Origin of the sequence: Mycobacterium adipatum, assembly GCF_001644575.1 — a bacterium.
Classification (GTDB): domain Bacteria; phylum Actinomycetota; class Actinomycetes; order Mycobacteriales; family Mycobacteriaceae; genus Mycobacterium; species Mycobacterium adipatum.
In genome coordinates this window covers 1-227,948 of the sequence record NZ_CP015597.1, presented here as the reverse complement: position 1 = coordinate 227,948, position 227,948 = coordinate 1, and the positions used below count along the sequence as shown (strand labels likewise).

Genomic DNA, 227,948 nt, shown 5'->3' with positions numbered 1-227,948 from the left:
TCGACCACCACCGCATCGAGCAACTGCGCACCGCGTCGCTCCAGCGCCGCCGACAGTTTGCGCGCCTGCTCACCGAATTCGTCCGCGCACATCGCACACGAGGCGTTCTCAGCCGACACGAACACCGCCACCGCGCCCTGAGCACCACCGCCCACGACCAAATCGGCCAACCTCTCCGGAGCATCCGGCGACGCCGCGTCACTGAGGTCCAGGCGCATCACGCAACCCGCCTCACCGTCCTGCACCGCCACCACCACCAGCGACTCGACCGGACGAAACCCCAGCACCCCCAACAGGTTCGAGATAACGGCTCCCAGTGCCTTGATTGCGTGCATTGCACTCCCCTTCCGGGAATAGAGGGCCGGTCCCACTGACCTGCCCAACAACGTGAAGCCTATCCGACACCACCGACAACCGCAGTCGAATCCGCCACGCACCACGCATCTTTCGTCAGACTTTCAGAACCCCCTCCCCACCCCGTGCCGGGTGGGGAGGGGGTATGCGACTGGGCGCCGGCCCATACGTGACGGGCCGGCGCCCAGCGCCCGGACAAAGTGCCGGCCGGCCTACCAGCCGTCCTCATCCCAGGACTCTCCGGCATACGCGGGATCGAAGTCGCTCGGAGCGTGCTCGGGATGCCGCCGGCGGATTTCATCCATGCGCGGCTGGACCCGCTCGACGTACGCGTCGTAGTGCCCATCGCAGCGGTAGTAAGCGTCTCCACTCCCGCTCAGCGTCGAGCGCGCGAACGTCTCCCCCGTGCAGCCTTCCGGCCCGTCCAAGCAATCCCCATCGCCATAGACCGCCATGATTGTTCCCCTTCCGAAACTGAGCCCGCCCCAACGACTTGCTCGACACCCCTGACACTACCGGGCACCACCGACAAGAACCCCTTACCGCACAACGGATACCGAACCTCCACCCCACCCTGTGCCGGATGGGGTGGGGTGATCAGATCGCACCGGCCCAACGGCGGGCCGCGCCCGTCAGAGCGCGGCCAACACCGCCAGTGCGTGCACAGCCTGCGGGTTGTCGGTGGCAGCATCCAGCAGCGGTCCGGTCGCCGGATCGGTGAGGATCGTCAGGTGCGCGCGGTGCCGACTCAGCGTCACGCACATGCGGCCCGCGTCGAGGGCGAATGACTCCGCGCTGCGGTACCCGGCCATCGGGTACAGTGCCACGACAGCTTATCCGTAACTGTCACGGGACTGGGCGTCGTTTGTACTGTTCAGCGCGTCGACGGCATATCGTCTACGTGCGACGGGGTGTGTCGCGGACGAGGGGCGATCTGATGACCCGCGCGCGGACGATATGGCTGGCGCTGTTCGCGGCGGTCTCGGTCTTGGTGGCTTATCAGACGGTGGTCTCGGCGGCTGAGCAGTCGGCTCAGTTCATCGCGGCCGCGGATGTCCCCACGGTGGCTCCGGGTGAGGACGTGCTTGCCGGCGTCGCGGTGGTCCCGCTTCGGGTTCGGAGCCAGGATTACCGGCGCGCCGCGTTCGGCGAGTCGTGGACCGACGACAACGATGCGCCTGGCGGTCACAACGGATGCGACACCCGCAACGACATCTTGGATCGCGACCTGGTGGAGAAGACATACGTTGCGATCAGCCGGTGCCCGACGGCGGTCGCAACCGGAGTTCTGCACGACCCCTATACGAGCCTCACGATCCCATTTACTCGCGGCAACCAGACGGGGGCCGCCGTCCAGATCGAGCACATCGTGCCCCTCGCCTACGCCTGGGACCAAGGCGCGCGGATATGGACGGACGCCTTGCGCGTGCGCTTTGCCAACGATCCGGCGAATCTTGTTGCGGTGCAGGGACAAGCGAACCAGGACAAGGGCGATAAGGAGCCGGCGCTGTGGATGCCACCCAATGAGGCCTTCCACTGTCAGTACGCGATGCAGTTCATCGCGGTCATGCGGGGATACGGGCTGCCGGTCGATGCGCTATCTGTCCAACCACTGCAGCAAGCTGCCCACACGTGTCCCGTCGGCTAAAGACCTTCGTCAGCTCGCGGGGGGTTGAGCGTCTGCTTCTGGGTGTTGTCTTAGATACTCGGCTTCGATGTGTCGAACTCGGCGACGTTCGCGGCTGAGCCAGCCAAGCCCTCCGGTTAGCAGCGCGGCTGCGATTACGGCGCAGACGATGCCAATAGTGGGATAGCCCGTGGCAAACGCGTAGAGGGCCGCGAAGATGAAGGCACTGGCGGCGCCGACGGCGATGAGCGCCGGCATAGCTCGGGTGTTTTTCCAGTTCTGCCCGGCGTGCTTGCGGGTAGTGCGTGCGTGGTCGACTGGGTCGTCGGCTCTATCTCCCATGCTGATTCAGTACCCCTTTCCATGGACGTTGACTTCGTTGGTACAGGGTGGGTGTTCCTCTGCCGGTGGCTCGCGAGGCTTCCGACGTATCCGTGCGATAAGAACGGCTATGGCGACGAGGGCGGCGACGAGCCCGAGAGCCAGCAGAGTGTTGGTCTCGGCGGCGACTCGGCCGAGCCGGCCCTGTAGCGCGACTTGGGTTTCGGCGCTGAGGATGCCGCCGAGGTTGGCGGTACCGGCGGTGGCGAGGAACAGCACGCCGATGCCGATGAAGAGTGTCCCGGAGATGAGCGACGTGGTGTGGGTGTGCACGGGGCCGATGTGCAGCGGTCGCCCGCGCAGCCATGACTTCTCGTTCAGGTGCAACCGGTCCCACAGCAGCGCGAGCAGGGCGAGCGGCGTCGTCATCCCAAATGCGTAAACGGCCATGAGGAGTGCGCCGTAGAGCGGATCCCCTCCGGTGACGGCGACGGTGAGGACTGCGCCGAGGAGCGGCCCCGAACAGAAACCGGCCAGTCCGTAGACGGCGCCGAGCGCGAACACCGACAGAGGGGTGTTGATGCGCAATGATCCGGCCGCACGTTCTGCCGGTCGGATGGTGAAGCCCTTGCCGAGGATCATCACGATGCCGAACGCAATGATGACGACGGCGGCCGCCAGCGTGGTTTGCGCTCGGTAGGCGGTGATGGCGGCGCCGACGGCACCGACGCCTGCACCCAGTGGCACCAACACGGCGGCCAGGCCGAGGAGGAACACCGCGGTGCGGGCCGCGGTGGTTCCCCAGTCCGTGAAGGCGTAGGCGAAGAACGACGGCAACAGCAGTGCCGAGCACGGGCTCAGCAGTGCCAGCACTCCGCCGAGGAAGGCACCGAGGATGCCGATCTGAGTCACGGGGTGACGTTCTTTCCGGCAGCGAGGTCGTCGATGAGTGTGGTGAAGGTGTCGGTGGGTTGCGCGCCCAGCACGGGGTGTCCGTTGATGGAAAACGCAGGAGTGGAGGGGATTCCGAGGCCCTGTGCCTGCACGAGGTCGGCGTGGATGGCGGCGTCGTACCGGGTGGCTGCGGCGTCGGCGTCGAATCGGTTCAGGTCGGGCACGCCGGCCTGTCGGGCGAAGTCGTGCAGCGCGGCCGCGGTGAGGTCGGGGTGTCCCTTGGGTGGGGCTGCGGCGTAGACGGTTTGGATGAAGGGCCAGAACCGGCCCTGCGCGGCGGCCGCGCGTGCGGCGCGGGCGGCATCGGTGGACTGGGGCCCGAAGATGGCCATGTCGCGCCATTCGATGCGGAGAAGTCCCGTGTCGACGTACCGCTCGACGAGGACGGGTTCGGTCTGACGGGAGAACTCAGCGCAGAACGGGCAGCGCAGGTCGGCGAATTCGATCAGCACGATGGGTGCGGTGACCGAGCCCTGGGCCAGCGGATCGTCGGGGTTCCGCCGGGCCAGGTCGCCGAGCGGGCCGATTGAAGGTTGAGGAGCAGCGGCGACCGGCGGCGGAGGTGCCGCCGCGGAGCCGACGTCCGAGCGCGACGGCGTCACCGCGTCGTCGATGCCGACGTGCCGGATCGCAAGGACGGCGGCCAGGATCACGGCGACGACCACGGCGACGCCGAGCAGGATGAGGTCCCGTCGTCGAGTCCGGTTGGTGGGAGAAGATACTGGCATACGGCTGATCGTCCTTCCGTCGGTGTTTTGTCGGATTCAGGTGACGTGGAGCGTCATCCGGGGCCAGGAGTTGTTCAGGTAGCCCTTCGGATTCCACACTGCAGCAGGGGTTTCCGGCTGGGTTGTGGCGGTGTCGTCGAATGCCCGGATCACCAGGGACAGCGGCCCCGGTCTTGCGCACAGGGTGTGAGTCCAACGGCACCACGCCCACGGACCATAGGGCAGGTCGAGTTCGGCCTGGTTCCAGGTGGTTCCGCCGTCGGTGGAGACGTCGACCCGCTCGATGCGGCGGCCGTTGCCGGGTTGGGCGTAGCCGCCGACGGTGACTGGCCCGGCCGGCACGCGATCGCCGTCGGAGTGGGTGAGGACGTCGCAGTTCAACGGGAGCGTCGACAGCGAGATCCCGTCACCGGGGCCGGCGGCTCCGGGGTCCGCGTCGGGGGCGAGGATGCGGTAGGCGCTGGCCTGGAAGTAGTTGTCGGTGGGGGCGTCGATGACGGTGATCGCGGTGACCCATTTGACGCTGCGGGCACCGATGTAGCCAGGGACGACGATGCGGACGGGCCCGCCGTGAATGCGGGGCAGCGGCTGACAGTTCATACCCCAGGCGAGCAGTACTTCGCCGCTGCGGGCCTTGGCGATGTCGATGGAGCTGCCGTAGGGCTGCGGCGGGGTGGCCACCTCGGACACGTCGGGTCCCGTGAACGCGACGTGCAGGTCCGGATCGTCCTCGGCCCCGACGGCGTCGAGGATGTCGGCCAGGCGCGCGCCGCGCCATTCGGCGGTCGACACCGCGCCGGATCCCCACGGGTCCTCCCCTGGGATGGGGCGGACGTCGATCAGTCCGGCGCGGCGGTTTCCCGCGCACTGCAGTGTCGCGGTCACCGCGTGGGTGGTGAACCGCTGTCGGATCTCGTCGAGGTTGAACACGTGCGGTCGTTCGACGCGACCGCTGACGTCGAGTCGCCAGTCGTCGGCGGTGATGGCGGGTATCGGGCCGTGGTTACGGCTGTAGAAGGCGTCGACGGGGGTGATGTCACTCTCGGCCAGCACCTGCGGGGTGGGTTCTGCGTTGAAGGGGTCCTGTTCGTGAACGATCATGTCGGAGCGCTTGTCCCACATGGGATGTCCTTCCGATCGGATTCGACGGTCACTCGGGTGTACCCGCCGCGTCTACATCGGTAGCGCGAACACGGTGTCGGCGGCGACGAACGCGGCGACCGCGATCAACACGATGGCGAAGCTGCGCGTTAGAGCGGTGGGCGAGACGCGTTCGCTGATGCGCGTGCCGAAGAACGATGCGGCGATCGCGGCCACGGTGAACGGGAGCACCACGTGCCAGTCGACGGTTGTGGATCCGATGCGTTCGGCGAACGCACCGGCCGTGGTGATGACGATGATCACCAGCGAGGTGCCGACGGCGACCGGCATCGAGAAGCCCAGTGCCAGCACGAGTGCCGGCACGATGAGGAAGCCGCCTCCCACGCCGAGGAATCCGGTGAGGAACCCGACGACCAGCGCCACGGCGAGCACCCGCGCGATCCGCGTGGCGGCGCGGGTCCGGGTGCCGGTGCGGGTGAGCGTGGTGGTGCCACCCGAAACGTGTTGTTTGTCGGGCGGTTCGGAGGTGTCGGGCCCGGGGGCGGTGCGTCGGGTCCGGTAGAGCATGGCGCCCGCCGCCAGCAGCATCACCACCGACAGTGCCAGCATCAGCACCTCGGGGTCGGCCGCGCGGTTGGCGATCGACCCGCCGAACGCCGTCACCGAGGCGACGACGCCGAAGATCGCGGCGGCCCTCCAGTCGACGTGGCCCGCGCGGGCGTGGCCGATGGTCGCGGTCAGGGCGCTCAGTCCCACGATGATCAACGCCGCACAGGTCGCGGCGTGCGGGTCGAGGTGCAGCAACGACACCAGCACGGGGACGGTCAAGATGGAGCCGCCGCCGCCGAGAGCGCCGAGGCACAGTCCGATGACGGCTCCGGCGGCCAGGGCGATCAGCAGCGGCGCCATGTCAGACCACCGTGCCGGGCGTGCCGTCGTCGCGGATCAGGGGATGACCGGCCTCGGCCCAGGCCTTCATTCCGCCGTCGAGGTTGACCGCGTCGACGCCGGCGCCGACGAGTGCGGCGGCGGCCTTGCGGGACCGGTTGCCCGACCGGCACGTCACGACGACGGTGCCGGGCCCGGCGAACGCGCTGACGTCGAGATCGCCCAACCGGACGTGCTCGGCGTCGGCGGCGTGACCCGCCTCCCATTCGTCGTCTTCTCGTACGTCGAGTAATCGCACGTCCTCGCGGCTGATCATGGTGATCGCGCGGGCGATGTCGATGTCGGGTACTTCGGCGGACATGGCTGCTTCCTCTCGACGACCGAGTCGTGCCGGCGGCTGCGCACCGTGCGGTAAGCCCACCAACCGTGGTAGTAAATGTACGTACATCCGGATGAGCGAGCAACCCGTGCTACGGTGGCCGTCATACCCCCGCGGGTATCTCAACCCCCGCCCACAACCTCGTGAAGGAGCTGTTTCCGATGCCGACTTCGAATCCCGCAGCCGTGATCGACCCGTCGGAACTCGACGCGATGCTGACCTCGAGTGCTCCGCCACGCGTGCTGGACGTCCGGACGCCGGGCGAGTTCGAGACCGTTCACATCGGCGGTTCCTACAACGTGCCGCTGGACCTGTTGCGCGAGCACCGCGACGACATCGCGCGTCACCTCGACGAGGACGTGGTGCTGGTGTGCCGGTCGGGCCAACGCGCCGCGCAGGCCGAGGAGGCCCTGCGCGGGGTGGGTCTGCCGAATCTGCACATCCTCGACGGCGGGATGACGGCGTGGGAGAGCCGCGGCCTTGCGGTCAACCGCGGTCGGGAGCGGTGGGAGTTGGAACGCCAGGTCCGCCTGGTCGCCGGGTCCATCGTGTTGAGCAGTGTGCTGGCCAGCGTCGCCGCCCCGAAGCTGAAGTGGGTCGCCGCGGGCATCGGCGGCGGACTGACCTTCGCCGCGGTGTCCAACACCTGTGCGATGGGAATGATACTCGCCAAGCTGCCCTACAACCGCGGCGTGTCCTGTGACGCGGAGACGATCGTCGCCCAGCTGTCGTCGCGCCGCTAGCGCCGCACACGAAAGGTTCTGTCCATGAGGTTCATTCAGTATTACCTCGACTGCCTGTCCCATGCGTCGTATCTCATCGGCGACGAGACGACGGGGCGGGCGGTGGTGGTGGATCCGCAGCGCGACGTCGCCGAGTACCTCGCCGACGCACAGCAGCACGGGTTGAGCATCGAACTGGTCGTCGAGACCCACTTCCACGCCGACTTCGTCTCGGGCCACCTGGAACTGGCCGATGCGACCGGTGCGGCCATCGCGTACTCGTCGGTGGCCGACACGCAGTTCGCATCGACGGCCGTCGAGGACGGCGATCGCTACGCGCTCGGAGACGTCGTCCTCGAATTCCGGCACACTCCGGGACACACACCGGAGTCGATGTCGGTGGTCGTCTTCGAGCACGCCGATGCGGTCGCTCCCTACGGCGTGCTGACCGGTGACACGTTGTTCATCGGCGACGTGGGCCGCCCCGACCTGCTGGCATCGGCCGGCTTCACCGATGAGCAGTTGGCCGGCATGCTGTACGACTCGATACAGGCCAAACTGCTGACTCTGCCCGATGCGACGCGGGTCTTCCCGGCCCACGGGGCGGGATCCGCGTGCGGCAAGAACCTGTCGACGGAACGCAGCTCGACGATCGGCGAGCAGCGTAGGACCAACTACGCGTTGCGCACGCCCGACAGGGACGCGTTCGTGCAGCTGGTCACCGAAGGACAGCCACCCGCCCCCGGCTACTTCTCCTACGACGCCGCGCTCAACGGCCTGCATCGCGAGTTGCTCGCCGAAGCCGAACCGCCCGCACCCATGACCTACGACGAGGTGCACGCGGCGACGGCCACCGGCGCCGTGCTCCTCGACGGTCGCGGTCCCGAGGAGTTCGCGCGAGGGCACCTGCGCGGTTCGATCAACGTTGGTCTCGACGGTCGCTACGCGCAGTTCGCGGGCTCGGTCCTGCGACCCGACGTCGACGTCGTACTGATCGTCGAGCCGGGTCAGGAGCGTGAAGCCAAGAACCGCCTGGCGCGCATCGGATTCGACCGCGTCATCGGGCACCTCGCCGACCCCGACCGCGCGATGATCGAGCATCCCGGCGACGTCGAAGTCGCCTCACGACTGACCGCGGACGCCGTCGCGCGCCGTATCACCGACGGCGCAGGCGTCCAACTCGTCGACGTCCGCAACCCCGGCGAGACGTCCGATGGAGTCATCGAGGGAGCGCTCACGATCCCAGTGGGTGAGTTGCCCGACCGTATCGGGGAACTCGATCTGACCGCGCCCACCGTCGTCTACTGCGCAGGGGGATACCGTTCCTCGGTCGCCGCCAGCGTGTTGCGCCGGTACGGCGCGACCGACGTCAGCGACGTGCTGGGCGGATTCGGTGCGTGGCAGGAGACGTGCGCGGCCGAGTCAGCCGCTCAATGACAGGGCGTCCGACGTCAGGAACCGGTAGCCCTCGGTGGGGGAGAAGCGGGCGCTGACAGTGAACCGGTCCGCGCGAATCAACGTGTGCCGCAACTCGACTGGACGCTCGTCCACACAGCTGAGGCGACGGATCGCCAGCGCGGCGCAGCGCTCGTCGAGTGCCAGCAACTTGGCCTCACTCGGCTCCGGGACCACGGCGGTGATGTCCTCGCGGCCACCCGTCAGCCGGACGCCGCAGCGCGCCTCGAGTTCGATGTAGAGCGCGGTGTGGGTGAAGTTGGCCTCGAGCAGCGGCTCGGCGATCTCGGCGGGCAGCCAGGCGAAGTCGAGCGCCAGGGGGTGCTCGCCGGCCATGCGCAGACGTTCCAGGTAAACCAACGGCGCATCTGAGGGCAGTTCCAGCGTCTGCGCCACGGTCGGATCGCGCCGGACGTCGAGAACGCGCACGACACTGTGCTGCGAGACGCCGGTGGCCTCGACCGCCGCGAACAGGCTGTACAGCGCGCCCAGGGGCTGTTCGATGACTGGGACGTCGGCGAGCCGGGTGGCTCGCCCCCGCTCGGCGATCAACACCCCGGCGTGCCGCAGATGGCGCAGCGCTTCACGTATCGTGTGCCGGCTCACGCCGTAGCTCGTCGTCAGGGAGTGCTCGCCGGGGAATCCCTCGGTGAACTCCCCGGCCTGGATGCGCGCCAGCAGATCGGCGTGCACCTGCGCCCACAGCGGCAGGGCACTGTTGCGGTCGACATGCGCCGACAGGTCATCCTCCGCGACCACCACGACCTCCTCGCCACCATCTCACCGTCCATTGTCACGCGCACTAGTGCGTTACCGCCCGTGACACGCTAGCCTAGGCGGATGTACGTACATCCCTACAAGTCGGGATCGTCGTGGTCGATTCCGCCGATGCGCTCGTCGAGCAGCGTCGCGATGGGGATGCGCACATCCGATTCGAGGCATCAGGAGGTCGAACAGTGACTGCAGTGGGACATCAGATCGTCGTCGTCGGCGGTGGCAACGCGGGTGTGTCACTCGCCGCGCGACTTCGGCACGCGGGCGTCAACGACATCGGCGTCATCGAACCCTCCGACACGCACTACTACCAACCGCTGTGGACGCTGGTCGGCGGCGGATGCGTCAAGGCCGACGCCAGCGCGCGGCCGCAGGCGTCGGTAATGCCGCAGGGGGTGGGATGGATCAAGGACCGGGCCTGTGAGATCGACCCGGAGAAGCAGCGCGTCACCACCGAGGGAGGCGTCACGGTCGGCTACGACCACCTAGTCGTGTGCCCCGGCATCCAACTCGACTGGACCGCCGTGCCCGGCATGGCCGAATCGCTCGACTCGCCGGCCGTGTCGAGCAACTACCGTTACGATCTGGCGCCCAAGACCTGGGAGCTGATCAAGTCGATGCGCTCGGGCACGGCGATCTTCACGATGCCGTCGGGTCCGATCAAATGCGCCGGCGCACCGCAGAAGATCGCCTACCTGGCCGCCGACTACTGGCGACGCCAGGGCGTGCTGTCGAACATCCGCGTCGTGCTCGTACTGCCGACGCCGGGCATGTTTGGGGTCAAGGAGTTCGCCGACGAACTGGAACGCGTGGTCGCGCGCTACGGAATCGAAGTGCACAAGAACAGCGAGGTCACCACCGTCAACCCCGACACCCGCACCGTGACCATCACCGACAACTCCGCCGACACCACCAGCGAGGTCGGTTACGACATGCTGCACGTCGTCCCGCGCCAATCGGCGCCCGACTGGATCAAGTCCAGCCCGCTGCGCGCCGCCGACAATCCGGGGGGTTACGTGGACGTGGACAAGAACACCATGCGGCACAACCAGTTCGACAACGTCTTCGCCCTCGGCGACGCCGGCTCGACCCCGAACTCCAAGACCGGAGCCGCCATCCGCAAACAAGCCCCGGTGGTCGCCGCCAACCTCGCCGACAGCATGGCCGGTCGCCCGCTGTCGGGCTCCTACGGCGGCTACGCGTCGTGTCCGCTGACCACCGCACGCGACAAGATGCTGCTCGCCGAATTCGACTACACCATGAAACCAGCGCCGTCGATCCCGTTCATCGACACCACCCACGAACGCCGCGACATGTGGCTGCTCAAGCGCTACGGGCTACCCGCGATGTACTGGAACCTCATCCTCAAGGGCCGAGCATGACAGCGGTGTAAGTGCTGCGACCAACCTCGATGAGCGACGAAAGATCACCCCAACAGTAGGTTTGGCTCGTACCCCAGGGGGTAGCACCGTCCCTGTTTCGGCGTAGGGAAAAGGTAGTTCCAGCGACAGGCCTAATCGCTGGCAGCGAAGAATTTGAGCGGCGTGAGAGCGTCCTGAGGCAGGGGAGAAAGATGACCGACACCGTCATTCAAGAGCTGAAGGCGACACGTCCGTTCCCGGCGCGTTATCAGCTCAAAGGCACCCTGATCTATCGGCTGATCACGACCACTGATCACAAGCTGATCGGGCAGATGTACTTCGTGGGCACGTTCGGATTCTTTCTCGCCGGTGGACTGATGGCCTTGTTCATCCGCACCGAACTGGCCACCCCAGGACTGCAGTTCCTGTCCAACGAGCAGTACAACCAGTTGTTCACGATGCACGGCACGTTGATGCTGCTGCTGTTCGCCACCCCGATGGTCTTCGCCTTCGCCAATCTGGTGCTGCCGCTGCAGATCGGTGCCCCCGATGTGGCGTTCCCACGTCTCAACGCATTCTCGTTCTGGCTGTTCCTGTTTGGCGGCTTAATCGTGCTGGCCGGGTTCATCACCCCCGGTGGCGCCGCCGACTTCGGGTGGACCGCCTACGCGCCGCTCAGCGACGCCATCCATTCACCCGGGGCCGGTGGCGACCTGTGGATCATGGGCCTGATCGTGTCCGGACTGGGCACCATCCTCGGTGCGGTCAACATGATCACCACGGTGGTCTGCATGCGCGCTCCCGGCATGACGATGTTCCGGATGCCGGTCTTCACCTGGGACGTTTTGATCACCAGCGTCCTCATTCTTGTTGCCTTCCCGATCCTGACCGCAGCGTTGTTCGGGCTGGCCGCCGATCGCCACCTCGGTGCCCACGTCTACGACCCGGCTAACGGCGGCGTGCTGCTGTGGCAGCACCTGTTCTGGTTCTTCGGCCACCCCGAGGTCTACATCGTGGCCTTGCCATTTTTCGGCGTGATCACCGAGATCATCCCGGTGTTCTCCCGCAAACCCATCTTCGGCTACACCACCATCGTCTACGCCACCATCGGGATCATGGCGCTGTCGGTGGCGGTGTGGGCGCACCACATGTACGCGACCGGCGCGGTGCTGTTGCCGTTCTTCGCCTTCATGTCCTACCTGATCGCAGTGCCGACCGGCATCAAGTTCGTCAACTGGATCGGTACCATGTGGAAAGGGCAGATCACGTTCGAAACGCCGATGCTGTGGGCGGTCGGGTTCCTCGTCACGTTCCTGCTCGGCGGTCTGTCGGGGGTCATCCTGGCCAGCCCGCCGCTGGACTTCCACGTCACCGACAGCTACTTCCTCATTGCTCACTTCCATTACGTGCTGTTCGGCACCATCGTGTTCTCGATGTTCGGCGGCTTCTACTTCTGGTTCCCGAAGATCACCGGCCGGCTCATGGACGAGCGGCTCGGCAAGCTGCACTTCTGGCTGACCTTCATCGGCTTCCACGCCACTTTTCTGGTGCAGCACTGGCTCGGCGATGAGGGGATGCCGCGCCGCTACGCCGACTACCTGCCCTCCGACGGCTTCACCACACTCAACGTCATTTCCACCATCGGATCGTTCATCCTCGGGATATCAACCCTGTTCTTTCTGTGGAACGCATTCAAGAGCTACCGCTATGGCGAACCGGTGACAGTGGACGACCCGTGGGGATACGGCAATTCGCTGGAATGGGCCACCAGCTGCCCGCCGCCGCGGCACAACTTCACCGAACTGCCCCGCATCCGTTCCGAACGGCCCGCGTTCGAACTGCACTACCCGCACATGGTCGAGCGGATGCGGTCCGAGGCGCACATCGGTAAACACGCGACGGCTCTCGAATCACCTGAGGGCTTCGGACCCCGCACCGAGCCTGACCGCAGCTAGTTCGACGATGCGGGAAAGCAATTGAACTCTAGTATGTTTAGAAATGTACCCCCTGGGGTATCTGACCCTCAAAAGCTACGAAGGAAGGATGCGGGATTGGTCGACGACGACGAGGCGATGGTGTTGGTGCTCAACCGGTTACGGCGGGCGCAGGGCCAACTGTCCGGTGTGATCTCGATGATCGAGCAGGGACGCGACTGCAAGGACGTGGTCACACAGTTGGCTGCGGTGTCGCGCGCCTTGGACCGCGCGGGCTTCAAGATCGTCGCCACCGGGATGCGGCAATGCCTGACCGGTGAAGCTCCGGAGGGAACCGAGCCGTTGACCGAGGCCGAGCTGGAAAAGCTCTTCCTTGCACTGGCCTGACCGGAGATTCCACGACTTAAGGAGAACACACCATGTCGATGGCGATATCGACTACACTCAAAACCTCGTTCGCCCAGGCCGTCGACAGGGCCCGAAAGGCGTTGTCCGATCAAGGTTTCGGCGTGCTGACCGAAATCGACGTGACCTCGACGCTGAAGCAGAAACTCGACGAGGACGTGGAGGACTACCTCATCCTCGGGGCGTGCAACCCACCGCTGGCCCATCGGGCACTCAGTGTGGACCGCCAGATCGGCTTGCTGCTGCCGTGCAACGTCGTCGTCCGCACCGACACCGACCATCCGGGCTCGGTACTCGTGGAGGCGATGGACCCGCAGATCATGGTCCAGGTCGCCGAACAACCCGACCTGCAACCGGTCGCCGATGACGCCGCCACGCGCCTGCGCGCCGCCATCGCCGCGCTCACCACCTCGCCGTGAATAGCCCGAGCCCCCATGACAACACCACGCGGTCATGACGATCACCCTGGCCCTGCTGTTCGGAGCTATCATCGGCGTCCTCCTCGGTCTGCTGGGCGGCGGCGGATCGATCCTGGCCGTACCGGCGCTGGTCTACGCCGTCGGACTGGACATGGATCAGGCGATCCCGGTGTCGCTCATCGTGATCGGCGTCGCGTCCGCGGTCGGAGCGCTCCCCAAGATCCGAGCCGGCCACGTCCAGTGGCGCCTCGCCGCGATCTTCGCTGCAGCGGGCATCCCGGCCACCTTCGCCGGTGCCGCGATCGGATCGCACCTCCCGCAGTCGGCCCTTCTGCTCGGATTCGCCGCGGTGATGGTGCTCGCCGGGATCCGCATGCTGCGCGACGACGGCCCCACCGGGACGGCATGCGACACCGACGGCGGGATCGACTGGCGACGCTGCGCCCCCCGCTCCATCCCAGCAGGGCTGGCGGTGGGCCTGCTGACCGGCCTGTTCGGCGTCGGAGGCGGATTCCTCATCATCCCGGCGCTGGTGCTGATGCTCGGTGTCGACATGCCGATCGCCGTGGGCACCTCACTGCTGATCATCACCGCGAACTCGGCTGCCGGAGTGGTCTCGCACCTGCACGGCCTGCACATCAACTGGGCGATCGCCGCGGCGTTCGCTGGAACCGCCACCGCGGCCTCGCTCATCGCCGGCCACCTGGGCACCCGACTGAACACCGACCGGCTGCAGCGCTGGTTCGCCCTGCTGGTCTTCGCCGTCGCCGCCTTCGTCGTCATCGACACCCTCTTGCTGCGATGACCTACGACGTTCCCTCACAACACCTTTGAATTGGAGAAGCACATCATGGACGTAACCATCATTGACACCTCGGGACTCGGAGATCGCAGCTACCTGGTCAGCCAGGACGGCGTCGCTGCGGTCATCGACCCGCAACGCGACATCGACCGCGTGTTAGCCCTGGCTGCCGATCACGGCGTGACCATCACCCACGTGCTGGAGACCCACATCCACAACGACTACGTCACCGGTGGACTGGAACTGGCACGGCTGCTCGACGCCCAGTACGTAGTGGCCGCCGGTGATGAAGTGTCGTATGACCGACGCCCCGTCACCGACGGGGACGTCGTCGACGTCGGCCCGTTCCGCTTCCAGGTGTTGCACACCCCCGGACACACCCACCATCACGTGAGCTACGTCCTGCAGGACGGCTCCGGAACCGCCGTAGGGGTGTTCTCCGGCGGATCGATGCTGCACGGCACCACCGGACGCACCGACCTGATCGGCGACGAGCACACCGAGGAACTGACCCGCGCGCAGTTCCACTCCGTGCGACGCCTCGCCGCCGAACTCCCCGACGACGTGCAGGTCTACCCGACGCACGGATTCGGCAGCTTCTGCTCGGCCAGCCCCGCCAGCGGAGACTCGTCCACGATCGCCGAGCAGCGCAACACCAACCCCGCACTGAGCAACGACGAACAGACCTACGTCGACGAGCTGATTGCCGGCCTGTCGGCCTACCCCGCGTACTACGCGCACATGGGCGTCATCAACGCCGAGGGCCCCGCCCCGGTCGACCTGTCGCTGCCCGACCCCGTGGACGCCGCCGAGCTGCGCCGCCGCATCGACGCCGGCGAATGGGTCGTCGATCTGCGCAACCGCACCGCCTTCGCCGCCGGGCACCTCGCCGGCACGAAGGGCTTCGAACTGTCCACCCAGTTCGTCACCTACCTGGGCTGGCTCTACGCCTGGGGCGCCCCGCTGACCCTCATCGGCGAAAACACCGACCAGATCCTTAACGCCCGCCGCGAACTGTCCCGCATCGGCGTCGACAACGTCACAGGATCCGCCACCGGTGACGTCCGAACGCTCGCCGAGAACACTCCACTGTCCTCCTACCGCATAGCCGACTTCGCCGACCTCGCCGAGGTGTACGGCGTCGAGGACCTCACCGTCCTCGACGTCCGCCAGGCCGGCGAGTTCGACGACAGCCACATCGCCAAGGCGATCAACATCCCGCTGCACGAACTGATCGGCCGTCTCGACGAGGTGCCCCGCGGACAGGTCTGGGTGCACTGCGGATCCGGCTACCGCGCCTCGATCGCCGCATCACTGATCGAATCCCCGGACCGCACCGTGATTCTCGTCGACGACCAGTTCGACAACGCCGCTGATGATCTGACGACGTAGCCGGTCGATGGCACTGCCCTGCAAACACATTCGAGGAGTTCCGTGTTGGTCGTCCGAACTCGACCACTGATCGTCACCGTCGCCACAGCGGCCGTCGTAGTACTGATCGCCGCGACGCTCGGCTGGTGGGCCGCCGCACGCCCTGTCACCGGCACTCCCACCGCAGCGCCCCCGTCGCCGGACCCTGCGCGGGTGACGATCGTGCCCGGTCCCGACGCCACCGGCGTCGACCCCCTCAGCGCGGTGCGGGTGACCGCGGCCGACGGCACCCTCACCGACGTGCGCATGACCAACGACGGCAACGCGCCCGTTCCCGGCGTCCTCACGCCCGACGCCGAGACGTGGAAACCCACCGTGCCGCTGGGATACGGGCGTACGTACACGCTCACCGTGACCAGTCGCGGACTCGGCGGCGTCCCGGCGACCCAGACGTCCGCGTTCACCACGCTCACACCGAGCAACCAGACGAAGGCGACGTTGACGACCACCTCCGGGGCGGCGTTGACCGACGGCGGCACCTACGGTGTGGGCACCGTGATCGTCGCCCATTTCGACGAACCCATCGCCGACCGTGCGGCGGCGCAGAAACGCCTCGCCGTGACTACTGACCCCGCCGTGCAGGGATCGTGGTTCTGGATCGACGACCAGAACGCGCACTGGCGTCCACAGCAGTACTACGCGGCGGAAACGAAAGTGACGGTCGCGGCGAACATCTACGGGGCCGACCTCGGGGGCGGCCTCTACGGCCAGGAAGACGAGCGGGTGTCGTTCACGATCGGCGCCTCCCACGTCTCGATCGCCGACGACGCCACCAAGACCATCAGCGTGTACGAGAACGGACAACTCGTCCGCACCATCCCGACGTCGATGGGCATGGGCGGCACGGAAACCGTTGGCGATCAGACGCTCTCGTTCTGGACACAACCTGGTACTTACACTGTCATGGACAAGGCCAACCCGGTCATCATGGATTCCTCCACCTACGGCTTGCCGATCAACTCGCGCCTCGGCTACAAGGAGGCGATCAACTACGCGGTGCGGCTGAGCAACGACGGCATCTACATTCATCAACTCGACAGCACCGTCTGGGCGCAGGGCAACACGAACGTCTCGCACGGTTGCCTCAACGTGAACTCCGACAACGCGCAGTGGTTCTACGACTTCTCCCAACCCGGCGACGTCGTCGAAGTCCGCAACACCGGCGGCCGTCCCCTCCAGGTGTGGCAGAACGGAGACTGGAGCCTGCCTTGGGACCAGTGGCTTGCCGGGAGCGCCGGAGAGTGACTCCACAACCGAGGCCGCAACTCGAAAAACCTGTGGGCGAACTTGATGCGCGGCGCTAGCATCGACAGGCGCATCAGGAGGTCGGTAGTGGCGAAGCGGGTCGTCGTCAGCCAGGCGGCTGTGAGAGAAGCCGCCAGGCGGTCAACGAGGGCGTCGTACGCCTTGGAGGGGCATGTGGTTCCCGATGGCTTCGTGCGAAGTGCGGCAGCGCAGCGATACCTGGACGAGCTTGTTCAGGGCCGCTTGCGGCATCAGGAGGAATTCGCGCATCGCTCGTCGAATCTGGACACCCAGTAGTTCCGGGCCACTCACTCGTATGTCGCCAGCCGCCTGCGAAGCGCGAGGTTCTCTCCGTGAGCCACCGCCAACGCATCCTTCAGTCGTGTGACCTCGTCGCGGTGCTTTCTGCGCAACTGTTTGATCTGTGCCGACAGAGCACGTACTGCAGACGAGGTGGTCGCTGGCTCATCGGCTTTGCCACCTGAACCGGTGGGACGAGACCTGGGAACGCGTAGTTGTTCAATGCGTCGCCGGAGTTCTGGCTGGCGGTACAGAAAATCGGTCGAGACGCCTGCCTCACGAGCAACCTGGACGAAGTTGATTGGCGCGCCGCGCCTGGCCAGAGCGGATACGGCCCGGTCAGCGCGGATGACCGCGTCGTCGTGACGCTTGCGCGCAGCATCGCGCAGATGGTCAGGCATCTTTCTGATCCGTGGGCCGCTGGGCCGATCCCGCACCGCGCACCGCGCGATCGGTGATGTCAGTGATGGAAAGCAGTATGCGATTCAACGACGCGATTTCTTCGCGGCGTCCCTGTAGCCAGATGTTCTCGTCGCCCATCGGGCTGCCGTACTTCGTTACGAAGGCTTCCTGGCGAATGCGGACCAGGCTCTCCGTCGATTCCAGTTGGCGCCGTAGTTCGGCGGAGTGCGTAACATCGGTGACGAACTTATCGCAGGATATGCAGGCATTGCCTTTGTCGCACAACATTTTTGGAGGAAGGACGCACCATCCATTCGGGAGCACCCGATCAGCTCGCTTGTCGAGCTGAATCAGCTCGTACAGATCGGAGGCTTCAACGTCTACGGTTCGGCCATCGCGCTTCACCTTCTTGAACTTCAGAAACTCTTCTTCCATCGTCTGGTCGCGCGTTACCGCATAGTGAAGCGTCATCTCCGGTGTGACGTGACCGAAGTAACGCATTACGACGTGCAGTGGCACACCGGCGTTGATGAGGTTCGTCGCTGCCGTATGTCGGAAGCGGTGAGTCTTGCTGATCGCTACTCGACGCCCCACGGAATCCTTGATGTCGAGCCTATCGGCCAGTCTCTTGAGCGTCTGATGCAGAGTGACCCGTGGGTACGGTGCAATGCCGTTCCGATTGGTTCTCCTACCCAAGAACAAGTAACGCGGCGTTGTATCGGCGGTAGCGCCCATATCGATCATCAACTGTCGCGCAACGTTCTGTTGACTTCTGATAATCGCCACGAGCTCGGCGTCGATTGGAATTGAATTACGTTGTCCTGCATCAACTTTAGTCTGCTGATAATGCATACGTGCGACGAAGCCCGTGCCGTCCTCATCGAGATTCCTTCCTCGGCGATTCTGAAGCGGAATCAACGGGTCGAAGTCCATCATGAGCACCTCGTTGATCCTGCGCCCGGTCCTAATGAGCAACATCAACGCATGAAAAGCCTGAATGTCGCCGAAGCCCCCATCCTCCTTCGGGCGCGCGAGGAGTTCGCTGCCTTCGGCAATCCGCTCGACGACCGAATCTTCGAGAACCATGTCCTCGCTGGATTTCTTGTTGGTCAGGCGCGGCTTGTCGTCTGGTCGAAACAGTGCGGTGTGCTCAGTTCTCAAATTCGCCCAGTCCTTATGGGCCTCCGCTCCTTCCTCTCGGTGGTCGTACATCCACTGGAAGAATCGTTCGATCGTGACCATGATCTGCCGCCGAGGGTTCTTTTTCAGAGGCTGGCCGGCACTGGGTCCATTGCCGGTGATGCGATACGCCTGGAGCATGTCGCAGAAGCCTCGTATGAATGGCCGAAGTTCCTGTGGCTCGGCAGTCAGAAGTGGTCCGTGATCCCCGTAGCGATTGATGTATCGCTGAAACCACTTCAGATTGTTGAGTCGGGTCTTGACGGTGCTCCACGTCATCGTTCCACTAGAGAGGTTCGCGGCGAGCCAGAGTTTGGCTCCTTCGCGCAGCCACTCACTGGTGAGATGACTGAAATTAACGATGTTGCGGCCGTGGGGTTCATGAGGACGTTGCGGAATCCTCCTGTCTAGGAGAGGGTTCCATACGTCCAGCTCGGACCAGGCGCCTCTGTGGTACGGGTACACAAGAAGATCGTGGAACTCCCTGAGGCGAGCCAGAGCGTGTCTGTCGTTGCTCGGACCGAGATCGCTCCCATTCATACGCGCGATCTGTGCCTCACGGATCCACTCCTCCGGACTAAGTGCCAGAAGCGTAGGAGCCACGCGTCCGCGTTTGCTACCGTGCGTGGTCGCCGCTCGCAGCAGGCGCGTGGTCGCGTTGTACACGCTTGGAAATATGAACCGACCTAGCTCAACCTCGCGGTGGACCAACCAGGCCAACTCCCAAATCATGGGTTGCGGCAATCCGCGGAAGTTGAGGTAACAGGTGGTGAAGCGGGGTGTCTCGGCCTTTGCCGGCAGGCTGCCGGTTATCTCCCTTCTTACGGCGCCCCGATAAAGCGACGGAACGTCGTTCTTGCCGAAGTGGTCCACGCGGCATTCGTCGGGTAGCGACTGCCACATCTGTTCGGCCACAGCGGGGTCAAACAGATCAGCGATGGGCAGCCGAGGATCGCGGCGCGCATTGCGCTTCGGTGATCGCGGATAGACAACTGCCTGATCGCTACTGGCCATCGGCGTTACTCCATCCCGCCACCACGTCTCGCCAGTTAGCAAGCGCTTCGAGTTCGGCGTCTTCTGTGACGTGTCCATAGGTGTCGATTGTCGTTTGAATGTTCTGATGGCCCAAGCGCCGGCTGACAACGTGAAGTGGAATGCCGGAGAGCAGCAGCGCTGACGCATGCGTATGCCGAAACCAGTGTGGCGTCATAGCTTTCGGCAGATCGTGCACCCGGCGTTTCACACTCCGCAAGTGCGCGTACGCGGATTCGGGACGCAACGGCGCGTACATCGTCCCGCGCCGCGTGTTGCAGAAGATGTAGCTGGAGTCCCAGTCGTCGATCGCTGCATCGCCGCCGCGGTCGCAGAGCCACCAGACGTAATCGCCGTATAGGCGGTCCAGCCGGCTCCCGATATGTATCGTGCGCCGTCCAGTCTTGGCGGAGAGGCCGTGTGGATGAGGGCGATCGGTGACCTTAACGGTGGCGGTTGAAGCCTTCCCAGTCATCCAATCTCGGTGCTGCAGTGCTAGTGCTTCGCCCAGGCGCATCCCCGTTTCTGCGAGGACCGACCACAACAGTCGGTAGCGAAGATCTCCGTGCCAATCACCGGTCGCGCTCGAAAACGTGGCCTCGGCATTGAGGAGGTGCCCGACGATGTCGGGTGTCAGGATCGGAAGGTCCCTTCGAGGGCACCCGAACCTTGACTGTACTCACCGAGTGGGGCCGTCTACGGGCAATGTGTTCGAGAAAGGAATGACCCTTCCGAAATCGCCCACTAACCTGGCGGTACAGAAACGGGGCCACGTCGTTCCCGCACCCCGCGTGATACCGGTAGAAGCTTGTCACGGCACGGAGTCGGAGTTGGACAGTGCTTTCGGCGACCACTACTTCTCGAATGAGTGATGTGACCTCAGGTTCGAATTCGTTGTGCCGCAATGCGAAAAGGAACCTTCCGAAGTCTCGGATGTCGACCGACTCCCAGCTTCGCGCGGTGTTTTCGAGATACGTCCACCATTGTGCAAGCCCCTTGGCGTACGCCTTCACGGTGTTCGCGGCGAGCCCGCCCTGACGGCCGAATTCGAGATAACTCTCGATCGGTTCGACCACTGCGAACGACTTCGACACGACCGTCCAGGTCGACTCCTCGCCGATCACCACGCGTTGCGTAGCCGCCATTCCGACACCTCCTGGTGGCGAAACTTAGACAACAAGTTGGACACGCGGTGTGAACGCTGTCGATGACAGTGCCTACGAACAACGGATACGCGTGCCGCCGACATGCGAAAACGGCCCCTCAGAGAGCTACTCGGCGACATGGATGGCAGTGACGGTCAGCTACGGATAAGACAGCGGGCCGCTCCAAGCCTTGCAGCGCGTTGACAGTGCCGATCAGCACATCGGGCATATCGGCCAACAGCGCCCGCACGGCCCCCGCTTGGGCCACGTGGGGCACCACAACGGCTATGTCGCGGGCGGTCAACGCCTCACGCACACCGCCGCGCCGGTAGTCATGCCACGTCAGTTCGCGCACCCGCTCGGCCAGCGCCGTCAGCAGCGCCGGATCGGTCGGGCCGTTGCGCGCTTCGGTGGGGCGGTTGACGATTTCGGGTAGCACCGTGCCATCCGGTGCGATCACGGCCTCGTCGGGGCGGCGCGACGTGAACGGCATCTGCGGGTAGAAGTGCGCCGACACCAGCGCGCAGGTCTGCGGTCCGAGTCGCCATGAGTTCGTCAGTTCGTGCACCGTGACCGCCGCCTCACCGTGCGCGGCCAGCAGCGCAGCCGGGGCAGGTTGATGCGGCCCGGTGGCCTGCCCCTCCCACTTCTCGGTCGAGCCGGTCACCACCGGAGACACCTGGCCGGGATCACCGACGCAGACCACCTGGCGAGCCAACGCACCGAGGGCACCCAGGTCGCCGTACGTGCACTGCCACGCCTCATCGACCAGCAGCACGTCGGCCCCTGCCAGGTTGGGATCAACGTAGAGCCAGCGCGCGGCGGTGCCGATCAGGATTTCGCCTCCCGTCGAGTGCTGCCATCGCACGCTGCGACCCGCCACGGTGCGAATGCCGTCCACGGTGACCGGCTTCTTACCCGCCCCCGACACGATCAGCGAGGAACGGTCACTGACAGCGGCGATGCGTCGGGACAGCTCGGCGGCTTGCTCGCGGGTCTGCGCGGCGACCGCCACCCGCAGTCCCACCCGATGCGCCAGCGCACCGGCCAGCAGCGCCACCAGGCGACTCTTGCCCGCACCGGGACAAGCGGGAACGCAGATCGCCGCATCACCGCCCCACGCAGCCAGCAGCACCCGCGCCAGCATCGGTGTGTCCAACAGGTCACGCCCCGGCCAGTCCTCGGCCATCGGCGCGGCGGTCGGCAACGCCGGGGTCGCCGGTACCGCAGCGGGCACAGCAGCATCATCGGCGGCGGCACTCGCAGTGAATCGCTTGGGCAGGGTACGCATCTCAGTCCTCGGGTGTCTCGTCGTCAGCGGCGGCGATCATGACCGCCAGCGGAACCGGGCGGCGGCTCGCGGTCGGCGTGCTGCCCTGTGACAGCCAGGAGAAGCGCCGCCTGTACAGCCGCGCCACCGCCGTGCGCCGCGACCGGATTGTGGACACCGAGGGCGGCGCGGGAATCACCGTCACCGTCTCCCCGGCAACGGGCCGGTAACCCGTCTTACGCAGACCACCGATGGTTACCGTCAGCGCGCCGTCCTCACCCACTCCGGTGGCGAAAACCTCACCGCCGAAACGGTTCTCCGCATCCGGCATCGCCGCCATCGGCTCCCCCGCCCACCCCGTGACCGCGCTACCGGCTTTCAATCGGGTGTCGAGCCGATCGGCGCGCACCGTCACGCGGTTGCCTGCCTGGCCCGCCCCCGTCACGGCCTGCCCGTGGCAGACGAACCCGGTATGCACGCCCCGCGCCCGCCACAGCGGATCGGCCAGCAGCGCGGCCTCGTAGAGGTCTGCGGCATCGCAGCGGCTCATCAACCGCGCCGCCGCCAGGTGCAGCGTTTCGGGTCGGTCCCAACTGCGCTGTTCACTCACGGCCTCCTGCATGGCCTCCAACTGCCATTCGTCGTCCTCACGCAGCGCGTCCAGCCCCGGCAGCAGCGGCCCACCAGTCACCGCGTGATGCCAGATGTGCAGCCCACCCACCCCGTTGGGCACCGACAGCGCCGCGCGCCACGCGACCGCGTGATCCTCACCGGGAGCCGCACCGAGCATGAACCGGGTACGGGTGGTGCCCAGCACGTCGGTGACTGCCGAGGTACCGGGATGCGCGGCGCGCTCTGCCCACCATCCGGCCAGCGCCGACCCTGCCGCCACGTCAAGGCCGGCACTTCGCGCCGGGTCGGCGAAGCTGCGCGCCAACCCCGCCAGCGCCCGCAGCGTGGCAGGCGTATCGACCAGCGCCGTCGCGCCGGTGCCGAGGTCACCGGACACGCACCCGGCGGCGCGGGCAAGCGCGGCCAGTCCCTCGGCCCCGGTGCCGGAGTGGGTGCGCCCATCAGGCCCCACGGCCTGCACGTGCACCACCGGCCCGGTGCGCCGCGCCGCGACGGCGACCTTCACGTCCCGCGACGGTGCCGGGTTGTGCAGCAGCCGAGGCACCGGCCCACCGGCATCGCGTGCAGCCACCCGCAGTGCGAGGTCGAACAGCGCGGCGCTCACGCGGCACCGTCGCGGCTCTGCGCGACCTCACTCAACCCGCGAGCAGCGGCGGCGAATCCATCGGCCAGCGCCGCCGTCGCCAGATCGGAGCACCCTCGTTGTGCAGCGCCACGCACCGTGACCGCCGTCCAGCCGGTGCCTGACAGCACCGACTCGGCCCACTGCGCGAAGTCACCTGCCCCGGCCCGCTTGCTCACGCCGCCACCGCCGCTGCGGGAGTGACGCACACCGTCTTGGCCCACGCGGGAGCGGTGTCGGCGGCGTGCGTGCCGATCAGCGCCACGATCAGCGGCACCGGCAGCCGACGCTCGGGCCAGGGTGTCCCGCCATCGGTGAACGCCACGACCACGTTGGCCGCTGGCCGCGCCGCGAGCGCGGCGTCGATACCGACCCGCAGATCGGTGCCCCCGCCTCCGGTCAGGACAACATCGCTGATCGACCGCACGGGGCGCGGCGCGCTGGCCGCAGCATCGCAGCACAACACCCGCACCGTGGCGCCCGTGCGCCGCAACACCGCCCGTGTCTCCGACAGCGCCGCCGCCAGATCTTCTTCCCCCATCGACCCCGACGTGTCAATGATCAGATCGACCGCGATCTTCGGTGCCCGCAGCGTCGGCAGCAGCACACCCTTGGGAGCGCGCCGGTTGGGCCGTCGCCAGGAGTGGTGCACCTGGCCCGCCTGGTCCTCGACGGCGCGGCGCACCGCCGCGCGCAGCACCTTCGGCCACGGCACGACAGCCGGGGCGAGTTGGGCAGCGGCCCACCGCGCCAGGCCCGCAGGCATGCTCCCGCGACCCGCCCCGCCGTGCGCCAACTCCCGTTGAACCTCGCGGGCGACGGCGACTTTCACCAGATCGGAAGCCGCACGGGACAGCCCCTTGCTGCCTCCCACGTCGGCAGCGGCGGGCAGTTCCCCCGGCACCGCATCCCCGGCACCGGACCCGCAGCCATAGCCGTCATCCTCACCGTCACCGGGATCACCGTCAGCCCCGGTGGGCGGCGGCGCACCGGGCGGCACCAGGTGCCGGTAGTAGACCTCAGCGGCGTGACCGTCCTCGCAGCCCAGCCCTGCCGGTGTCACCACACCCGCTGGCAGGCGCACCCCCGCCGCGATCAGGTCATCGTTGATTTCGGCGTCAGCGGCGTAGTTCCACATGGTGCGGTCCACCGAAGAGGCCACCGTCTCGGCGCGGCCACCGTGATCCCGCAGCACATGCCCGACTTCGTGCAGCAAAACGGCCCCTGACGTTGCAATGCTCCACCCGTCATCGGTGCCCAACATCGCCGGATCGACATACAGCCGCCAATACTTGTCCACCGCAAACGTTTTCAAACCGGGTGCCGCCACCGGCGACAACGCGAACAACGCCCGCGCGAAGTACGGCATCGCCTCGACTGCGGCCATCCGCGCCAGTCGCAGCCGCCGCCACTCATCAGCAGTGAGCGCCCTGACCTCGGTCACGCTGCACTCCCCACGTCGAGGCCCGCCGCAATCATCACGTCTTTGAACTTGCGCGCCGCCGCAGGCGGTTTCGCACCAGCAGGCATCGCCACGCTCAAAGAACGCGCCGCCGCCCCCGCCACATCGGGAGCACCGTGGGTCGCAGCCTCGACCAGCGGACCCCACGCGGTCATCCACGCATCCTTGGTGCCCTTGCCCGACGCCCACGCGACCACACCGGACAACACCGCCCACACCTGATCGGGGCGGGCCGTCGCCCACTCAACAATGCTCGGGTCCGCGATCACGTCCGCGACGGCGGGTAGGTCCATGCTGGCCCGCCATTCCATGAACTCACTGCCCGCGCCGTCACCGACCAGGCCCAGCGCAACCGTGCTGATCGCAGCGGTGTCATCGCGGCGCAGATGCGCCAACACCCGCGCCATCGCCTCCCAGGAGCGCCGCGACGGCCACGCCCGCCCTGCGGCCTCGTCAGTGTCGGGGTAAGCGTGCAGCAGGCCAGGGCGCGCTTCGATGAAGGCACAAACAGCGCCGATTTCGTCGGCGCGGCGCAGATCGTCGGCGGCGATGCCCCGCGAAGCGGGCAACGTGGCGAACGACGACCGCATGCCGGTCAGCCATTCCTCGGCAGTCGGCTCGAAATCCACGTGCAGAAAACGGTTCGCCATCGGCGGCGTCAGATCGACACCACCAGCACTCCGGTCGGGAGGATTGGCAGCGGCCACGATCCGAACCTCATCAGGCAGCTTGGTTCGTCCGACCACCCGCTCCAACGCCACCGTCAGCATCGCCGCCTGCACCGACGCCGAGCACGTCGAAATTTCGTCCAGCAGCAGATAACCGCCCTTGGCGTCCAAAAGTGTTCGCGCCCAATCAGGCAACGCCAACGTCTGCACCGCACCATCGGTGACCACCGGCCATCCCGCAATGTCCACAGGCTCACGCTGCGACCCGATCACCGTCTCCACCGGCACACCATCGGCAGCGGCCAACGCCCGCACGATGGATGACTTACCCATGCCGGGATCGCTCCACAACAACACCGGCACATGAGCGCGGGCCGCAGCATCAATCACCGTCACGGTCGTGTCCAAATCGGTCATAGCCGAATCCCCTCCCGAGGAGTAGCGGACCGGCCCCGATGGCCCGTCCTCACATCACAGGACACTACCGCTGCCCACCGACAAATCCGCGATCACCCGCGAAAACCCGTGCCATTGCAGCACAATAGACACCCCCACCCGACCCCTGTGCCGGGTCGGGTGGTGGTGAGCCTTCGTGGCCGGCACCGAAACGCCGGCCACAGCGCCGATCTACCCTCGGTCCCCCTCGGCCGCGATCGCACCGAGCGGACCGGCCACCTCCCACTCCCGCTTCGGAACCTCGTAGACATGCAGCCCGCCGCGATGGCTGGACTCCCAGAACCGCAGGTGAAACATCGACCCGACGAGGGAGTCGATGAGCTGCTCGTTGCCGCTCCAGCCGCCCGTCACCAGCGACACCCTCACAACCGTCCGCAACTGGCCGTCCAGCCACTCATCCACCGTCATCAGCGTCGGTGTCCACCACATCTGCTCCAGCAGATCCACCATCGCAGCAGGCGAGCCGTGAAAACCCCGCACAGCGGCGATCCCCCACTCAGTGGGGTATCCGCCGTCATCAACCAGAGCGCTGTCGCCCGCACCGGCGCTGCCCGCGCTCACGCCGGGATTCCCAAGTCGTAGTCCGCCCACAGATCGCTGGCGTGCTCCACGGCGGCGTCCTCCAACGCCTCGGCCGCCGCCTCCGATTCCAGCCACGCAATCTGATCCTCAACTTCCGCGATCTCCATCCGCAGTGTCGCGGCGTGCGCCGAGTTGAACGCAATCGGCAACTCGGCCTGCGAGCGCGCCAACACCATCCTCGCCTCATCGAGACTCAACAACTCGACATCGACCGGCTCGACATCATCAACGTAAACGACCATTCCCAACCTCCGGGGTGAGTGGGCCGGCCCCCAACGGCCTGCCCGTACATTGACGACACTACCAACCGCCACCGACAACAATTGTTCCTCGAATCACCTGCACGCCAACGGAATAGACACCACCACCCCACCCCTGTGCCGGGTGGGGTGGTGGTGTGCGCCAGGCCGGAACCCGACACACACCACCTGTCGCGCAGAAGGCTTCTCAGAGCTGCCCGAAGATCTCATCGCGGTAGTAGCCGTCTGAGGACGCGACCGCCTGCTCCCATTCGACGCCGAGCGCATCGAACAGGTGCCGTAAGTCCGACAACAGGTCGGTCGCCGCCGTAGCGACATCCTCAGTCAGGCTGGATCCGCCCAGGTGCTCGGCGTAGGCAACCAGCGCCCGCGCCGCCCAGCCAGCGCGAATATCGCTGTCGCGCTGCGGGTCAGAGCCATCACCGGCCACGACGCTTTTCCGCGGCTGCTCAGCGATCAGATCGGCCAGCTCCTGCGCCGTCGACGCCGCCACCCGCTGCGCGTGATACACCGGCCGCGCCTGCGGCGGGCGCCCACGCAGCGGCTGCTGCGCGTCCCCGATGCGCGATCCGGCTTCCCACGGCAACACCCCGTCGGCATCCGGCCACACCACCTGCACCGCCGCCGCGACCGCGCCGTAGCACTCCCTCACCAGATTCAGATCCCGCGCATCGGTCATCTCGACCGCCACCAGCGCCACATCGTCGACCAGGACCCCCTCGATCCGATCGCCGGTGGCCAACCCCTGGCCTGCGGCCACCATCCGGCGGGCCACCTGGTTGAGCACGCTGTGCGCCACCTGGCCCGGCAGCCCATAGATCGCCAATTCCGGCAGCGACTGCGCCGACAGACCCACCGTGTAGGCGAACGACGGACCCTGATCTCCAGCCGTCGGAAACACCGCCAAGACCGTCCATCCATGCTCAGCGACCTTCACTCGCGTCTCGGCCAACACCGCCGCGCGCGCCTCCGACTCCGATCCCCGCCGCGAATCCTCATGCCCCATGTCCAACGCCCCTTCCTGGGCTCAATGGGCCTGCCCCTCTCGGCCTGCCCAACACCACGATCCTACAACCCAGCACCGACAGCCGATCCTTCCAAATGCACTCCCCCGCAGCGCCTTTAGACACCCGCTCCCCACCCCTGTGCCGGGTGGGGAGTGGGTGTCGCCCTCCGCACAAGCGGACCACAGGAGGTCAGCGGGTCACAAGGCGAGCGCCGCGGACGTACTCCCGCAGGGTGGCTCCGTAGCGGTGACCGGAACCCGCGGATAAGTGTGGCTGTGGATCAGCATCATCGGCGACGTGCGGTCAACGCAGTGACGCAGCGCCACGATGCCTGCGTGGGCCTCATTCACCGGATCTTCGTTCACGCCAGCCGGCGGGCTGTGCGTCGCGAAACCAATCTGCGGCTACTCATCCCCACTGCCCTTCCTCCCGTGAAACCTCAAAGAATCTGCCCGTGGATTGGTCCCTGCAGTGAACGCCAGAGCGTTCGTGAATGGTGCAAGTGATCGTTCCTACCGATATCGGGCGTCCGTATCCCTGAACGGGCAATGAATCTGGGTAGTAGCTCCGCGAAGTGCATCGGATCTTCGGGTCCTCTCCCTGACCGATAGTGAAGACAATCGGCGTGGCCGGTGAACATCCTTCGACTGGATACCTGCCGTAGCGATTCTCCTTAACCTCGCACGAGGCTTGGGCCTTGTCACCGTTGTCCACCAACGTGCAAGCGATATTCCCGGTGGCCGACTGGAAGGCCCGCCTCATCGGAGATGATCCCCCACGGGGGCGTTCCGACGTCGGTGGAGCTTTGCGCGTTGTCGTCCTCGGCACCCTCGTGGAAGTCGGCGGCGAAGCTGTCGGCGTGCCGCTCGATTGGCCATGGGCCACGTTACAAGTCTGTTTATCAGCGGGAATCAGTCCTGGAGCTCCTAGTGGGCCATCGTTCTGGCCGCTCCGAAAACCCGCGTCGAACGCGATGACCGGCTCAAAATGTTCCGATTCCAGGAACTCTTGCTGAGCACTCATATCTAGTTCGAGTCTCAGCTGATTTCGCTTCACGTTCTCGGCAACCAACAGCGGAGAGTCGAAATCTTCGGTGTCAAGGCCAGCCCAGGAACGAAGGTTTATGTCGTGCGACTGCCACTCGCCGTCCTTCTCGCTCATTGTGATGTAACCCGAGTCGGGGCCCACCAGCAGCAGGATGCTGTACACAAGCGATCCGGCCTGCAGCGAAGATGAGCTTTGCGGCACGTCACCGGGAAACGTGAGATTGATGGCGATCCGATCGCCTCCGAGATGTTCGACGGTGGCCCGCCTGATGTGGACGTAGCTCGGCAGCTCGGCATCCCGACTGCCGGGTTCATACTTCACCTCGCATCTGAGGGTGAGTGGATAGTCGGCGTACCGCTCTGGCGGCGGTGGGGAGTCCACAGAAGAAGAGCTGCCCCCAGGCGGTAGGTCCGTCGAACACCCCATCAGTAGTACCGCCGCCGCCCCTGCAGCTATGACGATCATGCGGGGACCCCGAGTCTTTCGCATGTGCTGAATGCTAAACGCCAGATGGCTTGCTGCGATCGGCTTCAGGCCCGCATTTATCCGAAGTCGGGCCGCTATCGAACAGATAGCAACGTTTGCTCACGGAACCAACGGCCAGCCACGAGGGTGATGCTCGCGGTTATCTGAGGAGATGCCCCGGTCCTTCAACATCGGGGACGAGAGCCCGATCGCCGATATCAGGTCTGACGTCAGCGATGACCAACATCGTCAGCTGCGGTGACACGACGCGTTTGGTGCTGTCGTTGGATTTCCGCCGAAACACGTGCCAGGTCTAGGTATCGGCGACCAGGATCCGTACCGAGTTGCCGGCGGCCTCGAGTTCGTGCGCCCGACGCGCGGCCGCCACGCGATGCACTCGACGCGGGTACACCAGGCCGTCGCGCTTGGTGCGGGCCTGCGGATAGATCCGCTCGAAGTCGGCCTGGTCGTCGACCATCACCACAACGCTCACACCATCGAGGTCGGTGACGTCGAGCTGACCGGCACTGCTGGCGATGAAGTCGTCGATGGCCTGCAGTTCGGCGACCAGTCCCGCCGGCGGCGCCGAGGTGCTGCGCTCGAACTTCGCGTATCGCTTCACGTCGATACCGAGCAGCCGGGCGGTTTCCTCTTTGAGCAGGCCGGCCGCCAGCCGGCGCACGGTGAGATCCCCGCGCTGTTCACCGCGGTACACCTCCACGTCGTGGCCACGGCGGCTCAGCTCTGCAGCGGCGCGGCCGACCGCCACGTGTTGCAGGGACATCAGGTACGGGACGAGGTCGCGCAGTGTTCGCGCATCTGGGTAGGCGTCCTCGAACTCCGTCTGGTCGACGGCGGCCTCCAGGCGCACCGTGCCTTCGGCCGGCGCCGTATTGAGCATCCTGGCGACCTCGCCGGCGATGAACTCCTCCATTGCGATCAGCTCGTCGACGAGTTCGGCGCTGACTTCTAGGGCGCCGGTTTCGCGGGAACGGTACTTACGTAGATCCACCCGCAGCACCGGCACGAGGTCCTCGACCCGCAGGCTGAGCGCGTTGCGCCGCGCCAACAGGTCCGACCACAGGTACGGGGCCTCGCTGATGTCGTCCTCCTGGTCGTACACAGCAGCGGGCAACGTACCCGCTAGTCCAACACCCATGATCCCTTCTCCCTTCCGGAGATGTTGGGCCGACCCGTGTTGGCCTGCCCTCGGTTCATGATGCTACTCCCGGCATCGGACGCCGCCGGTCAATCGCGCTGCCGCGGATCCGATCGCTGCCACGCCCGGCAGCGGGGGCGTATCGTGACCTGACCGCAGTTTGCTGGGAGGCCTACATGAGAGGCACATCGTTCGGGCGCTACCGGTCGGTGAAGGTGCTAGACCGCATCGATACCGGCAGAGTCCGGCATGAGTTACGAAGCACCATTTTGATGGACGGACAGCCGCTTATCCGCGCGGCGGTCGTCTGCGCGTTATTAGTTGCTGCGTTAGGAGCTTGTAGCGGTCCGTCGTCTGTTTCGCCCGCAAATACCCCGGGTTCAGCGCAGCAACAGCCGTCGCTACAAGACACAACCTGCGGATTCCGCGGGCCGAACCCGACGCTGGCCGAGGCCCGCCGCGAGGCGCAACGGATCAAAGATGCATACCCTGATGCCGCAGCATTTCAAGCCGTTGAGATTGATCATTTGTTCGACTACTACTACCAACAGTTGATACCTGGATCCGTCGAAGCTTATGTGAAGTTGGCCTGTAGCAAAATCGCAGGCTCGGTGCCGGAAGCTGATCGAGGACTTATGGTCGGAATGGCCGTCTACCTGGGCACCGGTGCGTGCAAGAATGTTGAAACGGGTGAAATCCCTATCAGCGAAAGCGCCGCCTCAGACTGGATCGAAATGGTGAGGATGTTCTGCCCGCAATTCTCGGGTTCTCTTCCTCCAACGTGACCACCGTGGCCGATAACGACTGCACGCTATGCCGGCCCCCGTGACGGCGCACCGCCCTGTCCCGGGTGGCCGGACTGCCGAGTCGCACCTGCAGTGACCAGCCGACGCGCCCAGCCCAAACGGCGGCGGCAATAACACGGACGATCTTTCCGACTGGCGCAAAGGCCAGCTGACTAGTTTCTCACTCACGTGTCGCATGCGACAGCGACATCTCAAGTGAGACACCGCCACGCAGATTGAGAATCGCTGTCAGTTCTCAAATGCCGTGTCATCCCCCAGCACTTTGAACTGGGTTGATGGCTCCGTTCTCATGGGATGTCACCCCAGACTTTCTCAGATCTGTGTCACTTTTCGCGCCGGGCCTGACGGCCGCTTAGTTGTGCTGTCTCATGGCGCTTAGCGGAGTAGCGCGATGCCACCGTCGCGTCTGCGGTTTCAAGGAGATCTTCTAGTACACATGGCCAGTGCACCATCAGCGCAGCTAGGCGGCATTTCCACCTACGGGCGTACACCGGATCCGGCTTACAGCTGTTTAGAGTAGGCCCGCCCAAACGCCTCACGGCCGACGTGTCGGAGCTCTGCTATAGCTTGTGGGAATGCGCTGGTTTGCCCGCCCGGAGAACGACGCCCTGCAGTTGCGGGTCGCGCCGCGGTTGGCGGCCTGGGACGCGGCCGCTCATCCGGATCAGGTTCGGCTACGCAAATATCTGAATGACACCGAAGACCTCCTCTCCGCTTCAAAAGTCCAGGGCCCGTGGACGTTACGCCTGGACGTCGGGCGCCCGGCCGATCGGGATTTACTCGACCAGGCCGACCTCGACAATTACGCCTACCCGCTCGCAAAGCGCTTGCTGGACGGGGAGTTGGTGTCGGTCTGGTGCACCAAGGAGCACGCTGCGCACTCGTACGTACGCGTGGACTCTGCCCGCGAGGTGCCCGGGCCGGCGGATGTCCTGGTCGTCGAAACGACCGCGTCATGGGAGAGTCGCCGCGGTGGTAGCCCCGCCCAGAAGCAGATCATGGCCGCCGTCGCCGACGCGCCGGCGCTGCCCGCGAGCCAACCGGTCAGGCTGGAGTTGTCTTTCGTGGTCGGTCCGCAGCGGATCTGGCCGAACTTGTGGAAGCAGACGATCGACTCTCTTGATTCAGTTTTGGGTCGAACCGACCCCCACCGGTCCAGTCACCCGCTCGATGGCCGGATCACCGAACTGGGGCTGCACGTCGAGGTCGACCCGAGCGCCGGCAACAAGGTTGTGATCGGCATCCATGCCGCACCTGGCAGCATGCGCGTCAGCCCGCGCGCGAGCGTCCTTGTCGGCGATGCAGTTCTCATCGACCAGCCCAGCTCCGGCGCGCGTGGCACGAACGGCTCAGCAGGCGTTGATGATTCGGCGCAGGCGGATGCGCCGCCGGCGGTCGTGGGTGTCGTCGACGATCAACGACCGGGGGCCGCTGCGGTGAGCGGTGGGGATGCGCGTGAGTTCCGTGACGATGATGACGGCTATTTGGCCTGGATCGCCGATCATCCCGACGGCTACGTGATCAATATCGTGCGCGGCCACACCCCTGGCGGTGCACGCATTCACCGTGCGGGTTGTTGGACGGTGAGCCGCCCGGGCCTACGCGCTGCCTCGTGGACCGAGGGCCAGTACGTGAAGATCTGCGCAGACCGATTGGCCGACCTCCAACACTGGGCGGCCACCGTGGTGCCCGGGCCGATCGAGACGTGCGGGACCTGCAGCCCGGCGTCGACGGGCTGAACCTAGGTTTTTGCCTGGTGGGGCGGCCCCGAAACATTGTTCTGGAGACCTCGCATGACCTACGGATTCTCAATCGTTTGTCACTCTGGACATCGGTGTGACATCGAGTTTGAGAATGTGACATGTCGTGTGAGAACTGACAATCGCTGACGATCTGCGGCACATCATGATTCACGTCCATTCGGCCAATCTGGGCAACGCCCGCGCCAACCGATCGAACAGGTCAGGCCATCCCTTCTGCAGCCAGGCGATGTGGCCGTTGGACAGCTTGGAGGCGTCGATGATCGAGTCGACGCGGATCTGCGCCTCGGGCACACCGAGTTCTGCCAGCTTGCGGTAGAGCGGGTTGGGTTGAATTCCCCGACCGGCCAGGTACTCAAAGACGTGGGCTCGCTGCCAGTCCCAGATCGGCCCGTAGGTGATGGTCCCGTCGGCGCGGCGCACCACTCCTCCCGCCTGCGCGCGGACATCGCTGCGTGAACTGTTCTGTCGTGCACGGGTTTCGGCGGCCAGGCCGCGACGATATAGCATCCGCCGGCCGTGGGATTCTTCGGCGCGCACACCCCACAACGAGCCGCGGCCGTGGCGGCGGTGTGCTTCTCGGGCGGGGCTGGTGATCATGATGTCGGCCAGCTGCCCGCGCAATGTGCGATCGACTGCCTGGTGATCGAACCCGCCGCCGGCGATCAGCACCGTCAACAGGTCCGGATCCGCGGTGATCACCTGGTAGTTCAGCTGCCACGCCTCAGCGAGATCCTCCAGGTAGCGAATCGTCTCGGGGAACTGCAGCCCGCTGTCGAAAAACACCACGGGGATGTGCGGATCGACCTGGCGGGCGAGGTCGACGACGACGGTGGAGTCCTTCCCGCCGCTCCAGGACACGAAGCCGTCGTGCTCGTCGAGGTGTTCGGCGATGCGGTCGAGCAGGTGTTGGTAGGTCCGCAGCCCGCGCCGGCGCGCGGCGATACCGCGTAGTGTCTGCATGTTCAGCCCGGTGGCCGGCGTGGCGGTCATCGCTGGTCGGTGACCGTAATCGTCATGTTCGGAAACAGGCGGGCGAGGTACTCGCGCAAGTAGTCGATGGCGTCGGCACCGTCGAGGATGGACTTTTCGGTGGTGGTGTTGTCCCACCACAGCCAGCGGCCATTGCGCTTGAATCCGAACGGCGGCGGCACGTCGGGGTCGACGTGCTCGCGGGCGAAGGTGCGCGCGGCGCCCACGACGAACCACCAGTCGTTGCCGCCGAAGGTCACCGTGCCGTCGGTGTCGGCGACACCGGATAGCCGGCGCGGCAGCTTGACTCGGGCCTGGCACGGTTCGGTTGCTGAGGTTCGGGGTCGGGTGAGCGACCGGAAGTGACCGTTCTGGCCGGGCTCGTCGGAGCCGATGTCCGATCGGTTGGGGTGCACGATCCATTCGGTGCGTGTCATCACCGCTCCCTCAGTTGCAAGACGACGCGTTCGTTGAAACCTCCCGAGCGGGTTGCGTAGGCGACGTGTTCGGCGGACGCCACGTCGAACTGCATGCCTCTGGGGAGCAAGTGGGCGGTGTCCTCCACGCTGTCGGACCGGCCGAGGTACATGCCCCGGCTCGTCACGACCTCGAACACCACGTACCGGGAGCTGTCGTGCCCCGGTGTCTCGTGAAGGTTGTGCCGGGTCAGGGTGAACTGATCGAACGCGACGCTAGCCCCCGGTTGCAGGCTGGTCGGCAGGTCGGAGGGCTTGGTGATGTCGCCGTGGTTGTCGGGCAGTCTCACCGCCACGTAAACGCGGTGCGTGCGGTCGTTGAGCCGCTCGTAGGACTGGATGGCCCGATCGAGTCGCTGAACCTTCGCGCGGTCGGTGTCGACTAGCTGCTGGGCGTCACCGGCGGCCAGGTGCAGCCGTTCGTTGATGCGCCGCCACTCAGTGGGGTCCTCGCTGCTGAGCATGCTGTTGATCGCCGCATGCTGTGATGCCGGCGCCGAAGCCATCACCTGGTTCTTGACCGTCGAGCGAATCTTGCGTTGCCGGCCGCTGAGGATCTCGCGGAACTCCTCGCGCGCGGGCAGGTCACCGCGCAGTCGCCCGGACGCATGGCTCACGTCGCGCGGTGTGGCTCGATCGCGGTCGCGTGCGGCACGGGTCAGGGCAGTGTCTTCATCGCGCAACTCGTCGGTGATCTGGTTGGCCAGGCGCTGGAATGAACGCTCGGTCATCGCGTCCTCGGCGACCTCGCGGGCAGCCTTGACATCGCGCGCACCGATGGCGCCGCCCTCGACGTCGACGGCGACGGGCTGCTCCCTGTTGGGTCTGGCGGTCTTGGCGCCCACGCGGTCTCAGACTTCCGTAGCTGGATGGTCAAACCGCAGTTTATGGGCCGAACTGGACACCGAGGCCGAACACCGCCAGCCTGCTTGCCCGCGAAATGGAGGGAGGCGGCCCCTGGAAGCTGTCGATAGCCGCCCGGAACCGCCTCAGGTGAAACCCTCACCCAACCCCTGTGTGCGTTTCGTGAATTCAGTTTAAGACACTTCGATGACACCTTTTCGGCTGGCTTCCTCCCGGAAACCAAAAGGGCGGCGGGCCTGCGGCATCGGGGCCGACCATCAGAACTGGCTTGGCCCGTCTCGCAACTAGGTAACAGGCTATTGCGATCAAGGCCGCGATCGCCGCCGCGACGTAGCTTCCCTTCAAGGCCGACACCACACCTCCGAAGAGCGCCGCAATCACCATGAGCTGGAGCGTGATTACGCCAACGCCTACTGCTCTAACTTCGGAGGCATACGCCCGTAGTCGCCACTGGCTCTCCAGCGCGTCGATGTCGACCGGAAGATCGACCCTCACGTTGAGCACGTTAGAACGAGTCGCGGTGCACCACTATCGGTATGCTTCCGCGGCCCGGACTGTCGCCACTCGCGCCGGCCGTCGATGCCTCAACTCCAGTTCGATGAACCGCTTAGCCACATCTGCGTCGCACTGCAACCCATCAGCGATTATGTCCAGACGGGTCGGGGCAGTCATGCCTTGGACATTAACGGCTTCGTATGACACCACGGCCAATCATCAGATCGACGTAGGGTTTGCCCCACTATGCTTTCCGATCCCGCCGCCGCAGCGTGGGTTGCCGCCGGTCGACCCGCCGTCGATGCTCCTGCCCCGGTCGACGGACGCTGCGGTCGATGCGGCGACAACGGACCGACGGTCACCAGCTCACGCATCATCTCCGAGAAGTTCACCGGGTTCGACGCGTGGCCGTTCGGGTCCCGCCGGCTGTGCGTGCCGTGCGCCTGGGCTTACAGCCGCCAACCCACCACCCAGCCCTCACTGCTGATCACCGACACCTCCGTCACGGAGTACTCCACCGGCGCCGACCTTGCCGCGGTCCTCACCTCGGCGCCGCTGACGAGCACCCAGGCCGTGGTCCTACCGACAGCGCGCCGGCGCCACATCCTGCCGACGGCCGAGTGGGGCCACCTCGCCACCGACGGCCTGGTCGTGACATGGGACAGCGCCGCGGCCGACCGCCTCACCGACCTAGTGTGGCTGCGTACCACCGTCGGCGCCACGTGGCCCCAGCTGAACCATTCAGCTCCGCCGTCGCGGTTGCTGAGCGCCCAGCCCGCCGACCAGTGGCCGCGGGTCCTGTCCGCTTGGACGTCACTGCAGCCTTGGCGCGCGGTCCCACCCCTGTGGGCGGCCGCCCGTGTCCTCACCAACCCGCCCCAGTCGCGGTAGTAGACCCAAACCGCATTTGCCGGCCGTGGCAGAACCGGCCGTTACGCTTCCGGCCATGACCGCGGCCCTCACCCCCACACAGGCGTGGCAGGCCACCGTGCCCGAACTTCCCCCCGTCGACGGACCGCACGCGATCGCCGAGCGGCTGCTGCTGTTGTTGCACTACGGGATCGACTGGGAAACCAGCTGGGTCGCCGATCCCCGCTACCGCAAGACCTACTGGGATGAGTTACTCCCCGGGCGAGTCCGGCGCGCCGCCTATCGCGCCGACACCCTTGATCGTTGGTGGTCCGACGTGTCCGGACAGCTCGGCGCACCTGCGCCGCGGCAGCGGGACCGTCGACTCGAACTGGCCACACTGCTCCGCGAGCCCCCACTGCCCGTCATCGCAGTACTTCGCGACAGCCTGCCGGCGTTGCTGCTGCGAGTGCGCATCATCGCCGAAGCTGTTGCCGATCAACGGAAAGCGGCACGCGGATGACTCTGCTGAGCGTTCAGTTCGACATCGACATCCTGGCGCGGTCCTCGATCGTGCACCGCGAGGACTACAGCGCAGTCGGCACCGACAACTTCGCGCTGTTTCGCCGCGAGAAGATCATCGGTCCCACCGGCGAGGTGATGCAGGTGCCGATCGTGTCAGGTAGCAGCTTCCGCGGGATCCTGCGCCGCATCGGTGAGGCACTGACCGCCGCCGTGCTCGACTACGAAGACACCGCCTTGCCCATCCCGGCAGCGCACCTGCTCACCAACGGCGGCCGGCTCGCCAAGTCCGCACGTCCCCTCACCGACGAGGAAGAGCGACGCCTCAAGACTCTGTTGCCCCAGGTCGCGGTGTTCGGCGGGGCCGCCTCTGGGCGCATCATGTCCGGGCTGCTCACCGTCGGCAAGGTGCTACCCGAGATCGCCGAGCTGTCCCACCTGTTGCCGAGGCCTGCCCGCTCGGTCACGCTGCCGGCCGTGCTCGGGATCGCCGAGGAATCGTTTAGCCACCTCTCGGATCACCGCACCAGCACGGCCCAGTCGCCGAATGCCGATCTCGACGAGAACAGCAGTCCGCTGGGCCGGTTCGGTGTTGAGACGCTTCCTGCCGGCACCCGGTTGCAGAGCTGGGTGCGCCTCACCAATGCCACTGCGGCGCAGGCCGCCTTCTTCCGCGACGTCCTGGCCGCGTTCGCCACCCGCGGCCATCTGGGTGGCCGCATCGCCGCCGGCCATGGCCAGGTCAGCGCCACCGTCACCGAAACCGTCCAGCGCGGCCGACTTCCCGACACCGGAGTCGATTGGGCCGAGGAACTGGGCACTCACCGCGACGAGGCGATCGCCGCGCTGTCTCAACTCAGCTGAGCCCGAACATGATCGCGCTGCAGATAACCGCCATCACACCTCACGGAATCGTGCTGTCCCGCCCGTGGGGCGTGGCCTTCGACGGGTTGTTGGCCTCGGCGCTGTGGCATCGAAAGAAATGGGAAGCCCGCAGCGCCGGTGAACTTTTCGCCTATCAGCACGATCAGATTCCCGAAGACCTCGACCTGCCGTTGGCTCGCTGCGGCTCTCCCGAGCATGACGACTGGCACTGGATGGCCACCTTCGCCGACCGGCATCCCCGCCCGCATGAGATCCCCGATCCAGACGTGCGCTGGCGCACATCGCGAACCGACCGATCCCGGTTGCAGCACCTCAGCCCGTCCATCGGCAGCCAGGCGGTCTCCGACAGCACGGGGCGCTACCAACGCCGCGTGGTCCCTGTGATGGCCCACCTCGCGACCAGATTAACGTGGCGGGCTGTGGGCGATCCCGACCGCATCCGTGAGCTGCTCACCGACCTGCCTTCCATCGGCAAGCATCGCGGAGTGGGTGAGGGGCTGGTCACCCGCTGGGAGGTTGAGGAGACACCCGACGTGCCCATGTGGACGGCCGGCCACGAACACGAACCCGGCGTCCTGGGCCGGACCGTCCCACAGCGCTGCGTCGACGCGCGCGACGGCTGCATGGCCGGAGCGATGGGGTCGGCCACCATACGACCGCCCTATCTGCACCCGGTCAGCAGAACCACGGCGTACTCGCCCGCCCGCTGACCATCTCATCCACGTGTGCAACTGGGCAGAAATCACCAGTTGCACACCACGCGGTCACCGCCGTTTCTTGCGCTGTTCCTGGTGCTGGTTGGTCCGTGCTCGCTTGGACGTGTACTGCCATTGCGGCAGCTGCCACTCCTCCTGCTGAGTGTCCGGCGCCGGCGGCGGGCTGGGACGCTTCGGTACACGCGGCGCCGGCTGGCCCGCGTCCCCACTGCCTGTTTCGACCGACGAGACGCTCGACGGCGGGCCCGGCTCGGCCGGCACTGGCGGCCGAGAACCTTCGGCGGTGGTGGCCTCGGGGGCGTGGCCCGCTGCTGATGCCGGCGGCTGATCAGGGTTATCTGTGCTGAGTCGCGCTATGTTCACTTCCGGCGGGGCCGAGTGATACAGCGGCGTGGCTGGCGCCGGCCCGGTGAAAATCGGGTTCTGCGCGAGCGATCGCTCGGCGGTGCGCCGTATCTGGCGTCGCATGGATAGCCGCTTGATCAATGCCACGGAGTGAGCCTAACCAGCCGGCACGCCACCAGCGGCAGTTCTGCTGAGCACGGTGGCCGACAAGGCGGCGAGATCGACATCTGGTCCGTCGGCCATCCACACCTGGGTACGGCCGGTGGCCAGGAGATGGGTCACGGGGTGAACCCGCCAGGCCTGTTGGCGAACCATAACGGCGTGAGCGAGCACCTGGGCGTGGAAGCGGGTGGGGAGGACCAGGTGGTCCACGGTGGCGCCGCGGCGGTGCACCTCCCCCAGGGCGCGCCGAGTTCCGTTGGTTACGGTGACCTGCCGCCACGGGCGCTGATGGATCGCGAGGATGGCAACGGTGTGCTGGTCGAGCCAGCCCTGTTCGCGCCACACCGGCAGCACCGAGTTCTCGTCCTCGATCGAGGCGAGCGCAGTCAGCGCATGCTCGTACTGCTGAGCATTTCGCCGTTCCACCTCTGCCGGGCCGCGCTGTAACTGGCGTAGTCGATGCTTCGGAATCGCCATGCGGTGCGACCCGTCCGGGCTCTTGGCCAGCCAGCGGCGCACCGTGGACGAGGACACGCCGGCGTAGTGCGCGACTGTCGCCACGTCCACAGCGCCGCGGGGTGTGGGGCCGTAGCAGTCCAGCAGCATGGTGACGAGCCGCGTACGTGTCCACCGCGGGCCGCGCGCCGGCCGAACCACCGCTGCGGCGTTCACTCAGGCGTGCCGATGCCGAAGTCGTCGATCGTGACGAAATCCCACCCGGCGACGTACTTGTCGTCGAAGAACTGCGTCATCCAGTCCCGCAAGCCGCTGTCACCGCCGTCTTCGTAGGCGCGCAGCATCGCCTCGATCTCCGAGGGGCTGATGTCGGTGGCGACTCGGCGGTCACGGGCGTACCCCTGCTCGTAGCCGCCAACGCCCTGTTCACCGCTGACCCAGATCTTGCTGCCGCCCTTGAGTGCCTGACTGCCCTTGGCGCTGGCGCGGAAGTCGGCGGTGGCCGATCGGCGGCCCTTCTTCGTGGTGGTGACCCGGCGGGCTGCTTGCCGGATCGACGCGAGGCGGCTGGGCGAGGGCTTCTGGGTGCCGGCGGCCCAGCGGCGCACCGTTCCCGGCGACACTCCAAGTGATTGAGCGGCGGCGCGTGTGTCGACTGCGCCGCCGCGGGGGCCACGGCCGAACACCGCCTGCAACATTCCGCGCATGCTGGTGCCCTCGGTGGAGTCCCCTTCGGACTTTCCGGAGATCCGTCGATAGAAAGTGTTTGCCTGCGTGGCTTCTGCTTGCCTCAACGCCTGACGCACTTCGGTTTTCGATGCACCGAGACCGCGGGCGGCGCGGTCGACGTTGACCGTTCCGTGAGCCACCGAGCCGTAGCCGGCCAGATCGTTGGCGTCGACCCTGCTGCGCCGTCGGTTGGTGCGCGCCATCATGTGCTCCCGTCATCGTTGGCGCCGCCGGTCGCCCACTCCGCTGCGGGGATCAGGTCGCGTTTGCCGCGGTAGTCGCGGCCGTTGAGGTAGTCGAGATGATCGGCCATCAGCGCGGACCCTTCCGGTTTGTACTGCCCGAACCCGCGGCCAAACGTCGAGGGATCGCCGGGCCAGGCGGTCACCGGATCCGGATCGTCGGACGCGTAGAGCACCGTGTCGGTGGCCACCGCCAGCGGCCACTGCCCGCTCTTCTCCCCGATCTGCTGCAGCCGGTAGACGATGTTGGCCTTGGCTTTGGCAAGCACGTGCAGGCGACGCTCCGGGCTGTAGGCCGTCTTGCCCTTGAGATGCTCGTCGGAGCCGATGATGCCGATGCCATGGGTGCGGATCACCTTGGCCTGGTTACGGGCTGCCTGAGCGTCGGGATCGTCGATGTCCAACGAGCTGCTTGCGTCGCGAAACCGCTCGTACCAGCCGAGCAGAACGCGGCCGTGCTGCGGCCAAGTCCAGGCCTCCAGGATCTCGGGTCGGTAACCCAGCGCGATCGCCCGCTCCATGGTCGGCGTGGTGACCCACTTGGGCCCGGTGAACTGAATCCCCCTGGGATTGAGGACATACGGCATACGCCAGTCAGAGGCTTCAGGGATCTCGGCGAGCCAGTAGCCCGGCTTCTTCGCGTCGAACTCGGCGCCTTCAGGGTGATGCGTCGGAGATCCGATGGGCAGTTCCAGACCGGCGATGCCGGCCACGTAGGACCCTCCGCGGTCATAGGCGTGCAGGTATCGGCGCTGGCTCTCGGCCTCGGTCGGTGGTCGCGACCAGTCGAAGTCCGATTCGACGTCGCCGATGCCGAACGGCGGTGTCGTCGTCGACGGCGCGAACACCACCGTCCTCCACTCCTGAGGTGACCACTTCTTGGTGCGGGTCTGCAGCATCAGGTCGACAGCGGTCACGCCGGCGTTGATCTTCCAGGGGAACCGCAGCGCATCGGCGAGCAGTTGCAGCCGGCGGGCGAGCTGGGCCGGGGTCGGATCATCTGCCAGTACCGGCATTTCGTCCGGCCCGGCACCCATGCCGGGAACGAGGGCGATCATCACGCCCCGCTTGTCCTCGCGGTACACCCGCGTCCAGGTGCCGAGGCGATGGGCGGTGGGGTCCTCCCCTGCCCCTCCCAGGCTCCATCCTTCGGCGACGGCCAGGGCCACGAAGTCGATGCCCTCGGTCAGTTGGCGCAGCGACTTCGCGCGGTCCCGCCGGCTGATGGCTCCGACGTCGATGCCGAACGCAGCGCAGGCATCTTCGGTGATCCAGATCTGGCCGGGTTCGGCGAACTTCGCAGTCAGCTGGTAACCGATGTGGTGGGTGTAGGCCAGCTCGGCGACCTGGCCGACGTGCACGAGCGGCTCATCGAACTCGATGTGAGAACCGTCGGGAAGCCACAGGCCATCGGTGTGCAGCACCGCCGCGGGCACGCCCCCCTCCGGCGGTGCCTGCTCGACGGCCTCGGCAGCCGGTCGTTTCGACCGCGCCGCCGGTTCCTCGCGCTGTTCGTCGGCCGGCGGCTCGTCGTCGCCTGCGGCCGCTGTCGCGGGCTCTTCCTCGGTGGGAAGAACATCGGCGACAGCGGCCGGCTCTGGTGCCGCGGCCCCGGCGTCGTCGGCCGGCGGGCTGGGCTCGGTTGCGTCTTCGATCATGCCGAGGGCGCCGGTGAGCGCGGCGGCCACTTCGGAGGTGGACTCGGCGAGCAGCACGGCCAGCACAGTCTTGTCGGTCAACTCGACACGTCGTGTGACCGTGAGCCGTCCGAGACGGGCGTGGGTGTCTGCAAGGTCGATTGGCGCGCCGGTTGTGTCGTCACGCCCTGGTGTGTAGAGCATGTCGACGCCGCGGATGTAGACGGGCCAGGACCGGTACTCGCGCGAGATCCGCATCGCGGCACGACGCCCACGGAATCGGGTGTGTGCAGCGATCGCCGCGGTCCAGGCGGGTTGGAAGTGGTGCCTCCAGGCGTCCTCATTCCATAAATCCGGATTGGCCAGGGCGGTGAGGTATTCGGCTGCGGCGGACTCGACCAGATACTGCAGCGCCGATTCGTCACGGAACGTTTCTCGGGCCTCCCGCAGACGGGTCGCCCACGCCTCCAGGACCCGGCCCTGCTGGGGCCAGACGATCGCCTCGTCGACGGCGAGCTGTTCGATGCTCAGCCCGGCGCCGCCGTCGCGGATGTCCTTGGTCAGGCCGTCGAGATCTTCTGTGGTGAGCCACGCCTGGACTGCGTGGTCGGGGCGCATCTGCGGGTGCGGCAGCGGCAACATGTCCGGAAGGTTCAGGCCGTCGCCGGCGGGCAGCGTCGCCCGCCACAGCCCGAAGGGCCGCTTGGGTTCCGCAGCGCTGCGGGCCGCGGCTGCGGCTTCCAGTGACTGGGGTTGGCCGTGCCCCAGGGTGAGCATCCCCGCCGAGGCCAGCTGCGGGCACTGTTGAGTCAGGCACACCAGCTCGTCAGAACGCACGAACTGCTTCTCCACCTCGGCCGATGAGGCACACCAGGTCGGCTGAATTTCGACCTCGGGTTGCACCCATGCCGGCAGTGCGCCTGCGGCGGTAACCACCGCGCCGCGGCGGCCCGTTCGGGCGCGCATGATGTGGTCGCTCAGGACCGCGCCTGACGCCGCAGCGCCCGCCGCAGGCAGTACACCGAGCGCGGTGAACCACTGCTGCAGCCGTCGGCCGAGTTCGGCGGAGTCCTCGGTGACCGCCTGCTGGCCGGCTGCCAGCCATGGCTGAGGCTCGGCGAGCACTTCGACGCAAATTCGTTGCGCGCCGTGGCCACGGCTGAGCATCAGCGTCCGAGTCGGCCTGGCGCTCAGCTCCCACCCTCGGGTCACCAACGGTGCGAGTGCTTGCCCGATCTGGTCGGCGATCTCGACGTCCGCCGCCGCAGGCGCGCCCGCGAGCAGTGCGCATGCCTCACCGACCAGCCATACGCGCGCTGGTTCGGGTCCGCCTTCCCCATCGATCGGAACGGGGCGCAGCCCGCCGCGCTTGTGCGCCCAGTCGATCAGCTTCTCGAGCTTGTCTACCTCGTCGACGGGTCCGGTGAGCCGATCGCCTCCCACGTTGAACGACCCCGCCGCGGTGATGGTCACGACGTGCCGCTCGACTCCCGGCCCGGTCACGACTGATCCCCGTCGGTGGGTCGCGTCGCGAGGTAGGGCCGGATCCGCGCGCTCGCCCCCTGCTGGGTCATACCGAGAACGGCACCGACCTCGGTGTAGGTCGCGCCGGCCGCGATCGCCGCGGCCGCGGCGGGGCGCTCGTCAAGGCCGGCTTTGCGTAGCAGGGCCGCACGGGTGAGCTGGACGCCCTTCGTGTCGGCCGCGTCGCCGCGTTCGACGGCGCGCAGCAGCCGTGTTCGTGCCGCAGGAGTGATCTTGCGCCGAGCGATCCGGCGTAGCCAGACGTCCACCGCCGCCTCCAGCGATGAATCGGCCATTTTTGCGGCGAAGTCATCTGCATCGCGTTGCGCCGCAGCCTGAATCAGCGCGACGGTCGGATCGCCACTGGTCACGCGATCGCCTCCGCCACCTGTGTCCTGAACACGTGGGGATGCTATCGAGCGACCCTGACACGCACAAGCATTGCTTGTGCGTGTCCACAAGTGGCGATTGTGCCGACGGTCAGCGCTCGCGCCGCGAGCAAGGTCCGGCCTACCCATCTTATCGAACGTGTGTTCGACTAAACTGATGCAGGTGGAAGAACGCCGGCCCCCCGGTCCGCATGCGCAGCTACACAGGACTGCACACGGATGGGCCGAACCGCGGCCCGCGCAGTGCAGCGCCTGCGGAGCGAGCCTGGGGCCGCTGAAGGTGCTCGTCGGTGTCGAACAGTGCCGTTGCGGGCGATCGCACCGAACTCATTTCTGCCGCTCGTGCGAGTTCACCCACTACTCACCCCCGCTCGGAGAGGACTGTCTGCTGCTCGCGATGGATGAACGCAACATGCGGGCGCAGCGCGAGCGCGAGCGGCTCGATGAGCCATGACGGAGCCGGACTTCAGTCAGTGGCCACAGTTGGGGCCGTACCGGACCCTGTTCAGAGTCCGTCGACGAGTGTGGGTTGACATGATGCGGGTCTTTCCCGGCCTGGGTGCGTGTTCGCGCCGGCAGGACGAGCTGCCGTTGTTCGTTCGCGGGTCGGGCCTGCGCATGGAGCCATGGATGGAGGGCACACTTCAGGCCTGGCTACGGCGCGCCGACGGTGGGTGGATCGCGTGGGTGTCCGTCCCTGCGACCAGCACCAACGGTGCTGCTCACGTGACGCTGCAGCTATGGGTGGAGCCCACCGCGATCACTCCCGAGCGCCCGTGGTGACTGCTTGTGAACAGCATTTTCCTTGTCCCCAATCGAGGCGTTGTCCGCCGCGGCCAGCAGGTCGAGCACCAGTGCCGAATGTTCGGTGTCCGGTTTGGGTCGCCATTTGGTGGAGCTGCCCGACGGTCGAATGTGCAGCATTCCGGCGGATCGTACCCAGCACCACACCGTGCCCCCAGGCACCTCGATGGCGGCGGCGAGTGCGGGACTAGAGGGGTAATACCAGCGGGTTGATGCCGGTCCGGTGACGTACGGATAAGCGACCCACTCGTCAAATGAGGTGCACTGGTGACACTCACTATCGGGTTACGGTGTTTGCCGTGATGTTGAGAGCAGCAGCCTCGGTCATGAGTGAGCGTCGATCGACGGCGAGCAAACAGTGACACCGTCGGCGGTCCCTCCGCTGGTGGTCTGGCTCGGGGAGGCGATGTATACCTTCGCAGGTGGCAGGGACGTCACCGTGGGACGCAGCGACGATGCCGACATCCGGGTGGAAACTGCAGCGAAGCAGGCCATCTCACGCGTTCATATGATCCTGCGCGCCGAGGGCGGCCAGTGGGTCGCGCACGACAGGAGTCGAAACGGGATCTACCTGGATCGTGCACGCGTGAGCAACGCCGCTATCGACGACGACACACGAATCCACCTCGGCGCACCCGACGGACCAGCGCTGACGTTTCGCATCACGACCGCGCAGATCCGCGTCGCCGACATCGCCCCGCCTTCAACTGGCCCCCTTCGGCCGACGGAGCGTCGCAGTCCCAGTTCTGGTGCCAACAACGTGCCCTCGACGCGCTCGGGACCACTGCAGCCGCCTACGGGCCGCCCGATGCCACCCCAACGGCCGGCACAGGCGTCCCGTCCCGTGCCGCACCCGCCGGCGCCGCGGCCTGGACCGCCTGCTCCTCCCCCACGACCGACCGGGGCCTTCGCTGCCCCGCCACCGCAACGTCCGGTCTCCCAGCCTGTGCATCAACCTGTGCATCAATCGGTTAGCCTCACGCCTGCGCCTCCGCGACGGACGCCTGCACCGCCAGTCAACGAATCAGAATCCGACGTCCTCGCCCGCATGACAGGCGTGGTCAAAAAGGTCCTACCGCAGAAACCATCGACACCGCCAGCAGGTGCCGTAACCATCGGACGGCTCTCCACATCGAGTGTGCGCGTGGATGATTCGCTCGCGTCACGGACACACGCCTACCTCATTGCTGCGCCTACTGGGACCCAACTATTCGATAACGCCAGCGGCAACGGCACCTTCGTCAATGGTGTCCGCGTCACGGCGGTGACACTGCGCCCCGGTGACATCATCACCATCGGCAACACCGACCTGCTCTTCACAGGCGGTACAACCGTCACCCCACGCGTCGACGTGCAGGCAGCGGGCGGAGTCCAAGCCCATCAGCTCGGGTTGACCATCGACGGCCACCACCTGCTGACCAACGTCTCCTTCACCGCTCGGCCCGGCACGCTCACCGCTGTGATCGGGCCGTCCGGCGCCGGCAAATCCACCCTCATCAAGCTGCTCGGCGGCACCACGGCGCCGACGGCAGGACACGTCAGCTTCGACGGCCATGATGTGCACGCCGAATACGCCACGATGCGTTCGCGGATCGGGATGGTTCCCCAGGACGACGTCGTGCACCGTCAACTGACGGTCGATCAGGCGTTGTCCTACGCAGCACAACTACGACTACCGCCCGACACCAGCAAATCCGACCGCCGGGCCGTCGTCGACCGGGTACTCAGCGAGCTCGAACTGACCGAACACCGCTCCAAACGGGTCGACAAACTCTCTGGAGGCCAGCGTAAACGCGCGTCTGTGGCGCTGGAGCTGCTCACCGGGCCGTCGTTGCTCATCCTCGACGAACCCACCTCGGGCCTGGACCCCGCCCTCGATCGCCAAGTCATGTCGATGCTGCGCCGCCTGGCCGATGCCGGCCGCACAGTCATCGTCGTCACCCACTCACTGACCTACCTGAACATGTGCGATCAGGTGCTCCTGCTCGCGCCTGGCGGAAAGACCGCCTACGCCGGTGCGCCGAAGGACATCGGCGCCGCGATGGGCACCACCGACTGGGCCGACATCTTCGCCTGGGTGTCGTCGCGACCCGATGACGCGCACGCGGTCTTCATGGCGCGCAACCCACAAGCAGCTCAGCCCGCGCGAGCGCCGGCCCCCGCCGGCCCAGTGGGCCAACCCGCCCGGACGAGCACCAGCCGACAAATGCTGACCCTCGCGCGCCGCCAGATCCGCCTCGTCCTCGCCGATCGCGGTTACACCCTGTTCCTGGTGCTGCTGCCGTTCATCCTGGGCGCGCTCGCCCTCGTGGTTCCCGGTGATGTCGGCCTCGGCGAAGCCAGTACCAACGGTGGCGCCCCCAACGAACCCACCCAATTGTTGATCCTGGCCAACATTGCGGCGGTGTTCATGGGCACCGCGCTGACCATCCGCGATCTGGTCGGCGAGCGCGTCATTTTCCGCCGCGAACAATCCGTCGGGCTCTCCGCTGGTGCATATCTGGCCGCCAAGATCGTTGTCTATGCCAGCTTCGCCGCGCTGCAGACCGCTGTCGTGACCGCGATTGTCGTGTACGGAAAAGGCGGACCGACCCAAGGCGCGGTCGCGCTGGGCAATCCGGTCGTCGAGCTCTACGCCGCGCTGGCGCTCACAGCGATCGTCTCCGCCGTCTTCGGCCTGCTGTGGTCCTCGCTGGCGCGATCAAGCGAGCAGATCCTGCCCGTCCTTGTCGTCGTCATCATGCTCTCAATCGTGTTCTCAGGCGGCCTGATTCCCGTCACCGCCCGCATCGGCTTGGAGCAGGCCTCCTGGTTTCTGCCCGCCCGGTGGGGGTTTGCAGCGTCGGCTTCGACCATCGACCTGCTCAAGGTGGCACCCCTGATGACCGTCGATGACCCGTTGTGGCACCACGCCACGCGCTGGTGGCTGCTCGACATGGGTGTGCTGCTCCTGCTCGGTGTCGTCGTTGCAGTTCTGGTCTATCGACGCCTGCGTCTACCTACCCAGGATGGCCCAGACGGCACTACCGGAGGCGGTTCCAGGGCCGCTGTAATCGTCATCGCCCTGGTGCTCGTAGCCGGATTCGTCGCAGGGTTGTCCTACCTGACCCGTGGCGGGACCACCCGCCCAGCCGCTGTCGGCCCGCTGGCCGACACCCCGGCTCAAGGTGCGGCGCCCGAGCAGGAGAAGATCACAGACGCCGATCTGCCAGGGCTCCTCCTAGATCCGGCCACCGTGGGTGCGTCGATGCCGGAGCTGGCCGATGCCGATCCCACGACCGAGACCGCCCATCACAGCGCGACTGCCGCTCCGCCGGCGTGCGCCAGTGCGGTATCCGCAGGTGCGGCCGGTGCGTACCCGCCCGGCTTTACCGCCGTCGCCGGCCAGCAGTTGAGCGCCGGTAGCGACTCAAACGCCGGGGTGTCTCAATGGGTAACCGCGTACCCCGATGCCGACGCGGCCGCTGGCGTCCAGGACCGCCAGATCAACGAGTGGCGCAACTGCGCCGGCTCTACGGTGACCTTGACGATGCCCGGGCAACCCGCACGGCAAATCACGGTGGCTGAACCAGAATCCGTCGATGGCGCCTTGGTCGTCACCTATACCGAGTCGGGCCGGTCTTGCCAACACGCGCTGGCCACCGATAGCAATGTCGTCGCCGAGGTGGAAGCTTGTGCTCCAACCGGCGAGGATCACCCTGCTCTTGACCTGTTGACCAAGATCACCGATCAAATCGAGTAGGAGATCGGGGGCGCGGCGACAGACACCGCTAGTCCAATGCCGCCCAAATGAAGAACAGCGGCGAACGTTGGCCGGCAACGGGTTCACGTTGTGTAGAGGGACAAGTGAACATAGACCTCGTCAGCTGCCACGTCACTAACCATGACTTCGCGATTGACGTGCACGCCACCTTCTGTGGTGATCTGGTCCTGAAAGAACACTGGTACAGCGACGGTCGGCGGCAGAGTCTCAGGTGCAGGGTGCTCGGCGGCTGCCCCTGGGAACTGCTGCAGCAGTTCGGCCAGCTGAGTCGTGGTCATGATGAGCGTGAGCTGATAGCGGATATCGCGGCCGGAGTCGCTGCGGACGTCGACGACGTGGGCGCCAGCCGGCAGCGCGACATTACCGAACGCCGCGGCATCTTCTGCAGATACTGACGCGCTGAGATGGGCAGGGTCGAGCGGGTATCCGTTGGCCGCGCACCCCGGCAAGACTCCGAACAACAGCAAACCCATGACAATCCAACGCAACGTGCACGCGTGCGCGTGAGGGTCCCGACAGGTCGTGACAGCGCTGGTGGCGGTTATCCGCATTCGATGAAACTTCCTTCCGGGCTGACGCCTACCTGAAGTGCGAAGTCCTAGCTGCGGTATGTGCCCGGTGGCGGCGGGCTCGCCGACGGCCACCGCTGGCCGTAGTGCTGAGCAGACGGTGCTGGCGGCGGCCACTGGCTCGGCAGCGCGGCACCGGTCCGCTGGTTCGCGGTGGGTGGACCCCACTGCGGCGCGGGGCCGGCTTGTGGCTGCCAGGTCGGCGGCGCCCGATACGGCTGAGCCGTGTACGGCGGGTGGGGCATCTGCGGATGTACGGGAGGCCACCGGGTCTGACCGTATTGGAGGCTGGGCGGCTGGGCCTTCGGCTTTCTGGCCAGCCTGATCAACCAACGCACGATGAAGAACAGGATGACGCCCACGATGAGCAGCCGACCAAGGACGAACCCGATAGCCCGTCCAGGGTTCGATTCATCGGCAAAAGACATCGCCAAATCGGTGATGATCACTGACGCTCCTCCCGGTCCGGCGTGATGACCAGATCTGAGGATAAACCGGGCACGGGTGGTGAGATCGCAGCATTTTCTCGTCGCCAGCCGCCGGTCGGGAGACCGGACCTCGCCAAACTAGTGTCATGAGCTGCCCCAAGCGGCGCTTAGGGTCGATTCGTGAACCGAATCGCAACGATCCTCGCAGCAGCTGCAGCGTTGTCGGCGTGCTCCTCGGATCCGGTCCCAAATCCTGCGGAAACGACCGATCGCCTTGCGGTGATCGCCGGGTTGCGTGCAATTGATGTGTGTGCGCTCTACGGCGCCACGCAGACTGTCGACGGACGGTCGCTCACGGTTCTGGGATTCGGGTCACCGCTCAATTGTGAGGCTACGGTTGATGATTCAGATCGTCCTATTGATGCGACGATCGCTTTGAACATCGGCCCGGCACAGCCAGTCGGCGAGGAGCCCAGTTGGGTTCGGCATGCGGTGATTGACGGAGTGGACGTCAGCATTACCTCCAGTGATGAGCAGCCCGATGCGCCGCCGCGGGAGGACATGGTGGCGTCGTCGTGTGAGTTCGCCGCCAGCTACCCCGACAACGCGCGCCTGACCGTGCGCGTGTCGGCGGATCCTGATGTCGACGGATGCGCGATCGCGCAGTCATTGATGAACACCGCGATGAGTGCCTACAAGCAGCGGCCAAAGATCGGTACGAGCGGACTTCCCTCCACGGTGTTGTCGGGTGCAGATCCGTGTGAACCGGCCGAGCGGCTGCGCGCAACCCGCAAAGTGGATATCTCGCCTGCCGACGTGACTGTCAACAGCTGCATGTTCACCGTCGATGATGAATCGGTCGTCGATGTGTCGTTCTCCTACAAGGACCCGGCGATGCTCGACGTCTCCTTCAGTCAGCTCACCATCGACGGACATCGCGTTGTCGGCGACGACAAGCGCGGAGTGTATGACGTGGTGGTCGGAGAGCCTGTCGACGGCGCGCGCGGTCGGGTTGTACCGCTGGTCAGCGTTGTCGGATCAGCGGGCAGTAATGAGCTCGTCTTGGATGTCGCACTGGCGGTCGCTGAAATGTTCTGATCGCCGATGACCGTGCCGGTGCGCATTCATAGCTATGGACTGTTGCTGTCGAACCGGAGCCTGATGGCTGGTTTCACCTACTACCGGGTGCCGGCCCGTTCGCCGATTCGCTGCTCACCAGCGGTGACAAGCACCCGGTGGGGCGTTCTGACGACCATTAGACACGTTGAAAACTAGTGCGTTCAGCTGCACTGCGCAGCGGTTAGGTTAATAGGGAGTCGTTGCCAGGCAGCGATGTTGGGGGCGCCGCGGACGAGCCGGGTGCTGACAGAAAGCGAGATAGTTGTATGAAGCTCCGATTCGGTACAGTGCTGGCAGTGACGGCCGCGGCGGTCGTCGCCCTGGCCGGCTGCAGCAGTGAACCCACTTCGAGTGAATCCTCGGTGGACGCCGCCGCGCTGGTCCAGCAGTCCTCGGAAGCCATGCAAGGTCTGACCGGTGCGCATTTCGTCGTGACCGCCGAGGGCAAGATCCCGAACCTGAAGGTCACAAAGCTTGAGGCCGATGTGGCGTCCAAGCCCGCGGTTGCTGCGGAAGGCACGGCGACCGTGCAGGTTGGTCAGCAGACCCAAGAGGCCAAGCTGATTTTCGCCGACGGCAAGCTGTACTCCGATATCGCCGAGCCCGGCCAGTGGATCGACTACGGCGAAGGCAGCTCGATCTACAACCTGTCGGTGCTGCTCGACCCCCAGCAGGGTCTGGCCAACGCCCTGGCCAAGCTGCAGGACCCCAAGGTCGAGGGCACCGAAGACATTGACGGGACCGCCACGACGAAGATCACCGGAACGGCCTCGACCAATGCCGTCGCCGAACTCGCCGGTGCCAAGAAGGCACCCGAAAAGGAACAGACGGTTCCGATGACGGTCTGGATCGCCGACGATGATCCGCACTACCTCGTGCGAGCCGAGATCACCCCCGTGCCGGACACCAAGATCACGATGACGCTGTCGGACTTCGGCAAACAGGTCAACGTCTCCAAGCCGATCTGAACAATTTCGTAGCCGAGCAACCCATCACCCATCACGTCTTTGGCCCATAAACGGTGCCCACGAAAGGATTTCACGCTATGACATCGATCAGTTCGCGCCGGGTGGCGGTGGTCGCCGCCGGCGTTGTCGCCGCCTCGGCGCTGGCCACGGTCGTCGGCCCCCAGGCCGGCGCTGCCCGGTACTACGGCGCCATCGCCTACGCCACCAACGGAGCAGGCGCTTCGGTCTGGAGCTACCCCTCTCGCGCCGACGCCGAGGACGCCGCCTTGGACTACTGCGGATACAGCACCTGCAAGGTGCTGGTCACGTTCAGCGAGTGCGGCGCGGTCGCCTTCGATGGCGACACACTGCAGGGCGGCTCCGGATCCTCGCTGTTCGCGGCGATCAATGACGCCAAGAGCCGGCTGCCCGGCAGCTGGGTGGAGTCCTGGGCCTGCAACTAGGTCGTTTCATCCGATGACAAGAGTGCCCCCGGCGGCCCCTCTGGCCGGGGGCACTCTCGTCGCCGCCGCGATGGTTGACCTGCTGGCGGTCGAACTAGAAGTGAGAGGGTGGTGCGATGACGCAGAGCGGTTTTCCGGCTGGCTGGTATCAAGACCCCATGTCGTCTGGGGCGCTGCGGTGGTGGGACGGTCAGCGCTGGACCGAGCACTACAGGCCTGCCGCGGCCGCCCCTTACCAGGGCGCTCCGAGTTTTCACACGACAATGGGCGGTTACGGTCCGGTGCCACCAAAGGGTGCGGTGACTTCTGGATTTGGCGTCAAAAGGGTGGCCGCGATCATTGCGCTGGTGCTGGTTGTCCCGATCGTCGGATTCTTCGTTGCCGGAATGTTCACCGGCGGTGGCGAAAAGAACGCGGATTACCAACAGGGTTACCAGATTGGTCTTGACGATGCAGTGGGTACGGTGCGCACCCTGGGCGGTTCCGCTGAAGACGCATGCCGGATGCACGTCACGACCGAGGTCGGTATCGCAGATAGCAATTCGCGCCGCGCGAAGGACATGCGGCGTGGCTGCGTGCAAGCCGTCCGCGATGAGTTGACAGGCAGCTGATCTGGCTGCGGAAGCGGCCATTCATGTCCGCTCCCGCCCCTTTGCTGAGATCGCTTGCGATAGCAGGTTTTTGGTGCGAGGTCTGTGGTTCACGTCGGAATACACTGGACCTCATGGGGGTTGTTACCAGCTTGGTCCAAGCGACCGCTGAACAGTTAGATGGCTTCGTTTCCGAACCCGCTGCGATACAGGACTTTTTGTGGCGCACACCGCGGCCGCCTTCGGCCTATCTGGATAAGTCTGTCGAGGCGATCCAGGCGGTGCTCGACGCGTCCTTGGTGGTGGTGTCGATTGCGCCTCAGCGGATGCCCGGTCAGCCGATAGTCGACGCTGGGGGCGGGGTTTACTTCGCCCTGTATCCAGATGTCCTGCGGTCGATGACAGGTGCGTTAGCCCCTGTATCGCGGGAGGTGCTGGCTGCCAAGCTCGGGGACGGTAACCGCGACTATGTGCTCGCCAACTACGACACGCTGTCGGCCTTCCTTGTTCAGGCCGTCCATGACGGAGTGGGCGCGATCATGAGCCACAACTGACGGGTGTAGCTATCGGGCCGCTTTCACCTCGGCGGCGATCGCGCACGCGGCGCGGATCTGACTTGCGGAGTACATCCAACCCTGCGCTGTCCACGTTCGCGGAACCAGCTGAACGATCACGGGCTGCGGCAACCCGCATTCACGCGCGACGTCGGCAATGGTGAACACCGGCTTGTGATCGTCGGCGGCCCGGCTCGCGGCGAGTCGCAGATTGGTCTGCCCACGACGATGACCCACCCGTCCAAGAATACGGCCCCGCTGGCGCACCTGTAGCTGCGTCAGAGCGATGCCGCTGCGGTGCGCTCTGGCGGGCGCAGTCGCTGCTGGTGAAGTTTGGCCAGGTCGTCCAGAATGCCCAACACGCCCTCAGGGTCGGGCAGTACATCTTTCGCCGCGGCCAGTCGGGTCCGTATGTCGGCGAGGGTGCGTTCCAGCTGCGGGGCTTGTACGCCGGTGTGGGGAGCGTGCGCAGGCAGCGTCGTGAACTGCTGCGCGACGTCGCAGAGGGCCCGGCTTGTGACCTTCACCAACAGGTGGCGTCGAGCAACCGGCGTAATGCGTTCGGTGGCTTCGTCTGTGGCGCGGGCCTCGGGGTTGGCCGGTCGGTAGTGGAAGGTGACCGGCACTCCATGGGGAGCTCCCAGGTGAATCGTCATCCCATCGTCGATCACGATGTCATTGAGGATGCGATGACCGTCGACGTAGACGCCGTTTCGGCTTTCGAAGTCCACGAGTTGCCAGCGCGCTCCGGGCAGGAGCCGTACATGTAACCGCGAGACCGCGGGGTGATCGACGCGGACATGGCCGGCGGGGGCTTCCCGACCCAGGATGAACTCGCCCTCGGCGGCTCGCCGCACAACGGTGACGCCGCCGACGGTCACCTGCAGGTCGAAGGGCCGCGTCGCCGGCGGGAAAGGCATGTCCACAGATTCCTCTTCCTGCCTCAAGCCTTCGATGTGAAATGCAGCATCGAAACGACTATCAACAACTATAAGTGTAGCGCGGCGGTCCTCATGCCTTCAATCGGCGCCTTTGATCTGATGCGGGCCGCGGCCGGGCCCTTGGTACCGCCTGCCAGCCAAAAAACCTATTGAACAGCAAATCTACGGCCGCTTGGAAACGCGAGGGGCCCGTCGGCATAGGTATGGACCGGGGTTGAGCTTGCTTCGATACTTCGACTTGTGCCGTAGCGTCGCTACGGTTATAGTCGTAGCATCGCAACGGTTTGAATCGAAGGAGCCTCCCATGAACGCCACTGCCACCCAGAACACGATCCGCGGCCGCAGCAAGGTCGTGCGCCATACACGCACCGGTGCCCGCGGCCCCGTGGTGCGACTGGCCACCGCCTCGGTGCTGGCGGGGCTCGCGGTGACCGCCGCGGCCGGTACCGCCGCTGCGGCCCCGGCCGCTCCGCTGCCGGCGTTCACCGATGGTTCGGCCGGGTTGGCCGAGCTTCTGCTCAGTGGCCGTGAGGCCGCCAACGTGCTGGGGTCCGACAGGTTGACCGAGCAGCGCACGGCCTACCGACTCGGCAACACCAGCGGCTCGATCCAGCCCTCGATCTGTGTGCCGGCGGCCAAGCCCGCCCAGGCGATCGCTTATGTGACCGCCGAGCCCGTCGAAGTGGCGGTCAAGGTCCTCACCGACGGCGGCAACAGCGAGCAGGGCCTGGTCGAAGCGGTCGTCGAGCTGCCCAGCAAGCCCGACGCGCTCGCTCAGATGAAAGCCATTGCCGACAACTGGGCTGACTGCGGCGGCCTGACGCTCACCCAGCAGTCCCAGAGCTCCGAGGACTCTTTCCAGTGGAAGCTCGGCAAGCCGATGATCAATAAAGAACGCAGCATCGTGACCCTGAGCCAGACCGCACTCGACGGCAGCGGCATCACCTGTGAACGCGCGATCGGTGCTCACCGCGCCATCCTCGTCGACGTCCTGGCCTGCACCCACGGCGACGCCACCGGCCAAGGACTGGCGGCGGTCAAAGCGATCGGCGCCAAGGCCGATACCTCCCCGGTGTGACAGAAGATCACCGTGCCCGCGCGCCCCTCGCGGTGAGCCTTGAGCCCGCGAGGGGCCGCACCCTGCCCCGCCCACCACACCCCTTCAGGAGTTCACCCGATGACCGAGATCCTGTTCAAGATCGTCATCGTGATCAGCGCGCCCGTCATCGTCGCGGCAGCCGTACTCATCCACAAGGCTGTTTTCTGGAACGATGACGAGGCCAAGGACGCGCGCACCCCGCCCTATTGCGGCACCCGGCCAGGTCCGAACGCCGCGGGTGCTACTCACGCGACGCCCGGAAACGCCACCTGGGCGGCCAGCAATCTTGCGAGCACCCCTGCTCACCGCGTCCGGACACGCAATGATGCAATGACTACACGCCACGACAGCGTCAACGAGGTCATACCGGGGGGAACCTTGACCAGCGCCAACGCCTTCACTGCCCGTCTCGCCGCGCAGCTGGGCCCTGCTGCCAGGTGGCGTCGATGACCCACAACAGCGACGGCGAGTACACCCGCCCCTACACCCCGCCCACCCCGCCGCCGCCCAGCCCGTGGCCGGCTCACGCCGCGGGACCCGTCCCGAACTGGACCACACCGGCGGCCGCGCCGACCGCGCCGGCGAAACGACACGGCATGCGATGGGCTGCAGCGGGGATTGCTGCCGTTGCCGTCATCGGGGGCGCCGGCTGGGCCGGCCTCACCATGAGCCAAGACGCGCCCGCATCGCAGTCCTCGACGGCCGCCTCGGCCGAACGCGACGACACCTCAGGCGCAGACAGCCCCGACGCCGAGCGCGAACCCGTCGGTGGCGGAGACACGAACAGCGAGGACACCGAGACGCCGGACACCACCGCCGTGGGGTCCCCGCAGGGCGACGAGGCCTTGGTGCCTACCGAGGAACTGCCGAATCTGCTGCTAAGCGGAACCACACTGGCCGACCTCCTGGTGTTCGATGACCTGGTCCAGGTCGCCAACGAGACAGTGCTCTACACCGCGGCCAGCACTGATCGCCCCGAATGTGGAGGCGTCATCAACCCCGCGATGCCGGACGCTTACAGAGGAGCGCCGTTCAAAGCGATACGCCTGCACGAGTACCACGACACTTGGGGCGACATCTACGAAATCGGTGTCACCGAGGCGGTCGTCGAGTTTCCCGACGAGCAGTCCGCGCGCGCCTTCGTCACCACCGAGGCCGGGCGCTGGCAGAAATGCAAATACGATCCGGTCAGGTTGCTGTCCAACGGGACTTCATCGTGGTCTCGGACGATCCTGACGCCTGAACTCAACGCAGGGGTACTCACCGTTTCCACGATGTCCATCGAACACTCGGGCCTGGGTTGTCAGCGAGGCTTGTCCTCGCGCAGCAACATCGTCATCGACGTACAGATCTGTGAGCCCGGCGGCACGTCCCAAGCCCCGCAACTGATCTCCGCGATCGCCGACCGTATTCCCAACTCCTGAAGGTAAGGCTGAATTTCTATGAGCAGATACGACGACGAGCGCGACGCCGAGCAGACCACCGATTGGCCCTCACGCTTCCCGACTGGCGGCCCTGCCGATGACGACGGCGGCGCCACCAGCGTGGTACCCCGCATGCCCTATCCCACTCCCCCGCAACCGCCGGCCGGTCCGCCGCCTCCCCCCGCTGCGCAACCGCCGATGTCCCCGCCGCCGATGTCTCCGCCGCAGACCGGCTCCACCCTGAGCTGGCCGGCACAGACTGCCGGTGGTGGGTGGGTGCCACCTGTGCCGCCGGGGCAGTACCCGCCCGGGTATCCGGTCTCCCCCGCACCGACACCGGCGCCCGCGAGCAAGGGGCCACGCTGGCCGCTCATCGGCGCCGCGATCGTGGTCGTCATCGCCCTGGCCGCCGGAGCCTTCCTCTACATGCGAGGCCAAGGTTCTGACAGCACCGAAACTGCAAGCGCAACAGACACATCGGAATCCACGCCGGAGCAGGACGCCGGGTCGGACTCCGAATCGGGTTCGGAGTCGGAGTCCGGGTCGGATCAGCCGACGACGGACGCGGAGGCGACCTCGGCGCAGCCCTCACCGTCCTCCGAGCCGTCTGCCGACGCAGGGCTGATCAATCCAGCCGAGCTGTCCGGGCTTTTGGCCTCGGTCGAGGAGGTCAGCCAGATCGCCGACAACACCACCATGATCCCCCGCCAGACGTTCACCGAGCCGTTCGGCGATACGACCGTAGATCCGGCGAACTGCACCGGCGCAGTGATGCCGGGCGTGGACACCGTCTACAACGGTTCCGGATTCACCGGCTTCGCCGGGCAGGTGCTCTCCGATGCCGCCGAAGAGAACAAGGTGCTGCAGTCGATCATCTCGTTCCCGTCCGAATCCGATGCCAAGGCCTTCTACGACCGCCAGCTCAACGCCTGGAAAGACTGCAAATACGCCGACGTCACGGTCAGTGTCGGCGGCAGCAACGCCGAGGGGACGCTCAACGTTGCCGCCGAAGCCGACGGCACGGCCAAGGTGTTCATCTTCCCGCCGGGGGGCAGCGCCGGACGCCAGTGCGAGCACGCCATGACACCGCGCAAGAACGTGATCGTCGACGTTCGGGTGTGCAAGCCCAGCGTGGGAAGTGCCGGGTGGTCGTTGGCCCGCAACATCGGCCAAAAGATCACCGGCGAACGCTGAGCACCCCTACCGCGTCAGGCGTCGAAAGAACGCCAGAGCACTAACGTCACTGGTCCGGATTAGCCGGACCGGCGACAACAGCCCACAGGCTGTCCTCGCCCGCCGAACCAACCCTTCGGCAACTCTCGACCTCGCATACCCGGAAACGGCCGTCTAGCGGGCCTTCTCGCGCCTGACTGCCATACCTCGAAAGGGCATCCTCATGACCGACCAGTTTCCCTACCCCGGACCCACCGGTGGACAGCCTGAACCACAGACACCCAACGGATACGGCGTCACCCCGCCGCCGCCCGTCGGCGCGTACTCGGCTGGCTACCCCTACAGCTACAGCCAGCAGCCGCAGAACTGGCCGCCGGCATACCCTGCCGCGCCGAAGAAGGGAATGCGCACCGGCACGATCGTCGGGCTGGTGCTCGGCCTGGCCGCACTCGCTTTCGCTGCGATGTTCATCGCGCCTTTCCTACTGCTCAAATGGGCCACGTCAGGAGTAGACGACTCGATCGACAACCTCACAGGCGGGAAGACCGAGCAGATCCTGGCCGATCAGCTCGACGTGACCATCGGAGAGTTCACTGTCGAGAACAACGGCTCCTATGTCGACACCAGCCTGGAAGTCACCTTCTACAACAAGGGAGACGAGCGCGAGACGTTCCGCGTCGAGATCGAGGCGGTCAACAGCGACGGCGATCGAATCGAGACCGACTACATCTCAGTCGAACACCTCGACGCCGGCCAAACGTCCACCGAAGTTGTGTTCGACGTAGTCGACGAGAATATCGTCGATGAACTGGAATCAGCGGAGTTCCGCGTCATTTCGGTCTCCACATCCTGACCTAAGGTTGCTCCCCGCGGGCTTGGCTCACATAATCGGCCAGTCGAAGCTCACCGCGACCCCGCAGCACGCCCTCAACCTCATCTGGCCGGCACTGCAGACTTTTGCCCAAGGCCGCAACGGGATCGCGGGGCTTTCGACCCAACAACGCGGGCAAGCTGTCCGACGGCGATGTCTCTGCCGGGATCCGGACCGCGTCGAGAGAATTGTTGTCCAGCCCGAACACCAGGACAAGCGTGTCTCCAATGTCAGCCTCACGTGCATGTGCGAGACGGCGCAGAGACCCCAGCCCCACGCCATTGGTCGTGGCTACCCGATAATACAGCTTGACACTGCCAAGAGGGCCGCTGAAGATGCGCTCCTGTCCTGGCCCGATTCCCAGGGCGGCGGCGAACGCAGGAATCGTGGTTTGACCCGAACCCCGGGTCACCTCGGCGTTCACAGCGACCGCCAATCGGATCTGCTTAGGGCCGTTGCGGAATGCCCCTCGCACCGAATTAAGAGGACCGCTGCGGCGCATCGGATCTGATGGAGTGCGACGCCGTACAACTTTGTCCCTGGTGAAGAAAGCCAGCGAGTGCGCATAGCTATGGACAGACCGTGCCGAGATGTCGGGGAAACGTTGCACCAGATCCCGTTTGAGGTCATCGAGATGAATCTTCCCGCCCGCGGCATCAATCGCAGCGCCGATCTCGTCAACGATCCCGCGGTATTCCGGCATCCCCCAATCCCGCAGCCCCCAAGTGGTTCTGGTGATGCGTTGGAACTGGCGGTGGTCCGATAATGCGGTCCCGACCGAGCCGAGCGTCGGCGCACCGGGCTGCAGCGCGGCGTGGATAGCGTCGGCGCGCATCGGGGCGTGGTGGGCATGCAAGACCGCTTCAACGTTGATCGAAGTAAGTTCTCCCCAACGGACATACACAGACCCGAACCGCCGCACAGATGCCTGCGAGTGCAGATAGGCGGTAATGGCTTCGGCCCGCATTCCTGAACCTTCCAGGGCGCCGCGCAATTCGACAACGGTGGGCGCTGGACTGGAGGCGAATGCTGCAGCAAGAGCGTCAGCGGCCGCCTGCTTTCCACCAGGCTCGACGGTTTCCCACCAATCCCCGCGGCGGGCATAGGGGCCAGCGACATGCAAGATCACCTGCGCCTCCGTCCCGCCGGGGTCAAGCCCGAGAGCGGCAAGTTCGGCGGCGACCACGGCATCGGGGGCGTAGGAGCCTACGCTCTCGCGCAACGTTGCGGCATGCTCGGACACTTCGGCGTGCGTGGGAGCGGCGAGCAGCTCGGCGAAACGCGCTCGGGCTCTGGGCACGTAGCGACTGAGATAGCCGGGATAGACCCCTAATTCGGCGGACACGGCTTCTTTCGTCGGCGGCTGATCCGGCCACACCCGTCCGGCCAGCATCCCGCGGTCCAGGTCGGACAGCTCACCTAGCAGCGCTGCGATGGCCGCAGGCGCGCCTATGCGGGTCAAGCCAGCCGCGGCGCGCGAATCCGCGACCGCAGCCACCCCCGCTTCCAGCAGCGCGACCATCGTGGCATCACCGGCCATCCGACAGGTCATCAACTCGGCGATGCTGCGCTCACCTATCTCGGCCCAGGTGGTGTGCTCAGCCGCGAACGCAGTGTGCACGCGTTTAGGTAGGCGCGCGTACGGAACCCGCAGGTGCCCTACCTCGTCGAGACCCTCGATCAGCTCACGGACCGCGGTGCAGTCGCGCTGGGCGACCAACGCAGCCCAGTCAGGTTGCGCGGATATGTTCATCGGCGTCCGACGGCTTCGCGGCGGCTTAGCCATGGTGTGCACCGTCAGCGGATCGACACTCAAACAGGTCAGGGAACACGACTCGCGAGTTCGGGTACAAACGTCGCATCCAGGAACTGGGTCGCCAGGGCGCCGCCGGGTTCGGCGAGCGCAGCGATGACATCGGGGTCATCGACAATTACCATCGCGCCGCGATAGGCCGACAACTCCCGGGGTAGACCGGCCGCGCCGCCGCCGCCGGCGGTGGTGTCGGTACGCACCACCACCATGATGTCGGTGTCGATGAGATAGAGCTTGACCATGTCGGTTACCGGCCTGGTGACAGTCAGGTCGGTGCTTTGGCGTTGCAGCTTGTTGCTGTAGCTCAATCCCAGCGAGGTCAGAAAGTCTGCGGCATTCGACGGTGCCAGCGTCTCGGAGACCCCGCTATCGGTGACGTTGACGACCGAGACGGTCTTGCCGACAACCTTGGCGTTCTGATTTCTCAGGTCGGTCTGCTGGGCTGCGATGGTGCTGATCAGCTGGGTGGCTTGCCCTTCACGGCCGACGATCTCGCCCACCCACTGCAGCTGGGTCTGCCAGTTCCAGACCTGCTCATCATCTTTGGGGCGAGTCACGGTCGGCGCGATCTCCTCCAACTTCTGATAGGTGGCGTCGTCGAGGTCCCCGGTGGCGACAATGACATCCGGTTTGGCGGCCGCCACGGCGTTGGTGTCGACAAACTGCATCACCGCCGGGTCGCCGGTGAGCTCGTCGCGCAGGTATCCCGGCAGAGGCCCACCCGGAGACAACACCGCCACCGGCTGCAGGCCGAGTGCGAGGACCGCATCGGCGTCGCCGGGCCCAACGGCTGCGACCGCTCGGGGGTTGGCGATGACTTCAGCGGTGCCCCGGGCATGCTCGACCATGCGGGGATCACCGGTTCCTCCGCCCGGTCCACCGGTGATCAGAACGCCGGCGACGATGGCGACGACCGCTATGACGGCGACAATGCCGGTTGCGATCAGGAGCCGGCGTTTGGGCGTGGCCTTCTTCGGCGCGACATCAAGGTCGGCGAACGACCGCGCCGCAGACGGTGGAGGAGGCCCCGGCGGCGCGCCGGTCTGGCGTGGCTGAGTCTGGGCGTGGGAACCGCTGAAGTATCCACTGGGGTACGGTGCCGGCCCACTCTGGGTACTGGGTGGCCGTGGCGGGGTGCTATGCCCCGGCACCGGCGGGCGGTGCTGCGCCGGCGGTGGGCTGGTCGACCACTCCTGGGTGATCGTGGAGCGCGGGATCGCCGTCGTTGCATCGGCGATCGCCGCGGTGGCCGCGGCCGCCAACTCGCGCGCGCTCTGGTAGCGGGTGGCCGGATCCTTGGCCATGGCTTTGGCGATCACATCATCGAGCGCGCGCGGCAGGCCGGGCACCAGGTCGGTGACCCTCGGCGGCGGCGAGGTCATGTGCGCCGCAGCCATGGCCGCTAGCCCGCCGGGAAGACCCGCGAACGGCGCCTTGTTGGTGAGCATCCGAAACAGGCTGCAACCGAGGGAGTAGATATCGGAGCGGTGATCGACGTCAATGCCAGTCAATGCTTCGGGTGCGGCATAGGCCACTGAGGCCATCACCGTGCCGTCGGTGGTCAGGTGCCCGGCGTCGTCGAGTGCCCGCGCGATACCGAAATCGGCGAGAAACACCCGCTCCTCATCGGAGGCGTGCTCGGCCGGCGAGATGAGAAAGTTCGCCGGTTTGATGTCGCGGTGCAGGATGCCGCGGCGGTGCGCGAAGTCCAGGGCTTTGGCGACCTCGGTGACAATATGCGCCGCGCGCGGCGCGGTCATCGTGCCGGCGCGCAGCTCGCGGTCGGCGTCGGTGCCAGGCACGTACTGCATGGCAATCCACAACTGGCCCTGTTCGGTTTCCCCTCGCGCGTAGACCGCGACGATGTTGGGGTGATCCAGGGTGGCCGCGACATCAGCTTCGCGTTGGAATCGGGCGCGGAACTGGTCGTCGCGGGAGAACTCGGCGCTGAGAATCTTCAGCGCGTCGCTGCGCGGCAGACTGGGGTTGGCGGCGCGATACACCGTGCCCATGCCGCCAGAACCCAGAACGGATTCGATGGTGTAGCCACCGACGTTATCACCGGTTTCTAAAGCCATTGTTGCCCTTTAGGTTCCGACAAGCAGCAGATACTGAGCCGCGAGTTGTTGTGTGGCGTCAAAATCCTGCTGCGATCCCGAGGTGATCGTCCAGCGCCCCGCTGTTCCTACGCACCGATAGTTGCGGCCGGCGACCGGGGCGGTGACCTCATTGACGAAGCACTTAGCTTCGGGCATGCCCGGAACTGACGGGCCGGGTTGGGCATCGGTGACCAAGGCCGCGATATTGTCGGCGAGCTGCTTGGCCGCCGCCTCATCGCGGGTCTGGTACACCCAGGTCTTGCTGACCGCAGCGGCATCCACACCAGCGTCGGTGTAGAACTCACTGGCGCGGATGGGACTACCCTGGAAGTGCAGAATGCCGTACGGGCCGTACACACCGCGCGTCACCACCGCTCCGTCGGCGGGCAAGGTCCTGACCATCAGATTGGTGGGGTCGAGGTCCATGGTGGCGAACTCATCGGGGCTCACGGGTGTGAATCCGTCGATGCGCCCCTTCTGTAGGTCAAGCGTTCTGGCCACCAGCGCGACGCCGGCCTCAGCCGATTCCGGTGAGCGGGCTTCCTGGTAGAGCAGGTACGGGCCGTGCGCGGTGAAGCTGGTGATGGCGATCCGGTCATCTTCCAGTGTGGTGCGTGAGGCGAAGGTGCCCTCGTGTCCTGGAATAGGAAGAGCCTGCATCGCCGTCGCATTACCGAATGCAGTGAGCTGAGTGTGTATTTCGTACGCCGCAGCTTCGGCGTCGGCCTGCGTCGGGAACCGCAGCACCATGTTCTGCAGGGAGGTCAGCGAGTCGGCATCGTTGTTGCGGCTGGTGCCGAAACCGTTAATGAACTTGCGCGCGGCGGCGACCTCTGACGTCGGCGCGACCGCGACCTTATCGACGTCCTCGGCGTTTTTGATGACCAACGTGCCAAACGGTGACTGCGCAACCAGCGAGGGATCGACCTCCCAGGGCCCCACCACGAACTCGGCCATCCGTTGTGCCTCGACCACCACCGCCGCTTGAGCCGAGGGCGCCGGTTTGGCCTGCGGCTGGGTGGGGTAGTTTCCCGGCTCCAGCTGTGCGACGTCGACACCGGAGGCCGCGGCCGCCGACGTCGTGGTCGTTTCCGGTGCCGCGGCGGGCTCCTCCTGGCCCTGGCAACCAGCCAGGAACGCCACTGCAGCCACCACCGCGCTGACACGAAGACCTGTTGATGCCATTTCTCTCCCCCTGGATGCGTTCTATTCCGCCGTCAACATGATGTACTGCGCCGCCATTTGCTGATGTGCATCGGGCAGCTGCGCGCTGAACACGTCAAACACGTACCGCTCGGCGGCCGAAGTGCACGAGAAACCTTGATCGGCAACCTTGATGCAATGACTGCCCGGCATGTTGGGCACCGGGTCAGCGGCTGATCCGGTGGCCTTCAGCAGCTCAATCGACGCTGCCACCAGTTGCTGGGCAGCGGCCTCGTCGCGGGTCTGGTACACCCAGTCCGCGGCGTGCACGACCACATCGACCCCGGCGTCGGAAAACTTCGCACCGGTGTGGACAGGATCGCTTTGGTAATGCAACGCTGCGTGCGCGCCGAAGGTGGCGTTGTTGTTGACGTTGATATCGGTGCTCACGACCGGTAGCGCCTTGGCCAGCAGACCGCTGGCATCGCGCGGCAAAGTCGGGAACTGCGCCGGATCTGTGGCGACGAACTCGTCGATACGAGGGCCTTGTAGGTCAAGGGTCCTCGACACCAAAGCTGCTGCGGCGTCGGAACTTTCGGTGGACTGCGCGCGCTGCATCAGCACATACGGGCCGTGCGCGGTGAACGCGTTGACCGCATGCCAGGTGGCCTCGGTGCCGTACTCGGGATAGGAGTGCGTCAACGCATTGGCCTGCGGGTGCCCGGGGATCGCGATACGGGTGAGTGTCACCGGAGGTGTGAGCTCTACCGGATTGTCCTGCGCTGCTTGTGCCATCGCCGCTGCGGCAGCGGTCGCCGACTGCGGATCAGCCATCCGCAGCACCACGTTGAACAACACCTTCTGGCCCTTCACCTGACGCGAGGTCGCAAAGCCGTTGACATAGTTGTGTTGGCCCGCGGCCTCGGCCACTTCGGACACCGTGATGGCTTGCAATACCGAGGGATCACCTTTGAGAGGCATCGCCCCCGGCGACATCCCAAACGGGTTGGCTTCGACCAGTGCGGGATCAACGTCCCACGGCCCGACCACGAAGTCGGCCATACGGACCGCCTCCAGCAACGCCCCGGCGGCCGGAACTTCCGCCGCCCCCATGGGGTCCAGCGGTTCGGTCGAATAATTGCCGGGGTCCAGCAACGCAACGTCGACCGTGTCCGGCGCAGGCCCCGCAGCCTGTTGGGCGGTGCCATCGACGGCGTTGCTGCACCCCGCCAGGCACACCGCGATAACCACCAGCGCAGGCACGTACGCCGAGCGCAGCGCCGAGATCACTGCAGTGCCGCCAGCAGCCGGTTTAACACGCCGGCCTGTGTGTCAGGCACCGCAGTGCCCGACTCGGCGGCCGTGACATCATGCGGGCTGATCCCCACCATGGCTGCGGCCTCCTCCACCGTCAGTTCTGCGCGATGCCGTGCAGCGAACACGCGCTGCCCGATCGTCGCATGAGGCGATGCTGCTGCATGCAGCATGAGGTCCCGGCGCGCCCGACGCACCGCGCTCAACTCTCGGAAGATGTCTTGCGCGCCGGCTGCACCTCGGGACGCATTCGATGCGGCTGACTCCAGGCGCCCCAGATCGGCAAGCAATCCCGCCGCGGCGGACTGGAACCCCGGATCCGTGACCGCGGGGAGGGCAGCAACCTGCGATCTGATGTTGGACAGGGCCACGGCGATGGTCTCGGCCATGTAGCGAGATTCCACGGCGGTGGTCTCCCCCGCGCCGAGCATGACCGTGCGTTCCCCGTCGTCGGCCGGCGGCGCGGCTGCAACCGCCGTGGTCTGTGCGCCGCGCTGCAGTTCCCCGGCATGCTGGCGGCGCAGGCTTTCGATCCGGCCGGGCGGCCAGCCCAGCGCTTCCTCAAGCTTCTCGCGGGTTTTGGCTCGCGGCCAGCTGCGCCCCTTCTCGAACGCGATCAGGGTGCCTGCGTTGATGATCTGGTTAGCCGCCAAAGTGCGCTGGGAGATGTCCAGCTCGCTGCGTCGCGCGGCGACCTGGGCGCCGACGTAGACCAGACTCGGATCCAGGCTGCTGAAATGCACTTGGATACCTACGTGCGGGTGCCCCAGGACGGTGGTGAGTCCGTCTTCCGGGATCTCGAACTCGTCGGTGAGCTGGCGGCCGTCGACAAACACGCCATTTCGACCTTTCGGGACGCCGAACCAGGCCCCCGACCGGGCGTAAACGACTAGGTGCTCGCGAGATACCCGGCCATCAGAGATGGCGATCTTCGGTCCCGGCGATCCTGGCTCGACTCGACCGATGACCACGGGGGAATCTGCAGCTTCCACCCGGTGGCTGTCTTGGCCGACGCGAATGGTCAACGTCGGCGCGGATTCGGAAGCCGAACCGTCGGGGGTGTGGGGTGCTGCACTCACACCGACAATCGTAGCATTGCTACGATTACTGGTGCGAGACACTTGCGAAGGTGAAGCGCTTCATTTCATAGGTGACGCCTACCCGGCAAAACTGCCGCGTAGAGCGCCCCGGACCGGCACTAGCGTAGGCAATGCACATCATCTGACGGAGGGAACGCAGCATGGATGACGACGGCGAAGTCACCCGGAAGGTCACCGGCTCGGCACCATCGGGGTTTGATCTCGACACAACGCAGGTGGTCCCGAAGACCGCACCAACAACCTCTTCGGAACCGACCCGGGCACCGTCGGACGCGCCCAATTCCGCCGATGACGACCGAACAATGCAGGTCGCACCGACCCCAAACCCAGCGCGGCAAGCGCCCCCGCCTCCCCCACCACCGCCGCCCCACCCGGCGCAGCGGCCCCTGAGTGCTCCGGGCCAGTACGCACCCCCGCCACCACCGTCCGGGACCAACACAGGCCCCAGTGCTCCGCCGCCGACCGGTGCCAACCCATCACAGTTCGGGGGACACGGGGCGCCACACACTCCCCCGCCGGCCAACCCGGGGTACCCGCGCCCGTCCAACCACGGGCACCCCCCGCCACCGCCGCCTGGAGCTCAGTACCCGCCGCCTCCCGGGCCTTCCCAACCCGGCGTTCCGCCGTACCCGCCTCCGGGGCAGCCTTACCCGGGGCCCTACCCGCCACCGGGACCCAGTCCAGCTGCTGGACAAAACCCAATGGATGCCGCTAATGCGCTGCTGGCCAAGGGCAATTCGTTCCTCACCCGCCTGATGTATCGCGGAGTACGCGGCGAGCTCATCCAACAGCCGTGGTTTCAGAGCATCCGCCAACAATCAGCGGACCCGTTCGTCTACATCACCTTTGGTATCGGCGTCCTGCTGGTGCTCATCATGGGCATGCTGCCCGGCCTGGTCGGCATCGTCATCACACTTGGCATCTGGGCGGGGTTGGCGTACCTGTACTTCGCTATCGGCACCAAGAAGGCACACCAGTTCATCGCCTACGGCATCGGCGGCGGCGGCGCCGCCATCGCCGCTCTCAGCGCGTTGCTCACTGTCGCGACGCTCATCGACTTGGCCGGCCTGAGATTGGCGGGCACCGCAGTCACCCTGCTGATCGTGCTCGTCCTGACCGTGCTGGTCGGCGCAGCCCTGGCCTATGTCGGCGTTCAGGTTCACCGCGCCATCAAACGCATGTCGGGTCAATAACCACCGCCACCGTGCGTCGTGTCCGTGAGTGACTCCCATCCGCCGAATAACGCGCGACGGATCGAGCAGCTGCGCACCGCGATCAAGGCGATCGAAGCGAGCAGTGACAATCGCGAACGCCAACTGCGGCCGACAGCAGCGCAACGTACGACGCCGGACCCGAAGGTTACTCATCGAACGCCGCTCGGCAGCGACTGGATGCAGCGGATCCCGGCCCGGTACCACCATGGTCACGACGGTTTCGATCGACGGCTCATGGAGGACCTCGCCGCTGTCGGGGTTCGCTGCTACACCGTTCAGGATCTGCACGGGTCACCGGTCACTACCGGGGTCATTGACGTGCTTGCCGATTGGCTCGCCCACCTCGACGACCGAATCCCTGGCCCAGAGACCCATCACCGCCAGGCGATTCGGGCCAACCTCATCAAGCAGCTCAACCGGACATCAGTGCGAGGAAACCAACGGGTCTTCGACCTGCTGATTGCACAGATGCTGTACGACCCGCCTTTACCAGGCATAGCCGGCAACGCCGCCGGCTATGCAATTGCCAAAATCGCCACACGACATGATTTCGAACGCATCTCGGCTCTCATCGATCAGCTGCCCCCCGGCGTGTCTAGAGGGGCCTTGATCGAGTACATGGGCAAGGTGAAAACTGATGACGCGCGCGATATCGCGTTGAGCTATCTCGACACCGAATGGACCTACTTCTCCCTCAAGGCGCTCATCAGCATGCGCGCCATCGGTGTTCGCGAACGCGTCGAACCCTATCTCGATTCGCCGAATGCCTTTGTCCGCAAGTACGCCCGCCGGGCCATGGAGGTGTTACCCCGGTAGCCGCCAATCTGGCCGGGGATGAAGACGAACGGTCGGTCACGTACCCGGCCGCGTCGCGGCGTCGAGCAACGTCATGGCCCAGTTCGGTCAGATCGTCCGAGTTCTCAGGCGAAACCTGGCCGCGCGCGGGGTAGAGACGTAGCCCCGTGCTGCGTCGCAATGGCGACAGCTGGAGAAGATTGGTGCATCACCCGCTCCCTGATCCGCGTTAAGCTCAAAGCGCAAGCAGCAGTGAACATCTTAAGCGCAGCCAGCATCCCGACGCGTGAGGACCGGGTATCGGTTCTACACCCGAGTCGGCGAGGGCGACAGGCTCGATGACCGGCGGGTGGACGAAAGGGGCAACATGAAGGTCCCACCGAGTGACTGGTGGTGGGTCGCCACCGTCGTCATCCTCTACTTCACTGCGGTGACGGTGATGATCCGCCGCGGTCTCTGGATGAAGCCGATCGGACGGCACTTTGTGCTCGCATCCCTGTGCGCAATGATCATGTCGATCCCCGCAGCGGAGCTGGGCGGTGGCTATCCGGCGGCGGCGCTCGCAGCGGTCAATGTAGTGCTCTTCTTCTGGATAGGCGGGCCTGAAAGACCGTCCACTGGGCGACACGCAGCCGGGCAGAAGAACATTGCGACCTGACATCGCGTTCCTCAAAGGCGTTTTCAGTGCCGTGGCTCTGGTTATGGCTTTGGCCGGCTGCGGTGTGATCACCTACACCGAAGCCGGCGAACTACCTCCCGGATTGGCCGGCAAGCTCGCAGGTCTACGCGAACGCAACGCCACCGCACATCTTGCTTACCTTACCGACTTCACCTGGGACACCGTGTTTTACTTCCCCGAGTACACCCGCCGCGAGCGTGTGGAGTCTGTGGTTGGCGACGGCGTGATCGAAGGATCTGATGTCCCCGCCGGCGGGGTACTCATTTTCACCGAGTCCGGGAACGTCATCGACACGGTGTTCCTGCACGCGAACTACCTGCGCGCTGATAAACCCCGCTGGGGAGCCGACGTGCTGGTACGTCCCTGGGGTGCCGGATTTATGCGGCTCGTCGACGGATAGACGCCCGTTCGCATACGAGCGCAACGTGTCCGACCGTCCACGTCCTCCGCCTTCAACCAAACGCCAGCGCCAGCGTGAACAGGGACATTGGCGCCAGCGGCATACTGGCCAGCAGCATCAACGCCACCGGGATGAACCTTCTACTCGCGGCTGCAGCACACCAACCGCCGAGTGCGGCCCCAATCCCGAGAACGACCGCGGCACGACTACCGGACTCGTCCGTGCCCGGGGCCACCGAACCGTTCATGAGCTTGTCCGTCATATCCGGGTCACTCAGCACAGTGAACATCAACAGGTAGGCGATCACCATCGCCGCAACAGCGGTGATCGACAGAAGCACGGCGCGGTCACGATCCTGGGCACTGTTCATTCAATCATCTTGACCCAGAACGGCATCCCTGCGAATCAGTAGAACTACCTGAGTCCCACTCAATCACTCGGCCACCGAACGTCCTCTCGAACTCTGCTTGCGGCGAGGTCGCCCTACAGTCAAAGGCTGGCTTTCACGCCGCATTTTGAACGACTCGATGCTTGCACGCGTCCAGATGGGACCCGAACGCGGCCGGGCCACGGGCGCTGGAAAGTCACACGCTGTCTGCGCGAGCTGTATGACCCGGGTGGCTGATATACCGAGCACTTCAGCGGTGTCACCGACGCTGAGAAGATCCATCGCCGGCGGGTGATCGGTCAGATGCTGGTATCGATCCGTTGGTTGCACGGTAATGGCTGACGGCTTGGCTCGCAGAAGCAACCGCGCCTGGCGCAGCGCCGCGGCAGTTGCCTGGCGGAGCGTGGGCGCTTTGAGCTCGAACACGGCCGTCAGGGAGCCTCGATCGGGATCGTAGGTGACCGACGGTTGGAGCTCGGCAACTGCGCTCGGTGTCAGATGTCCTATCGGACACGATGATATCGCTGTCCAGCGCGTCACCGGCGACCCTTCCTACCGTGCTCGTCCTTCCCGTGGTAAGACACCATGATTGCGCACACATCCAGCAACGGGTACGGCAACTACACACTTCCCTTCGATCGTTCACAGTTCGCCGGCCACCGCAACCAGGCGCAGACCTGTGCGCGACAGGCGGCAGAGCCGGCTCCGTGCCGTCCGGATCGGTTGCTCCCCGGCGTCCAGATTGGTGAATCGCCGCTGCTGGTGGCGGGGTTAGGGTTCTTGCATGGACCGAGCTGGTTTGCCTGAGCTGACGGCGTCGACACGGTGGTCCTCGATGCTGGTGGCTGTGGCGGGCGGCCTGGCCGCCGCGACATGCGTGTGTACGGCCCTGGCCTGGGCCGGCCGAGAGCCCTCCTTGCCGTTGCTTGCCGATCGCGCCGATGTCGCGTGGGTGTTGTGGCGCAGCACCGCCATTGTCGCGGTCATGTTGGTCGTGAGCACCGGCTACGTGCTACTGATGCGAATGAGCGCCGAGGGGCGAGCAAGCGATTTCGCGCAGCGCCGAGCATGGCTGCTGCGCCACCTGTCGCTGCCGTTGGGTGTACTCGGTTGTGCCGGGATATGGATGCGGCTCCGGGAGTCGGCGCGGGAACGTTTCGATGACGCCAGCGCGCAACAGGCCTCCCTGGATGGCCTCGACGCGGTGGGCTTTGCCTCGGTGGCGTGGATCTGTGCGTGTCTAGTTGTGTGGGCATGGGCAGCGGTAGCGCTACTCGGCGCTCCGCAGGCGGCGGCGAGCATCCGAGCGGCCCGCGCTTTAGTCAGTGTGCTGACGGTCTTGGCGGTCGGCGGTGTCGCGGTACTGGTGGTGCATCACCCAGCAGTACACAGCACCACCGGCGAGGGCGCGGTCCCGCCCGCGGCAGCAGTGGTCGACTTTGGCGGCCCGGTGGCCTACGAACTTCCCGCCGACTCCTACCCCGAGGCCATCACGGTGGCAGGTGGACCAGGCCTTCTGCGCAGCTCCGGTGCCGGAGCTTATCCAGACGGTGTGGTCGGGATCTCAGGTAGCAGCGGGAAACAGATGTGGTCGTTCACGGTTCGCGATCTGTTGGTGCACGACATTGCAGTCAGCTCAGGCGCCGACCCAGTGGCCGTGCTGTCAGCGACCTACCTTGGCCACACGGTACTGATTGGGTTCAATGCCGCTGATGGCCAACCGCTGTGGACGCGCCCTGGCGGCGGCAGTCTCCGGCAGGAGGGCTATCAGGACCTCGAGATCTCCGCGGACCGCTTCGTCTCGACCCGTCCCCACCGGCTGACCCCGACCGGTGCGCCTCGCGGCAGAGAGTGGACGGTGCGCGACGTGCGCACCGGAGCGGCCCTCTGGTCGGTCATACGGATGTCGGACTGCTTCCGAACCCCCGACATGACTGAGAACTACGTGCTGGCCGCAGAATGTGACGGAACCCCCCGCATCGGGGTATTCGACGCGCAGACCGGTGACGAAACGGCGACCCTGACTGACACGAAACTCGGCGCGTCCGCCATGACAGAGCATCAACTATTCGCCTGGCCTATCCCGGAGTCCGATCTGGCTTTGGTTTGGCTCAACGAACCCGATGGTGTCGACATTCACAGCGCCGCGATCATCGACGTCGCGACTGGGGCTGTTGTGCAGAGACTTCCGAGCGTTGCCGGGGTGTCGGTTGCAGCAGCCGGAGCAGTGATGCTGCAGGACCGGCAAGGCCGACGAACCATCCTGGACACCGACACAGGCGACACCATCGACGTCGGGTCCAACACGAGCGACATGAGGTTCGTCGAAGAATTCGGCAGTGCATGGGCGCGTATCGACGACCGGTGGGTGACGGTGGCACCTACCGCCGGACAGGTGGCCCCGACGATCAACGTCTTCACCCCGGATGCGCCGGTGGCAAGCTATCCCAACCCGTGCCCTGGCGGCTCAGCAATTCCTGCCGTGGCGGCGGTGTCCGGCGCGCTGCTCGTCAACTGTGGTGATCGGATCGTCGGGATCCGCTGAAATCAGCGCACCCCGATCAGGTCCCAACCGTCAGAAGAAACACCCGGCGGCGGACAGAGCATCAGTATCGCGCCCGGAACAGGCACGATGCCGGCGCCCTGCGAGCGTTGGTCAGCACGCTCGGGACACAACGAAGGGCGCCGCGTCACCGACCCATTCGACGCTACTACTGCGATATGCACACCACGTTCGTCACTGGCGGCACCGGTCACCATGTCGTCGCCGATCTGTGCCCACTGAAATCTGTCATGCGCCGGCCACATTGCTGCGAATGGTTGCAGGCGAGTCACTTCGCGGTCGGTCATCGAGTAGATGTCGACGTACTGCTGGCCATCGATGTCACCGGAGCCGAGCTGAACCACTGACCCAGGAAGCGGAGGCCGTGGATTGGAACCGGGGGCACTGAGATGAAACGTCACCACACCAGTGCTGATGTCGACGACGAGTGTCATGTATCTCGTGCGGTCCCTCGCGGCGCGGGTCGGGTCGGAGCTGTATCTGCTGGCGGTTTGTAATACCAGCAAACGGCCTGCTGTCGCGAGTACCGAAATCTCTAGATCTGTGGGCACAGTGGACAGCGGAACAGGCAGGGCAATGGTCTTTTCAGACGCAGTGAGCCCGTCCATCATGCGGACATCGACGCTGCCGTAACACGGGGTGGTGACGATCTGATCGTCAATGACATGCGCCTCACGTTCGCACGGACCCTTCTGGCTCGGCCTCACCCAGCGCACCAGGCCTGTCTGAGGATCGAGGGACCCTACCTCTTCGTCACGGCGGATTACCGCCACGACAGACTCCGATGCACCTGTGCCGTAGGGCAACTCGAACCCAGCATCGTTGAGCCACAGCTGCTCTCCAGTGTTGGCGTCGAAACCCATCAGTACCGCCTCACCCCCGCCCCCTACCGGCCTGACCGACAAAAGCTGCGGTCGACGACATTGCGCCACCACCACCGCATTGGGGCCGGCACCCGTCGAACGCGCCAGGTCCAGCGCACAGTCCTTCGGGAACGCCTGCATGGTCAGCGTCCAGCGCGTCGCGCCGGAGACCGGGTCGTAGGCGGTGATCTCCCCGCCGGGACGGAACGTCACAAAGCCCGGACCGGCCACCAGTAGATGCTCAGGATCGTCGAGTGCAACGGTGTAGGCCACCTCGGTGCCCAAAGCGGTAGGGAGAGGGGCCACGGCGATAGGGGCGGCCGTGGTCGGGTGCCCCTGGATGTGCGGCCACCACAGTGACGTGACGAGAAGGCCGGCCACAGTACAGGCGGCGACACCGGCCGCAGTCCACGGTGAAAGGACCGCCACCAGCACACGACTTGCCGACAGGCGAGTGTTGATCGCCCATACTGAACCGACCAGCAGCAGTGCCGTGGCCGCTACCAGCATCGGCCACGCCAACTGCGCGAGCTCGGGGCCCGGTCGACTTCCGGGACCGGAGACGCGGACAACAATGGACGCCGGTACCGTGCTGGCGTAGGTCCACGCCGTCATCGCGATCGTCGCGGCCAGCAGCACTGCGGCCCAATGGCTCACCGTATGCCCACGCAGAGCGACGATCGCGATACCGATGGCCGACAGCGCCGCCAGGGCGCCAAGGACGAGAAACCATATGAAGAACTCGGTTACCGGGGCCAAGGTGTCATCGGCGCGGCCGCCCTGCGGCACACGAATGACGAATCCCCAGACGATCAAACTCACCGCCCCGAGCGCAAACCCCGCGCTCAACCCGATCATGGCGCGGGCGACCAGGGGCGGCGGGCCCATCTGAGCGCGTGGGATGAACGGCGGCCATGGTCCGCGAGCCTGCGGCTCGCGTTCCTCGCCGTTCCCGCCTTTCTGCTGCCGCGAGTCACTGACCATGCGTGCTCCCCTTGCCCGGTCTGTTGAGAATGGCCGCATGTGCAGTCATCCCCGCACTTCGCTTACTGCGCGGATGCAGGTGCCAACACTTGGAAGCCGTCGAACATCGTTGACACGTCACGCTGATAGGTCGGATTGTCCGGTGCCGTGGTTTGCGCCGTGGCCGATATCAGGTACGGCGTGTCACCGAAGTTGGTCAGGATGTGCAGCGTCTGCAGGTGGCGCTCAGCTTGGGTGCCCATCCCGGCCTGCCGATACGTCAACTTTTGCGCCGGCATCCCACACACTGTCGCAGCGGTCTCGACGACATCGGTGGCGCCACCCATGTCGATCAGGAGCAGTTTGACGTGCGCGTACACCGCCGCGGAGTCTGCCGAGTTTCCGCGCTCTACCCCGATGACGATGTTCGGGGCGAACTTGTCGGCGATCAGGGACTGATTGACGAGCGTGAATCGCACCATCTCGCTGTCCAACTGTGTCATCCGAGTCCACCCTTGCGGCTTCGGTAACCGTAACCCAGGTTCCGACGGGCTAAAGCCGGGAATATCGGCCAGTGGGGCTTCGACGCCAGCACAGTCGCTGCTGTCACCGGTGGGCGCGAAGGTCGCACGCGGAGGACCGGTCGGCGCGATGCCGGGCACGGTGACCTGCGTCGGAAACAACTCCTCAAAAGGAACCGTGCGGGGGCCGTCGTCGCCACACGCCGTCGCCGCGAAAGCGATACCGAACGCGGCACATCCGGCGGCGAGCAGGCGCACTCGACTGATAGCGATCATCAGAGGTCTTCCATTCGTGAGGTCGAGGCCACGTTGGAAAGTGGCGTATATCGAGCGTAAAACCTTCCAACAGTCGGTACTCGCACCAATTTTCGGCACACAGCGGCACCCGTAAATGAACACCTGCTCGGCGCCGAGCCAGCTCCAGGACTACAGTGCCGCCGCCGCCCATCTCCAGCAGATATGTTGCGGCCGTACTACATATGTGCGTAGACCACCCGCACGTCGTGGCCAAGCATGGTGCCTTCGCGTCTAAAATCGACGCCCACTGACAGGCGGCTGTATAGCGTTGTCCGCCAGATCTTTATCCAGTTGTGGTCTGTGCGCCCGGCTCAGCTGTCGTATGCGACAGTGTTCGAGGTTCCGGTTGCAGCGAAGTGACTTCCGAAGCCGGCCTGTTCCGTCGGCCCAACCCTCCGCGACGAGGTAGACCGCGTTGATGCAGGCCCGAAGTGCTCGCCTCGGCGTTGAACGAATAGGCTACCGATGTCGCTGCCCGTAACTGCCCGTTCAGCAGACGGCGAGCCGCGTCCTGACGGCGACCGTGACAAAACCGACCGCGCGACTATCGGGATCACCCCTAGACTGACGAACCGATGAACGCCCGGCAAGGAGACAGCATGGCCGACAGCGACCCGCGCAGCGACGGCGCCGATCACCATGGGATGCGCGCACCCGGCGTGGACGAACTGGTCGAGTTGGGCATTCTCACCGTCGAGCACGCCGCGCCGGTAACCTGAACCACCGGGAGACATGTCCCGACATGGCGGCTACCGTAACCCACTTGCGGGCAGCATCCGCCGTCACACCACCGGATCGCACGGCCCCCGGCCGCGAAGATCACCGCTGCGTCGCACCTCATCCGGGTGCCTGGGTGCACATCGTGCTGCGCGCCGCGCCCACCAGAGCGGCGGCCTGCTGCGGGCTCGCGCCGTACGCGGCTGCGGTGGCACCGATCGTGGCCTGCGAACCTTGGCCCGTGTAGAGCATCCGACACGCCTGCTTGCCTGCCAACAGCAGTTGATCGTCGTTGCCGGGGAAGTTCCCCCGTGTCGCGTTGAGAAAGTTTGTCTGATCGGCGGTCAACGGTGTTGGCCAGGCGCCGGCCGGGGCTGCGGTGAGGCCGAACAGCGCACCGGCCGCAGCTGCAGTCGCGATGCCGGTAGCGAGTCGTCGTTTCGTCGTGAACATGTCAGTCCCCCATTAGAGTTTGGTCTGCGCAGGTGTGCGCGGTTTCGACCGTAACCCCGCCGGCGAGCCGGTCCGCGCACCAGTTTTGGTCGACCTGCGGCCGCACAAATTGGTGCATCGCAGGTTCTCAGCTCGGCCATAGCATCAGATGCGGCGGAACACACCGCCGACTCACGGGGGCCAGATGAACGTAACCGGCAGGAAAGCAGGGCTGTTCAATGGACCTGCGCTGTGGAACGGGCTGACGCTGGGGCCGCTGGGAACGGCGTCGGCACTGTTGATGATGATGACGGTCGACACGCCGCACACCAGTGCGCCAGTTCTCACAGCCCTGATCGCCCCGACGGCGATATTCCTGATCTTGGTGCTGATCTCGCTCGTGCGCGGCGGCAAGACCTCGTGGTGGCTGTTCTCGGCGCTCGGCGCAGTCCTGGGGACAACGCTGCTCGTCGCCGCGATCCTGGGCACGCTTACCGGAATCGCATGGATGCTCTCCGACCCGGGCTGATGCGCTCCGCCACATCAGCGCTAGCAGCGGCATCTCAGCGCACCGACCACCAATTCGGCAGCACGCCACACGCATGAACGTCACCACCACCTCCTGGTGAGCACTAACGCGATCGGGTGCGGGAAGAGCGCGGCTGCGATCAGTACCCATCGCGCATGCTCTATCTCGCTCATCACCGTCGGGGAACATCCCAGTGAAGGTCTACGTGACTGTCCGAGTTTTCCCTTACTGCCCAATGCTCGGCCGGCAAAAGAGCTTAGAAGCGAATAATGCGGTGCAGGAACGCAATTAGGTACTGCCACCGGCATCACCACACGGTCACACTTACTTCGGGCACGGGCCGAACTCGTCACGGATGCGCTGCTGGAGCTTGCGTGCCTCGGGGAGGAGATCGGGGTCAGACCCGGTATTGGCGTTCGGGTCATCACAGTTGCCGATGTCGACACTGCCCGACCATCGTAGATCGCCGTACCGGGCAGGATCGGAAGCCCAGGACCATCCCAGATGCACCCGGTGACGTGGACCCGCACCAAGCGCGTCAATGACGCGCACAATGTCGTCGTAAGCAGTTTCCGGGGCGGGGATCGCGACGTTCAGTCGCTCAATGACGCCATCTCGGACGATGACCAACCGTGGGGCTGCGGGTACCGCGGCCGCCAACTGGGCGTCAATGCGGCTTTTCTGCTCAGGACTTAGCCGCGTGCGAATCCACCACGAAGCCTCTCCCCCTGGCCCCGACGGCCGATTCACCTCGATCTGGTCGAGCGGGTTGCTGGCGAACACCTGCAATACGGCGTCGACCACCGCTGCCGTTGCCGCGGCGGCACGAATGTCGATCCTGGTAGAGCCATCGGCCGCGCCGAGCAGATCTATCGATTGCGCGGTGATGCGCGAATCGAGTTCCCGCAGACGCGCGGCCACAGCCCCAGGATCATCCTGTATCGACGCGCCAAACCCCAAACTCACCCCGTCCGCAATATCGAACTCAATGCGTTGATCGTGTTCGGCGAAGTCGTCGCCACGCGCAGTGTGGATTCCTGTTGCTACAGCGCCAATCTGCTCATCCGTTGCGCCCTTCACGTTGACGCGCAATTCAAACCTAGTTCCCTCCAAGATCCCGTTCTCGTAGATCAGGTCGACGTCACTAACACCTGGCATCGCCGCGACACGGTCACGGATCTGGAGGGCCTCGCTTTCGCGGTCCGGCACACCCGTACAGCCAGCGAGGACGAAGACTACGGCAAACGCACTGCCCCACATTCGAAAACGTCCCACAACTTGAGCCTAGGGCCGATCCAGATGTGCTAGTCGCACCAAAACTGGTGAGCGAAGACTACGACTCAGCGCGTTAACGTCAAGACATAGGTAGAGGACAGACAGGACAATTGCACAACCAGTGAGCTACGACTTCACGGCTTTGATACCGGAGCTCATCGGCACCCATGAGCAGCACGCGGGGTACCTATATGTCGCTTCAGCTAGCGGGTGGAGTCCGCCGCGATTGCTCCTGGCGCCCGTGGTGACTGCGTGTGAGCAGCCTCTTCCTTGTCCCTAGCCGATCTGTTTGTTCGCCGCGGCGAGCAAACCTAGGACCAGTGCCAGGTGTTCGGTGTCCGGTTTGGGCCGTTGGGCGCGGTCGGCGATGCTGAGGCCGCCGGGCGCCGGCAGAAAGACTTGTGGTCGGCCGACAAGCCCGCCGAATCGGCCGTGGGCGACGGCTTCCATGCCGCAGGAGAACAGTTCGGTGTGGTGTGTGCCGGCGTAGTCCTTGCCCATGTAGCGGTCGGCAAATCCGTCGGCCACAGTCATCTCGGAGCGCGCGTAACGTTCAGGCGCCAGGCCGGCGGTGCGCCGGCGCAGGAATGCCTTTGTCGCGGTCGAGATCTCCGGGTTGCGGTCCTCCATACGGTGGCCGAGCTCGTGGGTCATCGACGAGGCGTCGCTGAAGGTCAGCTCGGCGCTGATTCCGGTTACCTCCGTCGTTACCCGCTTCCTGGGCCCTTTGACGTACATGACCTCGTAGGGCTCCCCACCGTCTTTCGGGATGGCGGTGGCGTACTCGATGGTGGCGTGTTGGCGGCGGCTGTCGTTGTACTGGGCGACCAGCTCACCGACTTTGCGTTCGTTGTCGGGGGTCCGCGGCACAAAGGCGTTCTCAGCGCTGTAGCGGTCGCGGATCGACCCGGCGCCACGTGCCATGTCTGCGGGCGAGTCAATGAAGTGGTTGAACCGGAACCGGCCGTACTCCATCGCATCCCTGAGGTCGAAAACTTCGGTGCGGGTGCGGCGGCTGAGCTGCCGAGCGCCGGCAGTGTAGTGGGCACGGGCCTTCGATCGTTTAGCGAGCATGTCGCCGAGATTGTTGGCGTGCTCGACCATATCATCGGGGTACAGCGCCGCGGTGGCGCTGAACATCGCACGGTCGGCGCGTGTCATCTTGGCGGTGTTCGACGGCACGAACGCCTCGGCCGCCGGACCGCCGAAGCTGCGCTCGCGGGACAGCTCGTCGTAGTAGATCTCTCGGGCGATCTGGGCGCGCTGTTCGTTGATCTCCTTGGAGCGGTCGCCTGCGCGGCGGTAGACGGCCATCTTGGCGGCGGCGTAGGCGTTGCGCGCCTCGTCCAGTGCTGTCGCACCCTCGGCGGTGAACGAGGTTCCGTCGGCGGTGAGGTAGGCGCTTGAACCACTCTTGGTCTCGCGCCACCGCGCCTCGATCTGTTCGAGTTCTGCTGCAACTGCGGTGGCTTCGGCACCGACGGAGGCGTCGTCGAGTCCGCGTTCGGCGTAGGTGTTCTCAATTCTCTGGCCGGCGACGTCGCGCACCACGGCCCCGTGATCCAGGACCGCGTTGAGGTAGGCCTCGTGGACATCCGGGTCGCTGCTGCGGTCGGGGTCGCGCAGCGCCACGAGGGCCGAGTCGATGGCGGCCGCGGTGGTGGAGCGACGGTCCTGCAGTGTTATCGAATCCGCCTGTTCGGCGCCATCCGTGTCACGGGGCGCGGGGTCCGGCGCGCCGGCGGCTGCCGCGGCCTGGCGGGCGGCGTAGCGCATGCGTTGGTAGGCGCGGCGCCGATCGCCTCGGGTGCAGGGGCAGCGGCGGCCGCCGTCGAGGACTGCGCGGCACATGTCAGTGGATAACGGGACTGTTGGTGTCGGGGCCGATCTCGTCAGCCATCGCAGCGTCGAGGGCGTCCCAGCCGGCGTCGGAAAGCCGGCCGCGGCCATTGCCAGCGACGAGCATCGCGGCGGCGACATCGGCGACAGTGTCGCGGTTCGCGGTGAATACGTAGTCAAGGTTGGGCTCGGCTACGCGCACACTCTTGGGCAGACTGCCGGCCAGGATCTCGCGGACGATGGCGACGAGGGCGGGATCTCCGCCGAGAAGTCCGTTGGCGACGCGGCCGGGCTCGTCGGGTTGTGGGCGTTCCATCGCGCTGTAGGCGATCACGCCGCGGTCGGTGCGGAAAGTGATGGTAGTGGGGGCCATTCGGGTCTTTGTCTCCTGTGCCGCGACGGTTACTGGTCGATCTCAACGAAGACGTGTGGGTGGTGGTCGGGTCGGCGTGCGAAGCCAGTTGGCGGGATGAACCGGCGTCGAGGTCTGGGGCTGATAAGGCATGGCGCACTTTCGGTTCGAGGTGGCGCGCTTCATGGCGCGCGGAGGGCAAGTCCGTTGGTGGCGGCGGTGAGGTCGTGGCGCAGTGTCGCCAGCCGCGCCGCGAGGTTGGCGTTGAGGTCGGTCAGTTCTCCGGCTGCCGCGCCGACTGCGCCGGTGTGCAGAGTGTTGCCGGCGGCATCGACGTGCAGTTGCCGCACGGCGGCGTCGGTGATGCGCAGACTGCTCTGTTGCAGCGCGACAATCTCGGCGTGGATCGCATCGACCGGGACCAGTGCCCGGCGGTAGTCCTGCAGCTGGCGCACCAGTGCGACGAGGGTGGTCCAGGCGTCGTCGGCGGCGTCGGTGATCTCGGCGTTGCGGCGTGTCACGACGTCGCCGGGGTCCTTGCTCGCCGGAGGCACGAGGTTGGCTCGGGCGCGCCAGATGCGGTGCGCTCGTCGATAGATGTCGGAGAGGGTGCGGTCCAGGTCAATGCGGACACGGTGTACATCGAGTAAGTCGCTGCGCCACGCCGGGCTGGACCGGATGTCGCGGCCCAGCAGGGTAGCGACCGCGACGAGGTGGGGTTCTCTCCACACCAGTGCCGCTCCCCCAGGCTGTATACGCGCCAGTCAGGTTCCGTGCCATTCTCGGCGCAGTTCCTCGCCGTTGGCGTAGCGGTCGAGTTCCTCCGGTACGGCCGGCCAGTCGACGGACGCGGCGTCGAGGGTTTCGAGTTCGTCTTCGGAGTACACCCAGTGCGGTGCTGTGCCAGCGCGACGGCGCGCCACCCAGGCGGTGAGTGCGGTCGCGACAAGCGCGACTCCGATGTATCCGAACGGGTTGGAGGCGGTGAGAATTTCGACGACCGAGGCGTCTGGACGGTTCCACCAGTGCGTGGCCATCAGTACAGCGGCCAGCCCGACGGCGATGGGCGTTCCGTACTTGGCGAGCGGCATGACGATGCGGTCGACGCGCGCGATCTCGGACCAGATGACGTCGCGGCGGCGCCGGGTGGTCATCTGCTCGGACTCGATGATGTTGCTCAGATCGTCGCCGTGGGCACGCGCTTTGAGTTGCAGATCGATTGGCAGCGCTTCGATGTCTACCGCCTCCGAGCGCGGTAGGGCCATCATGATCTCTGCTGCGGTGTACGCGTAGTCCAGGGGTGCGCGGACAGCGGGGTCGATGGGTGGGGGCACCGGTTCGGGGCGGCCGGCGGCGTAGTCCTGGCCGGCCGGCCAATCCGGGTCAAAAGCCGGGTCGGCGAACTGCTCGGTACCCAAGTCGATCCCCTCGTCGCGGTGTGTGTACTCACTATCGGCGCTGTTAGCGACACGGCCGGAAATCGCTTCATCGGCAGCGGAACACGGTACGTGGGGCTTCGGTTTGGGAACCTATCCTCGGCCCCGTTCGAGGGGCTCGGTGTCCGGGTAGATCTCACGGCCGCCGTTGTAGTCGCGGGCAATGGCAGCCAGTTGTGCGACGAAAGCCTCGGTGACGAACTGCGAGATCGTGTAGCGCCGCCCGGTGACTCGACGCACGATGCGTACCGCGGCGCGGGCGCGCTGGTGCAACTCGGCAGGCACGTTGAGCTTGCTGAGCCTGCCCGCGTCTGCGGCCGGTGCGTGGTGGCCGGCGTCAGGCATTGATGGCCGCGGGACGGAACATGCCGTGGCGCTTCATGTGCGCGATGACGTTCTCGTAGTCCTTGCTGACGTCTTTTGCGCGGTACCCGTACAGCGGGACGGGTCGATAGTTGGTGTAGGCCTCGTCGACGATCGAGCTGCGTCGCACAGCGGGGGTTACCTTGTCCCCGAAGCCTTCGACCAGATACTCCATCTGCTGCTGATAGACCGTTCCGCTGGCCGGTACGGCGCAGGGCACGATGGCCAACAGCGGGATGTCGATCCGGAAGGTCTTCTTGACGATGGCCAGCTCACGAAGCAGCGCCTGAATGCCCTCTGATTCCTTGCCTGCGGGCTTGGTGCAGGTGATGAGGCCCCACGAGCCTTCCGGGCCCTCCTCGTCGACGGAGGTCGCGATCAGCGCTGCGGTGACCAGTGCGCTGTTGGATCCGGGTGAGTCGATCAGCGTGACGTCGACCGGAGTGGCGGCTTCGAGGGCGTCGCGCAGGCGCATCACTCCCCCGACCACGGCGGGCAGCTCGACCATGAGCTTGTCGAGGGTGGATCGGGCGGCCGGCACGATGGTGAGGTTGTCGATAAGCGCGTCGGGGTCGTCACTGAACAGCAGGTCACCGTCTTCGGTGTAGTCGATGATGCGGGCGGGCCGCTCGATGTCGTTGATGGTGGCGTCGAGGCGGAGTACGTCGGCGATGGTGGTGCCCCCGATATCGGGATAGCCCAGCCACGTCGTCGCGTTGGCCTGCGGATCGAGGTCAATGACCCGGACACGCAGGCCGGAGGCGGCGAGTTGGACCGCGGCGGTGACGACGGTAGTGGTCTTTCCGACGCTGCCGGACATGTTGGCGACCGTGTAGGTGGACATCTAGGAGACTCTCCTGTCGCTGGTGATGCGGATGGGCGATGCGGTGTTCATCGTGAGGGTGGATGGGGCGCGTGATGCACCGTGCATCACGCGGGACTGCTGGTGACGGTGATTCACGGTGCATCACGCGGGACTATCGAGGCCGGTGATGCACCGTGCATCACCGGCCGCCGGCCTCGGTCAAGCGGCGGTTCTCCCACTCTGTGGGTTTGTAGCCGACCCGTGCGGTCAGCATTTCGAGGTGCGCGATCGCGTCGTCGTCCCATGCGCCCTTGAGTTCGGCGGTGTGCAGTTCGGCCGACGCGACGGCGACGTGCCAGGCGCGGGTGTTGCGGGCCTTCTCCCCTGTTCCGTCGACGCTGGCGTCCCAGTCATTCAGGAGGGCCCTGACCGCCGAGCTTTGACTGCGGGCGCTTACCCCGGAGAGGCACTGCCGGACGAGGACCTTGAGGAGGTCGGCGTTGCTCGGCGGGTGGTTGATGAGTCCGGCGCAGGCGTCCCTCCGTCGGGCTTGTGCGGTCTTGGCCGCGGCGGCTTCAGCGCTCTTCGCCTCGGCAAGCGCCGCGGCTTGTGCGTCCGCGTCGGCATCATCGTCGGCGGTGTCCTGCTCCCCCGCCGCATCGTCATCATCGGGTTCCTTGGCGGCCGCCGCGGCGCGGTCGCCGGCGGGCGGCGCCGGCTGCGTGTCCCCCATCGCGGTCGCGGTGGACGCGGGCTCTGCGGCTGCCGATTGCGGTGCCGCGCGGCGGTACAGATCGAGCTGCCCGGTGTGGGGGTTGATGACGCCGAATGCATCCACGGGGTCGGTGAGGGCGTCCCGACTGATGCGGTGGTCGTAGAAATTGAGGCCGAGTTCAGCTTCCGGATCGTCAACGATTGCTACGCCCAGGGCCTCGGCCTCACCGCGTGCCACGCGTTCGGCGTTGACGCGTTCGGCGGCGCTCTTTCCGGTCCAGTCCTTCTCGATGACGAAGCGCAGGGCGGCGATCTGCTCGCCGCGACGCAGCTCGGTGTCCTGCTCGGGATCCTTCGTCTTCTGCCAACGACGCGGTGGCCCGTAGGGGAGCAGGTTGGCGAAGTGGGCCGCCTCGGTGACTTTGAGGTCGCCGGCCTCGACCGCGGCCCGGACTTCAGGGGCAAGCAGAAGCAGCGCCAGCCGGCGCGACACGGTGGCCTGGTCGACTCCCAGCCGTTCCGCGATCGCGCGTTGGGACAATCCGATCTCTGAATAACGCGCGAACAAGTCAGCCTCGGCGAGTTCCGAGAGGTCTTCTCGGCCAAGGTTTTCGGTCGCCATCGCGTCGAGGTCACCGTCTTCGGCCATGATCGAGTCATCGACGACTGCGGGAACCGTGTCACGGCCGGCTTCAAGCGCCGCGGCTCGTCGACGGTGCCCATAGACCAGCACGTACTTCGCTTCGGCGGAAATAGATTGCGCAGCAGCAGGTCTGGCTGCGGCGAAGGAGTCGCGGGGGACGACGAGCACGGGGAGGCGAACGCCGTTCGTACGGACACCGTTGAGCAGCTCCTCCCATTTCGCATCGCCGGGCTGTGGCTGAGATCGAGCTTCGTCGTTGAAGGGGTGCGGTGCGATCTCAGACACCGCGAGGTTAACGACGCGATGCGCCTCATCAGCGGCCACAACGGCCATCCCGCCAATCAGTCCGGTGCTCTCGGGCGCGGGCTCGACGGCGGTGGCGGGGGAGAGATTCGCTTCGGCGTCCGCATCGCCGCCGGCGAGCTTGGCGAATCGGTTGGCTGTCTTGCGCTTGCCAGCGGCCTTGGCCGGGCGGCGGGCCGACCGGGTGAATGTGTCGGTCACGAGTGTGACTCCTTCCTGATTACCGGTATAAGAGTATTTGTTGTCCCTGACGCCGCCAAGGGATAGCACGGCGTGTCGACCGACCAAACGTGATGCACGGTGCATCACCGCCTAGAGACCTGTCAATGCTGCCGTCACAGTGACGAAATGCGCCGCTGTGACGGGATTGGGCGGCGCCAAGTCGATGGGGGAGGGGAGGGATTGCCTGGACCGCCGTTACAGCCAGTCTCTCACCGCCGACGGACATCGGCCACAGATCACTCTCTCCAACGACCCACGTGTGCTGACCGGTCGTGCATCTTCCCTCAAACACACACTTATGCCCACCGCGCAGACCAGCGCGTACTTGGCTCCTGCGGAAATATGTTGCGCAACAGCAGGTTCGGATGCAGTAAGGACGTCTGGGCGTACGACGAGCACGGGAAGGCAGATGCTGTGGGCGCGGACATCTAGAAGTTCCTCACAGTTCGCGTCGCCGGGCTGTGGCTGACATCGGGCGTCGCCGTTGACGCGGTACGCGCAATCTCGGTCACGGCGAGGTTGACGACCCGATGCCGGCCTCATCAGCGGCCACAACGGCCATCTCGCCGATCAGTCCGCTGTTCTCGGGCGCGGTCCGACGGCCGTAGCGGGGGAGAGATTCCCTTCGGCGTTCGCATCGCCGCCGGCGAGCTTGGCGAATCGGTTGGCTGTCTTGCGCTTGCCCGGCGGCCTTGGCCGGGCGGCGCGTGAACCCGGTGGGATGTGTCGGTCACGACTGGTGGCTCACCCCTGATACCGGTATAAGAGTAATAATTGACCCTGATGCTGCCGAGGGATTGCGTTGCGTGTCGGCTGATAAAGCGGTGATGCACGGTGCATCACCGCTTTGAAGACCCTGCTGACTGCCGTCAAGGACGAAAAACGCCGCTACTGTCATGTGTGGGGCGGCGCCAGGCCCGGTGGGGGAGGGGAGGGGTCGATCTGTCCCGCCTTGGAAGGCAGTCTCTCACCGTCGACGGACACCGACCACAGATCGCAATCACTGACGATCCGCTACCGACACCCAGACAGGCGCATCGTCGTCGCTTACTCACGTATGTCGTTCACGCATATGCGCGTATGCGTCGCATATGCGCTGACGTGTCCGATATGCACTCGGCACAAATTGGTGCGCGATGCCCCTATCAGTTCAGGGCAGACTGATAGCTGGCTGATGCGGCGCGTAGCGCTATCGACCGTATCGGCTAGCGGGGTAAGCAATCTATTTGCCGTGTCCTACTTGTGTGCTCTACTGCGAGCGCGCGGGCAAAGACCCAGCAAGAAAGGGGTGAGTCACGATGGCCACGACGGAATCGGAGAGCGTCGGCGGCGCCCTTGTCCAGGAACTGTCCATGAAGATGTTGGACCAGGACGAGAAAACAGCCACCACGATCCGCCTCAAACGCTCCACCCTGAAACGGCTCAAGGTCCAGGAAAAGCGGTGGAATACCTCAATGTCACTGATCACCGAGCGTGCACTGGAGCCCGTGCTCGACGAGTTGGAGAAGGCCGCCCCACCCGTCAAGGGCGGTGACGTCGATGACTAGTTACGACGCAGTGGAGGTCACCGCGCACCAGGCCTGGTTCCTTGCCGACCATCTCGGCGCCGGGACCTATCCGTGGAAGCTCGCAATCACCGCCCCCTACGTCGACCCCGGCGAGCGCGAACCGTTCAACGAACGGTGCCTGACGGAGCTGACCGAGATCGGTGTCATCGACGAACAGGGCCGTGTGAAACCCTCAGTGGCCGAATCAATTCGGACGATCTGCCAGGCCACCCAATGGCTGGAATGGTTCACGATGATCGACCCGGATCAGATCCTGCGCGGCGTCCTCGCTCGCATCTCGGGACCCGAAGTAGTCGTCGCTTTGCGATACGCACAGATGATCACGTTCACCCCGCTGCAGCTCACCCACAGCGAAGCCATCGTCCCCATCATCAGCGCGGGCCTGCCCCAGGATCAGCCACCGGCCCGGTTTGCCGAGTTCGAGTTGCGGATGGACGTCGGTAAGCAGATCGACGAACGCATCGGCCGTGGCGCCGACATCATCGAGACCTTGACCGATCTCGGCGTTCCTGAGCGTGACGCGGAGGTGATGGAACTCGCCCGCACGGGCGAGCGGATCACTGTCGAGCTGACCGCACACGACGCCATCAACGGTGCCCGGCACCAGACCGACGTCTGTGTCAACCTCATCAGCACCGAGGTGGGACTGATCCTGGTAAGCCCGCCGGCGGGGGAGCCGCGAGAAGGCGGCAGCTCGATCTTCGCACCTGCCGAGCCATTCGCCATCTCGATGGCGGTGCGTGACCTCACTGACCGATTGCCCTCGGGCACTTGGTTTCCCAGTGAGAACTACGACATCTGACAATCGAACTGAAACGGAAATCGAAGCACGATGAGCACACCATCTGACTTTTTCTCTTCAGACAACGAGCCCGATGAGGGCGCCGAGGAGACCACCGCCGTGGTGCAGAAGTTTGAGGGCGAGCCCCGCCCGGGCGCTCCCACGCCCACCGACACTGGGGCGCATCGGCAGGCGGCGCCTGTGGCACCACCGCCGCCGCCGTGGGGCGCTTCTGTGCCGGGCTCCGCACCGCAGTCCGGCGGCGGACCCCATGCCCGCTCCGCGCCGCAGGGCTCGCCGGCACCTACGGGAGAGGAGCCGCGGCCAGCGGCACCGACGTCGCTGACTCCCTCCGGGTCATCGCAGAAACCGGCGGGGCCAACACAATCGCCGTCGGGGCCCCCTCAGTCGCCGTCGGGGCCGGTGCAGTCGCTGGGCCAGCACCCCGTTCCGCCACGCCACCAGCAGCCGCCCGCGGCCGCGACGCCTGGGACGCCGCGGGGCTGGCAGGGTCGTCGGCCCGACGAGCCTGACATCACCGAGCAGACCACCATCATGTCGGCCGACGTGATCGCCGCTGCCCGCGAGCAGGCGGCCCACGATCCCGGAGTGGGCGACTTCTTCGGGCCTCCGTCGGGACCGAACAGGGCTGTCCAGCGGGGGGAGTGGCCGCCGCAGCCGGACTCCCGCGGCCCTCAGTCGGGTCCTCAGCCATTGTTCGACGGCGCTATCGGCGTGGGAGGGGAGCCGTTCATCGGCGGATCGGGATACGCCGGCGGAGATGACCCCGACCACTTCGTCGCCGAGCGGCGACGCGTCGGCTCCGGCTGGCGTAAAGCCGTGGCAGTCATGACGTTCGGGCTCATCAAGCCCGGCCCGAGCGCCAAGCAGCAGCTCGCCGAGGAACAGATCCGCCGGATCCGTGCTTCCCTCACAGACGTCTACGTTGTGGCCTTCGTCAACAGCAAGGGTGGGGTGGGCAAGACCACGATGGCTGTTTCGGCGGGCAACGCGATCGCCCGCGAGCGCGGCGACCGAGTGATCGTCGTCGACGTCGACACCGACCTGGGCAACCTGTCTGCCCGCTTCCACGAGAACGGCGGCCCCAAAGCCAACATTGAGGCGCTGTCTGCACTGCAGAGCGCCGGGAGCTACCAGAACGTACGGGTGTTCACTGTGCAGAACGACGACCGGCTGGAAATGCTGTCCTCCCAGAATGATCCGCGCTCGTCCTACCGACTCAACATCCAGGACTTCGAGTCGGCGATGCGGATCCTGCGGGCGCACTACAACGTGATCTTGCTCGACTGCGGTACCTCGATCACCTCGAATCTGTTCCCGGCGATCGCCAAGCAGGTCGACTGCCTGGTAGTGGTTTCGTCCAACGACGCCCCTGGCCTCAACGGAGCGTGGCGCACCTTGTCCTGGTTGCAGGCCCACGGCTTCAGCCGCCTGCTGCCGCGCACCGTCATCACCCTGAACGCCAACAGTGGCGACAAGCCGGCGGTCGACATGAAAGAGGTCGAGGCGAAGTTCCGCGAGCAGGTCCAGGAGGTCGTCAATATCCCCTACGACAAGCACCTTCACGAAGGTGGGTTCATCGACTTCCCGAAGATGGCCAAGAAAACGCAGAAGGCGGTGATGGAACTGGCCGGCTCGATCGCCCAGTACTACCCGGCCCGCCAATCACGTCAACGTCCTGAGGAACTGGGGAGCTTCTGACAATGGATCCTGCCGCTGCTACCGGGCAAGTCCGCGTCGCGATCATCGGAGACGGCGCGGCGGCCGACCTGGCCCTGCCAACCACACTTGCGATCCGCGAGCTGATTCCGCGGATCCGCGCAACGCTGGCCTCCGGGCGTGACGACGACCCGATCACACCGCCCAACGCCGCTGACGGCACGCGCCCCTATTCGCTTGCACCGCTTGGAGGTACACCGTTCAGCCTGGACGCCACCCTGGAAACGCTGTCCATTGACGACGGGGAGCAGCTGATCCTGTGCAAGCTGCCGCCGGGCCCGGCCGCGCCGCCGGTCGTCGAGGATATCGCCGACGCCTCAGCGATTCACTCCGCCCGCCAGTTCCAGCCGTTCACGCATCAGATGCTGCCCGCCATCGCTCAGGTGGTCGTCTTGGTCCTTGGGGCACTGGTGTGCGCGCTGGCCATCGACGGGTGGCGCCGCGGCTTCCAATGGTGGGCCGCTGGGACTCTGGGCGCGCTGGCGATCATCTTCATGGTGGCCACCGTCCTGCTGCGCCGACGCGGCGCGGTCGCGGCCGCCGGGCGCATGGGGGTGGCCGCCACCGTCCCGCTGGGCTTGGCTCTGGCCGCGTCTCTGCCTGGCGATGGCGCGGCTCCGCGGGTGTTCCTGGCTGCCGCGGGCCTGGTGGCCTGGTCACTGCTACTGCTGGCGATCACCAGCACCTGGGTAGCGACGTACACCGCGATCATCGCCGTGAGCGTCACCGTGGCGATCGCTGCGGGCGTCCGCATGTTCGCCCATCTGCCCTACCTGTCTTTGGGGTGCGGCGTGCTGGCGATCTCGCTGCTCATCGCACTCAACGCACCGACCGCCTCGGCGGTGTGGGCGCGGTTCCCGCTGCCCAATGTGCCCGCCCCCGGCGAGCCCACGCCTGCACCGTCATCGCTGGCCGAGATCGAAGACCTGCCACGCAAGACCGCCACCAGCGCGTCCTACCAGAGCGGGCTGATCTCGGCGTCGGTCCTGCTGGCCGTCCTCGGGTCGGTGCTGGTGTTGTGGCTACCCGACGCGCCGCCGCTGCTCGCGTGGTGGCTGGTCATCGCGACCATCACCGTGACGGTGATGCGCATGCGGATCTGGGATTCCGCGATTCCCGCATTATGGTTCCTCGCAACACCTTTCATGACCGCTCTGGCTTTGACCATCGCATTCACCGCGACCGGGCATCTGCTGGCGGGGATCTACGCCGCCGCGGCTGTCGCCGGGTTGACGGTGCTGCTGCTCATCGCGTCTCAACTCAAACCGCGCGTCCTGACCATCCCGCAACGTCGATACCTGGACCTGTTTGAGAACACTTTGCTGATCACGATCCTGCCGGCGATGTTGTGGCTGGTCGGTCTGGTCAGTCTGATCCGCAACCGGGGAGCTATCTGATGATCCGACAGTTCACGTCGGTGGCCGCGGCCGTGGCGCTGCTGGTGCTGTGCTCACCACCTCCGCCGGCGCTGGCGCTCACCATTCCTGAAGTCGACCCGGCCGCACTCCCGCCGGACGGCCCGCCCGGGCCGGCCCAGGAGATGCGTCAGAACTCCGACAAGTGCGCGTTCAACGGCGCCCTGCCCGGCTTCGACCCCGCGGCGGTACCGCCGAGTCAGGCGATGCTGAATCTTCCCGAGGCGTGGAAAACCTCGCGGGGCAGGGGAGTTGCGGTGGCCGTCATCGACTCCGGAGTGACTCCGCAACCGCGCCTACCCAATCTCCATCCCGGTGGGGACTACATCGACCCCTCGGCCAACGGCCTGGTCGACTGCGACGGCCACGGCACCGCGGTTGCCGGCATCATCGCCGCCCAGCCTGGCCCGGACGGCTTCTCCGGCGTAGCACCTGAAGCGTCGGTCGTGTCCATCCGGCAGAGTTCGGCCCAGTGGTCGCCGAAGATGCCCTCCGGGGAAGACCCTCAGAGGGCCAAGACAGCCGGCGACGTCGCCACCTTGGCGCGCGCGATCCGCCACGCCGCAGACATCCCGTTCGTGCGGGTCATCAACATCTCCTTGATCGACTGCATCGCTCAGTACAAGGAGGTCGACCAGGCAGCGCTGGGCGCCGCGATCCGCTACGCGGCGATCGATAAGGACATCGTGGTGGTCGCCGCGGCCGGGAATACGGGCGAGAACAACTGCGAAAGCAACCCTCTCACAGACCCGAATAACCCTGAGGATCCGCGAAATTGGGGTGGGGCCACCACTATCTCCACGCCGTCGTACTGGCAGCCCTACGTCCTATCGGTGGCTTCGTTGACCCCCGAGGGGCAGCCTTCTGGTTTCACGATGGCCGGTCCGTGGGTGGGGGTCGCCGCGCCCGGTGAGCAGATCGTCTCGTTGGGCAACGCCCCCAACTCCGGACTGGTCAACGGCCAACCGTCCAACAAGGAACCGTTGGTGCCGATCAACGGAACCAGCTTTGCCGCGGCCTATGTCTCCGGAATCGCCGCACTGGTGCGCTCGGAGTTCCCCGACCTGACCTCGCGCCAGGTGGTCAACCGGATCGTCGCCTCGGCGCACAACGCGGCCCGCGCACCGTCAAATCTGGTCGGCGCCGGCGTCATCGACCCAGTGGCGGCCCTGACCTGGGACATCCCTGAAGGGGAGACGGTCCCGGCCAACATGCCGGTCGTGCGGGTGGATCCCCCTCCACCACCGCCCCCGGACAACCGGTTGCCCCGCATGATTGCGCTCGGCGCCGGCATCCTGGCTGTCGCAGTCGCCGTCATCGCCGTCACCATGATTGGAATGCGCCGTGGCAACAACGGTTGACCGCCGTCGGCGGCTACACCTGGCTCCGGCCGTCCCGAGTTGGCGCCGGGTGACCGTCCTGGTGTCACTGCTGCTGCTGGGGTGGGCGGCGCTGCTGCCTGCAGGCCAGCGGCCGCAGTGGTGGCATTACGCCATCGGTGTCGTACTGATTCTGGCGTTCCTCGGTTCCTGGCACGGCCAGCACGTTTCCACGACGCTGCGCCGCTGGGCGCCGCTGTCGGTGTACAACCGCCGCCAGCGCACGCGACGCGTGCAGCCCGGCCGCCGCGGCGCCGCGCAGAACTCCGACGGTCCCGCCTTGCCGGAGCCTCGATCGAACACACTTGAGGCGCGCATCGTGATCCATCTGCGGCCGCACCCGCACACGATCACTACTCCGGGCGACAGCACCGACCAGCTGCCATGGCAATTCGTGACGAGCTGGCTTCACCGCTACGGCGTACGCGCTGACGTCCTGACGGTCGCGGCGGTCACGCGCACCCCGCCCGCGAGCGGTCTGCGCACTGACTCGGCCCCGCTGTTGACCGGCCTGACTCCTCAGCACCGGGATACCTGGCTGACGTACACGCTGCGCGCCGAAAGCAACGTCTCCGCGCTTACTGCACGACGGACCACGATGGGCAGCTCAGCTGCGGACGCGGAAAGCACTGGCCCCCAGCGGGCGGCGCTGGCCGACACGGTGGCCCGTCGCTTGATCGCCGAGCTGCGCGAGCGGGGATGGCTGGCGACTCTCTCAGATGACGACGGCCACAAGCTGCCTGAGTTCGTGCCCGCGTCCGCCGCGGTCCGCCGCGAACACTGGACGGGCACCGAACACACCGACGGGTTCCGGGCGGTCTACGCGGTCGATCCGGGTCGCCTCGTCGAGGTCCTGCAGACGTTGCCGACCGTGGCGACCAAGGCCACCTGGGTCGTCCTCACCGTGCGCACCCCGCCGCTGCAGCCCGCCTCGATCGAGGCGTGCGTGGGCATGGTCACCAGCGCCAAGCCGGCCCGAAACCCTTTGCCGGGTCTGGAGGGATTCCATGGCCTGCACCGCAAAGCCGCGCCGGCGCTGGCGGTGACCGGGTTCGAGCACGAAGACTTCGACCTGCCTACCTCCGGGGTGGCCTGGGATGCGCTCACGCAGTTGTCGTGGCCCACGGCCGCGGCCGGGATACCGATCGGCTTCAATCGCCGCCGCGAGCCGGTGTACCTGGGTCTGGCGTCACCGGAGCCGGTACGCATCACCGTGACGGGCACAGGACAGTTTCACCTGGGCATCGTGTCCCGGCTGGCGCTGTCTGGACTACCGGTGGCGGTGTACACCGCGGATCCGCGCTCGTGGGCGACGCTGGTCAACCACGGAGCGCCGCAACAGTTCGCGATCCGACCGCCGACACCGGTGCCCGGTTCGATCGTGGTCACCGATGGCAGCATCGACGCACCGTCGGGGCCGATCACGGTGACGCTGCGCCGTCCGCAATCCGCGCAGGCCCCGTCGACGACGATCGTCATCACCCAGGACGGCGCTCGCGCGAACTTGTTCCATCTGACGACCGCTCACGGCCGTCAGCTTCTCAGCACTCGACTCGTCGACCAGGCGCCGCCGAGGGGCTGAATCTGGCTGCTGCGCGCTGCGTTGACGGCTACGCGGCCATCGCAAGAACGAATGTGGGGCGGTCACCGGATCCGGTGACCGCCCCACATTTGTGGTGCTTGTTCAGTCGCTCAGCCCCACTTGGCGCCCTGGTGGGCGTCGCGGCCCATCATCTGGTTGGTGTTGTCGTCGTAGGCGGTCGCCATACCGCGCAGACCGGTGATGGTCTCCTGCAGCGCGGCGTTCCACTGCGCGATCCACTGGTTGACGGTCATACCGGTCGGCCCCTGCCAGGCCGCACCGAGCGCGGCCTGCTCGGCTTCGACGTTGCCGCCGAGCGCGTCGAGGGAGGTGGCCTGGGTCTGCATCTGCCCGACCACTTCCTTCATGCCGGGGTAGTTGTACAGGATCTGCGACATATCGAATGTTCCTTTCGGAGAGGAGGTTTAGTTGGGTGGTCGGCGTTTAGGCGCGGATGGAGATGTCGCCGCCGTCGGAGATCGGCACCGACTGCAAGTTGGAGGCGTTCATCCCGTCGGTGCTCTGGTAGTCCGTGCCGGCCTCGCCGACGTTGACGCCGGCCATCTGCAGCAGGCCCTGCAGCTTGGTGGAGCCGTTGACGAATCGTGCGTGAGACTGCTGGAAGGCCAGGTTGGCCTCGCCCTGGTTCATGGCCTGGGCGTAGGCAGCGGTGCCTTCGGCCTGGTGCAGCACGTTGACGAAGCTGACCGTGGCGTCCTGCACGGCGGCCGAGGAGGACGCCAGCTGAGCGGTGTTCGCGTCGAGGAAGTTCGACATAAGGATTGCTCCCTTTCGTGTGAGTTGTGTGCGTTGCTGTGTCGTGTGTCAGTTGGGCTGAGTTGATCCCGCAGAGAAGGGTGATGTCTGTCAGCGGGTCATCGCGTAAGCCCCCCATCGCTGTCGGCGTCGGCGGCGTCGTCGCCGTCAGCGTCTTCGGAGTAGGTGGTGACTTGTTGAGATCCCTTGCTGCGGCGGTTATTTGCGCCTGATCCCATCATGCCGCTGCCGCCAGCACCTGTGCCGCCGGCACCTGCGCCCGGCAGACCGGTGGCCACCGGGGAGACCTTGGCCGCATTGGACATGTCCGCGCTCGCAGTCGGTGCCGATCCCCACGTCGACGGCATCATCGGGCGCGCCGGACCGCTGCCGAGCGCACCGCCGGCGAGGCTGGTCATGCCGGCAGGATTGAAACCCTGGATGGCGCCGGTGCCGGCGAAGCCGACAGCGGGCATCGCATTCTGGCCGAGTTCGCTGCCGAAGCCGCCCGCGAACTGGCTGAGCATGCTGCTGAGCTGCTGGGGTGCGGACGCCAGCATCTGCGGTGCCTGCGTGAGCATTTGGGCTGGGCCTTGGATCGCCGACGTCGCCGCCTGGGGTGCGCTGGAGGCGATGGAGGTGAATTGCTGCAACATGCTGGTGCCCATGTTCTCGGGCCTGAGCTGCTGGCTGGCTTGGTCGGCGGCGGTTTGGGATTGTTCGGTGGGTGTCGCCCCGGCGGCCTGCTGGATCTCCTCGGTCACCGACAGCGGTGCGGTTGCGGCCTTGCCCGCGATGAGCTTGTCCGACATCGCGTGGCCCGCGGTCAGCGATGCGCCGGTGGCGGTCGCGGTCGCCTGGGTGAAGAACCCCGCGGCGGTGGCCGCGATGCTGCCAGTCTCTCCGACGCCGGGAATCAGCGTCATGGGCGCGGGCAGGGTCTCGGGAACACTGGCGACAGCGGCACCGGTGGAGAAGTCGTATGTGGTCTGCACGTCGGCGGCCTGGTTCCACATCCGAATGTAGTCGGCCTCGTTCATGCCGATCGGGATCGTGTTGACGCCGAAGAAGTTGGTTGAGACCAGGACCCCGTGCACCACATGGTTGTTGATCAGTTCCACCATGGTGGGCATCAGTGCCACCGCAGTTTCGTATGAGACTGCGATTTCACCGTGCGCCACAGCCGCCAGGGTCGCCTTGATGACGACCTGCTGCATCCACATCAGCATCGGTTGGTGTGCGGCGATGAACTTCTCGGCCGACGGCCCCTGGTAGGTGGCTTGCACCGAGGCCAGGATCGCCTCCAACTCGGCGATCCCGGAAACGTACTCCGCGGCGACATGGGACCAGGAGGTGCCCGCGGCGGTGATCCCCGCTGCGGTGCCCCCCGTGTTGAGCAGTGTCGAGTTCACTTCCGGCGGGGCCGCGTGATAGATCGGCGTGGGCGGTAGTGCAGGCATGTGGAGTCCCCCCGAGGGTTTGGTTAAACCCCGACGCCGCCGGCAGCGGTGAGGGCCGCGACGCCCTGGTACTCGCCGCTGGCGTAGCTGGTGCTGGATTCGCCAAGACCGTAGGAGGTGGCCGCGGTGTGGAAGTTGCCCATGGCCACCATCGCGTCGTGCGCGAGGCCGCCGGCCTGCAGGCTGGCAGCTGTCTTGACCGACGCCACATCGGAGCCGGGAGGCAGGATCATGCCGTTGGCGACCATGTGGGAGGTGTTGACGGCGATCAGCCGAGCTGTCAGCGCGGCGACCTGTCCGGATGCCGCGCCAAGCGCTTCGGGAGTTACGTCAAGTTGCATGGGATTGCGTCCCCTCTTTCGCTGTGACCTTTTTTCCATTATCGGGCTCTTCATGATTGAGGGTGTAGAACGGTCAGCTGCTGTCGGCCTGTGATTGGGGTGTCTGGTTGGCTGGGTGTGTGCCGGAGGAGAAGCGGAAGAGTAAGAGGAAGAGCGCGGTGTCCGGGGGTGGTGTGGACCTGTCGATGCTGCAACAGCTGATGGCCGATGCTGGCCGGGATTTGTTCGCGGGAGTGTTCGATGAACCGACACCCGAGGTGGGAGCTGTGCCGGAGCGTGTGCGGGGTTTCCGGGTGCGGGTCGACCTGATGTACGCCAAGCCGCCGATCTGGCGTCGTCTGGTCCTGCCGGGTGACCTCGTGCTCGATGAGCTGCATGACGTGCTGCAGGTTGCGATGGGCTGGCAGGACGGTCATCTGCATAAGTTCGGTGTCGGGGCGGACCGGCGTACCCGTGCCTACTTCGTCACCAGATTTGATCTCAGCGAAGGCGACGACGGTCTCGTCGAGGACGGTGTGCGCCTGGATCAGGTGGTCTCCGGTAAGGGCGACCGGTTGTTCTATGACTACGACTTCGGCGACGGATGGGAGCACGTGCTGGTGGTCGAAGACGTTCTCGATGATCCACCTTCGGCTCCGGTGTGCCTGGCGGGCAAGATGGCCTGCCCGCCGGAGGATTGTGGTGGCTTGGGCGGCTATGAGGAATTGGCTGCGTGGGTTCGTGGCGGGTACGACCCGCGGGCAACACCGATGGGGCTGGGTGCGCAGGAGATGCGCGACTGGCTGCCCCGAGGCTGGCACCCCGATCGTTTCTCGGTGACCGAGACCAATGACGCTCTGGCCGCGTCGAATATGCGTTGAGGACTCTTCACTGCCGAGGTGCAAGGAGCTGAGTTCGGAAGCCTCCGGTCTCGAGCAGTGACCGGGCGATGTAGTTGGTGAGGTTGCGGAAGCCCAGCGCGGATCCGCGCAGGTGTTCGAGGCGGCCGTTGATCGCTTCGGTGGGCCCGTTGGAGGTGCCGGGGCGGTCGAAGTAGGCCAGCACGTCGGCGGCACGCTTCTTCAGGGTCCGTCCCAGGGTGATCAGTTCGGTCAGCGGCTTGGGAACGCCGGTGCTCAGCGTGGTGATCAGCGCCGCCATCATCGTGCGGCCTTTCGTGCGGTCGGGTTCACGATACGCGGCCACGGTGCGCTGATACATCTGCCAGGTGGCCTCGACTTCTGCGTGGGCGTCGGCGGCGAACAAGGCGGCCAGCCGGGTGCGCTGGCGGTCGGTGAGCAGATCGGCACCGGTGTGCAGGGTGCGTCGGCAGGTGTAGAGCGGGTCGGACTTGCGGCCGCGGTGCCCACATGTCGCCAGCTGCACCCGGCGGCGGCACTCATCGAGGGCGTTGCCAGCCAGGCGCACCACGTGGAAAGGGTCCATCACCGTCGCCGCCTCGGGCAGTTCCTCGGCGGTAGCGGTCTTGAACCCGGAGAAGCCATCCATAGCAACAACGTCCACGCCGTCACGCCAGTCCTGCGGCCGCTCGGCCAACCAGTCCTGAAACGCCTTTTTTGAGCGACCCTCGACCATGTCGAGCAGCCGAGCCGGACCGGTCCCGTCACGCACAGGGGTGAGATCGATGATGACGGTGACGTACCTGTCACCGCGACGGGTGTGCCGCCAGACGTGCTCATCGACGCCGATCACCGCCACGCCGTCGAAACGGGCCGGATCGGCGATCAGCACCCGTCGGCCTTCTGCCAGCACCGCGTTGTTGGCGGTGTTCCACGACACCGCGAGCGCTTCGGCGATGCGAGCCACGGATAGATGCTGGCAGACAATGGCTTCCAGCGCCCACCGCAGAGCACGCCGCGACAGCTTGGCACGTGGTTCGGCCATCCTGGTGGTGTCTTGTCGCCACACGTGGGCGCAGCCGGCGCACCGGTAGCGACGGATGGTCACCAGCAGTGTGGTGGGGCGCCACCCGAACGGCTCATGGGCCAGAGTACGGGTGAGGCTGTCGCGTGGGATGCCTTCTTCGCCGCAGCGACGACACCACCGGTCCTCGTCGGTCACCCGGCACGCCAGCACAGCACGGCCGGGCTCAAGGCGTTGTCCGGTCACCTGCAGCCCAAGTTCGTCGAGGCGGCAGAAAGTCGTCAGGTCAGCGCAGGCGAAGCCCGCCCGACCGGTAGCGTCAGGCACGTCGAGGTCTTTCGGATGAGGAGTGTAGGAACCCTCATTTTCGAGAGACCTCGACCTCTATCCCGGCAACGACGCGCCAACCACCTCTACACCCTCATCTGTGAAGAGCCCATTATCGCCGTGGTTCCGGCAGGGCAATGACGGCAATTTCGCAGGTGCTTCTCTGAAAAATTACGGTACTGCCAGCAAATGACACGCGCCACTAAACCCAACACGTCCCTGGGGGGTGGCAACACCCTCCACGTGGACTTTTAACAGGGCCGTAACACTCAGTTGGGGGGTGCAGCCAACTGCACGTAGCCGGCGTTGTCCTGACTGCCGCCCACTACTTGACCTCGACCAGGTGGCAGCCCGACCTCGAATTTGACGCCACCCACCTTGTCGCGGTCCGACCGTGCACCCAGCAGGATCCGAGTGGATGGCTGCGTCGAAAGGTGGTGCGGAATACCGTTGGTCTGCACTTCGGCGGCCATGAGTTCGGCGGCCCGGTGGGTCACGATGACCCTCAGGCCGCGGTCGGCAGCATTGGGCAGATGCCGCAGCAGCGGTTCCCAGGTGGCCACGGTCATGCCCATCCCCGGCGCGGCCGGCGCCCCGGCGGTGACCTGCTGGTGCAACTGCTGACGCAGCGGTACCGCGTCGAGGTCATCGACGATGAGATAGATCTTCGGCCCCTCGTACGTCCACGCGCGCCGCTGCTCCCAGCCCGATGATGACGGCGGCTGACGCTTGTCGAGGATCGTCGCGATCTGGTCGACACGACGCGCCATCACGTTGAAGTCCGTTTCGTAGAAGTCGGCCGGATTCTCGTCATCGGGACGCGGCTCTACCAACATGCGCGTCGCCTCACCCAGCCGACGCTTGGGGTCGAACAGGACGATGATCGCCTCATTGGGCGACTGCCGGCCCGCGGTGATGCTCGCGATGGTGTTGAGGATGAAGCTCGACTTGCCGTGATGGTCGTCGCCGAAGACAGCCAGCAGGGGATCGGTCGCGAAATCGACCACCATCGGTTGCAGATCGCGGCCGCGCACGCCAAGGGCGTGACGTTCCCCACCGAGGTCGCGCGAGCTGGGCAGCGAGCGCGCTTCGACGCGGGTGGGCAGCAGCCGCGGCCCCGGTGCCCGCCGGTGGCCGGCGAACCGCTCGGTGATGGCCTGGACCGTCTCGCGCACCTTGGTATCGAGGTCGTCCATTGTCGCTTGGCCGTCGGTGCGGCCGACGGCGAAGCGGATGACATCGCCGGTGGAGGTGATACCGCGACCGGGCTGGTCAGCTGGGATGCGGTCCTGCGGGCGGATCATCTTGTCTTCGATGCGGGCGCGCACCTGCGAGTTGGCGGCGTTGGCCAGCTTCAGCTCGTAGCGGGCGTTGATCTGGTTCTGAATGACGTTGCCCAGCTTGATCCAGTCCGAGGCGGTGATGACCACGTGCACGCCATGGCCGCCGCTGATCAACGTCTCGATGTTCTTTACCTGCGGGTTCTTCGGATTGAGGATCGAGGTGTTGTCGTCGATGAAGTTCTCCCAGCCGTCCACGATCACGAACAAGTCAGTGGGGAACCCGTCGTCGAGAGCGCGATCTCCGGCTTGCCGCTTACGTCGCCATTCGTCGACCGAGAGGATGTTGTGCTGCTGGAAGAGGCGCCGCCGGCGCATCAGGACCGCTTCTAGGTCGCCCAGCAGCCGCAGATTGACCTCGCGCCGGCCTTCACCGCCGATAGCGCCCACATGGGGCAGATCGCGCAGCACACCCAGAGCCGGACCGCCGTAACTCATCAGGTAGAAGCCGACCTCGGTCGGGGAGTACCTGCTTGCGGCTGACAGGACGAAGGTCTGCACCACCGACGACGCCTCGTCTTTACGCATGCCCAGCACCGACACGTTGCCCTCGTCGAGGCTGTAGCGCAGCAGACCGTGGCTGAGTTGGCGCGGCCGGTCGATCTCGCCCAGCGGCCACCACGGCGCGGCCCCGGGGCGCTGCGGGGCTCCCTGGGCCTGGGTGAGGATGCTGTCGAGCGGGATCGGGTCGTCCAGCGGCGGCGACCACAGCTGGGGGACCTTCTTGCCGTAGGCGGCAGTCAGCTGCGGACCGACGGTCAGCACCAGCGACCGTGGCGGGCCTTCGAGTACGGACTCTGCGGCGATCTCCTCTTCAATCACGGTGTCAGCGTCGGGTTCGACCCGGCCGGCGGTGAACAGTCGGGCACGAGGGCTGGCGCTGATCACCCGGCGGTTGACCGTGGTGGGCGGCTCGTAGCGGCTGGGCAGCATGAAACCGCGATACTTCACCGGCTCCGCACCGGGGGCTCGCACGAAATATCCTGTGCCCTTTACGGTTTTTCCATCGGCGATGTGGTAGGCGTCGGCGTTGCCGATGACGCGGCGTGAGATCGACTCCGAAGCCACCTTCAGGCCGATGCGGTACTGGGTGTTGTCAGGGATCCGCTTGATCACGCCTTCGTCGAGGGTCTGGCTGGCGAACAGGAAGAACACGCCCTGTGAGCGACCCTTACGGGTCACGGTGTCGAAGACATCGGCCATCTCCGGGTGATCCTTGAGCAGCAGTGAGAATTCGTCGACCACCACGAACATGAACGGGACAGGCGGCAGATGCGCCCCGGCCGGGGTGGCCCGGGCTTCGTTGTACTCGATCAGCGACTGGAACGCTGCGCCCTTGATCTGATTGCCCGCCTCGTGGAAGATCCGGCCACGCAGATCGAGCAGACCCAGCAGTGTGTCCCCGAAACGATCAACCAGGGAACGCTTTTCCTCCATGTTGGTGATCACCGCGACCGTGTGGGGATAGTCGGCGAACGCGTCGAAGCCGGCCCCGTCCTTGAAGTCGGTCAAGATGGCCTGCACGACGTCGGGGGAATGCTGAATGAACAGTCCCTCGACGAGGGTGGCCAGCGTCGTCGACTTGCCCGATCCGGTCATGCCGATCATCAGTCCATGCGGTCCGTTGCCGCCGTCGGCTTCGTCTTTGAGGTCGACGATCAGCGGAGCACCACTGGGTTGCAGTCCGATCGGCACTCGCAGCAGCGGCTCCAGGTTTACCGGCTCGCCGGTGCCCACCGGCAGCATCCGCGGCTTCCACAACGCGTGCACATCCAGATTGGCCGCGTTGGTTACCCCCAGCAGCGACAACATGTTCTGCGCTGCAGCCGATTCCGCGTCCTGGCGACCGATTGGGGCGCTGTCCCACTTGGACAGTTGGCGGGCCAGGTGGGCGATCACCGGCTCGCCGAGGCTGTCGGGTTCGGCGCAGAACAGCTGCCACCGGAAGTTGTGCCAGTGCTGCATCCGTAGCGGCGCATCGTCGGCGTTGCCGTCACGGTCAACTCGCAGCAGCAGTTCGCGAGGATGCGCGGCGTAGTCGGGGTCGGGTCCCTCCCCGTGGCGCAGCGCGATCACGGTGACACCATCGCGAGAAGCGATGCGCCGCACCGCCGACGAGGGTGCGTCGGCGTCCGCAATGACGACCACCACGTGCTTGTTGGATTTGCTGACTGCCGCGGCGTCGAAGTTTCCCTTATCGTCGACGACCTTGGCGCGTTCCTTGAGTAGTGGCTCCAGCATCGCTTCGACGTCACTGAGCGATGCGCTCAGGAACCGTGCCGGTCCGGCGCCGTCGATGTCCTGGCTCTCGGTGTGAGGAATCCACTTGGCCCAGGCCCAGCGCGACTCCAGGTGCGGTGAGACGATCGCCAGCGCGGTGTCATTGGGGGTGTGCCAGCACACCAGCTGCGCCACCCACGCCCGCACGGCAGCCTCAAACACGCCACGCTCGCCGTAGATACCGATCATGCCTAGTCCTGCGAAGTTGATCGCCTTGGGGCAGTGTGGAATCGACTGCTGCACCGCCCGCAGGTGCTGCAGAGCGGTCTTGGTCACCGGTTCGAGATCCAGCTCGGACTCGACCGGCTTGACCTTGACCTTCGCGGCCAACTTCACCTCATCGCGGCCGACCCGGATGTGGAGGTAGTCAGGGTCGCTCGCGCCGCGTTCCCACATCCGCGGCCCGTCGAGCACCGCTTCGAGCACGTCTGGATCCGGGTGCGACCACTCGGCGCCGGCCTTCTGCGCGTCGGCCGCCTCCCGGATCTGCTCGGCCATACCCGACAGGTAGCGCAGGTACTCGGCGCGCTCGGAGTTGACCTCGGCTTTGCTCATCTCCGAGTTGCCGCTCTGGCCCTGCATCGAGGAGAACAGCGCGATGCCCATCATCGCCATGAAGAACAGGTACATGGGGTTCATCTGGCGGAACCCCATGATGAACATCATTGCGACCATGCCGACGATGACGACGCCGAACACCCACGGCAACGCCTTCTTCCACGCGCTGACCTCAATGGTGCGAGGCAGCTCCGGTGGCGGCTCGAAGAGGAAGTTGTCCTTCGGTGCGGGCTTAGGGCCGCTGACGCGCCGCCGCTGAGGGAATCTCGCTCGCATTTCCGGCTTTCCGTTTAGTGCGCAACCAGCGCATCGTCTTTGGACAAGGTGGGCCCTGGGGCGAACAGGCTCAGCAATGACCAGGGGATGGGGAGAGGTTCGGCGGTCATGCCGAGCGACTCGGCTGGACCCCCACCGGCGCCGCCGGGGGTACTCGGGGCCTCCAGCCCGTAGCGCACCCCGAGGTCGGACACCCAGAACGTCGACTCCTTGGTCGCCGATTCCGGCTGCTGACCGGTGACCTGGACGTAGAAGCCGCGGCCCTTGGGCAGGATGGCGCGCTGCGCGGAGGTGGGGCCGGCGCCGGTGAGAGTCACCGGCTTGGTGTCCTCGGCAACGGGAAGGGATTGGCCAACCAGCAGGGTCAGACTTGACGTCGGTGCGCCGTCGAGCTTCACCCACTGCCCGCACGACACGGGATCGGTTGTGGGGTCGATGATCTGAAGCGCATCGGTCGGATAGTCCTCGACCGGGACCGGCTCGGCTTTGGGCGCCTTTGCGATCTGGTCGGGGGTCAGCGCCGGCGGTTCGACGAGGCCGTAGGCGTCGTTGGCGCGCAGGATCGCAGCGATCACTGGGGAGATCGGCTGAATCCCTTCGGCGGTGACGACGTAATAGCGCAGCTGGTTGTTCTCGTCCCGGTCGACGACGACCGACCCGATCAACGGAGCCTGTTGCCCGGCCACTGGCCACGGGAAACGCGGCGGATCGCCGGCGTTGGCGATGAACGGCACTGCAAGCGGCGGGGATTCGGGGATGAGGTTTAGCAGCGAGCGGTCGATGGTGCGCGGATTGGGGGTGTCGACGTTGATGCCGACGGCTGCGGTGACCGCGGCGTTGTTCAAGTCGATCTCACTGCGCTTGTTACCCCAGATCAGCCAGGTGCTCTGGTCGCCGTTGTCAGTGGCCAGGACCGCTGCGTTGTCCTGCATCGGTGTGGCGTGTCCCGGGCCGGGCACCGGATCGCCGGAGATGATCGTGGTTCCGGCGTCGGGGCCACCCACGGCATCGCAGACCATCCACCGGGCGTCGCGGGTGGGGTTCTGTTCCATCCGAGACGGCGCGTTGGGAATGCCGAGGGTGTTGCCGAGGGGAAACTTGTCGATCTCGCTGGGCTTGACCACGGTGGGATTTTCGGGCTTGCCGACGATCAGCCGTGCGCTGGCGAGATTGAGCACCGGGTGCAGTTCGTCGTCGATGCGAACGTACAGCGCATTGGTGGAGCGCTCCGCGAGGATGGCCTGTCCGCCGCTGGTCCCGGCCGGCCGCAGGATCGACAGGATGAACGCGCCGGCCAGCAGGATCACTCCCAGCATCAGACCGACGCTCAGGGCGCGGCCCTGACGGCGCAGCGGGTCGGTGAGCATGCGGGTGTCGCGCAACGCGACACCATTGCTGATCCGTCGAATCAGGAAGCGCCATCCGGAGATCTGGTGTTTGGTGACGAATCCCCACGGGCGGGTGCGCTGCGATGTCGGGCCGGGCTCTGCGCTCTTGGATTTGAAGCCACGCCGCGGCTGAAGCGGTGTCGTCACTGCGCACCTCCGGTCGCGCCTCGGCTCAGTTCGATGTTCTGTTCTTTTTCGGCGCGACCGATTTCGCGGGAGACCGCGGCGCGCAGGTCATCTCCGGTGATGGTCTGCAGTTCCTCGGCGGTGGTGTCGGGGCCGAGCTTGCCGGTGACGTCGAGTCGGTGATCGCGTTCCTCTTCGGCGAAGCCGATCAGGTTGTCAGCGAGGCGGGCGTTGCCGAGCACGTCGAGCGCCGGGCGGCGGCGACCAGTGGTGTCCAGTGCGGTGGCGGCACTGAGGTCGGCGTAGGCCTGGCGAAGCGGTTCGACGTCTTCGACGATGCTGCCGCCCTTGACTGCCTTGCGGGTGGTGATCTCGACGAGTTCGTCCACGGAGTAGGAGGGCAGGGTAATCGCACGAGTGAAGCGCCCGCGCAGGCCTTCATTGGAGTCCAGGAACTCCTGCATCTTGTCGGCGTATCCGGCGGCGATCACCATCAGCTTGTCGGCGTGATTGGTCATGGCGCGGATCAGTTCGGCGATCACCAGCGGGCCGAAGTCGTTCTCGGAACCGGAGTCGGTCAACGCGTATGCCTCGTCGATGAACAGGACACCGCCGCCGCTGTCGATGATGCGGTCGATGATCTGTCGAACCTTCGCCTCGGAGCCGCCGATGATCTTGTCGACCAGGTCGGCGCGCCCGGTTTCGACGAACGTGTCTGACGGCAGGACGTCGGCGGCGCACAGCAGCTTGGCGATCACGCGCGCGATGGTGGTTTTGCCGGTTCCCGGCGGTCCTTTGAGAACCAGGTGCAACGACTTGTTGCGGACCGGAAGTCCCAGAGCCTCACGTTGTTTGGTGGCGCGAACACTGGATTCCAGTCGCGCGATCTGCTCTTTGACTTCGGCCATGCCGACGAACTCGGCGAGTTCTGCGTCGGCTTCGGCGCGAAGTTCTTCCCGGCGGGACGCGCCGAGCTGACGGGCGAAGTCACGCTCGCCAGGCTCGGTGTCAGGGTCCCAGTAGTCGGTGCGGGCGTCGATGCGGGCTGCGGTGGTCGGTTGGATGCCGTAACCGGGGTCGCTGAGCGCGGTGCCGATCGTCGCGCGCACATTGTCCTGGATGCCGGCGATGCCGTAGGCCTCGTTCAACAGTGCCGTGGCGGTGTCGGCACGGCCCAACGCGCGCGCCGACAGCGCGGCGGCCAGCAAGGCTTCGGAGCTGGCCGCGGGAATGGGGCCCTGCCCGTGGTCGCTCAATTGGTCGAATGCCGGCTCCCACAGACCGAGGTAGGCGGTAGCCAGGCCCTGCGCGACCGACATCGCCTGGAAGAGATAGGGGTCGTTGCGGGCCTGCGGTGTGAGCGGCGCCAACACCCGACGCACGTCGTGCCAGCGCTTGGCGCGGAAGAAGATGACGGCCAGGACCCAGCCGGCGTGCTGCGGATGTGCGTGCAGCAGTCGGTCGTCGAGCAGGTCTCGGGCGGCGCTGTAGTCGCCGTCGCGTGCCCGTGCCGCAGCGCAGGCCATGACCACCCCGTCGGCGCCGCGGGCGTGCAGCTGCACGTACAGGCCGGTGTCGAACGGGAAGTCCACGGCGTCGGCGGCGACGTCGGCAGCTGAGATCAGCTCGCCGGCGGTGTCGAGGGCGCGGTAGGCACTCTCCAGCACCACGCGGTCGGTGGCGCCGCTGGCGGCCAGGCCTAGCCATCCGTCGCACAGGTCGGGGTACTGCGCGGTCAGTCGCTCGAACCCGATGCGGGCCTGACGTAGGTCGGCGACCTGCCGGCGGCCGAACACCTCAGCCCCCAGGGCGGCGCAGCTGCTGGTGAACAGGTCCAGCGCGTCGTGGTCGATCACTGCTGCTCCAGCACGCTGGCAACCTCCGCGGTGACCTTCGTCGACACCTGGATGAATCCTTCCTCGGACATCGCCAGCAGCAGTTCGCTGAGCTTGTCACCGGGATAACGGCTGAACACGTCCTCGGTGAAGGTGGCCGATACGACCATGCCGTCACCGCCGAAGACAATTTCGTTGTCGCCGTCGGGGCAGGGGACTGTCACTTGCAGTCCTTCGACGTTGCGGCGGGCGTTGCGTATCCGGTCGAGAAACTCCCGGCCACGGGCGATCTCAGTGGATACCGCGGGGTGCAGGGGGATGTCCATCAGAGGTGCCTAACGCTTATCGGGCTGAGGTGTGACCAGGCGGCGCGACGGTCGGCGACCGGACCCGGTGAGGTGTGCCGTGACGGTCGACTGATCAGTCATGCCATCAGCGTGGCACAAAAGTGGGACACGGCGGTCAACGTCTGCGCAGCTATCCATCGCCGTCGCCGGCAACGTCTTTCTTCCGGCGCGCCAAGCGTTCTTTGACGGCGTTCTGCGCGTCAGGATTCACCACGGGCGCAGCAGCCTTGGGTATCTCGCCGACGACGCCGGGGCGGCCGCTGCCCTCCACCTCGGCCAGCGGGTCCTCGTAGCTGTTGATCTTGGAGGTCTTGTTGTCACCGCCGGGCCGACCTCCCATCGGCATCATGCCGCCGCCCATTGCACCGCTGCCCGCCGCGGCCGCCACCGCGGGCTTCACGGGTGCAGCGGCGCTCGACGGTGTGGCGCTAGGCGAACCGGTCAACGACGCGGGATGGGTGGCGCCGGGCAGGTTGCTTGACGGTTTGATGGGACTGCCCCCACCACCGCCACCACCGCTGCCTTTCCCGGCACCGGCAAGAGGCTTGGCCATGGCGGCGGGCTTGAGAGGGCTGCTGCCGGCGGCCGTCTTCGCAGCATCCCCGCCAAGCTTGCTCACCTGCTCGCCGAGCTGTTGGGCCATTTGACCGACCGACTGCAGGGGATTGGCCTTGCCGAGCGACTGCGTCAGCGGGCCGAGTGCACCCATCAGCGGCTGCAACATGTCCTGCATGCCGCCCGATGCCGGGTCCTCGGCCTCGCCCGTCCTTTCGCCCTCGCCCTTTTTCTTGTCCGACTCGCCTGGTTCCTGACTGTTGGGGTCCATGCCCGGGTCGGGGATATCACCGAGTGGGGTGCTCACGACCTCACCGCCGGCCTGCAAACCAGTCGCGGCCACCCCTTTGAGGGCTTCCTTGTCGTCGAGGGTTTGTTGGTAGGCATCCACGAGGGGCTGGTACGACTCACCGAACGCCGCCCTGAGTCCCTGTGCCTCTGCCAGTTGAGTTTTCAGGCTCGCCCAACTTGCCGACGGGCCGACCTGACCATAGGTCAGCGTATGCAGGTTGCCTGCCGACTCGTATCCGGCCGCGAGCGCCGTGGCGTGCTCGGCCACGGCTTCGGTGAAGGCGATTCCTCGAGTCAGTTTGGCGGCCATCCCCGGTGTCGCCGCAGACTCACCAGTGGCCAGCAGTTCTGCCTGGGCATTGACCAGGCTGGCGTTGGCGGCAGCGGCACGGGAGGCCAGGGTGTTCAGCCGAGTCGCAGCGGATACGGCCGGGCCGGGGCCGGCACCGGCTTCCAGCTGCTGGGCCAGCGACTCGCCCTCAGTGCCACTGACATCGGGGATCGGGTCGAAGGTGGGCATGGCGGACGGGGCTGCTGCGGGGCGAGTGAAGCTGCTCATCGTCGCAGCTGGCGCGCCGACTGATGAGCTTCCACCGAACTGACCGAAGGAGGCTGCGCCCTGGCTGTCGCCGATCTCATAGCTGGCGGCGGTGTCGTTCATGCCGGCGGCCGCGTTGGTGGCCTGGTCGGATCCGGCGCGGACGTGCCCGAGCAACCACTGATGGCGGGCGTTGAGATTGCGCATGATGGTCTCCGACGCCGGATCCGACGCACAGGCCGGCGTCGGTGTCGGGTCGTCGAAATCTGAGCCCAGCAGCACCCCGGCGAGTTCGACGAGTTCGCCGGTGCGGCGGAACCCGTCGGTGTCGACATTCAAAGCGGCCATGACTGTATTTTCTCCCGAGTCGACGCACCCGCGACTCACCAATTTCTCGCCGGCACCGTCAACGGTCTAGGTCTACAGCAACCCCGGCGGAATCGCGGGGCCGGCGTTGGGGCCTGCGGCGGCACCGCCTGGATCAACGGCCACGTTGTCGTCGTGCCAGCCGGGTGCGGTGAACCAGTCGTCGGGATCGCTGACCGACACCGATTGGATGCGTCGGGCGCCCTCGGAGTCACCGGTCTGATACGCCGCGGCGTGCTCGGTGAACCGCGTCGAGTACACCCCGAAGTCGGCGGCCTTCTTCTCCAGCGCCGCCTGTCGGCGCCCCAATCCGGCCACCACGCCGACCGCCACCGGATAGCCCATCGCACCGTGGCTGGCGATGATCCGATTCACCTCGTCGACGGCCTGCGGACCGATCGCCGCGGCCGCAGCCTGCAACTCGGCGTACTGCTCACTGACGTTGGTCAGATCAGCCGGATTGACATCGAGCTTGCCCTCACCGGAACCGTGGTTGCCGCCCTTGTCGTCACCGCTGTGCAGGCCGGCCGGTTGGACGGAGCCGGGGGCAAGGGGACGTTTGTCGGGCCACCACAGGCCGGGGTCGGTCTGGTCCTGCACGTAGTCGTGCATCCAGTAGGGCGGCAGCTCGCCGGGGTGACTTGGTGACCACCGGATGGGTTCGTCGTCACCGGTGCCGTGGATTCCGTCGAGGGTGGAGCGCGGCATTCCTTGTGAGGTGTCGAACTGCGATTCGGGGATGTGAGGCGGGTACTGGGGGACCTGCCAGGTGCCGTCGGGGCCGGGAGCGCCCTCCGGGTACAGCGGTGAGCCGTCGTCGAAGCCTCCGGGCGGTCCGGAGGGGTAGATGATGTTCGGTGCGGGGGTGGGTGTCGGCTCGTTCGGTTGAGTCATGACTCTCCTAGATCAGGTTCGGGGGAATGGCTGGGCCGGCGTTGGGCCTGCGGCGGCACCGCCGGGATCAACGGCCACGTTGTTGTCGTGCCAGACGGGTGCGGTGAACCAGTCGTCGGGACCGCTGACCGACACCGATTGGATGCGTCGGGCCCGGTGGGAACGGCGCACGCGTCGATGGATCCGGTGCATCAGGATCGCCTATCTCAGTCATCGGTGCCTCCTGCCCGTTCAGGTCGCTGCCTGTGTTGCGTCCCGCTCCTCGGTGAGCGATCGAAGAGACGGTGCTACTCACCATCTCCAACGCGACTAACACAGTTGCCCCTATTTGACTTTGTACCTGGTCGTTGGTGTTTGCCGCGAGCGCTGAGGCGTGTTTGCGCGCACGCAGTTGCCGGCGGCTGCGCCCGCTCCGGTCTTGGCGGTAGATCGCCGCGGTCGGCGTCGGTCCAGTGTCCTGATGGGGCCACCTCGCTCACTGGTCGTCTTGCAGCGGGTCGTAGCGGTGGGCGAACGCTGATTGTGCGCACGCGGTGAATAGCTCACCGAGGCCGTCCGCGCCTAGGGGTTTGAGTCGTTCGGGTTGCGCGTCAACGTCGACGATCTCGCCGGTAGTGCGCACCGAGACGGACATCGCCGGCGGGTCGGTGGCGGCGGTGGTGATGACTTCATCGTCGTCATCTTTGAACTGGGACAACGTGATCGAGTGCATGTGGACCTACCCTGCTTGTTTGGTCAAATCGAGTACTGCCGGATCCCGGTCGGGTCCGGGCACGGTGCTGAGGTATTGGCTGCGCAGCGCGCGGTATGCGTCCTTGTCGTGCCCGTCCAGAGCGGCCTGCATACCGATCTGCCACAGATCTTGGCGTGCGTTGTCGTACCAGAGTCCTTTGCGTGCGATTTCCACTGCAGCACTGAAGTTCTTGGTTGAGTGGTGGCGGCCGGCGAGGACGACCGCGGCTCCGGCGACGCGATCGCGGATCTCGTCGCGCAGGTCCTTGGTCCAGGCCCACTCCTTCGGCGGCACCCCGCCCAGGGGCGGGCCGGTGACCAGGCTCATCGCGGCAATCAGGTTGGCCGTCGAGGTGGTGTCGATGAGGATCTCGACTAGCCGCTCGAACTCCAACCAGTCCGAACGCACCGCGTTGTGCAGCACGTAGCCGCCGTCTTTCATCGGCGGTAGCGCCTTGGGGCCACCGACGTGGGTCACTCCGAGCCGCGCACGTAGCAGTGAAACCTGTTGTGTAACGGTCTTTTCTGAGGCCCCTCCGTTGAAGACTGCGCGGATAATCTCGCCGCTGTCAGCGAAGCGGTTGTGCTGCAGAAAAACCGTCAGTTCGTTGAGACGCTTCTCGCGTGGGCCGGGTGCCTGAGCGCTGTGGGGTGGCTTGAGGTCGACCTGGCCGAGGATGCGGTTCCAGATGGGCGCGATCTCGGGTGCCGCCGTTTCCGCCGCGGACTCGCCGATGGCGTCATCCCCGACCGCACCGGATGTCTGCGCGAGTTCGGGGGCCGGGGTCGCGGCCTCAGCAGCGGTCCGGTCGTCGCGCGTGTCCGGCGCCGGGGTCGCGGCGAGGGGGGCCGGAAGCGGTGCAGCGCCGACGTCCGGCCGGTCCGCCGCGGCGGGGCCATCGTCCTCGGCTGGCCATGAGGCAGCGTCGTCATCGGTCCCTGCGGCGGCGATGGGGGCTGAACGGGCGAAGAAGTCGATCGGCTCAGCGCTGGCTTCGCCTTCGGCGGCCGGTGTCCACGCAGGCAGCCGGGGGTCGGTGTTGGTGTCATCGAACTCGTCTGCGGGCTGCAGCTGCTCGGAGGCCGCTGCAGCGGGTTCGAGCGGGGTGGCGGCCACTGCAGGCTGGTCGGTGAGCAAATCTGCGCAGCGTTCAATGACGGCGGGGCTCGGGAGGATCAAGGTGGCGGACATGGGCCGGGTCACGCCGTTGCTGATCTGGCCGAGCCGATCCGGGCCGCACGTGATGGTCCACTTCGTATCGACGGCGGCGTCCTTGCCGAGATCGACCATGATCTTGCTGGCGGCGTTGGACACGATCTGCGCGCGGTCGGTGTAGGTCAGGTCCGGTCCGCAGATCAGGACGTCGACTTGCGGGACACGCCCGACCGCCACCGGTCGCACACGAGTGGTGAGGGGGCCGCGCCACAAGTCGGGTGTCACCCCGATGGTGATGTCGGGGTGGGTGGTCAGCAGTTCAAGCACCCAGCGACTGATCAGCGCAGTGGCGACGTTCGCATCACCGTCGATGCTGATGCGTTGAAACGCTGCAAGATTGAGCCCGATGAGGGCACCTTCGTCAGTGGTGCCGAACGCCACCAGGTAGACCGGGCGGTCGGGGTCGGGCGCGAGGTCGGGGTCCACCGCTTCCCACGGGATGCGGGCCTCGTTGGTGGAGTCGGCGGTTCTCCAGGGGTAAGGCAGCGGCGATTTGAGGCCGGCCACGAAGGTGACCACCAGCTCGTCGCGTCGGGCGGTGATCAGCCCTGCGGGACCAGCCGGCGCGGGGGAGAGGCTGTAGAGCGATTCCAGCCGCCGTACGACGTCGACCGCGCGGCCTTGCCCGTACCACCAGGAGGTGACCGGGGTGCTGCTGGCAGCGATGGTCGACGTCATGACGGTGAAATGACCTGCTTTCCCTTACGGTGTGGCGCCGCTACTGGCGGAGGCGGGATCGGCGGGGACCGCCGAACCGTCGGCGCCGCCGAACGCGCCGGCGTCCACACCCGAGGACGACGATTCCGAGGCCGCCGCGGGATCTGTGCCCTGCTCGGTCGCCTCGCCGTCGCTGTCTTCGCTGTCGGTGTTGCCGTCGCTGCTGTTGTCGGCTGTGGAGAACGGGTCCGCGGCGGCATTGGCGTCAGTGCTGGCCGTGGTGACTGTTCCGCTGCCCCCGGATGGGGCGGTCGCGAACGGATCGGCGGCAGCGTTGTAGCTGGCCGTGGTCGCCGGCACACCACCTGCTGAGGATCCCGCGAACGGGTCGGCGAACGGGTCGGCTGCGGGCGTGGCGGCACCCTGCTGGCCGTACGGGTCGCCGAACGGGCTCATACCTTGCTGACCGAACGGACTCATGCCCTGCTGGCCCATCGGGTTCATGCCCTGCATACCCTGCATGCCTGAGCCGCCGGCACCGAGCAGCTGACCGAGAATGTCCATCAGGCTGGTACCGCTGCCTGTGCCACTCATCTCGTCGCTGCCCTCGTCGTCGTCATCGTCGTCTTTGTCGCTGCCGCTGTCGGCGGCCTGAGATCCGTTGGCCTGCTCGGTGGCTGCCGATCCTTCGACGGTGCCAGCGCTTTTGCCGTGGTACTTCTCGATGATCGCAAGGATGGCCGCCTGGCCGGCGGGCGACTGCGGGTCGGGCACCGCGGCGATCTCCGCGGCCTCCGCTTGGGCGTTTGCCGCGACGTCGTTGGCGCCGGTGACGTTGACGTCGGCGCTGTTGTCGGTGACATCGGCGCTGTTGTCAGCGGTTCCGCCGAAGTTGTCCAGCGGCAAGTTGTCGAGGCCGGTGTATTCGGCGAAGGGGCCGCCGCTTCCGGTGCTCATCCGGTGACTCTGGTCGAGAAGTTGAGGTTGATGACGCCTTGGCGCACCTGCCGCTCGCGCAGGCCGACCTCGCGGGCGCGGCGTGCCAAGTCGCGCAGACCCTCACCGCCGGCGGGGTTGAGCCCAAACAGGGCGTGGTAGCGCGCGTGCTGTTCCTGCGATTGCTGCGCCAGTAATTCGATTGGCGTCATGTCAGCTTCCCTCCCCTGTTCCGACGCCCGTGGACGTCAGTTTGGTGCCGCCGAGCGCGGCACCGTTGGTGTTCGAGCTAAGCGAGGAGCCGGCATCGGCCCCTGGTGATTCCTGGCTGGATTTGTCCGCCGGGCGGGCCGGCGGTGCGGGCAGTTTCGAGGTTTTCTTGTAGCCCATCTGGTCGAGCTGGTCGTTGGTGACTGCACCCGCTTTCACGGCGGCCGTGCGTGCTTCCTCGAACTGTTCGCGGGCCTGGGCTGCGGCCTCCAAACTGGCGACGTAGCGGTCGAAGGCTTCTCCGACGTCACCGACGAGAGCGGTGTTGTCCTTGAGCAGATTGGCATAGGCCGCTTCCGCAGCGGCCCGGCCGTTCTTCTTCCTGGGTGCCAAAACCGACTCTCCTTCGCGTTCGCACTAGTGCATATGCAGTTGCCGAGCCTGCATCACTTCGTAGGGATCGACGTCGATGTCGCCCGCATGGCGGCCGTCGTCGAGGTCCCGATACGGGATCACCAGCCGGTCACCACCGTCAACGTCATCGGTGAGGTAGGGCTCAGCGTGAACGTACTTCCAGTCCATGACACCGTCAATGTCACCGATATTGACCAGATCACCGTGTTGAAGCTCGTTTGCCGACACCGGAATAGGAGGCCCGTATTCGTCGTCGACGGTGGGCAGATACTCGTCGTCGAATCCGTCTACCGCCTCGTTGAAAGGCGCCGGTTTCGCTGCGCCGTCCGGCCCGGTTGCAGGACTCGGATGCGTCGCTGGCAGGTCTTCGCTTGTGTCGCCGTGCTCGTCGTCCATCGTTGGCCGGCGAAGTGCCATCATCGGCCGCACATAGGACGGGTGCAGGGGATCCAGATCGGGCCGGTCCGATGCCAGAACGACGGGCGATTCGCGGATCATCTTGAACGACATCTCTTGCTCGTCGTCCTCGGGATCGTAACCGCGCAGGGCACTGTCGACGACGCGGCGAGGCCAGAAACTGTCCACGTTTTGCAGCTCGGTCAAGATGGCGCGTTCGTGGTCAGTCAGGGCGGCGTCTTGCTCCTCGGTTGCGGGCACGCGTGGCGTGTAGAAGGCCTGCATCTCGCGGAACGATCCGTCCGGCAGCTGCACGGTGCCACGGCCTTTGATGCCGGGCTGCAATCTGGTGCCGGCCACCGCGTCGTTAAACATCATGATGGCGGCGTCTTTGGATCGCAGTCGGCCCATCGCGACGCGTAGCGCGGTGTTGTCGCGCGCCTCACCGGCAATGAACATGGTGTCCGGGCGTTGGATGCCGAGTGCCATGTGGATGCCGACCGCACGGGCGGTTCGCAGCAAGATTCCGATATCCGTCGCGGTCGGTGGTTCGCCGCGTTCCTTGGAGGTCTTGTAGGTCTTGTAGAACTGGCCGAGGGCGACGGCCAGGTTCGAGAACTCATCGGTGATCACGATGATGGGATCGAAGTCGTCGGCGCGGTTGGGGTTGATCTTCACCTGAGACAGCCGGTCGGTCATGGTGTCGGCGATCAGGCGCAGCGCTGCGGTGTGACCGACGAGGCCGTCCTCGTCGGTGCCGGCGGTCACCAGTGAGACGTTGGGCCAGCTGCGCATGCCGGGGGAGTCGAAGCCCTTCGGGTCGACCCAGACGACGTTGAAGCCGCGGCGTGCGCACTGGGTGGCGATCGTCATCAGCACCGAGGTCTTACCGGTGGAGGTCGCGCCGGCGATGAGGAAGTGCGGTGACTGTTTGAAGTCCCAGCCGACGACGTTGCCGTATGCATCGATGCCGAAGGGGATGACGGTGTTCTTGTAGAGCGAGCGGACGCTGGCCCGAGTCACGTCTGGGAAGTCCAGGGGCGGATCGACCATGGTCGGCAGGCCGGGGCTGCGGACGAATCGGACACGGCGCGATGCCATGCTCCACTCGGCTTCCCACGATCCGCCGAGCGAGTCGGAGACCATGCCCTCGATCGCACCGCGCCGGAAGGCCGAACTGACCTTGAGGTTGTACGCGAACCCGACGGTGAACTCTCGGATCCGCGCAGCGATCGCGTCGTTACCCGTGGACGCCGACCGTGCCGCCAGCTCGTCGTCCATGTCTAGCTGCGGATTCATTGTCCCCTCGCCGTGAGCAACCGTGCTGACCGCGGAGTCCAATACCGGGGCGGGCTTGTCCACAGTCACTGAGGCGATCTGAGCCGCGGCATCGAACCAGGACGCCACCAGCGGCGCCAGGACCGACTCGGCGTCGACGACCACGTCCTCTTCGACCACGACGGTCTCGGTCGCGGTCAGCGCCCGCGCCAAGGGATCGTGCTCGAAAACGTAGGTGCGCCTGGTGACTTCGTGCAGAACTGCGGCGATCTCGGCAGTGAGCTCTTCGCCGACCGATCGGGGGTGCTGACCGTAGAGCAGCTTGATCACCTTGGGGAACGCCGGTTTCCCGCGGGGATGGGCGCAGCGTTCGACGCGCACGCGCCCAGCCCGCAGATCCGGCCACCCCAGCGCCGGCGAGATCAGAAAGGTGATCTTGTTGATTTGACGGGTGACCAGGCCACGCGCGTAGGCCCAGCGGGCGTATTGCCAGAACCCGAACGCCGCGGTGACGAGCACCGCCACCACCAGAAGCCGGCCCGGCAGATGCGTGGCGGAGGGTGCCGCCCAGCGCAGCAGCACACCGGAGGCCGCCAAAAGCACAGCGGCGCCGGCCAGGATGAGCGGCACGGTGGGGTACTGCTCGCCGGTCCAGTGCTGTCCCGGGCGCACCTGCCCGATATGCCCGGAACGGGCACGATGGTTGGACCAGGACAACATGGCCCACCACAGTGCGGCCAGGACCGCGGCGACCACCGGGGCGGCGATGAATAGGATCCAGAACCACCCGACACCAACGCCGGCGATGACGTACAACGGCTCAGGTGACGGCGGTAGCAGGTAGTCCCGCGCTGGTGAGGGACGGTAAAGGAACTCTTGGGCGGCCGGCCACACCTTGGTGTAGCCCAGAACCACGGCCACGGCGAGAGCGGCCATCAGGATCCAGCGCCAGCTCTCGGCGGCCTGCTTCTGCTCGGCGGCGCTCTCGCCGGGGACGTAAGGCCGGTTCAGTTCGGCGCCGCTGGTTGCGTAGGGCCGGCCGCTCGGCGCAGCGGCCGATGAAGACGACTTGGCGGGCACGGTTTTGCCGCTGGGAGCCATCAGGGACTGTCCTTTCCGCTGGTTGAGGCGAGCTGCTTGAGCACATCATCGGGTGCCGGACAGACACCGTGAACTGGTCGTGCGATCCTGCGGTGCGCCACGAGCCTGGGTTTCACGGCGCGGCCAGCGAGATCGGGATCGCTCCGGGTATCGCGGACGTCGGGGCCACGGTCTCCGATGACGGCGCCGGCGCCGCGGGGGGCTGCGCTGGGTCCGCGGGGGCAGCCGGCGGGGACGGCGCCTGAGCTTGCACGGGGACGACGGTGCTGATCTTCCACCCATCCACAGCCATCTCGAGTGTGATCTCTACGGCGGAACCGTCGCTGTATGCGACCTGAAAGGTGGGCAGGATCGGATCGGCAGCCAGCGGGCCGTCAACCTTCGCCACGCTGGCCTGCGGGACGTTGCGGATGTCGGTGAGCCGGTATTGGTCGAGCAGCTCGGGCATCACATCGGGGGCGATGCGGGCAAGCCAGTCGTCACGATTGCCGTTGGGGGAGGCGAAGTTCGACGCAAATCGTTCTGCAATGACGCGTGCCGCCTCCGGGGAGAAGTCCGGCGGGGGCGGCAGCTCGCTGGGGTCGGGTTGGTACTCGCCGTGCGCGTGGCCGTCTTCAGGACCGTGGTCGTGACCCTCGTGGTCGATCTCACCTGGCGCCACCTGCTGCTCTGCGTTCGGTGCCACGTCTTCGACCGAGTAGTACTGCCATGTCAGGCCGGCGATCGCGACTGCCGCGATCAGGGCGCCCATCCGGGTGCGCGTCGGGACCCTGCGCCACCGATAGCGCAGCATTGCCCATCGCTGCCTCATCGCGCACCACCGCTGCTCGCGCGGTCGTCGTGATCGTGGGTCATGGCGCATGTCCTTTCGCAATGGCTGGTGAAGCGGGCTCGAACGGTCACGGGTAACCCGGGCCTGCGGTGGTGACGTGCAGGTGGGTGAAGTGATTGGCGACGTCACTGTCGCGGGGTTGCATCGGCTCGGCGGTGCCGTCGGCGCGGTAGAGGTGCTGGCGCCAGATCACGTGCTGCACGCCGAGTTCGTTGGCGCGCTGCAGCAGAAAGTCCCGGATGTCGTCGCCCAAGGCGATGCTCTGCGGGATGGTCGGGTCGCCGGGAATGAGGACGTCCAGTGCCCGGCCCTGTTCGTGTTCACCGAACGGGTCAGGTCGGAAACCTGCGATGTCCTGAATCTGTGGGAAATGCTCGGCCACTGCGTGATTGACGGCGATCGGGTCGCGTTGCAGTCCGGCGTCGGAGGTGGTGTCCGCTGCGGCCAGGGCCGGGTTAAGGGCCGGCGCGAGAAGGAACCACCCTGCGACGGCGGCCAGGGCCAGCGCCGCCACGGCGGCGATGGTGATACGAGCCGGGCTCACACGCCGCCGCAGTTCACTGCGCGGCATGAAGCAGCGGGTGAGGATCGCTCGCGCGGCGATGTCGGCGATTGGAGCGGCGATCAGCAGGGTGAGCAGGCTCCACAGGGTGACCAGGGCGACGCCGTCGAGCCCCAGGGTCAGTGGGTTGGGCGGCGGTTCGTAGTACTCCATGGGCTCTATCTCCTGGCGTGGACGTCATTGCGGGGTGGGGTAGCCGCCGCCGATGGTGGCGAGGTGCACGTGGTCGAAGTGGTTGGCGGTCAGGCCGCCGCGGTCTTCCATCGGTTCGGATGTGCCGCTGGGGTAGTAGATGCGTTGGCGCCAGATCGCGTGGTCGATGCCGAGGGTTTTTGCGTTCTTGAGGAGGAACTGCAGCACCCCGTTGCCGAGTGCGATGCCCTGCGGGCTGAGGTAGTTCGGGATCATGACGTCGAGCGCCAGGCCCTGGGGATGCCATTTCATCGCGTCCTGCCGGTACCCGCCGATCGTCTGGATCTGCGGGAAGGCTGCCGAGACCGCGCGGTTGGTGAGGATGGTGTAGCGCTGCAGACGGTCCTCGGGGGCTTTTCCGGGCGGCAGTTTGGACAGGTTGTACACCGAGCGTGAGGCGCGGGGACGCGATGCGGCGCACATGTTTTCGGTTTCGCCGCTGTTCATCGAGTCCGGTGTGGCAGCACCCGGTCCGGCAGCTGTCATGACCTCACGCAGATGCTGGCGGTAGAACAGCGTCGCAGCTGCCACGTCGTCGGCGTAGGCGTCGGGAAACGCTGAGCGCTGCACTGCCTGCGCGGCCACCGTGGGCGCCATCTGCTGCCAGCCACCGACCTTGAGCAGTCCGGCGTAGAACTTCAGCGCCGAGATCCGCGGCGTCATCAGGTCGCGGATGGTTCCCCACCATGGCTGCTGCTGAAAGATGCCAACCGACTGGTGATCGTGGCCCACACCTTCGTTCGGGATCTGCAGCGACTCAGGAACATTCGGGTTGGCCAGGTTGCGCATGCCGGACTCCTGCATGGCGGTGGCCAGGGCGACGATGATGCCCTTCTCGGGGATCCGCATCTGAATGCCAGCGGCGATCACCGCCTTGCCGTTGTTGACCGGCCCCGGCCCGAACTGCACACCCCGGCCCGCGTCGACCCCTTGAGACTGCATCTGCTGAGCGCACTGCGGTGTGGTCAGCGCCGCATCCTTGGTCGACGGCGAGCCGCCGCCGAAGAACAGCACGAATATCAGCAGCACTGCGACCAGGGCAAACGGCGCGAGCATCGCAGCCGCGGCATAGAGCTTGCGCCGGTGCGCCCACAGGGTGCTGGCCACTGCCGCCCACGACATCGGTTCCATCCGCGCGGCCTGTCAGGCTGCCTCAGACAGGGCGTGCCGGCCGGGCCCTGCAGCACCGGAACCACCACCTGCGCCCCCGACATCGCCGCGGCTGGCGCGGTAGATCCGGACCGCGGCGTCGAGGGTGTCGCGGGCACGGCTGCGGTCCTCGGATGCGCCGGCGGGCTGCGGCTCGGGTGCGCGACGTCTCCCGGTGTCGCCGGTGGCTTCGGCGTCCGAGCTTGCGCCCGCCGCTCCGGATCCGCTCGTGTCGGGGGCACCGGAGGCGGGGTCGCCGACCGAAACCGGGTCCGAAGGGCCGCCGCCGTCGGGGCCCGCGCCGCCGCCGCCGTCTCCGCCCCCTCCGGAGCTGCTCGACGAGTCAGTTTCGGGCTCGATCCTTCCGGGGTCACGCTGGGAGGAGCCGCCACGCCCTCCACGGCCCCAACCGAATTGGTCGCCGAGTTCCTGGCGGATGCGCGACATGTCGGCGGCCTTGTGCATGAAGCCGCGACCACGACCGCCCATCGCGCCGCCACCGCCGAGTCGGGCGGCCATCGTGTCGCGTTGACGGTCGAACATGCGCCGCAGTGGCCCGAACACCGCGAATCCGAACGCCAGGACCAGCGCGGTCATAAACAGCGATTGGATGGCGTTAGTGGATTCCTTGAAGACCTGATCGAGGATCACGTTGTAGGCGCCGAAAGCTGCGGTGTAAATAACCATGGCGGCGTAGGCCATCGCGCAGTCCAGGACGGTTTTCCAGGCGAATGTCTGCGGGCCGCCAGGGATCACACCGATCGCGAACGCCGGTGGAGCCAGCGCGGCGTAGAGCATGGCTTGCACGGCAGCTTTGACCACGTGCCAGACGAAGTAGCAGGCGAACGCGACCAGGAAGGCGGCGAGCAGCCCACAGATGCTCAGGGGCACCATGATCGCGGCGGGGTTGCCCATCGACTTCTGGTGCATCGCTTCGCCCTTGTCGGAATCGCACCCCTTGATGTCGTCTTTGAGCTTGTCGCCGCGTTCGTTGTTGATGCCGGCAGACCAGGCTTCGCGGCATTTGCGCGAGATCGAGTCGGCGACGGTGCCGAAGTTGATCATCTGCGTCGGAGAGCGCAGGAAACGGTCGGCCAGCCGCGAGACCATTTGGTCGATGTTGGCGCCATCGCCCTGCTTGCTCAGGGAGCCGTCGGACACGGAGGTGGCAATTTCGAGTCCGGTATCGCGGCCTTTGGCCAGCAGCCCGTCCGGGCCGACGAGTTCACTGAGCGGGTTAGCGAAAATCGTTGCGGCGACACCGATCATGAGCATGCCCATGGCGATGTTGGAGAACGCCTTGGCGGTCCGGCCGACCAGCACAGTGCACACGACGACGATCGCGAGTACCGCCAACGCGGTCGCGGCAAGCCCGAACCGGTCCATGGCATCGGTGACGCCACGCCCGATGGTCTGAAACGGGATGGTGAACAGGCTCATCCACTGGAAGTCCAGAACGAACTTGATCAGCCAGAGCGCCGTGGCGGTGATGCACAGATAGATCTCGTAGGAGATGGAGGCGACCTTGGCGAACATCGTCGAGGCGGGGTCGTCCCAGCCGCCCTCGTTGAGGGTGAGGGTGTACTTGGCCACCGGCACTCCGTCGGAGTCCTTGATGCCCATCCAGGAAATGAGCAGATTGCCGGCGTCGCTGCTGTTGCCGGTGCCCGGATCGGCCCACGCCGTGGCGGTTCCGATGATCAGCAGCGCCAGGGCGCCGGCGAGGGCGGCGGTGATCGAACGGTGTCGGCCGCACCACCGCAGTGGCGCTGCCGGGGTCCAGCCCCGGATCCACCGGTGGGCGTTGTCGAGCCGGTCGGGGTCGGCGAGCCTGCTGAGGGTCATCACGAAGGCGCCCCCACGAGGGCAGCGCCTCTGTCGCCGCAGCGCAACACCCGCACGTCGTCGATGTGGTCGCGGTAGAACCGGCGGGCTGCGGGTTCGTCGTCGATGTAGCCGTCAGTCCAGGCCGAGCGCTGCACCAGGCCGGCCAGCTCGCTGGCCGGCATCGTCTCCCAGCCGTCGACGGAGATCATCGCGCTGTAGAAGCGCTTGGCCGCCGACGCGGGCGACATCCGTTCCTCGGCGCTTCCCCAGGTGGCGCCCTGCTGCAGGATTCCCACGGACTGACGGTCGAGGACGAGGCCGTCTTGGGTGGTGGCCAGCGAGTCCGGGACGTGGGGGTTGGCGAGGTTGAGCAGGTGAGTTTCGGCCATCGCCGCGGTCAGTCCGGCGACGATGCCCTCTTCGGGGACATTCATCGCCACACCGGCGGCGATCACCGTCTTGCCGTTGGTCACCGGCCCCGAACCGACCCTCAGGCACACGGGGTCGGCCTGCGGGGTCGATGTCGGCCCGGTGGTGACCACCAGCGCGGCAGCGGCGGCCAGCGCGATGAGTGCCGCCACGAGGAGCCGCCGGCGGCCGGCGGCGATCACGGCGCGGGCGTCTTGGTGGTGGTCGATCATGTCGGTGGCCCCGTTCTCGGTTATGCGACGTCGGACTGCTCTGGGGGAGTGGTGCTCATCGCCTCCCGGCGCATCTGCGAGGACGGGCCGAGAACCTTGATTCGGCCGATGGCGCCGCGCGCGTCACGCAGGTAGCCCTCGCCTTCTCGGCCGGGGATCACCTTGTTGTTGCTGCCTTTTGGGGCGGTGTTCTTGGTGAGGTCGGTGACGATGTGCGGGTTTTTGTCCGGGTCGATGCCCAGCCACTTCAAGGAGCGTTTGGCCAACGACTCGTCGCGGTGGCGCATGACGATGCGGATCGGGATCAGATCGAGCGCGGTGCCGGCGGGGTAGTCGGACACCGGGTCGTGGCTGCCCAGGATCAGGGCGGTGTTGTCCTTGCGGCCGTCACGAACGATGCGGGTGACGCTGGCGAGCCCGCGTGGGGTCGAGGTCACGTGGTAGGCCTCGTCCATGACGACGGCGCCCATGCGGCGACGGTTGGAGCCGAACGCCTGCCGGCCGATCTCGGTGGACAACCCGTAGATGGCACGGCCGAACACCTTGCTCGGGTCGATCGGGTCACCACTGGCCACCTCTTCGGCGGTCGGCACTTCCACGCGGTTAGTGCGGATGACGATGCCCTCGGCGTTGAGGTTCAGCGGCGGCAGGTTGGGGTCCATCAGGGCCGCGGCGTAGCGCTTGCGCGACCAGTAGTCCAGGTGCCGGTGCAGTTCGGCCCAGCCCGCCGGCAACGCCTTTTTGCCGTCGGGCATGCCGCCGGTGTCCATACCGCGCTGCAGGACGGCCAGCATGTCGGGAATGGATCGCACCCCGAGTTCGGGGCGGAGCAACTCGCCGAGGGTCAGCCCCTGCGGCGAGTCGGCGGTGCAGCCGAACAGCGGCGTGAGCAGGTCGACGGCCTTGTCGACGCCGATGTCTGACGGGAAGATCCGCAGCGGATCCATCGACCACTGCGGCCGCATCATGTCGACGACCACGGAGTTGGGCAGCGTTCTGGTCGGCGCCGCGTACTCCCCTTGATCGGTGCGGTCGATCGCCAGGTACTGCCCACCGATGTCGACGAGATGGAACAGCAGTGTCACGATCGCCCACGTCTTGCCGGCGCCGAGTTCGCCAGCGAAGGCGACCGACGGCGATGCATCGCGGGAGGCTTCGCGGAACCATTCGAGGTGTACCGGCTGATTGCGCCGGCCGGACAGGTTCAGCGCGAAGATCGGACCTCGGACGTCGCCGACGTCGTTGGTGGCGCACGGCACGCTGGCCGCGGCGTACTCGCTGATCGTCACGTGCGAGAAGTCCGCGACGGCGCGCATGCTGGTGCCGCCGGGGTTCATCGCCGCCCACAGCTCGCGTTGACCGCCTAGGGGCGCGACCACCTTGATGCGGTTGCGCTCGAAGGCCTGGACCAGTTTGAGGGCGCCGTCTTCGCAGATGGCTCGGGTGGTTCCGGCGACGGAGAAGATCGGGCACAACGACACCTCGATCTCGTCGTCGTTGCTTTCCAGGTGGCCGTTGTACTCGCTGAGTAGCAGCACCTGTTCGTGGAGCGTGTTTTGCGCGAAGGAAATCTCGCTGTCGCGTTCATCGACCTGCTCGGTGAGCTTGCGAAGGTTCTTGGTGTTGCGTGAGATCGCCTGTTCGCGCGGCGTCTTGCTGATCCGCACCGCCCAGTCGATATCGAAGTCAGCCACCCGGTCGGCGATCGTGAAGAACTCCGAGCCGGGAAACTGAAGCCCCTCTAAGGGGAGCGCTTCGATCGCCAGCAGCGTCTGCCACGATTCAGTGGCGCCGATGCGGCCGGGCTGGGTGATCTTCACCAGCGGCGCGAAGCTGCTGGGTCGCCACCGCTTGCCTTCGCTTCGGCGTTCCCCCTCGTCGAACTCGGCCATCGAGAACGCACCCGCGGGCGAGGACACGTTCGACGGGATGGAGGTGGGAAACACTTCCGGTGCGCCGCCGCGGGAGAGGGCGTGGTTCCACAGCCACACCATCTGCGAGGGGGTCATGGGCTCGAACCCGAACACCGACGGCAAGCGCGACACCATCGACGCGGCGAGATCGGCAGCCTTGGCCATCTCGGCGCGGTCGCGCTCTCGGGAGCGGCGACCCGCGGTGCCCAGCCCGGTCAGGTCGGTGACGACATCGGAGTCCACGACGGGGAACGACACTGTGAAGATGCGTTCGGTGGGCCGCACCGCCGAGGAGAAGAAGTCGTGCTTGCCCTCGCACTCCTCGCGCCACATGGGCATCGCGTTGACGTCGGTACCGGCGATGGCGCGCGCCAGGATCTCGTCGGGGTTCATGGCTGCGATCAGCCCCGAGATCACCGCATTGTTCGGCAGTGCGCGGAACAGGTTCTTGTGGTGAACGAGGGTGTCGTACTTGCGCTGATCGCTGGTGTAGCCGTAGGGCAGTCCGGTGATCCGGTAGTCGGCCCATATGGATCCGTCATGCAGGCGGCGCAGGTTGCCGAAGATCGACACGGTGGGCTGTAGGTTCTGGTCGAGCTGGTTGGCCATCAATGAGTCCTTGAATGGTGGGGGATCAGCCGAAGAGGTCCGCTGCAGCGCTGCGCTGCTGACCGCCGAACATGTCCGACCATTCGTCGGTGTCGGTGGCCGGAGTGAACGACGGTGACGACGGGCGGTGCGGACTCGATGCGTAGGCGGGGGCGTGCTCTGTCGCCATGTCGAGCACTTCGATCTGCGGGCGCACGGTCGACACGGTGTTCACCGCGTGGGATTCATCGCCGGTGCTGACGCTGACCGGGCTGGTGTACAGGCGCGCGATGCGGTGCGCACGGGTGCCGAAGGGCACCGGTGAGTAGGGCATCTTGCGCATCGCGCCGACGGCGATGGCGGTTACCGAGATGCCGACGACACCGGTGATCACCGGTTGGCCGAGACGCGGCAGCAGGAACAGCGTCAGCATGATTCCCACGACGAGTGCGACCAGTTCGGGAATTGGGTACGGCCCGCCGGGAAGCTTCCATCGGCCATCGAACTTGGCGATGACGATGCGAACCCGGCTGGCTCGCGTGTACCACTTGGCGACGAACATCGGCGCCGTGGCCCTACCTGGTTCCGCTGTTGGTCAGTCCGCCGATGGTGTCTTTGGAGACCACACCAAGCGCGGGCAGTGAACCGACCAGTCCGATGAGCACTACGCCGACCGCGAGGGTCTTCAGTGCGGCGGTTTTGTTGCGGCCGATGAAGTAGTAGCCGGCCGACACGAGCGCGGTGCCTCCGATGAGCAGGTACACCGCGAAGGTGATGCCCTGGTTCTTGATGTTGGCGCCGATGTCCCAGATCGGTGCGGCCATGTAGGTGACCTGGGCGGCGGTGGTGCCGGCGGCGGCGCTGTCGAGGACCAGTGGTGCGAGGGTGGTGATCACGTTCTAACTCCCTTCCGGAGTGTTGCTGGAGTACATCGGTGGTGGTGTGGTTGTCGTGGTGGTTGGGTTGGTGGTCTGGGGCGGCGTTGACCCCGGGTCATTGGGCGTGACGATGCTTGGCGCATCGTTGATCCGATCGACCTGCCAATGACCGCCCGCGACGGACATGACGAGCGGGAAATCCATGGGCATGAGTACGCCGCTCGCGGTCTGCATCACCGCGCGGACAGTGACCTCGATTCCGTCCGCTTTGGGCGGGACGTCTTGGGCGTTGGCGAGGTCGGAGTTGGTCTGCACACGCTCGATTGCCATCGTGGTGAAACGAGGCGGCTGCGCGGCGGTCAAACTGGAGCCTGCTGCCACGTACGGGGCGAGGTCACCCTGGCCGGTCAACATGGCGCTGAGAAAGCCGTAAACCGTCTTGAAAACCGGTCGGTCCTCGGCGACCAATGTGGTCGTTGCCAGCTCGACGGGAACACCCGAAGGGCGGTCCGGTCGGGCGTGCGGAAGTGTGAACGCTTTGAATCGGTTCTTCGGGTCCGCAGAGATGTCGACCTGCAGCCTGATGAAGACCATTGACGCGGAGTTCGCCGCCTTCGGAATCTCGGCGTCGACGACCACCGAATAGGTCTGAAATCCGTCAAGAAAGACGCCGGGGAGCGCCGAGGATGCGCGCAGTGCCCGACCGCCTGCCGGTAGCGCCGACGCGGGGACTTCACCGTCGTAGAACTGTTTGATTGCCGCGCTGTTGGAGGGGTCTTTGAGGTAGGTGTCGACGAAGTGTGTGGCGTACGCCTCGACGGCGGACATCTGGTCGCTCTGAGCAGCTTCGTCAACTGGCTGGGGCCGGTTGATCACCAGCAGGACGACCGCAGCGATGAGCGGTATGTAGCTCGCCATGATGAACACCAGGAAGGCGCCTGTCGCGCGGGTGCGGATCTCGTCGGCGCGGATCGCGTCGCCGCCGCTGATGCGCAGGAACACGCCGTCGAGGAACCTCTGCAGGGGGCGGCTCAGCACGAGATCCCCAAGGTCTGCGACTGCAGTTCTTCGAGTAGCTGCGCTGCGGATTCCCGGCGTTCAACGATGTGGGTCACCAGGGCGATCGACTTTTGTTCGTTGAGCGGGTCGGCCGCGAGCTGGCTCATGAGGTTGCGCAGGTGATGGGAGTATGCGCGGACGCCGCCGGCGGTGCGGCGGATCGGCTGGGCCATGGGCTCCACGGGCGGGCCTCTCGGGTCGGTGGTGTTCGAGCAGCCCCTTATGACCCCTGCGACCCCGAAATCCCGACAACCGCATATGTAACGAATTGATAACGCATACGCGCGTATGCGCCGCATATGTTCGCTAGATGCTTGACAAGGGGATTACGCTCGGGATCTCGGAGCTTGCGTAGAGGGATCCCGAGCGACACCCCTAGTGCATTTAGCTCGACAACTATTCGCCGACCGCATCACCGCATATGCGGCGCACACGACCTGGGCGAATACCTCCCGCACCCGCACGTACCGCACTAGCGCGTCCTCACGTGCGATTCCACCGACTTCACGCCGCACCGACTGGGCATCTCCAGCAATGCGCAGCAACGTCCAGTAAGCCGCGCACACCACTTTCCTGACAACCCGCTTGTCAACCCCAAATCCCCAGCACATTGCACCCAAGAGTGATCCAGATCACACCTGTTGGGGACGGTTGGCAACCTCTCAGGCAACCGCTGTGCAAACCTCCGCAACAACCTCCGCGGATTCCATGAACGCGTCACCTACCCGCGACGCCAAGGAATTCGATGAACACCTGGGACCACCTCGCCGAGCAGGCCCACCGCCTCCTCACCCGGCCGAGCCGCGGCGACCTCACCCCGTCAGTGACCCTCGTCCAATCACTGCACAAGCAGCCCCCGTCCTCACCGGCCGCCATCTGCGCGCACCTGGAGACCGCCTCCACCGCACTGCCCCAGATCGCCCGCTACGCCCGCACCGGCGACCGCCACGCCCTCCTGATGGCCGCAGTGCTCATGCGCCATCCGCTGCGCCGCATCGCCGACATGGCCGACCCCGACGGGTACCGCTCCAGCGACCGCGACGCCCGCGACAACGACACCCTGCGCATCTTCTTCGAGATCATCCGCACCGCAGCCGACCCTCAGCTGCTCAACTCGCGCTACCTCTACGGTCAGACCCTCAAGCGCGTCCTCAAAGCCCGACCCGCCACCGAGTCGCCGGCCGTCGCCGTGCGCGTGGACCCTCACTCCATCGTCCTGGACCGGGCCGATCTGGGCACCGACTACGACCACACCGTCACCCTGCTGCAGCAGGCCCGCGACCGACGCATCATCACCGCCTTGGAGCACGACACCCTTCGTGCCCTCTACCTCACCTCCGACGTCTTCAGCCCCTCCACCGCAGCCCGCGTCTTGGGCGCCAACGTCAGCGCCGTCGAACGCCGCGCCCAACGCGCGATCCGAAAGCTGTGCACCTTCTACGACGGAGCGGTCGCCGCATGACTCTCACCCGCCGCCTTACCGCTCTGGTGCTCGCGCCAGCCTTCAGCTGCACCCTGCTGCTGCACACAGCCCCCGCCGCGCTGGCCACCAACTGCCCTGCCGTGGATGCCATCGCCGTTCCCGGCACCACCCAAACCAACCCGAAGGCCGATCCGGACGAGCCCGTAGGTGTCCTCGGCAACATCCTGGAGCCGCTGCGCAAGAACGCTCCCGTACGGATGGTCACCTACTACACGCCCTATCCCGCGACCATCGTCGGCGGCACAGATGGCGGGGGGTACCGCGCATCCAAGAACGCCGGTATCGATGCCACCAACGCCCGCCTCAAAGCCGTCTCCCGCGCCTGCCCCAACACTGTTTTCATCCTTACCGGCTATAGCCAGGGCGCCGACGTCGCCGGTGACATCGCTGCTGCCATCGGACACAACCGCGGCGTCATCCCCGCCAATAAGCTGCTCGGCGTCGCACTGGTCGCTGACCCCTCCCAGGCCCCCGTCGGACAACCCACCATCGGCCTCCGAGACCCCGGCATGGGGTTCGCCGGCGTCCGCTCCGGAGGCTTCGGATCACTGCTGCAGCGCAACGGACTGCTCTCCATCTGCGCCCCCCGGGACTACTACTGCAACCTGCCTCAGGGCGACCTCGTGATGCGCATGATCGGCCACCTCGGATCCCAACTCGACGCCGCCGACCCTTCCGGGTCCGCACAGAAGCTCGCCACCATCTTCATGGGCGGTCTCATTGCCCCCGCCGCCGCTGCCATCAACCAGATCCTGCAGCTGGTCAACGACCCCAACCTGATCCCCAACCTGATCAGCCGCGGCGTCGCCTTCGCCCAGGCCCTCGCTCAGCAGCTGTTTTACCTAGCCGGCCCCCAGGTTGCCGGTGCCGCCACCAACCTCGTCAACGCCGTCACCAACGTCATCAACCTGGTGACCTCCCGCGCGTGGGCGGCCATCCCCGCCGCCATCACCACCATCGCCACCACCGCCAGCAGCGTCGGCGCTGCTCTCGCACAGATGAAGGACCGCACCACCACCATCAATGTGAGCGGCTTCGGCCCCGTCGGAGCGGGCATCTCCCAAGCTGGCGGGGTCAACATCGGGGACCTGGCCGCCGCCGTGCTCGACGCCATCAGCATCGCCACCGGCGGCGTCGGCAGCCAGTCCACCGGCATGTTCGGACCCACCTTCTCCCAGTTCTCCGCGGCCAACGTCGCCCAGGCCGTCAAGCGCTTCGCCGCGTTCATCGAAGGCGGATTCCACGAGAACTACGCCACCACGCCGCTGGACAAGGCCGGCCACACCGGCACTCAGATCGTGCAGCGCTACTTCGTCAACCAGATCAACAAGCTCGTCTGAAAGGCACCACACATGACCATCGACACCGCATCCAGCGAGCGCCGTTAATGCAGAAGGGACTCCTGTACATGGACTACGGCTTGTGGCTGCTCGCCGATGACACCGGCCGCATCACCCTCACCGGATGGTCAGAGACCGGCAGCGACGACGCCACATCTGCCGCCCCAGTCCGCACCGATCACTGGCCCGTCTACGCCCTCTGCGACGGCCGTGAGCAGCTCCCTGACTGCCTCCGCGAGCTGGGTCTCGAACTGGCTCCCGGAGCCGACCTCAACGACCTCGACAAGAACTGGGACGTCTACGTCCGCCACACCGACATCGCCTCCCTGCGCACCGCTCTCGACAACCGCAGGGCCGCCGCGAAATGACCGGCAGACCCGGCTCGCCACACCGTGCCGGCAGCCGCGCCTCGCACGCCCGCGCCCCCGATTGATCTGACGCATTGGCACGCCGCCGGGGATATCCGGGCCGCGTCCCGCACCGAACGATCGGCCCACCGGCGGCGCGCGCCGGGATTAGTTCGTAAAGCATCCGAGACGGTCGTACGGCGGCGGTTCTCGGCCGTCGCTTCGGGTGGCCCTCGCACGCCTGAAGCACGCCCGCGCCGACGCGCGCCAACACCGCCATTGTCACCCGCGTGCGATCGCGACGCGTGCGTCGACAACTCCGATCAGCGATGCGTTAAAGCGGCGGCAACCGGGGGTTGCACGGGCCTGCGCCACCGCTCGCCACCGTGCACCAAGGGCCGCGCCACAGGGGACCGTGTGGGGACTTCGCGAACCAGCGCTGCAGGCGGGTGCACGACGACGGGGTGCCCATCGCTGCTCATCGCGACGATCCCACCGTCCAAAGCGCTCGACGGCGCAAGGTCCAGCTACGGACGCAAGTCGGGCAGATCGGGTGGGAACGACCAGATCATGTCGCCCTCCTCGGTCAACACGGTGAAGCCGTTGACCCGGATCAGCCGGTCCTCGTCGTCGATCGTGCGCGGCCGGAACGCGAAGCCGGCCGCACCATCAATTCCCTGATCGGCGGGAATGTTCGGATCGAACTCGATGACCGCGTCCTCCTCGCGCAGTCGGTCGTGGAACGCGTGCACACGGTCGAGGTCGGCGTCGGCCATGCGCTGGCCTCCGGTGGCCATGAAATCGCCATGCAGCCGCATCAGCGCATAGACGGGGCTGGGCTGCACTCGGCGGGGACGTCCCACGGAAAGTGAAGCCGGACAATTTCCAGGGGCGTGGACACGCGGTGGACCTCCTCGCGGGGGATGGATGCCCGTAGACGCTAACAGCGTGCTGTGCTCAGGGATCCGCTACCGCAAATCCGACGTTGTGTACACGGTGTGCTACATCGAGCTACCGTGTGTACATGAAGAGCTACGGTGTCCGTGAACTGCGCCAGAATGCAGCCATGGTCCTACGCGAGGTGGCCGCCGGCGAAACCGTCGAGATCACCAACAACGGACACCCCGTCGCGCAGATGATCCCCGCCTCCTACGACCCCTGGACCGCGCTTATCGCCAGCAAGGAAGTCACCGCCGCGCGCAGCAGCGTCACCGACATCCTCAAACGCCCACCCCGCCCGTACCGCCAGACCACCAGCACCGCCGTCCCACGGGACGACCGGTGATCTATCTCGACCCCACCGCCCTCATGAAACTCATCGACGAAGCACCCGAATCCGCCGCCCTAACCGCATACCTCAGCGCGCACACCGACACCCGATGGATCACCTGCGCGCTGTCACGAGCCGAGCTGCTCCGCGCCATGGCCGCGCTACCTCCAGACGCCACCGGGCATGCCCACCACGTCCTGGCCGGACTCGACACCGTGGCCGTCACCGAGCGCCTCCTCGACGCCGCCGTGGCGCTTACCCCCAGCCCTGCACGCACCGTCGACGCACTGCACATCGCATCGGCCCTGAGCGCCGGACCACGACTGCGCACCCTCGTCACCTACGACCCCCAACTCGCCGACGCCGCAGCCGGCCATCACATCACCACCGTCAGCCCCGGAGGGGAATCACCGTGATACGCACCCTGATCATCGCGGCGCTCTTGACCGGCGCCACGACACACTTCCTGCACATCGACCCCTACGAGGCTCTCGGGTACAGCCTCGTCCTCACCGTCACGCTGTGGTTCTTCTGGCCACTGCTGCGGCGCATCGCGCGCCTGGCGCTCCGCCAGCGCCACCGCCGACGGACGCCCGCACGCGGTCAAAAGACGGCATCACCGCAGCTGACACAGGTGAACCACTACCACTTCTACGGCCACGTCCCCGCCGCGGCACAGCCGATGTCGCGGCCTGACTACAGCCGCCAAGCTTTGCCGGTGCGCACCGAAGGCCAGAAGGCCCACGACGCGATTTACGACATCATCGACATGGACGACGACACGACACGATGAGCATGGGCACAGACATCGACGAAAACGACCTGCCGGTCGATCACAGCTGGGACAACCGGCGCCTGATCCTGGCGTCGCTGGCCCCACGCTCAGCCACGCGCCCGGCCCGCCGCGGCACCCCCCTCGACGGCGATCCCACCCCTCCCGGCGGCCCGGACCGAACCCGCAAACCCGGACTATTCAGCCGCGGAATGCGGGTCTCCGGCCGCGCCGTGTCCGCCGGCGGACGTGCCTTCAACAACCGGGTACCGCGAGAGAACCGCGCCCGCGTGGCCATCATGACCGTCGCCGCCGTCGCGATCCTGTTGGTCGCCCTGGCAGCCGTCAACTACCTCACCACCGACGTCAATCCACCAGCACCGGCGACGCCAGCCACCGCGGCTCCACCGCCACCTCCCAGCCAGGCACCGCTCAACCGCGACACGATCTTGTCCGGGGCCACCGCCTCCGACGTCTGCCCCCGAGACCCCAACTACTCAGACGCCAACCGCGCGTTCGACAGCGACTTCAACACCGCATGGGTGTGCACCCGCGTCAAGAACCAGGACGGGCAGCAGATCCAGATCGACTTCGGCCGACAAGTCACCCTGACTCAGATCCGCATCATCGGCGGCTTTGATGCCACCGCACCCGACGGCACCGACCAGTGGGCCAAGCACCGCATCGTCACCAAACTCGAGGTGTATTTCCCGAAAGACCTCAGGCGGGACCCCGTGACAATCGACACGGGTGGCGCCCGCGACTGGCGGTTCATCGCCCTTAACCCGCCGGCCACCCTCAGCAAACTACTTATCCGCATCGCTGAAACCTCGCCACCACCACAACCCGCAACCCCGACAAGCGAAACCGCCTCCCCCAACCCGGACGAAGTGACCTCCGTAGCAATGTCGGAAATTCAGTTCATCGGCACCGACGGACACTCCCCACCAGCCTGAGGACTCAACCACCAACACCCGATCAGTGATGCACCATGCATCACCAGTCGGTCACGAAGGCAGCACAGCCGGTTCTCGCGCGTACCGTCGAAACGTGCCCATCACCAGGACCAAGCCAGCCGTGCGCAACGCCGCGTACGCGCCGATGCTGGCCACCCTGGGCACCCCGCCACAGGGCACCGGACGGGCCGTGGAAGTGAAAGCCGACGGCCAGCGCGGCACGATCGTCGTGGCCGACGGCGCCGTCACCGTGTTCTCCCGCAACGGCACCGACGTCACCCGCACGTTCCCCGAGCTGGCCGGCATCACCGCGGCGATCGGTGACCGCCGCGTCGTGCTCGACGGTGAAATCGTCGCCCTCGACGCTCAAGGGCGGCCGTCGTTCACCCGGCTACAGCGGCGCTGGCCTCAGCAGCGCCGGCCCGGCGCGGACCTCGTACGCTCGGTTCCCGTCCGATTCTGGGCGTTCGACATCCTGCACGCCGACGGCAACGACGTCACCGAGCAGCCCTACACCCGCCGCCGGGACCTGCTCGACGACCTCACGGTGGTCGACAAATCGCGGGTACTCACCGTGCCGCGCCCCATGCTCGGCGTCACCCCCTCCGACGCGCTGGACGCCGTAGCCGCGCACGGGATGGAGGGTGTGGTCGTCAAGGAACTCGACTCGCCGTACCGGCCGGGGGAGCGCAGCCCCTACTGGATCAAGGTCCCGATCCGAGCCAGTATCGAGCTGACAATCGTCGGGTACTGGAACGCCGGCGGTCCAGGCGGACGCACCCGCGTCGGGTCCCTGCTCGTCGCCGGACACGACCAGACCGGCGACCTGATGGCCATCGGCCAAGTCGGCACCGGCTTCAGCGACCTCACGCGCCGGACCCTGCACGCCCAGCTGCAGCCGCTGCGATGCTCGACCGCCCCTGTCGCCAACCACGTCGACGTGCCCGGCGTGCGCTTCGTGCAGCCCCAGCTCGTCGCCGAGGTCGCCTACCGCGAGTACGTCGCGGGTCGATGGCTCCGACACACCAGCTTCAAGGGCCTGCGGCCCTCAAATCCCAGCCAGACACTGCTGCCCACCCCCGCGTAGCCCCGCTACTTCCTGCGGGCGCCGGCAGCCACGGCCAAAGCCGCCACGCCCACCCACGCGAGCTTGGCGTTACCGATGTCAGCCAGGCCGGCGGTGCTGCCGGTGGTGTGCACCACGTAAAGGCCGAACACCTGGTACAGGAAGAGCACTCCGGCCAGCATCACGATGCTTGCGTTATTCACGACGCGGCTCCCTTCGGGAAATCGCGGCAGAAGACCGCAGTCCTCTGGCTCCGCCGCTGCCGCGTAATAGGTGGCGTCACCACCTATTCCGGGGACTCACGCCCCGTTTCACAGGGTCAAGAGTGCGAGGACCACCAGCGGTACAGGTCTGCCATCTCCGAGGTGTCGGCCTCGACAACGTTGAGCAGCAGGTCAGCGGTCGTGGTCCAGGCGATCACGGCCGTGCCGTCGCGGGTGCCGCAATACAGCGTCCCGGCCACCGACGTCGGGCTGGCGTTGCGCCGCCACGCGCCCGGCGACTGAATGTTTCCGGGGCACACGACTACCGACGACCGGCTCATCACGTCGGTGAACGCGCCCTGCAGGGCCGTCGCGTCCTCGGCGAGGGTGAACCTCGACGACTCGGGGCCACCGGGATCGGTGTTCTGCCCGCACGACACGACGGCACGAGTGCCGGCACTGATCGGGGTCGGCTCGCAGCTGCCCGCCGGGTATCCCGGCGGAAGCAGCTCGGTGAGCTGTTCCTGGGCGGCGGTATCGCCGACCGGCGCCGGCGTGGACGTCGGAGCGGCCGCCGGTGGCGGGCTCATCTCCCGCCGCACCACAAGGCTGATCAGCACTGCGGCGGCCACGATCAGGACGGCGGCCACGCACCACAGGATGACGATCGGCCGGGGCATCGAGACGCTCGGCACCGACAGCTTCGGTGCCGAGACCTTGGGCACCGAGACCTGCGGTCGTGCGCGCCGCGGCGCCTGGTTTGGCCGGAACTCTGTGGCGTGATCGAACAGCTGCTGTCGCGGCGGCGGCGGGATCGGACCGGCCGGCTGCTCGACGACCGCAGCCGGCCGCGGAGGCGGCACGCGCCGCGGAGCCGGCGACGCCGGGATGGCGCGGTACGGCGCAGCCGACCCCGCGGGGGGCGCAGCACCGCGCACCGCGTCGGCCGCGGCCGCGGCGAACTCGCGAGCCGACCCGAACCGCTGCGCTGGATTCTTCGCCAACGCCTTGGCGATCACCGCGTCGAGATCCGAGGTGGCCCACGGCAGGTGCTCGGACACCCGCGGCTGGGCCTGCTGCAGGTGGGCGCGGATGGTGCCCACCACCCCGTCAGCCTGGAAGTACGGCTGCCGGCCGGTGAGCAGCCGGAACAGGGTGCAGCCCAGCGAGTAGATGTCGGCCCGGCCGTCGATCGGGTCACCGGTGATGACCTCAGGCGCGGAGTAGGCCAGGGTGGCGGTGAACGCCCCGTCCATCTCCCGGTCAGCGTCCTTGATCGGGCGGGCCACCCCGAAGTCGCTGAGGAACACCCGCTCACCATCACCGATCTCATCGCTGAGCAGCAGGTTGGACGGCTTGACGTCGTGGTGCACGACGTCGCGCTGATGGGCGTAGTCCAAGGCCTTGGCGACCTCACCAACGATGTGCACCGCCCGGTGCGGTGTCATCACACCGGCGCGCAGGGCCTCCTCGGCGTCGGTGCCGTCGACGTACTGCAGCGCGATCCACAGCTCGCCGTCGCTGGTTTCGCCGCGCCCGTACATCGACACGATGCCGGGGTGGTCGAACTGCGACACGATGTCGGCTTCGCGGATGAACCGCTCTCGGAACGCGCGATCGCGGGACAGCTCGGCGTCGAGAACCTTCAGCGCGTCGCGCCGGGGCAGGGTCGGGTTCTTCGCCAGGTACACCGAGCCCATGCCGCCGGTGCCCAGCACACGTTCGATGCGGTAACCCGCTATCACTGAGCCCACCGAGACCATGCGTTCAAGGATGCGGCATGGAGGCGGCACGGTGGGCAAACGCTTCGTCAACGCGCCGACAGCCGCGACGCGCGGGAGTGGTGTTGCGACACGCGCTGTCCGTCGGGGGTAACTGCGATAATGGTCAGCAGGCACCACTTCCTCCAGAGGGGCGGCATGGTTTCCCGACCAGCCCGAACGACCGCCGTAGTGATTTGCGTCACAATAGTGTCGTTTCGGGCTGTTGAGACCCCTTCAAGGTGAGACCCGCGAACAGTGCGGGGTGCCCGAAGGAGGAACAGCTTATGAACGAGGACCCCGAACGCGACCACGCCGCGTCCGCACCCGACGACGACGAACATCTCGATCGCACCGCCGTGACCAACACCGTCACCGAGGGGATCAGGTCGGCGATGACCGGCGGCCCACTGTCCGACGTCCTCAACGCCGGCATCCGCGGCGCCGCCCATGACGCACTGGGCGCTGCCAGCATCGGTGCGTGGGCGTCGCCCGCCAATCAGCTGCGGGGCGAGAAGTTCGACTTCGGTCTAAGTGCTGCCGCCCAGGCAGCTGGTGACGCTCTCACGAAGGCCATCTCCGGGCGGGCGCACGACATTCTCGGCGGCAGCCTCTCCGACATCATCGGTGCGCGCGACCTGACGTCCCCGATCGACTTCATGAAGGACGTTCGCGGCCCACACCTTGATCTCGGCCTCGGCGCTGGCGCGCGGGCCGCCATGGATACCTTCAAGCAGCGCACCGACGACCTGATGGGCCGCTCCGCGCTCGCCGACATCATCGGGCCCGGCTCCTTCACCTCACCTCTCGATCACCTCAAAGGTATCCAGGGACCTGACCTCGGGCTCGGCCTCGGCGCCGGTGCGCAGGCCGCCATGGATACCTTCAAGCAGCGCACCGACGACCTGATAGGCCGCTCCGCGCTCGCCGACATCATCGGGCCCGGCTCCTTCACCTCACCTCTCGATCACCTCAAAGGTATCCAGGGACCCGACCTCGGGCTCGGTCTTGGCGCCGGTGCGCGCGTCGCGATCGACGCCTTCGGATCTCGGTCGTCGGCCTTCGACGTGCTTGCCCGGCACGGGGTGGACCCGCTGGCTGGGTTCCGCTCGTCGCTAGATGCCGGCCTGTCGGATCGGTGGGGTGTCGACAACCTGCTCGGCGGCCACGCGGCCGGCATCACCGATCAGCTACGCCACGCAGCTCTGGGCGCCTATCCGTCCGCGTTCGACGACATGATGCGCCGCTCGCAGCGTTCGATCCACGAGTTCATGTACGGAACGTCGCGGTTCCTTGAGCCGTCGGCATGGATGAACGATCTGTTCCGCCCTGCGGAGTCGATCACCGAGATGATGCGGTCGCTGTGGCCGCTCGCCGACCGCGGCATGCGCGCGGCGCAGTCTGCGCTGTGGGATGCGCTGCGGATCGTCCGCATGCTAGAGCGCAACGACCCGAAGGCGCGGGACGCGGTGCGGGACTTCCTGATCGAGTGGCTCGACTTCAGTTACGCGACTTGGGATTTGGTGTGCTCGGCCACGTTGGTCCTGATGAACGTCGGCTCATGGCTGCCGGACAACCTGCTGGCGGGGACCTTCGATCCTTGCCCCCGGCTGCGCGCCCTGACCTTGAAGGAACATCGGGCGGTCAGCCGGCTGAGCACCGACCCCAACCTCCGTTTCCGAGGCAAGCCGCTGCTGTCTCTCGACCAGCCGGTCAAGGTGTCCGACGCCGACAGCTCGGTCACAGTGCTTCGTGACCTCGTTCCAGATCGAGCGGCACCCGATCCGGCCGACGTCGACGACACCGAGATCGCCGACCCGCGGATCGCCCGGCTGTGGTGGAAGTTCACCGACCGCGAGCGCGAGATTCTGCGCGAGAAGAGTAAGCCGAGGGTGACGTGGCCGGCTGCGGCGATCGCCTGCGGCGGCACCGCAGCAGAAGGTGACCGGCTGCGACGCAAGGCCCGCCGCCTGGCCCGCGCCGATCAGACATCCGAGGCCCCGGTGCGCCGCACCACCGAGGCGAGCTGATCGCAGTGGGCGGCTACATTGATCCGGTTCAGCGTGTCGTCGACGACGCCTACAAGCGCACCAAGGGGCCGGTCGCGTTCCTCGACGAGTCGTACCAGGCCCCGGCCAACGGCACCCACCGCGGCTCGTTCTACGTCCTGACCGCCGTGCTGGTGGCCGTCAAGGACATGGACACACTGCGGACCGGGCTCGGCGAAATCGCCGGCAGCGACTACTGGCACACCTGCGACGCCTTGCAGACCGACGACGGGCGGGCCCTGACGCAGGAGATGCTCGACTACCTCGCCGAAGGCGTCGAACCGTGCGTGGTCGCCCACCGAGTCAACGTCGACGCCGAGGACGCCGACGCCGAAGGGGCGCGCCGGGAGTGCTACCACGCCCTGGCCGTCGAGCTGGCCGCCGGCCGGCCCGGCGTCTGGGACGCGGTGGACCTGCTCATCCTGGAGGAGCGCAACCAGAGCAACTTCAAGAACAAGGACCAGCTCAACCACAAAGAACTGATCTCAGCAGGACGGGTTCCTCGACAGACCCGGCTCGTGCAGATCTCACCGGCATGTGAGCGCTTGTTGTGGCTACCCGATCTTGTGGCCGCGGCGTATCGGCGCACCATCACCCACAGCGACCGCAGCCTGTTCGACGTGATCAAGGACCAGACCCACTTCGTGGCGCTGCCCACGCCGCAGTCCGGCCACCCGACCCCAGAAATGAAGCAGCCCCCGGCTGCCGTAGCTACACCGAGGGCCAGACCGACTGTCGAGGCTTAAAGCCCGGAGGGCCGGTTCCTTTGCTCGCAACTAGGTTAACACCTCTTCCGGTCGGAATCATCCCCGAATGCAGGGTCAAGCCACCCGCGTCACTGTGACGAAACTCCGAGACCCCCGACGACAGGACCCGACACACTCGCCCAAGGTCTCACCCGGCTCATGCTCGACGCCGACGCCGACATCGACGTCGACACCAACCTCACCGTGCTGAAGCAGATCCAGACCTCGCCACTACCCCCAGTGATAAACGCCGACGCCGGGATGCGCCGCTGAAATAGGTGGCGCTAGTGCGTGAGCGGATCCAGTCGACCGTCAGCGATACCCCGCGCTGTGTCATACGCCCTCTGAATCCCAGCGTTGACCCGAGAACGCGTGCGTTCATCGACGTCGCTGAGATCTCGGGCAGAATTCGACAGCGCGGCGCGGTCTTCGGGGTTCAAGCCGGACAACGGTGATGCCATCAGTGAAACTCCTCATTCAGACCGCTCATTGCGGTGCGTTCAAGAACCGCGATGTCCTCATCCTGACGCTGGGCGCCAATCAGCGGCTGCGCGACTCTCCGATCATGCTTAGGAAATATCCCAGAAGCGTCCGACATAAAAGCCGGGCGGTCGTCGAAGATTCCGATATACCGACGCGGGGCGACCCCGGCAAACGGCTTCAACCTGTCTTCGGCACCCTCCGAGAACATACGAACAGCCCGACTCTTCGGGTAAGGCTCGATGTACTCCACCCTGCTCAAACGCACCGACAGAGCGTGCTTGTAACACAAATGACAGGGATAGGTCGTCACATACAGAGTGCCCTGCGCAGGCGACACACCCCGGACGGTCGCGTCGTCGATGGCGCGCGCTTCGGCATGCACCGCGCGTTGATACTCGATAACGCTCATCAATTCCCCGCCCTTCAGAGCGGCCGCGGCTTGATCAACGCCGTCACCTTCCAGACCCTCAGCGAGCAGGCCGGCAGACTTCAACCGCTGCACCGTGTCGCGCAAGTTGTCCCTCTTGAACCTCTCGCTGGTATCCACACCTTGCTGCACATCAGGCGTCTGCCCGTAGGGCACGTCGTTATAGCCCGTAGCGACCACCGCATCACCAACAACGATGGCCGCACCCACTTTTCGGCTCGCCGCCAACGAGCGCGCTCTACTGGCACGCGCGACATACATCGCATACTCACCGATAGTCGGCTCGACAGGCTCACCGAACAGCAAACCCACAATTCGGTTGATCTCGCCTCGGTCGTTGTTGCGGACGAAGAAGTCCGCCTGCGGGTAGGTGTCGATGACGTTCTGGCCAAAAGGCTCGCGGTCATCAGCGTCGACACCGATCAACTCCTCGACAATTTGCCGCTTCCCCGCCGGGTCGCTGGCCGACAGGTTGCGCTGCATCAAATTCTCGGTGCGTTCAGCAACGCTGCTCTGGCTGCCGACCAACACGAACTGATTGCCGTAGACCTCCCGGAGCAGCTGCACTTCCTCCCGCCGTTTCAACGACTGCAGGATGTAGGCCGTGCGCGGTCGTCCGGGCAAGATCTCTGCAGCCGGCCGCGTATCGCCGTCACTGCGATACAGGGCGATCCTCTGAGCGCGGACCGCCGCCACCGCTAACCGGGCGATCGAAGCCGGATCCTCATTGTTATCCCTACAAAACTGGTTCCCCGCACGGATCAGCCGACGGATCCTCTGATCCTCCGACTCACCCGCGGGCGCAGGTTCAGTCGGCAATAGCCCGGAAAGCTTGATATTGACCGCCGTGTAATCGCAGTCCGCCAGGATTCCCTGAACCTTGCCCGCCAAGTCACTGGTGTCCATACCGACCGGCGACACCAAACCGATGACCAGTTCAGGACCAATGCGCTCCACCGGGGCAGCTTAGTCGACCTAGATCACGTAGAGGCCACCTCATCAGTGCAACCCGCGGCGAGCTGCCCCCGCCTCCCGACTATCTCCACCCGCAAGCACAGGCACAAGCCTGCATCCTCCGTATCGCAAACGCTCGCCGCGGAACGGTCGGCAGCGGTGGCGCCGTTTCTCCGTCTCTCGTCGAGCGCAGGCATGTGCCCAAGGAGGCCCTCACAACGAGGCCCTTGCAATCGTTCCGTGGGCCAGCCCGGTGATGCACCGTGCATCACGAACAGATCACGGCCAGCCTCTGGCGCGGTGCACCGCTAGCGCGCCGCAGGTCAGAGAACTGCACCAGACGGCGCGCCAACTGCGCCACCAACTAGACCGCCCCTCTGGGCCCTGCGCCGGAACCGTGCACCAGGTGCGGCGGATGCTCCAAGGAACCGCGCCGGTGAACCAGCGGCGGTGTCGCGTCCGGCACCTACAGTGCGGGACATGCCAGTCGCCTACCACTGGTCGCCGATCACACGGCGCACCTCCATCCGGATGCACGGATTGGTCATCGGAGCCGCCCCGAGCGTCAACGGCGTCGAAGACGACCACCGCAACCCCTGGATCAGCCTGGCGCCGACAGCGGCCCAGGCGTGGTGGCTGTCCGGGGGAGCGCTAGAAGGTGGCGGGTTCGCCGTGGAGCATCCCGTCTGGGACCTGTGGGAAGCCGACCTCACCGACATCGATCACACCCCAGGGCGGCCGGACTACCCCGAGATCCGCGTACCGGGCGACATCCCCTCCGAGCGACTCACCTGGATCGGCAGCCGCGTCTTCGGTGTGGACGCCGCATGACCAAGCGGCCACCGGCGACACCGCTCTACATCGAGGACCCACTACCCCTTGAATGCGCCCGCTGTCACCACCTCTGGCCTTCAACCTGTGCCTGCCGCCACCGATCCAACTGCCGCCGCTGCGGCCAACCCCTTGTGGATCCCGTGCTGGCCGCTGGCTACTGCACCGCCGCTTGCCTCTACAACGACTGACCACCCGGCGCGCCGGATGCCATGGTGGACACCATGGACGGTGTGGGACTGCGTGAACTACGCGAGCACGCTGACGAACTGGCGAGCCGCGCCGAGGCTGGCGAAGAGATCACCATCACCGTCGCAGGGCGGCCCATCGCCAAGCTCGTCCCCGCCACAGTGCGCACTCACGCCTGGCGACAATGGAGTGACGTCGCCGAGGTCTTCACCGGTCCCGCCGATCCCGACTGGGCAACTGACCGCGACTACATCGCACACACATCCGAGACGACCGAGACGAACTTCAGTAGTGGTAGCGGGCTTTCAGGATCTTCACCTCATTGGCGTCGGCCCGGTACACCAGACGGTGCTCGTCGTCGATGCGCCGCGACCAGTACCCGGAGAGGTCGCCCTTCAACGGTTCCGGCTTCCCGATGCCGTTGAACGGATCTCGTTGAATCTCTGCGATCAGCCTCGTGATCCTGCGCGCCGTTTTCCGATCGGTGGCCAGCCAGTACAGGAAGTCGTCCCATCCGTCTGGGTCGAAATGGATGCTTCTCACGCCTGGCCGCCGGACATCTCCTCGAGTTCCTCGATCGTCGTCGCGTGATCCACCGAATTAGGAGATTGAGAACCTTTGTCTCGGGCGACGGCCTCCATCAGCCGCCGTGCGTTCTCAGGAGATCGCAGCAGGTAGACGGTCTCCTGCCACGAGTCGTAATCGTCCGCTGACATCAACACTGCGTCACCGGCCTTGGACGTAATCCGGACGGGCTCGTGGTCGGTATTGACTTGCTCCAGCAGGGGAAACAGCCGCTGACGTGCTTCGCTTGCGCTGATAGACATCCATCCAGCCTTCCACTCGGACCAGTACATAATAATCGTACCTATTCCGTACGACTATCTAGTACTAGGCGAGCGTCTACACGCCGGATGCCGCCACCCAGCCTAAGCAGCCAATTGCTGTTTCCAATGTCTGCGGATGCTGGGACAATTCACCCATGGGCGCGAAAACGAAGCTCGACATCGAGACCGACCAGCTGCATTCAGCAGCCGGCAAAGCCGGGCAGACGCTTGCCGCAAGCGTGATCGGTGCAATCCCGCCACCCCCTCCCGCAGCGATGTCGCAGCTCGACGCAGCGCTGGCCGGAGTGAGCGCGCAGAGCGAGCTACTGAGGTCCAACGTAGACACACTCGACAGCACCTGGGCCACCAAGCAGTCCGCGGCGCTCACGGAGTCGCCCCCCGTTCTTCAGCAGCAGGACGTTCAGGGCGCTACGGAGATGGAGTCGGTACCCCAGAGCGAGTACCCGATGCCGCAGATCAACCCGATCGCGCCGGCCGACGGTATTCAGCCCGCGAGCTACAGCCCCTCAATGCCCGAGAACGGGCCATGGGGCCTGGACGACGGTGAGTGGGAGCTGGACGAGTGGGGCTCCCCGCAGCCCGTGTGGCCGCAGGGTGGCGCCAGCGGGGGAGCAGGACCCGGCGCTGGCGTATCCGGCGGAGTCGCGCCAATCTAGATACAGAAGTCGATACCGGACCAGGGAGTACAGGATGTCAGTCGCGCCGCCACCGGCCTACCAGACGTGGCCGCCGCAGCCGTACCCACCGGCTCCGCAGCCCCCACGTCGACGCTGGCCCGCAGTCGCAGCCACAGCAGCTGGCGCGGCCATCGTCGGCGGCCTCGTCACCACCCTGATCACCTTCGCCGTCACCACCCCCGAAGCTGCAACCACCGCCACATCGGCACCCTCCACAGTCACCGAAACTGCCGCGCCGCCACCAGCTCCCGCGCCACTGCCCGCCGCCCAGGCCGACGCCCAAACCTGCCGGGCATGGCAGACAACGGACACCCTCGTCACCGCCGGCGCTGCAGCCGTGCCCCCCGGCGTAGATTTCAACGACCCAGCCACGCCGAACAACCCGGTGTACAAAGCTGCTTTCACGCGCGCCGGCGATCTCTTCGGCCAGGCCGCCGAAACCTTCGCGGCTCAAACGGCTCCGGGTACTAGCCCGACGCTGGCGGCCGTGGCGGACACCACCGTCAGCTCGCTGAGGGCTCTCTCCGAGTCTTACAAGTCGTTCGACCCGGCCACAGGCAACGCGATTGCGGTCTTCCAAGCGAGCCAGAAGGCTGTTGATTGGTTGTGCCGATGAGTCAGAACCATTTTGGTGTGGACACGGCGTTTCCTCCGCCACCTCCACCGCCCGTTCCGGGTTGGCCGCCTCATCAGCCGCCTGGGCCGCCCCCAGCGAGGCCAGCCCGTGGTCGGCGCTGGCCCGTGCTTGTGGCTGCCGGCGCCATCGCTGCGACAATCGCCAGCGTCGCCGCGGCCTCAATCACCCTCAGCGCACGGGATACAGGTCCGTCAGACGCCCCGGTCACCAGCTCACCAGTCACGGTCACCGTTGCAGCACCAACCCCTGCCGCGCCCGCGCCTTTGCCGACCGCAGAGGCCGACCGTCAAACATGCCAAGACGGGTGGGTTCAGGCAGGCAATCTCATCAGGTCTGCGCAAGACGCCCTCAGTGTGCTGCCGCCTGATGTAAAGGTCGGAGATCCGGCTGCGACGTCGAATCCACAGTGGGCCAGCTCTATTCGCAGGGCGGCAGATCTTTATACGCAGGCTAGTGCGGCACTCGACGGAAGTATCGCACCGGGCGCCACACCTGTCTTATCCGAAGCTGCACGAACAAGCGTTCGCACCCTTCGGGTCCTTGGTGAGGCAATCCGGACAAGTGATCCGATTACTGGAAACGCCGTCACGATGGCAAACGAGTCGACTCAGCTGACCGGCGCATTGTGCGTCCGTCTGGCATAGCCGAAAGGATTCAGCGCCTTGGCTTTCGGTGAGGTCATGATGCCGATGACGGAGCACTCGGCTGAAATTCTGGCCGGGTCGTGGCCAGCGTCGAGTGTCATGTCTTGGTCGGGTTACGCCATGGCGTTCTCGCAGGCCGCAAACACGCTATTCAAGGAACTCGATGTCCAGATGGACATCAAGCAGATTCTAGCCCCGATGGACGGCGCGTTCATCGACGCGGCGCGCAACCTCGCCGCAGGCCGCGAGACCGCATTGCAGAATCGGATCGAGGCGTACCGCCATATCTCGAAGAAGGCCCACTGGGCGGCGAATGAGCTGCAGTCGACCAAACAGGATCTTGTCGAGATCGTGAACCAGGCCGAGGAGGACATCCAAACTTCCCGCGACAGCGCGGAAAAGGCCAAAGCCGTTGCACTACAAAGCACCCCGCTAATTGCTCCTGCTGCGATCGCCGCCATCGAGGCGCAACTACAGACGAGCATCGCCAAGATTGTTTCCATAGCTAAGTCAAATGCCATAGCACGTGACGGGCAGGGCGCCTCCACGGTGACTGCTCTGTCGACCGACATCTCTCAATGGGCCGCCCCCTTCGCTAATCACCTACTGCCCGAGGCGGGCGGCATGCCAGGTCTCCCTGGGATCAGCGCGCCGGCTGCTCCTGCTCCAGGACTGCCTCAGGACACGAACGGCAGCGTGCGCCAGGTCGACTATCTAACTGGGAACGCGCTTGATCCGAAGCAGGCCACACCGGAGCAACAGGCGCCGAAATCCGAATCACAGACTGCGGCCGACAGAAACATTCAGCAGACAGCTTTTAAGCAGCCCGACAAAGCTGACCCCACCGAAGTATCGAAGCCCTCGACGCCTTCCACACCGTCCACGCCATCGACGCCTTCGTCGCCGAGTTCTGGTGGGGGCAGTAGTAATCCGGCGTCTGTGCTCGGACAGATGATGAAGCCGGCGTCCTCGGGCAGCTCGTCGCCGGCGTCGTCGTCGCCGGCGTCATCGAGCGCGGCGAGCAATCCTGCGAGTGCGGCGCAGTCGAGTCAGCTAGCGAATGCCAACGGCGCGAACGGGGCCGGGGCGGCGAACGGGGCTGGGGCGGCCAATGCTGCCAACGCGGCAGGGCGCGCATCGGGGCTGGCCAGCTTGGGTTCCGGGTTGGCTGAGTCGTCGGCGCGGATGGCTTCTGGGGCGGTGAATACGGCGACCAATGCGGTCAGTGCCGCGACGAACATCGGCACCAACGTGGCGCACAACGTGGCGCAGGCCGCCGCGCAAGCGCCGGCGGGTCCTGCGGCGACGACCACGCCGGCGTCTGTGGGTGGTCCGGTGAGTGCTGCTGCGCCGCCGATGGGGATGATGCCGCCGCCGGCTGCGGCCGCGGGCGGTCCTGGTCCGGTGAGCCCGGTGACCGGCGCTCCTCCCGCTGCTGCCGCTCCGACGCCGACGTCGCCGGCCGCTGGCGCGGCACCGCTCAGTAGCGCCGCAGCGCCGTCTGCGGCCTCTGCTGGGGCTTCGTTGGCGCCGGTGGCGGTGCAGGGGCCGTCCATTCGTGGGATCGGCGCGGACGGTGCCACCGGAGATGTCATCTTCGATCAGGCGATGGACGCCGGCCGGGACGTGATCACCTCGCTGGTCGCGCAGACGATGGGCAGCGGCTACGTCGACATCCAGTACGCGGCGTCGCTGATCTGGGAGCGTGGCGGCACCATCTCAGCGTGGCTGGCCACCAGTGAGGGCGCGAGCTACATCCCGCTGGGTGTGCGGATCCCGCAGGACGTCCGCTTGGCGGTCACCGACCCGATCGTCGGGCACAAGCTGTGGAGCGAATCGGCGGAGGCGGGCGGCGCCAATCCGCTGGAGACCATCGTTCGGCAGGCCGAGGCGCGTGAGCAGGCCGCGCCGGGCGCGCGGGTGTTGGCGGTCGCTTCGACGCTGCCGATGGATCAAGTCATCGACTGGGCCGGCGCAGTGGGAGCGCGGCCGGTCAGTGTGAATCCCCGAGAGGTCCAGGCCAGCAAGGGAATCGCGGATCCGTCGATGGCGCATCGCTGCGCGGTCGCGATGCCGTGGGAATGGAGTGTCGTCAACAGGTTCACCGAACAGGACCGGTTGAAGGTGGCGGCGCGGCATTCGCAGATGGCGGCCAGTGTGACGCAGATGAGCGGGCGCGCCACCGATCAGGTCATCGACCTTTTCGAGCAGCGCAAGCCCATCAGCGACGCGTTGTGGGCCGACGTTGCGAAGCAACGTTTCATGTCGTTGATCGCCTACCAGACGGCGATGAAGAATGCCGGTCAGGGCGGAGCGGAGCCGCCGGCCCGGCTGTTGGCGACGGCGCGTGCCGCTGAGGTCGTGATGTGCCTGCGCGATTTCGATTCGGTCGATGGCTGTGCGGATCTGTTGTACGCCTCCCGGTTGGCGGGGGCGCCGCTGCATCCCGCCGCCGCCAACACGGCATAGAGCGGGCGACGCCGACGTGAACGCGATCCGGTCATATCTCAAAGGTTTGCAGCAGACGCCGTTTCCGCCCATGGCCGAGACCTATGACGTGCCCGAGGTCACCAGTGACGGCCCGCTGCGCGTAGTCGACATGGCAGCTCGCGGTTACCTCCAGGCGGTGAACGTGGTCCTGTCGTCGGATCAGCTCGTCGCCATGCGCCAGTGGGGTGAGCGGATGATCCGGATCAACGCGTGGCTGGATGTTCTCGACGCTGGCGATGACGTAGATCGCGCTGCCGCGGCGATGGCCGCGTTGCCTGATGTCGGCGACGGGACTGAGTACGATTCGGCGACAACGGTTTTCGATGAGATTCAGGCTCTCGCAGTTTCCCAACGTAAGTGCGACGCGGACCGGGCGAGCTTGCGCGAGGCGATCGCGTTCTACCTGGCGGCGGTGGACCGCACCGTCGCTGGCTTCACCGGGTTCCTGCAGTCCTGCGATGACGTCGGCGAGCAGCTGCGTCACGCAGTCGAGGTCGCCCGCAGGATCGACGGCTACCGCCGCCGACTGAGCGACATTCAAAAGAACTCCGAAGCGGGGTCGGGCACACGGCCGGTGGTCTGACATGGCCGGCGCCGCGCTGTCCACACCCGAGCTGCTGTTCTACTTCCCAGCGGAGTCGATCGCGTCGTTGACGCGGCGGTGGCAGGACTGGGTGTCGCGCGGCGCGACCGTGGCGACCCGGAAGGACCAGGCCCAGGATTGCCCCGGCACGCGGTTCGAGCTGCTGCGCACACACATTCTTCTGCGGCCCGTGATGACGGCCGCGGTGGCGATCGCCGAACCGCGTCTGGACCGCGCCAACAGCGTCGAGGACAAGCTGGTGTTCTTCCCATTTTTGCCGTGGCCGTGGCCGCAGATGGTCGGCGCGCACCTCATCGACGGCGACCCCGACACCCTGTGGCTGATGCCGCGCTCGTTGACCGTCGACGACTTCTAGGTGTGGCAGTACATCGACGATGTGCGGGCGGGCCGGATGTCGATGGCCGACTACGAGCGTCTCGAGGCCGCGGCCGGCCCGTCCCGCGGGCACTGCCCGGAGATGGGCACGGCCTCCACCATGGCCACGATCGTGGAGGGGCTGGGCATGACACTGCCCGGCGCCGCCGCGGTGCCCGCCATGGACTCGCGGCGGTTGCAGGTGGCCGAAGAGGTGGGTGCGCGTGCGGTGGGCCTGGCCGCCGAGGGAGTGCGGCCCTCGCACGTGCTCACCGCCGAGGCCTTCGACAACGCCATCACTCTGATGCTGGCGGTCGGCGGATCCACCAACGCGATCGTGCACCTGCTGGCCATCGCCGGCCGCGCCGGGGTGCCGCTGACCCTGGACAGGTTCCACGAATTGTCCGCGCGCACACCGCTGATGGTGAACGTGCGGCCCGCCGGAGAGCACCTGGTGGAGCAGGTGTTCCACGCCGGCGGCATCCCCGCGGTGATGAAGTCAATCGAGACCCTGCTGCACACAGACGCGCTGACCGTCAGCGGCAAGACCGTCGCCGACAACCTGCCCTCCGGCATCTCCACCGCCGCAGACGTCATCGCCACCATCGATGCCCCGTTCCAGCCGCCGCAGGGCCTGGCCGTGGTGCGCGGCAACCTGGCGCCCACCGGCGCAGTGATCAAGTGCAGCGCGGCCACCCCTGCCCTGCTGGTGCACCAGGGGCCCGCCGTGGTGTTCGACGACATGCGCGACATGATGGCCCGCTTCGACGACCCCGACCTGGACGTCACCGCGGATTCCGTGCTGGTGCTGCGTAATGCCGGCCCGCGCGGTGCCCCCGGCATGCCTGAGTGGGGCCAGCTGCCCATCCCCAGCAAGCTGCTGCGCCAGGGCGTCACCGACATGGTGCGGATCTCCGATGCCCGGATGAGCGGAACCGCCTACGGCACGTGTGTTCTGCACGTCAGCCCCGAGTCGGCCGCGGGCGGTCCGCTGGGCCTGGTCCGCGACGGCGACATCATCGCGCTGAACGCCCACGCCGGCACGCTGGACCTACTGGTTCCCGACGACGAACTGGCCACCCGCCAGGCGCCACCCCCGCGCCATCGACAGCGTCGTGGCTACGCGGCCATGTACGTCGACCGTGTCCTGCAGGCCGACCGGGGGTGCGATTTCGACTTTCTGGTCGGCCGCTCCGAGCAGCCCGAAAACGAGCCGGACGCCATTTTCGACGGCTGGGTGGGGGGCTGGTGAGTTAGCGGCTTCTTGGCGATCCCGCCCTGGTCAACGGCCTGATCGACGCTTTCCCAACGCGGACCCAACAGCCTCGCGTGTACCGTCGACACCATGACCCAGGCACCTGCCTCACCTCCGCTGCACATGCAGCGTGTCGACTTCGACCCCATCCCCACCCTCGGCGAGATCCGCGAGACCGAGGGGGTGCGCACCGTCATCAACGCCTTCGGCATGCCGGTGTACCTGGTGACCCGCCACGACGACATCAAGACGGTGCTCTCCGATCCGGAGCGGTTCTCCAATGAGCGCCCGCCAGGGTTCGTCGTACCCGGGGCACCCGAGGTGTCCGAGGAAGAACAACGCGCCGCCCAGTCCGGCAACCTGCTGGGCCTGGACCCACCCAGGCACACCCGGTTGCGCCGCATGCTCACCGGCGAGTTCACCGGCCGCCGGATGAAGCGCCTGGAGCCGCGGATCACCGAGATCGTGACCCAGCATCTGGACGCCATGGAAAAGGCAGGTCCACCAAGTGATCTCGTCACCGACTTCGCATTGCCCATCCCGTCACTGGTGATCTGCGAGTTGCTGGGCGTGCCGTATGACGACCGCGACGATTTCCAGCACCGCACCAGCCGGCAGCTCGACCTGTCGATCCCGATCGAGGAACGCTTCGAGCTGCAGCGCGCCGGGCGTGCCTACATGCAGGCGCTGGTGGCCGGCGCACGTCGCTCCCCCGGTGACGACATGCTCGGAATGCTGGTGCGCGAGCATGGATCCGAGCTCACCGACGACGAGCTGGTGGGCATCTGCAGCCTGCTACTGGTGGCCGGTCACGAGACCACCTCCAACATGCTCGGCCTCGGCACCCTGGCGTTGCTGCAGCACCCGGATCAGCTGGCCCTGGTGCGCAACGACCCCGATGCCGTGGGCCCGGCGGTGGAGGAGCTGCTGCGCTGGCTGTCGATCGTGCATTCGGGCATCCCCCGCATCACCACCAACGAGGTGGAGATCGCCGGGGTGCAGATTCCCGCGCACCAGCTGGTGGTCGTCTCACTACCGTCGGGCAACCGCGACCCGAGCTTCATCGACAACCCGGAGGTATTCGACGTCCGCCGCGGCGCGATGGGACATCTGGCGTTCGGCCACGGCGTCCATCACTGCCTGGGCGCACCGCTGGCCCGGATGGAGATGAAGATCGCGTTTCCGGCTCTGCTGCAACGCTTCCCGACGCTGCGGCTCGACGAACCCTTCGACGACGTGGCGTTCCGGTCCTTCCACTTCATCTATGGGCTGCAGTCGCTGCAGGTGGCCTGGTGAGGGTGCGCGCCGACCGCGACGTCTGCATCGGCGCCGGGGTCTGTGTGATGAACAGCGAGGCGGTCTTTGATCAGGACGACGACGGCATCGTGGTACTGCTGGTCGACGACGTGCCCCCAGCCGAGCAGGACAACGCGCGGAAAGCCGTGCAGCTCTGCCCCTCTGGGGCGCTGAGCATCGTCGAGTGAACGAGCGTTGACACTGCGCACAGCGTGATAAAGCTCGGCTGACGCTCACGCTGGGTGCAGTCTCGACGATGTGCGAAAACCCGTGTTTCACTTCAGTATCTGACGCCTCACCGCGCTGAGTCTTGTCGGTGGGTCGCACTATTGTTCGAGTCATGGGAACGTCAGCTATTGCCGATCGGGAGGCGATGCTGGCTGCCCTCGCGCAGATCGAAACCTTGACCGCGCAGATGAATCGGCTGTCGATCGACGCGTTCACCGATGCCGAGTTACTCGACGTGCAGCAGCGCCGCGAAGCGGTGGTCCGGGCGCAGCCAGTGCTCGATCACCGCGTGTATCAGCGGATCACCTCCCAAAGCTCACCGATATCCCTGGGCGCCAAGAGTTACGCCGCCGTACTGGTACAGCGGCTGCGGATCTCCACCGCTGAGGCGCACCGCCGGTTGGATGAGGCGGCGTCGTTGGGGCCGCGGACCTCGCTGACCGGCGAGCCGTTGACGCCCTCGATGCCGATGTTCGCCCGCGGTCAGGCCCAGGGGTTGATCGGCGCCGAGCACATCAAGCATCTGCGGTGGTTCTTCCGTGAGCTGCCCGGGTTCGTGGACTTTCAGACCCGGGAGAATGTCGAGGCCCAGTTGGCCCAGCATGCCTGCGAACTCGGGCCCGCCGAGTTCCGGATAGCCGCAGCGCACATGCTCTATCTGCTCAACCAGGACGGCGAGCTCTCCGATGAGGACCGTCAAGCCCTGGCCTACATCCGGGTCGGCAAGCAACGCCCCGACGGGATGCGCCCCTTCGAAGGCTTGTTGACCCCGGAAGCGTGGGCCACCTTAGAGCCGTTGATGCAGCGCAACGCCGCCCCGGGGATGTGCAACCCGGCTGACGAGAATCCCTGCCTCGAGGGTGAACCCACCGAAGAGCAGAAGCGGAATGACACCCGCACCGCGGGTAAGCGCAACCACGATGCGCTGCTGGCGTTGTGCAAGCGGATGCTCACCAGAGCGACGGGGACCATCAACGGCCTGCCCGCGAATGTCGTGATCACGGTGAGTCTGACTGATCTGGAGAAGGGCACCGGCCACGGGCTGACCGCCGGCGGCACGCTGCTGCCGATCGCCGATGTCCTGAAGTTCGCCGCCCACTCGAGGCCCTGGCTGGCGCTGTTCGACGGCAACGGCCTGCCCCTGCACCTAGGTGTGATGTCCAGGGAGGTTGTCCCGATTCGTATCGGTGAGTCTGTGTGACAGAGAAGGCCTCCGGTTGTGAAGTGGAGCTGTCTAGGAACCGCTTCATCAACCAGGAGGCCTTCGTGTCCCACGCTAACGCTGCTTTGACCCCTCGTGCACGTTTGAGGCTCGCTCAGTTCGTCGTCGAGGAGGGCTGGACCTACGCCGCAGCGGCCAAGATGTTCATGGTCTCCCCACGAACCGCCAAGAAATGGGCGGACCGCTTCCGCGCCGAAGGCGCTGCGGGGATGGTCGACCGCAGTTCTCGGCCGCGCCACAGTCCGAACAAGACCAGCCAGCAGGTGATGCGACGAATCGTTGACGTGCGGTGGCGCAAGCGGTTGGGTCCGGTGCAGATCGCCGGGCGCCTTGGCGTGCCGGCTTCCACGGTGCACGCGGTGCTGACCCGGTGCCGGATCAACCGGCTGTCCTACATTGACCGGGTCACCGGGGAACCCCTGCGGCGCTACGAACACGACTATCCCGGCTCGCTGATCCACGTCGACGTCACCAAGTTCGCCAACATCCCCGACGGCGGCGGACATCGGTTCTTAAGCCGCGAGCACGGCAGACGCAACAGACAGCGGACCGCGCATCGAACCGGCGAACGCGCGGGGAATTGGCGACCCCGGATCGGAATTGCATTCCTGCACACAGTCATTGACGATCATTCCCGGATGGCCTACGCCGAGATTCAGTCCGACGAGAAAGCCGTCACCGCAATCGGTGTCCTGCGCCGCGCGGTGGCGTGGTTCGCTGAGCGTGGCGTCACCGTCGAACGAGTCTTGTCTGACAACGGGTCGGCCTACGTGTCCTACGCCTGGCGCGACGCCTGCGCCGAACTGAACATCACCCCGAAGCGCACCCGCCCGTATCGGCCACAAACCAACGGCAAAATCGAACGATTCCACCGCACGCTGGGCGACGGATGGGCCTACGCACGGTTCTACGAATCCACCGACCAACGCAACACCGCGCTACCGGGCTGGCTGCACTTCTACAATCACCACCGAGCCCACTCCGCCATCGGAGGCCGCCCACCAGTCACCAGACTGACCAACCTCCCTGGACATCACATCTAGGCAGCCATATCGAAGCGTGCCGTATGCAGCGCGGAGGCAGTGAGCGAGCCGGGCGTCGCGCGGCGCGCGTGTCATATCGGCGTTCAGGTCGCGAAGCCCTAATGAATCATGTTCGCTCGACTTCGGTCCACGCCTGCTTGTGCGCTTGGCTGTCCACCGCGGTCGGTGGGCCGGTCATTCAGTGGTGGTGACGTGTGCGCCGCGCTGTAGGGGCGGCCGCGGCCCTGGCGAGAAGAGCTTGCAGTTCGGGGTTGGAGTCGTATTCCTGCTGGGCGGCGGTGTCGACATGGGCGGGCTGCAGCAGGATGCTTCCGTCCTCATTGACTCGCATGAGGAACCGTTGGTTGGGGTGGCCGGGAAGTGCCGTGCGGCCGCGTGCGTCGGTCTCGACGAGCGCAGGTTGTGGTCCCATACCCCCAGGCTATGCCCATTGCCGCCTGCTGCTTCAGCGGTCCGGCACGGGTATGTTGCGTCGTCGTGGCCAATGACGATGACGCCCCTGCTGTCCTGCTGCCCGTGCCGACCGAGCGGGTCGATCCGTGGGAGACCTCCGACGACGACGGAGCGAGGTTCCGGTATTTCCTGGGGACCCCGCGAGGGGAAGTCGCGACGGTGCGGTTGGCCGGCTTCCAGCGTGCTGACGGCACCCTCTACGACTTGGCGATCAGCGTCGACGCTGATGGGCCGTTGGATGTTGGCTCCGCGGAGCGACTGGCTGAGGACCTCACTGCGGCGATCGCAGATCTGCGCCGCCTGGCACCCTGAGCCTACGCGCTACCTGAATCGGGGTGCCTGCAAAGCCAGGGTGGAGATCGCACGGTCGATGGCCGGATCATCGAACTTTGACAGGTCGAACAGGGCATCGGTGGACGGCATACCGCTGAACATCGGCACCGAAATCTCATAGGGCTCAGGGGGTTTCTCGCCCTTCTGTCCCGCTTGGATGCGGCCGCGTTTGCGGTTGGGCATCGGGTCGGTTACCTCGATCAGTCCGAACTCGGCCAGCTCGTGGATGGACACGTAGGCCTCGTCGGTGAGTCCGAGCATGCTGTAGCGGAACCATTCGGCCAGGAACATAACGGTGCTGCGGTCGTGCTGCAGCCGTAGGTCGGCAACGTGGCACACCGCCAGAAACGTTGTCAGTTCGTTGAGGGTGAGCACCAGATGCCATCCGGTGGTGAAGAACTCGGTGGGGATGCAGAGGTGCTTGGGCGCGGCTGGGGTGCCCCGTGGGATGACATAGTTCCGGCCGGACCCGTCTTCGCGGCAGAACGTGGAGTTGGCGTAGCGCTGCCCGGTGTCGTTGAGTGACACCAGATCCCACTTACGGAGTGCATCGAGGGCGCGATTGAACGCCTTGCGCTGGTTGCGGATGTGGACGCCGTCGACGTCGAGCGCGGCCAGGGCGATCCAGTTGGTGGCCTTGTTGAGCGGGTCGCTCTTCGCGTTGCGGCGCCGGGACGGCTCGGGGGGAGTGCCGGGGCCGTTCTTGTACGCCGCGCGCATCTGATGGACGAACAGGCTGTTGAGGTAGACCGGCAGAGCGTGCGGGTTTTTGCCGTTCTGGACCCGAGTCAGCGAGGGGCGAGAGGCAATGTTCTCCGGCTGCCGCGCCGGCGGGGGGTAGGGCCGACCGGTGTTCAGGATCAGGAAGTCGGAGCGGATGACGATGTACGGCTGCTCCGGGTGGGCGATGCTTTGCAGGCGCTCGGTGGCGCGGGTGATGGCGTCATAGGTCTCGCGCTTCTTCAGCTCGGCGCGGCGGTCCTTGCGTTCCGCGAGGTATTTGTCGGCGACCTTCTTCATGTAGGCGGCTTGGCGGGCGCGTTCGGCGTCCTGCGCAGCACCTGGTTCGTCGACGCCGGATTCCGATGTGCTCACACAACGAGAGTACCTATATAGCGGATACCTAGTTAGCGGAGTAACTGACCATATCCAATATCAATGTAAGTGACCTTTTGTCCCGCCAACTCGGCCATTTGAGCCCCGCCAACTCGGCACCTTTGAGCGCGTGCCACCGCGCTTGGATTCGGGAAGCGTGCAGCTCAACAGCACCGAGAAGGGATCACCACATGACCGAGCACCACCCCCAGGACGACACCAATGGCAACGCTCCCCGCCGCGATCGCGCACACGGCATCGCCCGCGCGGTGGCAGCCGTCGGTGTCGGCATCGCCTACGCGTACGTCACCGGTGACATCGGCCAGGCAATCACCGCCACCGGGGTCGCGTTGAGCCTGCTGCGCGAGGCCTTCGGGCGCCCACCGCAGTGACCGCTCGACTGCGCGTTGGTGTCCCGCACGCGTGCCACACTTGTGGCATGCCGCGCACACGGGTGAGCACGACGGTGGATACCGATCTGCTGGACCAGGTGCGCAAGCAGATGCCCGGCGCGAAGGATCACGCACTGCTCGACACTGCGTTGGCCGCGCTGTTGGCGGCGAACCGGGCCGCCGAGGTCGACGCCAGCTACGCGGCCTACGACGAGCATCCGGCCGATGAGCCCGACCACTGGGGCGACGTCGCGGCCTGGCGACAGTCGGCGGGGCGACGGTGACGCTGCCGGCGCGCGGGGAGCTGTGGTGGTGCGAGACCACCGACGCCGCGCCGCGCCCGGTGGTCGTGCTCTCGCGCGATGTCGCGATTCCCCGGCTGCGCCGTGTCCTGGTCGCGCCGTGCACCACGACGGTGCGCGGGTTGGCCAGTGAGGTCGTCCTGGAACCGGGCGCGGATCCGGTGCCGCAGCGGGCGGCGGTGAACCTCGATCTGGTCGAGAGCGTGCCGGTGGCGGCGCTGGGGTCCCGGTTGGGTCGGCTGGCTGACGATCGGATGCGGGCGGTGTGCGCCGCTTTGGCCGTGGCGGTGGACTGGCGTTGAGCAGGTACGCGGAATACGAGGCTCTGGCTGCCGTCGGGAGCGCCTACGAGGCGTGGGTGCGGGCCAACACCCGCCTGGATGAGGAGATGGCGGCTGCGGCCGCCCAGGACGCCCCGCCTCCGGTGGGCGCGTTGCAGGCTGACTTCGAGGCCGGACTCGAGGTGACCCGTGCGGTGATCGCCTTCGCGAGGTCCTGCCCGTCCGGCGGGCCGCACGTCGAGGACTTGCCGAATGCGGCTTTCGTGCAGGCGATGTTCCAGTCGGTGACCCCTGAGCTGTCGGGTGAGGTTGACGCCCTGGCGGCGGCGTGGGGCCAGTGGCTGCCGGTGGTGGGGCGGTGGACGCCGGCCAGCGCCGAGCAGCCGCCGCCGCGGCCGACGTCGGGGGCGGTCAGTCACGTCCTGAACACCGTGGACGCCTGGTGGGACGCTGAGCGGGAGTCGATGCGGGATCGCATCGTGGACATGCTGACTGAGGCCGGCGGCACGAACGCCGGCACGTCTTACCGCACCACCCCTGATGGGCAGCTGCAGGAGGTCATCCACATCGCCGGCATCAGGATGTCGCTGCCGCCCGATTCCTCCGTTGGGCCGATCGCCCGGTGGTGGCGGCGGGTCCGGGGGCGCGGGGAGGCATCGTGAGCAGCTGCAGAGCCGAGCTGTGCTCGATGTGGGGTGGCGACGAGTGCTTGTGCGCGCTGTTCGGGTTCGATCCGGACGATCCGCCGCGCGACGGCACGTTCACGGTGGTCCTGCCCACCGAGCAGGCTTAGGCGTTGACGTCCCAGGAGCCGTCGTCGGTGTAGTCGGTGTCGTCGAGATCCCACTCCTGGCCGGCTGGGTCGAGGACGCGATCGTGCTCGCAGTGCGGGCAGCGGAACGCCGAGATGAGCCCGACGAGGTGGCGACCGCGCTGCATGCGGGCGCGACCGATCGCCGGCGGAGCGCTGGCGGGGTCGGTGAAGATTCGGCCGGTGTTGATCAACGCGGCCGCGGTGGCGCCGCATCGCGCGCAGCGCTCGGGGCGCCGCGGCGGCGGGCAGATGATCATGCCGGCGGTGTCAGACCAGCCGCCCCACTGCACGGGCAGGCCGTCCCACCGGGGTGGCAGGTCGTGCTCTCGCGGCCACAGATCCAGGCTGGCCTGCTGGCCGTCAGCCGGTGACATCGCTGGGCTCGGGCTGGGGTCCGTCGGCCATGCCGGCGCAGGTCGGCGGCGGCAACGGAATGAGGTTGCCGGCGTCGTCGGTGGTGTAGCCGTCCGGGGGCGGAAGTGGCAGCGGCACAACGGTTCCGCCGGTGTCGGCGGCGTACTTGCGGGCTTCCTCGGCTTCGTCGTCGGTGAAGGCCTTGATGGCTTCAGGCTGTCCCGGCACTTTTACCAGCATGGTGAAGTCGGCGACCTCGACCGGGGTTGTCCGCTTGCGCGGCTTCTGCTCCACGTGGTGCGGGTGCGGGCTGGCGTTCTCGGTCACGTGGCCCATTGTGGTCGTCGCGGCCGACACCACCGGCGGTCACTCGATGCGCGGCGCGCTATGACGCGACCACCCGTCTGCGGGGGTGAAGCGCAGGACGTCGGTATCAGTGACGACGACCAGGACGTCGATGCCGTCGGGTAGCCGGAGCGCGGCCTCGGGGACCTCGCCGGGCGTCTCGCGCACGGCGTCGATCACCGTTGCGGCGGGGCCGTCGCGGCTCGGGACGACGGCCAGCACGTGAACTCCGCCGCGTCCGGCGAGCGAGTGGCGGGCATTGGAGGATTGATCGGAGTCGAGCCAGTCCTGCAGGAGCGCGGTGATGTCGATGTCAAGGTTGAGGGCGCGGGGGCGCCCCACGATGGTGCCCGTCAACAGGATCCCCGGCTTCAGGTCGCTGTCTGGCACCACGGTGAGATCGCAGTGAAAGCCGAGTTCTTTCGCGTAGCGCGGGAAGTTGTCGTGGTCGTGCAATGAGTTTGTGTATCCACGGGATTCGAGGTCTTCGACCATCTCGGTCAACGTCGCGATCAACGTATTGACCACCGGCGTCTCAGGGTCGCCCTCATAAACCGCGGCGGCGACCGAGACGTCCACCGAGGCGGCCCACAGGTGGCGCAGGTTCGGGATTGGGATGTATCGCGGTTGCTTGTTGTAGGCGGCGTTGAACCCCCGCAGCGGGCGGCTGGTCAACTCTTTGACTTCGACGACGTGGCGGGGCGAGCGGAAGTCGGGGATGGGCCCGCCGGCGAACGCCGGGTCCTGGTCGCACACACGGGTCAAGTCCGCGTCGTCGAGCGCCGCGGCGGCCGCCAACTGTGCGCGCACCTCCACCGGTTTGAGCCGGCAGCCGCGATGGCCGCACGGAGCAGGCGCCCGGTCGTCGGGGTGCATCAGGCGCGCATGTTGGCGAACGGGAGTCGGCCGTGGTGGGCGCGGAATCGGGCGATCATGGCGGTCTCGATGGCGGCCGCTTCGGTGTCGTCGGTTTCACGCCATCCGACGAGGAGGTCGGTGTGGTCGGCGAGCTGCCAGATCCGGCGGCCCCCGGAGTGGCCGATGGGTTCGCCGGCACCGAAGCGGCGAAACTCGTCGAGCCGCTTGCAGAGCCCGCGTCGGCGGTTGCCGCCGTGGTTGGCCTTGCCGATGTAGACGACGCGGGTGCCGGGCACCCACAGCTGCTGCAGCTCGGCGACGGGCACGGTGGGGTCTTTTCCTTTGAAGTGCCCCGCTGGTGAGACGTCGAGAAATGTGGGTGGGTCGTCGGTGGTGCGCACGATGACGTACACACCCGGCCCAGTCGGGACGCCGGCAGTGGGCAGTTCGGCGAACGGCACCCACCCCGTGAAACCGGAGAGGTCAACCGGGTCGGTCGTCATCGGCTGCTGTCCTTCCTTCGAGGTCGACCTCGATCCTCGCAGTTGGAGCCAACTGTTGGGCTGGAGCGACGCGATGCCGTCAGAGAGCGGGGAGCCCTGCCCCGAAGGCTTGTGCGCGCTACGTTCAGGCCTCAACGCGGCGGTGCACCCGGCGCGTGTTCCGGGAGGCGGGGAGGCAGCACATGGTGACGCGTCATGACCTGGCCGCGCACATGCGGTCGACTCGGCGGCGTCTTCTCGACGACAGTGGTGAGTTCGTGTGGACGGTGACCAGGTTGCATGAGGAGATCAGCCGCTTCCAGGCCGAGGGGCATCGGGGGTGCGATCCCGTTGTCGCTGGCGCGCTCCAGCGGTTGATTGATGGTGGCGCCGACCGCACGTACTGGCATGTGAAAGCGCTGTACCAGGCCGAGGACATCTCCAGGGACCGAACACCCTCTCAGGGAAGGGAATTGGTGTGGTTCTACGACGAGATGTTCAACAACGGGCAGCCATTTCTGACTGAGATGTGGGAACAGGTGCGGATCGCTGATCCGCCCCGCTCGCGCCCATCGCGGCCACCTCAGCGGGGACGAGTTCCGGGTGACGATGTGCGATGGCTTGCCGATCTCACCGTGCGCGATGGTGTTGACGTTCCGCCCAATCTGGAGTTCACCAAGTCGTGGCGGCTGTACAACGCTGGGACAGTTCCGTGGGTGGGACGCCGGCTCATACGGGTGGGGCCTGCCACGAGCTACGGGCTAGTGCGATCGCCACCGTGGGTGCCGATCGCCGACACCGAGCCTGATTCCACTGTCGACATCTCGGTGACGGTTCGCGCCCCCGCAGTAGAGACCTCCCACTGCGAGCCGAGGTGGAAGATGGCCGACAGCGATGGCCTGTTGTGTTTTCCGGACTTGAGCTACGGCATCGGAATGGTGATCCGCGTCGTCGAGGGATCACCCGAGCCAGACATGTCAGTGCCGGGAGCTGTCGAGGCCGGTGACCGCAAGCTCGCCCGACTGCGCGCTGACCGTTTCTAGCTTTCGATAGAACGCACGTCCACGACGTTCACTGGGTTCGCTTCACCCAATGGAAGGGACGAACCGTGAACGCTGTGACCCAGATTGCTCTCATGATCGCCGGCTGCTTTGTTGCCTACCTGGTGCTGTGCGCGGTGGTAGTCCTGCGTACCGGGTCCACCGACGGCTTGCCTGCCGTCGGGGCGGCTGTGGCCGCATTCATCGCCGCCGTCGTGGCGCTCATCAGGCGCTGGCCCGGCCACACCGGTGTGGGGGTCTCCGCTCCGCCGCGAGAGGCAGGCGGTGGAGACGACAGCCAGCCCGGCGAACGCTGAGGGTCGTGGCGAACGACTCTGCAGCGTCGCGCGTCTGCGGGTTAGCGGCGTTTGCGTCGTTCGGTGGTGAGGTCGACGACACCGTGTGCTTCGGCGACGCCGGCGGCGATGCGGCCGGCCAGCTCGCCGATCACGTCGTCGGTGACGTAGACCTTGGCGGCCTGGCGGCCGATGCGCATCATGCGGGCTACGAAGTCGAGGTGGTCGCTGATGTCCTGGCGTACCGCGTCTTCGAGGCCGTCGGTCATGGGCAGGTGGTGGCGGTCGGTGAGCAGGCTGATCAGCAGGGCTGTGCGTTCGTCGAGCCAGGGTGAGCGACGCGGCATCAGCGGCGCCGGCCGAGGCTCGGCGCGCCGCCGGAGACGGTGCCGGGATGACGTACTCGGTCGGTGTCGGCGCGGCTGTCGGGCAGATCGGTGCGGTCGGTGAGTTTGGGGGTTTGGGTGCCGGGTGTGCGTGGTGGGGGTGCGGTGTTGCGGACGCCTTTGGATCGGGTTCCGAATGCGGGTGCGTACTTTCCGGGTTTCAGCCAGGCGGGGACGACCGCGGTGATGGGTTTCTCGTTGGTGCCGTGGCAGCGGCCGCCGCGCGGGGTGTTGTGCAGTGGAAGCAGGCCGGTCGAGGTGAGGTCTGCAGGGAAGTAGCCGCAGGACGAGCACACCTGGCCGCGGTGTTCGGTGGGGGCGGCTTTCTTGGCGGCGCGGCGCTTGGCCGCAGCGCGGCGTTCGCGGGTGGGGTTGGCCTTGTTGGCGCGGCGCTCGGCTGCCATGCCGGAACGGTACCGGCCTGCCGGCGGCTGTCGGTGGTGTTCGGTGCTACCGCCAGGCCCGCACGATGGCGGCCATCGGGGTGGCTTCGGTGGAACGGGAGGCGCGTCGGCGGGCGCGTTCGTCGCGGGTGAATCGCCAGCTGAGGATCCACTCCTGGCGGCCGGTCAGGTCGGTGTTGATGAGCCTGTTCATTTGGGCAGGGGTGAGTGCGGCGGGGTTGCCGTGTCCGTCGTTGCCGGTGATGACGATGTTGCCGCGCAGCAGCGGCACCTGGCGGGCGGTGAATGCGGTGCTTATCAGCAGCAGTACGGTGGCCTGCTTGTTGAGCTGCATGTGGGAGCAGTGGGTGGATGGGGTGAACCAGAAGACGATCGTGTTGTCGCGGCTGCTGACTGTTTCGAGGCGGTGCTCGCGCACGAGGTCGGCGATGTCTTTTCGATCGCGCAGCTGGACCCGATAGAGGTTGCCGTTGTGGCTGGCGTGGATGGTTTGAAGCATGTGCACCTCGTCGTGTTGCGTTCGGATTCTAGGGAGCGCAGTCTCAGCGCATCGTCTTGAGGGCGTCGAGGAAGGCCCAGCCCCCGCCTGTACCCGCGCCGCCTGCGGCGGCTAATACCGCTGCAGTCCAGATCAGCCGCTTAATGCGTCGCAGCAACCGCAGCAGACCTAGGGCGACCAGCACACCTACCGCGCCGATGACCACCATCAGCAGCGGACTGTTGTCGATGCCTGCGGCGTCCAACAGGCTCGGCTCGGTCATGGAGCTGCCTGTCCGTTTCGCTCAGCGATGTCTTCCCGATCGCGCAGCCGGACCCGGTGAGGGTTGCCGTTGTGGCTGGCGTGCAGTGTCTCGAACATGTGCGGCGGCTCCATGGTGTTGCGGTAAAAGTGATGCTAAAGCCGGATGTGGACACCGACGGGCACCGGTTTCTACGGGCGAGAAGGACTCGGCGGCGCGGGGCAGGCGTGTCGTACTCGGGGAGCATCATCAACCCTGGCAGCACGGAGCGGGAGGGACGCCATGGCCGAGGACGTCGAGGAGTTGCAGCGCCTGCAGAAGCAGGTGCGTGCCGCCATCAAGGAACGCACCAGCCTTGAGCAGGGGTTGGCCAATCCGGACGCTCTGCGGTCGGCGACAGCGCGGGCCTATCGGGATCGCGATGCGGTGACCAACCCGCTGCTGGAGGAGGCCCGCGAGAAGGTGGCCGCCGACATCGAGGAGTTTCACAAGCACTGGCGCCATGTCGACACGATCGCCCGCAACGTCGAACGCGTGGCGGATCTGCTCGACGAGGCGCCGGCGTACGTTCTTGGCCACCGTGACGCGATCGCTGAGGGGCTGCCCGCGGTGCGGGACCGGCGCGCGCAGGTCGCGCGCGATCTCATTGCGGCGGGATTGCACAGCATCCTGCCCGAGGAGGTCCACGTCGATGGCCAGGGGTAAGTACAAGCAGCGCAAGCACAATCAGGATGCGGCGCAGCTGGCCACCGATTTGGCGCAGGTGCGAGCCCAGCTCGACGAGGAGCTGGCGCGGCTGGCCGCGATGCGCGAACGCGCCGAGTTGGATGCCCGACTGCGCGCTGAGCTGCGTGCGGCGATCGCGGCGCGGGATGCGGTGTGCGCGCCGCAGCTGCAGCGCATCGCTGTTGACCGGGACGCCATTCGTGTGGCGTCGCGCCAGCTCGACGAGGCGGTGCGGGAGTTGGCTCGTCATTGGTCGCGGATCGGGGATTGGGGCTGGGAGACGTTCGGGCCGGAGTCGTTCTACGCGATCCTGTCCGGCAACCGGGCGTATCTGACTGAGGGTGTGGTGTCCACCCGGTTGAATTCGGTTCAGACCGAAGCGATTCAGCGTGCGCGCGGCATCCGCAAGGACGCCCCGTTGGACTTCACGGTCGAGCAGAAGATGGCGCTGGCGAAATCGGTTGCCTACGCGACCGGCACAGTGCTGCCCGACGATGTGACCGATGTCGACGGCCCGGCGTGGGACGCCTACATGGATGCCCTCGCGGCGGACACCGCCGCGGTGATCGCTTTCAAGTCACCGCCGCCGTGGTTGAACATCGCCGCCGACCCCGGTCATCCGGTTTCTCGGATGCTGGGTGGCTGTCCGGAGGGTGTGGCGGTGACTGTCGATGCGCCGGCCGCGGTGCCCGCCGTCACCGAGTTGTCTACCGGTTCGGCGGCGCTGCGCGACAAGGCCACCGCGGCGGGGGCGCCGGTGGTTGCGGATGCGTTCATCGGCAGTCTGCAGCACAACGTGACGGCGGCGGCGCGGTCGCAGATTCCGTCTCTGGTGGCGGGCAGTTCGCCGTATCCTTCGCCGGCTGATGCCGCCGCGATGCAGGCCTGGTACGCGGTGTCGGCGGTCGGCGCATGGGGTCGGCACCGGACGGTGACGAACGGGCGGATTGCGGTGGCTGCGGCCGCGGCCGTTCCGTTCTGGTTGCCGCCGGGGCACACCATGGCCTACCTGGACTCCGAGCCGCTGTCAGGGGAGGACGTCGAGGATCTGCGGATGCCGTTCGCTCAGGTGCTGGTGACCTTCGCCGAACCGGCGCGGCTACCAGCCATCGACAACGGGGTGCTGCGCGATGACGCTCGAATGCGCTGGATCGACCACCTGGTCGGCTCCGGAAGGGAGCTGCCGGACGGCCGCGAGATGATGATCGGCGCGACCAACAACTTCCAGTCTCCGCTTCCGGCGTTCTGGGATGCCGTTGCTGCGCGAGGCGCACACATCGAGGCCGTCTTGTTGCTCGCCGATGCGCACGGACGTCTGGATGACCTGTTCGGCTGGTGTGTGGCCATCCCGTCAGCGACGGCCGGCGCGACTTTGGGCCGCTGGGTGGTCCCGGCGTCTCGCAGTGCGACGAGCTACGCCAATCTCGTCACCAACGCCGCGGCGGTCGCCGCCTGGGCGGACTGGCACCGGCCCGGTCACAAGCGCGGCGAGGACGAACAGGAGTCCGTGGCCGCGCCCAGCTCCGGTACTGCGAAACGCCCCGAGGACTCGGTGCACGTGCTCAACGTGACGGCCACGACGCCAGCGGACCCGCAGCCGACGGCCAAGGGTGAGCCGACCGGGCGCACCACCGCACCGCACCGCCGCCGCGGTCACTGGCGGCGTCAGCATTTCGGGCCAGGGCGCACGCAGACACGTCGGGTCCGGATCGCCCCGGTGATGGTCAACGCTGGACGGCTGGGGTCTGATCGGCCGCAGATCTATCGGCTGCCGGCGCCGACGCTGGCGGAGCCGCGGTGAACAGGCGGAAGCGGCCGGCGCGGTACTGGCACGGATTGGGACCGTGCCTTGATCCGTTCAGCGTGCGGTGGATTGAGACTGCGCAGATGCGTGGTTGTGCGGTGCGCGCTGACGCTTCGCCGGAATGCCGGGAGTACGTCTATGCGAGTGGGTCGCGGGAGGTGGCGCTGGCGTTCAGTGTGCTCGGTGGGGGCAACGCGGTGTGCGAGATCAGTCCGGGTTCCCTGGTGGCAGAGGTTGATCCGGATTTTTCGACTCTCGGTGTGCGGTTCCGTGGGCCCGTCAGGGCGGTGTCGGTCGAGGTCGTGGAGGAGGCGGCGCTGCCGAATGCCCGCCAGATCGTCAAGGCACTGGCTGCGGACTACCGTTGGGCGGATTCGACCCGGCAGTATTTCGAGGACGGGTACCTGCGCGCGCCGCCGCTATCGCGGTCCCGCGGTTATGTCGACGAGGATTTTCGGTGGCTCGGCCGGTGGTGGCCATGGCATTTTCTGTTCCCGAATGGTAACGGGTCGGAGATGGTGCTCGACGAGCTGGGGCGGTCGTATCTGATGTTTCCGCCCGATTTTCCGGGTTTGAACGGACGGCCGCGGGTGCCGGCGGGTTCACTTGAGCATGCTTGGACGCGACCCGGTTTCTACCCGAATCACATGGACTGGTTGTGGCTATATCGGCAGCGCGTTCAGGCCGGTGGCGCCGTGGCCCTGGCGGAGATTCGTCTGCCGTGGCAGTGGTGATGATTCTAAGTGAAAGCCCAGCGCAGCGCCTTGGTGAGGGTGGCCACGTAGTCGTCTTGGACGGGGCGGGGTTGGCGGGCAATCCATGACGGGTGCGGCGCGAACAGCAACCGCGTCGGGTCGGTGGCGGCGGGGGTCTTGCGGGGCCGGGTGAACGGCCATGGCAGGACGGGCGCGGTGGGTTGGAGGAGTTCGAGCGTGGCGCGGGCGTCTCGGCCGAGGCCGATGATCAGTTGTGGTGCCACGATGTCGATTTCAGCTGCCAGGTAGGGGCGGCAGTTTGTCGATCTCGTGGGGTAGTGAGGGCCGATTCTTCGGGGGATGGCAGTGCACGACGTTGGTGGTGAACACGGATTCCTTGGTGAGCTTGGCGGCGTCGAGAGCGCGGTCGAGGAATCGGCCGCTGCCGCCGGTGAAGGGAATCTGGGTGGCCATGCACGGCCCGCAGAGGCTTTGGCCGACGATCATCACCGGGGATTGGGCGGAGCCGTAACCGGGTGCGGCTTGGGTGATGTGGGGGATGTTCATGCCGTCGCAGGCGGTGCAGTTTCTGATGCGGGTGGCCAGGGTGCGCATGCGGCGCTCGCGGGTGTCGGTCATCGCCGCCACACGTTGACGCGCTCACTGGACAGTGGTTTGTCTTCGGGCCCTTTGATGTAGGGCGCCACATAGATCGGTTTGCGCTGGCTGTGGTTGGGGCCGCAGGCCTGTTGGCGCCAGTGTCCGCCCACCCACCACCGGCGGTGGTACTGGCGCTCGCCGGTTGCCTCGGAAGGGTCGTGGGGTGTTCGTTGGGGGCGGCGTATGTCGATGAGGGTGACGGCCGGCGGCGGTGCGAGCTCTGGGCCGCGGCCGCCGGTGCGGGGTGCTGCGGTGGTGTCGGTGATGGCGCGGGTTTCGGTGACCGCGGGTTGTCCCATCAGCAACCAGGCGGCGCCGACGACAGAGACGAACGGGTGTGCTGCTTCGGTGCCGTTGGCTTCCTCGGTGCGTGGCTGGGTGGGGTCGATGACGATGGTGTGCGCTGACCACAGCGGAGTGGTGACCTGAAACGGGGCGATGAGGTCTGCGTGTTTGGTGAACCGGCTCGACGGTGACATGTGGAGCTGTCCGTCGGGTCGCATCCACCACCACACCGCGTCCCATGGGACGTCGGTCGTGGCGGTGGGCCTTGGGCCGAAGGGGACGGTGCCGGCGGGTTTGGCCCAGCACAGCAGCCCGTTGGGTGTGGGGCAGGCCAGCGCGGGTGTCCATTCGGGCAGGGTCGCTGCGGCGTCGAGGGCGGTGTCCACCATGTCTCTTGCCACCCAGAACATTTCGGCGTCGCCGATGGCCCGGGTTTCGGTTTTCATGATTTCCATCTCGGCGGCCAGCTTGGATTGCATGCGCTCCAGGCGCCGGCTGCCGGGTGTGCCGGGTGGTGGTGGGGACATGCCCTGGGAGGTGAATCGTTCGGCGGTGAGGTCCAGGGCGTTGCACCATTGCCGGCGGATCTCGGGCACGCTGGTGGCCGCCCAGGGGACTCCTTGTCGGCGGCTCATCGCTTGTGCTCGTGAAGCTCGTCGGTGACCTGGCGCAGCGGTGCTGTGACGGTGTCGCCGCAGGAGATGTTCGGCCACCAGGTGTTGGCGTCGAGGTGCTCGTCGAGAGCGGTCATGACGGGTCTCCGGAGGTGGGCCGCCGCGGTGTGGTCTTGCCTGCCTCGAACAGCCATCGTTCGATTGAGTCGCGGCGCCCGAGGTGGTGTTGGTCTGTCCACATGCCCAGCAGTGTGGCGTAGCGCTGATAGGCGGTGGACAGCCAGCCGCTGAGCGGAAGTGAGGCCCAGCCGCAGCTCTTCTGCAGGGCCAGGGCGACGTTCTCGTCGAGGATGGCGCATGGGTGGTGGGCCTCGCCGCCGCCGGCGAAGTAGAGGTACTTGGTGAAGAACGCTGGCCCCAGTCCGGCGATGGCGGTCCGGTTGCGCGGGTAAAGCAGTTCGTAGGCGGTCTGTGGGTCGGTGCGGCTCAGTGCGGCGGCCTGCTGGAGCAGTGCGGCCGCGGCCTCGGGGTGGGCGGCGACCGCGGCGATGCGTGCCTTGTTGTTGCGCCGTTTGTCCCCGCTGCCCCATGCCAGCGCGTTCCACAGCAGGGTCAGCGCAGCGGCGGGATCGTCGGCGGCGGCGTCGGAGAGGGCGAAGATGTCGGCGCGGCGGATTGTCTCGCCAGTGAGGGTGTCGTCGAAACCGTGTTCGGCCAGCGTTTGGGTCCACCAGGGTCTGCCGACGCTGATCGCGTGGTCGCGGATCCACTGGTTTTCGTTGATGCCGGACAGCTCGGACAGTGCCTGCTCGGGCAGGCGGACCTCAGTCAGCGGTGTAGCGGCCATCGCGACAATTCTGGCAGTACGCCGGTTGCGGCGGTATGGGAATTACCGGGCTGGGATCAGGCGGCTGGTGCTTCCGCTCCGGCGGGGCAGGTGGTGGTCGCGACGGCGCGTTCGGCGGCGGTGATCGGCAGTTGATATTTGGCCGCGACGGCGAGGTAGCGCTGGATGTAGGTGCACGGCTGGAACGTCGGCAGCCACTCGTCGAGGCCGGAGTCGGATTTTTGGCGGTTGGCGGCCTTGGACACCGGGATCAGTTCGATCGGGTCATTGGCGAAGATTTGGCGCTGCCTCGGGTCCCACTGCCAGGCACCGAGCGCGAACGCTCTGGCCAGCGGCACTACGTGGTCTACCTCTATCGCTCTGTCCTGCAGTGGGATTCGCTGCCCTGTGTAGGGGTCGGGGTCGAGCACTCCGCCGATGACCTTGCAGTTGCGGGTACCTGGCTTGAACGTGACGTCGCGCAGCGAGGAGGCCAGAATTTTGTTGCGGGCATCGCATCCGCTGTGGTCGAGGGGATCGTTCCATGCCGGCCCGAATACGCAGCCCTCGCCCTTGCCGCAGCCGCGGTCATAGCCGTCGACGTCGGGTAGCCGGTCGATGACGCGAACCTGCTGCAGAAGTGCGGCGATGTCGCCGCTGACGGCGGCGGGTTGAGCGTGGGACGGCGCCGTGGTGACGTCGTCAGTGAGGGTGGGGTGCAGCCATGTCGCGGCGCCCACGAGGGCCGCGGCGATGGCCATCCACCCGCTGCGCCGGATCCTCATCGGATGGGTAGCTTCGGCGACGGGCGTACCGAGGCCATGCGGCGCAGCGTTCGGATCTGGAGTACTCCGACGTTCACGGAGGTGAGCGCCCAGGCGGTCACACCGATGACGGGTACTAGTTGGTCGACGAATGTCGGAGCCGAGCAGCCGGCCTCGGACAGGCAGCTTGCGCCGAGGGCGACCATGGAGGCAGCACCCGTAATCGGTGCTGCCACAGTAATGCCCATGATGAATGCGCTCGCCAGGTTCGCGGCGTACAGCCGAAGCAGCTGCGGCCGTGTCACTTCGCAGGGACTGTGCTGCATGGGCCGACGGTAACGCCGTGATGCGACACGGGGGTCAAACGCTCGCCGGGTCTTACGCGGCCGAGCGCAGTAGCACCGGGGGCAGTGTTGCGGCCGCGCGGATCGGCAGAGCGATGCCGCGTTGGGTGGCGCAGCGCAACAGATGGGGAAGTAGTTCGGCGAGAACTCTGGCGTCGTCGAGTGCGTCGTGGGGGCGGGCTTGAGCGACGCCGAAGTGGGCGGCCAGGGCGGCGAGGCTGAGACTGTCGAGGCCCAGGTCGAGTCGGCTGGCGAGGTCGAGCGTGCACAGTGCGTTGGTGACCGGCAGCTCGGTGTCGCAGCGGTGCGCTTCGGCGGCCAGGAACGCGTAGTCGAATCCGGCGTTGTGGGCGACCAGGATCCGGTCGCGCAGTATCGGCACCAGCTGTGCGGTGATGTCGGCGAAGTCGGGGTAGCCGTCCAGCATTGGTGCGGTCAGGCCGTGGATGTCGGTGGGTCCGGGATCCACTCCAGGGTTAAGCAGGGTGTGCATGCAGTCCACGACGGTTCCGTCTGCGGTGGCGGTCAGCGCGGCCAGGCTCAGGACGCGTGCGCAGCCGGGGTCGAATCCGGACGTTTCGACGTCGATGACGACGAACTCGGTGGGGCGGGTCATGAGGGCCAGCTTGGCCGTCGGCACTGACAAGTCGTGATGTCGAGCTGCCGGTCAGCGCGTTTGGGCTGATCACCGGCTGCTGTTGGCGGGGTTGCCTCGGCTGCCATTATCAGCACCTCGGTCGATTGTTATCGAATCGTTACCGATGGATTGTCGTTTTTTCCTTTGCCCACTTTCGTGACTTCTGCTTGTCAGGCTGTTGGAATTTTGGTGTGCAAACCCCCCCGCGGGGGGCGGTAGCGTAATTCACCTAGGAGGTGACATGGGGGTGAACTACCTCGCCAGCAGGCTTTTTGCCGTGACACTGGCGCCTTCGGCGACCCGTTCGTCGCCGCATTCAAGGTGTTGCGGATTTCGTCGTGTACTGCCATTTTTTGCAAGTTCGGGTTTGCTGGATCTGCGCCGCCTGTTAGACGGAGGTGCCGGCCGGGCGCTCTCGGGCACGTTGGTACGCCGCCCGGTACTCCTCGACGCTGATCCCGAGCAGGTCTGCCAGTTTGTCGGCGTTGGCGTCGCTCAGGTTCCTGTCGCCGCGTTCAATGCCTTTGAGCGTGGTGGTCGGAATCTTTGCCGTCGCGGCGAGTTCAGGCTGGCTGATGCCTCGGATCGCTCGCCAGTCGCCGGGGTAGCGCTCGTCGGCCGGGATCGTGATGACCTGCTCGATCGGGGCATCGAGGATGCGCATCACGCGGGCCAGCAGGTCGATCAACGGGGTCGCCGTGCCGGCCTCCCACTTCCAGATCGCCGCGTCGGACACGCCTGCCATGCGGGAAAGGTCGCTGACGCTGAGGCCTTTGTGCTGCCGGGCTTGGGAGAAGGCCTGGGCGTTGAACCCGCGCAGTACGCGGCGCGTCATGCGAGGTTCCCGCTGCTGCCCATAGTCGAAAAGGTTCACTCAAGCACCCCCATATCCAACAATCGTTCGGTCTTTACGTTTGGTCTTAACGTAGAGTACGGTGGTCGAAACGGGACCACGATGAGGAGGGATTCGGTGAAGTTTCCCCGCATACACGCACCACGGCCGACACCCCGCATGCCTGAACTGGCCGGTTTCGAGGCCCGTTACGACCTGCTGCCTGCAGTGCGGCCGCTACACCAGCCCGCCGAAGCGATCCGGCCGCTGCACTGGTGGGCCAAGGACCTGCAAGCCGGCGGTGACCTCCTGGTCGACGCGCGGTTCGACGCTATGACGATGACCGCGACGGTCAGCATCCGCTTGTCCTCGTACCAGGTCGTGTCGGTGGTGCGGCACCACGATGACAAACCGCAGACGCCCCGCACGCTGGCCGACGTGCTCGCCGAGTCCATCTGGCGACTCGGCTCGCTGGGATGGAGCGCCGAAATCGAGGAGGCCGTGGCGCAGCTGCGCGCGGCCGGCCTGATGGCGACGCCGGCCAAGCCCGACACCCGCTACCTGCCCGGCTGGGTGCAGCAGCCTGACCGGGGGGTGCGGATGGCCTACTGGTGGGCGGGGATCCTCAAGCAGCACGGCTGGAAGCTCTACGCCTGCGGCGATGCGGTGGCCCGCCACGGTTTCATCGCCGAGGTTCCCCGCGCCGACGGCGAGTCGGCTCTGGTGGTCTATCCCGGCGGTATGCCCGACGACGGCACTGCGGCATCGGCTTTGGCCAACCATCTCGCGCGGCTCGGTTCGCGTCAGCGCGCATTCGTGCAGCGTGTCATCGGTGACGCCGCGGCAGGAGAGGGCCGGGTGGTCTGAATGCCTGGCACACAGCTGATCTCGAAGGTGGTGATACCGCTGCTGCTCTAGCTGCGCCCCGCTGCCGCGGTGCACTTCAGACATTTTCATAGCGGTGACCTTGCCCCAGACAGAAGAGAAGCCCCCGTAGGGGCTGTCTCTGGGGGTGGACGGGAAGCGGGAACTTCGCGTCCGGGTCTCCTGGAATCTAAGGAGAGATGACTTTGCTCGGTCAATCTCAGGGTAGAGGCTACGCCTCAACGGAAGCAAGAGTTCCGGCCCTTTCTGTGCGATCTTCTGTGCTGACCTGCACCAACCCGGTGCGCAGCGCGGCTCCGGCCGCCGACGAGGCTGAGCTGGGCTTCGGTAGCTGGAAGCCCTCGATCTTCGACGACTGCCCGATGTGCGGGAAGGCTCCGGTGGAGCCGGTGCGGGTCGACGGGCAGCTCGCCTGCCGGTCGTGCACCAGCGCGTGCACTATCTGCGGATCGGCCTGCGTGCCCGGCGATGACGCCTGCAGTGAGTGCGTGCGCCACCTGAGCCTCGATCGTGAGGCGATCCCCGTATGAGAACCCCACATCTGCTGGCCAGTGCCTGCACCGCCAGCGACCCCGAAGCCCGCTATCACCAGGCCGAGCTGGCGATCTGGGACGAGTTGACCGCCAGCCTGGTCGAGCACCCGCGGATCTGGCGTTCTCCCGAGGAGGGTGCCATGGTCCTGGCCGAAGAAGTCGACGAGCTCTGGGACGAGATCCGCGGCAACCACATCGGGCGCGCCCGCGCCGAGGCTTCCCAAGTCGGGGCGATGGCGCTGCGGTTCATCGCCGACCTCTACGAGCTCGACGGCCCCGGTGGCGCGCGGGAGCGGTGCCGGGCAGCTGCGGTTGAGCAGCACGACGCCTTGGCCCTGGTGGGGCCGCCGGGACGACCGTGCGCATCGAGCCATGAAGCGTTCGGCTACCTCAAGCGTGAGCTCGATGCGCTGTGGTCGGCGATCCGCTTCGAGGAACCCGCGCGCCCGATCGCTGCCCGTGTGGCCGCCATGGCGGTGCGGTTCATCGCCGAGATCACCACCTCGTCGACGTCTGTGGCGGTCTCGGTCCGATGAGTGAAGCGGCCGAGATGGAGTGGCAGAAGCGGGCTGTGTGCTACCTGGAGACCTCGGATGCACCGGAGATGTGGACGTCAGACCGCCGGCCGCACGGGCTGCTGCGCAAGGAACTTCAGCGGATGTGTGCGCGGTGCCCGGTGAGGGCGCGGTGCGCGGGCGAGGCGGTGTTCCGCGACGAGGAGTCCGGCACTTATGCCGGGGTGTACTTGCCGCAGAATATCGCCGCAAACGTCGGCCGGCGGGCTGCGGCCATGGAAGAGCTACGGGTGATCGCCGGCCTTCCCTCGGCCCGTGATGACGTGGTCCATCTCGGGGTGTCGGCATGAGCCCGACGACGACGCCGGCGCGGCGGCGTCCGCAGCGCAGGTCCACGTTCGCATCGCTGACGTCCTCGGCGCGGCTGCACCTGTGTGCGGTCGCCGCGGAGCCCGAGGTACGCACTCGGCACGCTGCGGCGCTGCTGGCGTTCACCCCGACGGTGCGCCGGATCGGCACCCGGATGCGGATTCGCTTCGATCACGGTCCTACCGCACTGTGGCTGACCGAGGTGTTGGCCAACAAAGACGTCAACCTGATCGACGTCGGCGGGGACGGCGGCACCGTCGAGGTGCTCAACCCGCAAATTGTGTTGGGGCGGTACGGCTTTCGTGACGGACGTTGGGTGTTCGGGCAGGGGATGACGGCCGCGTTGGGCATCAGCCGTGGCGCGGTGCACGCCGCCGGGGTATTCAACGGTCACGGATTGAAGGTGGCGTGCCCGAGCGCGCCGATGATGCTGACGCTGACCGCGGTGATGTCGCGGTTGGGAATCAATGCCAAGCCCACCGAAGGGGATCCGCGCGCGGCGATCGCGCCGGCGGATGTCCCCGGCGCGTTGGAGCAGCTTGGCGTCGCAGAAGTCGCCGCGGAGTACCGGCGCCTGCGGGAGACGAACTCGATGGGAGAGCAGTCATGAGTAATGGTGGGGGACGGCCGAATGCGCGGTGGATCAACCACCGGATCACTGCCCACCGGATGCATCGGCGCGGTCAGTCGATCGACACGATCGCCGATCATCTGAGGGTCAGCACCCGGTCGGTGAGCCGGTATCTGGAGAGGGAGTGCCCGGAGCCGTTGGCCGCCGAACCCGAGGTGACTCTTCAGGATTTCGCGATGGAAGGGGCGTGCGGCGAGTTCCCCGAGTACGACTGGTCGACCCGTAGCCCGGCGATGCAGGCGGAGTGCAAGGCGATCTGCCAGTACTGCCCGGTGTTGGAGAAGTGCCGCAGCTACGGCTTGAATCAGGGCCGCAACGACTCCGGGATCTGGGGTGCGCTGACTAAAAGTGAGCGCGAGCGCGAGATCGCCCGGCAGCGCCGGAGCAGCCGGCGGCACGACATCGCCGCCGCAGCACAGCAGGGTGCGGCGTGAGCGCGCCGTCAAAGTTCTTGGGGACCCCGCGGCGGGCGCCGGCCGCACCAGGCAGCGGCATTCCAGCCGACCGGCACGAGGCTTATCGGCGCGGATTGTGCGGGGACTGCCGCGCCGCCTGGCATGCGGCTGGGATGACGCGCTGCGCTGCCTGCCACGCCGTCTACGCCGCCGGCGGCGGGGTTCCCGCTTTGACCGTCGTGACCGGTGGTAAGCGCGGTAGCGGCCCGTGGCGGCCGCGGCCCACCCTCACGGGGGTGAAGAGCGGATGAGGCACAACAGTTGTGGATCGCGCGGGGGTGTGTGGTGACGTTGACGTTGGATCTGCACCTGCCGCATCTGACCCACAGTGACTCGGCGGCAGGCTTCTCCGAGGACCGGCGCTACCGGTATTGGTTGACGCGGCGGTGGGGTTCGGGGCCGACGCTGATGTTCGTGTCGTTGAACCCGTCGGATGCCGATGAGCACCAGGACGACCCGACCACCCGCCGTGATGTCCGGTTCGCGCGCAAGTTCGGCTATGACGCGGTGACGTTGACCAACCTCTACGCCGCGCGGACCCCGCACCCGAAAGAGTTGGCCGGTCTGGATGATCCGGTCGGCCCTGACAACGACGCCCATTTGGATCGGGCCGCGGTGAGCCACGACGTGATCGTGTTTTCCTGGGGTGCTCACGCGGATCCGGTGCGGGCGCGGTCGGTGGCTACCCGGCTATGGCGGATCGCGGCTGCCGCCGGCGGGTCGGTGGCGGTGCTGGGCTGGACGGCCGGCGAGCAGCCACGCCATCCGCTGTATCTGCGGGGCGACACCCCGCTGCAATGCCTAACCGCTGGGGCGCATCGCGACATGCTCGATGTGGATCCGCGGTGGCTGCGACTGCTGTCGGATTCGACTGTCGTACTCGACGACGACCAGGGCGCCGGAGCGCTGTCATGAGGGCCGCGATCGACTACGAGCAGCATCGGTTTGCGGTCGGGGCGGCCTTGTCGGGGTGCGGGTATCACGCGGTCGATTTGGAGATGTTGTCTTCTCGGATCAGCAGCGCCCAGCCCCCAGGCCGCAGTCCCGCTGAGGTGGAGGCCTTTTCGCCCTGCGGTGCGCGTGTGCAGGTTGTCGGCAAGCTCGGACCATTCACCTATGGCAGCCGGTGGCTCACACGGTTGCGCTGCGAACGGTGCAGCTGGGTCGTTGCGCTCAATCGGGGCACCGTCGAGCAGGAGATCGACCTGTACACCGCCGAGGCCGGCGGGGACCGCCGGGGCGCGCTGCTGCGTGAGATCTTCACCTCGATCCTGGCTGATGCCCCTCCCGGCCCCGAGTCGCAGGCCGGGCACCGCTCGGATCTGCTGGCTCATGCCGCGAGGCATCGGCCCGTGCTGACCGTCTGCGCAGAGTGCAGCGAATCAGGCCTGACAGCGGCGCACGGTCCAAGTGTGTCGCGGTGCCCGCACGCCGCGGTGGTGTGCCAGGAGTGCTCGTTCACTGCTGACTCGTGGGCCGGGGAGTGGAACGGCGTCGCCACCGGCGAGTGCGTGGTGGCCTCGCCGTGCTCGACGTTGCTCGCGCTGGCCGATCACTACGGCATCGCGGTCAAGGGCCGGGGGGAGTCCCTGTGATCGCGAAAAATACGCCATGGGTCGAAGCGGGTCGCCGGCCGTGCTGGCGCGGATCAGGTTGGAGAGATCGCAGGGCCAGCGGCCTCGACGCACCGCCACCGGTGAACCCAGCCGCAGCGTCGCGGCACCAGCTTCCTCAGCGCGAGTCGGATCAAGCCGTCCGACATGAGGCCGACGATGGTCGAGTATGCGTCCGCCACCTCGCCGAAGTGGGTTCTACGGGGGCCTGGATGACGACGCCCGACTCCCGCGCCGCGGCTACACCCACGACCGGGTGCTTGCAATTGTTAGCACTACGGACCACGAACCTGGCGGGTAGCACTAGTGCTTGCAATTGTTAGCACTACCGATGAACGGCCTTTCAATCGCCATATATCCAGGTCAGAGGGGGTTTTCGCCACGTGCACGCAACAGCAACTCTGCCAGCAAACAGTGCGCACGAGCCTGCGACCGATCAGCAGCAAACTCATTTCGCTCACCAGCAAACACGCACTTCGGCCCCGACTCCGTGTCGGTCCGCGGCAGAGCGCCGCAGGCGTGGTCCGATGGGCCGTGACGACTGGCAGAAGGAGGGTTGACAAGCAGTTCTGACCATCTGTCGCCCAAGGGCGAGAGCACAAATCAATAGAGGGATCAGAGGACAGAGTGCCCCCGGAGGGGGTGTCACTGGGAAGAGTTCCAAATCGTCCTCGGAGCGCCAACTCCGAGCCTCGCGAGATCCGAAGCGCCAACTTCGACTCTCAGGTCCCTGCCGCTAACAGGGAGAACACCGTGGAAGGTAGTTCTCAGGGTAGCGCTTACCCTGGACACAGATCAACACATTTGACCGAGGGTCCGCCTCTACACCCCATGACCTGCGTCAACACAGGACCCTCATGGGCGTGTCGCGAAGGTCGAAACCCCCGTAAATCCGTTTGCCAGAACCGGCAACGGACCGCCTTCTCCGGCGCCACAGCCGCGCCTGGATTTCGGCGATGAGAGCGGCCAAGAGCCCGCCGCGTGATCGGATCGCGTTCGAGGACGCCGCCACCGTCACCGAACGCGTGCGATCGCATGCCGCCTCGCTCGGGCTGCGTGGATCGCGGAGCCTAGTCCTGGCGGCCGTGCTCACGATGCTGTGCACGCAGTGGTCGAAGGTTACCGACGACCAGATGCGCCTCATGCAGCTCGTCGACACCATTGCCGCGGCCGGTGGGCGTCGCTATGACCTCAAGACGATCGGGCGTGCCTTGGCGAGCCTGGCGGCCGATGAACTGATTGTCTACCGGCCAGCGCAGGGCCGCGGCAAGCACGCCTTCGTCGCCATCCACGCTCGGTTCACCGAGGGGATCGCGGTGCTCGAACGGGACGATTCTCAGCGCGTCATCGTCGACTACAGCCGCCGTTCCAAGCCCGAATCTGTCACCTTTTCCGAGCCGCGTCCTTATATAGACCAAAAGAATTACCTCCCTACCCTCCGGAACGACAGGCAGCGCGAGACTTCCCGACCGATCGGGGTGAAGGTTCCCCAAGGCGAACTCAAAACCGTCATGGATGGGCTGCCCGAGCCGATGGCCCACCTCCCGAAGCACCTGCGGTGGAAGCTCGGAAGTGAGATCCTGCAGCGACTCAAGCGGGGTTGGCGCGCCGATCAGATCCTGGATGTTCTCAACGCCGAAATGCCCGCTGACGTGCAGCGTCCGTACAAGTTGGCGATCTGGAGGTTGCAGCGCAACGTCGTGGGCTCCGGTCCCCGGCTGCGCCCGTTGCAGCAGGCCTGGGACGCCGCGGCCGCGGCCGCGGCCCGCGCCGAAGCCGAAGACGCCAAAGCGCGCCGGTTCGCCGATCTGGCGGCGGTGACCAGCGCTGAAGTGCGCGAGAAGGCGCTACGAGCCAGTGAGGTCACCTTCAAGCGAGCCGTCACCGACCCGATGGCCGCCCTCGCCGTGGTGGCGCGTCGGGCGAGCACCAAGTTCCCGGAACTGCCCCTGGCCGAGGCGTTGGCGCGCTGGTCCGATGATGTGCTGGCCACCTACGAGCCCGAGCTAGAAATCGCTGAGCTGCAGCCGATCCCGGCAGCGACGTCATTGAGCACGGACCTGCTGATGGATCTGGCGATCAGCGGAGGTTGCAGCTGCGTGATGTGTGGCTCTGACCGTGGCGTGTTCCGACCGGAGTTGCCGTTGAAGTCGATGGCGACGGTGTGTGACCGGTGCTGGCCGCACATCGCCGCCGACCTGGCTGCCGGCGAGAACGAAACCGAACTCGAGGAGGCGATCTCGGCATGACCGATCTGGATGACGCCCCGGCCCGTACCCGCCGCCGGCGCCAGCCCGAGCCCTACACCGATCTCGACGACGGTCGTCAACCGCCGCACGATCTGGCCGCCGAACAGTCCGTGCTGGGCGGCATGCTGCTGAGCAAGGATGCGATCGCTGACGTGCTGGAAAAGCTGCGCCCCGTCGACTTCTACCGGCCTAACCACCGCCAGATCTACGACGTGATCCTGGATCTCTTCGGTCAGGGTGAACCCGCCGATGCGGTGACCGTGGCTGCCGAACTCGACCGCCGCGGCGTGCTGCGCCGCGTCGGAGGAGCGCCGTATCTACACACGCTGATCGCCACGGTGCCCACCGCCGCCAACGCCGGCTACTACGCCGGCATCGTCGCCGAAAAGGCCGTGTTGCGCCGCCTGGTGGAAGCCGGCACTCGCGTCGTGCAGTACGGCTACGCCGGCGCCGACGGAGCCGATGTCGCCGAAGTCGTCGACCGTGCCCAGGCCGAGATCTACGACGTCACCGAGGACCGCGGCGCCAACGACATGGTGGCACTGGAGGATCTGCTGCAGCCGACCATGGACGAGATCGATGCGATCCAGTCCGGCGGCAACCGATCCATCGGAGTGCCGACGGGTTTCGCCGAGCTCGACGAGGTGACCACCGGCCTGCATGGCGGGCAGATGATCATCGTCGCGGCCAGGCCTGGTCACGGGAAATCGACTCTGGCACTGGACTTTATGCGGTCCTGCTCCATCAAGCACGGAATGCCTAGCGTGATCTTCAGTCTGGAGATGAGCAAGTCCGAGATCGTGATGCGGCTGCTATCGGCAGAGTCGCGGATCAAACTGGCCGACATGCGCTCGGGTCGGATGAGCGACGAGGACTGGACCAGGATGGCCCGCCGGATGGGCGAGATCAGCGACGCTCCGCTGTTCATCGACGACTCGCCGAACCTGACCATGATGGAGATCCGCGCCAAGGCCCGCCGGCTGAAACAGAAGACCGACCTTCGGCTGATCGTGGTCGACTACTTGCAGCTGATGACCTCGGGCAAGCGGGTCGAATCCCGCCAGGCCGAAGTCGCGGAGTTCTCCCGCAGCCTCAAGCTGATGGCCAAGGAACTCGACGTACCCGTGATTGCGATCAGCCAGCTCAACCGCGGCCCCGAACAGCGCACCGACAAAATGCCACAACTGTCTGACCTGCGCGAGACCGGTCAGCTGGAACAGGACGGGGACATGGTGATCCTCATCAACCGCCCCGACGCTTACGACCGCGACAGCCCCCGCGCCGGCGAAGCCGACCTCATCCTGGCCAAACATCGCAACGGACCGACGAAGACCTGCACCGTTGCGTCCACCCTCCATATGGCCTCGTTCCGAGACCTCGCCCGCAGCTACTGACTCTTGTCGCTTCTCAGGCTTGGCTGCACTTCTCACGTTCGGCTGCACCAACGCTGCACTTGTGCACCTCGCGTGAGAACCTTCATACCGTAGCCGCTCTTCGGCGTTTGCTGACCCCGTAGCTTCTATGCTGAGTTCGGCTGGGGCAAGGGGGCGATCATGACGGGAGCGGCGCTGAAGCCGATTATCGAAGCTGGAACCCATCGGGCAACATGGACATTGTCCAAGCCTCCCGACCCCGAAACCTGGCAGGTACCCGGCGAGGTTGACCTGCAAGAACTCAGACAGCCTGCTGGCGGGGTCTTCGGGAAAGCGCCGGTGCACTGGACGCAGAGCGGAAACTCGATGGGAGCCGGGTTCCCGCAGCGTTTCAAGTACCCCCTCGTGCGCGGTGAACTCGACGGCGGTTTGGACGTCGTGCTCATCGATGCCATCCTCACCGTCTCCGGTGAGGGCAATCGCGACGGGTTCGTATCCCATAAAGGAGCGAACGCGTATTTCGACGCCTGGGCAGCACTGGTGGGACACACGATGCCGACCGACGGTCCCGTTCTGGTTGATGGTGGCGTGATCCAGGTGCCGTATCTCGAAGCCTTCGGGGGACGAAGCCCTCTTGCGGAAGTGCACATGCCCGACGGCAATCTGTATGAGCAGAACGAACCGTTGTTCAGCGCCACGATCGACAAGAGCAGCCTCCAAACGTGGCGCGACGACGATGCGGAGGTGTCTCTCTACTATCAGCTCTCGGCGGATGTCGGCGGCTGGTACAGCTTCGGTCTGGCCTTCAGCCCCGTCGTCTCGGTGGAGCTCACCACGCCGATCCCTCTGGTGGATTTCCTGATGCAGTGGGCGTGGCCGATGCGGGGGCTCATCGCAGCCGCGACGGGCAAACGGGTGGACATCAGCTACCTGACCTGCTCACCAGTGATAGCTGGAGACGACCGCCCGCACGGGCCCCGACAATGCCAGGTGTTCAACGCATCGGTCACGCAAACGCCCTACACGTCAACGAAGTCGCTTCGTGACAAGTACGTCTCGGATATACGTCTTGCTACCGACGGCCAGTCACTGCTGGAGTTGCTGCGCCGCTGGCAAGCGCTCAGGGACGCGGAGAACCCGATCCTCAACACGTACGACATCACGGCGGTCGGGCGGAATCAGCACCCGCGAGCGAGGTACCTTCTTCTGCTCCAGGCGCTGGAAGGGCTGTGCGGGTTTGAGAAGCGATTCGAGGAACAGCAATCGACATTCGTAACGGAGCGCGACTCAGTCATGACGCGGTGCCAGGAGGTCTTGGACGGCGCGGCGCTCCGCTTCGTCAAGAAATATTTGGTGAAGCGGCGCCCCGTGGGGCTCGACTCCGTACTTCGCGAAATGTTCCGCGCTCTGCCTGTAGACATAGAGCTTCGTCTCGCCGAAGGCGCCCTGGTGAAATCGGTACGTTCGGAGAATCCCTCGATCACCTCGACGCTGGATGCACTTCGCATCGTTCGTAATGATCTGTCGCATGGGAACAAGACCTACGACAGGCGGGAACTGTCCGACGCTGCGGACACCCTCGAACGGGTAGTCAGAGCGCACCTACTTCGGCTTCTTGGCACGTCCGACGCGATCCTCACCCGAGTGCTGACACCCGAGAGGTGAGAGCGCGACACACGACGAGGAAAAGGCGAGGTGCGGCCTGTCAGCGCAGAGCCTGTAGGAATTGCAGCGTTTCGTGAGACCAACGTCGGTGCACCCGGCGTGAGAAAGATCGAATCGTCGCAGGTCAGTGCAACGGCCATATGCAGCGGAACGTGAGAACCCACACCGGAACTCACCTTTATCCGGCGAGCACATGATGGGATAAAACTCGGGAATCCACAGCAGCAGCGGGCGCAGCAGCAGGAGCAGGAGAGCAAGGAGGAGGGGTGCATCCGAAAGCACGGCACAACCCCAGACACGCGTCGAAGGACCGCGCATGCATATGAAGACCTTCAACGAGCGCACCGCAGTCTGCAAGCGCGCTGCAATGAACTGGAGGAACAAAACAAGCTGTACGCCAATGTCATTCAGGTTCTCTCCACTGATAGAGCGACGGGTGATCGGCCACTACGGGTACCTTCAATCACAACGCGCAGGAATGAGCGGCGTAGCACGACGAAAAGAGGTGCCGAGGTGCCGTAGATGAAGGGTTGTCAATGCGGCCATAAACTGGTTCAGTCTCCCCGACGGGCCGGGGCCAATCAGACTTAGCAATGTCTCGCTCATTCCAACTTCAGCGGACCAGGCCTAGCTCGAGAACGGTCGTGTGGTCGATTCACTTCGGGCGGACCCTACCAGGTAAGACAGGTATCGCTGAGTTCACCGGGCTCGGCGATCAACACATCGACCATGACAGCATGGTGGCGTAGCAAAGGTGCCTCTGTGAGGTTGACGCATCAGCTTACTCCGGATGCGATCAGCAACACGGGTACAGATCAGTTGGATTTCTTTCAACGGGACCACGGCACGGCCTATCAGAATGATTGCCATTGAATGACAACGCCTTAAACGACCGGAAGTAGTGTGCATCACACTCAGCTGAGCTGAACGTTAACTACTGGCCACCAGGAGATGTGCATGGCAGCTTCCTTCGACGTTATTGATGACGCCCCTGTTACCCGGTTCCACCGCAAACTTCTCATTGCTTGTTGTGGCGGCCCCTTCCTCGATGGCTACATCTTGACCCTGATTGGTGTCGCCATGATCGGCATCAAGTCCGAAATGCCGGCTACATCAACCCAACTCGGCATGCTGGGCGCCGCGTCGTTGATCGGATTATTCTTCGGCGCCACACTTTTTGGGGCTCTAACAGACAAGATCGGGCGCGAGAAGATGTATCTTCTCAATCTTGTCATCATCGCAAGCGCCTGCGGCGTCACGGCCGTGGTGGCTGAGCTGTGGCAGCTGATCCTGCTCCGCTTCATCATCGGCTTGGCGATTGGCGCCGATTACCCGATCGCCACCTCGCTGCTTGCGGAGTTCACCCCAAAGAAGCGGCGCGGTTTCATGATCGGAGCATCATCGCTCGCCTGGTCGCTCGGCGCCATGGCGGCATTCCTATTCGGATACGTCGTCGTCTCGATCACGGGAGAACACCCCTGGCGCCTAATGCTAGCGAGTGGCGCGGTGCTGGGTGTACTCATCTTGTTGATGCGACGGGGGATCCCGGAGTCGCCGAGATGGTTGGCCAGCAAAGGGCGCGCTGAAGAGGCAAAGGCCGTCATCGAGCAGGTATACGGACACGAAGCAGCTCAACAAGTCGACTTCTCCGACATCGACAACGATGTCCAGAAGAAGCGGCGGTTTCGCGACGATCTCTCCCTGCTCGTAGCCAACGGCTATTGGAAGCGGACAGTGATGTGCGGGGTGCTGTACCTGGCCGCCGTCACACCGCTATACGCCATCCTCACCTTCGGTGGCGTGATCCTGGCAGCTACCGGCCTCCAAGGTGGAAACCTGGATCTGCTTGGCGAGCTGTTGTTCGCCGCCATCTGGGCCGTCAGTGTTCTACCGGCCCTCAAGTGGGTGGAGACATGGGGTCGTCGCCCGATGGCGTTGGTACCGTTCGCGCTCATGGCAGCTGCCCTGACTGGGCTGGCGCTGTGGGCCGGGGCGCCGACCTGGTTCGTCATCGGAGCATTCCTGTTCTATGCGCTGACCTCCGGCGGACCGCAGGTTCTGCAGTGGTTGTATCCAAACGAGCTATTCCCCACCGAGATTCGTGCCACTGCTGTGGGTATCGCGGTCGGGGTGAGCCGCATCGGTGCCGCCACAGGAACGTTCCTCGTCCCGGTAGGAATCGAGGCACTTGGCATCAATATCGTTATGGGCTTCGCCGCGGGGTTGACAATTTTCGCGTTCATAGTGTGTTACGCATGGGCGCCTGAGACGACGGGAAGATCCTTAGGGGAGGCTGCGTCGGACTCGATGAACACCGATGGTCGAACTCCGGATTCGGCGCCCCCGCTTCACTAGTCACATCGAGGTAATCCCAAACTTTGGGCACAGACGATGCGAGGTGTTCTCAATCTGACCGGCAAACATGGTGGCATGTGAGCCCAACGGCGGGTTGGGGCACAAACAGCCAGGCAGGCGCACAGCACTCATCATCAGCGTCAGAATGAAACGAATGACTCGTGGAGCATTGTCGCGCACGGTACGGTCCCACATCGGCCAGCAGCGCCGCCCTGCTGACCACGGCCGAGCATACGCTGTGACCACCCAGTTCGATCGTCACGTCTGTATGCCCGTGCTCTGGATGCCGGCGAGTACGACGTCGACGATGCGCTCTGCGTCTGGTCGGGCGAACGGGCGCATTCCCCGGGTGATGATGAGGTGTACCGGACCGGAGATCATTTCGCCGAGGAAGGAGCTGTCGACCGGGGGTAGTTCGCCGCGGTCGACAGCGTTGTTGACCCGCTGTTGCATCGCGGCCACCCTCCGGTCGAGCACCTTGGTCAAAGCACGAATGGTTACATCGTGGCCGGCGGGCTGGATGGCTTGTTCGAGGGCACGTCCGAAGGGCGTTTCGAGACCGGCGGCGAGGGCCACCAGAAAGTCCACCAAGTCTCGGCGGATGTCGCCGGTATCGGCGACCGAGGCGAGGCTTTCGGCGTAAACCAGCAGCGCCTCGACCACCAACTCTTCGCGGTCTGGCCAGTTACGGTAGACGCTGGCTTTGTGCACGCCGGCTGTCTCGGCGACGTCTTCGTAGCGAAATCCGGCAATCCCGTCGCGCGCAACAAGTTCAGTTGTGGCGGCCAAAATTCGCTCTCGGACCCGTGCGTTACGTCCGCCGGGTCGACGTGCCTGCGGACGGTCGGTAGCCCCGCTCACCATGACTGCACTTCCTTCCTGCGAACGATGACAATTGTTCACTAGGCACGTCGTTCGGGGTGATCTGGGTGAGCTGCACTGTGCTTTAATAGCGACTGAGTGTCGCTTTTATTCTGAGTGCAGTGATCCTGTTCTTTCGTCCTTGGAGTGCCTTGATGAAGATTCTTGTGTCGGGTGCCGGCATAGCCGGTCTTGCGTGTGCGTTGGAGTTCGGTCGCCGCGGACACGCTGTCACCGTGGTTGAGCAGGCTCGCCAACTGCGGCTCACCGGTACGCCCATCGATATCCGCGGTGACGCCATCGAGGTGGTCGAAAAGATGGGACTGCTCCCGCTCATCGCGGCCCGACGCATCCGGATGTCCGAGCAGACCCAGTTCGTCGATAGTCGAGGCGAGCGGATCGCCCCGATGCCAATCGCGGAAATCAGCGACTCTGACGATGACATCGAGATCCTGCGTGCAGACCTCGTGTGCATCCTCGCCGACGCGGTTCCCGATACTGTGACAATCCGCTTCGGGGAGGCGATCACCGCACTGACGCACGGCGATACCGACATCGACGTGCAATTCGCCTCGGGGCGCTCGGCACGGTATGACCTGGTGGTCGGCGCCGACGGCCAACACTCCGCAACCCGCCGGCTGGTGTTCGGCCCCGACGACCAGTGCCTGCGACACCTCGGGGTGTACTTCGCCCTCGCCGAGATTCTGGGCGAAGCGCAAGCGGACGTTCCCAACTCAATCTACAACGTGCCCGGACGCATGGCGGGGGTTTTCTGATACGGCGGCAAGGCAGTAGCGGTGTTCGAATTCCTCTCCGAAACACCGGGTTACGAGCGCAAGGACCTGGACGCCCAGAAGAACATCCTTGTCGATGCCTTCGCCGACGACCCGTCGTGGCGAATCCCGGAGCTACTGGACGCGGCCTGCGCCGATCCTGCGCTCTACTTCGCTGCGGCCAGCCAGATTCACCTGCGGTCCTGGCACCGTGGGCGCGTCGTCCTCGTCGGAGACGCCGGGTACTGCGCAGCGTTCCTATCCGGCCGCGGTACCTCCCTGGCGCTGACCGGTGCGCGTTTCCTGGCCGAGGAGTTGGCTCGCGACGGCAACCACACCGCCGCGTTCGCCCGGTACGAAGCCCGGCAGCGCCCGTACGTCACCGCCGTTCAGAACAGCGTCGAGCGCGGCCGCAACCGCATCCTGCCGCAAACCTGGGATGAGAATTCCGCCCGCAACAAGTCCCTGCAAAACCCCCGGGCCGAAACATCGTGATTACGAACAGTTTCCAGAACGACGCCGGCAGCGGCCAGTCGCGCAGCTGAAGCACGCGGCTCGTGCTCTGGGCGGGCGTTCTGACTCTCGCCAACGTCCTGGCCGACCTTGTCATCGGCTCGCCGATGATGGTGCTGCCTCAATTGATGAAGCACTTCGACACCGATCAGGCCGCGTGGATCAATGCCGGCGCGATGCTGGCCGGGGCCATCTGGTCACCGCTGCTGGCGCAGAGTTCCGACATCTTCGGCAAACGACGAGTCTTGCTCGTCACACTGCTCATCGCCGGAATTGGGGCGCTGATCTGTCTGCTTGCGCCGACACTGTGGGTGTTCCTGGTGGGCCGCTTCTTTCAAGGCGCCGCCTTTGCCGCGATCTTCCTCACTGTCGCTTTGACGCAACAGATTTGCAGGCCACCAGCGGCGATGGCGTTGGTTGGGGTCTTGACGTCGGGGTCGTCGATTGTCGGGATCGTTGAGCCGTTTCTCATGACCCCGATCATCGAGATGTTCGGGTTCCGCAGCGTGTTCGTCGCCGCCGCGATCCTGGCTGCGGCGGCTGCACTCGGCGTGCGCGTGTTCATCCCGGAATCCCCGATCCGCACCGGAGGCCGGATCGACGTGGGTGGAGCCGTTCTGCTCGGTGTCGGGCTGGGGGCGACGCTTGCCTATCTCAGCCTCGGCAGCGATGCCGGTTGGATGTCTAGGGGCATGCTCGTGCTGGTGTCCATCGGGCTCGCGGCGTTGGCCGGGTGGGCATTTCTCGCCCTGCGAGTCGAGCAACCGATCGTTGATTTCCGTGCTCTGAGCCGTCAGATCCTGTTGACACTGTTGGCTTTGGTGCTGGCCGCAGGCGCGTTCCGCAGCATGCTGCAGCTGACCGCTATCACCGCCCACGTCTCCCCTGATCTCGGTCTAGGCTACGGGTTGGGCTCCGGCGATGCGATCGCCCTGCTGCTTTCGGCACCCCCAACCTCGGTATCGTCCTCGGCGGCGTGGGCGCTGGATGGATCGCGGGCCGGATCGGCCCGGCGGTTCCGCTGCTGGGCGGCATCACGCTCGGTGCAGCGGCGACTCTTGCGCAGATGGCGGGGGTGTCGATGCTCCCACTGGCGGTAGCCTGCGGTGCCGTGCTCGGCGTGGCCGCCGGTGCGATCGGCGCCTCCGGCTACAACCTGGCCACCAGCCTCGCAACGCCCGAACGGCAAGGCACGACAGCCGGTCTGGTGTCGGTGGTCCTCGCCTTGGGCTCAGTCGTGGTCAATATCGCCGGCGGCGAAGTGCTCAAAGCCACCCAAGTGGCCGGACTGGGGGCGGACGGCACCCCGGTCAGCACCGTCACCGGCATCTACCTCTATATCGCCCTCGCCGGAACAATCGTCATCCTGGCCACCATCCCGGCGATCAAGCTGGTACGCAACCACTCTCGAGAGCCGAACCTCGACCATGAAAGACCAATCAGTGACACTACCCCGGGCTGAAGACCAAAGCGCAGAGCGGGCTGGCTCCACCGTGCGAGCCGGGGTATTCGACGTCGGCTACATCGATGATGGCGACGGGGTGCCATTGGTCCTCATTCACGGCGGCGAGAGCGACCGTCATCAATTCACTGTCTTGCGCCGGCACCTCGGCGCCGGACTGCGGGTGATCTCCTATGACCAACGCGACTCCGGACTCACCACGAATCCACCAGCACCCTATGGTTTGGCCGATCTTGCCGACGATCTCGTTGCTCGCCTGGATGCTTTGAAGCTTTCAGCAGCCCACGTGCTAGGTACCTCTTTCGGGGGCGCGATTGCCCAACATGTCGCCCTGCGGCATCCGGCCCGGATTTCCTCCCTCATCCTGGTCGCCACCACACCGAGCTACGCCCTCGGCAGCCCGATCGTCGATGCGCTGCTATCCATGTCCCACCAAGACAGGCAGAACGCCGCGACAGAACTCTTCTTCACCCCCAAGGGCCGCTCACAGCTGTACACCCCACCCGGTCAGACGCTGACCAAACGCACTGCCGAACAGAGCCGTCGGCGGCGAAACGCCGCCCGCCAGCACGACATTCGCGACCGCCTTCCGAGTATCGCAGCACGGACTCTTATCCTGCACGGTACCGAGGACCAGCTGGCGCCCTGGGCCGGCGCCCTCTTGATGGCCGAACAGATTCCGAACGCCGAACTACAGTCGATCGACGGTGGTCGCCACGCCATCGCAATCGAGTTCGCCAACACCATCGCCGCCCGGGTGCGAGAATTCCTCCCGCTGCTCAAACCGTAAGCCCGCACGTCCGGAGACCGACTCGATGTCAATTAGAATTGCAGCGCCAAGGCGACCTCGGCGCACATCGCGACAGACGACTCGCACCGACAGTGCTTCATAGTCGGTTGCCGCGTTCTTCAGTGGCGTCCGGTGACTGATCGGGTCAGAAACCACACCGCTGCTACCACGGCGGCGCATCCACCCATCTGAGCCGCGCTCGGGCGCTCGTTGACCAACAGCATGGCGAACCCGACTGCCATGACGGGTTGAGTCAACAACAATGCCGCTCCGACATCGGCAGATACCCGCGGAAGCGCAGCCGAGATCAGAGTCCAGCCGAGAATCTGACTGCTGAGAGCAAGGACCGCTAGCCATCCCAGGGAGCTCCAGCTCGGGGTGAGATCGACCGGATCCCAAAACGATCCCACACCGGCGCCGACGATGCCCGCTGTCGCAGTCGAGACGAATACCTGAGAGGACAGGCGCTTGGCGACCCCGGTGCGACCGATAATGAACAAATAGATCCCGTAGGTCACCCCGGCGGCCAAGGCGAACACGGTGCCCAGCAACAGCTGGCCGTTGTCGCCTCTCTCTGTTACACCGCCGGCCACGGCGGCGCCGGTGAGCAAGAGCGGCAGCATTGCGACGAAACGTAACGGCGGACGAATGCCGAGGAAAGCCCAGGTGAGAACGGGAACCACTACTACCTGGATGTTGACCACCACTGTGGAGATCCCCGCTCCTACCAACGTCACCGACTGCGCCCACAGCGCGAAGTCGGCGCCGAGCATGGCGCCGGCAAGGATCTGACTTGCCAGAATTCGGCGAGAGGGAAGTCCCCTGCGCCTGAACTCGCGACCGGCGAAATACGCCAGTAGTGGCGCTGCCATCAAACATCGGAAGAATGTGGAGGTCGATGAAGAGGTTTCTGACAGTTTGATAAAACTCCCGGACAACGCGGTCGCCGCCGCCCCGGCCAAGACGGCGGCTCTCGCATGGTAGAAAGCTTTCACCCACGACGTAGGTGGTTACGAACCGTGAGCACCCCGAGAAGTGTTACCAGTGCGGTGAACACGATGTAGTAGGACGGTGACCGCGCGTCGTCGGTCACCGAGACGAGGTAGGTGGAGATCATGGGTGCGGTACCGCCGAACACGGCGACTGATACGTTGTGGCCGATCGCGAATCCGCTGTAACGGACGCGGGTTTCGAACAGCTGGGTACCCATCACGATGCAGCTACTCAGCGCGGCCACAAAGAACGCTATGGCGCCGTGCGCCACGTACGCCGCGGCGAGATTTCCCGTGTTGATCAACATGAAGAGTGGATACGCAGACACGGCGAACCCCACGCTCGCGGCAAGCATGATTGGCCTGGGTCCGCTGCGGTCAGAGAGGGTGCCCAACAGCGGCAAGGTGATGATCGGAACCATACAGGCGACGATCATCGACACGAATGACTCGGTGTCGCCGTAGCCGAGCTTGTGATAAAGGGCGGGCATGTATGCGAACGCCACATAGAAGGCCGCCACCCAGCAAGAGACTAGGGCAATGAGCTGCAGGATCGGACGCCAGTGCTTGGTGATCGTCTCTTTCAGAGGTGTCTTGGTGACCGAGCCGGCATCCTCGAGGGCGCGGAACTCGGGTGTCTCGTCGAGCCTGCTGCGGATGTAGAGCCCGGCGATGCCAAGCGGACCAGCCAGCAGGAAGGGAATACGCCAGCCCCATGAGGTCATGTCCTGTTCTGTTAGCGCTGTGGACAACCCGGTAATCAGAACGGCGGCAAAGAGGTAAGCCAGAAACGTTGACGCCGGTAGGAACGAGACGAAGAACCCGCGGCGTTGCCTGGGCGCGTACTCGGCGATGAATATGGCACCCCCACCGTATTCGCCTCCGGCGGCGAAGGCCTGGACAAATCGCAAAAGAACCAGGAGTAATGGAGCCGCGACCCCGAGTGCGTCGTAGCTCGGGAGCAGTCCCATTAAGAAGGTGGCGGTCGAAGTCGCCAGCACGACGATGGCTAAGGTGCGGCGCCGGCCTATTTTGTCGCCGAGGGGGCCGAAGAAGAGACCGCCGATGGGGCGCATCACGAAGGCGACGGCGAAGGCGCCGAAGGTGAATAGCAATCCGGTGGTCTCGTTATCCGAGGGGAAGAAATTCGCGGCGATGTAGGTGGCGAGGTAGGCATAGATCGCGAAATCGAACCATTCGACGAAGTTTCCGACGGCGGCCCCGGTCACGGCTTTGCGCACCATCGCAGGGCTGACTGTGGTGGTCTGGTCGACGGAGGTTTGGCGGGTTTCAGGTTTCATTCGGTAACTCCCGATAGTGGGTCATTTGTCTGCGCGACAGGGACGTGGGCACTTCTGTGCTCAGGGCTGCAGTGGGACGACATCGGGAAGCGGTGCTGGGTCGACGAAGCGGCGTAGCACGTTGCCGGTAATGCGTGCGACGTTGTTGTCGTAGCGATTCGAGGACAGGCTGCCGCACCAGGCGATGGAGGACGTGCTGAACATCCCGCCGCCATGCGCGGTGGTGAAATATGTTATGTCCCCACGTACGCTGGGATGCTCGACTCCGTGAATTGCAGGACGGGCCACGCTCATCTCTTCGGTGGCGAGCAGGTAGTTGCGGGTGTGCGCAGTCGAGCTGGCCAGCAGCATGGTATGTGGTGGGGTGCCGAGCTTGAGGTCGTACTTGTCCACCTCGAAGCCCGCGGCACCTGCGCCGATCAGACCGAAGTCGCCGATGCGCTCAGTTGGGTCGACACCCTCGAAGATCCACTCGACACTGGGCTCTCTAGCGTCGGGCAGTTGAACGTAGTAGGAGCAGGAGTCGAACCCGAACGCTGAATGCCCAGTACCCCATACCTTTTGGGGTGCACGATTGCGGTATCGCCACAGACCTCCTCGTTCCCCGGAGGTGCTGTGGTAGTTCTCGCCGGGTGTGGTGCGGTTACGGGTCGTGCCGGACTCTCCCTTCCTGACCTCCACCACCCAGGGTTTCTCCGGGTGCAGCGAACTCACCCAATACATTCCGTTGCCTCCGAGATACATCCCGCGACCGCCGTTGGCGAGATAGTCCTCCCAGGCGTCGATCATGGAGCTGGTGTAATACTCCGGGTGCGTACCGGTGATCACCACCCGGTACCGTGACAAAAGTTCTGCACCTTGCTCGATGAGATCGTGATCGGTTGCTACGTCGAATCCCAAACCTTCGGCGTTGAGCCAGTCAACGAGATAGAGGTCTGCCGAAAAGCCCCAGGGGGCAGCGAATTCGCGGTGTCGATGCATTGGGCGCATGTTTACGATGGGCCTTCGCCAGCTGCTGTACTTCACGATGCGGCCGTCGGCGTAGGTGTCGTAGAGGGACAACCCGTAGTCACGCGTGTGGATGTTGAGCTCTACGTCGAAGTCGTGTAGCACGTAGGTACGTCCCGGGGCGCCCTGCCGGGCTGGTAACGCGGGCTTGATCTGCCAGTTGGCGTAAGCCAGGTAAGTGCAGGTGGGTATCAGAAACAGGATGTCGGCGGTGGCAGTGCCTTTCGGAGGCAGCACGAATAAGGGAATGTGGTCAACGGCATCGCGGCAACGAACGCGTAGCGCGTAGCAGTCGCTCGGCAATGAGTGGGGAATTGTCAGCTCGATGTTGGGAATCCAGCGGCAGTCATCGAGTGAGTCCTCATGGAAATGGATCGCTCCGTATTGGTGTGGGGCGTGCCTGAAGTTTTCTTCGCTGCTGTCCCAGTTCCAACCGGTGACTGCGCGCTCGGGCTGGTTGATGCAGCGGCCGTGCAAACCGTGGTCCGTCACGTCTCGGATCTCATCGGAGTGGCTGCAGGCCGAAAAGTCCCACGCTGCCAGAGCAGACGGATCTGTCGGGACGTTACCGCCAGAGAGGGCGGTGATGGCCACCTCGGGGAGAGCGCGACCGTAGAGGGAAGGCGAATCCACCTTGCCGTTGAAGATGTCGGTGACCCATGTGCGACCCGATAGTGTTGCCGACTCGGCGTTTCCACCGATCAGTACTGGTGTGCAAGCATCTGCGGGGCGAATGTGACATGGAGCCTCCACTGTGCTGTCCGAGTCAAGGGGCACCACTGGTCCAAAGACGCTGTTCACCCGGTTCAGCACACAGCGTTGGGTCAGGCGCAGCGTCGCGGAGTCTGGATCGAACACCACCGTGACCGAGTACCACACGCCAGCGAACAGCGCTCGGTCACTGACGATCTTAGCAGTGACGCCAGCTCCGTCACCGAGACGTGCGGTCAATCGACCCTGTTCGATACCTAACGTCCACCCGCACGATCTGTCCGCAGCCCAACGGCTCAAGATGGCCTGCTGAGAGTGATGCGGCAGGCTCGCGTTGATGAAGGCATGTAGCGTCAATCCTGCTGAGCCAACGGCGGTTCCATGGTCATCGATCTCGGCATAGCTGCCGAACTGGGTCCGCTGCGGCGCTATCGGATAGTGGCCGTTGACGGGGCAGTCGATGACTTCTTCGCGGAATCCGGGGCCGGCGGGGTTGGTATCACCGTGAATCAGCCTGACGAGATCGACCCGGCATGTGCCGGCCTCCTCGGCAGAAAGGTGAAACCGAACGGTCTCACCGGGCGCGGCGCTGGGGCGGTCAGAATAGCCGCGTAGACCGATGTGTTGAAACTCGACGTGGTTGGCGTGCTCATTCATCTGAGGCTCCCAAGTGATTCGACCCTGAGGACGAACACCGCATGGGCGGCGGCGTTCTCGTCGGGGAAGCTTCGCTGGTCGATGAAGGTCGGTGGCGCTCCGCGCTCGGTGAGTGTGGCGATGCGGTAGTCCAACCAGGGACGCTGCGCGTAGACGTAAAACTTGCCGAGCGTGGGGTGTCCACGGAAGAAGTTCAGCAGTATCTGTAAGGCCTGGCTCTGCTCGCCGGCCCTACTGAGAGGGTTTCGCTCGTGTTCCTCCACAATCTCTGGATGCTTTTCCAGTAGTGCGCGTACTGTCGCGGTTCTGCTGGCGTCGTAGAAAAGGAACCAGTCCGCCTCTTTGTCACGCAGGCAAGTGGGATCACTCAGGGCAAGTGCAGCGTTCGCACCGCCGCAGGTTGGTCGTGTTGCAAGTGCGTTGTCGACGGAGCCGACCGGCATGCATATCTCCTCGGGGCAGACGCTTCCAGGTACAGCCTGAGTGTGTGTGGCGTCACGTCGACCACGCGTCGCGCTGCCATTGAATGAGAAGGTATTGGGGCGCCATGCACGTATTGACAGACCCCCAATGGGCATTTCAAACGAGTCACTCGGCAACCGAGCATCGAGGAAAGTGTCTTTTCCATTGATTGGTAGAAAGCTCTCGGCGTGGTGCGTTGGGGGTTCATAATCGGGGCAGAGGAGGCGGCAGTGGCGCGGTCGACATCGGGCGAATCAGTGATGGAGCGAGTGCTTCGCATCATCGAGGCATTCGACGTGAGCACGCCGGTACTCACGGTCTCCGACATCGCCCGCCGAGCTGACCTCCCTGTGGCGACCGCGCACAGGCTGGTCAACGAACTGATCGAGCTGCGCATGCTCGAGCGCGACGGTGAGCGACGGATCCGGATTGGACTACGGATGTGGGAGTTGGCTTCTCGGTCTTCGCGGGTGGTCCGGCTGCGTGATGTCGCAATGCCATTCATGGAGGATCTGCACGCGGTCGTGCGGCAACATACGCAGTTGGGTGTGCTCGACGGCGACGAGGTACTGCACATCGAGCGGTTGTCGGCTCCGGGATCGATGGCTAACGCCACGTATGTCGCGGGCCGGCTCGCCGTACATGCTTGCTCGGCCGGTCTGGTGTTGTTGGCATTCGGCCCGGAGGATGTTCGTGAACGTCTTTTGGCCCGGCCGTTGAGGCGCTACACCCCTGCGACTGTGACCGATCCGCAGCAGCTGCGACAGATCTTCGCTGACATCCGTACCCAGGGCCACTTCCTCGCTGATCGGATGTGCATTCCGAACGCCGTCGGTGCCGCCGCACCGATTTTCGACGCCAATGGTGACATTTTGGCCGCCCTCACCATCGTGGTGCCCAGCGATGCCAACCGCATCGTCGGGCACATCCCTGCATTGATGACCGCAGCGCGTGGTATTTCACGCGCAGTTGGCATGGCGGGGTTCAGTTTGATGCTGCCGATGGCCAGTGACGCCAAATTCCTTGCCATTCATCGGAATAGTCGACCCTGAGCAGCGATCCCCCGGCAGAGTATTGCGTCGTGGCGATCTTCCTCATTACCTACGAGTACACCGACGATGCTGGCGGGCGGGAGAAGTATCGGCCGGCACACCTCGACTTCATCAGTGAACTCGCGGACAGAGGTGCCCTCTTGATTTCAGGACCTCTTGGACCGACCGAGAGTCCGGGGGGACGAATCGTCGTTGATGCGGCCACCAAGAGCGAAGCATTGGCACTCACTGTCGGTGATCCATTCCGCGTCAACGGGTTGGTGTCCCAAGCCACGGCAGTGGAGTGGCTTCCGATCTACGGACGCCTTGCAAGGGAGATATGAGCGATGATGACGACGTATGAAACCGATGTTCTGGTGGTGGGGTCCGGCGCCGCCGGTCTGTCCGCGGCCATCGCAGCCCGAAAGCAGGGATTGAACGTCTTGATTGTGGAGAAGGAACCGTATCTCGGTGGCACGAGCGCCATTTCAGGCGGATGGCTGTGGGTACCGGGCAACCGCCAGGGACGCGCGGAGGGCGACACCCGAGAGGAAGCGGAGGCTTACATCAAGGCCCTGGCGAGCGACTCGTATGACAGCGCAGCGGTGGCGCGATTTCTCGACGGTGTTCCTGAAGCACTTGACTTCTTCGAACGGGAAACCGAGGTCGAGTTCGTGTACCCGGAGATGGCGCCGGACTATCAGATGGAGGCGTCTGGGGCGAAGCGGTCTGGTCGTGCGATCACTGTCCAGCGTGCTGATGCCCGTATTCTCGGCGACGATCGTTTACGCGTGCAGCCTTATTTGTATACCTATACGGTGTTCGGTTATATGCCCGAGGTTGGACAGGAACTCAAGACGTTCCTCAAGGTTAACCAGTCTGCCAGAGCGTTCAGCTATGTGGCGCGCGTGCTCTTGCGGACGTGGTGGCAGACCGTGGTCTGCAGGCGCTCCCTGACCCGGACCAACGGCAACGCCTTGATGACGCGCTTAGTGGCGACGGCCCGTAAGCTCGACATCCCTATGTGGACCTCGGCCCCGGTTGTGAAGCTGGATTCGACCGAGGGTGTTGTCACCGGCGCGCGCGTCGGCGGTAACGAGCCGTGTCGAGTGCATGCCAGGGTGGGTGTGGTACTCGCGGCCGGCGGCTTCGGCGGCAACGCGGAATTGCGTAAGCAGGCCTTCGAGCACGATGCGTTCGGTGACAATCACGTCACTGCCACCGTCGGTCACGGCGGCGACAGTTATCGACTGGCCGCTGAGTGTGGTGGGGTCCTGGACACCAGTCCGCACCAACCGGCGGCCTGGGGTCCGGTCAGCTCTTTCCGAAGCCTCCGCGGCGAGCAGCGACTGTTTCCGCACCTGCGTGCCTTCGGGTTACCCGGATTGATTGCGGTCAACCGGCACGGTAAACGATTCGCGAATGAATCGTTCTCGTATCACGACTTCGGCACCGAGCTGATTAAAGAGAATCGCGGGCAGCGCAGCACCTTCGCCTACATCATTGCGGATCGAAAGGCGATGCGGCGGTATGGGATCGGCTATGCCAAACCGTGGCCGCTACCGACGTGGTACTACAAGCGGATCGGGTTTCTCACCAAGGGGTCCTCGATTGAGAACCTGGCCATCAAGATTGGCGTGCCGGCGGAGGCACTGCATGAGACGGTGCAGGAATTCAACGAGAGCGCGGCCAAGGGAGTAGATCCAAAGTTCGGACGGGGCTCGAACTGGTTCCACCACTTCAAAGGGGACATGGACCACAAACCCAACCCCAACCTGGCGCCCATCGACACCGGACCGTACTACGCGGTGCGGGTGCAAATGGGCGACCTCGGAACCTACGCAGGGCTAGCCGTCAACCAGCGCAGCGAAGTTGTCACCGACACCGGATCCGCGATCCCCGGACTTTATGCGGTCGGTTCGGCGGCCGTTAGCGTCTTCGGTGGGGGATACCCGGGGTACGGCGCGGTTCTCGGGCCGGCGATGGTGTTCGGCTACCTGGTGGGACGTGACATCGCAACACACGCCAAGACCAGAACGAACACACCCGCGGGCACCGTCAAACACACTGCCCCAGCACCGCTAGCCAACGACAACACCAATGGAGAACCACTATGAGCAACCACGAGACCGACCCGGTCGCGGGTCAGAACGCCCTCTGGTCACCGTTCGCACCGATGCACTCGGTGCGCCAGGCGCCGCGGGTGACCATAGTGCGAGGCGACGGGGTATGGGTCTGGGACAACACCGGACATCGCTACTTCGACGGCACTGCAAGCCTGTGGTACTCCAACGTCGGGCACGGTCGCGCCGAGATCGTGGACGCGATTAGCCACCAGCTCGGCACCCTGGAGGCTTACCACGGCTTCGGTGACTTCGCGACCGAGCCTGCGTTGCGTCTAGCCGAAGAGATCGCCCAGCGCGCGCCCATGGACGATGGCAAGGTCTTCTTTACCAGTGGCGGTGGCGATTCCATCGAGACGGCCGTGAAGATGGCCCGGTCCTACTTCGCGGCCAACGGGCAGCCCGACCGGACAGTGCTGCTGCACCGCGAGCACAGTTATCACGGAATGCACGGGTGGGGTACAGCGCTTTCCGGAATGCCGCCCAACCGCGTCGGCGAGCCGTTTGCACCCGACGTCGTACAGGTTCCCCACGATGATGCAGCCGAGCTAGACCGCATCATCGGCACGTTGGGACCAGAACGCGTCGCTGCATTCTTCTGTGAACCGGTGATCGGCGCCGGCGGCGTGATCGTGCCACCCAAGGGATACATCGAGGCAGCTGCGCAGGTATGCCGTCGACACGGCGTGCTCTTCATTGCTGACTCAGTGATCTGCGCGTTCGGACGACTCGGTTACTGGTTCGGAATAGAACGATTCGACGTTCGACCCGACCTAATCGTATTCGCCAAGGGTGTCACCAGCGGATATCTGCCATTGGGCGGCGTTGTCGCCGCAAGGCATGTCGCGGCGCCATTTTGGGACCGACCCGGCACGGTTTTCCGGCATGGCCAGACGTACTCCGGTCATCCGGCGGCATGTGCCGCTGGGCTGGCGAACATCGCAATTCTCGAGCGTGATGGCCTCCTCGATGCCGCACTCAAGTTGGAGGGGCCTCTGCTCGAGCGCCTCGAGTCCATGACCGACCACCCGCTCGTCGACCACGCTCGCGGCGGAGTGGGGGTCCTTGGGGCACTCGAACTTGAATCCGGGCACCTGGCCAGGTCACCCTCCCTACCCGCCCAACTGATGCAGGTGGTGCGCAGGCGCGGTGCGATTATCCGCCCGATGGGAACGGCGCTGGGATTCTCGCCACCGCTCGTCACCACCGAAGAGGACCTGGATTTCATGACCGACGCGGTGCGCGCCGGGCTCGATGAGGTTTACCGAACCACCTAGTCGCCACCAATCAGGGACCGTTGCGCGTCCCTAACGCGTTCGTGACAACCGTCGCCGTTGCCCTGCCACACGCCATTTGAGGGAACCATGACCACTACCACCTCCGGACTTCCCGGTCAATCCGCCATCAGTGCCGAAATTGCCGACATCGCCAGCGATTACGAGAAGCAGCTCATCGATGGGGCCAGCCGCGAGACCGCGGTACGCACCGACTATCCGCCGTATCGGTCGAGCTTGCTGCGCCACCCCACCAAGAGCCTGCACTACGCTGACCCCGAAGGCATCGAGTTAGAAGCACCCTGCTTCGGCACGCGCGATATCGATCCATTGGAAGCGGATCTGACCATCCAGTGCGGCGGCGAACCGCAAGGGGAGCGAATGGTCGTCACCGGTCGCGTCGTCGACGGCGAGGGCCGGCCTGTGCGCCGGCAACTTGTCGAGGTGTGGCAGGCCAACGCGGCAGGACGTTACGTCCACAAGCGCGATCAGCACCCCGCCCCCGTGGATCCCAACTTCACCGGTGTCGGCCGTTGTCTAACCGACGAGGACGGCTGGTACCGCTTCACCACGATCAAGCCTGGCCCCTACCCGTGGCGCAACCACCACAACGCATGGCGGCCCGCTCACATCCATTTCTCACTGTTCGGTACCGAATTCACCCAGCGTCTCGTCACCCAGATGTACTTTCCTGGCGACCCTTTGTTCGACTTTGATCCCATCTTCCAAGCCATCGTCGATCCCCGTGCCCGCGGCCGGCTGGTCGCGCATTACGACCACGACATCACCACTCACGAATGGGCGACCGGCTACCGCTTCGACATCGTGCTCAGCGGCACCCATCGCACCCCGCTGGACACCGACACCGAGGACCCGCAGTGACCGCATTACCGTCGGCCGAACTGGTCCCTACGCCCGGACAAACTGTCGGCCCGTTCTTTCATTACGCGCTGCCCTTTCCCGGCGACCGCGACCTGATCGCGCCCGGCAGCCCCGGCGCAATTCGTTTGTCCGGCACCGTCTACGACGGTGCCGGTAACCCCGTACCCGACGCGCTTATTGAGATCTGGCAAGCAGACCACGCGGGTCGGATACCGCACCGGACCGGCACATTCCGCCGCGATGGCCAGACATTCACCGGGTTCGGCCGCGCCAGCACAGGCCGCGACGGCGAATACGCCTTCACCACGGTCATACCTGGCTCGGTCGACGGGTCCTTACCGTTCTTCGCAGTTACCGTCTTCGCCCGTGGCCTCCTGGACCGCCTGTTCACCCGCGCCTACCTGCCGCTGGGTGACGCCGCACCCGATGCCCTGCTGACCTCGTTGGGCCCGCGAGCCACAGCGCTGATCACGGTGCCCGAAGAGTGGGGCTTCCGCTTCGACATCACCCTGCAGGGCGACCAGGAGATACCGTTTCTGGCCTACCCTGGACCTGCGTGATCCTGTTGTGGCCCGGTGAGCACCGCGCCGGCGACACCTTCACCGAGGCCGCGTTCCTCCATGCCATGGTGCAGATCGAGGACGCCTGGCTCACGGTGTTACCGACCACCGGGGCACTCGCCTCGTCCGCGTCGGTACTGGATTTAGTATCTGACGCGGACATGATCGATCTAATCGACGAGTCCGAAGTTCACGGCAACCCCGTCATCGCACTGGTGGCGCTACTGCGGCAGCGTCTGCGCGCGGCTGGCCACGATGACGCCGCGACCTGGCTGCACCGCGGCCTGACTAGTCAAGATGTCATCGACACCGCTCTGATGGTGTGCGCACGTCAGGCGGTTAACCGGATCCGTGGCGAGATCACCGGCCAACTCGACGCGCTGACGGACCTGGTCAACACTCACCGGAACACACCAATGGTTGCCCGCACCCTCACCCAGCCCGCCGTGCCGACCACCTTCGGCGCCAAGGCCGCGACGTGGTTACACGGTGTACTCGACGCAGCGGAGGCTCTCGCCGCACTCCGTTTTCCGGTCCAATTAGGTGGTGCGGCCGGAACACTCAGCGGACTGGTCGAACTCGTCGGACCCGCTGCAGCCCGTCGCGCCCGCCGCCGCCTCGCGAAGGCACTCACCCTCAGCGAGTCGCCGCCCTGGCACACCCAGCGCACCGCGGTGACTCGCATCGGTGACGCGGCAGTCACCGTGACCGACGCCTGGGGCAGGATCGCCAACGACGTGCTTGCACTAGGCCGTCCCGAGATCGGAGAACTGTCCGAGGGCACAGGTGGAGGCTCTTCGACCATGCCGCACAAGTCCAACCCGACCATGTCAGTGCTCATCCGGCGCGCCGCGCTGGCCGGCCCTCCGTTGGCGACCACCCTGCACCTGTCGGCAGCTGGACAGGTTGATGAACGCGCCGATGGCGCCTGGCATGTGGAATGGGACACCCTCGCAGTGCTGTTGCGGCGCACTGTCGTTTCCGCGGCCCACACTAGAAAACTATTGGTCGGGCTGCAAGTCCACCCCGACACGATGGCCCGACGACTGTCACAGATGAGTGGCGACGTGCATGCAGAACAACGCGCACTGGCAGCCATCGCCGGCCACGAACCGAGCGGCGCGTTCACCGGGTTGATCGACGACCTCATCGACGAGGCGCTCCACCGCGCCCACCATCATCTGCAGGAGATGCCATGACGGTCACCGCCGTACAACTCGCCGGCCGACCCGGCCAGCCGCTGCTCGTGCTCGGCCCCTCTCTGGGTACCTCGGTGCAGACGCTGTGGGCCGCTGTCGCCGCCGATCTCGCCGACGACTTCGAGGTTATCGGGTGGGATCTGCCCGGCCACGGCACCAACCGCGTCGTCGCGGCCGAACCGCTGCACATTGCCGATCTGGCGCACGCGTTGATGGAGCAACTCGACGGCGCGTACGCCGGGGCCACCTTCCACTACGCCGGGGACTCGGTGGGCGGCGCAGTCGGTCTGCAACTGCTCCTTGACCACCCCCATCGAGTCACCAGCGCCGCACTGCTGTGCACCGGCGCGACCATCGGCACCGCCGACGCCTGGCACAAACGCAAGGAACAAGTAGAAAGCTCGGGTACGTCGTCGTTGCTTGCCTCCACTCCGCAACGCTGGTTCAGTCCCGGCTTCGCTGACCGCGACCCTGACATCGCCGCCAGATTGCTCGACGAACTTGCCGGCATCTCCGACGAGGGATACGCCGCGGTCTGTGGGGCGTTGGCAAGCTTCGACGTGCGCAGCCGTCTTGCCGATATCAGCGGGCCGGTGCTGGCGATCGCCGGCGCCGACGACGCCGTGACCCCGCCGAGCGCACTCGAGACCGTCGCCACGCAGGTACGCCGCGGCCGCCTCGTCGTCCTGCCAGGCGTGGCGCACCTGGCCCCCGCCGAAGCCCCTCACCAGGTGGCACGACTGATCCGTGACCACGCCGCCAGCGCCGCCGCCGACCAGCGCACTGTCGCCGAGGTCCGCGCCGCAGGTATGGCGGTGCGCCGCAACGTCCTTGGCGACGCTCACGTCGATCGGGCCATCGCTGCCGCCACTGACTTCACCAGCGAATTTCAGCAGTTGATCACCGAATACGCGTGGGGCGGCATCTGGACGCGACCCGGCCTGGACCGCCGCACCCGATCGTTGATCACCTTGACCGCACTGGTAGCGCGGGGGCACCACGAAGAACTAATCCTGCACATCCGCGCAGCGCGCCGCAACGGACTGACCGTCGCCGAGATTAAAGAACTGCTGCTGCAGACAGCCATCTACTGCGGCGTGCCCGACGCCAACACCGCATTCCGGATCGCGCAAGAAACACTGCGGGACCTCGGGGATCTCGACACTCCTTGACGGCACATGGTGAGCGGAAACGTCAGTGCCGTGGCGCTCAGACGTCGAGCAATGGCACACCGAGGCGCTGGACCAGTTCTTCTCGGCTGATGCCGTAGGTGTCACGCACGGTCACGCCGGCAGCGGTGATGTCGAAGACCGCCAGCTCCGTGTACACCCGCGACACACAACCGAGTCCGGTCAGCGGGTAGGTACACGACGGAACCAGCTTGGGGGAGCCGTCTTTGGCGAACAGGGTCATCATCACGAAGACCTGCTTGGCGCCGATGGCCAGATCCATGGCGCCGCCGACAGCCGGGATGGCGTCGGGTGCACCGGTGTGCCAGTTGGCCAGATCGCCGGCGGCCGAAACCTGGAACGCACCGAGTACACAGACATCGAGGTGTCCGCCGCGCATCATGGCGAACGAGTCGGCGTGGTGGAAGTACGCCGCGCCGGGCAGTTCGGTGACCGGGAGCTTGCCGGCGTTGGTGAGGTCGGGATCGATCTCGTCGCCGACGGCGGCGGGTCCCATGTTCAGCATCCCGTTCTCGGTGTGCAGGACTATCCCGGCGCCGGCGGGCAGATGGTCGGCCACCGTGGTGGGCTGCCCGATCCCGAGGTTCACGAAGGAGCCGGCCGGGATGTCGGAGGCGACGAGCGCGGCCATCTTTTCTTTGGTCAGGGCACTCATGTCGCCACCACCTTGTTGACGTAGATGCTGGGGGTGACGACGGACTCGGGGTCCAGAGTCCCGGTGTCGACCACCTCGGCGACCTGCGCGATGGTGGTGGTCGCGGCAGTGGCCATCACCGGCCCGAAGTTGCGGGCAGTCTTGCGGTACACCAGGTTTCCCATCCGATCGGCGCGGTGAGCCCCGATCAGGGCCACGTCGCCGGCCAGCGGATACTCCAGAAGATAGGTGCGGCCGTCGATGACGCGTTCTTCTTTGCCCTCGGCCAACGGCGTCCCGACCGCGGTGGGGCAGTAGAACGCGCCGATACCCGCACCGGCGGCGCGTATCCGCTCCGCGAGGGTGCCCTGCGGCACCACTTCCAGTTGGATGTCGCCGGCGCGGTACAGCCCGTCGAACGCCCAGGAGTCCGACTGGCGGGGGAACGAGCAGACGACTTTGCGGACGCGTCTGGCCGCGAGCAGGGCGGCCAGGCCGGTGTCGCCGTTGCCGGCGTTGTTGGACACCACGGTGAGATTTGTTGCGCCTTGGTCGATCAGGGCGTCGATCAGCGCCACCGGCATGCCCGCCATGCCGAAACCGCCGATCAGGACGGTGCTCCCGTCACGGATTTCGGCCACGGCGTCGGCGGTGGTGTCGCAGAGGGTGACCATCAGCTCACCACTTCGAACACGGCTGCCAGACCCTGGCCGCCACCGATGCACATGGTCTCCAGCACGGTGCGGGCGCCGCGGCGCTGCGCTTCGTAGGCGGCGGTGGCCAGGATGCGGGCGCCGGTGGCGCCGATCGGGTGGCCGAGGGAGATGCCGGAACCGTTGGGATTCAACCGGTCATCGAGGGGATCGATCTTCCACTCGGCCAGCACCGCCAGCACCTGGGCGGCGAACGCCTCGTTGAGTTCGATCAGGTCGATGTCATCGAGGGTCAGGCCGGCCCGCCCCAGTGCTGCGGCGGTCGCGGCCACGGGTCCGATGCCCATGGTCCCGGGCCGGCATCCGGTGACCGCCCACGAGCGCAGGGCGAGCAGCGGGGTGAGCCCCAGCTTCCCGGCGTGCGATGCGGTGGTCACCACACACACTGCAGCACCGTCGTTCTGGCCGGAGGCGTTGCCGGCGGTGACCGTCGACTCGCCGTCCACCTTGCGGCGGATGGGTCGCAACGCGGCCAGCTTCTCCGCTGTGATGTCCGCGCGCGGGTGCTCGTCACGATCGACAACGACATCGCCGTGCCGCCCGGGCACGGTGACGGACACCAGCTCGTCGGCGAAGCGGCCCGCCTCGTGGGCGGCGACGGCTCGTTGATGGGAGCGCACCGACAACTCGTCCTGATCGGAACGCGAAATACCGTACTCGCGCCGCAGATTCTCTGCGGTCTCGATCATGCCGCCGGTGATGGGATGTGAGCTGCCGCCGGCAGTTTCGCGGGCGCGGTCCAGACGGTCGACCAGCGCGATACCGCCTTGCCGGACGCCAGTCCGCAGCCCGAGGGCGTAATGCTCGACATTGGACATCGATTCGGCCCCGCCGGCGATCACCGCGCGGGCCGCGCCCGTGGCGACCTGCCCTGCACCGTAGAGCACGGCCTGCAATCCGGAGCCGCACCGGCGGTCGACCTGCAGGCCAGGTACCGCGGTGCCCAGCCCGGCGTCCAACGCGGCGATACGGCCGATCGCCGGCGCCTCCCCGTTGGCGTAGCCGTTGCCGAGAATCACATCGTCGACGTCACCCTCACCGAGCCCCGTGCGGTCGACAAGGGCGCGCAGCGCCGCGACGGCCAGGTCGGTGGCAGTCAACGTGGCCAGGGCGCCGCCCATCCGGCCCACCGGCGTCCTGACCGGACTGCAGATCACGACATCCATCCCTCGACTGTAAGTCGCTCAGCAGATATTCTGAAATACTCAAATTGCACTGTTTGATAGGCATGGAGTCCTAATGGAGTTGAGGCATCTCCGCTATTTCCGGGCTGTCGCCGAAGAACTGCACTTCGGGCGGGCCGCGAAGCGGCTGCTCATCGCCCAGCCGCCGCTGTCCCAACAGATCCGGCAACTCGAACGTGAACTCGGAGTCGAGCTGTTGCTCCGCTCCACCCGCAGCGTGGAGCTGACGCCGGCCGGGCGGGCGTATCTGGAACGGACCATCAGGATTCTGGACGCAGTGGACGACGCGGCCGACCTGGCCCGCCGCGTTGCCGACGGGACCACGGGTCGGCTCACCATCGGGTGTGTCGGTTCGGCGACGTATTCGCTGCTGCCACAGCTTGTTCGCGCACTGGCCGAGCTGATTCCCGACGTCGACGTTCGCGTGCGCGGCGAGATGCTGGCCCCCGCGCAACTGGCTGCGTTGACGGCCGGGGACATCGACCTGGCGCTGCTGCGGCCCCCGGTGATCGATCCCGGGTTGTCCACGACCGTCATACGTCGCGACCCCCTACTAGTGGCTCTGCCGGAAGGGCACCGGCTGAACCACCGAAAAGTTCTGCAGCTCACCGATCTTCACAATGAGGAATTTGTGGCGCACGCCGGCGGCGGTCGCTCCGTCATGGGCGATTTCCTGACCACCTTGTGCGCCGACGCCGGGTTCACTGCCCGCGTGCGTCACGAGGTCGAAGAGACCTCGACTCTGGTCACCCTGGTGGCGGCCGGACTCGGGGTGGCGATCGTGCCGGCCCCAACGTACGCGCTGAATGTTGCCGGGGTGGTCTACCGCCCGCTGCGGCCACGCGGCCTGGGGATCGACCTGGCGGCCGCATGGCTCACCTCAACGCACGGCCAATTAATCCAAAGGGTCATCGAGGCGTTGCAGGCAATCACCTCCTGAGACTGGCGTGGCGGCGCCCCGGTGTTTGAAGTGCATGCCGGAACGGAGCCATTCGACCGGTGAAGCGCCGGTGATAGTCCTTTACCCCTGCTTGCCTATCCGTTGAAATTGCCCGTCCAAACACCCGAAGTGGCCAACCATACTTTTTCGCAATACTTTTGAAGTGACTAGCGTTTGTTCCGGTCACCTGGTGACGAGATATGTCCTCGCCTCTGCCTTCCGTGATCGAATGGAACGCCTGGGAAAGAATACCGACTGGGCACGTGACCTCCTGATGATCACTGTGCCCCTCGACACTCGTAACCGTGGACCAACAACACGTGATACAGATCAGTGGATTCATTCAACGGGAACACACACGGCACGACCATCAGAATGATTGCCATTGAATGACAACGCCCTAAACGACCGGAAGAACTGTACATCACACTCGCTGGGCTGAACGTTAACTACTGGCCACACTGGAGACCGGCCTGGTCGGCATCAACCGGGGGTGCCCCGTCCAATGCCGCCGCGCCCTTCGGCGGCGTCAAGCGATCCTGCATGGGCCCGCGAAGGCATCGAGGAATACCAAGAAATCCGCTTCTACAACATTGCCCGCCACTAGCCCCCCTTCAGGAGGAGCAGTCCTATGCGTATCGCCACCGTCAAAGAAATCAAGACCAAAGAAGCCCGCGTCGGCATCACCCCAGCCGGGGTGTCCCTGCTCACCCGGGAGGGTCACACCGTCGCCGTCGAACGGGACGCCGGCGTACTGGCCGGCTTTAGCAACGAGCAGTACGAACAGGCAGGCGCCAAGCTGGTCGACAAGGCCGAGGCCTGGAGCAACGCCGAACTGCTGGTCAAGGTCAAGGAACCGATCCCCGCCGAATACGGTTACCTGCGCGAGGATCTCACACTGTTCACCTACCTGCACCTGGCCGCCGACCGGCCACTCACTGAAGCGCTGCTGAAAGCCAAGACCCTCGGCATCGCCTACGAGACTGTGCAGAACCAGACCGGGCTCCCGCTGCTGACCCCGATGAGTGAGATCGCCGGCCGCCTCGCCGCCCACGCCGCCGCGGCCTACCTCACCACCGAATATGACGGCCCCGGGCGGCTACTCGGTGGATCTCCCGGTGTGGCCCCGTGCCGGGTTGTTGTGATCGGCGGAGGTGTCGTCGGCACCCAGGCCGCGCTACTGGCTCTCGGGATGCAGGCCGAGGTCACCGTCCTGGACACCTCCCCGACCCGGATCCGCGATCTTCACACCATCCTCGACGGACGCGCCCGCATCGTGGTCAGCGATCCCGAGACCCTGGCCCAGGAACTCGGCACTGCGGACGTGGTGATCGGTGCCGTTCTGGTCCCCGGCAAAGCTGCTCCCAAGGTGGTACGTCAGGAGCACCTGACGCTGCTTCCGCCGGGCGCCCTACTGATCGACGTGGCGATCGACCAAGGTGGCGCGTTTGAGACCTCACATCCGACCACGTACGCCGACCCGGTGTTCGTCGTCGACGGTGTGCGGCACTACTGCGTGGCCAACATGCCCGGCGTCGTGCCGCAGACGTCCACCCGCGCGCTGACTAATGCGACGCTGCCTTATGTGCGTCAGCTGGCCAACAAGAGCCCCAGGCAGGCCATCGCCGACGACCCGGCGCTAGCCCTCGGTGTCAACACCCGCGACGGAGCGATCGTCCACGCCGGCGTCGCCGGCGCTTTCCGGGATCTTGCACAAGCAGAATGACCAGTCGCACAGTAGGTTCCGCTGCCAGTGAGAGTCCCCCTGCGGTGGGCTCCTCCCGCGTCAAGCGCGGCATGGCAGAAACGCTCAAGGGCGGCGTCATCATGGACGGCGTCACCCCCGGAGCAGGCGCGCATCGCCGAAGCCGCCGGTGGGGTCGCGGTGATGGCCCTGGAGCGGGTGCCCGCCGACATCCGCGCCCAGGGCGGGGTGTCGCGAACGAGTGACCCCGACATGATCGAGGGCATCATCTCCGCGATGACGATTCCGGTGATGGCCAAGGCCCGGATGGGCATTTTGGCGAGGCGCAGATCCTGCAGAGCCTAGGTGTCGGCTATATCGATGTGTCCGAGGTGCTGACCCCGGCGGACTACGCCAATCACATTGACAAGTAGCGTTTTACGGTGCCGTTCGTCTGTGGTGCCACCAATCTGGGTGAGGCGCTGCGGCGGCTGACCGAGGGTGCGGCGATGATCCGGTCCAAGGGTGAGGCCGGCACCGGTGACGTCTCCAAAGCGACCACGCACATGCGAAAGATCGGCGGCGAGATCCGTCGGCTGACCTCGCTGAGCGAGGACGATCTGTACTTGGCAGCCAAGGAACTGCAGGCTCCCTATGAGATGGTGGCCGAGGTGGCTCGGGCCGGCAAGTTGCCGGTGACAATGTTCACCGCCGGTGGTATCGCGACTCCGGCGGATGCGGCGATGATGATGCAGCTCGCCGCTAAAGGCATGTTCGTCGGGTCGGGGATCTTCAAGTCCGGTATCCCCGCCGAGCGGGCAGCGGCGATCGTCAAGGCCACCACGCTCTACGACGATCCCGATGTGCTGGCCAAGGTGTCGCGCGGACTCGGCGAGGCAATGGTCGGCATCAACGTCGACGGCATCCCTGCCCCCACCTGCTCGCCGAACGCGCTTTGTAGCTAGTCACTCTCAGCTTTGGCTACTGCCGGTTACACGAAGATGGCTGGAGTTAAACCCCGATCCGGGACTGACCTGGGTGGTTTGATCCTCACGGTGCTTCCGGCGGGCGGTTTGGGTGTAGTTGCCGGTTTCGAGGCCTCCCTGAATTCTTCGGTAGCGCCTGCTCGGCGGGCGTGGTGGCGGCTGGTGGACTGTGATTGATGGATTTGCGCCACAATGCGGGCCAGTTCTGTACCTACGGCCATTGGCGTGGGAGATGCAGGATAGGTCGGCGTCGCGGTGCGCCGGTCGGGCGAGGGGCGTGACGATGCGCCGCCGCAGCGTCGATCCGAATGCCACGGCGTTGGCAGCACTGGCGAGCACACCAGCGGCACGCAATAGGTCATGGGGGTCGCCGGCCGGTCGCTTTAGATCGAGAAGCAACACCTTTTACCGGCGATAGAATCTTCGCCGACGACATACGTGAGGACCTGGATCTGCCGTTCCTCGAATTGCCCCACACCACCAATGATCTCGCCGCGGGCTACCAGCTCAGTGACATTGTGCGCGGATACCGAACACTCACCCGTAGAGGCCACGGCCCGGTGGCCGCAGCACCGGATCCGACGCTAAGCCTGCTGGCGCTCGTCCCACTATCCCACTTACTCAGGTGGTCGATCGCCGATCTCAAACGGGCCTTCCTGAGCCCCACCGGCACCCCACTTCTTTGCAAGGGCCACTACGGAACGCCGTAACTTAATACCGCTGTGATGCACGGTGCATCACAGCAACACCACCATAGACTGCCGTGGTTTCTAAAAGCCCCCATTGCCAGCATGTTTCGGCGGCACGTCGTCGCGCCAGTGAGCGCGGCTTACATCAAATGGTCAGTAGTCAGGCCTCATCATTTCCTGGGTATCCTGGAAATATGGCTGATAGCACTCCGGTTGCGCTCGTGACTGGCGCCACGAACGGTATCGGAAAGGCGACCTGCCGCGTGCTGAAGATGCGTGGGTACGACGTGTTATTTACGGGACGCAATGCGGCACGTGGCGCAGAGCTAGAATCCGAATTGCGGAGATTGGGTGGAGCCGCGACGTTCCTTCAGACCACCCTTTCTAATGAGTCCAGCTGCCAAGCTTTGGTTGATTCGTCTTATGCGTGCTCAGATCGGATCGACCTGCTTGTTAACAACGCCGGTTTCGGCATCGGCGGCGGCACCTCGACAATGTCTGAAGAGATTTTTGATTACTCATTCGCTCTAAATGTGAAGGTGCCTTTCTTCCTCGTTTCTAAATTATCCCCAAGATGGCGGAACGCGGTCAAGGCTGCATAGTAAACGTAAGTAGCATGGCGGGCTCGCGAGGCGTAGCTGGATCCGCTATCTATTCGGCAACTAAGGCGGCGCTTAATACCCTCACGAGATGCTGGGCCGCAGAGCTCGGACCCCAGGGAATTCGCGTCAATGCAGTAGCCCCTGGCCTCACCCTGACAGAAGGAACTAAAGCGATGTACGACGCAAGTACTTTGTCTAGGCTTGCCGGGGAGGCGCTGGCCAGGCGAAATGCGACTGCTGACGAAATAGCCCGCGTGATCGCTTTCGTGTCGAGTTCGGAAGCGAACTTGATCCACGGAGCCGTCATCGCAGCCGACGGAGGGCGCTCAGCCGTCTAGCCACAAAGACAGCGCGCCGCCACACTGCGCTAACTGCGATTTAGGTACGCGAACAAATTGGCCAAATATTTGATAGGGGCTATGGTGAACATCTTCAAATTCCTTGAAACGAGAGTATCCGAAGACGAGCGTAATGCCCGGGCGAGGATGGTAAACGATCCCTTCGAGAGTCGAGCTTTACGCGAGGCTGCATTCAAACGGTACATATTGCAGGAACTCCACGCTCAAAGTTGGCAGACAAGCGCTAAAAGAGATGGTGCGCCCTCCAGGGCAGCACTAGAGCTTGCGAAAGTTTATATCGAGCATCCAGATTTCGATGCGAAGTGGCTACCCTCTCCAAACATCACTTGATAACGTCTTCGAGTGCTTGATTAATAGCATGCTCACTTTGTCTTTGGCGGCGCAGTACGGAATATGCAATGAGCTCGTCGCCAACGGGGTCGGCCACAAAGAGTCGATTGCAATGCATGTGAAAAAGGCTGGTTAGGACTCTGCTGAACACGTAGCGGTCTGCACATGCGTTTCCTAGCTGTTCGAGTTCACGGCGGATGTTCCGGTCGCAGTCGCGGAGGCGACTTCGGTTGATACCTTCGTTCAATCATTCCCCGATGGATACGACACCCTTGTGGGTCACGATACGTGCATCTTGACTGCAGCTCAACAGCAGCTGATATCGATTGCTCGGACGTTGCTATCACGGCCAAAAGTGCTCATTTTGGATGAGGCCATGGCAGCCCTCGATCAACGCTCGGAACGTGCGCTGTCAAGCGCGATCACTGAATTGCGTAAGGGGCGTACGACATTCGAGATCGCCCATCGCCTCACACGAGTCCGAGACGCGGACGCGATTATCGTTCTGCGAGCGGGCCGGATCGTCGAATCCGGGACACACGAGGAGTTGATTTCCATCGAGGGTGAGTACTGGAGTCTGTGTCATGCGTGGGACGCGACCTAACCCCAGACCGGAGCACCACGCATGACCGAGGATCAGATCCGCGACCGACACGCTGTGTGCCCGGTTGCACGATCAGTTGCCGAATCGGTTACCGCTGAACACTATTGATCCTGCGCTCTTGAAACATCTCCTTGAGATCCACGTGTTGGTGAGTGAGATGCCATCGCGGCACGTCGGCCTCGATGGCGAGCTGTGAGACGTTGAGGCGTCCGCTGGAGCGCAACGGTTTGCCTTCGAGGAGTCGATCCATGGCAGCAAGGATCTTGGTGCGTACGGGGTCGGTTTCAGCAGTGTTCATCGTGGTCCTTGATGAGAGCGTCGATGCGTTCGAGTTCCTGGAGTTCACGTTGGTGTCGGATGGGTGGGGCGGCAGTATCTTTCACGGTGTCGGCAAGCCGAGTGCGGTAGCGGCGGACCGCGATTATGTCGCGGTCAGTGCGTGCGAGGTTGCGGCAGTTGGGCTGGCAGTCGTCAATGTCGGGTGTGACCATCGGGTCGTCGCGATGTCCTTGCAGTTGGCAGGCCGCCTTTGTTGCGTCGAAGACGCAGGTCATTGCCTCGCCGTGGTGAATCTGCAGGCTTGGGTTGGCCAGCAGGTCTCTGGCTTGGCGTGTGGTGGTCACGACGTGTCCGGCGAATCGATCGTTGCCGGCGCGGATGCGGTTTCGGTAGGTCTGCGCTGCGGGTCCGGAGACGTGTTCTCCGGTGTGAAGCGCGTGTTCGTCGTCGGCGAACTGCTCCAAACGACTGAGGAACTCTTCGAAGGCGAGTTCGTCGGGAAAACCAGAGTCGTAGGCGCCGGCGTAGCCCTGGATCATTCGGGTGTGTACGTGGCCGTATTGGATGGACCCGGCGACCAGGCCGCGTGGTCGGCGTCGGATGAACCACGCGAGTGTGCGGCGGAACCGCGTGATCGTCAGTGCACCATGGGAATCGGATGGGATGAGTTCGACGTGATGATGCGCACACAGCTGGTTGACGTAGGTGATGAACCGGTGGATGTCGTCGGTGACCACTTGGCTGCTGCGTGCGGCTCCTCCCGCACGGCGGGTGACGTAGGTGCGCGTGGGGTCCGTGCGATGGGTGAATAGCAGCTGCTCGTTGTGCAGCCGTTCCAGCACAGCCACGGCCTGAGCGACCGGCGCAACGACTACCCAGGGGTCGCGCCGCTGCAAACCTTCGGGTTCTTTGGCACCGTCCTGGTTGACGGCATTCTTGAAATAACCGCCAGACATCAGGTACAAGTCAGTGGCCTCATCCCGCGTGATGCAGCCGCGCTGCAGATTCAGGACCTCTGCCGGCCGCGCACCGGAGAGGTACGCGACCAGGATAAGGCAAGCGGTGTGCAGGTGACGCACGAGTTGCCACGTGCGTCGATAGGCGACGGGTCCTGGGTGCCAGGGCCGCGTACCGATGGTGGCGGTGATCGGGGTGGACAGGTATGCGTCGTCGTCGATGGGCAGCCCGGATCGGAGCAGCACCGCCTGGGCTTGCGTGTAGGAGGCTTTGGCTAGAAGGGGAATGCCGATTATGCGGCCGACATGGGCGAAGTCGATGACACGCTCACCTGTCTTCGTGACACGGCCAGGCATCAGAGCATCGCTGTCGCGAAGCGATTGCGCATAATCGGCCACTATTTGGATGGGACCTCCGGCGGGCAGCCGTGGCTCCTGCCTTGTCCGTCCGCGGGTCGCTTTGACCCCGCGGGCGTGCAGGGAGAGGAGTTGGGTCTGCTGCACGAGTAGGTGACATCTGAGTTGGCTTGCCCGGGGCGGGTGAGCTGGAAGGATGTCAGTGTGCCCAGGCCCTACCCCCGTGAGTTCCGCGACGATGTCGTCCGTGTGGCCCGCAACCGCGACGACGGCGTGACGATCGAGCAGATCGCCACTGATTTCGGTGTGCACCCGATGACGCTGCACAAGTGGATGCGCCAAGCCGATATCGACGAGGGCGCCAAGCCCGGCAAGAGCACCAGCGATTCGGCTGAGCTGCGGGAGCTGCGTCGCCGGAATCGGCTGTTGGAGCAGGAGAACGAGGTCCTGCGCCGCGCGGCGGCCTATCTGTCGCAGGCCAATCTGCCGGGAAAAGGATCTACCCGCTCGTAAGTGAGCTCGCCGCCGACGGGATCCCCGTCGCGGTGACGTGCCGGGTACTCAAGCTCGCCCGCCAGCCGTATTACCGCTGGCGGGCCACTCCGATCGCCGACGCCGAGATGATCGAGGCTTACCGCGCCAACGCCCTGTTCGACGCCCACAAGGACGACCCGGAGTTCGGGTACCGCTACCTGGTCGAAGAGGCTCGCGATGTCGGCGAGCCGATGGCTGAGCGCACTGCCTGGCGGATCTGCTCGCAGAATCGATTGTGGAGCGTGTTCGGTAAGAAACGCGGCAAGAACGGCAAGGTCGGTCCGCCCGTGCACGATGATCTTGTCGAGCGTGACTTCACCGCTGGCGGTCCAAATCAGTTGTGGCTCAGCGATATCACCGAGCACCGCACCGGTGAAGGCAAGCTCTATCTGTGTGCGATAAAGGACGTGTACTCCAACCGCATCGTCGGGTACTCGATCGACTCCCGAATGAAGTCCCGGTTAGCGACCACAGCCTTGAGCAACGCGGTGGCACGCCGCGGTGAAGTGGCCGGGTGCATTGTCCATAGCGATCGCGGATCTCAGTTCAGGTCAAGGAGATTCGTGCATGCTCTGGGCCGCTTCGAGATGGTCGGATCGATGGGCCGTGTCGGCGCAGCCGGCGACAACGCGGCCATGGAGAGCTTCTTTAGCCTGCTGCAGAAGAACGTGCTCGATCGTCGCCGCTGGGACACCCGCGAGGAGCTGCGGATCGCGATCGTCACCTGGATCGAACGGACCTACCATCGGCGCCGACGCCAGGCCGGCCTCGGCCGGTTGACCCCGATCGAATTCGAAGCAATCATGACCATACCGGCCAGTCAGGCCGCGTGACCGAAACTGTCACCTGATCGTGCAGCAGACCCGTTCGTGCTGGGCGGTGATGATGTCGTCGGCGAATTCTTCGACGAAGCGCAGCGCCCACAGCAGCAGCGGTTGCATGGTGTGCTCGTCGATGCGTGGGGTGCGGTTTTCCGCGCTTGGGCGGACTTTGCCGAGCAGCACTCCGGTGCAGTCGCCGTCCCAGGGCGGTGTCTCAGGTAGCCGCATCGCCTCCGGTAGCACCATGCGGTACCCCCACAGGCGCCGAACCTCGCCGATACAGCTATAGACCTGCGTGAGCGGGTCGCCACTTCCGGTGAGGAATGCCAGGTAGCCATCGAGTAAGTCGGGTGACACCGCGCTCAGCGAGGTGACGCGGTGGGCATGCAGCCACTGAAAGAATTTCCTCAGCGGAAACCACAGCATCCTGATCCCCTGCAGTGAGAGTCGGGCGGGCCTCATTCGCCGCAGCTGCGCGGGGGGTTCGGCGTTGATCAGGACCCACAGGTACCGTTTCGCGGTGTCTCGCCACGGTGATGGCAGCGAGGTGAAGTTGACGGTGATGCTCTTCGCGTTCTCCTCGAAGATGCCCTGATCCAACCGCCACACATCGTCGCCATAACGCGACAGCGCAGCCGTGCCGTTGTCGGGTCGCAACTGCCGGCGCAAGAGCACCGGAGTAGAGCTGCGGGGTCGCAGAAGCTGCCTGCCCCGTATGACTTCGGGATCGGGGGCGGTCATCGCAGGTCTAACTCGCGGTTGAGGAATCGTGCTACCAGGTCGTGGTGCTCCGGAGTGGTCGCGGCGCGCGCCGCGTCGAGTTCCGTGTCGTCGTGGCGTGCGAGCAGATCGGCCAGTTGGGCGTGTGGGAGAGCGAATCGTGTCGTCCATGTCAACGGGGTCATCGCGTTGCGGCGTTCGGCTAGGCGCTCGAAAACCAGTATCTGGGTGGGTAGGTGTCGTGGCAGTGCCCGCGCGCACGGGCAGCTCAGGCAGAGCATGAACGATGCCCGGCACGGTTGGCCCGGCTCGCTGTGTGGGCCGTGGTCGTTGTCGATGCACGCGTTCATTACGGTGTCCAATTTTCCCTGCAGCATCCGCCGAACTGTGCTGTGCGACAACGCTAATCGTGAGGCCAATGCAACCGGATCCCGTTGTGATTGCGCGATATCGGACGCCGATAAGCTCTCGATGAGCGGCAGTGCCCGCGCGGTAGCAACCTGTTCGTCCAGCGCCGCGGCGACGACGCGTTGATAGTCCGCCAGATTGCCGCGGTTGCGTCCTAAATAGTCGTTGACGAGGGTGTGTTCGGTGTGGGCCACCGGTTTCTGGTGCAGTTCCAGGTACGTCATCCGCAGTCGGACCAACGACACATCAAGAAGCCCGGTTGCGGTGTCCGGGGCCGAGTCCTGGCGCAGACCGTGGTGTAACGACCAGGGGTGAACCCATCCACCGGCGGCGCCTTGGGCGCGGATTCCGCGCCCCTCGGGGCCATTGGCGCAGTAAGCTAGCATCAACCGGCTGCTCCCCGTGACCCGTCGACTGGAGGCGGTCAATTCGTGCAGCAGCATGTACACACCGAACGCTGTGTGTAGCTCGTCGCGCGAGGAGAGGGCTGCGGACTCGTCGGGGACACTGATCCAGTCGGTGATAGCGGTGAATGCGATGTCCATGTGCGCGCGTCCCTGGCGCCGCGGTTTGCGGGCCTCGATGATAGCGGTTTGCACGCCGCTGCCCGCGGCGTCGGCGCGGTGATGGGCGGCCGTGCATTTCATGATCGTGTAGGGGTTCTGGCCAGTCAGGAATGGCTAGCAGGATGGCGCCGGCACTGATTTCCATGGGCGCCAGATGCGCCCACCGGATGATGTCCTTGGTTGCTCCGAAGTTGCCCTCTTTGACCCAGCGTGCTGGCAGGTCGGCCTTACTCGGGTACTCACCGCCGCGGCGTGGCACGTCGGCGTGCCGTTCCGCATAGTCGAGCAGTTCAAGTCGCCGAGTGAGATCATCCTGCACTGCACCAGATCGATACTGCTGCAGCAGCACTCGATTGTCTCGAATGCGTCGGCTGGCGCGGCAGAGATCGTCGCGAGCGGCCGTGGCGATCCGCAGAAACTCAGCCCGACTGTAACTTTGGTGACCTCTGCCCGTAGTGAAGGCAGGTGGGTGAGCTTCGGCCAGTTTGGCCACCATCAGCGGATCCCACGAATCAAGCTGCCGAAGAATCGACTTCACCGCCTGCACATCCTTGCGAAGAGTGCCCCGGTGGCCACCCACACGCAGATGCGTCGCGAAACCGTCGATATGACGCGGGAGCAGCCCGGATTTGCTCGCCGGTGGGCGCGACAAACTGGCTAGGTAAGTCGAGAAGCGCAGCATCGATCGAAACGCGTCCCCGATCGCCTCCATAGACCGCAGAGTCGATCCCGGAGCGGTGCGTTTGGCGAACGCCTCGGCGAACAGCCGTTGTAGGGCCGGACTTACCGTCAGACGCGAACACGCGAAATCCTTCGATGCACCGTCCCCGTCGCCGAAGCAGCGCACGGTCGTCCCGTCTGCAAGAACGCCCCGCCGAGTAGGTAAACCGGAATCGGGGAGGTGGGCGAAACGACCGCGACGACTCATGTCGGAGCCGCCGGATCGCCGAGGACCGCGGGATGGCTGGCAAATAAGTCTGCCATCATCTCCGCTACCGGCAAGCCGTGGGCCTGGGTCTGGAGCACCTCCACGTCGAGTGCGCGGAAGGGCTCTAAGTACACGTCCTTGGTGGTTTCCACTCGGCGATGACCCATCATCGTCTGCACGAGGTGCCAGGTGTCCCCGAACTGGATGCGGAAGTCTCGCTGCTCGTCCTGCGAAAGATGTTCCAATCTAGACGAATAGACAAGCTTGCCGACGGAGAACCAACGCAGCGCGAAGGAGTGTCGCAGCATGTGCGGGGTACAAGAAAAGTTATGCATCCCCAGCGCTGCGATCCGCGCGTTGGCCTCGGCGAAAGTGTGGTGCCACCCATGCGGGTCACGCGGCAGGCCATCTTCGTTCAGCCACAGCCACAACGGCTCCAGGCCAGCATCCGTACGACGAAATAATCTGCGCCGCAATGCTGTTTCCACCGTATTCCAGGTGCGGTCGACGAACCTGCCGGCGTCGTCAGGTAGCCGCACCACCCCTCGCCGCTGGGAACTGCCTACGATGATCGCCTCGGCCAGCTGCTCATAACGACCGAGGGCTTGTGCTCCGCGTACGGCTCGGGCGCGAGGCCCCTCGGCGTAGGCATCGATGCCGGTCAGGACGTGCTGAGGTATCCAATATGGGCGCCCGTAACCGCCTTTCGCACATGCATCGGCAAGCTGGTTCTTGTAGAAGAATCGGCCCATGCCCGCCGTGGGTAGTTCGTCTGTAGCGATGGAGGCCCACTCCGACAGGCGCAGACCTGTGCCATAAAGCCCGTCGACGAACGCAACATTGCGCTGCTCATTGCGGGTGTGACGCGACCCGTTCCGGCGGCCGTAAGAGTCGCGGCCACGCAGACCGACATCGCGCCATCGTTCCACGGCAGCGGGATCAAGCCACCGCACCCTTGCTGAGCGTTTCGCCGGTGGCGCAGCCACATTGACAAAGATGTCGATCACGTCGGAGAAGCGCTCCGCAGCCCACGCATACAGCTTCCTGCAAGCAGCAACATCCTTTGAAAATGCAGCGGCACCAACAGGACTCAAATTCCTCGGATCGGTTCGCCTCCAAAACTCAAACTCCTCCGCATCATCTACCGTCGCTGCGGACCAGACCTGCCCGCGTGCCTCAAGGAAGTTCAGCCACACGCACAGCGACTGCGCATAATCCCGATTAGTCGTCCTCGCCAGCGCCCGCATCCGCGCGGATATCAAGAACGCGTTGACACGCACATCGACGAAGCCGTCGCTGCGCATAATGAAGCGCTGGCCATGGACGCTCCGCCAGCGCGCCAAAACTTCATCGAAATCGGAGATCGAACCTGTAAGCCGTGTCGGCCACTCCCGGGCGAGCAGGTCCACGTCGTACCGGACAACGGACCACTTCTGCATCTCGCCCCTCGTGTCGGAGTGCGAGACAAGCATAGCAACAACAGTCTGGTGGCTATAGAACGAACAAGCCGATGAGGTAGCGCTCCAGGACCTCGATGTCGGCGACGAACAGCAGTGGCTGCTCTGTGTCGCCGTCGTCGGTCTGCGTCAGTTCGAGACGGTCGGATCCGCGGCGGCGGATGTAATACCCCGTTGGGGTCCCAGTCTCGGAGCGCAACTGGATGTCGCCGTCGTCGGCGATCAGGGTCACGTAGTGCGCGGTGCGTGCCCAACCTGTGACGTCGGCGCTCAGTGTGGGCGGTTTCGACATTGACGGCTAGCGGGCGCCTCGGCGGTGCGGGTGATTGTGTCCGCGAGCTGGCCGGCGGCGGCGTCGCGCTGGATCTGGTCGGGGGTGCGGTCGTCGAGGGTGGGTCGGCGTCGCGGCTCGGTGAAGAGGACCAAGCCCAGCGCGGCATGATGGGGCAGGGTGCGATCGACGCGGAGCGTCATGAGGTGATCATCGCTTTCTTCGGTGTGGTGTCAAGCTGGCGTCTGGGTCGTCCGCCGGCCTTGTTGCGAGTCTCTTCCCACCGCTTCTGGAATGCCTTGACCGACGCGCGGGGCTGCAGGGCTTGGTCGAGGAACTCCTCGGTGGGCAGGATCTTGAATCGGCTGGGCTTGAGAAGCCCGGTGGCCGCGGCCGCGGTGCGCAGTGCGGTGTCGGCGGCGTCTTCGAGCGTGGTTGCCTCGACCTCGAGTTGGACCCGCAGCCGTCCGGCGGCGTAGGCGATGTCAGCGCCGCCGAGGGCCTTCGCCAGCGCCGCGGTGTCCTCGTCGGTGAGGCCGTCTGCGGTGTAGGTGAGTTCGGTTGTCCAGGTCATGGGGTCGCTTTCTGCCGGCTGTGACGTCGAGGGCGCGGGTGGGGGTTGCGGGTCGGAACTGTTGACATCCGCAACGGTACCGCTAGGCGGTGTAGACCTGGCGATCTCCGGGCCGGTGATCGGAGATCTCGTGGTAGGCGATCTTTTGGGGCCAGGTGGCGCCGGCCTGCACTTGCACTGAGACGGACTTCGGGTTCACCCACACCACCTGATACCAGGGCTACGCGCGGCTGCAATGGATCGTGAAGACCACGCCAGCAACGACATTCACCGCGCCGCCGGGGATGGGACCGGGTACTACCCGCGGCGCGCCGGTCGTACGCCAAAGGGGTGCGCGCCAAACTTGCCGACTACCGCGCCAAGGGCCTGATATGACCCGCCCCACAAGCCCTGATCGCACTCACACGCCGCGGTGTCCACATCAGCTGTTAGGGTCCGGGCATTTGGTCCCGATGAGCTCACCGGTTGCTCTGCGCGGCAATGCTATTCGGGCTGACCGGTGCCGACGTCGCCCCACCTCCACGATGAAGGGAAGTAACCAATCATGACCGTGCTCGACGCCGCGCCCACCCGCAACGGCGCCGATCTGACCACAACGGCGCAGACCCCGACCATCACCGTGGAGCACCCCCAGCCGGCGCACCCGGATCCGCGGGCCGGCGACGACCGCCCAGCGCCGAGGGCGGATCTGGCGACGAGCCCCGATGCATCCCGCAATGACGATGCGCGCCGGCACGCGCTGTGGTTCTTCGGGATGTGGCTGCTGTTCGCGACCGTGGTGTCCATCGGAGGCAACGTCATTCACGCGTGGATGACCGCCCCGGAGAGTCACCTGAAGTTACTGGCCGCTGTCGCGGCCGCGGTGCCACCGGCGGTGTTGCTTGGCTCGTCGCATTCGGTTGCCCTACTTATCAAGACCCGCCGCCGCGGGTACCGACGCGTCGACGCGTTCGTCCTGGGCGGTGCGCTGCTGCTGACCGTCGGAGTGGCGGTGTGCGCGTTTGCGATGAGCTTCTTCGCGCTGCGCGATCTGATGGTGATGCTGGGAATGAGCGCAGACACCGCATGGCTGTGGCCGATCGCGGTCGATCTGTCGCTCATCTGCTCGACGCTGGCCTTGCTGTCGCTGACCTCTACGCAGACCGACCCGCACCCGGTGCGCCGATTCGGACCGTCGCTGCCTGTGGTCGCCGGCGGTGCCCACGCGGTTGGCCGGTCGCCTGCGGCCATCAACACCGGTCCGTCGGCGCCGGCGGAGCGGCGCGTGTGGTGGGAATCGATCGCCGGCATCGTGCGCGAGCAGATGCCCAATGTGCGCAAGGTCGCCGACATGACCAACGGGCAGCTCGGCGAGATACTGGAACGCATGTACGACGGCGGTGAGTCCGGCCGAGACATCGTGAACTCCACACCGCTGCACAACCGCGAGGTCAGTCCAATCCGCAAGATCGTCGACGGCGTGCTCGAACGCACCGCGCCACCAGTCGGATAGCTGCCTTCTTCCCGCTTTCTCTCTTCACATCGAGGGAACCGCCGGCCAGGCCCGAAGTAGGTAGGCGCGTGGCGCGGAACTGAGTTGACGCACCGTAGCCGCGCTGGACGCCTTAATGCGTAATTACTCCTGCAGCGGCGGCTTCTGATCGGCCTGCCGCGACCCTGCACCTTCGAGCCATGGCGATTGCGATCCATCGACCGTGTCAAGAACAGCTGCTACTGTCCGGGCATCTGAACTTGATACACGTCAGTTGCTCTGCGCAACAGTGTTATTCGCGCCCTGCAACGCCGCGTCTACTAGTGGTCAGATGAAGGGACGGAAACGGTCATGCCTGCTGGATGATGCGCGCACGTGCGCGAACTCGGTACCAACACATTGCGAGTCGACGGACCGCTGCGCCTCGCAGATTTCATGAGCGATTGCACATCACCCATCAAATCATCTGCGCATCAATCGATTTGATTCATAGCTTGCGCGATTCTCGCCATCGGGCGGTTCGCTGATTTCTCACTTCGCCAAACTCTCACTGTGGAGGTCTCTGTGGAGCTTTCTGCCCGCCCCTACTTCAAACGCGGTATCGCTGCAACAGTCGCCAGCGCCATCGCTTTCAGTCCGATAGTCATCACCGATGCACCTCGACTCACCGCCGCAGCGATTCCCCAGGTCACAGTTTCTCAAGTACACCTGACGGCTGCTATTTCTCCGGCCGATATCGCCGTGCTCGTGGATAACCTCAACGACGCGATGGCCGCCGCTGGCAGCACTGTCACCTCGTTGATGGACTCTGCCGGCCACACGCTGTCCGGTGCGCTGAACGCGGCCGCCGGTCTCAACGAGACCATTTGGGATGGGCTGATCGGCGCCGCCGGAAGAAACCCAACGCTGGTATCAGTGCTCGTGGCTCTCAAGGCAGCCTCCGCCGGGGGACTCACTGAACTAGGCGGGTCATTACGGGACGTCGGGCACCGCATCAGTCTGACGTCCGGACAGGTCAGCGAACTACTGACCTCGGCGGTCACCGGAACACTAGGCACCGCACTGCATGCTGTGACCAATCTTGTCAACGATCCACTGTCGGCATCGAGCTATATCAACCTGCTCGGCTCACCCTTCGGTATTGCCGGTCTGGCCATCCAACGCGGCGTTACAGCGGTGGAAACACTGGCCAGCAACGGATTGCAGCTTGGCGGTTCACTGGTCCATGGTGTCAGCGCCCAGATCGCTAATGCCCTAGCAGCGGTCAACGATCTCCTTGGAGCAGGCAAAACCCTTACCGACATCGCGCTAGTCGACGGGGCACTGACCGCCCTCCAGGGCGTCGTGTCTGCACCCGTAACCGCAGTGTTGGCAGGGGTTAACGGGATCACTGATGCTGTCGTCAGAGCGGGAGTAGGTGCCTTGGACCGTGTGGCGAACGGTGTGAACGCCATCGTCGGCACTTGGCTGGGCGACGGCACGACACCAGGCGCTGTGCAAGCTGCGTTGACCCGTATCGGCGCAGCTCCGCTGAGCCCAGCCAGCTACACCAACGCCGTTGCGATCCTCGTCGGTGCTGCCGCGAGGACTGTGGGATCGGTGGTCGACACCGCCAGCTCGTTCGCGTCCATGCCGTTCCGTGTCGGCGCCGACCTGACCGGAACCGGAGCAGCTGTGGTGAACAAGCTCGTCAATGGACTCGCCACAGCAGCCAGCGGGGTGCTCCAAGCCGCGGGCCTTTCGTCCATCGTCGCCGGCCTGCCCCACAACCTCGCGACAATCGTCACCACCGCCGTCAACGTCGCCGCGCTGGCCGCCAAGACGACCCTGAACACGATCGCCGGCGCCATCGACCTCGGGCAAGCGATCGGCGGAATCGTCACATCCCTGGCAGCGCCGGCCGCCTCGGCTGCCACAGCCACCCTCGGGGTAGAGCGGAAGTCGGCCATGGGCCCCGCCACCGTGCAGCTTGACCACGACGAGACCGCTCTGCCCGAGGTGGCAGCCGAACCCGACATCGACGTCCAGGATGCCGCGGTCACCCCAGCTGTGGACCCGGCCGCCGCGACCGAAGAATCCGAATCTTCGGCCGGCGACACCGCCATCGATCATTCCGAGACATCGGAGACCCCCGCCGCGACGGTCACCGACGCCGAGACGGTGCCTGACCAGGTGACCGAGGAGCCCAAGCAGGATTCGACGGGGGCGGAGGCACCCACAGATGCCTCCGCAACGGACCCCGAGTCCGACCAGAAGCCAGACACGACGGGTGGCGAATCCGTCACCGGCAGTGCGGCTTCCGAGCAGAAGTCGCCCGGAGCCGTCCGACAATCCGAGGAGCCGCAGACCGGCACCTCGAGTTCTCCCGACACCTACGGCCGCCATGCCGCAGCCGCTGATCGCAATGCGTCGGCGACGTCCTCGTCTGACAGCACGTCCTCGACCGAGGGGGGCCGGCACCGCCGTGGCGAGGACTCTGCCAGGGACGGGCATCGGGGCAGCGGCTCGGAGTCGGGCAGCAACAGCAGCGAGAAGCCCTCAGCTGCGGCCGCGTAAACCGGCCAGAGCGTGTGGGGTCAGATCGGTTCCTGGCCCCACACGCTCAGGTCTCGCTATCGGGTTCGTCCTTGGTCGGCTGCGCGGGGAGGATCGGGCTCATCTTAAGTCCGGGTCCGGTGTCCTGCGTGGAGATCACCGAGCCGTCGGGTTGGCGCCACGCGCGACCCATTGAGCCGTCGGGGTTTGGCCAGTATGCCGCGCGGTCGCGGGGGCCGGCATCGGCGAACGGGTCCGACCCTGGCGCCGGCGGTTCGGGAAGCAGGGTCGTGCGGGGGCCGCCGGCGCTGGGCGGGAGTTCGGAGACAAAGCCGTTGTCGACCTGACGGTTCTTCCACACGCCGTCCTCGACGTACATGTACTCGGTGGTGTCTTTTGAGCAGACGGAGGTGTCTCCGCCGGCCGTGCCGATCCAGCACACATTCTTGGGGAAGTAGTCGACAGGCTCATCATCATCGTCGACGAGCGTGGGTGGTGTCGCGCTCTGTGAGAAGTCGAGTGCCTGAAAATGTTCGGCGCCCTGGTGGTCGCCGTCATGGTAGGCCGCAGCGTGCTCAAGGAATCGTTCGGAGTACTGCTCGAAGTCGGCGGCCTTGGATTGCAGCGCCGCCTGCCGGCGGGCCAAGCCGGTGACCACACCCACCGCGACCGGGTAGCCGATGAGTCCGTGGCTGGCGATGATTCGGTGCACCTCGTCGACGGCCTGGGCGCCGACGAGGCCGCGGCGGTTTGCAGTCCGGAGTACTCGCCGGCCATCCGAGTCAGGTCGGTCGGCTCGACGTTCAACTGTCCCCACGCCACGGTCGCTACCCTGCGCTGATCGCGTGAACGGCCACCGGGCCGGCGGCGCGGCCGCGTGCTTGCGGGTCGATACGAACCGTCATGGTGCACCTGCCTTCCGGACGCGCAGGTTCTGATCGGTACATCCGCGCACCCATCGCAGACGATAACGCCGAATGAAGACACCACGCCCAACCGCGAAAGACGAGGGAACCTAGGCCCAACCCCCACCCGACACCGGGGTGGGGGTTGGGTTGTTAATCCGTTGTGCCCGTGATGGTTCGGTTGTCGGTGGCGTCGGGTATGTTGGTTGGTGAAGGGCAGGCCGCAAGGGCGGGCCCGCAGACCCGATGAGGGGTTTCGATCATGGCGAACGCTCCGGTGTTCTATCTGGGGACGCATATGGACGGGTGGTTGGCGCACGTCGGTGTGCCGTTGTTTGTGTCTCATCGTCGACTGTCGCGGCGAAAGACGCTGCCGAAGGCACGCTCGGGGTGGGCGCTGGATTCCGGCGGGTTCTCCGAGTTGTCTCTGTATGGCGGCTGGCGCACCACCGCCGAGGCGTATGTGTTAGCGGTGAAGCGGTATGACCGTGAGATCGGACAGCTCGAATGGGCTGCTGGGATGGACTGGATGTGCGAGAGCGACATGCTCGCGCGCACGGGCCTTTCCGTCGAGGAGCACCAGCGGCGGACAGTAGCGAACTTCGTTGCGCTGGAGCGGTTGTGGTTTGAGGACGATGACGATGATCTACATCCGGAGTCGCCTTTCATGCCGACTTTGCAGGGCCAGTCCGTTGAGGACTACCTGCGGTGCTGGGACATGTTCGGTGACGCCGGGGTTGACCTGAGCAATTACCCGTCGGTGGGTGTCGGCTCGGTATGCCGACGGCAGCACACCGGTGAGATCCGTGAGGTGCTCGAAGCGCTGCGCGACCGCGACCCTGAGGTGCCGCTGCACGGTTACGGGGTTAAGACCCTCGGGCTGCCGATCTACGGTGACCTGCTGGCCAGCTCGGACTCGCTGGGGTGGTCGATGAACGCGCGTAGGAATCCGCGGCTGCCGGGCTGTACTCACGCCAAGTGCTCGAACTGCCTGAAGTGGGCGCTGCGGTGGCGCCGCGGCCTGGTGGCCGGCGGATGCGCTGACCACGGTGAGCCCTGTGAAGGCACCGTTGGAGCGTGCCATCAGCGCGACTTGTGGGAGCTGCGTCAGCTGGCAGGGCGCGGACGGCGGCGGCATGAGCAGGGATGGTGTGGGCGGTATGAGCGGATCAGAAAGCGCGACGCGTGGCCTTGTGTCGGCCGGCGAGCTGTCGGGGCCGCGGTGCATCCTGCCGGGCTGTGGGAACGGGGCCGAGGAGCAGGGGATGCCGTGCGGGGAGTGCGCCGATGCGTTCGGCAGCCATCTACGGCAGACCGAGGGCCCGGCGATGACGGTCGAGGCGCAGGCCAAACGGGACAACGAGACTCAGGCCGCGTACGTCGTGTTGTTGGCTGGTGGTGATCCCGCGCGCGTGGCCGCGCCCAGCTGGACGGAATCCGCCGGGGCCCGGACGCCGGTGAAGGATCCGGCGCGCAAGGCCAATCAGAGGTGCTGGTTGTGTGAGGAGCGGCGCACCTGCACCAGGCAGGTCCACGGCTGGGAGTGCGACGTCTGCCGACAGGTCCGTTGATCAGCGGACCTGTCCACCACCACCCGCCCGACACAGGTGTGGGGTGGTGGTCCGTTATGGCGTTGTGTGAGTGCGGATCTGATGATGCGTTCTTGTCGGTGGCCACCGGTAAAGTCGTCGGTGTTGGGCAGGCCAGTCGGGTCGGCCCGCGATTCCCGCGAAAGGGGAGTGGCATGACTGCTGTTCTGGAGACTCCGATCGCCGCCGTCGAGGAGAGCTCGATCGAGGGTGTGGTGGCGCCGGTGGTGAACATGTTGAAGGCGAAGGCGCTGCACACCGCCGTGTCCGACGCGCTGCTGTTTGCGGCCCCGACGTCGGCGAAACTGCCGGTTCTGGAGGCGGTGCGGCTGGAGTTCGGCGCCGGTCAGTTGGTCGCGGTGGCGACGGATCGCTTCGTGCTGGGTGCCTCGCGAGTCGAGTACTCGGGGGAGGCGTTCACGATGATGGTCGCGGGTTCGGATGCGAAGGCCCTGGTCAAGATGGCCAAGACGGGCAAGCGTGACGAGGGTGCCCGTGAGGTGACCATCGAGGTCGTCGATGCCGGTGCGCAGGTGACGTTCCGGTTCAGCACGGGGGAGGCGATCACCGTGCGCGGCTTTGATGTGCAGTTCCCGAAGTGGCGCCACCTGCTGCCGTCGGACGACTCGCGCATGGGCGGCATCGTCGGTATGGGCTACACCGGCCCCTATCTCGGGCGGTTCACCCGCGCGCGGGCCGATGAGCAGGCCAGCGGGGCGCACATGGTGGTGTTCCCGTCGGTGACTTCGGGCGGTAAGCCCGGCCCGACGGCGATCAGTATCGGGGAGGACTTCTTCGGGCTGCTGATGCCCGTCCGCCCGCCGGGAGACGAGTGGGCGTTCCGACGTCCCGGCTGGCTGGACGCGGCCGCCAGCGCGGCTGTCAGCGGCTCGGCGGGGGTGTCTTGAGATGGCGACGGCGAACCCGAGCGGTCAGTGACCGGCGCGGCCGTCGACCCGCAGCTGGCGACGTTGCAGACGCGTCTGGGTCAGGTGCGCGCTGCGATCGAGCGGCGCGCGGTCGAGGTGGTCCGGGCGTGGCTAATCGAGCAGGGACGGACCTGGCTGTCCGTCGAGTTCACCAAGACCCGGCCGGAGCCGCCGTTCGACGGCGACGCTGCGCTGGCTGCTGCGGTGAGCGAGCTGCCGCGACGGGCTTACGGCAGCGGGTTGGATGTGCGCGGCAGCTTCATCGTGCGGCTGTCGGACCTCAACGCGTTTCTGCGTCGTGCGCACGACGACGCGGTGTCCGTTCCGCATGGCCCGCGCCTGGAGCTGGTCGTGGTCCGAGATCCCGACGGCGGGACCGACGTGACGGTTCTCGTCGACGGAGTGCAGATCGACGACTACGAGGAGTACGTCATCGACGCCGGTCGCGGTTCCACCTTCGGCGACTGGACCGAGTCGCGCGAAGAGGCGATCGCCTCGGCATCCCCGGCGGCGGCCGCGCTGCTGTCCTCGTCGTATGACTATCCGCCCGGCTACGCCTACATCGACGACGCTCCGGAGGGGTGGCCTTTCGAGGACAGTGAGGCGCGAGCATGACGAATCCTGCTGCGCTGGAGACGAAAACAGTGGTGATCGAGTGGGTCGAGGAATCCGTGCACCAGGTGACGGTGCGGGTTCCGGTGGACTTCGACGCCGATGAGTGCGACCTCGGCGACGGCCTGGCCGAGCTGGACGACGACGGTTTCCGGGGGTTGGAACGCAACCAGATCGTGGTGCGCGACGTCGCGCCCGATCCGGCGGCGGAGTTCTTCGACCCGCCCCGCTTCGACGGGCTGTCGCGGTGAGTCCGCTGTCGCGGGAGCTGTGTGGCGCCTGCGCGGCCGTGACGATCCCCGGCGACGTGTGGCGGGCGTTCCTGGCCCAGGAAACGGCGCTCGACGATGAGCATCCTGGCCCGGTGTCGTTGCCTGCTGTCGTGGGTGAGCTACACCGGATGATCGCCGAAGGTCAGCCCGCACCCGACAGCTGAGGTGAGCCCGATCCGCCGGCCGATTTGTGTCGGCGGATCGGCCCGCGAAGCGATGGGTGTTCGGTGTCCGGTCGCGGCGCTAGCATCCCGGCTGTATCCGCCCAGCCCGGAGGTCAGAGCCTTGATGTCAGCGACCCCGATACCGGCTCCGGCCGCGATCCTTGCCGAGGCCCGCTCGAATATTCATGCAGCTGCTGTCGCCGAGCTCGGTGAGCGTCGCCGGATGTTCGCCCACCACGCGGCCACCCTGTCGGCAGACGCAGCACTGCACCCACACGCCGAAGCCTCGCGCAACGCGCGATGGCACAGTGCTACCTCGACGAGACGGCCGGTCTGCTAGCCCGTGCCGCTGAAGAATCTGCAGCCGCGTCGACGCACTGCGTTTAGACACCCACTCCCCACCCGGCACGGGGGTGGGGAGTGGGTGTCTAAACATGTTGGTCTGCTAAGTGATTCGTGCCGTGGTCGTCGGTGTGGGTGAGTAGAATCGTAGGTGTTGGACAGGCCAGCGGGGCCGGTCCGGTTTCCCAGGGAAGGGGAGTGCAGTGGCTGTTGCGGTGTTGGGGTCGCGGGTGGTTGATCGGATGCCGATTCCGGCGGGTCTGGTGACGCGGACGATGGTGGTGGTGCGTCCGGTGGCCGGGCATGTGTCGGTGTCTGATGCGCGGACGGATCTGGCGGTGGTGTCGGTGCAGTGGGGTGAGATTTTCATGCGGTTCACCTCGGCTGAGCAGGTGTCGGCGGTATTGGCGGCGTTCGGGGCGGTGCGTGAGGCGCTGCGCGGGGCAGCGGGTAACGCGAACTTGGATGCGTTCAGCGGTGATGAGTGGCCGGGGGTGTCGGTGGTGTCGGTGACGTGGAGGCGGCCACCGGAGTGGTCGGTGGTTACTCAGTCGGCCTATGACGGGCGTCTGCGCAGGACCTTGCATTACGTCGAGGTTCACATGGGACCGATTCAGTGGCGGGTGGTCGATTGGGCCGGGTATGAGGCGGCGATGGTGCTGCTGCGCAACGTACATCGCACGGCAGTGGCGGTGTTTCGTGACGGGGGCAGGTTTCGGGTTGATCCGTCGAAGGTCGACGCCTTCACCGAGACCGCTGCGGGAGCCTCGCCGTGATTGGCGGCCTGGTGCGCGTCGTGGCGCGGCAGGCGCGGATGCTGGTGCTGGTGGCGGTGCTGGCCGGTGCGGCGAACCACTACTTGGGGATACCGGTGTCGGTCACCCTCGGTTACGCGCTGGTGGGCTGGTGGTTGTGGGTTGCGCTGCGAGTGCCGGTGCGGATGGTGCGCCGCCATGCCGGGGGCCGGCCAGCTCGGTGAGTAGCGCCTCTGGTGGTGGGCTGTGTGGCCGCGCAGCCCACCACCACCCAACCCGGCACAGGGGTTGGGTGGTGGTGAGTTATTGCGTTGTGGTGTCCGGTGTTTGGTCTGCGGTTTGTCGGGGCCGGGGGGTATGATCACAGGTGTTGGGCAAGCCGGTTGGGCGGGCCTCGGATTCCCGGTGAGAGGGGAGTGTCATGGCAGATCAGGTGATGATCATTCTGCAGGGGCTGCCAGGTGCGGGTAAGTCCACGTGGGCGGCCGCGTGGCGCGATGCTGCCCCGCAGCGGCGGGAGGTGGTCAACCGCGATCAGATCCGTTTCGAGCTGTTCGGGGTGTACAGCGGCCTGACGGCGGAGCAGGAGGCTGTGGTGAGCGATATTGAGTCGCTGCGCGGCGATCGGGCGCTGGGCGCGGGCCTGTCGGTGGTGGTGGATGCCACCAACCTTGAAAGCGCCCATCGCGAGGTGTGGGTGATGCAGGCGGCCCGGCATGGGGTCCGGGCCGAGGTCGTCACGATCGACACGTCGCTGCAGGAGTGTCTGCGCCGCAACCGGTCGCGCGGTGCCGCTGGTGGGCGCCTGGTGCCCGAGGACATCATCCGTGGCATGGCAGCGGCCGCGGAGTGCTTCTAGAGCTGACGCGGCTGTGTAGGAGCGACTATCACCATGCAAGGAGAGACGACTATGACCAGTTCAGACGACGGCCGGCGACTGTCGGGTCTGACCGCGAACCAACTGCGCGCCGAGCGGGACGATCCCGGCACCACCGATGAGCGGCGCGCTCTGGTTTATCGCGAGATCAGCCGGCGACTCGTCGCCCAGCTGCGGGGTTGAGCAAAACGGCGGTGTCGCTTGGTCCGGTTACGGTCGGCATATCGAGGTGTTGATGAAGATGAGGAACCGTGGAGATGACTTCTATGTCGTCAGGCCCGACCCCGGTTGGGGCGATCTCGTGGGCGGGCGAAGCGACCGCATGGCGGGCGGCACTGAATCTGTGGTGTTTGTCGGTGATGGGCAGCATGATGGGTTGCGTGGTCGCAGACGGTGGATTTGGTGTAGGTCGACGGGATGGTTGGCTGTGAGTGTCGATACGAGCGTCCGGCCGTCGTGGGTGAGAACCGGGTACAAGTTCTTTCCCTACGCAGCACAACAGGCTGATCAGTGGTGGGTGCTGAGGTTCAACGTCGGTTTCCCAGAACACGATATGTACACGATCTTTGTCGACAACCAGGTGGTTGGCGATGTCACTGGGGATCCTGACTCCAGTGTCCCACTGATTGCGAGTATCGGAGCGTTGAACCCTTCCCGTCCGCAGGAGCCGATGCTGGATCCTGCGGGTGCTCGCGCCGTGGTCGAGGGGGTGGCGAGGTTCGTTGATTACGGAAGCGAGCGCGGAGACTCGTGTGTGTTCTGTTCCGATAATCGCGACGCGCTGACCCCCGAGGCGTAACCGCGCCCGGTGCTGACTGGTCAGGCCGTCGGTGGTGGGTTTCTGGCTTGATATTCCGGGCTTTGCAGGATCATTTGGGCGAGGACTCGCATTGCTGGGTCACCGGTCCGAGCAAGCTGTTCCAGTTCTTGGCGCGGCAGCGAGGACAAGCTCGTGCCCCAGCCGTCGGCGGTCCCTGGGTTTTCCTCGGCTCCCCAGCTACCTCCGCCGCCGGAGCCTCCTCCGGCGCCGTCGGTGGCGGCCGGTGAAGGCGTGTCGATGCGTTGTTCCACTGGCGGTTCGGGTGCGCTGGTTCCCAGTGGCGCATGTGGTAGCCCACCGGAACCGCTTGGTGCCGGTGGGGCCGCCGGTAGGGGTGGTGGGTGTTCTGGGTCGATTCCAACAGCGTCGTTGACGCTGGGGCGGCTGTGGGTGGAACTTTCGATGATCGCGTTCCACAGGTCGTCGCCGTGTCTGCCTTTTGCTTCGTTACGGGCGATGAGGTCTTCCCAGGTGAGGTTGGGGTTTTGGGCAGTGATCTGCTCGGCCAACGCACGATCCTCCATGAGACCACGCGTCCAGGTGCGCAGGGCGTTGCGTTGCTCGAACATGATCTGAGCGCGCTGCTCAGGTGATAACCCCTCGGCTATCAGTCGTTCGTTGAGTTCGCGCATGCGAAGCTCGCCGTGCAAGTAGACGGTTCTGGTTTCGGCCGCCGACAGGCTTCCCGCGTCGTATGCGGGCAGCCCCAAGTCTGACACCGGCAGTGGCGGATCGCCGCTGCCGGCATCGGGGTCGGGAAGCGGCGATGGAATTGGGCTCTCTGGAAGGGTCCGATGGTCCACCAGTTGAACGTGGCTGTCGTCTGCTTTGGCGTCCGCGCCGCCGGCATTGGCGGCTTGCTGCCCTAGGGCCTGCTCGGTGGCCACTGATTGGGTCACGATGGCAGCTGTCCGAGTCTGGTGCTGGTTGATGATGCCGAGGATGGCGGCTAAGCCCTCCGGCGAGTTGGGGTTGGGGATGGCTGCGATCTCGGCGGCTTCGGCGCTGGCGTTGTCGGCTATCGCGTTGGCGCCGTCGACGTTGAGGTTGGCGCTGGAGTCGGTGACACCGCGGAAGATGTCGGCGGCTTCGGCGCTGCGGGTGAATGGGACGGTGTCGGTGCGAGTAGCTGCGACGTAATTGGGAAGGACCGTGGTGGAGAAATCGCTGGCCACCACCGA

The 227,948-nt window shown here is 65.8% G+C and carries 234 protein-coding genes and 8 pseudogenes (1 of these 242 running past the window's edge); 119 read left to right on the top strand and 123 right to left on the bottom strand.

Going from position 1 to position 227,948, the window contains the following annotated elements; all coding sequences use genetic code 11:
• From A7U43_RS28800 to A7U43_RS28790, 3 genes and pseudogenes are all read right to left on the bottom strand, one after another.
• Positions 1-335, bottom strand: the 5' end (the start) of a protein-coding gene (locus tag A7U43_RS28800; protein ID WP_068004346.1) for a DUF4192 domain-containing protein. It extends 631 nt beyond the left edge of the window; only the first 335 of its 966 coding nucleotides appear in the window; its start codon is at positions 333-335; the stop codon falls past the left edge of the window.
• 231 nt (positions 336-566) lie between these two features.
• On the bottom strand, positions 567-809 hold the full coding sequence (locus A7U43_RS28795; protein WP_068004343.1) for a hypothetical protein: 243 nt from the start codon (positions 807-809) through the stop codon (positions 567-569).
• Between the two features lie 177 nt (positions 810-986).
• Positions 987-1,187: pseudogene (locus tag A7U43_RS28790) on the bottom strand (AAA family ATPase); the annotation flags it as partial.
• Between the two features lie 104 nt (positions 1,188-1,291).
• Here A7U43_RS28790 and A7U43_RS28785 point away from each other — a divergent pair.
• A complete protein-coding gene (locus A7U43_RS28785) occupies positions 1,292-2,002 on the top strand; it encodes an HNH endonuclease family protein (RefSeq protein WP_068004477.1) in 711 nt (236 codons plus the stop codon).
• A gap of 327 nt (positions 2,003-2,329) precedes the next feature.
• Here A7U43_RS28785 and A7U43_RS28780 read toward each other — a convergent pair whose 3' ends face one another.
• From A7U43_RS28780 to A7U43_RS28760, 5 genes are read right to left on the bottom strand one after another with little or no spacing between them, the layout of a single operon-like run.
• Positions 2,330-3,214 carry a cytochrome c biogenesis CcdA family protein gene (locus tag A7U43_RS28780; protein ID WP_060999578.1) on the bottom strand — a complete coding sequence of 295 codons (885 nt, stop codon included), beginning with the start codon at positions 3,212-3,214 and terminating at the stop codon, positions 2,330-2,332.
• Positions 3,211-3,984 (bottom strand): DsbA family protein, encoded by a 774-nt coding sequence (locus tag A7U43_RS28775; protein ID WP_060999576.1) that lies wholly within the window; start codon positions 3,982-3,984, stop codon positions 3,211-3,213. The genes A7U43_RS28780 and A7U43_RS28775 overlap by 4 nt, the downstream gene beginning before the upstream one ends.
• 36 nt (positions 3,985-4,020) lie before the next feature.
• Positions 4,021-5,106, bottom strand: coding sequence for a sulfite oxidase (locus A7U43_RS28770; protein WP_060999574.1), 1,086 nt, complete (start codon positions 5,104-5,106; stop codon positions 4,021-4,023).
• A gap of 51 nt (positions 5,107-5,157) precedes the next feature.
• Positions 5,158-5,994, bottom strand: a complete 837-nt coding sequence (locus A7U43_RS28765; protein ID WP_060999572.1) for a sulfite exporter TauE/SafE family protein — start codon at positions 5,992-5,994, stop codon at positions 5,158-5,160.
• Between the two features lies 1 nt (position 5,995).
• On the bottom strand, positions 5,996-6,334 hold the full coding sequence (locus A7U43_RS28760) for a rhodanese-like domain-containing protein (protein WP_060999571.1): 339 nt from the start codon (positions 6,332-6,334) through the stop codon (positions 5,996-5,998).
• A 179-nt stretch (positions 6,335-6,513) separates the two neighbouring features.
• On the opposite strand from A7U43_RS28760, the gene A7U43_RS28755 reads away from it, so the two are divergent.
• Positions 6,514-7,095 (top strand): rhodanese-like domain-containing protein, encoded by a 582-nt coding sequence (locus A7U43_RS28755; RefSeq protein WP_060999597.1) that lies wholly within the window; start codon positions 6,514-6,516, stop codon positions 7,093-7,095.
• 24 nt (positions 7,096-7,119) lie between these two features.
• On the top strand, positions 7,120-8,511 hold the full coding sequence (locus A7U43_RS28750) for an MBL fold metallo-hydrolase (protein ID WP_060999569.1): 1,392 nt from the start codon (positions 7,120-7,122) through the stop codon (positions 8,509-8,511).
• Here the strand turns inward: A7U43_RS28750 and A7U43_RS28745 are convergent.
• A complete protein-coding gene (locus tag A7U43_RS28745; protein ID WP_068004476.1) occupies positions 8,497-9,288 on the bottom strand; it encodes a GntR family transcriptional regulator in 792 nt (263 codons plus the stop codon). The genes A7U43_RS28750 and A7U43_RS28745 overlap by 15 nt on opposite strands.
• Before the next feature lie 197 nt (positions 9,289-9,485).
• Here A7U43_RS28745 and A7U43_RS28740 point away from each other — a divergent pair, with 197 nt between their 5' ends.
• The 7 genes from A7U43_RS28740 to A7U43_RS28710 all read left to right on the top strand — a co-directional run bounded on the left by A7U43_RS28740 (position 9,486) and on the right by A7U43_RS28710 (position 16,900).
• Complete coding sequence (locus A7U43_RS28740; RefSeq protein WP_060999594.1) at positions 9,486-10,685, top strand: NAD(P)/FAD-dependent oxidoreductase; 1,200 nt, start codon at positions 9,486-9,488, stop codon at positions 10,683-10,685.
• A gap of 191 nt (positions 10,686-10,876) precedes the next feature.
• Complete coding sequence (gene ctaD, locus A7U43_RS28735) at positions 10,877-12,619, top strand: aa3-type cytochrome oxidase subunit I (protein ID WP_060999567.1); 1,743 nt, start codon at positions 10,877-10,879, stop codon at positions 12,617-12,619.
• 117 nt (positions 12,620-12,736) lie between these two features.
• Positions 12,737-12,985, top strand: a complete 249-nt coding sequence (locus tag A7U43_RS28730) for a metal-sensitive transcriptional regulator (RefSeq protein WP_110783684.1) — start codon at positions 12,737-12,739, stop codon at positions 12,983-12,985.
• Positions 12,986-13,017: 32 nt separating this feature from the next.
• Entirely contained in the window at positions 13,018-13,422 is a 405-nt protein-coding gene (locus tag A7U43_RS28725) for a DUF302 domain-containing protein (RefSeq protein ID WP_060999564.1), read from the top strand.
• A gap of 34 nt (positions 13,423-13,456) precedes the next feature.
• Positions 13,457-14,227 (top strand): sulfite exporter TauE/SafE family protein, encoded by a 771-nt coding sequence (locus A7U43_RS28720; RefSeq protein WP_060999562.1) that lies wholly within the window; start codon positions 13,457-13,459, stop codon positions 14,225-14,227.
• A gap of 45 nt (positions 14,228-14,272) precedes the next feature.
• The gene (locus A7U43_RS28715; protein WP_060999592.1) at positions 14,273-15,616 is read left to right on the top strand and encodes an MBL fold metallo-hydrolase; all 1,344 of its coding nucleotides are present in this window, start codon (positions 14,273-14,275) and stop codon (positions 15,614-15,616) included.
• A gap of 45 nt (positions 15,617-15,661) precedes the next feature.
• Positions 15,662-16,900: a L,D-transpeptidase gene (locus tag A7U43_RS28710; RefSeq protein WP_396922207.1), complete on the top strand. Its 1,239-nt coding sequence runs from the start codon at positions 15,662-15,664 to the stop codon at positions 16,898-16,900.
• A 308-nt stretch (positions 16,901-17,208) separates the two neighbouring features.
• Here A7U43_RS28710 and A7U43_RS29955 read toward each other — a convergent pair whose 3' ends face one another.
• The 13 genes from A7U43_RS29955 to A7U43_RS28650 form a co-directional block, all read right to left on the bottom strand.
• The gene (locus A7U43_RS29955) at positions 17,209-17,601 is read right to left on the bottom strand and encodes a DUF6262 family protein (protein WP_156526232.1); all 393 of its coding nucleotides are present in this window, start codon (positions 17,599-17,601) and stop codon (positions 17,209-17,211) included.
• Positions 17,594-19,795 carry a tyrosine-type recombinase/integrase gene (locus A7U43_RS28700; protein ID WP_197500122.1) on the bottom strand — a complete coding sequence of 734 codons (2,202 nt, stop codon included), beginning with the start codon at positions 19,793-19,795 and terminating at the stop codon, positions 17,594-17,596. Before A7U43_RS28700 ends, A7U43_RS29955 begins: the two co-directional genes overlap by 8 nt.
• Positions 19,785-20,438: a tyrosine-type recombinase/integrase gene (locus A7U43_RS29510; protein WP_257747863.1), complete on the bottom strand. Its 654-nt coding sequence runs from the start codon at positions 20,436-20,438 to the stop codon at positions 19,785-19,787. Before A7U43_RS29510 ends, A7U43_RS28700 begins: the two co-directional genes overlap by 11 nt.
• Positions 20,386-20,958 carry a site-specific integrase gene (locus A7U43_RS30725; protein ID WP_082902513.1) on the bottom strand — a complete coding sequence of 191 codons (573 nt, stop codon included), beginning with the start codon at positions 20,956-20,958 and terminating at the stop codon, positions 20,386-20,388. Before A7U43_RS30725 ends, A7U43_RS29510 begins: the two co-directional genes overlap by 53 nt.
• A gap of 118 nt (positions 20,959-21,076) precedes the next feature.
• The gene (locus A7U43_RS28690) at positions 21,077-22,249 is read right to left on the bottom strand and encodes an AAA family ATPase (protein WP_231963831.1); all 1,173 of its coding nucleotides are present in this window, start codon (positions 22,247-22,249) and stop codon (positions 21,077-21,079) included.
• A 1-nt stretch (position 22,250) separates the two neighbouring features.
• Complete coding sequence (locus A7U43_RS28685) at positions 22,251-23,465, bottom strand: hypothetical protein (RefSeq protein WP_068004337.1); 1,215 nt, start codon at positions 23,463-23,465, stop codon at positions 22,251-22,253.
• Positions 23,462-23,662: a chemotaxis protein gene (locus A7U43_RS28680; protein WP_231963829.1), complete on the bottom strand. Its 201-nt coding sequence runs from the start codon at positions 23,660-23,662 to the stop codon at positions 23,462-23,464. Before A7U43_RS28680 ends, A7U43_RS28685 begins: the two co-directional genes overlap by 4 nt.
• Positions 23,659-24,927, bottom strand: a complete 1,269-nt coding sequence (locus A7U43_RS28675) for a vWA domain-containing protein (RefSeq protein WP_068004334.1) — start codon at positions 24,925-24,927, stop codon at positions 23,659-23,661. The genes A7U43_RS28680 and A7U43_RS28675 overlap by 4 nt, the downstream gene beginning before the upstream one ends.
• Positions 24,924-26,030, bottom strand: a complete 1,107-nt coding sequence (locus tag A7U43_RS28670) for an AAA family ATPase (RefSeq protein ID WP_068004332.1) — start codon at positions 26,028-26,030, stop codon at positions 24,924-24,926. Before A7U43_RS28670 ends, A7U43_RS28675 begins: the two co-directional genes overlap by 4 nt.
• Before the next feature lie 210 nt (positions 26,031-26,240).
• Positions 26,241-26,630, bottom strand: coding sequence for a hypothetical protein (locus A7U43_RS28665; protein ID WP_156526231.1), 390 nt, complete (start codon positions 26,628-26,630; stop codon positions 26,241-26,243).
• Entirely contained in the window at positions 26,627-26,893 is a 267-nt protein-coding gene (locus A7U43_RS28660; RefSeq protein WP_231963826.1) for a hypothetical protein, read from the bottom strand. Before A7U43_RS28660 ends, A7U43_RS28665 begins: the two co-directional genes overlap by 4 nt.
• Positions 26,894-27,098: 205 nt before the next feature.
• Positions 27,099-27,917, bottom strand: a complete 819-nt coding sequence (locus tag A7U43_RS28655; RefSeq protein WP_068004326.1) for a DUF4262 domain-containing protein — start codon at positions 27,915-27,917, stop codon at positions 27,099-27,101.
• Positions 27,918-29,743: 1,826 nt separating this feature from the next.
• Positions 29,744-30,589, bottom strand: coding sequence for a hypothetical protein (locus A7U43_RS28650; RefSeq protein WP_068004324.1), 846 nt, complete (start codon positions 30,587-30,589; stop codon positions 29,744-29,746).
• 176 nt (positions 30,590-30,765) lie between these two features.
• Between A7U43_RS28650 and A7U43_RS29950 the strand changes: the two genes are divergently transcribed.
• Positions 30,766-31,374 (top strand): hypothetical protein, encoded by a 609-nt coding sequence (locus tag A7U43_RS29950; protein ID WP_156526229.1) that lies wholly within the window; start codon positions 30,766-30,768, stop codon positions 31,372-31,374.
• A gap of 653 nt (positions 31,375-32,027) precedes the next feature.
• Positions 32,028-33,134 (top strand): hypothetical protein, encoded by a 1,107-nt coding sequence (locus A7U43_RS30170; protein WP_197500121.1) that lies wholly within the window; start codon positions 32,028-32,030, stop codon positions 33,132-33,134.
• 171 nt (positions 33,135-33,305) lie between these two features.
• Here the strand turns inward: A7U43_RS30170 and A7U43_RS28640 are convergent, their stop codons facing one another.
• From A7U43_RS28640 to A7U43_RS28625, 4 genes are all read right to left on the bottom strand, one after another.
• Positions 33,306-34,148: a phosphoadenosine phosphosulfate reductase domain-containing protein gene (locus A7U43_RS28640; RefSeq protein WP_068004321.1), complete on the bottom strand. Its 843-nt coding sequence runs from the start codon at positions 34,146-34,148 to the stop codon at positions 33,306-33,308.
• Positions 34,145-34,564, bottom strand: coding sequence for a hypothetical protein (locus tag A7U43_RS28635; RefSeq protein ID WP_068004317.1), 420 nt, complete (start codon positions 34,562-34,564; stop codon positions 34,145-34,147). Before A7U43_RS28635 ends, A7U43_RS28640 begins: the two co-directional genes overlap by 4 nt.
• The gene (locus tag A7U43_RS28630; RefSeq protein ID WP_068004314.1) at positions 34,564-35,448 is read right to left on the bottom strand and encodes a hypothetical protein; all 885 of its coding nucleotides are present in this window, start codon (positions 35,446-35,448) and stop codon (positions 34,564-34,566) included. The genes A7U43_RS28635 and A7U43_RS28630 overlap by 1 nt, the downstream gene beginning before the upstream one ends.
• Before the next feature lie 187 nt (positions 35,449-35,635).
• Positions 35,636-35,962, bottom strand: a complete 327-nt coding sequence (locus A7U43_RS28625) for a hypothetical protein (protein ID WP_156526228.1) — start codon at positions 35,960-35,962, stop codon at positions 35,636-35,638.
• Between the two features lie 246 nt (positions 35,963-36,208).
• Between A7U43_RS28625 and A7U43_RS28620 the strand changes: the two genes are divergently transcribed.
• The 4 genes from A7U43_RS28620 to A7U43_RS28605 are packed head-to-tail and all read left to right on the top strand — an operon-like array spanning position 36,209 to position 38,928.
• Positions 36,209-36,853 carry a hypothetical protein gene (locus A7U43_RS28620; RefSeq protein ID WP_068004309.1) on the top strand — a complete coding sequence of 215 codons (645 nt, stop codon included), beginning with the start codon at positions 36,209-36,211 and terminating at the stop codon, positions 36,851-36,853.
• Positions 36,854-36,908: 55 nt separating this feature from the next.
• The gene (locus tag A7U43_RS28615) at positions 36,909-37,334 is read left to right on the top strand and encodes a hypothetical protein (protein ID WP_068004307.1); all 426 of its coding nucleotides are present in this window, start codon (positions 36,909-36,911) and stop codon (positions 37,332-37,334) included.
• Positions 37,331-38,197 carry an RAMP superfamily CRISPR-associated protein gene (locus A7U43_RS28610; protein ID WP_068004304.1) on the top strand — a complete coding sequence of 289 codons (867 nt, stop codon included), beginning with the start codon at positions 37,331-37,333 and terminating at the stop codon, positions 38,195-38,197. Before A7U43_RS28615 ends, A7U43_RS28610 begins: the two co-directional genes overlap by 4 nt.
• Before the next feature lie 8 nt (positions 38,198-38,205).
• A complete protein-coding gene (locus tag A7U43_RS28605; protein WP_068004302.1) occupies positions 38,206-38,928 on the top strand; it encodes a hypothetical protein in 723 nt (240 codons plus the stop codon).
• Positions 38,929-38,982: 54 nt separating this feature from the next.
• On the opposite strand, the gene A7U43_RS29945 is transcribed toward A7U43_RS28605, so the two are convergent.
• The 5 genes from A7U43_RS29945 to A7U43_RS28585 all read right to left on the bottom strand — a co-directional run bounded on the left by A7U43_RS29945 (position 38,983) and on the right by A7U43_RS28585 (position 44,400).
• Positions 38,983-39,426, bottom strand: coding sequence for a hypothetical protein (locus A7U43_RS29945; RefSeq protein ID WP_156526227.1), 444 nt, complete (start codon positions 39,424-39,426; stop codon positions 38,983-38,985).
• A 9-nt stretch (positions 39,427-39,435) separates the two neighbouring features.
• Positions 39,436-40,008 (bottom strand): hypothetical protein, encoded by a 573-nt coding sequence (locus A7U43_RS28600; protein ID WP_231963899.1) that lies wholly within the window; start codon positions 40,006-40,008, stop codon positions 39,436-39,438.
• Between the two features lie 101 nt (positions 40,009-40,109).
• Positions 40,110-40,829 carry a hypothetical protein gene (locus tag A7U43_RS28595; RefSeq protein WP_068004466.1) on the bottom strand — a complete coding sequence of 240 codons (720 nt, stop codon included), beginning with the start codon at positions 40,827-40,829 and terminating at the stop codon, positions 40,110-40,112.
• Positions 40,829-44,008 carry a hypothetical protein gene (locus tag A7U43_RS28590; RefSeq protein ID WP_068004299.1) on the bottom strand — a complete coding sequence of 1,060 codons (3,180 nt, stop codon included), beginning with the start codon at positions 44,006-44,008 and terminating at the stop codon, positions 40,829-40,831. Before A7U43_RS28590 ends, A7U43_RS28595 begins: the two co-directional genes overlap by 1 nt.
• Complete coding sequence (locus tag A7U43_RS28585; protein WP_068004296.1) at positions 44,005-44,400, bottom strand: Fis family transcriptional regulator; 396 nt, start codon at positions 44,398-44,400, stop codon at positions 44,005-44,007. Before A7U43_RS28585 ends, A7U43_RS28590 begins: the two co-directional genes overlap by 4 nt.
• 648 nt (positions 44,401-45,048) lie before the next feature.
• Between A7U43_RS28585 and A7U43_RS30500 the strand changes: the two genes are divergently transcribed.
• Both A7U43_RS30500 and A7U43_RS28575 read left to right on the top strand, forming a co-directional pair.
• The gene (locus tag A7U43_RS30500) at positions 45,049-45,201 is read left to right on the top strand and encodes a hypothetical protein (protein ID WP_231963824.1); all 153 of its coding nucleotides are present in this window, start codon (positions 45,049-45,051) and stop codon (positions 45,199-45,201) included.
• Between the two features lie 460 nt (positions 45,202-45,661).
• Positions 45,662-48,964 carry an ATP-binding cassette domain-containing protein gene (locus A7U43_RS28575; protein WP_231963822.1) on the top strand — a complete coding sequence of 1,101 codons (3,303 nt, stop codon included), beginning with the start codon at positions 45,662-45,664 and terminating at the stop codon, positions 48,962-48,964.
• An 83-nt stretch (positions 48,965-49,047) separates the two neighbouring features.
• On the opposite strand, the gene A7U43_RS28570 is transcribed toward A7U43_RS28575, so the two are convergent.
• Both A7U43_RS28570 and A7U43_RS29940 read right to left on the bottom strand, forming a co-directional pair.
• Positions 49,048-49,458: a hypothetical protein gene (locus A7U43_RS28570; RefSeq protein ID WP_068004288.1), complete on the bottom strand. Its 411-nt coding sequence runs from the start codon at positions 49,456-49,458 to the stop codon at positions 49,048-49,050.
• A 125-nt stretch (positions 49,459-49,583) separates the two neighbouring features.
• Complete coding sequence (locus A7U43_RS29940) at positions 49,584-50,003, bottom strand: hypothetical protein (RefSeq protein ID WP_156526226.1); 420 nt, start codon at positions 50,001-50,003, stop codon at positions 49,584-49,586.
• Positions 50,004-50,162: 159 nt separating this feature from the next.
• Between A7U43_RS29940 and A7U43_RS29935 the strand changes: the two genes are divergently transcribed.
• From A7U43_RS29935 to A7U43_RS28545, 5 genes are all read left to right on the top strand, one after another.
• The gene (locus A7U43_RS29935) at positions 50,163-51,080 is read left to right on the top strand and encodes a hypothetical protein (protein WP_156526225.1); all 918 of its coding nucleotides are present in this window, start codon (positions 50,163-50,165) and stop codon (positions 51,078-51,080) included.
• A 317-nt stretch (positions 51,081-51,397) separates the two neighbouring features.
• Positions 51,398-52,069, top strand: coding sequence for an LppX_LprAFG lipoprotein (locus A7U43_RS28560; RefSeq protein WP_197500120.1), 672 nt, complete (start codon positions 51,398-51,400; stop codon positions 52,067-52,069).
• A 77-nt stretch (positions 52,070-52,146) separates the two neighbouring features.
• On the top strand, positions 52,147-52,512 hold the full coding sequence (locus tag A7U43_RS28555) for a DUF4189 domain-containing protein (RefSeq protein ID WP_068004278.1): 366 nt from the start codon (positions 52,147-52,149) through the stop codon (positions 52,510-52,512).
• Positions 52,513-52,628: 116 nt separating this feature from the next.
• Positions 52,629-53,123 (top strand): DUF2510 domain-containing protein, encoded by a 495-nt coding sequence (locus A7U43_RS29495; protein WP_082902511.1) that lies wholly within the window; start codon positions 52,629-52,631, stop codon positions 53,121-53,123.
• A gap of 113 nt (positions 53,124-53,236) precedes the next feature.
• Complete coding sequence (locus A7U43_RS28545) at positions 53,237-53,656, top strand: DUF1877 family protein (RefSeq protein ID WP_068004274.1); 420 nt, start codon at positions 53,237-53,239, stop codon at positions 53,654-53,656.
• 9 nt (positions 53,657-53,665) lie between these two features.
• Here A7U43_RS28545 and A7U43_RS28540 read toward each other — a convergent pair whose 3' ends face one another.
• Together A7U43_RS28540 and A7U43_RS28535 are read right to left on the bottom strand one after the other, a co-directional pair.
• A complete protein-coding gene (locus tag A7U43_RS28540) occupies positions 53,666-53,893 on the bottom strand; it encodes a hypothetical protein (RefSeq protein WP_156526224.1) in 228 nt (75 codons plus the stop codon).
• A gap of 41 nt (positions 53,894-53,934) precedes the next feature.
• On the bottom strand, positions 53,935-54,513 hold the full coding sequence (locus A7U43_RS28535; RefSeq protein ID WP_231963898.1) for an FHA domain-containing protein: 579 nt from the start codon (positions 54,511-54,513) through the stop codon (positions 53,935-53,937).
• Between A7U43_RS28535 and A7U43_RS30495 the strand changes: the two genes are divergently transcribed.
• From A7U43_RS30495 to A7U43_RS28515, 6 genes are all read left to right on the top strand, one after another.
• Entirely contained in the window at positions 54,442-54,750 is a 309-nt protein-coding gene (locus tag A7U43_RS30495) for a hypothetical protein (protein ID WP_231963901.1), read from the top strand. The genes A7U43_RS28535 and A7U43_RS30495 overlap by 72 nt on opposite strands.
• A 151-nt stretch (positions 54,751-54,901) precedes the next feature.
• Entirely contained in the window at positions 54,902-55,675 is a 774-nt protein-coding gene (locus A7U43_RS28530; protein WP_068004268.1) for a sensor domain-containing protein, read from the top strand.
• 99 nt (positions 55,676-55,774) lie between these two features.
• The gene (locus tag A7U43_RS29930; protein WP_156526223.1) at positions 55,775-56,146 is read left to right on the top strand and encodes a hypothetical protein; all 372 of its coding nucleotides are present in this window, start codon (positions 55,775-55,777) and stop codon (positions 56,144-56,146) included.
• Positions 56,143-57,120, top strand: a complete 978-nt coding sequence (locus tag A7U43_RS28525; protein ID WP_156526222.1) for a sensor domain-containing protein — start codon at positions 56,143-56,145, stop codon at positions 57,118-57,120. The genes A7U43_RS29930 and A7U43_RS28525 overlap by 4 nt, the downstream gene beginning before the upstream one ends.
• Before the next feature lie 18 nt (positions 57,121-57,138).
• Positions 57,139-58,314 (top strand): sensor domain-containing protein, encoded by a 1,176-nt coding sequence (locus tag A7U43_RS28520; protein ID WP_068004263.1) that lies wholly within the window; start codon positions 57,139-57,141, stop codon positions 58,312-58,314.
• 202 nt (positions 58,315-58,516) lie between these two features.
• On the top strand, positions 58,517-59,146 hold the full coding sequence (locus tag A7U43_RS28515) for a hypothetical protein (RefSeq protein WP_068004260.1): 630 nt from the start codon (positions 58,517-58,519) through the stop codon (positions 59,144-59,146).
• A 1-nt stretch (position 59,147) separates the two neighbouring features.
• Here A7U43_RS28515 and A7U43_RS28510 read toward each other — a convergent pair whose 3' ends face one another.
• The 5 genes from A7U43_RS28510 to A7U43_RS28490 are packed head-to-tail and all read right to left on the bottom strand — an operon-like array spanning position 59,148 to position 66,504.
• The gene (locus A7U43_RS28510; RefSeq protein WP_156526221.1) at positions 59,148-60,980 is read right to left on the bottom strand and encodes a hypothetical protein; all 1,833 of its coding nucleotides are present in this window, start codon (positions 60,978-60,980) and stop codon (positions 59,148-59,150) included.
• 5 nt (positions 60,981-60,985) lie between these two features.
• A complete protein-coding gene (locus A7U43_RS30595) occupies positions 60,986-63,055 on the bottom strand; it encodes a serine/threonine-protein kinase (protein WP_068004255.1) in 2,070 nt (689 codons plus the stop codon).
• 9 nt (positions 63,056-63,064) lie between these two features.
• On the bottom strand, positions 63,065-64,261 hold the full coding sequence (locus A7U43_RS28500) for a DUF7373 family lipoprotein (RefSeq protein ID WP_156526220.1): 1,197 nt from the start codon (positions 64,259-64,261) through the stop codon (positions 63,065-63,067).
• Positions 64,262-64,282: 21 nt separating this feature from the next.
• Entirely contained in the window at positions 64,283-65,482 is a 1,200-nt protein-coding gene (locus A7U43_RS28495) for a DUF7373 family lipoprotein (RefSeq protein WP_156526219.1), read from the bottom strand.
• A 23-nt stretch (positions 65,483-65,505) separates the two neighbouring features.
• On the bottom strand, positions 65,506-66,504 hold the full coding sequence (locus A7U43_RS28490) for an FHA domain-containing protein (protein WP_257747861.1): 999 nt from the start codon (positions 66,502-66,504) through the stop codon (positions 65,506-65,508).
• An 830-nt stretch (positions 66,505-67,334) separates the two neighbouring features.
• On the opposite strand from A7U43_RS28490, the gene A7U43_RS28485 reads away from it, so the two are divergent.
• From A7U43_RS28485 to A7U43_RS28470, 4 genes are all read left to right on the top strand, one after another.
• On the top strand, positions 67,335-67,826 hold the full coding sequence (locus tag A7U43_RS28485) for a hypothetical protein (protein WP_068004248.1): 492 nt from the start codon (positions 67,335-67,337) through the stop codon (positions 67,824-67,826).
• Positions 67,827-67,850: 24 nt separating this feature from the next.
• Positions 67,851-68,663, top strand: coding sequence for a HEAT repeat domain-containing protein (locus A7U43_RS28480; protein WP_156526217.1), 813 nt, complete (start codon positions 67,851-67,853; stop codon positions 68,661-68,663).
• Between the two features lie 346 nt (positions 68,664-69,009).
• Positions 69,010-69,300, top strand: coding sequence for a hypothetical protein (locus A7U43_RS28475; protein WP_197500118.1), 291 nt, complete (start codon positions 69,010-69,012; stop codon positions 69,298-69,300).
• On the top strand, positions 69,290-69,721 hold the full coding sequence (locus A7U43_RS28470) for a hypothetical protein (RefSeq protein WP_156526216.1): 432 nt from the start codon (positions 69,290-69,292) through the stop codon (positions 69,719-69,721). Before A7U43_RS28475 ends, A7U43_RS28470 begins: the two co-directional genes overlap by 11 nt.
• A gap of 52 nt (positions 69,722-69,773) precedes the next feature.
• Here A7U43_RS28470 and A7U43_RS28465 read toward each other — a convergent pair whose 3' ends face one another.
• Positions 69,774-70,091, bottom strand: coding sequence for a hypothetical protein (locus tag A7U43_RS28465; protein WP_068004232.1), 318 nt, complete (start codon positions 70,089-70,091; stop codon positions 69,774-69,776).
• Positions 70,092-70,956: 865 nt separating this feature from the next.
• Between A7U43_RS28465 and A7U43_RS28460 the strand changes: the two genes are divergently transcribed.
• Entirely contained in the window at positions 70,957-72,654 is a 1,698-nt protein-coding gene (locus A7U43_RS28460; protein WP_197500117.1) for a PQQ-binding-like beta-propeller repeat protein, read from the top strand.
• 2 nt (positions 72,655-72,656) lie between these two features.
• On the opposite strand, the gene A7U43_RS28455 is transcribed toward A7U43_RS28460, so the two are convergent.
• The 3 genes from A7U43_RS28455 to A7U43_RS28445 all read right to left on the bottom strand — a co-directional run bounded on the left by A7U43_RS28455 (position 72,657) and on the right by A7U43_RS28445 (position 76,486).
• Positions 72,657-74,357 carry an outer membrane protein assembly factor BamB family protein gene (locus tag A7U43_RS28455; protein ID WP_197500116.1) on the bottom strand — a complete coding sequence of 567 codons (1,701 nt, stop codon included), beginning with the start codon at positions 74,355-74,357 and terminating at the stop codon, positions 72,657-72,659.
• 224 nt (positions 74,358-74,581) lie between these two features.
• A complete protein-coding gene (locus A7U43_RS29925; protein WP_156526214.1) occupies positions 74,582-75,394 on the bottom strand; it encodes a hypothetical protein in 813 nt (270 codons plus the stop codon).
• A gap of 759 nt (positions 75,395-76,153) precedes the next feature.
• A complete protein-coding gene (locus A7U43_RS28445; protein ID WP_068004222.1) occupies positions 76,154-76,486 on the bottom strand; it encodes a DUF732 domain-containing protein in 333 nt (110 codons plus the stop codon).
• A 184-nt stretch (positions 76,487-76,670) separates the two neighbouring features.
• Between A7U43_RS28445 and A7U43_RS28440 the strand changes: the two genes are divergently transcribed.
• Complete coding sequence (locus A7U43_RS28440; protein WP_068004220.1) at positions 76,671-76,994, top strand: hypothetical protein; 324 nt, start codon at positions 76,671-76,673, stop codon at positions 76,992-76,994.
• Between the two features lie 324 nt (positions 76,995-77,318).
• Here the strand turns inward: A7U43_RS28440 and A7U43_RS28435 are convergent, their stop codons facing one another.
• The 8 genes from A7U43_RS28435 to A7U43_RS28405 form a co-directional block, all read right to left on the bottom strand.
• Positions 77,319-78,269 (bottom strand): hypothetical protein, encoded by a 951-nt coding sequence (locus A7U43_RS28435; protein WP_156526213.1) that lies wholly within the window; start codon positions 78,267-78,269, stop codon positions 77,319-77,321.
• Between the two features lie 276 nt (positions 78,270-78,545).
• The gene (locus A7U43_RS28430) at positions 78,546-80,120 is read right to left on the bottom strand and encodes a hypothetical protein (RefSeq protein WP_068004216.1); all 1,575 of its coding nucleotides are present in this window, start codon (positions 80,118-80,120) and stop codon (positions 78,546-78,548) included.
• Between the two features lies 1 nt (position 80,121).
• Positions 80,122-80,481 carry a hypothetical protein gene (locus tag A7U43_RS28425; protein WP_068004215.1) on the bottom strand — a complete coding sequence of 120 codons (360 nt, stop codon included), beginning with the start codon at positions 80,479-80,481 and terminating at the stop codon, positions 80,122-80,124.
• A 161-nt stretch (positions 80,482-80,642) separates the two neighbouring features.
• Complete coding sequence (locus tag A7U43_RS30480; RefSeq protein WP_231963820.1) at positions 80,643-81,191, bottom strand: hypothetical protein; 549 nt, start codon at positions 81,189-81,191, stop codon at positions 80,643-80,645.
• 33 nt (positions 81,192-81,224) lie between these two features.
• Complete coding sequence (locus tag A7U43_RS30475) at positions 81,225-81,878, bottom strand: hypothetical protein (RefSeq protein ID WP_231963818.1); 654 nt, start codon at positions 81,876-81,878, stop codon at positions 81,225-81,227.
• A 111-nt stretch (positions 81,879-81,989) separates the two neighbouring features.
• Positions 81,990-82,241 carry a 50S ribosomal protein L7ae gene (locus tag A7U43_RS28415; RefSeq protein WP_082902507.1) on the bottom strand — a complete coding sequence of 84 codons (252 nt, stop codon included), beginning with the start codon at positions 82,239-82,241 and terminating at the stop codon, positions 81,990-81,992.
• On the bottom strand, positions 82,234-83,103 hold the full coding sequence (locus tag A7U43_RS28410) for a ParA family protein (protein ID WP_068004213.1): 870 nt from the start codon (positions 83,101-83,103) through the stop codon (positions 82,234-82,236). The genes A7U43_RS28415 and A7U43_RS28410 overlap by 8 nt, the downstream gene beginning before the upstream one ends.
• A 160-nt stretch (positions 83,104-83,263) precedes the next feature.
• The gene (locus A7U43_RS28405) at positions 83,264-84,925 is read right to left on the bottom strand and encodes a ParB/RepB/Spo0J family partition protein (RefSeq protein ID WP_068004211.1); all 1,662 of its coding nucleotides are present in this window, start codon (positions 84,923-84,925) and stop codon (positions 83,264-83,266) included.
• A gap of 1,319 nt (positions 84,926-86,244) precedes the next feature.
• On the opposite strand from A7U43_RS28405, the gene A7U43_RS28400 reads away from it, so the two are divergent.
• From A7U43_RS28400 to A7U43_RS28375, 6 genes are all read left to right on the top strand, one after another.
• Entirely contained in the window at positions 86,245-86,493 is a 249-nt protein-coding gene (locus tag A7U43_RS28400) for a hypothetical protein (protein WP_068004204.1), read from the top strand.
• Entirely contained in the window at positions 86,486-87,316 is an 831-nt protein-coding gene (locus A7U43_RS28395; protein ID WP_068004202.1) for an ESX secretion-associated protein EspG, read from the top strand. Before A7U43_RS28400 ends, A7U43_RS28395 begins: the two co-directional genes overlap by 8 nt.
• A gap of 402 nt (positions 87,317-87,718) precedes the next feature.
• Entirely contained in the window at positions 87,719-89,017 is a 1,299-nt protein-coding gene (locus tag A7U43_RS28390; RefSeq protein ID WP_231963816.1) for a MinD/ParA family ATP-binding protein, read from the top strand.
• Positions 89,018-89,019: 2 nt separating this feature from the next.
• Complete coding sequence (gene eccD, locus A7U43_RS28385; RefSeq protein ID WP_068004201.1) at positions 89,020-90,432, top strand: type VII secretion integral membrane protein EccD; 1,413 nt, start codon at positions 89,020-89,022, stop codon at positions 90,430-90,432.
• Positions 90,432-91,811, top strand: a complete 1,380-nt coding sequence (gene mycP / locus A7U43_RS28380) for a type VII secretion-associated serine protease mycosin (protein ID WP_068004189.1) — start codon at positions 90,432-90,434, stop codon at positions 91,809-91,811. Before eccD ends, mycP begins: the two co-directional genes overlap by 1 nt.
• A complete protein-coding gene (locus tag A7U43_RS28375) occupies positions 91,795-93,411 on the top strand; it encodes a hypothetical protein (RefSeq protein WP_231963814.1) in 1,617 nt (538 codons plus the stop codon). The genes mycP and A7U43_RS28375 overlap by 17 nt, the downstream gene beginning before the upstream one ends.
• A gap of 110 nt (positions 93,412-93,521) precedes the next feature.
• Here A7U43_RS28375 and A7U43_RS28370 read toward each other — a convergent pair whose 3' ends face one another.
• From A7U43_RS28370 to A7U43_RS28355, 4 genes are all read right to left on the bottom strand, one after another.
• Positions 93,522-93,809: a WXG100 family type VII secretion target gene (locus A7U43_RS28370; protein ID WP_068004187.1), complete on the bottom strand. Its 288-nt coding sequence runs from the start codon at positions 93,807-93,809 to the stop codon at positions 93,522-93,524.
• A gap of 46 nt (positions 93,810-93,855) precedes the next feature.
• Complete coding sequence (locus tag A7U43_RS28365) at positions 93,856-94,188, bottom strand: WXG100 family type VII secretion target (protein WP_068004185.1); 333 nt, start codon at positions 94,186-94,188, stop codon at positions 93,856-93,858.
• 98 nt (positions 94,189-94,286) lie between these two features.
• On the bottom strand, positions 94,287-95,627 hold the full coding sequence (locus tag A7U43_RS28360; RefSeq protein WP_068004182.1) for a PPE family protein: 1,341 nt from the start codon (positions 95,625-95,627) through the stop codon (positions 94,287-94,289).
• 23 nt (positions 95,628-95,650) lie between these two features.
• Positions 95,651-95,968, bottom strand: a complete 318-nt coding sequence (locus tag A7U43_RS28355) for a PE domain-containing protein (RefSeq protein WP_068004180.1) — start codon at positions 95,966-95,968, stop codon at positions 95,651-95,653.
• A 158-nt stretch (positions 95,969-96,126) separates the two neighbouring features.
• On the opposite strand from A7U43_RS28355, the gene A7U43_RS28350 reads away from it, so the two are divergent.
• A complete protein-coding gene (locus tag A7U43_RS28350; protein ID WP_052543539.1) occupies positions 96,127-96,828 on the top strand; it encodes a plasmid pRiA4b ORF-3 family protein in 702 nt (233 codons plus the stop codon).
• A gap of 7 nt (positions 96,829-96,835) precedes the next feature.
• Here the strand turns inward: A7U43_RS28350 and A7U43_RS28345 are convergent, their stop codons facing one another.
• The 23 genes from A7U43_RS28345 to A7U43_RS28230 form a co-directional block, all read right to left on the bottom strand.
• Positions 96,836-98,158, bottom strand: a complete 1,323-nt coding sequence (locus tag A7U43_RS28345; protein ID WP_052545499.1) for an ISL3 family transposase — start codon at positions 98,156-98,158, stop codon at positions 96,836-96,838.
• A gap of 269 nt (positions 98,159-98,427) precedes the next feature.
• Complete coding sequence (gene eccCa / locus A7U43_RS28340) at positions 98,428-102,612, bottom strand: type VII secretion protein EccCa (protein WP_068004178.1); 4,185 nt, start codon at positions 102,610-102,612, stop codon at positions 98,428-98,430.
• Positions 102,613-102,626: 14 nt separating this feature from the next.
• Complete coding sequence (gene eccB, locus A7U43_RS28335; RefSeq protein WP_068004175.1) at positions 102,627-104,147, bottom strand: type VII secretion protein EccB; 1,521 nt, start codon at positions 104,145-104,147, stop codon at positions 102,627-102,629.
• Positions 104,144-105,982: a type VII secretion AAA-ATPase EccA gene (gene eccA, locus A7U43_RS28330; protein ID WP_068004162.1), complete on the bottom strand. Its 1,839-nt coding sequence runs from the start codon at positions 105,980-105,982 to the stop codon at positions 104,144-104,146. The genes eccB and eccA overlap by 4 nt, the downstream gene beginning before the upstream one ends.
• Positions 105,979-106,287 carry a hypothetical protein gene (locus A7U43_RS28325; protein WP_068004161.1) on the bottom strand — a complete coding sequence of 103 codons (309 nt, stop codon included), beginning with the start codon at positions 106,285-106,287 and terminating at the stop codon, positions 105,979-105,981. The genes eccA and A7U43_RS28325 overlap by 4 nt, the downstream gene beginning before the upstream one ends.
• Positions 106,288-106,438: 151 nt before the next feature.
• Positions 106,439-108,040 (bottom strand): Fis family transcriptional regulator, encoded by a 1,602-nt coding sequence (locus A7U43_RS28320; protein ID WP_068004155.1) that lies wholly within the window; start codon positions 108,038-108,040, stop codon positions 106,439-106,441.
• Between the two features lie 72 nt (positions 108,041-108,112).
• The gene (locus A7U43_RS28315; RefSeq protein WP_068004154.1) at positions 108,113-108,952 is read right to left on the bottom strand and encodes a WXG100 family type VII secretion target; all 840 of its coding nucleotides are present in this window, start codon (positions 108,950-108,952) and stop codon (positions 108,113-108,115) included.
• A gap of 475 nt (positions 108,953-109,427) precedes the next feature.
• Entirely contained in the window at positions 109,428-109,664 is a 237-nt protein-coding gene (locus A7U43_RS28305; RefSeq protein ID WP_068004151.1) for a hypothetical protein, read from the bottom strand.
• Positions 109,665-109,670: 6 nt separating this feature from the next.
• Positions 109,671-111,578, bottom strand: a complete 1,908-nt coding sequence (locus tag A7U43_RS28300; protein ID WP_068004149.1) for a bacterial transcriptional activator domain-containing protein — start codon at positions 111,576-111,578, stop codon at positions 109,671-109,673.
• Between the two features lie 24 nt (positions 111,579-111,602).
• Positions 111,603-112,514, bottom strand: a complete 912-nt coding sequence (locus tag A7U43_RS28295; protein WP_068004148.1) for a hypothetical protein — start codon at positions 112,512-112,514, stop codon at positions 111,603-111,605.
• Complete coding sequence (locus tag A7U43_RS28290; protein ID WP_068004146.1) at positions 112,511-112,705, bottom strand: hypothetical protein; 195 nt, start codon at positions 112,703-112,705, stop codon at positions 112,511-112,513. The genes A7U43_RS28295 and A7U43_RS28290 overlap by 4 nt, the downstream gene beginning before the upstream one ends.
• Before the next feature lies 1 nt (position 112,706).
• Complete coding sequence (locus A7U43_RS28285) at positions 112,707-113,096, bottom strand: hypothetical protein (RefSeq protein ID WP_068004144.1); 390 nt, start codon at positions 113,094-113,096, stop codon at positions 112,707-112,709.
• A 24-nt stretch (positions 113,097-113,120) separates the two neighbouring features.
• Positions 113,121-115,892, bottom strand: a complete 2,772-nt coding sequence (locus A7U43_RS28280) for an FtsK/SpoIIIE domain-containing protein (protein WP_068004143.1) — start codon at positions 115,890-115,892, stop codon at positions 113,121-113,123.
• A 112-nt stretch (positions 115,893-116,004) separates the two neighbouring features.
• Positions 116,005-116,703, bottom strand: coding sequence for a hypothetical protein (locus A7U43_RS28275; protein ID WP_068004140.1), 699 nt, complete (start codon positions 116,701-116,703; stop codon positions 116,005-116,007).
• 88 nt (positions 116,704-116,791) lie between these two features.
• Positions 116,792-117,439: a VldE C-terminal domain-containing protein gene (locus A7U43_RS28270; RefSeq protein WP_231963896.1), complete on the bottom strand. Its 648-nt coding sequence runs from the start codon at positions 117,437-117,439 to the stop codon at positions 116,792-116,794.
• Between the two features lie 24 nt (positions 117,440-117,463).
• Positions 117,464-118,600: a VldE C-terminal domain-containing protein gene (locus tag A7U43_RS28265; RefSeq protein ID WP_231963895.1), complete on the bottom strand. Its 1,137-nt coding sequence runs from the start codon at positions 118,598-118,600 to the stop codon at positions 117,464-117,466.
• A gap of 21 nt (positions 118,601-118,621) precedes the next feature.
• Positions 118,622-120,472 (bottom strand): hypothetical protein, encoded by a 1,851-nt coding sequence (locus tag A7U43_RS28260; RefSeq protein ID WP_068004139.1) that lies wholly within the window; start codon positions 120,470-120,472, stop codon positions 118,622-118,624.
• On the bottom strand, positions 120,472-121,095 hold the full coding sequence (locus tag A7U43_RS28255) for a hypothetical protein (protein ID WP_082902506.1): 624 nt from the start codon (positions 121,093-121,095) through the stop codon (positions 120,472-120,474). The genes A7U43_RS28260 and A7U43_RS28255 overlap by 1 nt, the downstream gene beginning before the upstream one ends.
• Before the next feature lie 20 nt (positions 121,096-121,115).
• The gene (locus A7U43_RS28250; RefSeq protein ID WP_068004137.1) at positions 121,116-123,617 is read right to left on the bottom strand and encodes an ATP-binding protein; all 2,502 of its coding nucleotides are present in this window, start codon (positions 123,615-123,617) and stop codon (positions 121,116-121,118) included.
• A 25-nt stretch (positions 123,618-123,642) separates the two neighbouring features.
• A complete protein-coding gene (locus tag A7U43_RS28245) occupies positions 123,643-124,158 on the bottom strand; it encodes a hypothetical protein (RefSeq protein ID WP_068004132.1) in 516 nt (171 codons plus the stop codon).
• Positions 124,159-124,171: 13 nt separating this feature from the next.
• Positions 124,172-124,492 carry a hypothetical protein gene (locus A7U43_RS28240; RefSeq protein WP_068004130.1) on the bottom strand — a complete coding sequence of 107 codons (321 nt, stop codon included), beginning with the start codon at positions 124,490-124,492 and terminating at the stop codon, positions 124,172-124,174.
• A gap of 3 nt (positions 124,493-124,495) precedes the next feature.
• Positions 124,496-125,476 (bottom strand): hypothetical protein, encoded by a 981-nt coding sequence (locus tag A7U43_RS28235; protein WP_231963894.1) that lies wholly within the window; start codon positions 125,474-125,476, stop codon positions 124,496-124,498.
• Between the two features lie 29 nt (positions 125,477-125,505).
• Positions 125,506-125,706 (bottom strand): hypothetical protein, encoded by a 201-nt coding sequence (locus A7U43_RS28230; protein WP_068004121.1) that lies wholly within the window; start codon positions 125,704-125,706, stop codon positions 125,506-125,508.
• A gap of 572 nt (positions 125,707-126,278) precedes the next feature.
• Between A7U43_RS28230 and A7U43_RS28225 the strand changes: the two genes are divergently transcribed.
• The 3 genes from A7U43_RS28225 to A7U43_RS28215 are packed head-to-tail and all read left to right on the top strand — an operon-like array spanning position 126,279 to position 128,724.
• Entirely contained in the window at positions 126,279-126,995 is a 717-nt protein-coding gene (locus tag A7U43_RS28225) for a hypothetical protein (protein WP_068004119.1), read from the top strand.
• The gene (locus A7U43_RS28220; protein WP_068004113.1) at positions 126,992-128,356 is read left to right on the top strand and encodes a cutinase family protein; all 1,365 of its coding nucleotides are present in this window, start codon (positions 126,992-126,994) and stop codon (positions 128,354-128,356) included. The genes A7U43_RS28225 and A7U43_RS28220 overlap by 4 nt, the downstream gene beginning before the upstream one ends.
• Positions 128,357-128,403: 47 nt before the next feature.
• Positions 128,404-128,724 (top strand): hypothetical protein, encoded by a 321-nt coding sequence (locus tag A7U43_RS28215; protein WP_068004111.1) that lies wholly within the window; start codon positions 128,404-128,406, stop codon positions 128,722-128,724.
• 506 nt (positions 128,725-129,230) lie between these two features.
• Here the strand turns inward: A7U43_RS28215 and A7U43_RS28210 are convergent.
• Complete coding sequence (locus A7U43_RS28210) at positions 129,231-129,566, bottom strand: hypothetical protein (RefSeq protein ID WP_156526211.1); 336 nt, start codon at positions 129,564-129,566, stop codon at positions 129,231-129,233.
• Positions 129,567-129,727: 161 nt separating this feature from the next.
• Between A7U43_RS28210 and A7U43_RS28205 the strand changes: the two genes are divergently transcribed.
• The 5 genes from A7U43_RS28205 to ligD all read left to right on the top strand — a co-directional run bounded on the left by A7U43_RS28205 (position 129,728) and on the right by ligD (position 132,788).
• Positions 129,728-129,988: a type II toxin-antitoxin system Phd/YefM family antitoxin gene (locus A7U43_RS28205; RefSeq protein ID WP_068004448.1), complete on the top strand. Its 261-nt coding sequence runs from the start codon at positions 129,728-129,730 to the stop codon at positions 129,986-129,988.
• Entirely contained in the window at positions 129,985-130,389 is a 405-nt protein-coding gene (locus A7U43_RS28200) for a PIN domain-containing protein (RefSeq protein ID WP_068004105.1), read from the top strand. Before A7U43_RS28205 ends, A7U43_RS28200 begins: the two co-directional genes overlap by 4 nt.
• Positions 130,386-130,766, top strand: coding sequence for a hypothetical protein (locus tag A7U43_RS28195; RefSeq protein WP_068004103.1), 381 nt, complete (start codon positions 130,386-130,388; stop codon positions 130,764-130,766). Before A7U43_RS28200 ends, A7U43_RS28195 begins: the two co-directional genes overlap by 4 nt.
• A gap of 2 nt (positions 130,767-130,768) precedes the next feature.
• Positions 130,769-131,701: a discoidin domain-containing protein gene (locus A7U43_RS28190; RefSeq protein WP_068004101.1), complete on the top strand. Its 933-nt coding sequence runs from the start codon at positions 130,769-130,771 to the stop codon at positions 131,699-131,701.
• A gap of 94 nt (positions 131,702-131,795) precedes the next feature.
• On the top strand, positions 131,796-132,788 hold the full coding sequence (ligD, locus tag A7U43_RS28185) for a non-homologous end-joining DNA ligase (protein WP_231963893.1): 993 nt from the start codon (positions 131,796-131,798) through the stop codon (positions 132,786-132,788).
• 5 nt (positions 132,789-132,793) lie between these two features.
• On the opposite strand, the gene A7U43_RS29920 is transcribed toward ligD, so the two are convergent.
• Both A7U43_RS29920 and A7U43_RS28180 read right to left on the bottom strand, forming a co-directional pair.
• A complete protein-coding gene (locus A7U43_RS29920; protein WP_156526210.1) occupies positions 132,794-132,970 on the bottom strand; it encodes a hypothetical protein in 177 nt (58 codons plus the stop codon).
• 116 nt (positions 132,971-133,086) lie between these two features.
• Positions 133,087-134,733, bottom strand: a complete 1,647-nt coding sequence (locus tag A7U43_RS28180; protein WP_068004098.1) for a serine/threonine-protein kinase — start codon at positions 134,731-134,733, stop codon at positions 133,087-133,089.
• Positions 134,734-135,017: 284 nt separating this feature from the next.
• Between A7U43_RS28180 and A7U43_RS28175 the strand changes: the two genes are divergently transcribed.
• Together A7U43_RS28175 and A7U43_RS28170 are read left to right on the top strand one after the other, a co-directional pair.
• Positions 135,018-136,760, top strand: coding sequence for a sigma-70 family RNA polymerase sigma factor (locus A7U43_RS28175; RefSeq protein WP_068004095.1), 1,743 nt, complete (start codon positions 135,018-135,020; stop codon positions 136,758-136,760).
• A 5-nt stretch (positions 136,761-136,765) separates the two neighbouring features.
• Positions 136,766-137,524, top strand: coding sequence for a hypothetical protein (locus tag A7U43_RS28170; protein WP_231963892.1), 759 nt, complete (start codon positions 136,766-136,768; stop codon positions 137,522-137,524).
• Positions 137,525-137,984: 460 nt separating this feature from the next.
• On the opposite strand, the gene A7U43_RS28165 is transcribed toward A7U43_RS28170, so the two are convergent.
• The gene (locus A7U43_RS28165; protein WP_068004093.1) at positions 137,985-139,391 is read right to left on the bottom strand and encodes a deaminase; all 1,407 of its coding nucleotides are present in this window, start codon (positions 139,389-139,391) and stop codon (positions 137,985-137,987) included.
• A 477-nt stretch (positions 139,392-139,868) separates the two neighbouring features.
• On the opposite strand from A7U43_RS28165, the gene A7U43_RS28160 reads away from it, so the two are divergent.
• The gene (locus A7U43_RS28160) at positions 139,869-140,219 is read left to right on the top strand and encodes a hypothetical protein (protein ID WP_068004444.1); all 351 of its coding nucleotides are present in this window, start codon (positions 139,869-139,871) and stop codon (positions 140,217-140,219) included.
• Between the two features lie 212 nt (positions 140,220-140,431).
• Positions 140,432-140,554, top strand: a pseudogene (locus tag A7U43_RS30635) (type II toxin-antitoxin system Phd/YefM family antitoxin); the annotation flags it as partial.
• A 139-nt stretch (positions 140,555-140,693) separates the two neighbouring features.
• On the opposite strand, the gene A7U43_RS28155 reads toward A7U43_RS30635, so the two are convergent.
• Both A7U43_RS28155 and A7U43_RS28150 read right to left on the bottom strand, forming a co-directional pair.
• On the bottom strand, positions 140,694-140,951 hold the full coding sequence (locus A7U43_RS28155) for a Txe/YoeB family addiction module toxin (protein ID WP_068004090.1): 258 nt from the start codon (positions 140,949-140,951) through the stop codon (positions 140,694-140,696).
• Positions 140,948-141,235 (bottom strand): type II toxin-antitoxin system Phd/YefM family antitoxin, encoded by a 288-nt coding sequence (locus A7U43_RS28150; RefSeq protein WP_068004441.1) that lies wholly within the window; start codon positions 141,233-141,235, stop codon positions 140,948-140,950. Before A7U43_RS28150 ends, A7U43_RS28155 begins: the two co-directional genes overlap by 4 nt.
• Before the next feature lie 155 nt (positions 141,236-141,390).
• Here A7U43_RS28150 and A7U43_RS28145 point away from each other — a divergent pair, with 155 nt between their 5' ends.
• The 10 genes from A7U43_RS28145 to A7U43_RS28100 all read left to right on the top strand — a co-directional run bounded on the left by A7U43_RS28145 (position 141,391) and on the right by A7U43_RS28100 (position 151,706).
• Complete coding sequence (locus tag A7U43_RS28145; RefSeq protein ID WP_068004088.1) at positions 141,391-141,912, top strand: hypothetical protein; 522 nt, start codon at positions 141,391-141,393, stop codon at positions 141,910-141,912.
• A 34-nt stretch (positions 141,913-141,946) separates the two neighbouring features.
• Positions 141,947-142,549: a hypothetical protein gene (locus tag A7U43_RS28140; protein WP_068004086.1), complete on the top strand. Its 603-nt coding sequence runs from the start codon at positions 141,947-141,949 to the stop codon at positions 142,547-142,549.
• 785 nt (positions 142,550-143,334) lie between these two features.
• Positions 143,335-145,683: a hypothetical protein gene (locus A7U43_RS28135; protein ID WP_231963891.1), complete on the top strand. Its 2,349-nt coding sequence runs from the start codon at positions 143,335-143,337 to the stop codon at positions 145,681-145,683.
• A 16-nt stretch (positions 145,684-145,699) separates the two neighbouring features.
• The gene (locus A7U43_RS28130; RefSeq protein WP_068004084.1) at positions 145,700-146,287 is read left to right on the top strand and encodes a hypothetical protein; all 588 of its coding nucleotides are present in this window, start codon (positions 145,700-145,702) and stop codon (positions 146,285-146,287) included.
• 1 nt (position 146,288) lies between these two features.
• Positions 146,289-146,663 carry a hypothetical protein gene (locus A7U43_RS28125; protein ID WP_068004083.1) on the top strand — a complete coding sequence of 125 codons (375 nt, stop codon included), beginning with the start codon at positions 146,289-146,291 and terminating at the stop codon, positions 146,661-146,663.
• Positions 146,664-147,914: a dihydroxy-acid dehydratase gene (locus A7U43_RS28120; protein WP_068004080.1), complete on the top strand. Its 1,251-nt coding sequence runs from the start codon at positions 146,664-146,666 to the stop codon at positions 147,912-147,914.
• A gap of 93 nt (positions 147,915-148,007) precedes the next feature.
• The gene (locus A7U43_RS28115; protein WP_024450560.1) at positions 148,008-149,213 is read left to right on the top strand and encodes a cytochrome P450; all 1,206 of its coding nucleotides are present in this window, start codon (positions 148,008-148,010) and stop codon (positions 149,211-149,213) included.
• Positions 149,210-149,401 carry a ferredoxin gene (locus A7U43_RS28110; protein ID WP_024450559.1) on the top strand — a complete coding sequence of 64 codons (192 nt, stop codon included), beginning with the start codon at positions 149,210-149,212 and terminating at the stop codon, positions 149,399-149,401. The genes A7U43_RS28115 and A7U43_RS28110 overlap by 4 nt, the downstream gene beginning before the upstream one ends.
• A gap of 152 nt (positions 149,402-149,553) precedes the next feature.
• On the top strand, positions 149,554-150,642 hold the full coding sequence (locus tag A7U43_RS28105) for a DUF222 domain-containing protein (protein ID WP_082902504.1): 1,089 nt from the start codon (positions 149,554-149,556) through the stop codon (positions 150,640-150,642).
• Between the two features lie 65 nt (positions 150,643-150,707).
• On the top strand, positions 150,708-151,706 hold the full coding sequence (locus tag A7U43_RS28100; protein ID WP_156526209.1) for an IS481 family transposase: 999 nt from the start codon (positions 150,708-150,710) through the stop codon (positions 151,704-151,706).
• A gap of 178 nt (positions 151,707-151,884) precedes the next feature.
• Here the strand turns inward: A7U43_RS28100 and A7U43_RS29480 are convergent, their stop codons facing one another.
• Positions 151,885-152,118: a hypothetical protein gene (locus A7U43_RS29480; protein ID WP_082902503.1), complete on the bottom strand. Its 234-nt coding sequence runs from the start codon at positions 152,116-152,118 to the stop codon at positions 151,885-151,887.
• 65 nt (positions 152,119-152,183) lie between these two features.
• Between A7U43_RS29480 and A7U43_RS28095 the strand changes: the two genes are divergently transcribed.
• Positions 152,184-152,471 (top strand): hypothetical protein, encoded by a 288-nt coding sequence (locus tag A7U43_RS28095; protein WP_068004073.1) that lies wholly within the window; start codon positions 152,184-152,186, stop codon positions 152,469-152,471.
• Between the two features lie 9 nt (positions 152,472-152,480).
• Here A7U43_RS28095 and A7U43_RS28090 read toward each other — a convergent pair whose 3' ends face one another.
• On the bottom strand, positions 152,481-153,587 hold the full coding sequence (locus A7U43_RS28090) for a hypothetical protein (protein ID WP_068004070.1): 1,107 nt from the start codon (positions 153,585-153,587) through the stop codon (positions 152,481-152,483).
• A 191-nt stretch (positions 153,588-153,778) separates the two neighbouring features.
• On the opposite strand from A7U43_RS28090, the gene A7U43_RS28085 reads away from it, so the two are divergent.
• Genes A7U43_RS28085 through A7U43_RS30570 form a run of 5 tightly spaced genes read left to right on the top strand, consistent with a single transcriptional unit; the run spans position 153,779 to position 155,355 of the window.
• Entirely contained in the window at positions 153,779-153,979 is a 201-nt protein-coding gene (locus A7U43_RS28085) for a hypothetical protein (protein ID WP_068004067.1), read from the top strand.
• Positions 153,980-154,026: 47 nt separating this feature from the next.
• Positions 154,027-154,263 carry an antitoxin MazE5 gene (locus A7U43_RS28080; protein WP_068004064.1) on the top strand — a complete coding sequence of 79 codons (237 nt, stop codon included), beginning with the start codon at positions 154,027-154,029 and terminating at the stop codon, positions 154,261-154,263.
• Positions 154,260-154,583 (top strand): type II toxin-antitoxin system PemK/MazF family toxin, encoded by a 324-nt coding sequence (locus tag A7U43_RS28075; RefSeq protein ID WP_068004062.1) that lies wholly within the window; start codon positions 154,260-154,262, stop codon positions 154,581-154,583. Before A7U43_RS28080 ends, A7U43_RS28075 begins: the two co-directional genes overlap by 4 nt.
• Positions 154,580-155,224 carry a hypothetical protein gene (locus tag A7U43_RS28070; protein ID WP_068004436.1) on the top strand — a complete coding sequence of 215 codons (645 nt, stop codon included), beginning with the start codon at positions 154,580-154,582 and terminating at the stop codon, positions 155,222-155,224. Before A7U43_RS28075 ends, A7U43_RS28070 begins: the two co-directional genes overlap by 4 nt.
• Positions 155,221-155,355, top strand: coding sequence for a hypothetical protein (locus A7U43_RS30570; protein WP_257747860.1), 135 nt, complete (start codon positions 155,221-155,223; stop codon positions 155,353-155,355). The genes A7U43_RS28070 and A7U43_RS30570 overlap by 4 nt, the downstream gene beginning before the upstream one ends.
• Here the strand turns inward: A7U43_RS30570 and A7U43_RS28065 are convergent.
• The 4 genes from A7U43_RS28065 to A7U43_RS28050 all read right to left on the bottom strand — a co-directional run bounded on the left by A7U43_RS28065 (position 155,352) and on the right by A7U43_RS28050 (position 157,436).
• Positions 155,352-155,750, bottom strand: coding sequence for a hypothetical protein (locus A7U43_RS28065; protein ID WP_068004061.1), 399 nt, complete (start codon positions 155,748-155,750; stop codon positions 155,352-155,354). The genes A7U43_RS30570 and A7U43_RS28065 overlap by 4 nt on opposite strands.
• Entirely contained in the window at positions 155,737-156,066 is a 330-nt protein-coding gene (locus A7U43_RS28060) for a hypothetical protein (protein ID WP_068004059.1), read from the bottom strand. Before A7U43_RS28060 ends, A7U43_RS28065 begins: the two co-directional genes overlap by 14 nt.
• A gap of 30 nt (positions 156,067-156,096) precedes the next feature.
• Positions 156,097-156,873: a hypothetical protein gene (locus A7U43_RS28055; protein ID WP_156526208.1), complete on the bottom strand. Its 777-nt coding sequence runs from the start codon at positions 156,871-156,873 to the stop codon at positions 156,097-156,099.
• 77 nt (positions 156,874-156,950) lie between these two features.
• A complete protein-coding gene (locus tag A7U43_RS28050) occupies positions 156,951-157,436 on the bottom strand; it encodes a hypothetical protein (RefSeq protein WP_068004045.1) in 486 nt (161 codons plus the stop codon).
• 182 nt (positions 157,437-157,618) lie between these two features.
• On the opposite strand from A7U43_RS28050, the gene A7U43_RS28045 reads away from it, so the two are divergent.
• Positions 157,619-158,458 (top strand): NBR1-Ig-like domain-containing protein, encoded by an 840-nt coding sequence (locus A7U43_RS28045; protein ID WP_068004431.1) that lies wholly within the window; start codon positions 157,619-157,621, stop codon positions 158,456-158,458.
• 74 nt (positions 158,459-158,532) lie between these two features.
• Positions 158,533-158,772: a hypothetical protein gene (locus A7U43_RS28040; RefSeq protein WP_082902521.1), complete on the top strand. Its 240-nt coding sequence runs from the start codon at positions 158,533-158,535 to the stop codon at positions 158,770-158,772.
• 41 nt (positions 158,773-158,813) lie between these two features.
• Here the strand turns inward: A7U43_RS28040 and A7U43_RS28035 are convergent, their stop codons facing one another.
• Genes A7U43_RS28035 through A7U43_RS28020 form a run of 4 tightly spaced genes read right to left on the bottom strand, consistent with a single transcriptional unit; the run spans position 158,814 to position 160,302 of the window.
• The gene (locus A7U43_RS28035; protein WP_068004041.1) at positions 158,814-159,098 is read right to left on the bottom strand and encodes a hypothetical protein; all 285 of its coding nucleotides are present in this window, start codon (positions 159,096-159,098) and stop codon (positions 158,814-158,816) included.
• A complete protein-coding gene (locus A7U43_RS28030) occupies positions 159,098-159,541 on the bottom strand; it encodes a hypothetical protein (protein ID WP_068004039.1) in 444 nt (147 codons plus the stop codon). The genes A7U43_RS28035 and A7U43_RS28030 overlap by 1 nt, the downstream gene beginning before the upstream one ends.
• Before the next feature lie 46 nt (positions 159,542-159,587).
• Positions 159,588-160,040 (bottom strand): hypothetical protein, encoded by a 453-nt coding sequence (locus tag A7U43_RS28025; RefSeq protein WP_068004036.1) that lies wholly within the window; start codon positions 160,038-160,040, stop codon positions 159,588-159,590.
• A 43-nt stretch (positions 160,041-160,083) separates the two neighbouring features.
• Positions 160,084-160,302 carry a hypothetical protein gene (locus A7U43_RS28020; protein WP_068004033.1) on the bottom strand — a complete coding sequence of 73 codons (219 nt, stop codon included), beginning with the start codon at positions 160,300-160,302 and terminating at the stop codon, positions 160,084-160,086.
• A gap of 261 nt (positions 160,303-160,563) precedes the next feature.
• Between A7U43_RS28020 and A7U43_RS28015 the strand changes: the two genes are divergently transcribed.
• The 3 genes from A7U43_RS28015 to A7U43_RS28005 all read left to right on the top strand — a co-directional run bounded on the left by A7U43_RS28015 (position 160,564) and on the right by A7U43_RS28005 (position 163,545).
• On the top strand, positions 160,564-160,986 hold the full coding sequence (locus tag A7U43_RS28015) for a hypothetical protein (RefSeq protein WP_068004027.1): 423 nt from the start codon (positions 160,564-160,566) through the stop codon (positions 160,984-160,986).
• The gene (locus tag A7U43_RS28010) at positions 160,973-162,808 is read left to right on the top strand and encodes an AcrVA2 family anti-CRISPR protein (RefSeq protein ID WP_068004025.1); all 1,836 of its coding nucleotides are present in this window, start codon (positions 160,973-160,975) and stop codon (positions 162,806-162,808) included. The genes A7U43_RS28015 and A7U43_RS28010 overlap by 14 nt, the downstream gene beginning before the upstream one ends.
• Before the next feature lie 101 nt (positions 162,809-162,909).
• Entirely contained in the window at positions 162,910-163,545 is a 636-nt protein-coding gene (locus A7U43_RS28005) for a hypothetical protein (protein ID WP_231963890.1), read from the top strand.
• A 5-nt stretch (positions 163,546-163,550) separates the two neighbouring features.
• On the opposite strand, the gene A7U43_RS30630 is transcribed toward A7U43_RS28005, so the two are convergent.
• The 8 genes from A7U43_RS30630 to A7U43_RS27970 all read right to left on the bottom strand — a co-directional run bounded on the left by A7U43_RS30630 (position 163,551) and on the right by A7U43_RS27970 (position 168,510).
• Positions 163,551-163,790 carry a hypothetical protein gene (locus A7U43_RS30630; protein WP_335582844.1) on the bottom strand — a complete coding sequence of 80 codons (240 nt, stop codon included), beginning with the start codon at positions 163,788-163,790 and terminating at the stop codon, positions 163,551-163,553.
• A 10-nt stretch (positions 163,791-163,800) separates the two neighbouring features.
• Positions 163,801-164,145, bottom strand: a complete 345-nt coding sequence (locus A7U43_RS30625) for a uracil-DNA glycosylase family protein (RefSeq protein ID WP_335582843.1) — start codon at positions 164,143-164,145, stop codon at positions 163,801-163,803.
• Positions 164,142-165,086 (bottom strand): AcrVA2 family anti-CRISPR protein, encoded by a 945-nt coding sequence (locus A7U43_RS27995; protein ID WP_068004020.1) that lies wholly within the window; start codon positions 165,084-165,086, stop codon positions 164,142-164,144. Before A7U43_RS27995 ends, A7U43_RS30625 begins: the two co-directional genes overlap by 4 nt.
• Before the next feature lie 112 nt (positions 165,087-165,198).
• Positions 165,199-165,912: an 8-oxoguanine DNA glycosylase OGG fold protein gene (locus tag A7U43_RS27990; RefSeq protein WP_068004015.1), complete on the bottom strand. Its 714-nt coding sequence runs from the start codon at positions 165,910-165,912 to the stop codon at positions 165,199-165,201.
• Between the two features lie 56 nt (positions 165,913-165,968).
• On the bottom strand, positions 165,969-166,676 hold the full coding sequence (locus tag A7U43_RS27985) for an HNH endonuclease family protein (protein ID WP_068004004.1): 708 nt from the start codon (positions 166,674-166,676) through the stop codon (positions 165,969-165,971).
• Positions 166,673-166,960, bottom strand: a complete 288-nt coding sequence (locus A7U43_RS27980) for a hypothetical protein (protein WP_231963889.1) — start codon at positions 166,958-166,960, stop codon at positions 166,673-166,675. The genes A7U43_RS27985 and A7U43_RS27980 overlap by 4 nt, the downstream gene beginning before the upstream one ends.
• Before the next feature lie 73 nt (positions 166,961-167,033).
• Positions 167,034-167,615 (bottom strand): exonuclease domain-containing protein, encoded by a 582-nt coding sequence (locus A7U43_RS27975; protein ID WP_068004430.1) that lies wholly within the window; start codon positions 167,613-167,615, stop codon positions 167,034-167,036.
• Between the two features lie 409 nt (positions 167,616-168,024).
• A complete protein-coding gene (locus A7U43_RS27970) occupies positions 168,025-168,510 on the bottom strand; it encodes a helix-turn-helix domain-containing protein (protein ID WP_418287712.1) in 486 nt (161 codons plus the stop codon).
• Positions 168,511-168,648: 138 nt separating this feature from the next.
• Between A7U43_RS27970 and A7U43_RS27965 the strand changes: the two genes are divergently transcribed.
• The 12 genes from A7U43_RS27965 (at position 168,649) to A7U43_RS27910 (ending at position 181,111) form a co-directional block, all read left to right on the top strand.
• Positions 168,649-169,335: a hypothetical protein gene (locus A7U43_RS27965; RefSeq protein WP_231963888.1), complete on the top strand. Its 687-nt coding sequence runs from the start codon at positions 168,649-168,651 to the stop codon at positions 169,333-169,335.
• Positions 169,336-169,601: 266 nt separating this feature from the next.
• On the top strand, positions 169,602-169,883 hold the full coding sequence (locus tag A7U43_RS27960) for a hypothetical protein (RefSeq protein ID WP_231963887.1): 282 nt from the start codon (positions 169,602-169,604) through the stop codon (positions 169,881-169,883).
• Positions 169,880-170,422, top strand: a complete 543-nt coding sequence (locus A7U43_RS27955) for a hypothetical protein (protein ID WP_068003985.1) — start codon at positions 169,880-169,882, stop codon at positions 170,420-170,422. The genes A7U43_RS27960 and A7U43_RS27955 overlap by 4 nt, the downstream gene beginning before the upstream one ends.
• Entirely contained in the window at positions 170,419-170,751 is a 333-nt protein-coding gene (locus A7U43_RS27950) for a WhiB family transcriptional regulator (RefSeq protein WP_068003983.1), read from the top strand. The genes A7U43_RS27955 and A7U43_RS27950 overlap by 4 nt, the downstream gene beginning before the upstream one ends.
• Positions 170,748-171,380, top strand: a complete 633-nt coding sequence (locus A7U43_RS27945) for a hypothetical protein (RefSeq protein WP_068003981.1) — start codon at positions 170,748-170,750, stop codon at positions 171,378-171,380. Before A7U43_RS27950 ends, A7U43_RS27945 begins: the two co-directional genes overlap by 4 nt.
• Positions 171,377-171,835, top strand: coding sequence for a WhiB family transcriptional regulator (locus tag A7U43_RS27940; RefSeq protein WP_231963886.1), 459 nt, complete (start codon positions 171,377-171,379; stop codon positions 171,833-171,835). Before A7U43_RS27945 ends, A7U43_RS27940 begins: the two co-directional genes overlap by 4 nt.
• A gap of 306 nt (positions 171,836-172,141) precedes the next feature.
• Positions 172,142-172,771 (top strand): DUF1643 domain-containing protein, encoded by a 630-nt coding sequence (locus A7U43_RS27935; protein WP_068004427.1) that lies wholly within the window; start codon positions 172,142-172,144, stop codon positions 172,769-172,771.
• Positions 172,768-173,451, top strand: a complete 684-nt coding sequence (locus tag A7U43_RS27930) for a hypothetical protein (RefSeq protein WP_068003977.1) — start codon at positions 172,768-172,770, stop codon at positions 173,449-173,451. Before A7U43_RS27935 ends, A7U43_RS27930 begins: the two co-directional genes overlap by 4 nt.
• Positions 173,452-174,425: 974 nt before the next feature.
• Positions 174,426-175,718, top strand: coding sequence for a hypothetical protein (locus A7U43_RS27925; RefSeq protein WP_082902500.1), 1,293 nt, complete (start codon positions 174,426-174,428; stop codon positions 175,716-175,718).
• Positions 175,719-175,723: 5 nt separating this feature from the next.
• Entirely contained in the window at positions 175,724-177,112 is a 1,389-nt protein-coding gene (dnaB, locus tag A7U43_RS27920; protein WP_418287713.1) for a replicative DNA helicase, read from the top strand.
• A gap of 159 nt (positions 177,113-177,271) precedes the next feature.
• Positions 177,272-178,756, top strand: coding sequence for a hypothetical protein (locus tag A7U43_RS27915; protein WP_156526207.1), 1,485 nt, complete (start codon positions 177,272-177,274; stop codon positions 178,754-178,756).
• A 957-nt stretch (positions 178,757-179,713) separates the two neighbouring features.
• The gene (locus A7U43_RS27910) at positions 179,714-181,111 is read left to right on the top strand and encodes an MFS transporter (RefSeq protein WP_068004421.1); all 1,398 of its coding nucleotides are present in this window, start codon (positions 179,714-179,716) and stop codon (positions 181,109-181,111) included.
• Positions 181,112-181,369: 258 nt separating this feature from the next.
• On the opposite strand, the gene A7U43_RS27905 is transcribed toward A7U43_RS27910, so the two are convergent.
• Positions 181,370-181,975, bottom strand: a complete 606-nt coding sequence (locus A7U43_RS27905; RefSeq protein WP_068003969.1) for a TetR/AcrR family transcriptional regulator — start codon at positions 181,973-181,975, stop codon at positions 181,370-181,372.
• 152 nt (positions 181,976-182,127) lie between these two features.
• Here A7U43_RS27905 and A7U43_RS27900 point away from each other — a divergent pair.
• From A7U43_RS27900 to A7U43_RS27890, 3 genes and pseudogenes are all read left to right on the top strand, one after another.
• A pseudogene (locus A7U43_RS27900) lies at positions 182,128-183,240 on the top strand (FAD-dependent monooxygenase).
• A 62-nt stretch (positions 183,241-183,302) separates the two neighbouring features.
• Positions 183,303-184,720: pseudogene (locus tag A7U43_RS27895) on the top strand (MFS transporter).
• Positions 184,701-185,510 (top strand): alpha/beta fold hydrolase, encoded by an 810-nt coding sequence (locus A7U43_RS27890; RefSeq protein ID WP_231963885.1) that lies wholly within the window; start codon positions 184,701-184,703, stop codon positions 185,508-185,510. The pseudogene A7U43_RS27895 and the gene A7U43_RS27890 overlap by 20 nt, the downstream one beginning before the upstream one ends.
• Positions 185,511-185,629: 119 nt before the next feature.
• On the opposite strand, the gene A7U43_RS27885 is transcribed toward A7U43_RS27890, so the two are convergent.
• From A7U43_RS27885 to A7U43_RS29915, 4 genes are read right to left on the bottom strand one after another with little or no spacing between them, the layout of a single operon-like run.
• The gene (locus tag A7U43_RS27885; RefSeq protein ID WP_068003967.1) at positions 185,630-186,505 is read right to left on the bottom strand and encodes a DMT family transporter; all 876 of its coding nucleotides are present in this window, start codon (positions 186,503-186,505) and stop codon (positions 185,630-185,632) included.
• Positions 186,502-187,803: an MFS transporter gene (locus tag A7U43_RS27880; protein ID WP_068003966.1), complete on the bottom strand. Its 1,302-nt coding sequence runs from the start codon at positions 187,801-187,803 to the stop codon at positions 186,502-186,504. The genes A7U43_RS27885 and A7U43_RS27880 overlap by 4 nt, the downstream gene beginning before the upstream one ends.
• Positions 187,804-187,863: 60 nt before the next feature.
• Complete coding sequence (locus tag A7U43_RS27875) at positions 187,864-190,179, bottom strand: N,N-dimethylformamidase beta subunit family domain-containing protein (protein WP_068003964.1); 2,316 nt, start codon at positions 190,177-190,179, stop codon at positions 187,864-187,866.
• Positions 190,176-190,622, bottom strand: coding sequence for a N,N-dimethylformamidase alpha subunit family protein (locus tag A7U43_RS29915; protein WP_156526206.1), 447 nt, complete (start codon positions 190,620-190,622; stop codon positions 190,176-190,178). Before A7U43_RS29915 ends, A7U43_RS27875 begins: the two co-directional genes overlap by 4 nt.
• 249 nt (positions 190,623-190,871) lie before the next feature.
• Here A7U43_RS29915 and A7U43_RS27865 point away from each other — a divergent pair, with 249 nt between their 5' ends.
• From A7U43_RS27865 to pcaDC, 8 genes are all read left to right on the top strand, one after another.
• A complete protein-coding gene (locus tag A7U43_RS27865; protein ID WP_068004419.1) occupies positions 190,872-191,693 on the top strand; it encodes an IclR family transcriptional regulator in 822 nt (273 codons plus the stop codon).
• Between the two features lie 29 nt (positions 191,694-191,722).
• A complete protein-coding gene (locus A7U43_RS27860) occupies positions 191,723-192,016 on the top strand; it encodes a YciI family protein (protein WP_068003961.1) in 294 nt (97 codons plus the stop codon).
• Between the two features lie 3 nt (positions 192,017-192,019).
• Entirely contained in the window at positions 192,020-193,789 is a 1,770-nt protein-coding gene (locus A7U43_RS27855; RefSeq protein ID WP_068003959.1) for an FAD-dependent oxidoreductase, read from the top strand.
• Positions 193,786-195,072: an aminotransferase family protein gene (locus A7U43_RS27850; RefSeq protein WP_231963884.1), complete on the top strand. Its 1,287-nt coding sequence runs from the start codon at positions 193,786-193,788 to the stop codon at positions 195,070-195,072. The genes A7U43_RS27855 and A7U43_RS27850 overlap by 4 nt, the downstream gene beginning before the upstream one ends.
• Before the next feature lie 87 nt (positions 195,073-195,159).
• Complete coding sequence (gene pcaH, locus A7U43_RS27845; RefSeq protein WP_068003957.1) at positions 195,160-195,951, top strand: protocatechuate 3,4-dioxygenase subunit beta; 792 nt, start codon at positions 195,160-195,162, stop codon at positions 195,949-195,951.
• Entirely contained in the window at positions 195,948-196,511 is a 564-nt protein-coding gene (pcaG, locus tag A7U43_RS27840; RefSeq protein ID WP_068003955.1) for a protocatechuate 3,4-dioxygenase subunit alpha, read from the top strand. Before pcaH ends, pcaG begins: the two co-directional genes overlap by 4 nt.
• Positions 196,508-197,710 carry a lyase family protein gene (locus A7U43_RS27835; protein WP_068003952.1) on the top strand — a complete coding sequence of 401 codons (1,203 nt, stop codon included), beginning with the start codon at positions 196,508-196,510 and terminating at the stop codon, positions 197,708-197,710. The genes pcaG and A7U43_RS27835 overlap by 4 nt, the downstream gene beginning before the upstream one ends.
• Positions 197,707-198,882 (top strand): bifunctional 3-oxoadipate enol-lactonase/4-carboxymuconolactone decarboxylase PcaDC, encoded by a 1,176-nt coding sequence (gene pcaDC / locus A7U43_RS27830; RefSeq protein ID WP_068003951.1) that lies wholly within the window; start codon positions 197,707-197,709, stop codon positions 198,880-198,882. The genes A7U43_RS27835 and pcaDC overlap by 4 nt, the downstream gene beginning before the upstream one ends.
• A 37-nt stretch (positions 198,883-198,919) precedes the next feature.
• On the opposite strand, the gene A7U43_RS27825 is transcribed toward pcaDC, so the two are convergent.
• From A7U43_RS27825 to A7U43_RS27815, 3 genes are read right to left on the bottom strand one after another with little or no spacing between them, the layout of a single operon-like run.
• Positions 198,920-199,555, bottom strand: a complete 636-nt coding sequence (locus A7U43_RS27825) for a 3-oxoacid CoA-transferase subunit B (protein ID WP_068003950.1) — start codon at positions 199,553-199,555, stop codon at positions 198,920-198,922.
• Positions 199,552-200,208, bottom strand: coding sequence for a 3-oxoacid CoA-transferase subunit A (locus A7U43_RS27820; protein ID WP_068003949.1), 657 nt, complete (start codon positions 200,206-200,208; stop codon positions 199,552-199,554). Before A7U43_RS27820 ends, A7U43_RS27825 begins: the two co-directional genes overlap by 4 nt.
• Positions 200,208-201,413 (bottom strand): acetyl-CoA C-acetyltransferase, encoded by a 1,206-nt coding sequence (locus tag A7U43_RS27815; protein ID WP_068003947.1) that lies wholly within the window; start codon positions 201,411-201,413, stop codon positions 200,208-200,210. Before A7U43_RS27815 ends, A7U43_RS27820 begins: the two co-directional genes overlap by 1 nt.
• A gap of 73 nt (positions 201,414-201,486) precedes the next feature.
• Here A7U43_RS27815 and A7U43_RS27810 point away from each other — a divergent pair, with 73 nt between their 5' ends.
• From A7U43_RS27810 to pdxS, 3 genes and pseudogenes are all read left to right on the top strand, one after another.
• Positions 201,487-202,371, top strand: a complete 885-nt coding sequence (locus tag A7U43_RS27810) for a LysR substrate-binding domain-containing protein (RefSeq protein ID WP_068003946.1) — start codon at positions 201,487-201,489, stop codon at positions 202,369-202,371.
• Between the two features lie 631 nt (positions 202,372-203,002).
• Entirely contained in the window at positions 203,003-204,097 is a 1,095-nt protein-coding gene (gene ald / locus A7U43_RS27805; RefSeq protein ID WP_068003944.1) for an alanine dehydrogenase, read from the top strand.
• Positions 204,094-205,016: pseudogene (gene pdxS / locus A7U43_RS27800) on the top strand (pyridoxal 5'-phosphate synthase lyase subunit PdxS). The gene ald and the pseudogene pdxS overlap by 4 nt, the downstream one beginning before the upstream one ends.
• 239 nt (positions 205,017-205,255) lie before the next feature.
• Here the strand turns inward: pdxS and A7U43_RS30165 are convergent.
• Positions 205,256-205,404: pseudogene (locus A7U43_RS30165) on the bottom strand (IS1380 family transposase); the annotation flags it as partial.
• Between A7U43_RS30165 and A7U43_RS29470 the strand changes: the two are divergent.
• From A7U43_RS29470 to A7U43_RS30715, 3 genes and pseudogenes are all read left to right on the top strand, one after another.
• A complete protein-coding gene (locus tag A7U43_RS29470) occupies positions 205,350-205,751 on the top strand; it encodes an Imm61 family immunity protein (RefSeq protein WP_082902498.1) in 402 nt (133 codons plus the stop codon). The pseudogene A7U43_RS30165 and the gene A7U43_RS29470 sit on opposite strands and share 55 nt — an antisense overlap.
• A 128-nt stretch (positions 205,752-205,879) precedes the next feature.
• Positions 205,880-206,670: pseudogene (locus A7U43_RS30720) on the top strand (SDR family NAD(P)-dependent oxidoreductase).
• An 81-nt stretch (positions 206,671-206,751) separates the two neighbouring features.
• Positions 206,752-207,021, top strand: coding sequence for a DUF6221 family protein (locus A7U43_RS30715; RefSeq protein WP_418287711.1), 270 nt, complete (start codon positions 206,752-206,754; stop codon positions 207,019-207,021).
• Here the strand turns inward: A7U43_RS30715 and A7U43_RS30710 are convergent.
• Complete coding sequence (locus A7U43_RS30710) at positions 207,014-207,268, bottom strand: lantibiotic dehydratase C-terminal domain-containing protein (RefSeq protein WP_418287710.1); 255 nt, start codon at positions 207,266-207,268, stop codon at positions 207,014-207,016. The two genes, A7U43_RS30715 and A7U43_RS30710, sit on opposite strands and share 8 nt — an antisense overlap.
• Positions 207,269-207,295: 27 nt before the next feature.
• Between A7U43_RS30710 and A7U43_RS30705 the strand changes: the two genes are divergently transcribed.
• Positions 207,296-207,625: a P-loop NTPase family protein gene (locus A7U43_RS30705; protein ID WP_418287709.1), complete on the top strand. Its 330-nt coding sequence runs from the start codon at positions 207,296-207,298 to the stop codon at positions 207,623-207,625.
• Between the two features lie 88 nt (positions 207,626-207,713).
• Here A7U43_RS30705 and A7U43_RS27790 read toward each other — a convergent pair whose 3' ends face one another.
• Positions 207,714-207,923, bottom strand: coding sequence for a hypothetical protein (locus tag A7U43_RS27790; RefSeq protein WP_231963881.1), 210 nt, complete (start codon positions 207,921-207,923; stop codon positions 207,714-207,716).
• On the bottom strand, positions 207,910-209,259 hold the full coding sequence (locus A7U43_RS27785; protein ID WP_156526205.1) for a hypothetical protein: 1,350 nt from the start codon (positions 209,257-209,259) through the stop codon (positions 207,910-207,912). Before A7U43_RS27785 ends, A7U43_RS27790 begins: the two co-directional genes overlap by 14 nt.
• A gap of 162 nt (positions 209,260-209,421) precedes the next feature.
• Here A7U43_RS27785 and A7U43_RS27770 point away from each other — a divergent pair.
• A protein-coding gene (locus A7U43_RS27770) for an IS3 family transposase (protein WP_156526204.1) occupies positions 209,422-210,584 on the top strand; the annotation gives its coding sequence in 2 pieces (ribosomal slippage) (positions 209,422-209,706 and positions 209,709-210,584; 1,161 coding nt in all).
• Positions 210,585-210,593: 9 nt separating this feature from the next.
• Here the strand turns inward: A7U43_RS27770 and A7U43_RS27765 are convergent.
• Complete coding sequence (locus tag A7U43_RS27765; RefSeq protein ID WP_156526203.1) at positions 210,594-211,241, bottom strand: hypothetical protein; 648 nt, start codon at positions 211,239-211,241, stop codon at positions 210,594-210,596.
• 68 nt (positions 211,242-211,309) lie between these two features.
• The gene (locus A7U43_RS29450; RefSeq protein WP_156526202.1) at positions 211,310-212,245 is read right to left on the bottom strand and encodes a hypothetical protein; all 936 of its coding nucleotides are present in this window, start codon (positions 212,243-212,245) and stop codon (positions 211,310-211,312) included.
• Between the two features lie 175 nt (positions 212,246-212,420).
• On the opposite strand from A7U43_RS29450, the gene A7U43_RS29445 reads away from it, so the two are divergent.
• Complete coding sequence (locus A7U43_RS29445) at positions 212,421-212,927, top strand: hypothetical protein (protein ID WP_082902493.1); 507 nt, start codon at positions 212,421-212,423, stop codon at positions 212,925-212,927.
• A 263-nt stretch (positions 212,928-213,190) separates the two neighbouring features.
• On the opposite strand, the gene A7U43_RS30460 is transcribed toward A7U43_RS29445, so the two are convergent.
• Genes A7U43_RS30460 through A7U43_RS27740 form a run of 4 tightly spaced genes read right to left on the bottom strand, consistent with a single transcriptional unit; the run spans position 213,191 to position 215,496 of the window.
• Positions 213,191-214,633 (bottom strand): site-specific integrase, encoded by a 1,443-nt coding sequence (locus A7U43_RS30460; protein WP_231963880.1) that lies wholly within the window; start codon positions 214,631-214,633, stop codon positions 213,191-213,193.
• Between the two features lie 52 nt (positions 214,634-214,685).
• Positions 214,686-214,943 (bottom strand): TNT antitoxin family protein, encoded by a 258-nt coding sequence (locus tag A7U43_RS27750; RefSeq protein WP_231963839.1) that lies wholly within the window; start codon positions 214,941-214,943, stop codon positions 214,686-214,688.
• Entirely contained in the window at positions 214,922-215,125 is a 204-nt protein-coding gene (locus tag A7U43_RS27745; RefSeq protein ID WP_068003922.1) for a hypothetical protein, read from the bottom strand. The genes A7U43_RS27750 and A7U43_RS27745 overlap by 22 nt, the downstream gene beginning before the upstream one ends.
• Entirely contained in the window at positions 215,122-215,496 is a 375-nt protein-coding gene (locus tag A7U43_RS27740; protein ID WP_068003921.1) for a hypothetical protein, read from the bottom strand. Before A7U43_RS27740 ends, A7U43_RS27745 begins: the two co-directional genes overlap by 4 nt.
• A 544-nt stretch (positions 215,497-216,040) precedes the next feature.
• Between A7U43_RS27740 and A7U43_RS27735 the strand changes: the two genes are divergently transcribed.
• Together A7U43_RS27735 and A7U43_RS27730 are read left to right on the top strand one after the other, a co-directional pair.
• Positions 216,041-216,988 (top strand): DUF2637 domain-containing protein, encoded by a 948-nt coding sequence (locus A7U43_RS27735; RefSeq protein WP_082902492.1) that lies wholly within the window; start codon positions 216,041-216,043, stop codon positions 216,986-216,988.
• A gap of 531 nt (positions 216,989-217,519) precedes the next feature.
• Positions 217,520-219,523, top strand: a complete 2,004-nt coding sequence (locus A7U43_RS27730; RefSeq protein WP_156526201.1) for an autotransporter outer membrane beta-barrel domain-containing protein — start codon at positions 217,520-217,522, stop codon at positions 219,521-219,523.
• A gap of 46 nt (positions 219,524-219,569) precedes the next feature.
• On the opposite strand, the gene A7U43_RS27725 is transcribed toward A7U43_RS27730, so the two are convergent.
• A complete protein-coding gene (locus tag A7U43_RS27725) occupies positions 219,570-220,214 on the bottom strand; it encodes a hypothetical protein (RefSeq protein ID WP_231963837.1) in 645 nt (214 codons plus the stop codon).
• Positions 220,215-220,669: 455 nt separating this feature from the next.
• Here A7U43_RS27725 and A7U43_RS30700 point away from each other — a divergent pair.
• The 10 genes and pseudogenes from A7U43_RS30700 to A7U43_RS29905 form a co-directional block, all read left to right on the top strand.
• Positions 220,670-221,425, top strand: a pseudogene (locus A7U43_RS30700) (deazapurine DNA modification protein DpdA family protein); the annotation flags it as partial.
• A 142-nt stretch (positions 221,426-221,567) separates the two neighbouring features.
• On the top strand, positions 221,568-221,978 hold the full coding sequence (locus A7U43_RS27720) for a hypothetical protein (protein ID WP_068004409.1): 411 nt from the start codon (positions 221,568-221,570) through the stop codon (positions 221,976-221,978).
• Between the two features lie 173 nt (positions 221,979-222,151).
• Positions 222,152-222,904 carry a hypothetical protein gene (locus A7U43_RS27715; protein WP_197500125.1) on the top strand — a complete coding sequence of 251 codons (753 nt, stop codon included), beginning with the start codon at positions 222,152-222,154 and terminating at the stop codon, positions 222,902-222,904.
• Positions 222,905-222,931: 27 nt separating this feature from the next.
• On the top strand, positions 222,932-223,540 hold the full coding sequence (locus A7U43_RS29435) for a hypothetical protein (RefSeq protein WP_082902491.1): 609 nt from the start codon (positions 222,932-222,934) through the stop codon (positions 223,538-223,540).
• Positions 223,537-223,788, top strand: a complete 252-nt coding sequence (locus tag A7U43_RS27705) for a hypothetical protein (RefSeq protein ID WP_068003916.1) — start codon at positions 223,537-223,539, stop codon at positions 223,786-223,788. Before A7U43_RS29435 ends, A7U43_RS27705 begins: the two co-directional genes overlap by 4 nt.
• Entirely contained in the window at positions 223,785-223,973 is a 189-nt protein-coding gene (locus A7U43_RS27700) for a hypothetical protein (protein ID WP_068003914.1), read from the top strand. The genes A7U43_RS27705 and A7U43_RS27700 overlap by 4 nt, the downstream gene beginning before the upstream one ends.
• Positions 223,974-224,557: 584 nt before the next feature.
• Positions 224,558-225,091, top strand: coding sequence for a hypothetical protein (locus A7U43_RS27695; protein WP_068003911.1), 534 nt, complete (start codon positions 224,558-224,560; stop codon positions 225,089-225,091).
• Complete coding sequence (locus A7U43_RS27690) at positions 225,088-225,294, top strand: hypothetical protein (protein WP_068003909.1); 207 nt, start codon at positions 225,088-225,090, stop codon at positions 225,292-225,294. The genes A7U43_RS27695 and A7U43_RS27690 overlap by 4 nt, the downstream gene beginning before the upstream one ends.
• A gap of 197 nt (positions 225,295-225,491) precedes the next feature.
• Complete coding sequence (locus A7U43_RS27685; protein WP_068003908.1) at positions 225,492-225,929, top strand: AAA family ATPase; 438 nt, start codon at positions 225,492-225,494, stop codon at positions 225,927-225,929.
• 51 nt (positions 225,930-225,980) lie between these two features.
• Positions 225,981-226,130: a hypothetical protein gene (locus tag A7U43_RS29905; protein ID WP_156526200.1), complete on the top strand. Its 150-nt coding sequence runs from the start codon at positions 225,981-225,983 to the stop codon at positions 226,128-226,130.
• Between the two features lie 636 nt (positions 226,131-226,766).
• Here A7U43_RS29905 and A7U43_RS27675 read toward each other — a convergent pair.
• Positions 226,767-227,942 (bottom strand): hypothetical protein, encoded by a 1,176-nt coding sequence (locus tag A7U43_RS27675; protein WP_068004396.1) that lies wholly within the window; start codon positions 227,940-227,942, stop codon positions 226,767-226,769.
• Positions 227,943-227,948: the final 6 nt, after the last annotated feature.

Bases quoted from the DNA above. Each gene is read 5' to 3' on its own strand.
- A7U43_RS28010 (WP_068004025.1), top strand. From the start codon at position 160,973: ATGGCCAGGGGTAAGTACAAGCAGCGCAAGCACAATCAGGATGCGGCG.
- A7U43_RS28635 (WP_068004317.1), bottom strand. From the start codon at position 34,564: ATGACACGCACCGAATGGATCGTGCACCCCAACCGATCGGACATCGGC.
- A7U43_RS27930 (WP_068003977.1), top strand. From the start codon at position 172,768: ATGAGGGCCGCGATCGACTACGAGCAGCATCGGTTTGCGGTCGGGGCG.
- eccD (WP_068004201.1), top strand. From the start codon at position 89,020: ATGGATCCTGCCGCTGCTACCGGGCAAGTCCGCGTCGCGATCATCGGA.
- A7U43_RS29495 (WP_082902511.1), top strand. From the start codon at position 52,629: ATGACGCAGAGCGGTTTTCCGGCTGGCTGGTATCAAGACCCCATGTCG.
- A7U43_RS30625 (WP_335582843.1), bottom strand. From the start codon at position 164,145: ATGACCGACACCCGCGAGCGCCGCATGCGCACCCTGGCCACCCGCATC.
- A7U43_RS29470 (WP_082902498.1), top strand. From the start codon at position 205,350: ATGCCACGGCGTTGGCAGCACTGGCGAGCACACCAGCGGCACGCAATA.
- A7U43_RS27915 (WP_156526207.1), top strand. From the start codon at position 177,272: ATGACGGGAGCGGCGCTGAAGCCGATTATCGAAGCTGGAACCCATCGG.
- A7U43_RS28125 (WP_068004083.1), top strand. From the start codon at position 146,289: ATGGCCGGCGCCGCGCTGTCCACACCCGAGCTGCTGTTCTACTTCCCA.
- A7U43_RS27685 (WP_068003908.1), top strand. From the start codon at position 225,492: ATGGCAGATCAGGTGATGATCATTCTGCAGGGGCTGCCAGGTGCGGGT.
- eccCa (WP_068004178.1), bottom strand. From the start codon at position 102,612: ATGCGAGCGAGATTCCCTCAGCGGCGGCGCGTCAGCGGCCCTAAGCCC.
- pcaDC (WP_068003951.1), top strand. From the start codon at position 197,707: ATGACGGTCACCGCCGTACAACTCGCCGGCCGACCCGGCCAGCCGCTG.
- A7U43_RS30725 (WP_082902513.1), bottom strand. From the start codon at position 20,958: ATGGCGGCTACGCAACGCGTGGTGATCGGCGAGGAGTCGACCTGGACG.
- A7U43_RS28035 (WP_068004041.1), bottom strand. From the start codon at position 159,098: ATGCCGCGTCGCTCACCCTGGCTCGACGAACGCACAGCCCTGCTGATC.
- A7U43_RS27975 (WP_068004430.1), bottom strand. From the start codon at position 167,615: ATGACCCGCCCCACCGAGTTCGTCGTCATCGACGTCGAAACGTCCGGA.
- A7U43_RS29445 (WP_082902493.1), top strand. From the start codon at position 212,421: ATGCGCCCACCGGATGATGTCCTTGGTTGCTCCGAAGTTGCCCTCTTT.
- A7U43_RS28145 (WP_068004088.1), top strand. From the start codon at position 141,391: ATGGGCGCGAAAACGAAGCTCGACATCGAGACCGACCAGCTGCATTCA.
- A7U43_RS28725 (WP_060999564.1), top strand. From the start codon at position 13,018: ATGTCGATGGCGATATCGACTACACTCAAAACCTCGTTCGCCCAGGCC.
- A7U43_RS28140 (WP_068004086.1), top strand. From the start codon at position 141,947: ATGTCAGTCGCGCCGCCACCGGCCTACCAGACGTGGCCGCCGCAGCCG.
- A7U43_RS28290 (WP_068004146.1), bottom strand. From the start codon at position 112,705: ATGACGCCAATCGAATTACTGGCGCAGCAATCGCAGGAACAGCACGCG.
- mycP (WP_068004189.1), top strand. From the start codon at position 90,432: ATGATCCGACAGTTCACGTCGGTGGCCGCGGCCGTGGCGCTGCTGGTG.
- A7U43_RS28400 (WP_068004204.1), top strand. From the start codon at position 86,245: ATGGCCACGACGGAATCGGAGAGCGTCGGCGGCGCCCTTGTCCAGGAA.
- A7U43_RS28650 (WP_068004324.1), bottom strand. From the start codon at position 30,589: ATGGGTGTTGGACTAGCGGGTACGTTGCCCGCTGCTGTGTACGACCAG.
- A7U43_RS28395 (WP_068004202.1), top strand. From the start codon at position 86,486: ATGACTAGTTACGACGCAGTGGAGGTCACCGCGCACCAGGCCTGGTTC.
- A7U43_RS28325 (WP_068004161.1), bottom strand. From the start codon at position 106,287: ATGGACATCCCCCTGCACCCCGCGGTATCCACTGAGATCGCCCGTGGC.
- A7U43_RS28225 (WP_068004119.1), top strand. From the start codon at position 126,279: ATGAACACCTGGGACCACCTCGCCGAGCAGGCCCACCGCCTCCTCACC.
- A7U43_RS28475 (WP_197500118.1), top strand. From the start codon at position 69,010: ATGAAGGTCCCACCGAGTGACTGGTGGTGGGTCGCCACCGTCGTCATC.
- A7U43_RS28750 (WP_060999569.1), top strand. From the start codon at position 7,120: ATGAGGTTCATTCAGTATTACCTCGACTGCCTGTCCCATGCGTCGTAT.
- A7U43_RS28135 (WP_231963891.1), top strand. From the start codon at position 143,335: ATGGCGTTCTCGCAGGCCGCAAACACGCTATTCAAGGAACTCGATGTC.
- A7U43_RS27875 (WP_068003964.1), bottom strand. From the start codon at position 190,179: ATGAATGAGCACGCCAACCACGTCGAGTTTCAACACATCGGTCTACGC.
- A7U43_RS28795 (WP_068004343.1), bottom strand. From the start codon at position 809: ATGGCGGTCTATGGCGATGGGGATTGCTTGGACGGGCCGGAAGGCTGC.
- A7U43_RS29930 (WP_156526223.1), top strand. From the start codon at position 55,775: ATGACCGAGATCCTGTTCAAGATCGTCATCGTGATCAGCGCGCCCGTC.
- A7U43_RS28080 (WP_068004064.1), top strand. From the start codon at position 154,027: ATGCCGCGCACACGGGTGAGCACGACGGTGGATACCGATCTGCTGGAC.
- A7U43_RS28270 (WP_231963896.1), bottom strand. From the start codon at position 117,439: ATGGAGTACTACGAACCGCCGCCCAACCCACTGACCCTGGGGCTCGAC.
- A7U43_RS28700 (WP_197500122.1), bottom strand. From the start codon at position 19,795: ATGGCCAGTAGCGATCAGGCAGTTGTCTATCCGCGATCACCGAAGCGC.
- A7U43_RS28105 (WP_082902504.1), top strand. From the start codon at position 149,554: ATGGGAACGTCAGCTATTGCCGATCGGGAGGCGATGCTGGCTGCCCTC.
- A7U43_RS27990 (WP_068004015.1), bottom strand. From the start codon at position 165,912: ATGGCCGCTACACCGCTGACTGAGGTCCGCCTGCCCGAGCAGGCACTG.
- A7U43_RS28025 (WP_068004036.1), bottom strand. From the start codon at position 160,040: ATGCTTCAAACCATCCACGCCAGCCACAACGGCAACCTCTATCGGGTC.
- A7U43_RS28260 (WP_068004139.1), bottom strand. From the start codon at position 120,472: ATGACCCTCAGCAGGCTCGCCGACCCCGACCGGCTCGACAACGCCCAC.
- A7U43_RS28365 (WP_068004185.1), bottom strand. From the start codon at position 94,188: ATGTCGAACTTCCTCGACGCGAACACCGCTCAGCTGGCGTCCTCCTCG.
- A7U43_RS27810 (WP_068003946.1), top strand. From the start codon at position 201,487: ATGGAGTTGAGGCATCTCCGCTATTTCCGGGCTGTCGCCGAAGAACTG.
- A7U43_RS28315 (WP_068004154.1), bottom strand. From the start codon at position 108,952: ATGACTCAACCGAACGAGCCGACACCCACCCCCGCACCGAACATCATC.
- A7U43_RS28065 (WP_068004061.1), bottom strand. From the start codon at position 155,750: ATGTCACCGGCTGACGGCCAGCAGGCCAGCCTGGATCTGTGGCCGCGA.
- A7U43_RS28230 (WP_068004121.1), bottom strand. From the start codon at position 125,706: ATGGCCCAGCCGATCCGCCGCACCGCCGGCGGCGTCCGCGCATACTCC.
- A7U43_RS28060 (WP_068004059.1), bottom strand. From the start codon at position 156,066: ATGGGCCACGTGACCGAGAACGCCAGCCCGCACCCGCACCACGTGGAG.
- A7U43_RS28670 (WP_068004332.1), bottom strand. From the start codon at position 26,030: ATGACCGATTTGGACACGACCGTGACGGTGATTGATGCTGCGGCCCGC.
- A7U43_RS27720 (WP_068004409.1), top strand. From the start codon at position 221,568: ATGAGCGGATCAGAAAGCGCGACGCGTGGCCTTGTGTCGGCCGGCGAG.
- A7U43_RS29450 (WP_156526202.1), bottom strand. From the start codon at position 212,245: ATGGACATCGCATTCACCGCTATCACCGACTGGATCAGTGTCCCCGAC.
- A7U43_RS27790 (WP_231963881.1), bottom strand. From the start codon at position 207,923: ATGAACACTGCTGAAACCGACCCCGTACGCACCAAGATCCTTGCTGCC.
- A7U43_RS27880 (WP_068003966.1), bottom strand. From the start codon at position 187,803: ATGAAACCTGAAACCCGCCAAACCTCCGTCGACCAGACCACCACAGTC.
- A7U43_RS28190 (WP_068004101.1), top strand. From the start codon at position 130,769: ATGGGCACAGACATCGACGAAAACGACCTGCCGGTCGATCACAGCTGG.
- A7U43_RS28720 (WP_060999562.1), top strand. From the start codon at position 13,457: ATGACGATCACCCTGGCCCTGCTGTTCGGAGCTATCATCGGCGTCCTC.
- A7U43_RS27820 (WP_068003949.1), bottom strand. From the start codon at position 200,208: ATGGTCACCCTCTGCGACACCACCGCCGACGCCGTGGCCGAAATCCGT.
- A7U43_RS28775 (WP_060999576.1), bottom strand. From the start codon at position 3,984: ATGCCAGTATCTTCTCCCACCAACCGGACTCGACGACGGGACCTCATC.
- A7U43_RS28485 (WP_068004248.1), top strand. From the start codon at position 67,335: ATGGATGCCGCTAATGCGCTGCTGGCCAAGGGCAATTCGTTCCTCACC.
- A7U43_RS28245 (WP_068004132.1), bottom strand. From the start codon at position 124,158: ATGTTCGTCGCCAAGTGGTACACGCGAGCCAGCCGGGTTCGCATCGTC.
- A7U43_RS28765 (WP_060999572.1), bottom strand. From the start codon at position 5,994: ATGGCGCCGCTGCTGATCGCCCTGGCCGCCGGAGCCGTCATCGGACTG.
- A7U43_RS28615 (WP_068004307.1), top strand. From the start codon at position 36,909: ATGACCGCGGCCCTCACCCCCACACAGGCGTGGCAGGCCACCGTGCCC.
- A7U43_RS28360 (WP_068004182.1), bottom strand. From the start codon at position 95,627: ATGCCTGCACTACCGCCCACGCCGATCTATCACGCGGCCCCGCCGGAA.
- A7U43_RS28425 (WP_068004215.1), bottom strand. From the start codon at position 80,481: ATGGCCCCCACTACCATCACTTTCCGCACCGACCGCGGCGTGATCGCC.
- A7U43_RS28275 (WP_068004140.1), bottom strand. From the start codon at position 116,703: ATGAGGCAGCGATGGGCAATGCTGCGCTATCGGTGGCGCAGGGTCCCG.
- A7U43_RS27910 (WP_068004421.1), top strand. From the start codon at position 179,714: ATGGCAGCTTCCTTCGACGTTATTGATGACGCCCCTGTTACCCGGTTC.
- A7U43_RS28250 (WP_068004137.1), bottom strand. From the start codon at position 123,617: ATGGCCAACCAGCTCGACCAGAACCTACAGCCCACCGTGTCGATCTTC.
- A7U43_RS30500 (WP_231963824.1), top strand. From the start codon at position 45,049: ATGGAGGGCACACTTCAGGCCTGGCTACGGCGCGCCGACGGTGGGTGG.
- A7U43_RS29950 (WP_156526229.1), top strand. From the start codon at position 30,766: ATGAGAGGCACATCGTTCGGGCGCTACCGGTCGGTGAAGGTGCTAGAC.
- A7U43_RS28255 (WP_082902506.1), bottom strand. From the start codon at position 121,095: ATGATCGACCACCACCAAGACGCCCGCGCCGTGATCGCCGCCGGCCGC.
- A7U43_RS27905 (WP_068003969.1), bottom strand. From the start codon at position 181,975: ATGGTGAGCGGGGCTACCGACCGTCCGCAGGCACGTCGACCCGGCGGA.
- ald (WP_068003944.1), top strand. From the start codon at position 203,003: ATGCGTATCGCCACCGTCAAAGAAATCAAGACCAAAGAAGCCCGCGTC.
- A7U43_RS28410 (WP_068004213.1), bottom strand. From the start codon at position 83,103: ATGTCCACCTACACGGTCGCCAACATGTCCGGCAGCGTCGGAAAGACC.
- A7U43_RS28595 (WP_068004466.1), bottom strand. From the start codon at position 40,829: ATGGCGCGCACCAACCGACGGCGCAGCAGGGTCGACGCCAACGATCTG.
- A7U43_RS29905 (WP_156526200.1), top strand. From the start codon at position 225,981: ATGACCAGTTCAGACGACGGCCGGCGACTGTCGGGTCTGACCGCGAAC.
- A7U43_RS28265 (WP_231963895.1), bottom strand. From the start codon at position 118,600: ATGTCGTGGGCGGCAGTGGCCAGCACCCTGTGGGCGCACCGGCGCAAG.
- A7U43_RS27955 (WP_068003985.1), top strand. From the start codon at position 169,880: ATGAGAACCCCACATCTGCTGGCCAGTGCCTGCACCGCCAGCGACCCC.
- A7U43_RS28500 (WP_156526220.1), bottom strand. From the start codon at position 64,261: ATGGCATCAACAGGTCTTCGTGTCAGCGCGGTGGTGGCTGCAGTGGCG.
- A7U43_RS28320 (WP_068004155.1), bottom strand. From the start codon at position 108,040: ATGGCCGCTTTGAATGTCGACACCGACGGGTTCCGCCGCACCGGCGAA.
- A7U43_RS28300 (WP_068004149.1), bottom strand. From the start codon at position 111,578: ATGACGTCGACCATCGCTGCCAGCAGCACCCCGGTCACCTCCTGGTGG.
- A7U43_RS29955 (WP_156526232.1), bottom strand. From the start codon at position 17,601: ATGCCTGACCATCTGCGCGATGCTGCGCGCAAGCGTCACGACGACGCG.
- A7U43_RS28175 (WP_068004095.1), top strand. From the start codon at position 135,018: ATGAACGAGGACCCCGAACGCGACCACGCCGCGTCCGCACCCGACGAC.
- A7U43_RS28760 (WP_060999571.1), bottom strand. From the start codon at position 6,334: ATGTCCGCCGAAGTACCCGACATCGACATCGCCCGCGCGATCACCATG.
- A7U43_RS28620 (WP_068004309.1), top strand. From the start codon at position 36,209: ATGCTTTCCGATCCCGCCGCCGCAGCGTGGGTTGCCGCCGGTCGACCC.
- A7U43_RS28545 (WP_068004274.1), top strand. From the start codon at position 53,237: ATGGGGGTTGTTACCAGCTTGGTCCAAGCGACCGCTGAACAGTTAGAT.
- A7U43_RS29915 (WP_156526206.1), bottom strand. From the start codon at position 190,622: ATGCCGGTCGGCTCCGTCGACAACGCACTTGCAACACGACCAACCTGC.
- A7U43_RS28655 (WP_068004326.1), bottom strand. From the start codon at position 27,917: ATGGGGCATGAGGATTCGCGGCGGGGATCGGAGTCGGAGGCGCGCGCG.
- A7U43_RS28150 (WP_068004441.1), bottom strand. From the start codon at position 141,235: ATGTCTATCAGCGCAAGCGAAGCACGTCAGCGGCTGTTTCCCCTGCTG.
- A7U43_RS28570 (WP_068004288.1), bottom strand. From the start codon at position 49,458: ATGGGTTTGCTGTTGTTCGGAGTCTTGCCGGGGTGCGCGGCCAACGGA.
- A7U43_RS28305 (WP_068004151.1), bottom strand. From the start codon at position 109,664: ATGCACTCGATCACGTTGTCCCAGTTCAAAGATGACGACGATGAAGTC.
- A7U43_RS28215 (WP_068004111.1), top strand. From the start codon at position 128,404: ATGCAGAAGGGACTCCTGTACATGGACTACGGCTTGTGGCTGCTCGCC.
- A7U43_RS27715 (WP_197500125.1), top strand. From the start codon at position 222,152: ATGACTGCTGTTCTGGAGACTCCGATCGCCGCCGTCGAGGAGAGCTCG.
- A7U43_RS28555 (WP_068004278.1), top strand. From the start codon at position 52,147: ATGACATCGATCAGTTCGCGCCGGGTGGCGGTGGTCGCCGCCGGCGTT.
- A7U43_RS30460 (WP_231963880.1), bottom strand. From the start codon at position 214,633: ATGCAGAAGTGGTCCGTTGTCCGGTACGACGTGGACCTGCTCGCCCGG.
- A7U43_RS28730 (WP_110783684.1), top strand. From the start codon at position 12,737: ATGGTGTTGGTGCTCAACCGGTTACGGCGGGCGCAGGGCCAACTGTCC.
- A7U43_RS28440 (WP_068004220.1), top strand. From the start codon at position 76,671: ATGAACGTAACCGGCAGGAAAGCAGGGCTGTTCAATGGACCTGCGCTG.
- A7U43_RS28355 (WP_068004180.1), bottom strand. From the start codon at position 95,968: ATGCAACTTGACGTAACTCCCGAAGCGCTTGGCGCGGCATCCGGACAG.
- A7U43_RS28690 (WP_231963831.1), bottom strand. From the start codon at position 22,249: ATGCGTACCCTGCCCAAGCGATTCACTGCGAGTGCCGCCGCCGATGAT.
- A7U43_RS28785 (WP_068004477.1), top strand. From the start codon at position 1,292: ATGACCCGCGCGCGGACGATATGGCTGGCGCTGTTCGCGGCGGTCTCG.
- A7U43_RS28430 (WP_068004216.1), bottom strand. From the start codon at position 80,120: ATGTGCCGCGCAGTCCTCGACGGCGGCCGCCGCTGCCCCTGCACCCGA.
- A7U43_RS28020 (WP_068004033.1), bottom strand. From the start codon at position 160,302: ATGACCGAGCCGAGCCTGTTGGACGCCGCAGGCATCGACAACAGTCCG.
- A7U43_RS28660 (WP_231963826.1), bottom strand. From the start codon at position 26,893: ATGGTCGTTTACGTTGATGATGTCGAGCCGGTCGATGTCGAGTTGTTG.
- A7U43_RS28525 (WP_156526222.1), top strand. From the start codon at position 56,143: ATGACCCACAACAGCGACGGCGAGTACACCCGCCCCTACACCCCGCCC.
- A7U43_RS27940 (WP_231963886.1), top strand. From the start codon at position 171,377: ATGAGTAATGGTGGGGGACGGCCGAATGCGCGGTGGATCAACCACCGG.
- A7U43_RS27995 (WP_068004020.1), bottom strand. From the start codon at position 165,086: ATGAGCCGCCGACAAGGAGTCCCCTGGGCGGCCACCAGCGTGCCCGAG.
- A7U43_RS28045 (WP_068004431.1), top strand. From the start codon at position 157,619: ATGGTGACGCGTCATGACCTGGCCGCGCACATGCGGTCGACTCGGCGG.
- A7U43_RS28755 (WP_060999597.1), top strand. From the start codon at position 6,514: ATGCCGACTTCGAATCCCGCAGCCGTGATCGACCCGTCGGAACTCGAC.
- A7U43_RS27850 (WP_231963884.1), top strand. From the start codon at position 193,786: ATGAGCAACCACGAGACCGACCCGGTCGCGGGTCAGAACGCCCTCTGG.
- A7U43_RS28465 (WP_068004232.1), bottom strand. From the start codon at position 70,091: ATGAACAGTGCCCAGGATCGTGACCGCGCCGTGCTTCTGTCGATCACC.
- A7U43_RS28415 (WP_082902507.1), bottom strand. From the start codon at position 82,241: ATGCCTGACGCCGGCCACCACGCACCGGCCGCAGACGCGGGCAGGCTC.
- A7U43_RS28180 (WP_068004098.1), bottom strand. From the start codon at position 134,733: ATGGTCTCGGTGGGCTCAGTGATAGCGGGTTACCGCATCGAACGTGTG.
- A7U43_RS27745 (WP_068003922.1), bottom strand. From the start codon at position 215,125: ATGACGCTCCGCGTCGATCGCACCCTGCCCCATCATGCCGCGCTGGGC.
- pcaH (WP_068003957.1), top strand. From the start codon at position 195,160: ATGACCACTACCACCTCCGGACTTCCCGGTCAATCCGCCATCAGTGCC.
- A7U43_RS28640 (WP_068004321.1), bottom strand. From the start codon at position 34,148: ATGACCGCCACGCCGGCCACCGGGCTGAACATGCAGACACTACGCGGT.
- A7U43_RS27740 (WP_068003921.1), bottom strand. From the start codon at position 215,496: ATGACCTGGACAACCGAACTCACCTACACCGCAGACGGCCTCACCGAC.
- A7U43_RS28605 (WP_068004302.1), top strand. From the start codon at position 38,206: ATGATCGCGCTGCAGATAACCGCCATCACACCTCACGGAATCGTGCTG.
- A7U43_RS28295 (WP_068004148.1), bottom strand. From the start codon at position 112,514: ATGAGCACCGGAAGCGGCGGCCCCTTCGCCGAATACACCGGCCTCGAC.
- A7U43_RS28770 (WP_060999574.1), bottom strand. From the start codon at position 5,106: ATGTGGGACAAGCGCTCCGACATGATCGTTCACGAACAGGACCCCTTC.
- A7U43_RS28515 (WP_068004260.1), top strand. From the start codon at position 58,517: ATGACCGACCAGTTTCCCTACCCCGGACCCACCGGTGGACAGCCTGAA.
- A7U43_RS28280 (WP_068004143.1), bottom strand. From the start codon at position 115,892: ATGGCTCCCAGCGGCAAAACCGTGCCCGCCAAGTCGTCTTCATCGGCC.
- ctaD (WP_060999567.1), top strand. From the start codon at position 10,877: ATGACCGACACCGTCATTCAAGAGCTGAAGGCGACACGTCCGTTCCCG.
- A7U43_RS27815 (WP_068003947.1), bottom strand. From the start codon at position 201,413: ATGGATGTCGTGATCTGCAGTCCGGTCAGGACGCCGGTGGGCCGGATG.
- A7U43_RS27855 (WP_068003959.1), top strand. From the start codon at position 192,020: ATGATGACGACGTATGAAACCGATGTTCTGGTGGTGGGGTCCGGCGCC.
- A7U43_RS28015 (WP_068004027.1), top strand. From the start codon at position 160,564: ATGGCCGAGGACGTCGAGGAGTTGCAGCGCCTGCAGAAGCAGGTGCGT.
- A7U43_RS28610 (WP_068004304.1), top strand. From the start codon at position 37,331: ATGACTCTGCTGAGCGTTCAGTTCGACATCGACATCCTGGCGCGGTCC.
- A7U43_RS27735 (WP_082902492.1), top strand. From the start codon at position 216,041: ATGACCGTGCTCGACGCCGCGCCCACCCGCAACGGCGCCGATCTGACC.
- A7U43_RS29480 (WP_082902503.1), bottom strand. From the start codon at position 152,118: ATGGGACCACAACCTGCGCTCGTCGAGACCGACGCACGCGGCCGCACG.
- A7U43_RS30715 (WP_418287711.1), top strand. From the start codon at position 206,752: ATGGTGAACATCTTCAAATTCCTTGAAACGAGAGTATCCGAAGACGAG.
- A7U43_RS27825 (WP_068003950.1), bottom strand. From the start codon at position 199,555: ATGAGTGCCCTGACCAAAGAAAAGATGGCCGCGCTCGTCGCCTCCGAC.
- A7U43_RS27985 (WP_068004004.1), bottom strand. From the start codon at position 166,676: ATGAGGATCCGGCGCAGCGGGTGGATGGCCATCGCCGCGGCCCTCGTG.
- A7U43_RS28205 (WP_068004448.1), top strand. From the start codon at position 129,728: ATGAAGAGCTACGGTGTCCGTGAACTGCGCCAGAATGCAGCCATGGTC.
- A7U43_RS28370 (WP_068004187.1), bottom strand. From the start codon at position 93,809: ATGTCGCAGATCCTGTACAACTACCCCGGCATGAAGGAAGTGGTCGGG.
- A7U43_RS27705 (WP_068003916.1), top strand. From the start codon at position 223,537: ATGACGAATCCTGCTGCGCTGGAGACGAAAACAGTGGTGATCGAGTGG.
- A7U43_RS27925 (WP_082902500.1), top strand. From the start codon at position 174,426: ATGAGAGCGGCCAAGAGCCCGCCGCGTGATCGGATCGCGTTCGAGGAC.
- A7U43_RS27965 (WP_231963888.1), top strand. From the start codon at position 168,649: ATGCCTGAACTGGCCGGTTTCGAGGCCCGTTACGACCTGCTGCCTGCA.
- A7U43_RS28715 (WP_060999592.1), top strand. From the start codon at position 14,273: ATGGACGTAACCATCATTGACACCTCGGGACTCGGAGATCGCAGCTAC.
- A7U43_RS27750 (WP_231963839.1), bottom strand. From the start codon at position 214,943: ATGTCGAAACCGCCCACACTGAGCGCCGACGTCACAGGTTGGGCACGC.
- A7U43_RS28530 (WP_068004268.1), top strand. From the start codon at position 54,902: ATGAACGCCACTGCCACCCAGAACACGATCCGCGGCCGCAGCAAGGTC.
- A7U43_RS27945 (WP_068003981.1), top strand. From the start codon at position 170,748: ATGAGCCCGACGACGACGCCGGCGCGGCGGCGTCCGCAGCGCAGGTCC.
- A7U43_RS28030 (WP_068004039.1), bottom strand. From the start codon at position 159,541: ATGGCAGCCGAGCGCCGCGCCAACAAGGCCAACCCCACCCGCGAACGC.
- A7U43_RS28050 (WP_068004045.1), bottom strand. From the start codon at position 157,436: ATGACGACCGACCCGGTTGACCTCTCCGGTTTCACGGGGTGGGTGCCG.
- A7U43_RS28445 (WP_068004222.1), bottom strand. From the start codon at position 76,486: ATGTTCACGACGAAACGACGACTCGCTACCGGCATCGCGACTGCAGCT.
- A7U43_RS27950 (WP_068003983.1), top strand. From the start codon at position 170,419: ATGAGTGAAGCGGCCGAGATGGAGTGGCAGAAGCGGGCTGTGTGCTAC.
- A7U43_RS28160 (WP_068004444.1), top strand. From the start codon at position 139,869: ATGCCAGTCGCCTACCACTGGTCGCCGATCACACGGCGCACCTCCATC.
- A7U43_RS30595 (WP_068004255.1), bottom strand. From the start codon at position 63,055: ATGGCTTTAGAAACCGGTGATAACGTCGGTGGCTACACCATCGAATCC.
- A7U43_RS28220 (WP_068004113.1), top strand. From the start codon at position 126,992: ATGACTCTCACCCGCCGCCTTACCGCTCTGGTGCTCGCGCCAGCCTTC.
- A7U43_RS27695 (WP_068003911.1), top strand. From the start codon at position 224,558: ATGCCGATTCCGGCGGGTCTGGTGACGCGGACGATGGTGGTGGTGCGT.
- A7U43_RS28520 (WP_068004263.1), top strand. From the start codon at position 57,139: ATGAGCAGATACGACGACGAGCGCGACGCCGAGCAGACCACCGATTGG.
- A7U43_RS28085 (WP_068004067.1), top strand. From the start codon at position 153,779: ATGACCGAGCACCACCCCCAGGACGACACCAATGGCAACGCTCCCCGC.
- A7U43_RS28115 (WP_024450560.1), top strand. From the start codon at position 148,008: ATGACCCAGGCACCTGCCTCACCTCCGCTGCACATGCAGCGTGTCGAC.